The organism is Microbulbifer sp. MKSA007 (assembly GCA_032615215.1).
Taxonomy (GTDB): Bacteria; Pseudomonadota; Gammaproteobacteria; order Pseudomonadales; family Cellvibrionaceae; genus Microbulbifer.
Map to the genome: position 1 here is coordinate 2,730,659 of CP128433.1, position 230,686 is coordinate 2,961,344.

A 230,686-nucleotide genomic window follows, 5' to 3' on the forward strand; every position below is an offset into this window, starting at 1 on the left:
CTGGAAAACACCGCCGGACAGAAAGATATTCTTTTCACCTTGTTGCGTTGCTACTGCCAGCGCCATCTGCGCGAGGGTGTTGTGAAATGCAGCGGCCCTTTGTGGCAGTGATCGGTTTTCATCGTAGATCAAAGCACTAATACAGGGTGTCCAATCCAGCTCAAGCAGGTCCCCTTTTTGAATAAAGCTAAAGGGGTAGCTGTCTTTAGAGCTGACGCCACGGGCGCACTGTTCAAGAGCCATGGCTGCCTGCCCTTCAAAACTGGTATGCGTGGTCAGTCCGAGGAGTGCGGATACCGCATCGAATAGGCGGCCGACAGAGCTACACGGTGGACTGTTAATCTCACCTTTTAGCATGGTGACCAGGTTTTGACGCTCACCAAGGGTGAAGCAGCGCTTTAACTGTCGATTCTCCAGGGCGACAAACCCGGAGATTTCATACAAAAGTCCAGCCGCAGAGCGTCTGGGCTCCCGTACGGCCTTTTCACCGCCTGGCAACGGGAATGTGCGAAAGCTGGCGATGTGTTTGACTGGAGACTGTCCATTCCAGTGAAAGAATTCCCCACCGCGAACAATGCCACTGCGGTCGTAACCAGTTCCATCCCAGCAGATTCCCAGTGCAGGTCCCGAGTGAGCGTGTTCTGCCATGCAGGAGAATAGATGGGCAATATGGTGCTGAACGCCAATACGCACAGCTCTTTGCTTCATGGCCCAGCGGTGAGAGGTATAGCCTGGATGGAGGTCGTGGATTAATTTTTTCGGGCGGCACTGCTGTAGTTTCGTGAGATCGCCAATAGTTTGGTTAAAGTGCTTCAGGGTATTGGCACTACCTAAGTCGCCAATATGTTGGCTCGGATAAGCCCACCCGGCGTGAGACAGTGCAACTGTGTTTTTCAGGTCCGCGCCCAGGGCCAGGAAGCTCTCGCGTTCACCTTCGCCCTTTGTGCCTGGAACAGGCAAGGTGATGGGAAGTGGCGCGTAGCCCCGGGCTCGACGCAACATCAGCGGACGGTTATTGACCACCCTGAGTACAGAGTCATCCAGCGGGCGCAAAATTCGGCGATTGTGTATCAGAAAGTAGTCAGCGATTTTACCCAGGCGCTCGAACGCCTCATCATTTTCTGTACAGATAGGCTCTTCCGCAAGGTTGCCACTAGTAGCGACAAGGGGGGCTCGATACTTACGCGCAAGCAAGTAATGCAAGGGTGATGCAGGCAACATCACCCCCAAGTCGGCAAGATTTGGAGCGACCAACGGATGTATCCTGGAGTGATTGTCATCCTTTGCTTCCAATAGAACAATCGGTCTTTCTCGGGTTGATAGTAGCTGTGCCTCTTGCTCCGAGACGCAGCAATCCTGGCAGACACTTTTCAGCTCGTCATATAGAAGCGCGAACGGCTTATGCGGACGTTGTTTGCGTTGGCGCAAGTTGGCGAGCGCCTTACCATTGGAGGCGTCGGCTAACAGTTGAAAGCCGCCTACCCCTTTAAGGGCAATAATTTTCCCCTGGGCAAGGGCATCAAGGGCTTTGGATAGTGCCCGACTCATCTTCGCAATTGTAACGCCGGCAGTATTACAGAAAAGTAACTGAGGGCCGCACTGGGGGCAGGCATTGGGCTCCGCATGAAAGCGCCGATTGAGGGGGTCCCGGTACTCCCCAGAGCACTTTCCGCACAGGGGGAAGTGGTGCATGGAGGTGTTGACACGATCGTAGGGCAGTTTGTAAATGATGCTGTAGCGGGGGCCACAAAGAGTGCAGCTAATAAACGGATAGTCGTAGCGGCGATTATTGGGGTCTGACAATTCCTTGAGGCAATCATCACAGGGAGCCAGGTCTGGTAAGACGATGGTTGAGCTGCTGGCATCACGGACACTGGGTAAGATTCGAAAACCGTATTCTGCTTGAAGAGCCACCGGATAGGATTCAATGTGAGTGATGCGACTGTAGGGAGGCTTCTCTGAAGATAACTTATCGATAAACTTCTCGATTTCCCGGCTTTTGCCTTGGACTTCAATTCTCAAGCCGCCGCTATAGTTGGCCACCCAACCTTTTAATTGAAAGCTATCGGCCAAGCGATAGACAAAGGGCCGGAATCCTACTCCCTGCACCAATCCGGCGATTTCAATCCGGCGGCGTTCAGTGGCCATCGGTCTCCTCAAACTTTAAGCTCTCCAGGATTACATCCTGGGCTTCCTTGTGATTAATATCCTTAAGCTCATCAATTTCCAGCTTAATCCCCTCGAGAGAAGTCCCGAGTATCTCCCTGTCAAAATGCTCCCTCAGATGCGCTGCAGACATATGCGCCAGGGCACCTAAGCGCAAGCGAACGCCGATCGGCCTGCCAGGTTCATCTGAGGCCAGTTCTTGGATTTTATCGATCAGGTTTTTGATGAGATTCTGTTCGTGCATAGTGGTCTCCGCTGTATAGCGTTAGGTGCGCGATAATCATTTGCTCTGCTCGATGGGCTGCACTGGCCACTTTGGGCGATAACCCCTGTCCTTTTGCCAGACTTTCTGAGTTGATCGCAAAAACATCCAGATGTGCCGGCAGCGAATCAATATGTTTTCCCATGATCAGCGCTTCGGTCAGTCCAAATCCATGGCTTGATGTATTGCACATCGATGGAGCAAATGCGTTGCCTAGACCATCAATGGCGACGACTTCCCCAATAGGGTGCTGATCGCTTACCATGGCGTCTACAAGGCAAACCCATCGACCTTTCCATTGCGAGAGCAAATGTAAAATATCGCCACCGCTTTCGAGGAATTCCACCGCCCCTCCAAGTTTTTGGCGAAGTCGAGCGATGATATGTGGCCCTACTCCATCATCACCGCGCAGGGGGTTGCCCAGGCTTACCAGTAACCATGGATTGCTTACTTTGCGCTTGCCCATAATTCAAATGTAGCTGTAGGAAGTGAGTGGAGCAGGAAATGCAGGGGTCGTAATTCCTTATCGCCCGTTCACATAGCCCCTGTAATTTATCCTCAGGAAAGTGCATAAAGCTCGGCAACATCAAGCGGAGGTCATCTTCGATGGTCTTCTGGTTTTGTGAGGTGGGAGCGACAATTTTTGCCGTCGTAATCTTGCCTTTCTCATCAATATCGTAGCGATGATACAGAAGCCCACGGGGTGCTTCGGTGGCTGCACAGCCGCTTGCGGTTCTCGGCTCTGTCTTTAAGTGAGGCTCGGCTGGGGGTTGGTATCTATCAATAATATGCAGAGCTTCCTCAAAGGCATGTAGTACCTCCAGGCTCCTAACGAGGATGCTTTGGAAGGGATTTAAACAGGGGGCGGTAAAGTTGATCTCCTCAGCCAATTGCAATGCTCGAGGCGACAGCTTGTCGCGATTAAGGTTGTATCGTGCGATGGGGCCCACCAGATAGGCACCCCGCTCCCGTAAAGTACAGTGCAGCGCGGTGCTGTGAGCGACGTGCTCTTCTGCAAAGTGGTTCTCATAGTCTTGGGCGCTAATATTGAGTCCCGCACTGGAGGTGATTCTGCCCTCGTTCATTGGGTATTCTGACGGGTGCGTTAGAGCGACAAATTCGTAGTGATTATCCCTTCGCCATTCGTAGCTGGGGAAAGGCAAAGCTGCGGACCAGCGCACCAGTTGCTCGGTGAGACCCCGGGCCATTTCCAGCTGCGCTACCAAGGCTGTGAGTTCTCGGGCTTCCGGAACCTTGTAGAAACCCCCTACCCTCACATTAATCGGGTGTACTTCCCTCCCACCAATAAGGCGAACCAGGGCATTGCCCGCCTTTTTAATCTCCAGCGCGTTCTTAACAATCTCTGGATGATCCTTAGCCATTGCGACTGCATTGGGGTAGCCGAGGAAATCCGGCGCATGGAGCATGCTGATATGCAGCATATGGCTCTCGATCCATTCACCGCAGTAAAGCAATCGACGAAGCATACGCAAAGCGCCGCCGGGCTTTAGGTTCAGGGCATTCTCCATGGCATGCACAGCACTCATCTGGTAGGCCACCGGGCAGATCCCACATATGCGTGCGGTGATATCTGGGGCTTCCAAGTAATCGCGCCCTCTGAGAAGGGCTTCGAAGAACCTTGGGGGCTCAAAAATCTTGAGCTGTACATTTTGTACGCCGCTATCGTCGTAGTCGATATGGAGGGCTCCCTCCCCTTCGACCCGAGCGAGATAATCTACCTTAATCGTTTTGCTGCGATCCGCCATAAAGCTCACCTGGGGGCAGATTTATCACCAATGTTTGGGGGGATTAACGCTCCCCATCTTCTTGCCTATCCTCACTTTGTACTTTAAAAGAAGGTGCTAGTGGATTGAAATTCCTAAGGTTTTCAACAATTAAAGTATTTTCCACATTTAGTTTTTCATCCCACCAATGGCAAAGTGATTCGGTGTTGGGATTTTCCTTGGGACCGTAGCAAGCGTAGCAACCGCGGTTGTAACTGGGGCAAATAGCGCCACATCCCGCGTGTGTAACAGGCCCCATACAGGGGGTGCCGTGGGCAACCCAGATGCAAACATTGCCGCGCAATTTACAGTCAATACACACCGAGTGATTGGCAACCTGGGGGGCTCGCCGGTGCAGGAATGCACTGATTACTTCAAGCAATTGATGCTTGTTGATAGGACACCCCTGCAACTCAAAGTCCACTGCTACCCTCCCTGATATTGGTGTGGATTCCTTGAGAGTGGCGATATATTCCGGGTGGGCATAGACCACATCGGTGAACTCCTGCACATCGGCAAAGTTTCGAAGTGCCTGAATCCCTCCAGCTGTTGCACAGGCGCCAATACTGATTAGAAAGCGGGACTGACGTCTGACCTCTAGGATTCTCTCTTCATCTGATGGCGTGGTAATGGAGCCTTCGACGAGAGAGATATCAAAAGGACCCTCTTTCACCTCACTGGAGGCCTCCAGAAAATAGGCGATATCTACCTGGGCTGCCAAAGAGAGAAGCTCATCCTCGCAATCCAATAGGCTCAATTGGCAACCATCACAGGAGGTGAACTTCCAGATGGCAAGCTTGGGGGTAGGATTACTACTCGCTATAGGCTGTTGATTTGAAACCATGAGCGAATATCCCGGTAGCAAAAGACAGGGCCATCTTTACAAACAAAGTTAGGTCCCCACTGGCAGTGACCGCAGATTCCAATGGCACACTTCATGTTGCGCTCCATGGATAGATAGATATTGGATTCAGTCACACCTTTATGGAGAAGAACCTGTATGCAAAAGCGCATCATGATCTCGGGTCCACACACAAACACTAAAGCATCATTGCACTCTAAATGAGTGACACGCAGAGGGTCGGTAATCACACCAATATGCCCGTTCCAGTCTGTGCTGGCGTGGTCCACAGATGTCACCAGTTCAAATGAGCTGCGCCAGTGACCAAGCTCTGGCTGGTAGAGCATTTCTTCGGGGCGACGAGCCCCATAGAAAACTTGTAGTCTCCTGGCCGGCAAGTGCCCCTTAAGAAAGCTGTAGATTAGGGGTCGTAAAGGCGCTAGCCCGAGTCCGCCGGCGATAATCACTAAGGGACGATTTGCCGCCAGGTGAGTTGGCCACCCCTGCCCGAATGGTCCCCGGATGCCCAGTTGCGTTCCAACTTCCAATTTGCAAAGCGCTTGGGTAGCAAGCCCCTGGCCTTTAATCGTATGGGTAAGTGGCTCAGCGGGTGATGCACTGGAACCACTCAAGGAGATAGCAGCTTCCCCGGCACCAAAGGCGTAAAGCATATTGAATTGCCCGGGCTGAATGGGTGATGGGCCCCCAGCCTCTCGTGTCAGGGATAGAGTGATAGTGCCAGGAAACTCTTCACGCCGATGGGTAACACGCCATAATTCAGGGATCACAGCGAGGAATTCCCTGTGAAGGATGTGGCCCGTAAAGGTCCAACAACTGTATTCGTGCTGCCTGCAGTCGTTCTGTAGCAACTTTGGTAAACCGTTTCATCAGCTCGAAACCGAGTCTCGGTTCTTTTTCACACTTATCTCGGAGGCACTGCCCGCCAAGTTTAAGGCTGCGAACTGAGGTCAGGGCCCGGGCATCGAAAGCACTCAAGTAGGGAGGATACAGCCAGGACCAGCCGAATATATCTCCACCATGCAGTGTCATAAGGCAAAGGGGTCCATAGTTGGGGACAAAGGTTTCTACGGCGACACGTCCAGATCGAATTAAGAAGAAATGGTTAGCTGGAGTGTTTTCCCTGGCAAGGTATTCTCCTTCTTTATAGTGACTATTGCTTGTACATCCGGAGAGGAATGCCAGGTCCTTGTCTGCCAACCCGGTAAAGAAAGGGTGCTCCTTGAGTAAGGTGGTGACAACTTTCATTTTTGTTCCTGGGCGCGAATATTCTGTATCTCTTCCGTGATATCGATGCCTACTGGACACCAGGTAATACAACGTCCACAGCCGACACAGCCAGAGCTGTCAAATTGGTCATACCAAGTGGCCAGTTTGTGAGTCATCCACTGCCGATAGCGGCTGCGGGTATCCGCCCTAACTGGGCCGCCAGACAAATAGCTCAACTCAGCCGTAAAGCAGGAATCCCAACGCTCCCAGCGCTGCGCTTCATTTCCTGTTAAATCTGTTGTGTCCTCAACGGTTGAGCAGAAGCACGTGGGGCAAGCCATAGTGCAATTGGCGCAGGAGAGGCAGCGTTCCGCGACTTTATCCCAGTTGGGGTTGTCATAATTGCGATAAAGCAGCGTCTTTAGGTCAGAGCTGTCGAAGCTGCGGCGACCGTTACTCACTTGATTTTCGGCTTGCTGAACGGCAGCTTGCCCCTCTTGTTTCTCCGCTTCTGAGGCGCCAACAGTGGGTAGTTGCTTTAATACACTGTTGCCTTGAGGGCTGCCGCTGCGTATGAGGAAGAAGTGGGCATCGGAGGTCAGAACTTCGGTGATTACCAGATCACTGGGCAGTCGCACCTGCGGGCCTGTGTTCATTGCGGTACAGAAACAGGTATTTGCTGCTGTTGTGCACTCCACAGCAATAGTGAACAGCTGCGCTCGACGTGCCTTATAGCTGCTGTTGGCATAGTCCCCCTGGGCGAGGACACGGTCCTGGATAGCAATGGCGTGTAGCTCGCAACTGCGAACGCCGAGAAACGCTAACTTGACCGGAGGCTCTTCAATTTCCAGAATCTGAACATCCTCTCCAGAGCGGCTAGCGCTCCAGAGCTGGCGTTGGGGCAGCTGAAGAAACTGCTTCCAGGAGTGGGGTCCAACGGCGTAGCCAAAATAAGCGTTGTCATTGCGGCGCTCTACCCGGTATTGCCCCGCCTCTTGCTGATCCGTCCATCCTTGGGGCAGATCTGTGGAAGTTTCAATCTCACCATAGGTAATAGCCCCGTTATGTAGTATCGGGCCAAAGAGCTGGTAACCTTCCCTGCGAATTGCCTGAATCAAACAATCCAGGTCATTCGCTGCCAGTTTAAGTATTTCCACGAATAGCCGAGAGCCGGCTCCGAAAGAGCAGTAGTTGGTGACCTACTGATTTTTAGGTCTGTACTGGCTAATTGCACTAAGACAAAAGTGCCAAAATGCTAAGAATAAAGTTTAGAGAAAAGCTATAGCTCTGAATCCTTATTGAGGTGGGGTGCATCCTTTAGGCAAAGTATTTCATAACCTTCTGATACTTATATACGACATACCATCTAAGCAAGATGATTGGCGCAGTGCTTGCCATCACAAGGGCTACACCTGCCCCGAGCTTGTTTAAGTTGATGGCGAGTAAAGAAAATTCAAAAATATCGATAAGCACTATAACTGGAATAAAAAAGATCCAAAGTTGTTCGAATCCTATTCTCTTGGCAAACGCTAATCCAAACAGTACGACGTAGAAAAGGGAGGAAACAACCAAGCTGATTACCAACCACCAAAAGGGGATGCCTGTGGAGCCATCGGTCAAGACCGTATATTGGGAATACAGCTCCAGTGGTAGAAGGATAAAAAAGACAATTTTCCAGCCTACACTAGGGCTATAGACGGCGGGGCGATTATCGAGTTCGCTCTCAGGTGCTTGATAAGGATTTTGCACGCTCTGCCCTTTTATTGGCCTTTGAAATTAAAAACTGTCGGCGACTTCAATCCTATGGGTAAGTGCATTTATAAGCAATTTTTGCCGGCTATTAATTACTGCAGACCAAATGTAGAAGTAGTTTGCCGATTATCGTTTAGTCTTTTGCATTCAGAGCTTAAAGATTGACATCATGGCTTTACCTTGCTAACACTACGAAAAAGCAGGCTATGTTGTCACATTTATGCGATGAGCTGCCTCACACTATCGATAAACTATATGTACCAACTATTGACTTTGAAACTGCAGACAATATCCTCGCTGTTCAAATTTTGATAGTCAAAGAGCCTAACTGGTAAGTAATGATCACCTCTATTTAGCTCAGGGAATGGCGAGAAGTAACTTTCGGATTGGTAATTGGTGCCTATCTGGAATAGTGGTAAATAATAAGGACGTTTCGAGATGCAGGATATGTATCAGACACCAGATAACCCTCTTACAGACTCTATTCCACACTACAAACCCAGTGTAGGTTGGAAAGTACTCCTTTTTATTCTCGCTCCGCTGGAAGTCTACTCCCAATATCTTGGCTTCACCGCCGATGAGTGGGACCTCCCTATCTGGTGGATGATTTTTAGTCTGCTAGTTTATATTGCATTTTTTGTTGCTTTGTTTGGATTGGCCTTCTCGAAAAGGATTGCCTTCTCAAATGCTTGGCGTATCTATTTGCCTATTTTAATCTGCACTGACGTATTTGAATTTTTCTCCGTCATCCATGAGTTCAATATGTCGGTACTGGAAATCCAAATCATTACTATGATTTGGATTTCAGTGATATTTTTTACTTGGTACGTTGTATACCGATATCAAAAGGTGATGAGATATTTTAAATAATATCTACGCTAGCCTTAACCTCTTTCAGTTAGTGTTTTATTGGAAGGTATTGCCTACATTGCCTGTGCCAGTTTGCGTGGTTAATGCGATTTCACCACTGCCAACCTGAGAGATTGTTTGAGTATTGGAAGTACCGTTTTGTGTCGCAAGAATGCTGCTGCTAATACCGCTATGTTGATTAATCTGGGAAGAATTAGAATCGCCAAACTGATTTAGTATCAATGAACTGGTGAGCAAAGACCCGTCCTGCCCCTGATCTATTTGTGCTGTATTGTTTGAACCATCCTGGATTACTAGAGTGGTGCAGGAAATAAGTTCAATAGCGGCAATATTTTCGTTCCCTTGATCAAGATTTACCGTATTAGAAGAGCCGGTTTGCATTACCTCACCGCTGCTTGAGGTAATATTCTCCTGATCCACATTTGCAATATTATTGTCACCAATCTGGGTGACTATCCCAGTAGCAGCTGAAACATCAGTTTCTTGTTCTATTCTTCCAGTATTCGAATCACCTATCTGCGTTATTATTGCAGTGCTCGTCGTCGTGACTTCATCCTGCTCGATATCTAAAAAGTTGGAAGAGCCAGTCTGACTGGCCATAGCAAAGGTAAAGGTTACATCTCTATCCTGATCTATATTGGCGAAGTTGGAGTCACCAACTTGGGTGAACATGGCGCTAGTACTATCCACCCTTATACGCTGATCTAAAACCAATGTGTTAGACATTCCTTGTTGAGATGCAACAAGTGTGGTGGAAGTAACATCTTCCTGTTGCCGGACTTGGATGTCGTTTAAGTCTCCAGCCTGAGTGCCCGTGAAGGCGCTGAATTGAGCATCGTCCTGCAGTAAGGTCGCTGTATTATCACTGCCATTCTGGGACAGGGAGGACGTAGTAAGCTGCGTTGCATTCTGTTGCACTGCTGAGGCCTGATTCAAATTTCCCGTCTGCACCAGTTCAATAGTGCTTTCAGAAGTGCCCGTAGTTTGGGTTGCATCCGAGTCATTGAAATCGCCGATTTGGGTCTGAACAATCAAGTTGTTATGCACAGTACCATCGGACTGATCAGAAGTTGCACTATTGCCAGTACCTTCCTGGAATACCAGGGTGACATTATTATCAGCTAGAGCAGATATGCTGGCGGCAAATAGCGCGACTGCAGTCACAGAACTTGTCACTTTCATAGAGGTAATCCCTTATTGGTTAAATTTTATGGGGCGACTGCTTATAAGCCTCGACTGCAAGCCTGGATGAGCATCAAGGGAACTGCCATAGGAAAAAATGGCTGAATAACTAAGAAGAAAGCTTGGGATTGTTGTTTGTTCACCGGGCCAACTTGCTGTATAACCATACAGCTCAAGAGTAACCTCTGCCTCATTGTTTGCATATCACGTCATAAGGATTTGGTGTGCGGTATCAACGATAGATAGATCGAAAAACTAGCGCTTGTGCCATGACCCAACCGATAGAATTGCCAACTGGCTACTACCTGGACAACTTTAAAGCGTTGATTGAATTTGTTAGCCAACATTATTCCTGGCTTATCACCACATCTGAGCAAAAATTTTTTAAAACCTTCCAAGAGTTGGATATTTATAGCCAGCGGCTCTATGTGCGTTTGCTGTCCCGTAAAGGAGTGCCTTCCTCTAGAGGATCGCTTTTCCGCCTGGAGAAGCTTAACTACGGTGAGATAGAGTGCATTGAAAGTGCTGCAGCTGTTTTGGATCGTGCTGGACTACTTTGTTTTAATCCGGTGTTAACGGCACAAGAATATCTACCATTATTTACCAAAGCTGAATTGCTTGCGGCAGGACACTTGGGTATACACAAGTCTCTCAGCCGGCCTTCCCTCGAGCAACTATTGCTTGAAGACTCCAGTTCGAGTGACTGGTTTGTGAAGTTGCTTTCTCAGCACAGGGTACTAGCCGTCCAGGGTGCTGAGCATTTCCAGACTTTTAAACTGTGTTACTTTGGCAACTTGAACCAGGACCTTACTGATTATGTATTACGGGATCTTGGGCTTTATCGCTATGAATCCTATCCACTGGATAAGAAAAATCTCCCCTTTCAAAGTCGGGCACAAATTGATCAGTATCTGCTTTACTACCAATGCCTGGAGCTGTTAGAAGAGCCATTACTGGAAGATGCAGAAGCCATAATAGCCTTATCTGCTCAACTGCCAGAAGGTATTGATGGTGACTCAACCCTGGCTCGTCGGCTGGACAGAATACGTCTTAAGTTGGCACGGCAGCTTGAGCGGCTCAATGCTCTTGAGCAGGCAGATGCACTATATCAACTTTGTAAAACCCCTCCCGCCCGTGAGCGCCGCGCACGCATTGCCGTAAAGCAAGGGTACGACACTCTGGCATTGGAAATATGCGAGGAAATAATAGCTTCCCCTATGGACCAGGCAGAAAGAGAGTTTGCTCTTGTCTTTGGTTACCGCACAGCCAAACGAAGTGGAGGCCTCAACAATTGGCAGGCACCTCATAAAATCCAAGCCCCCACTGAAGTGATAAGTTTGGCGCAGGGGGAAATCTGTGTTGAGCTGCTGGTGGCAGAGCACCTTGAAGGTTCTAGCGGTGGTGAGTGCTTTTATGTAGAGAACACCCTATTCACCGGTGTGTTGGGCCTCTATATTTGGGGCATACTATTTGCACCTGTGCCTGGTGCTTTTTTCAATCCCTTCCAGGTAGCCCCAGCTGATTTTCGCACCGCGGATTTTTACTATTCCCGTCAAGCGCTATTCACCCAGCGATTGGCCGAAATAGAGCATGAGTCCTTGAAGTCCCGCGTCCTCGCTACCTTTGCAGAGAAACAAGGTATGGCCAACCCTTTAGTTGCTTGGGAGGCTTTGTCTACAGAACTACTTGAGAAGGCGCTGGATAGAATCCCCCCAAGTCATTGGCGTTCAATTTTTACTCGCATGCTCAGTGATATCACACAGAATAGAAATGGGCTGCCAGACCTTATTTGCTTTACTCCCTCCGGTCACTATGAACTCGTGGAGGTTAAAGGTCCTGGGGATCGCTTACAAAAAAACCAAGAACGCTGGCTGGCGTTTTTTGCTGAAGAGGCGATCCCTCATCGCGTAATTCATGTGGAATGGCACTAGCTTTGGATAGCTTAGAGTCGGCTGAGACTTTGAATCTTTCTGTGGGAGAGCTAGTCGCTTTTTCCTGCCGCAGCGGAGATTTGATTCGGGAGCCAACTTCAGGGCCCTCTGCCCAGGAAGGGATTCGGGCTCATCAGAAGCTACAAAATCAGCGGCCCAAAGGCGCTGAGGCAGAATACAAGCTCAAGACCCAAATAGACTGGATGGAACAACAGGTTACTTTGAGCGGCCGGGTTGACATTTTTCATCCGAAAAGTGATTTGCATAAACCGGCTCAGCTGGATGAAATTAAGACCACTTATTTACCCCCATCGAAGTTGCCCGAAGCCACTAAGGAATTGCATTGGGCCCAGCTAAAAATTTACGGCTATTGCCACTTGGTAAATGAAGGTGCTACAGATGGTACAGATACAGTTGCCCTGAAAGTTGTCTGGTATAACCTCAAGGAGCGCAAGGCCTATCCAGAATGCATAGAGTACCGCTTTAGTGAGCTTAAGGCCTTTACTCTTGAGGCTCTCACAAAATATTTGTGTTGGCGCAGGGCTTGGCAGGAACATCGGCAACGGCTTATTGATACGGCGAAACAGCTCGCTTTCCCTTTCCCGCAATACCGCCCCGGCCAGCGCCAACTGGCAGTGGAAGCCTACCGGTGCTTCCGGGACGGTGGTGAGCTGGTGGCTGAAGCACCCACGGGAACCGGCAAGACAATCAGTACCCTCTTCCCAGCCATAAAGGCAATTGGCGAGGAAAAGCTGGATCAGCTGGTTTACCTGACAGCAAAGAATTCCGGTCGGCAAATGGTGCGGGAAACCATTGAGGCACTTCAGGCGAGTGGTTTGCAGTTATCTTTACTTGAAATTCAAGCAAGGGAAAAAGCCTGTGCCTGTAACCTGGGGCTTTGTACCCGTGATGATGACGGCATCTGTCCGAGAACAAAAGGATTTTATGATCGACTTCCAGTTGCAATGGATGCCCTGCTCGGCCGGCCCCAGTTAACTCCCAAAGAGATTGCTGACGTGGCGGATCAGCAGCAAATCTGTCCCTTTGAACTCTCCCTTCAAATATTGCCTTGGGTAGACTTGGTGGTATGTGATTTCAATTATGTATTTGACCCTTTGGTACGCCTGACCAGTTTTCAGGACCAGCGCAATCGCCGCGCACTGTTAATCGATGAAGCTCACAATTTAATCGACCGCGCCCAGGAAATGTACAGTGCAAAGTTGTCCCGCCGTGATAGTCGACGTGCAGCTAATGCTTGCAAAGGGCACTCTCCGACATTGCAGAGAAGTATCCAGTCTCTGGTTCGGGCAATTGATAATTGGATCAAGCGATTGCGAGAAGTTGGTGTAGCTCAAAGCCACAGTGCTTTTGAAGGGGGTGAAGTTTGGGTCACTGCAGCAACAGGTGAAGAAGAGCATCCAGAATCGGTTTCCCGAGCGGTGCAAAAAGTGCTCTCCACGGTCAGCCAACTTATAGAAAGCTCTCAGTCGCCCCCGGAAGAAACAGCAGAGTGGTTAAGGTCTGTCTATCGTTACGCCGTTATTGAGCAGGAGCTTTCCGATCAGCATAAAGTCGTCACTCGGGTGATTGACCGGGATGCTCCCTGGCAGGAGCAGGAAATTAAGCTACTTTGTTTAAATGCTGCACAGTTTTTACAGCGATCCTATCAGCAAAACCAAGCCGCTTTACTCTTCTCTGCGACTTTGCGCCCAGCCAGCTATATATTTAGTCAACTGGGTGTAGAGCATGAGTCGCCCTACTTAAGACTGCCCTCGCCTTTTCAGCCGCAGCAACAGGGTGTCTTCCTGTGTCCATATATAGATACGCGCTACCAAGCCCGCGACCGCTCAATAGAGAACCTCGTCGACATTATTTCCCGTACCTTTTACAGCCGCGCAGGAAATTACCTGGTATTTTTTCCCTCTTATCGTTACCTGGAGCAAGTTGCTGAGAGTTTTAAGGCGAGATTCCCGGAAGTGTTCTTGTTACAACAGCTGCCGGGACAGGGAGAGACAGAGCGCGCTGAGTTTTTGTCTGGATTCAACGAAGGTAACAAGAGCCTTGGGTTTGCCATTATGGGGGGCATCTTTGGTGAAGGCATTGACTATGTTGGGGAGAAGCTGGTTGGCACTATTATCGTCGGTACTGGGCTCCCGCAAGTTAATGTTGAGCGGGAGCTACAGCGCGATGCTGCGGAAACCACTGGCATCCATGGATTTGACATCGCCTACCGCTATCCAGGGATGACTCGCGTACTGCAAACTGCCGGTCGGGTTATACGTTCCGAATCTGATAAAGGTGTGATCATTCTGGCAGATAGCCGCTTTTCAGAACCTTTTTATTGGCAGCTTTTCCCCGAGCACTGGCAACCGGCGGTTTGTCGTAACACTGATCAATTAACGGGCAACTTGGAGAAGTTCTGGAGCTTGAGCTAACCCAGGTTTTTAGGATTTGTACTCCCTCAGCCCAAATTTTCCCAGCATCCAAGCGATAAGCGCTCCGCTCAATATCCCCGCCGTATTGGCCACGAAATCTAACCACTCACCCGTTCGATTCACATAAGGTTGAAGTAACTCGATGCCACCGCTCCACAGTACAAAAAATAGTCCTATTAGCCACCAGTAACTAGGCCTGCGCAGGGCGACGGGGAACATCAGTGCACTATAGGCAATTAAGTGATTGGTTTTGTCGGTGCCGGGTATATTGGGTACTTCGGGAAGCGGAAACAGGGATAGGCTTGTAATAGTGCACAAAAATACCACTGTTAGCAGAATCCAATAGTTGTAGACGAGCCTTAAGGGAAGTTGAATTATCATTTAAACCACGCAAGAATACGTCAAAAGGCCTGTAAACTTCTTTTAATATTACTACGAGCTTGAGCATCAAAGTGACTGTGAAAGTAATCGGTGTGATAAAGCCTTTTCTGAGACAAAAATTCCCTTAATATTTCCCTGCGTTTCTTTTTGTAAATCATAATCGGTACCAGCCGATACTCTTTACGGACTTGTTTTTCATAAGCTTCGAAAACGCTTGTGCTGGCACCCAGGATCGTTAGGTCAATGTCGATAATTAGCTTTTCATCAATACTAACTGGCGTGTAATTGTGGCAGGTTGCCATAATCAATTGGTACACCCTATCCGCCCCTGTGGGACAATACCCGGAATCGATCAGGAACTTTTTTGCCCATAGAGCACTGTTTTCTTCATTCTTAGAGGAAAAAGGCTTGTAAATCGCATCGTGAAACCAGATAGCCAGCTCGACCTCATGGGGGTGCTCGGCAAGCTCTGCAACTTTATCAAAGTGCTTCAGCATCGCATCAATGTGATGCCCTGTATGATAATGCCTATGATTCTCTGCATACGAAGAAACTAACTTTTCGAAGCACTGAAGGGATTCAGGAAGATTGAGTGCCCCCATTAGGTTGAGCCATCTATTTTGGTTCATTGGCTAATCCTCGGAGCGTCATCTTTCCGAAAACCCGTAGCTTGTAAAGTGTTTTTCCCTGCCAATACCAAATAAAGCCATGCCTTTCTCCATCGATTCCCCAATAATACGATATGAATATGCCAGCCTTTTTCCCGTCGAGCACTATAACCACTGTAAAGGAGAGTATAGGCTTCTGGGTCACCGACTATTGATTCGGCAATGCTTCTTGCATGCTCAATGCCAAGTGAAACCATCTCACTAACCTCCTCCTTACTTGGTTCTCCCTGGGATTTTGGAAAAACCAAGAGGTGGTAATTCGGTATTAAGTCTCTGCGAACCCTGATCAACCGGCAATTGTTCCCAGAGGCTAAAGTAATATTCCCGTTGTTGTCCGATGAATTGCCAAATACCCGCTGCTTCATAAATCCTCAGATACTTATTTACTTTTTTGTACCCGAGTACAAATTGAGAGCTGGCAAAGACGCTATTTGCGCCTATTCCCCATAGTAAGTATCGGGAGGCCACTCTGACAAGCCGCTGGCCACTTTATTGGGGAGACAAGCTGGCTTTGGCAGGCAAACTTTAAAGGCAGTTAGCCAACGTTGCGGTTAACTCCTGAGTTTTGAGGAAAGCTCGTTTAATCGAATCCCGGTGCCTTTTATCAGCAAATTCCTGGTACTCTGCATTGATTTCATGGAACTCCTCAACCCCCAAATAGCGGCTTAAGGTTCGGATATGTGGCCCCAGGTGATTCATTTGCTCACGGATTCCTCCTTGTCCAAAGCCAAACTCCCCGGCAGAGGTGATTAGCACCAGCTTTTTGCCAGACATAATAGGCTCTAAGGGGAAGTCACCACGGTCTAAATCAAAGGTGAACGTCTTGTTGATACGAACAACTTGATCGAACCAGGCCTTAAGTGCGGCAGGCATGCCGTAGTTATACATCGAAGTTGACATAACAATGATATCCGCCTGGGATAGCTCATCAATCAAGATGTCAGAAAGCGCTACCAGGGACTGCTGCTCTTCTGTGCGATCCGCCTCAGGCGTAAAAACCGAGGCAATCCAATCTTGATTGATAAAGCCTGGCGGGTTTAAACCGACATCTCTATGGATAACTTTATCTTGGGGTCTCTTTTCTAGCCAACCGCTTACAAAACTTGCGGCAACTGCTTTGGAGATTGAGGTATGCCTGGGGATATTCGCACTGTCTTGTGGTGCTGCTAAGCCGCTCCACTTCTGGGCACTAGCGTCAATATGTAATAGTGTTTTCATAGTCTGGAACCTTTACTAAACCGCCTGAAGGTTCATCTATGGTGATGCTGGGGAGTACCCTTGACAAACGAGTTATTTCTTCCTATAGATGAGGAAAACTCATCTATAAGAGATTCTGATCGGTGTACCCAAACCTGCCCTCACTCAACGCCCTCAAAGTATTCGATGCCGCCGCCAGACTGGGCAGTTTCAAGAGAGCTGCGGAAGAACTCTTTATAACGCCGACAGCCGTATCACATCAGATAAAGGGTTTGGAGGAGTCCCTGGGTACAACATTATTCGAGCGCAAAACCCGTGCCGTGCAGTTGACCAGTGAAGGGCGGATGCTCGCTCAAACAACGTCTCAAATTTTTCAGCAGCTCACTGAAACGGTGAGTGAAATAACGTGTTCAAAGAAAACACTGACCGTTAGTACGACTTCAAGCTTTGCTGCTATGTGGCTTGTGCCCCATCTGGAGAATTTTTATCAGAAATTTCCAGATATCATTGTTTCAGTAGTGACCGGGGAAGAAGTGAGTGATATCGAGCGAGATAGACGTATCGACATCGCTATTCGGTACGGGAAATATGATGAAAGTACAAAAAATGCTCTCCACTTGGCCACCGAAACAATCGGTGTCTACGCTGCACCAAGCTACCTGACTCAGATTAGGGATATTTCTGAAGCTCAACTTCTGGAAACAAAATGGGTCAACTCATCACTTCCACCGCTGAACTGGCAAACTCTCCTCAAAAGAAAACTTGATGGCATTCGCGTGCGGCAGTTTGACCAGGAGCATCATGTAATCCAGGCCGCCTTGGCTGGCCAGGGTATTGCGCTAGTAAGTTCGCTTCTTGTTCAAAATCCTTTGCGCAATCAATGGCTGGTTCCTTTTAGAGGAGGCTCCAAGCTTTCAGGGATTGAGGGACTTACCTATTCCGCATTAATACCTAGCCGCCATTCAAGAAATGGAAATGTGTTGGCTTTCGTAACCTGGCTGAAGGAAGCACTACGCGATTCTCCCTATAGTTAGGTACATCCGACTGGCACTGAACTCGCCTTCGGACTTGCCGAGAGTAGGTATGTATCTAATCTAAGTCCACACCAAGAGCACAACATATTGTGCTCATCTATTAATCAATGCGCCATATATAGTGATCTGGATCAATTGGCGTTCCTGTCTCTTCGATATGCTCTCCCCACAAATTGTGAGGAAGTCCGATGACCAGTACCGCTATACCCGACAGCGAAGCCGCACCAGCTTCAGAACAGATTTCGCAGGTAAGTTCAGATCAACTGTTGGTGCGTAAGCGAGATGGCAGGACACTGGCTTTTGATGCTCGCAGAATCACTTTGGCTCTTCTCAGTGCTGGCCAGGCAACGGAATCTTTTGATCAACAGGAAGCGGAACAACTTACCGAATCTGTCCTTAAAGTGATCAAGCACCGCTTTGATAGTGGTGAGCCCATTGATATTGAAGAGATTCAGAATATTGCTGAACAGGTATTGATCAATAACGATTACATTGATACTGCCCGCGCCTATATCGCTTATCGGGGGCGGCATGCGCAAATGCGCACTGATCGGCAAACACTGGTGGATGTCGGTGCTTCTATTGAAGAGTATTTAGAGCAAGCGGATTGGCGAGTTGCAGCCAATGCGAACCAGGGATATTCCCTAGGGGGGTTGATCCTGAACAGTGCAGGTAAAATGATTGCCAACTATTGGTTAAATCATGTTTATTCCCCTGAGATCGGCGCAGCACATCGGAATGGGGATTTACACATCCACGACCTGGATATGTTGGCTGGATATTGTGCAGGTTGGTCACTGCGCACCCTATTACATGAAGGGCTGAATGGTGTTCCGGGAAAAGTCGAATCGGCACCGCCGGCCCACTTGACCAGCGCGGTCGGACAGATTGTTAACTTTCTTGGAACACTTCAAAACGAGTGGGCGGGCGCGCAAGCATTTAGCTCTTTCGATACCTATCTTGCACCTTTTGTGCGCAAGGACCAGCTGGACTACGCGACCGTACGCCAGTGCATTCAGGAGCTGATCTTTAACCTGAATGTGCCATCCCGCTGGGGTACCCAGACCCCCTTTACTAATCTCACTTTCGATTGGGTTTGCCCCCAGGATTTGCGCGAGCAGGTGCCTGTGATTGCCGGTCAGGAAATGCCTTTCACCTATGGCGACCTGCAAGAAGAAATGGATCTAATCAACCGCGCCTATATCGAAGTCATGAGCGAGGGGGATGCACGCGGTAGGGTATTCACCTTCCCTATTCCCACATACAACATCAGTGAGGATTTCCCTTGGGAGAGCGAAAATGCTGAGCGGCTGTTTGCCATGACCGCTCGCTACGGTCTGCCCTATTTCCAAAACTTTATAAATTCAGACCTGAGCCCAAACATGGTTCGCTCCATGTGCTGCCGCTTACAGCTTGATCTACGCGAATTGTTAAAGCGTGGTAACGGCCTCTTTGGCTCCGCCGAACAGACAGGTTCACTCGGCGTAGTAACTATCAACTGTGCCCGCCTTGGATATCTCTACAAAGGAAACTGGCAGCTTCTGCTCTCCCAACTGGACAAACTGCTGATACTTGCCCGCGATTCCCTTGAAGTGAAACGGAAAGTCATCCAGCGGCATATGGATGCAGGTCTGTTTCCCTACACTCGCCGCTACCTGGGGACTCTGCGCAACCACTTCTCCACGATCGGGGTGAACGGCATCAATGAGATGCTGAGAAACTTTAGTGGGGATAACGAAAGTGTGGTTACGGAAGATGGGAAAGAACTGGCCGAGCAATTACTCGATCATATCCGTATGCGCATGACTGAATTCCAGGAACAAACCGGGCATCTCTACAACCTGGAGGCAACTCCGGCAGAGGGCACTACTTATCGGTTTGCCCGCGAAGATCGCAAACGTTACCCGGATATTATCCAGGCAGGTAGTAGTGAAGCGCCCTACTACACCAATTCATCCCAACTGCCGGTGGGCTTTACCGATGATCCCTTTGAGGCCCTGGCCCGGCAGGAATCCCTCCAATCCCGTTACACCGGTGGCACTGTACTTCATCTTTATTTGGGCGAGCAGTTGCCTGATGCCGATAGTTGCCGCCGCTTATTGCGGCGCGCTCTGGAAAACTACCGCCTGCCCTATATCACCGTGACGCCGAGCTTTTCAATTTGCCCGGTCCATGGATATCTTAGCGGCGAACACGAATTCTGCCCTCGCTGCGACGAAGCTCTCCTGGCCCGAGAGCAATCCTGTTGTAGCGACTAAACCATACTTTCAAGGAGAAAGACCATGAGCCAACAAGATACTTTATTGAGAGAAGAAGATCGCACCCGCTGCGAGGTATGGAGCCGGGTAATGGGGTACCACCGCCCAGTTTCATTTTGGAATCCGGGAAAACAATCCGAGCACCGGGAGCGCCAATTCTTTGTGGCGGACAACAGCAGGAATGCACTAAAAACTTATGAGTAATAAGTTACGTGCCGGTGGATTCACGTCGTTTACGGCAATCGACTTCCCCGGCGAGTTGGCAGCGGTGGTTTTTTGCCAGGGATGCCCCTGGCGCTGCCGCTACTGCCATAACGGCGATCTACTGCCTGCGCGAGCACCCAGTGCCTATGACTGGGATCAAATCCTCACATTTTTAGACAGTCGCCGGGGCTTGCTGGATGCCGTTGTGTTTTCCGGTGGCGAGCCCACCGCCCAGAGTGCCCTGGAACCGGCGATTGCCCAAGTCAGGGATCTGGGATTCAAGGTCGGGCTTCATACTGCGGGAATCTACCCCCGCAGGCTGGAACGCCTGATTCAGAGTCTTGATTGGGTGGGGTTGGATATTAAAGCAATGCCGGAAAACTACCCTTCCATTACGGGTGTCGATGGCAGTGGCGTGGCCCCCTGGCAGTGTGCGGAGCTTCTCGCTCAATCCAGTGTACCTTTGCAAGTGCGCCTTACCAGGCATCCGAGTCTTACAACTGATGCTGAACTGAACCAAATACGGGAGAAACTTAGCGGTATTGGTATTGAAAAGTTGGAGGTCCAGCGCTGCAATAGTGAGCAAGCTATAGATCAGACGTTGAGGTTCTTAACTTGTAAGTCCCACCCTACTCGCTAAGGAAATTTCGCCATTCACGGACTAAGTAAGGCCAGCCATCAATTAACGCCTTAGGGAAGATAGCTTTTACACTTTGTGTCAGCCCAGGTTAGCAGGCCTTAGGGTAGGCTTTTAAGGCCAAGACCCTATTTGTATATAAGGTACCATTCAGCCATTCAGCCAAATAACTAGCAGAAATATTTTTTTAAAATTGAATTAATATCACATTAAAGACTATTGTAATAATGGCAATCGGTACAAAGGGACACTACTTTCCTAAAAAGCAGAAATATCACTTGCAAAGTATAGTTGCCCCCCATTTGGATAGGAAGAGAAATAATCCAAATTACGGAAAAATAACTTTTGGTGTAAGAGTCGATGAATTAATCATAGAGAGTTCCGGCTTAAGCAAAAAAGATTTTAGCTTAGAACGCCATACATAATTCAAACGTATGATGGAAAACTGGTTTTACAGTAAGCACATAGTAAAAAGGCACTCCGAGAATACTCATGGAGTGCCGATTCCGTGTTGATGTAAATTAAATAACTATGGCTTTCAGCTTAGCCCGTTCAATCTTATCTCTGCAGCTTTCTCGATTAACATAACAATCGATAGTAATTCCTTCCGTAGAAAACTCGTATCGAATTCCATTTGTGGCTTCGAGTGAAAAAAAACCTCCTTCTTCACCACTAAAAAATAATTTTGAATTCGGTATAAGCTTTTGTATTTCTTCAAAAGGTTTTCCAATACAAATACCGTTAACACAAAAATCAACATCAATTATTGATATTTTGCTGATGGAATGGCTATTTATTTCGATCTCTGCTAGTACAGAGTTGTCACATATTTTACCCCGAAACTTATAGCTTTCCCCCTCTTCTGTATAGACGGGAATCTTATCATATGAGCCTTGGAGTAATTTTTCGCTTCCGCCTAAAGAAAGCTCACAGACTCTTTTTCCGCTAACTGAAAACTCTTTAGTCAACCCTTGAGTTGCCCAAGAACATGAGCCAGCGGCTAAAACTAGAAGTGTTGCTGTAATTAAATTAATGAGTTTCATCATGGATTGGGCTTCCGCTTCCATTGTCTATAATATTGTGTCCCCGGACCAACATTCTTTTGATCAACGTGAACTGATCCTGAGTTATACAAGTTTACACGCTCAAAGTCTCCTGAATCTACAGCAGCTTTCGATAGATCCGCACCTGACATTCCTGTTACTGTAATATCAGCGGCATCACCTACCGTGTGCTGAGAAGTAGAAGCTACTGTATTCGATGTTTTTCCCTTTAGGGAGTTTTGTTGAGCTTGTGTTCTAACCCCGCTATGGACATTAATCGTCTTATTGACGTCTTCACTTAAATCTAAAAGTTTATTTTCCATAGTAGATGTAACTGTCGCAGGGGCGTTATTGGCAGAAGCTTGTGGTTTCAGCTTTAACGAACCAGAAGGGGTAGTTGTAGACGTATTGCCATTAGTTCTAGTATCAGTTCTAGAAACTGTTATTGAGTTATCTGAATTTGTAGTTCTAGATATAGTTTCAACGCAATGCTTTTCACCGACTGAGCACATACCCGTAGGGTCGGTATATTTATACGGATTGTTGTTTGCATACATATATCTGTTAAATCCATGAATACCGTTTTCCGTACTTAGGTGCGTAACTGTGCCCATCGGATCATTCGAGTAAAACCTACCTAGATTGGGGTCATAATATCGAGCTTGCATATAAGACAAATCAAGATCGGCATCAAATTTGTGAGCTGTGTAGCCGACATCATCCACTTCACCTTCAATACTTTTTCCATAAGGCCGGTAATGTTGTTTACCAGAATTATCGGCAATAACACCATCTTTTGCGACGAGTCTGTCTCCAAGATAAATGTAATTGATACCACCTGCAGGCGTGTATCGGTGAAGTAGTACACCATTCCTATTGTAAATACTATAACCTGTGCCTTCACTATCTACCGTTCTAACACGCCGATTGTAAGCGTCATAAAGATAGCTATTAGAATCGGAAGTGGTCATTTGACCGGCTAAATTATAGGTGAATTTCCGATGGCTATTATTGACGATATTGCCGCGTGAATCATATTGAAAATTACTGTAACTCTTAGAAGCTGATCCGCTGCCAGTGACTGAACTCAGTCGGTTCAGACTAGTATCATAATTATAATCCAGAGTACTGTCTTTGCTTTGATAATAGGTGATATTTCCTAGGCCATCATAGCGTATAGTACTGTTGCCAATGCCACTATTCCCATAAGTCCTTGTCAGTCGGTCAAGCCCGTCATAGCTTAAATCGGTAAGGCTATAATCAGTGTCAATATTATCTAATATACGAGTAACATTGAGGTTGTTGTCATAGAGGTAACTATAATCCAGCGCTTTAACATTGCCACTAGAGTCTTCAATATTGCTTGGAGTCTGAGCGCTATTAAGCATGGTTTTATGGCTAAGGCCATTGCCAAAATCAAAACCATTGATCAACCCATTCGCGTAATACACTGCATCGTCTACATAGGTAAATGCACTATAGCCATTTGCTGCTTCTCGAACTGCCTGAGTTGCTTGCCCAAAGCCATTGGGAGCGAAACTCACTTGACTGGCATCAGGATAGATTATTGACGAAAGGTGTGCTAAGGAATCATAGGTGTAATCAAGAGAAAAATTTATACTTCCTTCTATATCTATAACTTCATCTTCAGGCAAGTTGAGGTTATTGTAACTGTAAATATGGCCTACTGTTCCAGCAGCAATTAATGTTACATTCCCATTATTGTCGCGTTGATAAAGCATATCTGGTGAACTATCAGAGAAATCAACTGAATGGAGTCTACCTAAATTATCATATCCATACAGAGTTGCATCACTAGGTTGGCTACTTAAACAGTTACTGTAGTTTGAGCTAATATTCTGAGCCGTCCAGAGATTCTCGCCAAGTGCATTTTTACTATATGCTGTACTTCCGATATCTTTTCTAGTAACCAGGCACAGTTGTTTATATGTGTCATAATAATGATTCTCGGTCTGGCTTATGGTAGTGCTTGAGGTTTTACCCGGCCCAGACTGAGTAATAGATTTCACTAAATCAAAGATATCAATATTGATATCAGTTACGACACTTTCCGGAGATTCAATTTTTATTGCTTTTTCATAGGACGGTTCCCCATAAGCAGAGTAAGTAGTCGTCGTGATATTTTTTTCCGCATCTGTTTCTTCGACTATGTTTCCTGATCGATAATCATATGTAACAGTTCCTAAACCTGTTTTAGATATGGATTTGATACGCCCTAAAGCATCATAAGTATTTGTTGTGCCGCCAGTTTCGACACTATAATAGCTGTTAAAGGAGGAAAATAATATTTGATTATTAAAGTTGTAGGTAAAATTTCTATAAATAGTATTTTCACTGGGCTTAGTCTGACGTCGATTCTCCGCTTCTGTACTTGCCAGCCGCATTAAGCCATCATAATCTTCTTGTGTTTTTAATGCGGTGGTTCCATTAATACATGCGTTCTGCGAAGCATTCAATTTACAGCGTGTTAGAGTTCTTGTGTTGGTGTCATCATCCCACTGATACAGTGTATCTGCCCAACTGTAATTGTAATCGGTATCATCTTCTAAATCCTTGGCTATAAGGCGCCCTATTTCGTCGTATTTATATTGTGTGGTAACGCCATTAAAATCTGTAATGCTGGTAAATAAACCATTATCGTCAACTGTTCTCGATAGTATCATTTCACCTGTCGTTTCTCGACGAGGTACGGTAATTGTTTGTGGAATGCCACGTTTATAATTACTATATTCTATAAACCGATTGCCAGTGCCAAATGCTAGCGGCGCATTAAATTCAACTCGGCTTGGATTTCCCTGGGCATCGTAAGATTTATAGGTTTTGACGAGTTGTCCAAATTTGTACTGCTTGCTTGGTAGTTTTTGGCTGGTATAGCGGTTGGTATAACTAAAGGTGCTGTAGTTTAGCTTATCTGTCTCGGTGTAAGAATTTGAATTTCCATTACTACTTACAGAGCTGCTTACGAATTGATCCAGTACCCAGTTGCTATAGTCATTTAAATAGCTATATTTAGTATATTTTTCTCGAACGGTCGAGCCTGATTGATTTTTATGTTGCTCATGGCGAATTAGTGGTGTGCCAAAAAAGCTAAAGTCTTCAAACTCTGTTAAATACTCATCATTTTCGATAGTTCTTCTGGATTTTAAGCGGTATCCGTTTTCATCGGGACTTTGCCGCAACCACCACTTAGAACCAACAGCTGGGATTAACTGATAGTCAAGCTGCACCTCCCGAAGCAATTTTGATGAGCCGTTATTTGGCGCAGAATAATTTTGAAGAGCAATAACTGAGCCAAAATTGTTAGACAATCTATCGCGGTTGGTATAATAGCTAACATAGCTAAGATCAGGCATTGTTACCGTTGTGCGACCACTGAGATATCGATCAACACTCTCCGGGACATCACCCTGTAATTTTTCCGCCTCGGTTATCGTTGGTACATAACTAAACATCTCCTGGAACTCACCTTTATGGTTTGAGTACTGATAGGACCATGTGTAGCTCTTATTTGCATCGTAATCAATTCTTTTCTTATCTAGTGCCATCGACATATGGCATCGGTCAAGCTCTTCGTCAATAAATGGACGTCGTTTATAGTTCGCCAATGATATAATCGTTGGTTTAAAGTAAAAAACTCCACTCAAGTTCCCTGGGGCTTCAATCTCTACGTTAATATATTTACCTTCAGTTCTTGCACTACAGCCTCTATACCGCCCAGTCATACCTGTTTCCCAAAAATATCGGTAGGGATCTTCAGGGCCTGCTGTACGATAAGTCCACTCCTGGCCATTCGGCATAACTACTTTAAATGTCGAATTTGAGATTGAACTATTGCTAGAGTAATAATATTGCCACTGCCTGTTGTTAGCAGAAACAGTCTTTCGTCCATTTACAAGATTGACGTCAATTTTCTGACCATCGTTCTGGGTGATACTACTTAATTGATTGATCAAAAAGTAATTTTGATCTATATCAAAATCTTTGCGGTAGCGGATGTCATAACCGTATATTGCGCTATTACCAAACCGATCTTCTATTTTGCTGATATAGAGCATATGGTATGTCTTTCTAGCATAAACCTCTAGAAAGTCAGGATGCTGAAGATATGGCCTAAGCTCATCGTTCATTTTGATCAAGGCCGGCCTTTGGCTATAAACATCGAAATAGTATTTTGTGCCTTTAGGGGAAGTTGCTAAAAAACCATTGATATTAGAGTTGGGGGAATCATAGCACTCTACACGCCAGCCACTATTAGTGATAAAAGGAGAGTCAGTAGGACTCTTGGGGTTGTCATTAATTAATAGGCGCTCTCGCAGTAAGCCTGGAATATGTAAGGTAGGGGGCGTGGCAAACGGGAGGTTACTATCTTCATTAAGATCGTACGCTAATTCATCGGGATTACGATAGCTTGTTGAGCAAAAGTTTCCATCAGTCAAAGCATCGGGCTCAATATTTTCTGCTGGACCAGTTGCCCGCTTTGCATAACTGGACTCTATTCTAGGTATATCTTCGACCCAGCCGTACGCGGCTCCATAGCTAACACCAAAGGAGATATTGTAAGCGACTGATAAATCTCCTAAAGGCTGGAGTTTTACATCACTTCTTCTAAAAGTGACAGCTCCCGATTGTAAATCTAGTTGTTCGTTAAAAACCTCAGAAGTCAAGGGCTCAACTTTATCACCCACAGGGAAAAGCACTGTCGCCAGCTCATCTTCGGTCATGGCGTAAGTATTTAGGCTAAAAATAACCCCTGACAAAAACAAAGAACAGTAAATATATAGTGTCAGTGGTACAGTATTACTGATCAGTTTTCCAGATTTCTTCATTCAAAGTATTCCCGATAAATTCATAATGTTCTCGATAGTAACCCCTGTCACTGTGAGGTCATCTGTAAAACATTAGGCTCAAATAAAAGTTATTCTATAGAGTATTTAACGACTCAAAACCTGACCATTAACATCAGTTTCTGCTGCGGGCGAGCCCAATAAGTCGGTATGAATAAATATTACGCGTCGTTCAGGTTTAGAGGCAGTGAAAACCGATGATGTACCGTCATTAAGCAGAATGACTGTTCCATCCGCCCCACCCAAGGAGACCTGTATATCTAAATGACCATCAGTGTTTGTATCAACATATTGAATTCGATTCCCGCTCAATAGCGATGGGGCGACGGCATTAAAGATAGAAATTGAAATAGACTCGACGACCCAGTTTCCATTCACTTTTTCTAGTTTAAGTACCTGCCCATCCTTATAGGCAGGTATAATCACCATAATCTCCACCCCAATTGGCACCCATATGGAGTTTGTTTTCAAATAATATGTGCTACCGTCCGCGTATAGCTGATAGGATTGATCGAGGCTGTAAGAAAAGCTAGGTGCTGCATGGAGTAAAAAAACTAAGTTTATAAGGCTGAAATACTTCAACCTTAAAAATGAGCCAAAAACTTTATTCTTAAAAATAGTTAACATACAGAGTCATTCCTTTAAATGATACAAAAAACGCGCAATTAGAACACACTCCAAAGATGTACAACAACCAAAACATTTGGATTAGGAATAGGAGTACCTGTCAAACCTGTCCCGCCCCCTTAGTTAAGAGTTATATTTGTAGCCTTTCATTAGGTTCGGACAATAATAAGGACACGAAAATTAAAGACGAAGAGACCTATTCCACTTTTGGTATCCATTTAGATATACGCACTGATAAGAAAATTATGGAAGATCTGGTTAGCTTGCTGCTGTGAAGTTTTCAGTGTGGCCGCTGACTCAAAAGTAGGCCCAATCCGCTAGCTACCGATTCTAGATACCCAATATCTGGCCCATGTAGACCTCGGCCTGATCCATGCGAATATCGCGAAGATGCTTCAAGAGTCTGATTACACTTCAATTCAACAGCGTATTCTTGTGGCAGCCTAAGTTGAGCAACCCAAAAATCTACTTCCATTTGTCGGCGCTGAGCGTTTGAATATACTGAGAGGGCTACCCTTTCTGCTAGGTCAGTATTTGGCGCTAGTAGATTGGGCTAGCCGACATTTAGCCCCCAAAAAGCGCGGTGCCACTTCTCAAAACACGCTCCCTGTCCTTGAACGGCTGGGCACCTCAACCAAACATGGGCTCTATTAAAATTGGAACTTTGAAAGCCGCTTTAAAAGCCTGATGGGATCAGCAGGGGCTGTGCGACAGGCATGTATTCAGTTCAATAAACGCTGGGTACATGGCATAGGTAATTGCCAAGGTTTCCATTTGGCAACACCCTACTAATTCCCTCCCAACCTTCGATGCTATTCCTTCCGATTTAGCTAAAGTTACGCAATTAAACCTAAAGCTTAATTTTCAGCATTTCACATCGTCCGAATTAGACCAGGAGAAATGGCCTTTAAAGTGAAAGGCCTGTACTATTTCTGACGTCATCTTTTAATCTGTAGGTATCCTAGTTTTGCTTCATCGAGGCTCACAATGCTGAAGCTGTAAAACCATTTAAATGGACAAAGCCCTCCGGTCAAACCATCGCTTTTGTAGAGCGTGCAAAACAATCGCTATAGAATTAACCGGATGGACCACTAGAAACTACCAGCTTCTCGAATTCGTATATTCTACTTTAAATATACACCAATTATTTTCCCAAAATCTCCATCATTAACACAACCATCAAATCGAATCATAACTTCTTTTTCAGCCATTTGAGCCGAAAGTAACATAGAAAAAACGGCATCATATTTTTCATGGCTTGTATACAAGACAAATCTATCTGTATTACAGTAGCCCGACTGGTGATCCACGTAGGCATGACCGCTTTCACTAAAAATATGAAGAAATGATGGGACTGCATCACCTGTGTAAGCTGGTTCCGCTGCTGCTGAGACTGCCAAAAAACAGGAAAAAATTATTGATATTGCATATTTCATTATTACTTCTCCAAATACTATTTAGATTGCTGGGGTGGTAGAAAAACTCGCTCACCTTTTCACATTATAATCTTACATTAAAACAGCACATATTAAGTAGTGAAAACTAACTTAGGTTCACGCAGGATACTCATTTGTGCCTAATATTTAACCAGTCATCTGGGGGGGAGGCTGAACTTCAACTTTCTACAGCTAGAAGACCCGCTAAGCTGTCCGCAATTTGTGCAAAATGGGAGCATTGCAGCAGCACCCCTTTTTTTAAGTAGACGCCATCTTAAATTCATCTTATGTGGTCATTCCTTCATATTCGTCTGGACTTTTTTTAATCTAAGGATTCTCTGAATAACTCCGTAATACCTCTGCTGGTCTTGAAGGCTGCAAATGTTAAACGGAGCTCGCAGCAAATGGCCTTAGTCCTTTGCAAGAGCTGCAACTCAGCAGTTGTGGCCTTCAAGACCCGCCCTTCGGGGCTTGCAGAGCGATCTACACTCCGACTTCTTGAAAGGTCTAGATTCCTGCGAAGCCGCGCCTTAAGTAAGCAAAAGCCATAGAAATGATCAGAACAGCTCATGTAATGCTTTCACTATGAATGCACTGAAAAATATTGTTAATTCATCTATGCGGGACAAAAAAGTGGCTCTTAATGAGTATTGTGCGCTAATGATTGAGGCACACCATATTTATAAAACTATTGGCCTTAAAATCCATTCAATATCAATGATTCTGACTTCACATGAGTTTAGAATTTGAAACATCGATTGCGATTAAAGACCTCATAACCCCTAACTAGAGTATCTTAAACTTTACTCGAAGGGCGTGAGACACGGAGCGTTGGCGGGGTCGGTAGCGAAGAGAATACTGGTGACTTACTCAAGTGAGCACCTGAACATATATAAAGTCACTCTTTCCGATTTACTCAACTGCAATCTGTTTGGCTTTAAGGTAGAGTTGAAGTTCTTTAGGCCCTTGCTCCTTTCGCCCGGCAAAAATGGAACTCAATAGAATAAAGCGCGATATACCCGCGCTTTTCGTTGCATCACAAAGATGGATAGCACCATCCCGATCCACAGATTCCAATGCTTTACCCTTGGAGCCCGCAACAAAAATGACTGCATCTTGCCCCTTTACCGCATTGTTCAGGGACTCCTTCTTTGTCAGGTCTCCAAGAATGGGGCGCGCATCTGTACTACGCAAATTATCTTGTTGGGATTCCTTGCGGACCATAGCGGTTACCTCGTGCCCTTTGTCGACAAGTTTACCCACAAGGATTTCACCGATTGCACCGTTAGCACCCGCCACAAGTACTTTCATTGCTCTGCCCATGTCTATATTGCGCTACTTAGAAGTACCGTATCAGCTTTTGATTGACAAACTCTTTAATACCTAGTTCTCCCAGCTCCCGGCCATAGCCGGATTTCTTCACTCCTCCCATAGGCATACTGGCGTAGCTTGAAGCGGCATGGTTCACGAAGGCAGTACCACATTCCAACTGTTCCGCGACACGGCGCCCCCTTTCATGGTCCTGGGTATAGACAGAACCACCCAGACCAAAGGGGCTATCATTGGCCATCTTAACCGCTGCCTCCTCATCGGGAACCACCCAAACACAAGCGATGGGGCCGAACAACTCCTCTACTGCTGCCGGGGAACCAGCGGGTATTTCAGTTAATATACCTGGCTCGATAAATGCGCCATTACGCTTACCCCCCACTAGCAGTTGGGCGCCTGCCTTAACGGACTTGCTGACTTGATCCTCAAGTTGCTCAGCAGCCTTTTCGGTACATAACGGACCGTAATCTGTGCTTTCTACAAGAGGGTCACCGGATTTCAGCGCTTGGAACAGCTTGGTAGCTCGGTCTAGGAATTCTTCAGCAATGGGCTCCGTTAGAATGATTCTCTTCGCAGCCAAACATATCTGCCCGCAATTGCCCAGCTTTCCCTCCGCAAATCGCTGTATCGTTAAATCCATATCCGCATCTTCGAGCACGATAAATGGATCAACACCACCCAGCTCCATAACAGTTTTCTTTACATTGCGGCCAGCTTGCTCTGCAACCATTGCACCGGCGGCATTGCTGCCAGTAAAGGAGATTCCTTTGACCCTATCGTCATCAATAATGGAGGCAGCCCCACCGGATGTGATCGGTAGATTGGTATAGACTCCTTCCGGTACCCCTGCATCAAACAACAGCTGTGCGAAGGCTTCGGCACACTGGGGAACATTAGAGGCATGTTTAGTAAGTACAACATTGCCGGCGATCAAGTTGGCGGCGGTAAAGCGAGCCGGTTGGTAGAAGGGAAAGTTCCATGGTTGGATGCCGTAGACCACTCCTAAGGGCTGGAAGACTAAAGTGCCCTCCCCTTCGCGGGTGGAAAGCTGCTGTGGAGCTAGGATTTTTTCGCCCTCTTCGGCGTAGTAGTCAAAAATTTCAGCACAAAGTGCCAATTCACCTTGACCATCACTGAGCTTCTTACCCATTTCTAACGCCATCAGGCGGGCAAGTTCTTCGGATCGCTCCTCAAATAGGTTGCTTGCACGCTTTAGTATCACTGCTCGATCACTAAAACTTCGGTTTCTCCAGCTTACAAAGGCTTTGTCTGCGCGACCGATCGCCTTGTCGAGATCCTCTTGTGACATTTCGTGATAAGTCTTCAGAGTTTTACCGTTTAAGGGGTTGACGGAAATCAGTGGACGTTTTGACTTTGTCATGAATAGACTTCCAACGGTTGCTTTAGGAACCGCTAAAGAACTATTTGGAATAGTACCAGTGCGGCATCTACGAGTGTTTGCAAAAGTGTAGTTGCTGAGGTTTGGCATACCATTGCTTGATGGATCAGCTAAAGTCACATCATTCTTTCTTATAGACAACTGATAGGCAGTAATCTTTGGTGAATAGCACTTAAAGCTAATGGAACACCATTAAGAGATTTAGGTACTTTACGAATACCACCGTGGCATAAAGATCAACTGCGGAGCTTTTAGAACATACCGACTGCATAGAATCGAATCTGCTCAAACAAGCTGCATGATATTCATCGTTAAGTCACTAGCCCTTCTGAAACAAGCTTTAATTCACAAACTATAATCGCAGGGCTTAGTAGCTCTTACTTCCTTATCAGTGCTTGATAGCAAGTCTATGAACGTTTTCTGCTTATTAACGCCTTTGTAACAGGACCGTAAGAGCGACAGCAGCCGCTTCAAGGATCACAGTGTGGCCAAATAATCGGTTAATCTGCTATGGATAACAACGCCCTGTATAAAAAGAAACAGCTAACACCGGAAGAAGCAGTTAATTTAATCCCAGACGATAGCGTTATTTCTATCGGCATGCGCACCGCTAGCCCACCAGCCCTACTTTCAGCACTTGAGAAGCATATTCGAAATGGATTTATCACACATTTAAAAGTCTATTATATGCGCTGTGGGAAGGTTGCGACGGAAACAATTTTTCAAGAAGATCTAATGGACCGGGTTAGGCCTTACTCTTCAATGCTAACTAAAGACGAAGTTAAATTAGCAAATGCTGGATTTTCAAAAGGGGAAAAATATATTAACTATGTCCCTATATCTTTTAGTCGATATCCTCAAATAATCAGAGAGCAAGTTAAAATAGATGCTTTTCTGGTAACTGTTGCGCCGATGGATAAGCATGGTTATTTCAACTTTGGCACTAATGGTGATTATGCTATTGAGTTGTCGCGCCACGCAAATCGATTAATTGTGGAAGTGAATGAAAATATGCCACGTACAGCGGGGGCCACCTTGTTGCACATTAGTGAAGTGGATGCCATTGTTGAAAATAATATGGAATTAGCGGAGGAATCTCCAAAAGAGATTACCGATTTAGATAGAAAAATTGGTGACTACATTGTTCCGTTAATACCTGATGGCGCAACTATCCAAATGGGTATTGGCGCTATTCCGAATGCAGTGTGTGAACAACTAACTAAAAAGAAAGATTTGGGCATTCATACCGAGGTAATAACACCGGGTATGATTAAGCTTATTAAGTCTGGAGCAGTAACTAATGCCCGAAAGACAATTAACCCTCATGTGAGCGTATTCACTTTTGCAGCTGGAGACAAAGAACTATTTGACTTTATAGATGGCAATCCATCTATGTTCTGTCTGCCCGTGTCATATGTGAATGAACCCCAAATAATAGCCCAGATCGATAATATGATCTCAGTCAACTCATTTATTGAGATTGATTTCAGTGGACAGGTCAATGCGGAATTCATTGGACATCAATTCTCCGGTGTTGGTGGGCAACTGGATTTCGTGAGGGGAGTTTACTACTCAAAAAATGGGAAGACTATTCTGGCCAGTAGCTCAACGGCACAGCGTGGTAATACCTCCAGGATAGTTCCACGTTTGAATTCTATAACCACAGACTCTCGGTTAGATATCGATTACGTGGTAACCGAGTACGGAGCTTGCAGACTTATGGGAAAATCAACCACAGAGCGGACCCTCGCCTTGATTGAAATCGCACACCCTAAATTCCGTAAGAGCTTATTGGAGCAGGCCAAAGAGCAGAACTTTATTTGAGCGATAAAATGAACAACTTAAAGCTTTTCCCCGCATTGTTATTCACCCCTGGAAACCAACCGGAACGATTTGCTAAGGCGTCTGAAGTTGGGGCGAATGGAATAATCATTGATCTCGAAGATAGCGTACCAGTGGAGGACAAAGATAGTGCCAGGGATATCGCGATCGATTTTTATTCAAGGCCAAGCTCGAATGGTGTTATAAGTGCAATTCGGATAAATAGTTTGTCAACGATCAATGGAATAAAAGATATGGCTGAAATTATTGATAAAAAGCCATTTATAGATGTGGTGCTTTATCCGAAAACAGAATCTCAACATGATATCAACCTTATCAGTGAGCTCTTGAGCGAAGCCTATAAGGATATTTCGATTATAGCCTTAATTGAAACCGCTCAGGGAGCATCCAATTTATATGATATCGTTAACTGTAGCTCTGAAAAGTTGCAAGGTTTGATGTTTGGGGCCGCTGATTATGCAGCCGATCTGAATTGTGAATGCACCCCACAAGCACTCATATGGGCGCGCATGAAATTGGTCGAAGCTGCCGCACTCAAACAGATAGCTTGCTATGACTCCCCTTGTTTTAACTTTAAGGATGAAGGTGGACTAATTAATGAACTCAATGAGGCTCAATCGCTTGGCTTTAGTGGCAAGGCAGCTATTCACCCTAAACAAGTAAAAACTATCAAGATATCTTTTAGACCCACACTAGACCAGTATAAGGAAGCAAAGGAAATCGTTCGTATCTACAATGAATCCTCAGGTAAAGCCTGCCAATATGAAGGCCGAATGATAGATATCCCGATCTACTCTAAGGCCCAGCAAATAATCTCAAACTTTAATAATCTTAGCTAAAGGCTACTCCAGCAAAAATCTACAAGTGCTGTGGGCATAACCAAGCGAACTTAGAGCCACTCAACCAAGGAGGCAATATTGATGGGATTTAACCCCTATAAAGAGATTGACAACAATCGATATCGCGAAGATTTTGGCTTCTACTTCGAGGACTTTGTAGAAGGTATCATTATCGAGCACCGCCCAGGTAGGACGCTGACGCGAACAGACAATACCTGGATGACCCTGTTAACTATGAATACGGCGCAACTCCATTTTGATGCCCATTACGCAGAGAGCACTGAATGGAACCTTCCATTAGTAGATAGTACTCTGACATTGGCTATTGTCACGGGTATGACTGTAAATACTATTAGCAAGAAAGTTGTTGCCAATCTTGAGTGGGACAAAGTTAAACTGCTCAAACCTGTTTTTGAAGGTGACACGGTTTATGCAGAAAGTGAAGTCATTTCTAAACGTGAATCCAAGTCTAGACCAACACAGGGTATTGTTAATGTAGAAACCCGTGGTATTAATCAGCGAGGAGATACTTTTATGAGCTTTCAGCGAACAGTTCTGGTTTATAAGAAAGGCCATGCCCCTAATTATGAGATCAAAAAAATAACCTAACAGAAAGACTATCTCATTGGTATAGATGTACTTCTTTAAGCCGATGTCCGATTTGACTCACCTCAATGAAAATGAAGGTATTGATGTTATAAAAGTGAGAATACAAAAAGTTGCAATATAAAATAACGGTTGTGCTAGATAGTTTTTACCTCCGTATATTTTTCGATTCTTGCCTCCGCAGCAAGAAGTGGATTCAACTTTGCAATGATGGTTTTTAAGTGGTCTGTATTCCAATGCTGCATTTCAGCTTCAGAAGACTCCCAAACTTCTAGCGTAGTGAAAACATTGCCTTCATCCTGTGAGGGTAAAATTTTATAGGATAAACAGCCAGACTCTTGTTCTGACTTACATGCCAGCTCGATTAACAACGCTGATGCCTGAGAAGTATATTGTGGGCGGATTGTGACTTTTGCCATAACGATTAAATTAGCCATATGCTCTCTATACATAACCATTTTTTCTGAAATTAAGAAGTGCGTTTCACTACCAACAGTACGCCGACAACCATCATGGCGAGACCAATAAGGCGCTTGGTATCCAAGCTGGTTTGCTGCGCACCTAGTAGCCCAAAATGGTCGATAACGCTGATGGCGAGCAGTTGCCCTAGAAGAACGAAAGATACCGCATTACCCACACCATACCTTGGCGACACCCAAGTCACACTCAATATATAGAAAGCCACCAGAATCCCACCCAAGTAAAAGTACCAGGCAATATCTTTGCTAAAAACAGCACTGGGTAACCCCTCCGTTTTCAAGAGATAGGCTGCGGAGATTACAAGTCCAACGAGAAATAGCAGTGTAGTTGCCAGGGCTGAACTACCAAGCTTGATACCCAGTCCGCTATTTAGTGTTGCCATTACCGGTATGCCGATGCCTGCAATAAGCATTAGAGATGGGTAGATAATCGCATTTTGCACTTGGGATACCTCTACTCAGAATCGCAGCCGACCCAGGAGGGTCGGCTGCGAAGGTCACTTAGTTAGCCAGTTGCTTGACAATGGCAACGCCAACACCGTGGGCACTCGCTGGGTTCTGGCCACTAATCACCCGCCCATCTTCAATAACAAATTCCTGCCATGGCTGTACTTTGCTATAACGTGCAGCTCCCCTTGCCAGAGATTCTTCCAGCAAAAACGGAATATCATTAATAGTGCCGAAGTCGATCTCCTCCTCACGGGTGAAACCAGTTACGGATTTGCTGGCCAGAAGCTTCTCACCATTACTGAGAGTGATAGGCAGGAAACCGGCAGGGCCATGGCATACTGCTGCTAAGATACCGCCCTCTTCGTAGTGCTTGGCACTCAACTTTGCGAAATCTTCATTAGTTACCAAGTCAGAAAGCAGACCAAATCCGCCCGGATAAAAGACCGCATCATAGTCAGAAATATTCAATTGACTCACAGGAATGGTGTTATTGATACGATTTTGGAATTCAGAATCATTTAGTACTTTTTGATTGACATCGTCACCCTCGATATCGGTGCCATAGATTGGTGCTTTACCCCCTTCAATGGAGGCGATGTCATAGTCGACTCCACTCTCCATAAATACGTGAATCGCGTGAGTCAACTCAGGTGAGTAGGTGCCATTTGCCTGGTCAGTTTCACCAAGGGTGGCGTGGTTGGTCACTGGAATTAGTATTTTCTTCATGTTTCTTTCCTCTGTTGGTCAGTATTCAGTGGGGAGGGATTGTAGATTGTCCCTCTCGTGCTGATAATGCGTAAAACCTGTTAAATACCTTTGCAGAATGGCAACAATCGAGATTGAGAAACATGGAAAATTTTGACGGTATAGTCGAGTTTGTAGCGGTGGCAGAGAGCCAAGGTTTCTCAGCGGCTGCCAAGCAACTTGGCTGCAGTACTAGCCATGTGAGTAGGCAGGTCTCCCGTCTGGAGGAGCGCTTGGGCTCATCCCTTTTGGCCCGCTCAACACGTCAGGTAAGTCTGACCCAGGCCGGGACTGCCTATTACCAGCGGTGTAAAGAGTTAGTGATTGGCCTGCAACAGGCGAATGAGCAGGTTAGCCAGCAACAGTTTCAGCTCAATGGAACACTAAGAGTTAGCGGTGCTGGTATCTTTGCTGAGCAATATGTTGCCCCTGCCCTGATGGAGTTTGGCTTGAAACACCCGGGGTTGAAAATCGACATGGACTTCAATAGCAGGATGGTCAATTTCGTCGAGGATGGGATTGATTTTGCCATACGCTATGGTCGCCTTGAGGATTCCGGCTTAGTTGCTCGTAAACTGGCCGACCGCCAAATGATGGCTGTCGCAAGCCCGAGTTACCTGAAAGAAAATGGTATACCCAATCACCCCGATCAACTAAAAACGCAGAGTTGCTTGGTGGCTAACAATGACGAATGGGTTTTTGACCTGAATGGAGAGCCTGTAAGCGTAAAGGTTAGTGGGCGCTGGAGAACAAATAATGCCCATGCGATCGTGAAAGCTTGCGAGCAAGGCTTGGGTATAGCTTATATGCCCAAAAGCAGTTTCAGTGGTTCAATTCAACAGGGCTTACTGGAGCCTATCTTGGAATCTTTTTGTGGGCGCGGAGCCAGTAGCTGGATCGTGTATCAGAATCGTCGCTTTTTACCCATGCGAGCGCGAATGGCGATTGACTACTTGGTTGATTACTTTTCTGACTGGGTGGAATAGAAAGCGATTGGATTCGTTGAAAGGGATAGAAGCACTTCCGATTTCTTGCAAGCCTTCAATCCAGAGGATTAATATCCCCCTCCTCCAATCGACTGGCATTGATTATGGTCCTGACCAGGGCATTTTATCGCAGTGGTCACACTGCAACCCAGCAACGACAACCCGTTTCGTTTGTGGATGTCAGGAAGCGATTCGGCTTTCGCTCAATTGCTGTTGGCCGATGGGTCACTCGCGAGGAGCGAGATCGGGCCGCTGGGCTTTTTTATGATGCACTTGTTGATCTAATGGCCATTCTTCAAGGACCGGAAGCATTGATATCCCTCCGAGGTACATTGTCTTTTCAATATGGAATCGGCGGGCGCCCAGGGATGGCTGCCTTTTATGACCCTACTGCCCGGAGCTTTTCTCTTGCCAAGAACGCGGGGCCTGGCTCTATTGCCCATGAATGGTTTCATGCATTTGATCATTACTTAGCCCAAAAAGCGTTCAGTGATACGTCCAGTACCATGTATGCCTCAGAGGCCTGGTTACGGAATGCAACTCCAGTGCCCCACCCGCTCAATGACTTACTTTTTACGTGCTTTAAAACTGTGATGCTGGATGAGAGTGGTAATAACCTCAGTGACTTGGTGACTGCTTCCATCAGAGCCGATAAAGCAAATGGTTCTGTCTACTTCAGTGAGCCTGTAGAGCTGAGTGCTCGGGCTTTCGAAGCATTTATTCAGGATGCCAGTATCAACAATAATTTTTTGGTTGCTGGCTCAAAGGCTAGTCAAGAGGCAAAGTTGGGACTGTATCCACAGGGGCAGCAACGCAAAAGAATTAACCAGGCTTTCACAGCCTATTTTTCCTATTTAGGACGAAGCCTTAGGGCTTCCACAGGTGGAGACAATGACGTCAACTCTTAGAAATACCTTTCTTCTGGGCACGGGCCTTCTCGCTAGTGTAGTCGCTTGGGGATGGGCTGAACTTTCAAAAAGCTATGAATTGATTGCAATAGCCAGCGATCCCGTGCTGTCAGCGGAGCGTGGATTCATTGATGCGAAAGATGATTTCATTCATAGACGGGCTAAGTTCGTGGATGTTTATTCTCCAGGTGTTGGCCATGTAACGCCCGGGATACTATAAGAGGACTTGAAAGGTAAGTATGCTGAGTTCAGACCTCAGGAAATATTTTTGCTATGTGGAACCGGCTTTCATATTGAAGATTACGCTCTGGATAGCGAGCAGCACGAACACAATAAATTTTATGCTCAAGCATACAATGCTAAGTTATTGGAACTCATCAGCAGTTCAGCCCAGCGCTATGATTGAACAAATATTCATCTCTTCAACTAACTATATTTAGGCTTTGCTCATTGTGGTAATTTGCTCCACAACCAGTTTGCATACAGCCAATGTCTTCATGAGCCAAAAACCTTCCACACAATCCAACATCCTTATCGTTGAAGACGATCGCGGTCTCAACGACCAACTTTGCGAAATGATCCAAAGCGCAGGATACCAGGTCAACGCTTGCTTTGATGGCAATACCGCATTGCTGGAAGCTGCCAGGCAACAACCTCAATTAATTTTGCTCGATTTGATGCTGCCGGAAATGGACGGTATTTCTCTACTCAAAATTTTACGCAAAACCAGTCAGGTTCCGGTCATCATCCTAACTGCCAAGGGCGCTGAAGAGGAGAGGATCGCGGGCTTTCGCCATGGAGCAGATGATTATGTGGCCAAACCATTTAACAAGACCGAACTGCTACTAAGAATTGAGGCACTATTGCGCCGCAGTCAACCAGTGATGCTGGAGGCTGTCCACCATACAGAAATCGATAACCTGCAACTCGATTTAAATGCTCAGCAAGCATTCACCGGCGGTCTGGCAATTGATTTTACCGCTACCCAGTTTAAATTGTTGTGGGAGTTAGCGGTTCACCGGGGAGAGGTATTGAGCAAAGCCTATCTCTCACAGCAAGTTCTCAACCGTACTCTGGGTGCCTATGACCGCAGTTTGGACATGCACTTGAGTCGAATCAGGCGCAAGTTGACTGGAGCAGGATGGCGTGGAGACCGGCTACAAACAGTACATGGCAGAGGGTACTGTTTGAAATGAACCGCAAACTTTTTTGGAAACTATGCCTTCTGATTACTGCGGGCATTGTCTCTCTCTTTTACCTGATCAACTCCCTGACTATTCGCACCGAGGAGCAGATGAGTATGCTGGAGGCATCTCATCGAGAGGAATTGAAAGAGTGGGGAAAGGAGGCGGAAGCGCGGTTTCTCTCCGGCAACGAGGGGGAATTGGAACAGTGGTTAAAAGAATTACAGGAGAAGGAAAACACCTGGGCCACAGTTACCCAATATGAGTTAATCCATGTAGCAGGTGAGACGGGTAATGAACATCGTTACATCGGCTATAACCTCGGCCGGGATGTGGATTGGAAGGTCCACCTGTATTTTGAAGAAAACCCGGTGATGGAAATTCCTTTTGCAACCGAGCAAACCAGTCTCTTGGTACTTCTTCCCGATAGGATGCGTCCCGGCAGCTACTGGAAAACAACACGACTCCTGCTGCAAATACTCCTGCCAATGGGAATCCTGGCTTTAGTTTCCGTGATGCTCTATCGCCATATTATGCACCCGCTGCGCAAACTTGAGCAGGCAACACGGGAGTTTAGTCGGGGAAACTTTGATGTTCGAGTACACCGCCAATTAGGTAACCGCGACGATGAGATTTCTGAATTAGCCAAAACTTTTGATCAAATGGCGACGCGGATAGGAGAGCAGATCGTCAACCAGCGCCAGCTAATCGCGGATCTATCTCACGAACTGAGAACTCCACTCACCCGACTGGATATTGCCATAGAGGGAGCTGGCGCAAGTCACGCTGATGATAAAAATATCCAGAGGATTCAGCGGGAGTCTGTTCATATCAGGCGTTTGGTAGACGATACACTCACCCTAGCCTGGCTGGATAACGAACAGCCTTCTATAGGTATCGAAGACTTGGACCTGGTTGACCTTATCGATGTGATTGTCGAGGATGCTCGTTTCGAATTTCCCGATCGCACTATCTGCACTCATTTGCCAGACTCGGCTGAAATAAGACAGTCTAATCACAAGGCGGTAGGACAAGCCTTGGAAAATATCTTGCGTAACGCCATGCGCTATACCCCGAAGGGACAAGCCGTTCATGTCCTTCTGGAGGGAAATACGAAAAACAGATTTGTTATTGATATTGAAGACTCTGGCCCCGGAGTTCCCGAAGCACTACTGGACAGTATCTTTAAGCCTTTCTTCCGAGCAGATCAGTCTCGCACATCAAAATCGAAAAATTTTGGGTTGGGCTTGGCGTTGGCGCGACGCCAGCTACATAGCGTGGGCGGAACCTTAGAGGCCTCCAACCGCTCTGTAGGAGGATTGTGTATGAGAGTAACTCTCCCCATTCAATCTTTGAAGCCTGCATAATGTATCTCTCCAACACACTGATGCAACTAAATGTAACAAATGCAACACTGCTGTACTTCACAACTGCCAATAGGAATAATTCGCATTAGCAAATAGGTAACTCTGTGAAGGACAGCCAATGGCCCGCAATATTTCCCACAATAAATACGTGTTACTCCCCTTGATGGTATCCAGTGCCCTGGCCTCTGGCATCAGCCAGGCACAGGAAGTACAAAAGCAAGAGGATAACGCTGAAGCCGCGATGGAAACTGTAGTAGTTGTCGGCGTGGCGACTGATACTGAGATTACCCCTGACGAACTCGATAAGCAGCAGGCAAATGATCTTAGTGATGTCTTCCGCCAGATTCCGTCCGTATCTGTTGGTGGATCGGTGGGTATTGCGCAGAAAGTCTATATCCGTGGCATGGAAGACACCCTTCTCAACGTTACCGTTGATGGTGCTCCTCAAACCAGTACCCTCTTCCACCATATTGGCCGGGTATCCATAGAGCCGGAGTTGCTGCAGAAAGTTGAAGTGCAAGCTGGCGCAGGCGAAGCTACCAGCGGTGCTGGCGCTATTGGCGGTGCTATCCGCTTTGAGACCAAAGATGCGGACGACCTACTCGATGAAGGCGAGCAGTTTGGCGCAATAGTGAAAGGCTCGTTCTTTAGCAATGATGGCGAAAAAGCCAGTGCTTCAGTTTATGGAAAAATCACTGACAACTGGGGACTGCTCGGATCATTTGTGACCGTTGATCGCGATGAGATGGAGGATGGCGACGGTGACACTATCTATGGTACTGCTGCCGAGCAGGATTTCGCCTTTATAAAATTAAGTGGCGATTTATCTGAAAATCAAAAGTTGAGCCTCAGCTTCGAACAACGGGATGAATCTGGAGAGTACGGCCAACGCCCCAACTGGCCTGCCCTTGAGGGAGATACTCTCTACCCAATGGATGCTGACCGCCAGACTTTTGTCGTGAATCACCAATTTGCTCCCAGCGCGTTGATCAATCTTGAGACTACCGTATATCACACAAAGTCAGAAGTGGAGCAGAATGTATTCGATAGATGGGGTAAGTACGGTGCCTCAGTAGAAACCCTTGGCTTTGATTTGCGTAATACCAGCAATATCGGCCAGCACACCCTCACCTACGGCATCGAAGCCCGTGAGGATGAAGTGGAAAGCCGCTACCTCTCGGAGCCTTATACCGGTATCTCTTTCCGCGAAGAAGGCCAGGTTCGCAGTGCCTACATTCAGGACCATTGGCAGGCAACAGACGAACTATTACTGAGTTTTGGTCTCCGCTACGACGAATACGAGCTGGAGCAAGTAACCCATGGCGATGAGACTGATAGCCAAGGTTTCAGCCCCAATATCGGTATGAGTTACTCTTTGACCGATGCGATCACCCTCACCCTGGGCCACGCAACAGCGATGCGCGGCAAGGAAGTTGGAGATGGGTTTACGCTGGAATCGGCAGAACTTGCACCTGACCTAGATGCAGAAACCGTCGACAATACTGAGCTGGGGTTGGAATACAGCCAGGATGGACTTGAGTTAAAAGCCGCTGTCTACCGCAGTACGATCGATGACGTTATTCTCGATCAGCTCGGAGGTGGTACATACTACGAAAATGTTGGTGAGCTAGAAACCGACGGCTTTGAACTTAGTGCTTCTTACGCATGGGATAATTTAACGCTGAGCGCGGCTTTCAGTCACAATGATTCAGAGCTTAATGGGAATACCGTAGAAGCCTATGAACACAATGGCTTGGCGAATGCCCGTGGCGACACCTATAACCTGAACGCTAACTATGCAATTACACCTAAGTTAGAACTGGGCTGGAACTACACTCGTGTTGATGAGCTGAGTAATATTGAGGTTTTACACCGTGCAGTAGAACTTGGTTGGATCGATAGCACCCAAACCGTAGATAAGTCTGGTTACGATGTGCACGATCTATACTTGCACTGGGAGCCTTTGGCAGATGATCGCCTGAATGTGAATTTAGCCGTTCAAAACCTGTTTAATGAGCAGTACCGGGATCACTCCAGCGTGGCCGATTATACCAATATTCCTGGCTGGGATATTGTATCTGGAGTTTATGAGGCGGGCCGAGACGTTCGACTGTCAGTAGACTACCGCTTCTAATCTCCTTTATTTGTTTATTTACTATCAGGGCGCAATGCACTTGCATTGCGCCCTTTGTTGCCTATGAAATCCAGATACCGTTTACTGTGGATCAAGCTCCACACCTATTTTTCCTGCTTTTTTCTACCCATTGCCATTTTGTATATCGCCACGGGCGTGCTCTACCTATTTGATATAGAGGGGGGCGTCGACGAACAATTTGAGTACACAGTTTCTCTACCCAAGGGCTTACCCAGCAATGAGCAAGAGACCCTAGATACTATATCTCCGTTTGTTCAGCCCACAGAAGTATCATTGCCGGCAGATTTCTATTTGGAGGATGAGTGGATTGGCTGGTATGGCTACAAACGCCAAGTCTATTTGGAGCCTAGCCAGGATAAGCAATCAGCGATACTTCATGTAAAAGAACATGATCTATGGCATCAATTTCTGCTGATTCATAAAGGTCATGCTGGCCCCCTCTTCTGGTTCTCATCCATTATGCTTGGTGCGAGCCTGCTATTTAGCTTGATTAGTGGATTAGTGGTTGCTTTTGCGGTGCCAAAATTCAGGAAGACTTCTATACAATTTACTTCTCTCGGGCTTATTGCACTGGTAATTGCCTTTTTTATTGGGGGCTGAAGTTTCACCATTTGAGGGAGTTCTAGCTAGGGAGCCTCTGAGCAGCTATATGCATCTCTATAGCTCTTCAAGGTACACATTATGCGACTTTAAGAGCGGGTTCACGAAATTACCCAGAGCCCCTAGCTCCAGCTTAAAACTTTAAGCCAGTTGACAAATCTTATCCTCCAACTGCTGTTTAAATTGATAAAGATGGATGCCATCCAGAAAGCAGTGATTAACTTCAATATACATCGAAGTGACAAGGCGGCCCTCCTGGCGATGGTATTTACCCCAGAAAATAAAAGGTATTCCTGGATCACAACCTTCTTTCTGTACAGGCTTTACCTGTAGACCAGAGAAGTCGCCCCAGGGGTAGCAGCTGATATTCAAGATATCATGGCGGCTGATGAAATTTTCTACGGGGAGGTACTCAGATTGTGCCTGTGAAAGTTCCCTTGCCTTGTGGACGAACTCTGTCAGATTCGTTTCCATTCTTGCCATAACGAGTTTGAATAACTCATTATCCCCTAAATCAGAAAATAACGGGTGCAGCATGTCATGCTCAATGGGCTGGCCATTGACGATACGATGCCTGAAACCCGCTATTTCATTTCCCACCTGCGTGACAAGAAAAATAAGGCTGTAATAAAAAGGGAGTGTATTCTTTTTACAGAAAGATACCAGATTTGTCACATCGACCGGCTGGGTTAAGCCTATCCGAGTTGACCCTGCACTGCTCATAAAAAATTCAAAGTGGGCCTTTCTATTCCAGCGTTCGATATCAATAGGAGTCATGGACATATGAATATCGAGCCTTCAATGGATATTCATAGTTTAGGGTAGATTATAAGCAGCATCGGTGTTGCTAGTAGCTTTTATCTAGTTAGGACACCTGGAATATATTTAGAGGCATTAGCTACCATGTTGTAATCGCCATATCAAAACGCTCTTCCCTTCAGGCTAATACCATTTTAGCAACGCTACCATATACCTCTTTCGCCCCTGCTAGGGCACTAAAATAGGTCCCAACAACAGACTGTGCCACCCCATAAACAGCGATCAACTGTGCATAATTTGCAAAAGTGATGTTCCTGCTTATAAGTTTTAAGAAGGATACGACTCTCTATAATAACTTCCAGTTTCTACAGCGAAATATCATCTAGATAACCAGGACTATTAACTATGACTACCAAATACGAAAATGCCGTTTTGGATGATCAAGCATTGATCGAGGGACTTAAGGAACCTCTGAATAATTCTGAGTCAATTTGGTAATATTCACCTACCCATCAAGACTACGATGAATCATGCACCAAGTCACCTTTGCCGAAGCAGAATATAAGCTAAAGCGTCGTATAACTCGCCGAGAGAAGTTTCTTTCTCAAATGGAAACCCTCGTCCCATGGCAGCGACTAGAAGCTCAGATCACTCCTTGTTACCCACAAGGTAAACGTGGCCGACAGCCATATCCATTGAGTGTCATGCTTCGTATTCAATGCATGCAGCTATTTTACAATCTCAGTGATCCCGCTATGGAAGATGCACTGTATGAAATTGAATCCATGCGTAGTTTTGCTGGATTGACTTTGAGTAGCCCAATTCCCGATGAAACAACGATTCTTAACTTTCGCCACTTACTGGAGCTCAATCAGCTAGGTGCAGCTCTTTTTGATGAAATCAACAAACACCTTGCTGAGAATGGGATGGTACTGCGTGAAGGCACGATTGTAGATGCCACTATTATCTCTGCGCCAACTTCAACTAAGAATGAAAAGAAAGAACGTGACCCGGAAATGCATCAAACAAAGAAAGGCAATCAGTGGCATTTTGGGATGAAAATGCATATCGGGGTTGATGATGTGCTCGGAGTAATACATAGCATAGATACAACAGCAGCGAATTCGCATGATGTCACAACCACAGAGCGAGTTCTCCACGGGGAGGAGAAAAGAATCTGGGGAGACTCTGGGTACATTGGTGCGGAGAAACGTGAAGAGTTGAAAGAGCGGGAGGCGGATTGGTATATAGCAATGAAGCCGAGCAAGCTAAAAACTCTTCCAGGGCGTGATGCACTCCGTAAAGCGGAAAAGATCAAGGCGCAGATAAGAGCGAAGGTCGAGCACCCCTTCCGCTACATCAAACGGGTATTTGGTTATGACAAGGTCCGCTATCGGGGACTGGTAAAAAATACTGAGAGGCTGTGCTTACTGGCAGGCTTTACCAACTTATTAATAGGGAGAAAATACTTGGCTGCCTAGGGGTGGTTCGCCTGAAACCCACCTATTGAGGGTTTCAGATGAAAAATTAGGGGACTATTACGCGAAAATTACGCGTTTGTGCGTAATAAAGTGAATTTTTCAAGCAGCTCAGCTTAATTCTGGAAAAATGCTTCGTTGATCAGAGGATCCTTAAGTCTATCAACCCGGTATGGGGAGATCTAGCTGTACGAGTCGCGGGTGAAGTATGGGGAAAGCCACTTCTAGATCAAAAAACCAAAGCACTAATCACTATCGCTATTGACCAAATGGCGCTCAAACAAGGGGCAACGTATGAAGAGATTGAGGAATTGATTGTTTTTGCCTCAATGTATACGGGCTTCAATAAAGGGGCTACCACCATGGGCGGACTGAATAAGCTTCGCCATGATCGAGGAGATATCTAATGGGGATCCCCGGACTTAAAAAAGTAGATCATATAGGATTAACCGTCCCCGATGTTGAATTGGCCGTTGAGCTCTTTAGTACACACTTTGGCTTTGAGTTGGCTTATACGTTTGGGCCATTTGCCTCAGGCGATACCTGGATGACGGATCACCTTAATGTAAATCCTCGTGTAGAGATCAAGCAAATTGCTGTTATGAATGCTAACAGCATCAATCTAGAAATATTCGAGTATGCCGACAACATAGATCGAAATAAGGGGGCATCATTTAGCATTCTATGTTGAAGATATTGATGCTGCGGTTGAATACCTCAAGAAACAGAATATAGAGGTACTCGGTGCTCCTACAGTGATGACTGAAGGGCCAACTGAAGGAGAGACCTGGGTATATTTCGTGGCCCTTGGGGCAAGCTAGTTCCTATTTTGACTGACTACCGCGCATCTTCATCGGCAGAAAACCAGACTATCAATGCACTCTACTTACCTACGGATAACCTGGCTCCCAAAGTACGTGTTGTTATTGATTTCCTTAAGGAGAAATACGGTAGTCCCTGCTATTGGGATGCTAAATAGAGAGGCCTTCTTGCTATGACTCGGTGGGTATCGTGTACATTGTACTGCAAACAGGTTTTGGTTACAGGCAGGGGCTCTTGCCTCGGCCTGTAACTTCTACTTGGTATTGATAAGCCGGCTAGTCTAAATAATCTACACTCATCAAATATCGTAAGAAGAGTTAAAATTTATAACTCACCATTAATGACGTACGTCTTGAGCTATCAGTGTCCACGATTGGGCTATTACTAATCTCATCGCCATACCAGGTTTGATATACGCCCCCCATAAGAATAAGGTTTGGGCTAATGTTGTATCCCACTTGTATACCTAACCGGGTAATGATATCTGCATTTGCTTCATACGCTGCCCTATCTTGAGTTACTTCATTTAGGTCCACGCCATAGTAGTAATCCAACGCACTATCACTTTGCCAGCTAATAGTGAAGTCGGGTTTGATGATCCACTTTTGGTGCTTGTAAGGCAGACTATATCCAGCCGATAGACTGTATCCGTCGTGGGTATCACTGATATCTTGTGAGATGCCAACCTTCCAAAGGCCTACAGGGCTTTTATAGTTCATTGATAAGTTGGCAAGAATCGCCAGGTCAAGCTCTTCCATATCGCTGAGCTTTTCACTGTCCCCTCTGTCTCTATCACCAGCGAAGTCGCCGCCAATACCAAGCTTCACTCGAAGTTTATCGTCGTGGTACAGATCAGCACCCAACTCAAAACCCTGAAAGTAAAAACGCTTGTAGCGGGCTGAGATCAGTGGAAATATGTTATTTTGGTCCTCTCCATCAACGTAGATTGACTCAACGCTAAAGGTCCCAATACCTACAGAAAGTGCCGTCTCATCCTGCCTTGGCGGCTTCTGGGTAACTTCATCTGCAAAAGCTAGGCTGGATAATGCCGAACCCACCAGCGCGGTGCACATACTCAAAGTTAATGGCAGAGAACTCTTATGGTTTTGATCTCGCAAACTAGACATATTGAATCCCAATTTGAACTGGTTGAAGTTCCGTTATTTCTGGAGTGGATTCTATGCCGGTAAAGGTAAACGCCAGGTAAATAAACTCATGCCCAGGCCAGGTTAACGGTTAAGTATTGTTCATTTTTCTTGTAAGAAAAGATCCATTGCTGCTGATCGGCCACTTGCTTCAGAATATGAAGACCTAAACCAAAACCCTGCCCTTCCCCCTGTCAAAATGCACCTGCTGCTCCGGCAGTATGGGGTTCTGAACCCGGATTCCATTTGCATCAAAATCAATATCGATACTTCCCTCAAGGGTATGCTCAAAGGCATTTCTGAGCAGATTGGTTATAGCGATATCCAATAGCACTTGTACTTGCTTCAAGTTGACCGAACTATCCGAATTGAGATGAACTTGTACATCTCGCTGACCCAAGAGGTATTTGAGCTGCTCAACTCGAGTTTGAATCATATTACTGAAATCAAATTCTGTTGATTCCAGATTTACCTTGCTTTGAGATAGCAGTAGAAGTGCTTGTGTTAGCTGGGTCATCTGCTCATAGGAGCGCTCAATCTGCTCCAGTTGAGTATCGATTGGCTTGCCTTTTTTTGCCTTACCTTCACCACGTGCAAGGCACTGCCAATGGTTGCCAAGGGGTTCTCAATTCATGGCTCGCATTCTGTAGAAATTGCCTTTCCTGCTCTTGATGATTCCATACCTGCTGTAGCGACTCTTGCAGTACTCGTCCTACACGACCAAATTCATCCTTCCTTTGCTTTAAAGATTCCGGGATCGGAGTCAGCTTATGCCGGCTCTTTTGCGCAAATTTCTCCAGGTCTTTTAATGGCGATATCACTTGTCTTGCAAGAATAAGAGGCACACTTAATGCTAAAGTAAGGGCTAGTAAGATACCGATAAGAACTTCAATTTCTACCTTTTTGTACTTGCTGGGTATTGCAGCTTCTTCTATTTCTAGCACGTAGTAAGTTGTCTTAAGTGCGCTTTCAGCATAAGGCATAATTGCTAAATAGTAGCGATCATCAATTAAGTCTTTGCTAAAGTGCACCCTTTTTCTTCGCCATCAGCTTCCTCTAACACGCGCTTTGCCGTATTTGGCAGTGAACTGTACTCATCATATGTTTGTAACTGGGCAAAAAAAGGGTCATCAATAACCCCTCCGGCCTCAATGATACGTTTTTCAGCTACAGATATCAGTGTCGCACCTAAAGCGTGCTTAACCATTTTCACTTTGGATCTCTCGACGACAACTGCACTGCACGCCACAATTGCGGCAAGAATCCAAATATAGTGAAAGAAAAATTTTCTGCGAATGGAGCGATCAAAGGCTTTCATCACGCTTCCCCAGGATAACGCCCTTCCCTCTGATCGTGTGCAGTAGTGGAAAACTGAACCCCTTATCAATTCCCTGCCGCAACCGATACAGATGTACTTTGATTACGTCGGATTCGGGGGAAAGAAACTGCCATAAATGCTGTTCAATTTTTTCTTTAGTAACCAGCTTTGGACTCTGTTGCATCAAAAACACGAGCAATTCCCAACAGATTGGGGGCAGATTTATAGATTTCCCCTGCCTGGTGACTTCATGGGTCTCTAAATTAACTTCCAGGTCCTCAACTTTATACCGGGTTTGGGTAACGCGTCGTTTTATTGATAGAGACCGAATCCGTGCGACCAGCTCAAGCATTTCGAAGGGTTTAACCAGGTAGTCATCCCCTCCAGATTGGAAACCGGCGAGTTTATCGTCCAATTGGTCCAGCGCGGTCAGCATCAATATTGGTGTCGAGCTTCCTGCATTGCGCAACTTAGAGCTCACTTCGAAACCACTTCTACCCGGCATCATGACATCAAGTACGATCACATCGAAGTCATGCTTTAAGGCCAGCTCAGTGGCCATTATCCCATTATCGGCGTAGTCACATCGAATATTGTACTCTTCGAGGCTCTCGATAATATTGGCCGCCAGTGCGTGATTGTCTTCAGCTAAGAGTACCAATAATGGCGTTTTGCAGTCAGGCCCCATTGATCTAGTCACTCAAAAGTTCTTGATAGACCTGGAATAATAAAAGCCACTGGGTAAACGGAAAGTAAATAAGTGTAAGATTGCCCACTTACTGATCACCTATGGGAAGCTTGCCTGTGACAGCTACTGCCATATCTAAAAATGTCGGGGCCATCGCGCTTGACAAGAAATGACCCTATCAAATCTTCATAGGCTCTTGCAAAAAGTTGCCCTCTGGCGACCCTTATTGGTACTACACCCTTCATTTGGATTGAGTTGATCCAGGTAGATCTGTCGTCGAGTTAAGAAAGCTGGGAGGGATTCGAAAATGCGTGATAGACCTAAAAAGCTCGGCTGTCACTACAAAGAAAGAGAGGTTGTACCAAGGGGGATACCTCCCCAGCACTTGCCTGGCTGGGGAAGTGGACGGTCTCGCCCCTTATTGGGGGCGAAGCCTAAAGTTTACAGGCAGACAATGTTTTCTGCTTGTGGGCCTTTAGCGCCCTGAGTCACGGTAAACTCTACCTTCTGGCCTTCGGCCAAGGTTTTAAAACCGCCACCGGAAATTGCGCTGAAGTGAGCAAAAACGTCGGGACCGGATTCCTGGGCGATGAAGCCAAAACCTTTCCCTTCGTCAAACCACTTAACGGTACCAGTAACTGTATTAGACATAATAGATATCCTTGATTGAACAATTGCGCTCCAATTGAATGGAGTTGTGCGGGCAAAAAGTATTATTTTAAACGAGACCGAACGAAGGATTATGACTAAAACTACGAGGTAAACTGCAATAAAAAATGGCTTTTAAACCGGCGGACGAATAGTAGCACTAGCCTGTCACCTATGTCCACTTTTACCTAAATCTACCCCCGACATTGGCACTCAGACCGCCGTCCACTGCCGCATAAAGGCGCGATGAATCGGAGGCACTGAGGCGATGCAATGTGCAGATAGCCACAATGCCGATTTTGCCAAAGGATTACTCGAGGAGATCAGTTTTCTCGCCAGCTCTGTTTTCTTAACCACGGACTCCCCTGCCTCATGCCGGGAGGTAGAGTAGCTATCGACCGCACCGTTAGCGATAGCAGATGCTGCAGCTATGGCGTCGGCCATACCCAGATTCATCCCCTTCCCTCCCACTGGAGAGTGGCAATGGGCTGCGTCTCCAGCCAATAACACCCGGTGCTTTCGGTAAGTTTCTGCCTGTCGGATGGAGATTTTAAAGGCCGCTGTCCTTCGGATGTTGGCGATTTCTATCGGTAGCCTGAGGGTTGCCAGGGCATCTTCGGTTGATGATGCGATGCGAGCGCGGCGCCGTTCGATAGGGAGTACCAAGGTGAACTCACCTTCCCCGCCGTACAGGTCCAGGGCAATCTCTTCCGGATCGAAGTTTCCCCTCAAATCCACATCCGCAATTGACCACTTATTGGGCAAATCAATACCAGGGTACTGTATTTTCAGCTGTTGTCGCACAGCGGACTGTATACCGTCTGCGGCAATCACCCAGTCAAAAGAGGCGCTGGTATTGTCTGAGAAATTAACGGCCGCCTTGTCTGGGGTGGTTGTGATGTTAGTGACTGAGACCCCGTACTCAACTTCGACGCCCCTCTCGGCAAGAGTGTCCCGGAGGATTCCCTCGGTCCGGTTTTGCGGCAACCCCAGAGGCACCCTATCGCGAAACTCATTCCCGCTGTTGTCGATATAAACCAGGGTTCTCTCATCGCGCAATATGTGCATTTTTCTCAGGGGCATTGCCTCTGCAAGAAAGGGGGCTGCGGCGCCCAGCTCCCGAAGAGCATCAATGGTGGCCGGCATAATGCCGACAGCGCGGGAGAGTTCAGAGGGGCTGTTTTTGCGCTCAACAATACGGCACTTCAGCCCCAAGGAAGTGAGGGTGACCGCAGCAGTCAATCCGGTCGGACCGGCACCGATTACGAGGATGTCCATCGAAACAACTTGTAGCCTGAAAGCTCTACCGGTCGACACAGAATGCCTCGATCGCTACAGGGAGCTTGTGCTGCAAGCTTAGACAAATTCCCACTGCTGTAGAGGGGCCTAATACTCCCCAAAAGGGCGCACGACCACTCTTCTGGAATATCGCTAGCTAATTGCTTTTATCTCCGTCGGAGGAATCGGAAGTGTCACTGTAGCCCAGTGCCGTTGCGGGCTTATCCATTGAGGCACCCTGGCGATCCAGAACACCGATATCCAGTACTGGGGAGGCATCGATATGTTGAGCATCCATCATTTGGGCAACGCGCTGTAGTGAAGCAATAATCATGCTTTGCTCCCAGTCTTTTAGATCGCCAAACTGACGAGCAAACTGGTCCTGAAGCGGGATGGGGGCGTCGCGCAGCGTTTCAGTGGCCTCCTCTGTGAGGTAGGCGTGTACCTTGCGTTTATCGGTTTGGGAGCGCTGGCGATAGACAAACCCTCTCTTCTCCAGGCGATCCAAGATGTTGGTTACTGTTGCCTGGCTCAGACTAACCTCATTTGCAAGTTCGCCAATAGTCACTTCACCCTTATTGCGAATAGCCTGTAGCAACAACACCTGCGGGGCGGTTAAGCCGGTGGTTTTAGCCAGGTGCTTGGAGTGCAGGTCCGTGGCTCTTATTACCCGCCGCAGGGCCACTAGCACTTGTTCGATACTGTTCAAAGTTACCTCTCAATCATGGAGTCAGGGTGATTGCCGGAATTATATCGCCCTGCCCCTCAATCACTAAGCGCTTATAACCCGACTGCGAAACATCACCCCCACAAGAGCTCCAGACTTCACCACAAAACTGTCTGTTTTATGCCCAGTCGATCGCTCAGCCGATATGCCAAAAGAAAAATTTATAGACCTCAAAATATTATTTTTACCTGCCTATAGGCTGTATATCCCACATATCCAGGCATTTCTAGGTCAAATATTGTGACTTGATTCGCCTCAAGCATTCTGGACTTTGAATTTAATTTGTGTACGATGTTTAGCGTTCAAAGCATTTTTACTAGTAATCCGGCACAAAAATGCCTCTAAGAAGCTATATTTACGCCATTTGCTCAACACTTGTGCAGGTAAATATTTAGAGGTGAAAAAATATTTAGTCGGTTGGGAAGGTTTTTTGTCTAGCTCAGAAAATATTTTGTTGCGCAGCCCATTGATTGAAGATGGGATGGCCACTTACCGATTGATCAAGCGTTGCCCTCCCCTGGATACAAACTCCAGCTACTGCAACCTCCTCCACTGCAGCCATTTCGCCAACACCTCAGTCGCCGCAGAGGTTGATGGAGAGCTGCTGGGCTTTATTTCCGGGTATATCATCCCCGACCGTACAGACACCCTCTTTGTCTGGCAGGTGGCCGTCGACGAGAAAGCCCGGGGGCTTGGACTGGCCTCCCGGATGATAAGTCACATCCTTGAGCGCCCTCACTGTGGTTCGGTCAGATTTATCGAGACCACCATTACAGAACACAACCTGCCCTCTTGGGCGCTCTTCCACAGTGTCGCCGATAAATTATCGGTCGATCTTCACTCCTCACCCTGGATGGACTCTCAAGCCCACTTTGATGGGCTGCACGACTCCGAAACCCTTGTCCGCATCGGGCCTTTCGCCCTCGAAGAAACACCATAAAAGAGAAAATCATGAAGATCTTTGATGAGATTGAATCAGAAGTGCAAAGCTATGCCCGCTCCTTTCCGCGAGTCTTCAATCGCGCAAAAGGCGAGCTGATGTGGGATGAGGAGGGAAATCAGTATCTGGATTTCCTGGCGGGTGCCGGCACGCTCAACTACGGGCACAACAACCCTCTGTTCAAGCAGGCACTGCAAGATTACATTGAGGCCGATGGAATTACTCACGGCCTCGATATGCACACCAGGGCCAAGGGTGAATTCCTACAGGCACTGAATGAGAAAATTCTCAAACCACGGAATATGGAGTACGTGGTGCAGTTTACCGGTCCGACAGGGACGAATGCGGTAGAGGCTGCGATGAAAATTGCCCGCAATGTAACCGGGCAGCAGAACATCGTCACCTTTACCAACGGTTTCCATGGCGTAAGCCTTGGCTCGCTGGCTGCCACCGGCAACTCGCATCACAGGGATGCTGCCGGTGTCAGCCTCAATGGTACACACCGCATGCCCTTTGACGACTACCTGGGCAAAAATATCGATACCACCGAATACCTCGATAAAGTGCTCTCAGATTCCAGCAGCGGCATTAACTCCCCCGCAGCAGTGATTGTTGAGACAGTTCAAGGGGAAGGCGGTATCAATGCGGCCAGTATCGAGTGGCTAAGAAACCTTCAGTCCGTCTGTAAAAAACACGGCTTACTTTTTATTGTCGATGATATCCAGGCTGGCTGCGGCCGCACGGGCAACTTTTTCAGCTTTGAAGAGGCCGGTATCGAACCCGATATCATTACGCTATCCAAATCCCTCAGCGGCTATGGGCTGCCATTTGCGCTGGTGCTAATGAAACCAGAACTGGACCAGTGGAAGCCCGGTGAGCACAACGGCACTTTCCGTGGCAACAATCTGGCTTTTGTAACTGCGAAAGCCGCTATCGATCATTACTGGTCTGACGAAAACTTCTCACGGGAGATTAAACGCAAGGGCAAATACATTTCCGAGCGTTTGAATGAAATTGTCAGCCGATATGGTGAGGGTAACTTCACCACCAAAGGCCGGGGGATGTTTCAGGGTATCGACTGCATCAGCGGCGAACTTGCAGGAAAGATCACTAAACTGGCATTCAAGCAGGGGCTGATTATTGAAACCAGCGGAGCCGATGACCAGATCGTTAAGCTCCTTTGCCCACTGATTATCACTGATCAAAACCTTAAAAAAGGGATCGACATTATTGAATCCGCTATCCGGGAAGTCTGTGCCGGAGAGCGGGATATGCCTGAGGAAAGAGTCTTTTTTGAAGCCTGCTAGACTTTAAGGGCCTCTGAAAAGGTTCACGTAAAAGACCCAACTGTGCAGGCTGCAAACTAAGAATATTGCTGACCAGCCAGACTCGAACACACACGAAACAGCGAAATACCAATGATTGTCAGAAGTTTACAGGAAGCTAAAAAATCCGGCCGCCGGGTTGTTTCACCGGATGGCAACTGGGAGAGCACCCGACTCCTGCTTAAAGATGATGAAATGGGCTTTTCTTTCCATATCACCACTATTTATGCAGATGCTGATTTCCAAATGCACTATCAAAACCATTTGGAAGCGGTTTACTGCATTTCCGGCAGAGGTGAGGTAGAAACTCTTGAGGATGGCAAGAAGCACCCTATCGAACCTGGAACTATCTATATTCTCGATAAGCATGACCGGCACATTTTAAGAGCCTTTGAAGAAATGACTATGGCCTGTGTATTTAACCCCCTTTGAATGGCAAGGAAGTACACAATGCTGAGGGAGCCTACGAACTTGAGGCTGACAAGATTGATGAATAATTAGTCAGTCATAGGGCAGTATCCATGAAGTACCTTCCAGATAGCTCAAGTGTTACCAGGGAAGATTGCTACCCCTCCCGAAAACCGGGCCTTCTGGGTGGTACCAGGGTGCGCAAAGATCCAATTGTGTATGGGGACTGCCAGTCCCTCTCCCCACTGGCACCATCGCAACTCAAGCGCTATGCAGAACAGGGCTTTGTTGTACTGGAGAATATGTTTTCCCAGGCGGAGATTAACCTTTTTACGCAAGAGCTGGCGGAGATTAAACAGCGCAGACACACTGACAAGTCGGAAGAAATTATCACCGAGCCTGAAAGTAACGAAGTGCGCTCAGTCTTTCGTATCCACAAAAGCAGCCAAATTTTTAACCGGCTTTCCAGGGATCAACGGCTATCAAGTATTGCGAAATGTATTTTGGGTGATGAGGTTTATATCCATCAGTCTCGCGCGAACTACAAACCTGGTTTTCGCGGGAAAGATTTTTATTGGCACTCCGATTTTGAAACCTGGCATGTCGAGGACGGCATGCCCCGTATGCGGGCACTCAGCATCTCCATTACCTTAACAGAGAATCATCATTTTAATGGCCCATTGATGCTGATTCCCAAGTCCCACCACCATTACATTGCTTGCGATGGGGAAACACCAAAACGGAACTACCTCAGCTCACTGAAAAAGCAGGAGCTTGGTATTCCCTCAGATAGCCATTTGAGGTCCCTGGTATCCAATGGCGGAATATCAGCTGTTACAGGCAAGCCCGGCAGTATTGTTGTGTTTGACTGTAACTTAATGCATGGCTCCAGCAGCAATATCAGCCCCGACCCGAGGTCTAATTTGTTTTTTGTTTTTAATGCCCTGAGCAACAAGGTGGAGGCTCCGTTTTGCGGCTTGCCTCCCAGGCCGGAATACATCTGTGCGAGGAAATCAATTTCTACTATCTGAAGCAAATCTCAATTCAAAGCACTCACCCAGTTTTTAAGAGAAAGAAGGACCAGTAAGAGACGATGCATACGATAGAAAAGATTGGCGGCACCTCTATGACGGACTACGAAGCGGTCCGGGATAATATTATCAAAGGTGACTCCAAGGGGATCTACAATCGTGTTTTTGTAGTCTCTGCCTACGGCGGTATTACTGACCTGCTTCTAGAACACAAGAAAAGTGGTCAACCAGGGATCTATGCCCTCTTCTCCAGCAGTATTGAGGACGATAGCTGGCTGGTTAAGTTTGACGAACTTCGAGCAGCACTGCGGCAAATCAACGAGCGCCTTTTTGGGCATGGCGATCTTCTCGCGGAAGCGAACCTGTTTTTGGATGAAAGGTTAGAGAGCGCTAAAAAATGCCTGAGAGACCTGCAAAGCCTCTGCCAGCACGGCCACTTCTCCCTCGACGCCCACTTGGGCACGGTAAGGGAGATGTTAGCCAGCCTCGGTGAGGCCCACAGCGCATGGAACACTTCGAAACTGTTGCAGCGGGATGGTGTAAATGCCTGCTTTGTCGATCTGACTGGCTGGCGCACCAACAAGCACATTCCCCTGGATGAGCGTATCCGGGATGCCTTTGCCACCATCGACTTAAGCAAACAGCTGCCTATTGTTACCGGCTATGCCCACAGCGATAAGGGCCTGCTGATCTCGTTTGATCGGGGCTATAGCGAGATGACTTTCAGTCGTCTCGCCGTCCTCACCGGGGCAAAGGAGGCGGTGATTCACAAAGAGTTTCACCTGAGCAGTGCAGACCCCCGCCTGGTGGGAGAGGGAAATGCAGTGCCCATCGGTCGCACCAACTACGATGTGGCCGACCAACTGGCAAACCTGGGGATGGAAGCGATTCACCCCAAAGCCGCCAAGGGGCTGCGCCAACAAAATATCCCTCTCAGGGTGAAAAATACCTTCGAGCCCGAACACGCCGGCACCCTGATTACTGGTGACTACATCAGCGACTCTCCACGAGTGGAAATTATTGCTGGCTGTAAAGGGGTTTACGCCCTGGAGTTGTTTGACCAGGATATGGCGGGCAGCATCCACGATTATGATCGCGAAGTGCTACTGGTGATCAAGCGCTTCAAAGCCCATATTATTTCCAAAAACACTAATGCCAATACCCTTACCCATTTCCTCTCCACCAACTTGAAAACAATCAAGCGGATTCAGGCTGCATTGGAAGAGCATTTTCCCGAAGCCGAACTGAACCAGCGCAAAGTCGCCATAGTTTCAGCCATCGGTAGCGATATGCAAATCCCCGGCGTGCTGGCCAAAGCGGTGCAGTCGATGTCCAAAAGCAATATCCGCGTGCTCGCCATGCACCAGTCCCTGCGTCATGTGGATATGCAGTTCATCGTTAACGAGCCAGACTATGACGCAGCCGTTCGGACACTACACGAGGCACTGGTAGAAATTTACAATCACGGGACGGCGATATGCCTCGCATCCTGAGCCTTTGTGCCCTGCTCTTTTTATTTACTTCCGCCACCTCTATTTCCCAGGAAGCGGAAGAAAAGAAAAAAGACAGTGCGCAAAGCGAGGTCGACACCCTTGAGAAGCCCTTATACACACCCTTCGTCGAGCGCTATATGCTCGACGAAATTAAGCAGCTGCGAATCGATCAGGCTAATGCCAAGCAGGAATTGATTCAGCAAATTGTCGATCGTGAACACAACTCTGTCGATCGAGCCGTAGCCTACGCAACCGATACGGTTACCTACTTTTTCTACTTGATAGCCGCCGCCACTTCAATTTTGGTTTTAGTTGGCTGGCGGTCATTCCAGGACATTAAAGAGCGGGTACACTCTCTGGCCGATGAGGAGATCTCAAAGCTGGTCCAGGAATACGAAAAGCGCTTGGAAGTTATAGAGAAGCAGCTTCAACAGAAAACACAACATATTGAAGAAAACCGCGAGGAAATCGAGCTAACCCAGGAAGTACAGTCCCTGTGGCTGCGCGCTCAACAGGAATCCTCAGTGGCCAATAAAATTGCCATTTACGACGAGATTTTGCGCCTCCGCCACGAGGATGTAGAAGCCCTTACCTATAAAGCTGATGCAGTGCTGGAGCTCAATGAACCCCAGTGGGCCGCCAATCTTTGTCACCAGGCCCTGGGTATTGACCCAGATAACAGCCATGCCTTCTACCAACTGGCTTGCGCCCATACTGCCATGGGTCAATTTGATGAAGCGCTGCGTTATCTGGCGGAAGCCATTAAAAGGCGGGAAAGCTACCGCGATGAAATCCTGGTTGATAGTGCCTTACAGCCTCTAGCGGAAAGTGAAGTATTTGAGGAGCTCGACCAGGTTATTGCCAATACTCCCTCACCGCAAAGCGGCGGCAAGGGGAGCTAGAAATATTCGGATAACCTCTGAAGACCAACCCATAAAATAATACGGGATAAAAATAATAGGATTGCCGATGATCTATTCATTTCTTGGTTTTTTACTTTTGTTCACTCTGGTCGGCCTCTCTTCTGCGATGTTCAGCCGTCAAACCAAAGCTGACTATTACCTTGCCAGCAGTGGCGTCTCCCCTTGGCTGGTGGGGTTGTCTGCCGTAGCAACGAACAATAGCGGTTATATGTTTATCGGGGTTATCGGCTATTCCTACACCACTGGGTTGGCTTCCATCTGGTTGATGGTGGGGTGGATTGCCGGTGATTTTCTGGCCTCCCTCTATGTACACAAGCGATTAAGGACCGCTACCAGTTCAAGTGGTGAAGTCAGCTACGCAGGTGTTCTCAGTAACTGGCACGGACAGAAGTACTCAGCCCTGCAGCGCCTGATCGGCATCATTTCCCTGTTGTTTTTACTAACTTATGCCTCTGCCCAAATGGTTGCCGGCAGCAAAGCCCTGCACGTACTGCTGGATTGGCCCCTGTGGTCCGGTGCTGTAGTAGGAGCTGTGCTTGTATGCCTCTACTGTTTAGCTGGCGGCATCCGCGCGTCCATTTGGACTGATGCGGCCCAATCCATCGTTATGATGGGGGCTATGGCAGCACTCCTAGTTGTCGCCCTTGCCAACTTGGGTGGTATCGCCAGTGCGGCGATACAAATGCAGGCTATCGAAGGTTCTACCCATTGGTTTCCCGAGGGGCTCGCCTTTGCGGGCTGGGGCGGGGTGATACTCTTTGTGATCAGTTGGGGTTTTGCCGGATTGTCTGTGATTGGACAGCCCCACGTAATGGTCCGATTTATGACCCTGAGGGATTCCAGCAAGATGAACCGGGCAAGGGCCTGGTACTATCTGTGGTTTATCCTTTTCTATTGCATGGCTACCGGGGTCGGCCTGCTATCCAGAGTGTTTATTGCCGATACAGGGAGCTTTGATGCGGAGCTTGCTCTTCCCACCATGGCTATGGATTTGTTGCCCCCTGTTTTTGTTGGGCTGATCCTGGCTGGTATCTTTGCCGCAACCATGTCCACCGCAGACTCCCTGCTGCTCAGCTGCTCCGCAGCCATTACCCACGATATTCTTCCGCACAAGATTGAAAAAACCTGGTTTCTCAAGCTTGTCACAGTTGCGATAACCGGCGGCGCATTGCTGTTGGCGCTCGCCAACAGCCAAAGTGTGTTCAGCCTGGTTATTTTCGCTTGGTCGGGACTTGCCAGCGCATTTGGCCCCCTACTCCTGGTATTGTGTTTTGGGGGTAAGCCATCCCAGGCAACCGCTATCGCAGCAGTGATTATCGGCTTTACAGCAGCGATTACCTGGCGGCTACTGGGGTATCACGGCGTGATCTATGAGGGATTGCCGGGTATTGCAGCTGGGTTAGCAGTGCTATATCTGGCCAGCCTGAACCGCCAAACCTCCACTTTACGCGAGGCAAACAGTTAAATTCACTCAACGTAATTCTGGGGAGGTAGAGCCTCCCCACCTGCCAGACCTTCACCAGCTAGAGCCTCCTCCCCCAAAAGCGACAAATCCTATCTCCTGCCGTCCGAAGCCCCGCCTTTCGGGCACCTGACTTGACCCCGAGATAGCCAGGTTGAGCAAAATTCATACAGTGCTTTTTATAGAGTTCAAATGAGATTTTTGGCCCAACCCAGCCCACTTTTAACCCTTGAAAATACGGATTAACTCTGTAGTCGCTGAAAAATAAATCCTCCTACGAATCCGCCAGCTTTGTTGCATTGAGTGCTAACAATTAGAGTTCAAATTAAAAATATGTTATATTTTGTGCCATATCGCCCGACATTTGACCGTCGGGCCGGGGCTGGAGCCTGACGATTTGGCACAAAAGTCTACGTCAGACCAGCCCATTTTTTTGCGATGGCCAATGGGTCACTGGACGGCTATTTACCGCCCTGCCCCATCGCTAACAAATAACCGACTGACCCTCTGTTAAAGCAGTATGGAGAGACAGATGTCACTGGACAAACAACGGAATTTTGTAGACGGCCGCTACCTGGCAAACGAAAGCGGTGAATGTTTTGACGTGTTCAATCCTGCGACCAACGAGGTCAGCTACCAGGTTGAGGTTGCCGACGAGAAGGTACTCGCAGAAACCATCGAGAGCGCCAAGCGCGGTTTTGCCCAGTGGTCAGCGATGATGCCGATTGAGCGCAGTCGCATCCTGCTGAAAGCAGTAGCACTGTTGCGCGAGCGCAACGATGAACTGGCGGCTATCGAAGTGGCTGATACCGGCAAACCCTGGCAGGAAGCCAGCGTTGTGGACGTAGTGACTGGGGCCGACTCTATCGAATTCTTTGCCGGCCTGGCTGCAGGCATTGAAGGCAATCAGCAGCAAGTCGGTGAGGACTTCTACTACACCCGCCGCGAGCCCCTGGGCATCTGCGCCGGAATCGGTGCCTGGAACTACCCCTTACAAATCGCCTGTTGGAAAGCCGCCCCGGCCCTGGCCTGCGGTAACGCCATGATCTTCAAGCCTTCCGAAGAGACCCCCAAAGGCGCTCTGAAGTTGGCAGAAATCTTTATTGAAGCGGGCATGCCCCCGGGTGTCTTCAACGTAATCCAGGGCGATGGCGCCGTGGGTGCCTGGCTGACTAACCACCCGGATATCGCCAAAGTTTCCTTTACCGGCGAAGTGGGTACCGGCAAGAAAGTGATGGCCGCAGCGGCTTCCAACCTGAAAGAAGTCACCATGGAGCTGGGAGGCAAGTCCCCGCTAGTGATCTTTGATGATGCCGACCTGGAGCAAGCCGTTTCTGCTGCCATGCTGGGCAACTTCTACACCCAGGGCGAAATCTGCACCAACGGCACCCGGGTATTTGTACACCGCAGCATTCACGATCAGTTCCTCGCTCGCCTGAAAGAGCGTGTTGAGCAAAATATTATTGCCGGTGATCCGATGAATCCGGACACCAACTTCGGCGCCCTGATTTCTGCCAAGCACCAGCAACTGGTAATGGACTACATCAGCAAGGGTAAAGAGGAAGGCGCGACCCTGTTCTGCGGCGGTCACACCCTTTCACCAGAAAATTCACCTAACGGTTACTTCGTTGCTCCCACCGTATTCACCGACTGTCATGACGATATGACCATCTGCCGCGAAGAGATCTTCGGCCCGGTAATGTCGGTACTGGTCTTTGATGATGAAGACGAAGTGATCCGCCGCGCTAACGATACCCGATTGGGCCTTGCCGCCGGCGTATTTACCCGTGATATCACTCGCGCCCACCGTGTGATCCACCAGATGCAAGCGGGTATCTGCTGGATCAATGCCTACGGCGCTTCCCCGGCAGAAATGCCGGTGGGCGGATACAAGTTATCCGGAATCGGACGCGAAAATGGACTTGCGACCCTGAACCACTATACCCAGCTAAAAGCGGTGTATGTGGGCCTGGCACCACTGGAAAGTCCATTTTAAGCGGTACCCTGTATGAGTGAGTTTGACTACATCATTGTCGGCGCCGGCTCTGCCGGTTGCGTTCTGGCCAACCGCCTGTCTGTCCAGGAAGATAAAAAAGTCCTCCTGGTAGAGACAGGAGGTAGCGATCGCAGCATCTTTATCCAGATGCCCACCGCGCTGTCCATCCCCATGAATACTGAGAAGTACGCCTGGCAGTTTACGACTGAACCGGAGCCCCACTTGGATAACCGCAGTATGCACTGCCCCAGGGGCAAGGTACTCGGTGGTTCCTCCTCGATTAACGGGATGGTTTACGTGCGCGGGCACGCTAAAGACTTTGATGAGTGGGCACAGCACGGCGCCGAAGGCTGGGATTACGCCCACTGCCTGCCCTACTTTAAACGCTCTGAGACCTGGGCTTTCGGCGGTGATGATTACCGTGGTGACGAAGGCCCACTAGGGGTCAATAACGGCAATGAAATGGCCAACCCCCTTTATGGAGCCTTTATCGAAGCTGGCAAAGAAGCTGGCTACGACTACACCGCAGATTACAATGGTGAGCAGCAAGAGGGCTTTGGCCCCATGCATATGACGGTAAAAGATGGAAAGCGCTGGTCTACCGCCAACGCCTACTTGAAACCGGCCATGCAACGCCCCAATTTGACGGTATTGACCCACGCCACTGTGCATAAGGTGATTCTGGAAGGTAAACGGGCAGTCGGAATCAAACTTGAACGCAAGGGAAAGATCCTGGAATTCAAGGCGCGGCAGGAAGTCATCCTCAGCGCAGGTCCCATCGGCTCCCCTCACCTTCTTCAGCTCTCCGGAATCGGAGATCCAGACACACTGGCAGAAGCCGGTATCGAACTCCAGCACGAACTCCCCGGCGTCGGCCAAAACTTGCAGGACCACCTGGAGTTCTATTTCCAGTTCCGCTGCAACCAACCGATTTCCCTGAATGGCAAGCTCGACCCCTGGAATAAATTCCTGATCGGCGCTCGTTGGATACTGAAGAAGGATGGTCTCGGAGCCACCAACCATTTCGAGTCCTGCGGTTTTATTCGCTCCAAAGAAAATGTGGAGTGGCCGGACCTGCAATATCACTTCCTGCCAGCAGCCATGCGCTATGACGGCCGCGAAGCTTTCGACGGCCACGGCTTCCAGGTGCATATCGGGCACAACAAGCCCAAGAGTCGCGGCAGAGTCAAAGTGGTGAGCAGTGATCCCAAGCAATCCCCTTCCATCCTGTTTAATTATTTACAGGAGAAAGAGGATATTGAGGGTTTCCGTGCTTGTGTGCGACTAACTCGCGAGATTATCAATCAGCCGGCTTTCGACGAGTACCGGGGCGATGAAATCCAGCCCGGCACCGATATCCAGACTGATGAACAAATTGACGCTTTCGTACGGGAATCCGTCGAGAGTGCATACCACCCATCCTGCTCCTGCAAGATGGGCACTGATGCAATGGCAGTGGTAGACCCGGAAACCCGTGTACACGGATTGCAGGGCTTGAGAGTTGTAGATTCCTCCATCTTTCCGACCATTCCCAACGGCAACCTGAATGCGCCCACCATTATGGTGGCGGAGCGGGCTGCTGACCTGATTTTAGGGCGCCCAGTATTGGCGCCCTCCGAGGCACCGGTAGCGACCAACGCTACCAGCACTCAGCGACCTGGCCGCCCTGCGCGCTCAGTGAGCTGATTTTTCGTCGGCGCTCTGGCAGAGATTTGACTGCCCCCTTCAACCGCGACGGGGATACTCAAATCTCGCACAGCAACGCCCTTGAGGGGCGCCGGCATACCAATAACTAGCTGGAGACTCAGCATGACAGCTTGGCTTTCTGCGGGATTATTATTTACCTTCACGGCAATAATTTTCTCGCTGATTAAATGGGGAAATGTGAAGATGGTCGGGGTGACCCCGGTTAAAACCTTCACTTTTATAGCGATCCTTTTCACCTCCGGCCTCGATGTAGGCCTTATCATGTTCCCCCTCACTGAGTTCGGTGGCTACGCAGACCTAACCGCAAACCCAGAATACGGCTTCACCAACGCACTCGCGATTGAGTTTGGTTTTTGGGCCTTCCTGATCTGGGGTTTCTACTTCCTCACCTGTTTTTACTTCTGCATTATCGAGCCCAAAGTTAAATTCTTTGAGATCGGCCTGGTAAAGCTGATCAACAACGTGGTGATTATCGGTACCTGCGCGTTTACCGCCTACCTGCTGCTTAGCAACCTGCCCTGGTATCTGCCACAGGTTGGCGATGGTGAAACCATTGTTGGCACCTTCTACCTGATCGTCTTTGCCGTGATCGCCGCTGCGGTCTACTCATCCACCAGCCTGCGCTATGTGCGCTTCCTCAGCTTGGCGACTACCTGGATGTTTATTGGCCTGATCGCGGTAATGTGGGTAGGCGCCTTTACCGGTGAGAACGGTAGCGTTGGCGACTTCGCTTCCACCTTTGCGCTGCTCGGCGGTTACTTCGGTAATATCCACCAGTTCGTGCTGCCGCTGAATGACTACCACGAGTTCTACCTGTTCTGGTGGTTTGCCTGGAGCATTATGATTGGCCAGTTTACCTCCCGCTTTGTGGGCGGCCTGCGCACTTACCAAGTACTGGCGGCGATGCTGATATTCCCATCCATCCCCATCGCGCTCTGGTTCACCGTGCTCTACTACTACTCCAGCCAAGGCCTGGATACCAGTGGCTTCTACAACCTGGCTATGGTGATTGTGGGTGTTACCTTCGTGATCAACTCGCTGGATTCCCTGATTCGCCTCTACACCGACAACCTGGGCATGACCGTTGCGCGTCTGGGCAAGTGGAAATACTTCGTCCTGAACCTGGTTGCGATGAGCCTGCTCACCCTGCTGTTCAAGCTCAACTTCCTGCAAATCCAGTGGATCGGCGCTCTGGTAATTGGCATTTTCTTCTGCTGCCTGGGTTACATCCTGGTGAAACGCTTCAGGGCAGTAGCAGCTATCGACTCCTCGCCTAAAGAAAACAAGATCGACTTTAGCAAGATCGAACTGGCGAGCTAACTGTTGAAATCCCCCGCCTGGTTTGGCGGGGGCTACAAAATATAAATAAGTGGTAATTGAACAATGAAATCAACTTTGAAACTTTCTGCACTGACCTGCGCTTCCCTGCTGGTGCTTGCCCAACAATCCCAAGCGGAGCTGTCCTCTACTGTAAACCTGACTACTGACTACACCTTTAACGGTGTCAGCCAGACTCAAAACGACCCAGCACTGCAAGCCAGTCTGGACTACGGTTTTGATAGCGGCTGGTATATCGGCACCTGGGCTTCCAACGTAGACTTCGGTGGCGATGACGACACCAACCTGGAGTGGGACTTCTATGCCGGTAAATTTATGCAGCTCAATGAAAAAGTGAGCCTGGATACCGGCATCGCCTATTACACCTATCACGGCGATGATGATCTCTCTGATGACTACGCCTATCCGGAAGCTTATGCCAAGCTTGGCTACAGCTCTACTCTAGGCGAATCAGAAGTCAATGGCTGGTATAGCTGGGATTACTTTGGCACGGGCGGTGGTCATTACATTATGATGCTGGCGCATACCTTTGAGTTTGCAGAAGGTCACAACGTTCGCTTCAGTGTTGACCGCTCTACCAGCGTCAATAAAGACAAATGGACCTGGGATGGTAAAAAATCTTACAACCACTACCGAGTGGAGTATATGACTTCCCTGGAAGGTTTTGATTTCAATATTGCCGCCGAGAATACCAATCTCGACGTGGGCACTGCTGACGAGCGAATTGTCTTCTCTGTTGCCCGCACTTTTAGTCTTTAAACTATAAGTGCAGCCGGGGCTTTAGACAGCCCCGGCATATCTTACTAGTCTGCTCTTAAGGCGATTCTTCTTTTCCGCCCCCGCTAATCTCCTCTGCAGATCTCATCACAACTTGCCCTGATTCAGCATTTCCACTCCAGGCACTTTCCTCAGCTACCCCTTCCAAAACAATTTCCTTTTCAAGGATAACTGGGTGTAAATTCAAGTCATGCCGTGCAACTTTAACCATTGAGATACAAAGCAAGAGGGCAATTAGCAGCAAAGGGACACCGGCGATAATGCTTGCCGCCTGCAATGCTTCCAGCCCGCCAATAAGCAACAAAGCAATAGGCATTACTGCCAGCGCGAAGGCCCAGAAAATTCGATTCCACCGAAGCGGCTCGCCATGGACCTCTTTCTGCACAACGGCGGCAAGAATATGAGATATGGAGTCAAAAGTAATGACCGTGAAAACCAGTGCGATCAGCGTATACAGCAACACAACTAACTGGCTCGCCGGCAACATATCCAAAACGGCAAAGATCACGGTATTGGCCCCCTGCTGATTCAGTATTTGCACCAAGTCCAGCTCGCCCGAAAAATGCAAGTAAACGCCGTAGTTGCCTAGCACCATAAAAAACAAGAAGCAGCCAAAAGTTCCAAAAAATAGTGATCCAAGAATCATCGCCTTGATAGTCCGCCCTCCGGAGATACGCGCAATAAATAAGCCAATACTCGGAGCAAAAACCAACCACCAAGCCCAATAGAAGACAGTCCAGTCCTGGGGGAAGCGAGTACTGGGGAACTGTTTAAAATGAGAGAAGGACTCAGTCCAAGTGGCCATTTGCAAGAAGTTATGCAGCGCTCTACCCAGGGAATCCAATCCACTATTGAGCATAAATAGTGTTGGTCCCGCGATAAACACGAAGAGCAGCAAAACGAGTGAGAGAAAAATTGTAAAGTTTGATAGGACACTAAGGCCCCGCTTTACGCCGGCAAGAGCACAGTAACCAAACAATAGCGCACAAAATATCAGTGCCCCAACCTGAAATCCCACCCCAGTAGGAACCCCAAATAGCTTATGTAATCCCAAAGTAATCAACGGCGCCGCAATACCAAGCCGTGTAGCCGCGCCCCCTAACATGCCAAATACCAGGGAAGTATCGATAAGCTTACCAACGGGCCCGCCCACTCTACGATCACCCAATACTGGCGCGAGCGCTTGGCTCAACTTGAGAACCTTGCGTTTGCGCACATAGTAGTAATAGGCAATTGGCAGTGCGGGGATCAGATAGATAGACCAAGCCAGCGGTCCCCAGTGAAAGATACCGTAGGAGACTGCCCAGCGTGCGGCTTCCGCTGAGCTCGCTTTAACCTGAAACGGTGGCTGCTGGTAGTAATAGATCCATTCAACCATCGACCAGTATAAAATCGACGCGCCAATACCGGAAGAAAACAACATGGCAGCCCAGGATAGAGTTGAGAATTCGGGGCCCTCTTTCCCCCCTCCCAACTTTATCCTGCCGATATCACTGAAGGCGATATACAGCACAAATAACATCGCACCTAGGCCAAGCAGGAGATAAAAGACCCCCAACTTCTCTGTTACCAGATTTTTAGCTGCCAATAACCATAAAGAACCCGCCTCGGGAAAGAGGATCAAGGGCACTGTCGCCACTAGTAGCAATGCAAAAGAGCCCCAAAAGGTGGGCTTGTCTATGAGATCCTTTGTTCCCTTATTCAACAAGGGTTCCTTCTGAAAAGATGTTCTTACAAAACGGGAAGGAGTTGGGAGCTAAATCAATTACAGTCTGGCTATTTTTTGACCAGCCGGAACAAAGTTGCTGAAACTAAAGACGCCAATCTTTAAGGCGAGCACTGCACTGCCATTTACCAACCGCTAGCATGACGTGATTAGCATCCTTTTGAGTGCTGATTTAACAGGCCAAATGCAATTCAAGAGTGAACAGGATGTGCATACTCAAATACTATTTGAAACGGGGCTTTCCCAAAGGAATACCGAGAAGCGATATGTATAAGAAGGCTATCGCCGCCATTGCGGGCCTGGTGCTATTTGCATGCACCAAGGACCAAGATAGGAATATCAATGTTAATGATTTTGAACCTGAAGCAAAGGTAGGGATTTACGACATTTCCCAAGAAGACTGTGAGCTGATGAAGCTCCGGCAGGTTCTTCGGAACAGCTCCCCTATTGGCTGTGAAAGGCTGAAAAGAGTCGTCTTCAACTATGCGCCTCTCTTGGATACCCCTGCTCAGGATAATGTTGGCATCGAAGCTGTTCTATACCGCAGAGGCGCTGTTGTTGTACTTGATATCGTTGCCGAGAGCGTCTTGTCTTTATTTGGTGAGGTCTATCGATCTCGCTTTCCAATACAGTCAGCCATTCCTGTCGAATATTTTACTCTGCAACAGCGAATAGCAGATGATCGAAACAACACGCTGGCCTTTGATTCCCGGCCTATTACTGGCGGGAGCAGATGGTCTGAGCACGCTTATGGTGTCGCTATTGATATTAACCCCCTACAAAACCCCTACCTGTATATTGATAAACACACCCGGGCCAAAGTAATTCCCAAGGATGCAACAGAGGGGTATTTAAACCGGGCAAAGTTTCGCCCGGGAAAGCCAACGCGTATGGGGATGTCTGAAGATGTAACCACAATCTTTGCCAGGCATGGCTTCGCTGTCTGGGGTGGAGACTGGAATGTCCCGATTGATTATATGCACTTCCAGGTTGGCTCCCGTCAGTTCATTAATCGCCTTGTAACTTTGCCAAAGGAGAGTGCAAAACAACTATTTAACCGATATACCCAGCAATTGAATTGCTGTTTTGAGGAGAGCAACTCGATAAAAAACGCTACTCTCCTCAGAAAATATTGTGTCGATAAAGTGGTATCAGAATTTGATGGAGAGCAGGAGTGAAGGCTTCGGCCTCCTCCTGCTGCCCAACTATTAAAGTCGAGAAGGATGGCTTCCAGGATCGCCCTCTATATGGGGTTTGTCATCGTGGGATACGCCGTGCTCTGCCTGGGCTGGAACCTCCCAATTCCCCTCTTCTGTCCACGGATCATCCTCTGGAAACTCTTCAATATAGATTTCCTTCTCTTCGTAGCTCGGCTGGTAGCGCAGGTCAAAATGAGCGGCTTTCACAATCGATATGCACAGCAGCAAAGCAACAACTAAAAGCGGCACACCACCGATCACGCTGGCAGTTTGCAGTGTATCCAGGCCGCCCAAAAACAGCAGCGTTATCGGCATCAGTGAAAGCGCAAATGCCCAAAACAGGCGGTTCCATCTAGCCGGCTCTTCATCGACCTCTTTCTGCACAACAGCAGCAAGAATGTATGAGATGGAATCGAATGTAGTTGCAGTAAAGATGAGGGCGAGCACCGTATATACAAGAATCACCAGTTTACTGCCGGGAAGTGTCTTGAGTGTGGCAAAAATTGCGGCAGTTGCGCCCTGCTCATTTAGCATCCCAACCACATCCAGCTCACCGGAAAACTGTAAGTAGACGCCGTAATTCCCCAGCACCATAAAGAACAGGAAACAGCCTAAGGTGCCATAAAAAATGGAGCCAACCACCATGGTCTTAATGGTTCTCCCCCGCGAGATACGCGCAATAAACAAGCCGACACTGGGAGCGAAAACCAACCACCACGCCCAATAGAAGATGGTCCAGTCTTGGGGAAAATGGGTATCCGGGAACTGCTCAAACTCTGCAAATGGCTCAGTCCAGGCAGCCATATGGAAGATGTTATCCAAGACACGACCCAGGGCATCCAAGCCGGTGTTCAACATAAATAAGGTGGGGCCAACCAGGAAAACAAACAGAAGCAGTACAATAGACAGCCACATATTCAGGTTGGAAAGTGCGCGGATACCTTTCTTAAGCCCAACAAAAGCGCTATAGCCGAAGATTGCCGTGCATATCATCAGCACTACAACCTGGGTTCCCAGCCCGGTGGGCACGCCCAAGAGTTCATGAGCCCCCTGAGTGATCAGCGGCGCAGCAATTCCCAAGGTCGTAGCACCGCCGCCCAACATACCAAAGATAAACAGCACGTCGATCAGCTTGCCGAGTCCGCCCTGGGCGCGCTGCTCCCCCAAAACGGGCATCAGCGCCTCACTAATTTTCAGCACGCTATGGTTTCGAACGTAGTAGAAGTAAGCGATCGGCAAAGCGGGAATCAGGTAGATCGACCATGCCAGCGGACCCCAGTGGAAAATACCGTAGGCAACAGCCCAGCGTGCAGCCTCGGGAGTGCCTCCTTCAACCTGGAAAGGTGGGGTTTGGTAATAGTAGATCCACTCAACCATAGACCAGTAGAGAATCGAAGCACCGATACCCGCACAAAAAAGCATTGACGCCCAGGATATCGTGGAGAACTCTGGGTCCTCTTCAGGCGTCCCCAGCTTGATCTGGCCGATATCGCTAAACACGATATAGACCATAAAGAGGATTGCCCCGACACCCAGTGCCAGATAGAAAACCCCTAGCTTGTCAGTAACAAAACCTTTAGCGGCTAAAACCCAGGCGGCACCCACTTCCGGGAATAGTACCAAAGGGATTGTCACTGCCAGAAGCAGCGCCAGTGAACCAAAAAAAGTGGGTTTATCGATGATTTCTCTGAAATGACTAGACAACACTTGCCTCCCAAATGCCTTGCAAACCGCGGCAAATAAAAGCAAGGGGGACTTTATATAAGGAACTTTATTATGCGGTGTTAGTGAATAGAGCTTATATAAGGATAGGTAGGTCAACTACAGCTAAATTTGCTTTTACTTATGTCCAATAGTACCAGCTAGTCAACGTATTTCAATTTTACTGCTGTCACATCTGTTTAGGTGCGACAACCAATTGAACTGGGGCTATCAACTGACGACCGCCCCAGCCTGCCGGGTTCTGAACTACTGCTTACCCAAAGATTTTTCCAGTTGAGCAAACTGTCCTTGCAGCATTGCCTTCTCCTGTAGAAGGATACGATTCTCGTCTGACAAGACCTCTATCCGGTCTTTTGTAGCGCCCAGTTCCGCATCCAGTCTTTCCAAAGATACTTGCTGAAGCTGAATCTCTTTAGCTTGTCCTACACCGCTGCTCTGGAGGCGGGTAACCTCATCCTGTAATCGTGTAATTTCAGAAGATTGGGATTCAGCGCTTGCTGCCTGCTCTTCAGCCTGCCGCTTATAGTTTGCTGCTTCGGCTTGAGCGGCGCCTATATTTTCACGCAACTCCTGCTTTTCCCGATTGAGTTCAGTAATTAATGCCTGCCCCTGCTTATACAGAAGGCCCTGCTCAGAAAGCTTCTGTTCCGCCAGCCCGAGCTGCTCCGCCAGTGAAGCCACCTGCCCCTTAAGCTGCTCACTGGAAGATCGAAACTGATCTCGCTCGTGCTGCCGGTCTGTAGCTGTTCGTTGCTGGAAGTGCTCAAAGTGCTCGCGCACATCGCGATTCTCCTGCTTCATCTCTTCAATTGAGGCCTTCTGCTCCTCAACTCGAACCGAGGCCTGCTCCAATTGAAACTCACTTTTTTCCAGTTCTGACTGAGCTTCACCCAGGGTAACTTTGAGGCGGCGCTTCTCACTTTCAGAAGCTGAAAGCTTCTGCTCCAACTCGCGAATCAAAGCGGTTTGTTTGCTACTGGCCTCTTGAGCTTCGTTTAGTCTCTCTGTTATCTCCAGCTCTTTCGCTTCAAATTCCTGCTGAACCTGCTCCACTCTCTGGTCCGCATCCCCCTGGATACGCTGATGAAGCCCTTTCAGCGCCTCCACCAAATCTTTGGGTAGGCCGCTGATATCAGTGCTACTGGAACTCTCACTTTTCCACCGCTTTAGAAGCGGCGCAATTGTACTTTTACTCCCAGTCCCCAGATGAGCGCGCACTCTATCAACTGTCGGCTCCTCGCCCCGGGCCTTAATCGCCTTTGCTGCTTCAAAAATGTCCAGATAGGTGACCCCTGTGCGCGCCATTAACCTTCCCTCAGATTATTTTGTACCAAATTACGTATTACGTAATAATACATAACATATAAAAATAAACCAATTCTTGAATTAACCTAACTAACCTTCGATAATGATTCTTATCGAAGGTTATAAGAGTAAGGAAGCCCCCATCTAACGTACCCTCAGTACAAATAGTGGTTTTCGGGTGACACAGAATTCATGAGAAAACAGCCCCTGGCCTCAACCAAAATCCAACCTCAGTCCCAGCTCAGCAGTACATCTACCGGAGCTGGAGCACTTCTGACTGAGGATGACATTCAGAAGTACCTGAGAGCAGCGACTTCAGACAGCACTCGCAAAGCCTATCGGTCTGCCATTCGCCAGTTCGAGAAATGGGGAGGTCGGCTCCCCACCGATAGCCATTCACTGGTTAGCTATCTATTGAGCCGGGCCGAACAATTGAACCCGCGCACCCTGGATTTGCACCTAACGGCCATAGGCCAGTGGCACCTTTATCAAGGCATTGCCAACCCAGTCGCTGAGCCGCTGGTGCAGAAAACCATGCGCGGTATTCGCCGCACCCACGGAAAGCCCAAGCAAAAAGCCAAGGCGCTGAGCCTCGAACACATTGCCACCCTCACCCGACAGTTACGCTCTCAGCCTGATTCCAAGAAGAAGGCCCGTGACTTGGCATTGGTGCTGGTAGGTTTCTTCGGTGCCTTCCGGCGCAGTGAGTTGGTGGCGATCCAGGTAGAAGACCTGATATGGGAGGAGGAAGGATTGATCATTCGCCTACCCAAATCAAAGACGGATCAAAGTGGTCAAGGAATGATGCGTGCCCTTCCCTACGGCACCCCTGAAATCTGCCCCGCACGAGCACTTAAGTCCTGGCTAGACGTTAGTGGCATTAGAACTGGACCAGTATTTCGATCGGTCAATCGCTGGGACACAGTGCAAAGTCGACAGCTAAACCCCACAGCTATCAACGATCTACTGAAAAATCTCGGGGAAGCCTGCGGTTTTGACTTTGTTGCCGAACTCAGCAGCCACAGCTTTCGCCGAGGCCTGTCTACTTCCGCTGCGCGAGAAAAAGTTGGCTTTGAGCTGATCAAGAAGCAAGGTGGGTGGAAGAGTGATGCCACTGTCTGGGAGTATATTGAGGAGGGGCAACAGTTTACCGACAACGCCTCAGCTATCTTGATGAAGAAGATGTCGGAACTGATCGATTAGTAATGACTTATGCACTATTAGCAATAGGTTGATCCTACCCATCAACGATGGACACTCTCTTAAGCGATAAACTACGCAGCAGAGGTGCTCTATGACAAGATCAAATAAACCAACCAAAACCACTCGTAAACAATACTCAGAGGAGTATAGGAAGGATGCCCTAGCACTGGCGCTCAAGGTCGGGGTAAGCGTTGCCGCTAAACAGCTTGGATTGCATCCTTCCCAGATTTACGGATGGCGAAGTAAGTCTAAGTTACATCAGAGCCGAGGGGATGCGGAGAGAGAGCTGGCCACAGAAAATGCTCGACTTAAGCGGCAGCTGGCTGAGCAGGCAGAGGAGCTGGCGATCTTAAAAAAGGCCGCAGCGTACTTTGCAAAGAGCCTGAAATGAGGTACGCCTTCATGCAAAAGCACAGGCATGAATTCAGCATCAAAGCGATGGCCAAGGTATTGGGCGTATCTCGCAGTGGCTTTTATAACTGGGTTTCAAGATCGGCTGACCAATCCAAGCACCAGCAGTACCGAATGCAGCTCGATAGCTTGGTACAGCAGCGCTTTATAGCCAGCAAAGAACGTAGCGGCGCCCCTCGTCTGACGAAGGAGTTGGCCAGTGAGGGGAGTAAATATAATCAGAAAACAATTGCTGCCAGCATGCGTCGACAGGGCCTACGGGCTAAAGCAGGCAGGAGGTATAAAGCCACAACCTACTCAAAACATGGTCTGCCAGTAGCTCCAAATTTGCTTGAGCAGAACTTTAATGCTGAAGCGCCGAATCAGAAATGGGCTGGGGATATTACCTACCTACGAACGGAAGAAGGTTGGTTATATCTGGCTGTAGTGATAGACCTATATAGTCGGCTGATTATTGGTTGGGCGATGTCAGAAACGATGACGGCTACATTGGTCTGTGACGCCCTTCAAATGGCTTTATGGCGACGTAAGAAACCTACGAATGTTATCGTGCATACTGACAGGGGAAGCCAGTATTGTTCTAAAGATTATCAATCTTTAATTACAGCGTATGATCTGCGGTGCAGCATGAGCGCCAAAGGTAATTGCTATGATAATGCTTGTGCAGAAACGTTCTTCCACTCACTTAAGGTAGAAGCAATCCATGGTAACCGCTTTCCTACAAGGTGCCTCATGCGAGAAACCGTATTTGAGTATATAGAGATAGACTACAATCGAAATCGCTTACACAGCGCCAATGGCTATCTCAGCCCTGAGGCGTTTGAGGAACAACTAGTCGCTTAGTGGTGTGTTCGTTGTTGATGGGTAGGATCAGGTCTTTACCCTAAAATGTAGTAGTTCAGACTTGATCTGACAGTTACCGGTTTTTCAGGAGGTGCTCTGTCAGGTCAAATTCAGCTTACGAGCTTTTCCTTCCAAATACTTTTTCCATCTTCAAGAGTTGCCATCGGAGTTCGACCGCAACACTTCTTACCCTGGTGGGTTCTCTCATTATTGTAATATGTGAGCCATTCGTCTAGATCCTTTTGCAAGTCCTCTATTGATCCATAGATCTTGCGGCGTAATGAAGGTTGATAGAACTCTTGTAAAATAGTTTTATGAAAGCGCTCACAGATCCCATTTGTTTGCGGATGCCTGGCTTTTGTCTTCGTGTGTTCTATTTCGTTCACACTCAGATATAGCTGGTAGTCGTGCTGCTCCAACTTGCCACAATATTCAGTACCACGATCAGTTAGGATACGCAGCACTGGCAGATCATGCATGGCATAAAATGGCAGTACACGATCATTCAGAAGGTCTGCCGCAGTGATTGGCGTTTTGGTGGTATACAGCTTGCAATGAGCCACCTTTGCATAGGTATCGACATAGGTTTGTTGGTAAACACGTCCGACGCCCTTAAAGGTTCCTACATAGAAGGTATCCTGCGAGCCCAGATAACCTGGGTGTTGAGTATCAATTTCACCACAGGCTTCATCATCATGACGTTTTCTCTCTAAAGCTTGAACCTGTGACTCTGTAAGGATCAGTCCCTCCTCAGCCACCTTGGCCTCAAGTGCCTTTAATCGCAATTTGAAGTTAGCAAGGTCGTGCCGTAACCAGATACTCCGAACACCACTAGGGGACACAAATACACCGCGTTTGCGCAGCTCATTGGAAACTCGAACCTGCCCGTGGGCAGGCTCTTGGACGGCATAAGTTAACACTGCCTCTTCAATGGCTGTGTCAACACGGTTCTTGTGGTTGGGCACGCGCCGGTTCTTCTCAAGAAGGGCGTCCACGCCGCCACTTGAAACGGCTTCCTTATAGCGATAGAAAGTGTCTCTCGACACACCCAGCATCTTGCAAGCTTTGGAGATATTGCCGAGTTCTTCTGCCAGATTTAGCAATCCGGTCTTGTGTTTGATGATGCGATCATTAGTATGGATCATGGGGTTTATCCTTGGTTTTGCTTTTAGGTTTAGGCACCTTCATCAAAACCGGTAAACCCCTCTTTTTCAAGGGAATGTGTCAGATTTGGTCTGAACTAATACACCTAAAATAAATGCAATAGTTAAAGCACTTGAAGGTTACAAATACTCAAACCTCTACTTCTTGGCATGAATATTACATCGCCACCTAGACTGGATTCAAATTCCATTGGCGGCTCTTATATCTCGCTAAGGCGGTGCCAAGAGGCTTGAAAAGCGAGCAAATTAAAAGATACGGGGCCCTATGCATGGTTAATTGATTCAACTGGGCAAGCGAAAAGTCAAGCTCAAGCATTATCCAACACTTAATTAATACTTATTTACAATTATATACATATCAAGCGTTGTCTAAGCTAGTAAGGATTGATATTAATCGATCTATCAGTTGTCTGATTATGGAATAAAAATAGATGAAGCTAAAAAAACTAAGGTTCAACAGTAATGACTTAGCGAAAGTTTCAGGCTATCTATTTTTTATTCAGTTCATATTGTTTGTTGGGTTCATTATTTTACTACCAAACAATATACAGTTCTTTAAGCCCAGCTCTACAATTCAAATGGGCGATTTTTTGATCGCGCTTGGCCAAACCCCAAATGAATTTATTATCCTGAAATTGATTTTACTCGCATTAAGGACCTGTTATGCCCTTTCGTTTGTATTTATTGCAGTCCTATTTTGGGAGAATAGTAAAGTTGCTTCAGCGGCATTGATTTCATTCACCCTGGTCTCCGTAGCTATTATCAATATTGCCCAGCTCTTGGGATTAGCACTTATACCAATAGCTAATGATTATACAAGCTCCTTGGCACTAGGCGATAATATCAGGACGATCTCATTAGAAACGTCAGCTTTCGGAATTTATGTAGCTCAAGAATTATTGGATACGTTCGTAAATACGGTGACTTTTAACGGTATATTTGTATGTCTATTCGCAATCTCCTGTTACAAAGTAGAGTTAAAATATACCAAATGGCTTATCCCTATTATGATGATCCTCCCATATAACAGGTTCTTTGATTTACCTGCTGTATTGAGCTTAGTCTCAGGGTTGCTCAATGTCATTGTTACAGCAATTTACTTTCTATTGATGGGGTTTTTCTTATTAAAAATGAGCTCACCAGAAACCTCCAAATCAACTGTTTAAGTAAAATAGAGTTTAATCTGCTCAGATTGTTTGAATTGCGAGTAGCCAAAAGTACATTTTCTGTCAGTTTAGCCTGAATAGAGCACATGATACTGCCCCTCTACCTGTGCAATGGTCAAATTGAGTGCCGTACAATCATTGTTGCCAGGTTGTTAGGCAGAGTCGAACTCACAAAAACTTGAGCCTCAAGCAGTACATGAGAGATCTATCACGATGGATGATCTAATGCCTGTATCCCTACTGCTTGGTATGGGTTTCATTGAAAATTGATTCCCAATCCTGATCAAAGGTCTCGGGTATCGATGAGGATGACCTCCGAAAGAACAGAACCCCAACGTGAGCTTCATGACCCTGCCCGGCAGAATGATCAGCTGTAACCTCTTCAATAAAGCCGCGCATGGTGCCACTGCCATCTAAGGTCAAATTTGTAACGCTCTCATCGGAAACATCAACAGCTACCAACTGGATTCTATTGCCACTCTTTATGTAGGCAAAGATACCGATATCCTTGGCAATAGTGGCCTCATTCACCGTCTCTTCAACCGCAGTCAGCTGGTGTTTAACATTCGGTTTCTTCGTTACCTCAAGATAACGGCCGCCACCGCCTACACCTGTTTGCTTGAGAACCTTAAAGGTCCGGCAAATTTGCCCCTTCTCCAAAGTAAAGGCGTCCGGGCTGTGCTCATAGAAAATAAACGACTCTCCTTCAACCGCACACCACACCCCCTCCAGGGAATCTTTGGCTTCCGGCTGAGCATTGGCATGCATGTTCACAAGAGTCATAAGTCCTGATACGAGCAAAAGTAATAGGTGATTTTTTATTTTCATGGAGACTTCCAAGGTGGTTATCAGTCAAATATAGGTGCAGCTTTATGGTTAGTTAATCTCTGAGCAAGCTGATTCACGCCAAAAGTAACGAGCTCTATGGATCTATAGTCCTCAAGTTGACCTCGGGCGAATAAGTCAAAACGATCCTCTTTGAAATCACGGGATTAGAACTCGGGCTATTATCTAAATTGTGGCAAGGAGGCCTTAAATGACGAAGCTAAATCAGAAGCAAATTGAAGACTGCAAGTCTAGCAAGTCGGACTTCTCCGACCTCAAGGCGCTATTCCTCAACTGCACTCTAAAGCCTACGCCTGAACTCTCCCATACAGACGGTCTAATTCGCATATCCAGGGAAATCATGGAGCGCAACAAAGTCTCAGTTGAGGTTTTACGCCCTGTTGATCACGACATCGCTTTTGGTGTTTACCCGGATATGACGGAGCATGGCTGGGACACTGATGAGTGGCCACTGCTCTATCGCCGGGTTGAAGACGCAGATATCCTGGTTATTACCACGCCGATCTGGTTGGGAGAGAAATCCTCTGTCTGCACCCAAACTATAGAAAGGCTCTATGCGAACTCAGCTGACCTGAACTCTAAAGGCCAGTACGCATACTACGGCCGGGTGGGCGGCTGCCTTATCACCGGCAATGAAGATGGCGCAAAGCACTGCGCCATGAATATTCTCTACTCTCTACAACACCTTGGCTATGTTATCCCTCCCCAGGCAGATGCGGCATGGGTGGGAGAAGCTGGCCCTGGCCCCTCGTATCTTGATCCCGGTTCCGGTGGTCCGCAAAACGACTTTACCAATCGCAACACCACCTTTATGACCTGGAACCTGATGCATATGGCGCGAATGATAAAAGATGCTGGGGGCATTCCCGCCCACGGCAATCAGCGCTCTGCCTGGGATGCCGGCTGTAAGCCCGACTTTCCTAACCCTGATTATCGATAGAAACATCCTGCATTTTTACATTTATAGAGCTAAGCAGCCTAAAGTTGTTGCTGCTTGGCCAAGTCTATCCGTATTTACAAAATCCTATTTACAAGATGTAGTACCAGGGATAAATTCCCGCCTTCTTTGCTCCCATTAACACCCACCTGCCCGGCATAGCACTCCTTTCTCCATAAAGGGATGCTAGGCGTTGCCATATGAATTGGTGGTCCAGTAATTTCTGTGAGGTCCCTTTCCCGAATGAAACCAGAGTTCTTAGCGCATATCCTGGATAGCAAATTATTTATCACCATATGCCTGATCTCAGTAGTGATGTTATTACGTGGCCTGCTCACGCTAGTAATAGCACGAAGTAGTTGGCAAAAAGCGGATAAGCGCCGCCGTATCAATACCGTACATAACCTTGGCAACTTGTTATTGGTAGTTGGCCTGATAGCAATTTGGGTAAGCGAACTCCGGGACTTTGCCCTATCCATTGCCGCTTTCTCTGTGGCAATTGTATTGGCACTGAGAGAGGGTGTGCAGTGCCTCGTTGGAGGCTTGTATCAGGCAAACATGCGCTCGTTTACTGTGGGAGACTGGATTAAAGTCGGCAATCAATTTGGTGAAGTCACCGATAGTGACTGGCTAAGTACCACCCTTTTGGAGATCGATCCGCACGGTTTGGGCAATGGCTATACAGGAACAACTCTGTACATCCCAAACAATGCCTTTTTTACCCAACCGGTAAAGAACCTGAACTTTATGCGCCGGTATATTGAGCATACCTTTTCGATTACCCGTGAAAGCAAAGGAATGAATCCATTTGAAGCCAAGAAGTTTATCGCTGAGCGACTTAAAGAACACTGCGAGTCCTTCCGTGAAGTTGCCGAACGCTACTGCAACCTGATCGAGAATCGCATGGGCGTTGAGCTATCAGGACCTGATGCCAAAGTCTGCATTACGACTAATGAACTCGGCCACGATGTAACCACGGTAACCGTTTTTTGCCCCAGAGAGGAAGCCACCAATATCGAACAGCTGGTGACTGAAGACTTCTATAACTTTTGGTTCGAGAAGACCAAGGACGTGGAGTCTAAAGCTTAACGCAGTCGTATTAAAGGGTATCCGCGATTGAAGCCGCTAGCAGTTCTGCATTGCTAGCGGCTATTGTATGAATTTGCCGCTAACTTTCCCCATCGACCCGGAAGTTGGTAACCTCCCAGGCGCGCTCACGGATAACCCGCGCATTATCCTCTAGGTTGGAGGTGCCTGTAGGGTCTCCATCTATTGTGATATCCGGGTTGGACCACTGCTGAATTCTGGGGCCACCTCGATCCGACGGGCAATTGTAGGCCATCACACTCCTCCAAGTTGAAGGGGTGGAATTGCAGTAGCCGTGGCCATATTCAAACGGCTCCATATTCGAATCACTGTAGATAATATGTCGGGCTCCCAGCAGGTGGCCAATTTCATGGGCAAAGCTGAAGTACCCCGTTGCACACCCTTCCCTTGCGAAAGCAAAGGCTGTTGATTCCGATGCGTAGATCGTCTTAGCCAGTCCACATGATCCGCTGTACAAATCATTGCCGGTTAAAACAATCATTACATCTGCACTATACAAGTCTCTAAGTTCGTATAGTTCTTTAGTTTCTGGATATGCGTCATTCGAAAAGTACTCGCGGTCCACATAGAAGCTACCGCTTTCTGCATAGCTGGTTCTATAAGCGTGAACAATTTCTACCGAGGTATTGACTTCACTATTGGCAAATGAAACATTGGTTTCCTCTTCCAATAAATCCATGTAGGCGGGTACATCACCGGCGTCTGCCTCAAAGGCATCGGTATAAGCAACTATAACGGTTATTTTTCCACCAGAGTCAGTAGTCGCAATTCCTGAGGTTGTGTTTAGCGCGCCAACCTTGGAAGTAAAATCCATCTCTTCGAAGTAGTTACTATCATGGTCGACAAGTGAATTGTCTGGAACCTCAGCGATTGTAACCGCACCTTTTCCGGCAGGTCTCACTTTGTAGAGCCTACCTTCAGATTGTATTGAGCCAACAATTCTACCTTGTTCTCTGCTAAGGTGATAAACCCTTTTCCATCCTCAGAAAATGCAGATAGTGAAGCCCTATTTTTTGTTGAGCGAATATTTTGCAAGGTAAACCGTTGCTTGCCGAGCTCACTGGGAACCTCAAGGGTACTACCGGGCTTCAAGCTAAAAATCTTATTATTTAAACTTTTTTTAGTTTTATGTGAGATTAGATTTGATCTACTTTCACTCATGGAAGACTCAAAAACAACATGCACATTTTCTTCTGAATGAGCGCCAAATATAGAAAATAGCAACACGAAAGGCGCAAGAATTTTAAAGCTTTTCACAGACATACTCCCTGTATCTGCTTCTCGGAAAATCAATTTAGAAAGATTCGCACTAAAGATAAAAATAAATCTGTTAATGCAGTCTTTAAAAGACTGAATAGAAATATTTATTGAAATCCACAGTGCGCGGCTACTCTATATGATTTTTAACTAAAAGAATATTCTTACGCCTACCATTAATTTAGCTTCGCAAATTTTTGACAAGTTACTATCTGAAGAGCAGATAACTTTTTGGAAAATTAAATTCAAATGAAAGCTAAATCACAATCCTTTAAATGGAAACTGAAAATATTTCACTTAACCACTCAATAAATGCTCTAACCCTGGGAGATAAAAAGCGATTCTGGGTGAACACAACCGATACCGGCTCGCTGGGCGGGCGAAAATTGGGCAATATTTCAACTAAATTTCCAGCATCCAACTCTTTTTCTACATGAAACTTTGGAAACTGAGCTAATCCGAGCCCCCGCTTAACGCCATCCAAGTAACTCTCTGTCCCAATTACCGTCAATTGCGCCGGAACTTGCAACGTCTCTATCCTATCGCCAAGACAAAAAGAGAGCGGAGTAGACTTGCCAGTCGTTATAGAGCGAAGCGCTACAACACGGTGACCATTCAGTTGTTCCAAAGAGCTTGGGTGGCCGTAGTGTTCCAGGTATTGCGGCGATGCGCATGTAAGCCGTTCCAGCATGGTTAAACGCCTGGCAATCAGCTCACTATCTGCCAAGTGTCCATAGCGAATAGCACAGTCGACCCCTTCTTGGACTAAGTCCACCCATCGATCCCCCTCACTCATTACCAAAGAAATGTCAGGATACTGGGCAAGAAATTGGGGGAGTTGCGGCATAACAAAATGACGGGCAATAGTCCCTTGTACATCTACCCTCACCTCACCGCCTGGCAATAAACCTGTAAATGCCCCTTCTGCTTCCTCTACGTCCGCAAGTATTGAAATACAGCGCTGATAATACAGTTCCCCATCCAGTGTTGCCCTGACCTTGCGAGTCGATCGCTGCAACAACCTGACTCCCAGCCGTTTCTCTAGCCGGTTGATGACCTGAGTCGATGTCGACCTCGGAACCCCAAGGTCGGTAGAAGCGGCTGTAAAACTGCCCCGCTCCACAATCCGCACGTACAAGCGCATCGCATCCAGCTTATCCATATCGCCCTATTGTTTGGTTATTTGGAACAATAGGTTCTATTTTAGCCGGATTATCTACATGAATAACACGAATAGTATGGAAATACAGCCAAATCAGGGAGCTGCAAGGGCGGCTCCAGTAATCACTACGGAGATCATTATGGAGAAAGTGGCACTGGTAACAGGAGCTTCCCGTGGCATAGGCGCGGCGATCGCCTCTCGCCTGGCAAAGGATGGCTTTACCATTCTGGTGAACTTTGAAAGTAATATTTCAGCTGCCGAAAAGTTGGTAAACCGCATTGAAACCGAGGGTGGCAAGGCGGTTACTGCCCAAGCCGATATCAGTGATCAACAGGCGGTTTCACGCCTATTCAACTCGGCAGAAGTCACCTTTGGCGGAATCAATACTGTCATCAATAATGCGGGCATTATGAAACTAGCCCCTCTGGCAGAATGTGAAGAAGATGATTTCGATCGTCAGGTAGCTGTAAATCTTAAGGGCACCTTCAATGTCATGCGTGAAGCCACCGCAAGGCTTCAAGAAGGTGGCCGGATTGTCAACTTATCCTCGAGTGTCGTCGATTTGTGTATGCCGAATTACAGCGTATATGCGGCGACCAAGGCAGCTGTTGAAGCTCTGACCCAGGTAGTCGCCAAGGAAATGCGGGGGAGAGATATCACTGTGAATGCCGTCGCCCCAGGACCTACGGCTACCGAGCTCTTCCTATCCGGAAAGACTGATGAAATGGTGGGAACTCTTGCCAAAATGTCGCCACTTGAGCGATTGGGAAGGCCTGAAGATATTGCGAATACCGTTGCCTTTTTAGTCAGTGAGCAAGGTGGCTGGATCAACGGCCAAGTTATACGAGCCAACGGTGGAATTATCTAGCTTCACAGCCAATGCCCGCTTCAACTTAACAATCTCCAACTGATCGTTATACCAGCTGGAAAGAGGACTAAAAACCAATGGTCGATCAAGCCCAAGTACCGTGGGCTAAATACATCAGGGACACCCTTATCGCTGCAACTATTGCCGGTGCAGCAGCATTCACTTGCTCTATGTTAGAACTACCACCCTGGGCTATGTTTGTTGGCTGGGTTGCTTTCTTTTCGCAGCCAGGCACTGCCTTCAGCGCAATCTCCAGTGGGATTTGTGTTGCTCTGGGAATATTGATGGGGATGACAGCAGCTATAATTAATGCCCTATTGCTACCAATAATGGGCAATATTGCCTTCGCAGTTATAGTGTTTTCCGTTGCATTTGTGGTGGTATCACTAAGAGGACTGCCACTTGTAGGTAATATCATTGCCTGGTTTTTAGGGTTAATCACTTTCTTTGCAGCCCATCCAGCCAACGTTCTATCTGGAGTGATTGGGCTGACAATAGTGACCGCTCTAGGCATCCTCGCTGGCTATTGCTGCTCCTACCTACAATCTCTTACTGGAGAAAGTAAAGCTAATTGATAGTCAGGGAGTCTCGGCATAATTCAGTAATATCCTACAGGACTTAAGAGGCTCCCTGATTTTAAGCTGGTAATCCCAACTTATGTTCAAAACCATATAAATTGATCGCTAAATCGCATCCCCCTCTCTCAATTCACACCGCAAATATCTAGTATCCTATTCATTAGATCATTATTTCTACTACTTAACATACGCGACACGGTATAGTGGTTTTTATTTTTCAAAAGTATATATTCGCACGGGCTTTTCGTTTGCTGTAGCTTCCCACAGTATCTTTTTGACTGATCAATAAATTCCGCAGTCTCATCATCACCTACTGCAACAATCGCTTTGGTGAAACATCTAATATCGCCAAAAATGGGGCTCAAATTAGTAACGTCATCTTCTGATAAACGCAGAGATTCATTGAGATAAGATTGCCTCATCTTTGTTAAGTCATAGAGCCCGCTTAACATAATAGCGCCGCTAATTGAGCTACGGACTTCAGGTGTCCACTCAAATTCTAAAATTTTAGCAACAAGAAAGGCCCCAACAGAGTGACCACAGACCACTATATTACTGGGGTTGCCATTCCAGCGATCAATATTCTTATATATCCATAAGAATGCCTTTATATTTTGCTCAATAATTTCTTTAACACTGACGGCGGGCGCCAAATCATAGTTGACCAAAGCAACTGTACACCCGGCCTCTACAAAGGGCTTGGCAATGTACCGGTATTGCTTTTTATCTAGCGCCCGGAAATACCCGCCGTGGATGAACACAAAAACCGGTGCATTAGGAGATTTAGCAGGGAATATATCAACCTTTTCACCGGGGCTATCTCCGTAGCTGATATCCAGTGAGTTTCTCAGGGTTTGCGTGGCCAAATAGCTTTGTAGCTCATTGATTAGCAGATGGACTCTACCAAATGGGTGCCGCTTACGTAGATTAAACTGATCGTCATATTCACTCATTTCCTGTGTCGGCTCCGCAATTACTGGCTTAAACTGCCTATTTTACACCAATGGGGCTCCCTAGCGTCTGAGGAACCGCTAAACAAATTCGTGACTCCCCTGGCTTATGGAGCAATTCATGCTGAGGCGGGACTTATCTCTCAGGAAGTCGCAAGTTTATGGCGCACTCCTAAATACACTAAGAATGAGCATTGAAAGCCCTTTCTAACTGATACCCCCACATGAGCTAGGCCAGCTTAATGAATGCGTATATCTACTATTTGCAGTTCAAAGAATAAGTATATTTCGTACAAAATCTATTCAACAAAGAAGGAATCCCTGTAACAATCAAGATCTGAAGAGTATTTAACAAGTAAATACCTGCCAACTACATTAACAAATCAGATATAGCGTACAAAAGTTGGAAAGCCATCTCGCTTTTGTTAACCCAAAGAAAGAAAATATAATTTAGTCAGGCTTTCTGATCTATATATAACGCCAATAGTTACATTTTTAGTTTTATCCTACAAATTTTGTTGTGGTCAACTCCAACCGGACACTTCTTTAAGCACATTTCTCAAATTCGATAGGGGCTAGGTCTCCCAGTGTTGTATGTATTCTGCGTGAGTTGTAATAAGCAATATAGGCTCTTACATCTGCTACCGCATCCTCCCTTGTCGGATAAAGGTTTCCCGTTACCCACTCCCGCTTCAGGCTGCTGAAGAAACGTTCAGTCGGTGCGTTGTCCCAACAATTTCCCTTACGGCTCATTGAACACACCATCCCATGCTGACTCAATAACGTTTGGTAGGTATGGCTGGCATACTGACTGCCACGATCAGAGTGATGCAGGAGACCTTTTGGGGGCGAACGCAAATTGACAGCCATCATCAACGCACGAGTTACCAGGGCCGTTTCCATCTTGCGATCTAGATGCCAACCAATAATCCGGCGCGAATAGAGATCAATCACTACCGCCAAGTACAACCAGCCCTGCGAAGTCCAAATATATGTAATATCAGTCGTCCAAACTTGATTTTTAGCGCTCGGTGAGAACTCCCTATTCAGAAGGTTCTCTGCGACCGGCAGGTGATGTTTACTGTCTGTCGTCAGTGTAAATCGCTTCTTACGCTTTACTGCCAAGCCTAGCTTTTTCATGAGCTTGCGGACTCGATAGCGCCCGACTTCAAAGCCTTCTTTACGTAACAGCTTCATTAACCGACGACTTCCCAGGCTCTGTCTAGATTCTGCAAATAGGGCCTTCAAACGATGGCATAGTTGCCATGTTTGAGCATCTATTGAGCTATTACCACGGCAACACCAATCGTAATAACCAGTTTTACTTACTTGCATTACCCGGCAGAGCACCCTAACAGGAAAGCTGCCTTGCTGTTTTTCAATAAAGCTGTACTTTATTTCATTTCTTTCGCAAAGAAGGCGCTGGCCTTTTTTAGGATTTCTTTCTCCATCCGCAACTGCTTATTTTCACGTCGTAATCGCTCTAATTCTGCGCGCTCACCTACATCCAACCTCACACCGTCTTCTTCCTGCTTCAGTTCCTTTATCCAGCGTCGCAGGTTATTGGCTGTTGTTCCTACAACCTCTGCTGCTTTAGAAATTGAATACCCTTGCTCAGAGACTAGCGCTACGGCGTCTTTCTTAAATTCCGGCTTGAAATGCCGACGTGTACCTTTTGTTGTCATACTTCACCTCGCTTGGTAGTTTTACCATCTTAGCGAAGTGTCCGGAAGGATTAGACCACTACATTTTGAACTACAGATCCGCAGAGGACCAAAAGAATGTTAAAGCGTTTAACCGTGCTTATTCTAAGCCTCGTTATATTGTGCGGCGTACCCTTCGTATCATCTCAAGAAAACCCAAAACCTTTTGTTTTCACTGCCATTCCAGACCAGGACCCGGAGCGCTTACAAAAACGCTTTGGCAAAGTTGCAAAGTATTTGTCCGACGCGCTTGGGGTTGAAGTTAAATACTTACCGGTCAAATCCTATAGCGATACGGTTGAAGCCTTTAAAAATAACAAAGTTCAATTGGCTTGGTTCGGCGGATTTACTGGAGTACAAGCCCGTATTGCGGAGCCTGGCGCCAAGGCCATTGCCCAGGGAGAAGGAGATCAAAATTTCACCTCCTATTTTATTGCGAATAAAAGTACTGGACTCACTCCTTCAAAAGAGTTCCCTGTAGTGGTCTAATCCTTCCGGACACTTCGCTAAGATGGTAAAACTACCAAGCGAGGTGAAGTATGACAACAAAAGGTACACGTCGGCATTTCAAGCCGGAATTTAAGAAAGACGCCGTAGCGCTAGTCTCTGAGCAAGGGTATTCAATTTCTAAAGCAGCAGAGGTTGTAGGAACAACAGCCAATAACCTGCGACGCTGGATAAAGGAACTGAAGCAGGAAGAAGACGGTGTGAGGTTGGATGTAGGTGAGCGCGCAGAATTAGAGCGATTACGACGTGAAAATAAGCAGTTGCGGATGGAGAAAGAAATCCTAAAAAAGGCCAGCGCCTTCTTTGCGAAAGAAATGAAATAAAGTACAGCTTTATTGAAAAACAGCAAGGCAGCTTTCCTGTTAGGGTGCTCTGCCGGGTAATGCAAGTAAGTAAAACTGGTTATTACGATTGGTGTTGCCGTGGTAATAGCTCAATAGATGCTCAAACATGGCAACTATGCCATCGTTTGAAGGCCCTATTTGCAGAATCTAGACAGAGCCTGGGAAGTCGTCGGTTAATGAAGCTGTTACGTAAAGAAGGCTTTGAAGTCGGGCGCTATCGAGTCCGCAAGCTCATGAAAAAGCTAGGCTTGGCAGTAAAGCGTAAGAAGCGATTTACACTGACGACAGACAGTAAACATCACCTGCCGGTCGCAGAGAACCTTCTGAATAGGGAGTTCTCACCGAGCGCTAAAAATCAAGTTTGGACGACTGATATTACATATATTTGGACTTCGCAGGGCTGGTTGTACTTGGCGGTAGTGATTGATCTCTATTCGCGCCGGATTATTGGTTGGCATCTAGATCGCAAGATGGAAACGGCCCTGGTAACTCGTGCGTTGATGATGGCTGTCAATTTGCGTTCGCCCCCAAAAGGTCTCCTGCATCACTCTGATCGTGGCAGTCAGTATGCCAGCCATACCTACCAAACGTTATTGAGTCAGCATGGGATGGTGTGTTCAATGAGCCGTAAGGGAAATTATTGGGACAACGCACCGACTGAACGTTTCTTCAGCAGCCTGAAGCGGGAGTGGGTAACGGGAAACCTTTATCCGACAAGGGAGGATGCGGTAGCAGATGTAAGAGCCTATATTGCTTATTACAACTCACGCAGAATACATACAACACTGGGAGACCTAGCCCCTATCGAATTTGAGAAATGTGCTTAAAGAAGTGTCCGGTTGGAGTTGACCACAACACCCCCGTGGTATTGAAGGTATGACATTTACTTTTGGCTCAGAGCACTCCACTTCTGGACGGCTAATGCCGGAATACTTTATTCGAAAAGCGTTTGGTAAGCCCCCTGCCGAGGTGTTCAACCGTGTGGGCTTTGGAGGTGACCACTCCAACACCCTGGATCTTGTGCAATCTGGGAAGTATCAGGTTGGCGCCCTAAATCACAAGGTGTGGGAAAATGAAAAGAAAGCCGGCAAAGTGGATGAAAGCAAAGTGCAAGTGATCTGGAAAACCCCAGGATATCCAGATTACAACTGGACAATTCGTGGGGATGTCGATGAAACCTGGGGCAATGGCTTCTTAGACAAGGTCCAGCAAGCGATTTTGAATATGCGGGACCCTAAACTACTTGCCGCATTTCCCCGCAAAGGGTTTATCAAAGCAGACAACTCAATGTACCAGCCAATCGTCGAGACCGCTCACGAAATTGGCTTGTTAAATAATGAGTAAGCGAATCAGGTTCAAATTGTCCCTACTAACCAGTTCATGGCCTAGCTAAGAAGCCTCCGGGGGTGTCAGATCCTGCAAACGGTCCCTAATAATAGCCGCCAATCTCCGTGCGCCGGGACCGATATCGTCCCGGTTAGGGAAGATCAGGTACATAGGGACCTCCCTTTTGCTTCCTCCTTGGAGGGGCAAGGGTTTTAAGCTTCCCTCAGTGAGCTCATTCAGAATTTTGTCTTCTGGCAGCCATGAAAAACCATAGCCTTTACAAGCAGCGCCAATCAAAGAAGACATGCTACTTAGAGTCCACCGCTTAGCCACTTCAACCGTGAGCGTTTTACTACCACTCTGGGGGTTCGTATCCCGAACCACCAGATGACGATGATTGCGGAGATCATTCATAGTTAGCGGGCGGTCCAGTTCATGCAGGGGGTGCTTGGGATGGGCCACCGGGATTAGACGTGCAGGAGATGGCAGTAATTCACCGTTGTAGCCCAGCGGTATTCTGGGGCTGATTGCAAAATCAACTCTCCCCTCATTCAAGGCTTCTAAAGTTCCACTAATCACCATCTCATGCACTTCAATACGAGTTTGAGGGCTCTCTTCGCCAAAAAGCGCTAGGCAGTCCAACAACAACCAAATTGGGAATAGCACCTCCACGGAAATCGCAATCTGGGACTCCCATCCAGCCGAGGCCCGGCTGGCGGCCTGCTCCAATGCAGAAGCATCCTCCAGTAATTGCTTTGCGTGACGGTAGAGCATCTCACCTGCGGGAGTCAGAATCGCCTTGCGTCCACTAATGGTGAAAACCGCTACAGCCAGTAGTGATTCCAACTTCTGCACCGAATAGCTTACCGACGACTGACTCTTGTGCAGTAGCTCGGCGGCCTTTGCATACCCTCCCCCTTCAACTACCGCTATCAAGCAACGCCACTGCTCAAGAGTGATCTTTGGGTTTGATAATTGTGTCAATTGTTGGCTCATAATCGAATTTTTAGATAGGAATAAGCAAATAATTCTAATTTTTAATCAACTTAATGAATGTTTCAATAGCTCATACAAAGTTAGTTACGAGGAAGCAGTCATGGCAAAGGTACTCAACATCAAGTCCAGCCTCTTTCAAGAGAACGGCCAGTCATCTCAACTTACGGACAATTTCATAGCGAGCTGGAAGACTCAGAACCCGCAAGATGAAATCATCCATCGTGACTTGGTATCCGAGCCTGTACCTCATCTGAGCCTGGAGCACTTTCAAGCCCACAATACGCCAGCTGATAGCCGTTCAAACAAGCAAAGTGAAATTGCAGAACTTTCGGACAAGCTGATAGAGGAGATATCATCGGCAGATCTGCTGGTGCTAGGTATCCCGATGTATAACTTCAACGTCCCGTCTAATTTACACACCTACTTCGACTTTATTGCACGTGCCGGGATAACGTTCCGATATACCGAAAACGGCCCTGAGGGCTTATTAAGGAACAAAAAGGCCATCATCTTCATTTCACGGGGTGGTGTTTATGGTGACGATCATCCCCAAAGTAATTACCTTCGACAGTTCTTGGGGTTTATTGGTATTACTGATGTGGAGTTTGTCTATGCTGAAGGCTTGGCAATGGGAAATGAAGCAAAAGAGAAGGCGTTAGCAGCTGCGAAGAAGCGTATTGCTGAAATTGTGTGAAATAATGGATTTACGAAACATTTAATACGTGGCTTTTGGGGGGAGTATCCGCTCCTCCTGCCACAATCAGGCCAAATAGGCAGTCAGTTAAAATATACATTGCCCGACTAGCAAAACTAGAGATCTTAATAAAAATCTCGGCAAGTGTATTTATTTATAGATAGCTACACCCTGATAGCAATGCGATCACTCATAACATATGAAGCGATAAGCAAACATATTCAACCTACCCCAGCACTAGCTTCATATGAATCTGTCAACGGTACTATTAGAAACAGTGAACATTTAATGAACAAGTGGAAAGCAACTATCTCGAAACGCCCCAAAGCGTCAATCTCCCTCGGTTCTGAATGGGGACTCTAAGTCTGAGACGGTTAACATGAAAAGAATGTTTGTCATTGATATGTAGTAAAAAGACTATTGCTTAGCTGTTCACCGCATCATCCATATACTTCACTGACTCACCAATAGAAATAGTGAATACGCCGGCATTGCCATTAGTATATTCACGTTTCCATGAATTATAGCCTTCCTCATAATCAGGTATCTCACACTCCCCCATTAGTTCAGATATGCTTGCCCCTAGCGCCTCAATTGAAAATGGCATATGAGTAATTTCCTCAATAACCTCTCCACTATTAGGGTTATTAATTTTTATACTTGAAATCTGAACATGCACTACCATTGAGTCGTCTTTAGACTCTTCAATTTTTAATATGATAGCCCGGGAATTCTCCTCGCCTTCTCGATTATCATACTTCCACACTTGGCCTTCTTTAACTTTTAAATCCATCCTGACTCCTCTCTTTAAATTAGCTATTAATAACTTTTATGTAATGTCGATGCTTCCTCGCATGCCCCATAGAAGTAATAATCTATGAACGCCCATATCAGGCTTCTATACTGCACTCTATCTAGCTTGGAAGTGAGGCTCAATCATGTATGGATAGCTACTCACCTTGCCTGGGATTAGCATTTTGACTCCAAACACTATTCGGCTTCTTGATTTAAATCATTGCTAATGCTTCATTACTTCAGCGAATAATTTAAAACGATCACATGTTGGCGGAGCTGGAACTAAAGAGGTTCACTTTGTATCTTGAGACTCGCAGTAGCACCCTATTCAGGGATCTTGTGACTTATGGGGGGGCAGAAAGTAAAAAGCCAGGCCCATTAACCTGGCCTGGCTTTATTTACTTTATAGTTAAAGCTCTGTTAAAGCGCTTCGGCCGCTTCTGCTCTCTCATTTTTTTCTGACGAAATGTCTTGTTTAGCCAGCTCCACTTCCTGCTTATGCACTCTCTTGCCAAACAACCGCTGCACCACAACAAAGAACAGTGGGATAAAGAAGATTCCCAGTAGAGTTCCAACAATCATGCCGCCGAACACACCGGTACCGATTGCCCTTTGGGCACCTGAGCCAGCTCCGGTTGCTATGGCTAAGGGCAACACCCCCAAACCAAAAGCGAGAGATGTCATTAAGATCGGGCGTAACCTGTCCCGTACAGCTCGCATCGTGGCATCTACCAACTCCATACCGTCTTCCAGGTTCTGTTTGGCAAACTCCACAATCAGGATGGCATTTTTACTGGTTAGCCCCACTGTAGTCAGCATCGCGACTTGGAAGTAAATGTCGCGCTCCATGCCCCTTAGGCTATTGGCCAGTACTGCACCCAGGATTCCCAAAGGAGCCATCAATAGTACTGCTGTCGGTACGGTCCAGCTTTCATAGAGAGCAGCCAAACACAAGAACACGATCAAAAGGGACAAGGTATACAGCAATGGAGTTTGTGCTCCAGCAGAGCGCTCTTGATATGAGAGACCACTCCACTCCATACCAATACCTGCGGGTAGTTGCGCCACTAGGCGCTCAACCTCTTCCATTGTCTCACCAGAGCTGACTCCGGGTGCAGCCTGCCCATTAACCTGCATTGAGGGAACGCCGTTATAGCGCTCCAAGCGGGGGGAACCGTACTCCCAGCCAAAACTGGCAAAGGATGATAGCGGTACCATATCGCCCTTATCGTTGCGCACTGACCACAACTGGAAGTCTTCCGGGACCATCCTAAAGGGAGCATCAGCCTGCATATACACGCGTTTTACCCGCCCGCGATCGATAAAGTCATCAATATATGAACCGCCCCATGCTGTACTCAAAGCGCTGTTAATATCGTCGATAGACAAGCCAAGCGCAGCTGCTTTTGCATTATCAATTTTTACACGGAATTGCGGGGTATCTTCTTGGCCATTGGGGCGAACATTAGCCAAAAGTTCACTCTGCCCGGCCATTCCCAGAAACTGGTTCCTGGCTGCAGTTAAAGCCTCATGACCCAAACTGCCATTATCCTGAAGATAAAAGTTGAAACCACCAGAAGAACCCAACTCGGGGAGCGGCGGAGGTGCGAAAGCGAAAGCCATCGCATCTTTAATTTGCATCAAGGCACCCATCGCGCGCATAGCGACAGACCCAGCGCTCTGTGACTCTTCTTCGCGCTGGGACCAATCCTCCAAATTTACAAAAGCAATACCGGTATTTTGCCCACTGCCGGCAAAGCTGAACCCCTGTACCGAGAATACTGATTTCACGATACCCTGCTCATTGTTCAGGAACTGGTCCTCTACTTTTCGGATAGAGTTCATAGTGCGCTCCTGGGTTGCCCCCACCGGCGCCTGCACCATGGAGAACAGCACACCCTGATCCTCATCCGGCAGGAATGAACTGGGCAATTGCAGGAATAGGAAGGCCATGACTGCGGAAAGCGCAACAAACAACAGCATAAAGCGACCGCTGCGCTTCAAAATACCTTGCACTCCACCTTGATAGCGCTGGCTACCTCGATCAAAGTTGCGATTGAACCAACCAAAAAAGCCTTTCTCCCCATGCCCCTCCCCTTTGGATAGGGGTTTCAGCAAGGTCGCACAAAGCGCCGGTGTCAGGATAATCGCCACCAACACTGACAACGCCATAGCTGCAACAATCGTGGCGGAGAACTGACGGTAGATCACGCCGGTGGCGCCATCCATAAATGCCATAGGTACAAACACTGCCGACAAAACTACGCCAATGCCAATCAGTGCCGCAGTAATCTGGTGCATCGACTTCTTCGTGGCTTCTTTAGGGGAGAGCCCTTCCTCCCGCATAACCCGCTCGACATTCTCCACCACCACAATGGCGTCATCCACAAGCAGGCCAATTGCAAGCACCATGGCAAACATCGTGAGCATATTGACTGAGAATCCCAGCGAAGCGAGTACGGCAAAAGTACCCATTAGCACCACTGGTACCGCAATCGTCGGAATCAACGTGGCACGGAAGTTCTGAAGAAACAGATACATCACCAGAAATACCAGGACGATCGCTTCAATCAAGGTAGAGATAACACCCTTAATAGATGCCTCAACAAACGGTGTCGTATCAAATGGTACTACCGAAGTCAGGCCACGGGGAAAGTAAGCCTCCAGCTCCTTCAACTTGGCTTTCACCCCATCAGCAGTTTCCAGGGCATTGGCCCCAGTCGCCAAGTTAATTGCGATGCCGGTTGCGGGCTGGCGATTGTAACGGGAAATAAACTCGTAATTCTCCGCACCTAGCTCGACTCGAGCAATATCTCCCAGGCGCAAGAGCGAGCCGTCGTCATTGGCTCTGACGATAATATCCCGGAACTCCTCAGGGGTTTGCAAACGTTCCTGGGAAGTAATTGCCGCATTTAGCTGTTGCCCTGGAATAGAGGGAGCAGCACCGAGGCTTCCGACCGTAACTTGTGCATTTTGGGCCCGCACTGCGTCGGTAACATCACCAGGGGTAAGTTCATAGGTGGTGAGCTTATTGGGATCGAGCCAAATCCGCATCGCGTACTTGGAACCAAATACCTGCACATTGCCCACGCCTGGCACCCGGCTGATCGGGTCAACAATGGCCGAATTGATATAGTCAGCAATATCATTGCGGTTCATACTGCCGTCTTCAGACACAAAGCCGGCAACCATTAGGAAGCCACCGCGAGACTTACTAACATTTACTCCTTGTACCTGTACCTCCTGTGGCAGCAGCGGCATCGCCAGTTGCACTTTGTTTTGCACCTGGACCTGGGCTGTATCCGGGTCAGTTCCATTCTCGAAAGTTAAAGAGATTGAAACACCACCGTTGGATTGACTGGTGGCGGACATATAAAGGAGACCATCGAGGCCCTTCATGTTGCGTTCGAGGATTTGAGTAACCGAATCCTCAACCACCTTGGCGGAAGCGCCCGGATAATTTGCCTCAATATTGATCGACGGTGGCGCGATATTCGGATAGCGCTCAACTGCCAGCTCGCTGATAGACAACACACCTGCCAGTATCGTGATAATTGCCAGCACCCAGGCAAAGATGGGCCGATTGATAAAAAAACTTGCCATAACCCCTATCCTTAAGACCCCTATCCTTAAGACCCCTGCTGTGCAGGCGCTTCGCCAGCCTGTTGATCGCCTTCAGCCGTCGGCAGCTGCTCATTTTCGCGCTCGCTGGCCTGTACCGGGGCTCCCGGGCGAATTTTCTGCAGCCCGGCAACTACGACCCGGTCCCCGGCCTCGAGCCCATCTTCCACTAGCCAGCGATTGCCAATCGTACGACTAACCCGCACAGATCGCTGTGCAACCACATTTTCCTCATTAACAACCATGGCTGAGGTGTTGCCCTTTGGGTCCCGCGCGATTCCCTGTTGAGGTACCAGAATTGCGTCTTCACGGACACCACTACCGACAATTGCGCGCACATACATACCCGGCAACAGCATGGTATCCGGGTTTGGAACAACTACTCGCAACAACACACTGCCCGTTGAAGGGTCGACACTGGCTTCGGCAAACTCCAGCTTGCCCTGGTGTTCAAATTTGCTGCCATCTTCTAATAGGATTGTCACAGGTAGATGAGTGGCGTCGGCCAATGTGCCCGCTTGAAGCGCTCGGCGGAGGCTAACAAGTTCAGCTGCCGACTGGGTAACCTCAACATAGATCGGATCTAGTTGCTGCACAGTAGCCAAAGTTCCGGCCTGATTGGCCGTTACCAGAGCGCCTTGAGTAACTGTAGATTTGCCAATTCGGCCTGTAATCGGAGAGGTGACCCGCGCATATTCCAACTGGATTTCCGCCCTGTGCAGCTCCGCCTGAGCTGCGGCTACATCGGCTCGAGCCTCCTGAAGATCGGCTTCCGCAGCATCATTTTCCTGCGTGCTAACAGCACCATTCCCTACCAGGTTCGCAGTACGCTCGGCTTTGAGGCGAGCAATGTTCATAGCCGCCTTTGCGCCTTGCAAACTTGCTCTGGCACTATCGACGTCAGCACGATAAAGAGCGTCATCTAGCTGGTAAAGCGGCTGATTTGCACTAACTTGGCCTCCTTCACGGAACAATTGGCGTTTTATGATGCCATTAACCTGCGGGCGAACCTCGGCCACTTTAAAGGGTGAAGTCCTTCCCGGCAGCTCCCTGGTAAGAGTGACGGATTCCGGCTGAAGTGTGACTACAGTCACTTGGGGGGCCATTCCCGGTGGAGCCGAAGCTTCCTCGTTACATCCCGCCAACAATGCGGAAGCGACCAAAAGGCTGGTGAGAGCTCGGGCTTTTAACATGGTTACCTCGAAAAGTGACTGCGCGGACAAAATATTGGCAGTTAGCGGAATTTTTAAGTGACAAGGAAATCTGAGTAAAGTAGCGTGGCATTTTATGAGTACGTAGGAAACAGGATCAACTGTTCATAATCGTGCAATTTTCATCTAACATGCACTTTCACCCAGTATATTCAAGGGTTTACGCATAGAACCCCTTTGCACACTTGCGGTTAAACGCTGCAAAAATGAGTCAGAGTGAAACTAATAATTGATTAAAGAAGCCGCTGTTCCCTATGACCAAACGCAGAAATGAGCAAATTTTAACCACCCGTGAGCGTATATTAAACGCCGCGCTCAATGTGTTTCATGAATATGGAGTGTTTCGCCCTTCCCTTTCCGAGGTTGCAAAGCTGGCTGGAGTTAGTTGCGGTGCTGTTACCGACCACTTTCACAGCAAAACCGGTTTGCTTCTCGCTCTGACAGAACGCATGGTACTACCCGGCGAACAACTTTGTCATAACGCCGGCGAGCAACTCAACGCCAATCCCCTCGGTACACTGCGAACCCGCTGGGTGTGGCTGTTTCAGGAAATTGCTTGTAACCCAGAGTGGCAGCAGGTACTTGAGATTATCTTCCATCCCTGTGAAGAAAAGGTTACCGAGAACAATGAAGCCCACTTGCGTATGAAGCAAGGGCGCACCCGCGGGCTTGAGCGAATGGCACAACTTATTGCCCTCGCAGTATCCGAACGCCAACTGCCCGAAGATCTTGATACAGACCTCGCGATGCAGATGTTACACGGTGGCCTGTTCGGTGTGATTGAAACTTGGCTCTTATCCTCAAGAATTGAAGATATCGGCGAACTCGGTGAACGCTATATCGACTCTCTGATCGATATGATCCGCTTCTCCCCCACCATGCGCTTAAGTTCACGACTGGTCCACACCCTGCACTAACGCACCTTATCCTTATCTATTTCGGTGGGGCATACTGCTTTGCAGTTTTCGCCTCACCATAAATACCTTTTCTCTTTCACGCTCATTGGAAATCCCAAACTGGTTATTTTGGCCCTGAAATCATTGATTACCGCAAAGTCAAAGTTCTTTTTTCAGACAAAACAATTAACTTTTACTCATTAAGCCAATTTTGTTGAGTCAGAAGGCAAGTACTCTACCGGGAAACAGGCATGCTCTCCTTCCCCAATAGCCATAAAAAAAACCATGGCGCTGTCCTTATCCAGCTTCAATAGGTTCTCAAACTCTTCATCATAAAAAGCACCGGCTATAAACACGTCTTGTTCTAGGGAGTGTGCGTAGAGAAATATATTCTCAGATAAATGACCCGCTTCAAGGTAAGCCATCCGATAGATACGGGAATGACGATACTTGGACCAGAACCGATTAAATTTGCAGACAAAGCAAATATTAACTGCGGCACCCTCGGCATAGGGCTGACCGACAAGCAACCGGCGGATCTTATCATGGCTAACAGCATCGCCGACTTTGGTTAATCCATGATCAATCGGATTATAGAGGTAAATACCGGGATCAATCCCCTGTACCGAGTGCACTATCAGGTATATATCTGTAGCTTGTAAGGCGCCGCCAGCAGGGCTGCTGCGAAAATATCCAAAATAATTTATTTTGTCTGAGTGGGCCTTATAAAACTTTTCAACAAACGGAGAAGTACGAAATTTTACACAATGAAAAAGTATTTTTTCCAAAAGCTCACGTTTTAAAGTGGTACCCGGTACAAATTTTCGTGAAGAAAACCGGGTCCCAAACACAGACTCCAACTGATTGGTGGTAGGAAAGCTATTCAGTGGAATATCCACTTCTGGATAATTGTACTTGCCTTTAGCCTTTTCCGGCACCTGTTTACAGTAGTCAACATACTGTCCTACCCAAGATACCCTGGGATCTTCACTAGCCCCCTCTTTGCCCTCAGTCGAGGGCGGTAACGAAAGCTTGGTGCCATAATGGTAAAACCAGGATAGTACATCCCAACCCCATTGTTTCCGAGCTAAATCACCACTGATGAAGGCTCCATTACTTTGAAGGAAATCTGCTGCCTTAGTTTCTCCTGTCTGCACATCGGAATAAAATTTATCCAGAATATTTATGAGGGTTTCTTTATCCAAAGCCCACTGATCGTGATGAACAACATCCCACAAGATGACTTCATTTTCACTGAAATAGAGAAAGAAATTATCTAATAAAGCAGCGCCTTTCATCATCGCTTAACCATCATATTTACTAGAACTGGTAAAAAAACTAGAAAGGCAGAATCGATAAATTCTTGATTTGTCTGTATTAGCCCTGAGCGAGACGTCCCTCATTTTCAAGGGCCATCTCACTTTTTGTGAAAAACTACCTTCTATTAACAGGTAGTGTAGACTGTGACACAAACTCCCAGAGCATAGGGTGTTGCGTCTTCTATATATACCCTTTTCATGATAAATCCCTCCATTCAAACTACTTTAAATTACTCCTTCAACTGAGTACTAGTATAAAATGCACACATTTCCTAGATCGAATTGATATATGAGAGCTAATAAAATACTCAATTGCGCCTAAACTGAGTACGCTGATATGAAATTAAAAATTTACAGAAAGGTGCGGACACGTCCCTGTGTCCGCGTGACTGGGTAGCAATGAGGTTAGAAACTATATGTCAGCCCCATATAAGCTCGTCGGCCTGAATATGAGGAGCCCCAGACCCTGTTTTCCTCACCCCAATATCTATCCACCTTCTCTTCGGTAAGGTTGATTATTGAGGCGGTCAACGTCAGGTTATCCATCAAGCGATAAGATGCATTAACATCCAACTGATCGTATTCATCAGTGAAAGTGTTCATGCCATTGTGGAATCCGTCTGCATAGTCACTGCGATAATTGTAAGAAGCGCGAATGCTAAAGTCGATATTTTCATAGTAAAGGGATAGGTTGTACTGGTCCTTTGAAGTGCCGGCAATTTCTGTTTTGGTTTTGATACCTTCAGAGTCAATCTCAGCTAGCTCCGTATCTGTGAAGGTATAGTTTGCATAGACTCCAAAGCCATTATCAAAGGCATACTGAACAAACAGTTCTACACCTTGTGCGGTAGCATCAGTGCCATTGACCGGCATAGACATAGACACTGCCCGGGTAACACCATCGATATCCCTTGTCACCATAGAACTGCCGTTGATTACAAACGAAGCAATATCTTTTCTGAACAAGGTCAGTCCTGCAGCAGAGGCATCATCGAAATACCACTCCAGCCCCAAATCAAACTGATCAGCTTTATAAGGCTCCAATTCAGAGTTGCCCGCATACCCTTGACTGACTGTTGAGCCGGGCAAAGGAGCGTGGATCACTTCAGAACCACCTAGGTTATCGTATTCCACTCTCGCTACGACTCTAGCGAGAGCTGCGCGCACAACCAGTTCATCGGAGATATCCCAAGCGATATTAGCACTAGGTAAAATATCAGTATTGCTGCTGTCACGAATATTGGGTTCGTCCTGTAACACCCCATCAATATTGTCGTAGGTGCTCGCATACTGCTTGGTCTGGACTGCTCGAATACCAAAGTTTCCGCGCAGGACTGCCGAGGCAAAATTCTGCTGTACATAAGCAGCCGTAATTTCCTCACCAACCCGGTAAACCTGATTTTTCTCGACGATTACCGTAGGGTCACCATAGGTTGCGTATAGAAACTCTTTTAACTTATCAAACTCCAGATAAGCGAAATTTGGCACATTCACACCGCCGATAATATTATCGAGAGGGCCGTTTGAAAGGATATCGATTGTGTCGGGCACACCATCGGGGTCAGTGTGGAATGAATCACTTGGCCACCAGGGGTAACAAGCTCCATCAACATCACCCCAGTTAATCGTTGGACAGGGAGGATTATCATCATCCCAGGATTGTTTGGTGATGCGGCGGTTTATCTCATGGTCCCGGTACTTAACCCCAACATCCAGGGAGGTAAGCCAGGCATAATCCATATCGATGGAAACGTCCAGCTGGTAGTAACTCTCCTCGTCCTCGCTGCTGGTCCAATGGGATGAGAACCAGTCATATAAAGGATAAGTGTTGGGATCTCCCAGATCTGCACTGGTATCAATTTCAGCAGTACCACTGCTGAGATCCCAGCTCCAATCGGTTGCAGTGCCATAACGGGAATTGACTGATGCAAACAATTTCTCAGAGGGGCCGCCCTCTGCACTGGTATTACCGACTACCAACCGAGCACTATATCCATCTCCCTCGTAACTGATATTGAAATCCAGCGTATCCGAAATATATTCCGCTCGAGTGTAGTCACCAGCTACCTGTGGAGACTGTAACTCTGCCTGGCCCCGATCGAGCATACCAATGCCAAGAAGAGTATCACCATCTTCATCAAACTTGAGACTGCCCGGCGCTATTGCATCCCCGTAGTTCCACTCAGGAAATACGATACGATAATTCTCTGAGTTGCCGCCCAGCTCAAAGCGGAAATAATTGACACCAAATTCCAGCTGTTCTACCGGACGCCATTGGGCACTTAGCTGCATGCCATCCCGGGTCCGTTCCTCTTCCAATACACTACCGACAACGGCTCGCGGCGCATAGAAATCCCGGTATTCATTACCGTCGATATCCACCATCGGCCCCCTGGCCTCTACGCCAGTCTGGGGGGACTCATCTCCCTGCCAACCCCAGTTTTCTACCGAGGTGCTAATTACCCGGTTCTGACGATCCTGCTTTGAGTATCCAAACAATACGCCAAAGGTTTCCTGATCATTTTTCCATGAGTAAAAACCGGTGTACTGAGGTTCGTACTCCCCAGTAACATCAGCATAAGTACTCTCAATGGATAACATGCCCTCCCCGGAATCCAGGTCCAGTGGCTTGCGGGTGTGTAAAATTACAGTACCACCTATCCCGCCTTCATCCAGTTTTGCTTCTGGACTTTTATACACATCCGCTCGGGAGATCATCGCTGAAGGTAGCAATGCGTAGGAAAATGATCGGGATGGATCATCGCCGGGAGTGGCTATATAGTTTCCGTTTAGCTGGGTAAAAGTGAGCTCAGGTGCAGTTCCTCGGATACTTACCTCGGCACCCTCGCCGCCGCTTCGAACGATGGATACTCCCGGAACCCTCTGCAAAGAGTCTGCAACATTCTTATCGGGGAATTTACCCATATTTTCAGCGGTGATTGAGTCTACCACCGCATTGGAAAAACGCTTTACATCGAGATTTTTCTCCATGCTCCGGCGAATACCCAATACCTCTACCTCCTCCAGCACCAGACTCTCTGTATCAGATTCACTGGTGCTCTGGGCATTTGCCATACCGACAACACTGCACAACACTAGAACACTTACGGACGTCCGCAATAGATCTAGCTGGCGATTTGTATTTAAGGGTATTTCTCTCATTGCTCAAATTTCTCTTTTATTATTTTTTTCTAGCTTTCCGTTCACCCTAAAAGCCCGACATATCATTTGCCGGGCCACCGGAATATGCCCTACTCTTATCGATCCAGTTCTGTCTCGATATTTTTATATGTGCGTATAGCGCTAAAGCAAAAAGCGTTTTTAGCTATCCAAGCCAAGTCGCTTGAGAACTTCAGGGGGTGCTCCAGGGAAACTCGCCATTGGTCGGTTACCCACATAACCAATATCCGCCATACCTTCCTCGGTGGTATAGAAAGCGGTGGACACGAGAACTCGAACTTTGGCAAAGAAACGAGCACCAGCCTGGAACTCAGGCTTCGCCGTGCGAGTCCACTTGATATCCTCACAGATGGCTACTTTTTGAGGTTCATTCAGATCGACAAAGGAACCTCCAAATCTGCGCTTGGACTCACCCTCCAGCCAAACAACCCCTCCCCGAATCGTGACAAGATCTGCTTTATTATTGGAATATGGGGCGCTGACATATTCGTTGATGTAGTGATGGGCCCCTACTGAAGAGGCACTCGGAGAAGTTTCATCTGCGGGAATAATGACGTCGCAAAGTGCTGCCAATACCGCTAACTCACCCATTTCAAGCTGCATCTCCCAAGGCACAACGGGATTAAGGAGATCCGGATCTGTCGGCGTGCCCCTGGCAAGAGTCTGCTTCGGGGCGTCCAGGTTCTTTACTACCGGTTCAGCCGCTGGCACCTCCTCTTTCACTACAACTTTTTGCGCTACTTTCTCAGAACAGCCAATGACTGGAACTGCAGCAGCGGTGGTAGCAATCAAACGCAGGGCGTTGCGCCGACCCAGATTGGTTTTTTCCTCGCTCATATCAGATATTCCTCTTCTTGAACTGGTCCACGATGTAGTCGCAGGTGCGCCAGGCCAGCGCCATAATGGTCAGGGTTGGATTCTTATCAGCATTGGAGACAAAGGGTGCGCCGTCAGTAAGGAAGAGATTCGGTACTTCCCAGGACTGGCAGTAAGGATTGAGCACGGAATCATTCGGATTTGAGCCCATGCGCGCGGTGCCGACTTCGTGAATAATCGCACCGCCGTTGATAATTGCCTTGGCACCGTCGGTTTGCACGGTAGAGGTGACCTTACCGCCCATGCCTTCAATGATTTCAGCAAAGGTTTTGTGCATGTGAGCGGCCTGGTTCAATTCCTGGTCACTCCATTTCCAATGGAACTTCAACACCGGGATGCCCCATTGGTCTACCTGGTCCTTATCAATTTCACAGTAGCTGTCCTCATTGGGAATCATTTCCCCGCGACCGTCAAACCACACAAAGGAGCCGTAGTAACGCCGGCAGGCTTCTTTCAAGTCTTTGCCATAAGCGCCACTGGTAAAATCACCCATACCGCCGAAAGCACCTGCGCCCGGCATACTGCGACCACCGCCGAATTCAATATGGTAACCACGGGCAAAATCCAAGTCACCACGTAATTGTTCCTTGTACAACCACCAGGGCATATACATGTGCATCGCCGATGCGCCGTCCTCGTTGTGGGCAGGCATACTTTCCAAAGCGGGAATCTGCCCGCCGATACCAGCTCCCACTGTATCCATCAGGTATTTCCCTACGGCACCGCTGCCATTGGCGATACCATCGGGGAATAAAGTGCTTTTGGAATTAAGGAGAATGCGCGAAGTTTCAGCTGCACTGGCTGCAACAACCACAGCGCGGGCACTGGCAAATCTTTCCTGACGGGTATCTTTATCAATATAAATAACCCCGTTTGCCTTACCTTTTTTATCAATGGTAACTTCACGCACCATGGCATCAGTAATGATATCCAGGTTGCCCGTCGCTAATGCCGGTGGCAGTAGTACAGTCGTGGACTGGAAATTCGCCTTAATTGAGCAACCGCGCCCACAGGGCGTGGCCCAAAAACAGGCTGCGCGAGATTTCATTGATTCCCGGGTGACGTCCTGAGCCAATTTATTGTTTGGGAATAATTTCTGCGGAATATTTTCGTGATCCAGACGCTCACTGAGAATAGCCAGGTGAGAGGGAATTACAGGGATCCCCAGCCTATCGCACGCTTTTTTGGCCAGAAGTTCATAGGCACGGGGCTTCGGGGGTGGCAGCAGCACTCCTTCGGAGGAGTCAGGAGTGTTTTCTAACCCCTCGTTAGTGCCATAAACACCAATGAGCATCTCGGTTTTATCGTAGTAGGGAGCGAGATCGTTGTAACTGATCGGCCAATCAAAACCGAGCCCATCCCTTGAGTAGGGTTTAAAATCATACTCACCCATTCGCAGGGAAATCCGTCCCCAATGGTTCGTACGGCCACCCAGCATACGAGCACGCCACCAGTCAAAACGGCGGCCTCTTTCTCTGGAGCCCTGAGTGTAGGGTTCGCCGGGTACCTGCCAACCTCCGTCAACCGTTGCATCATAGAAACCGAACGGCTTTTCCGGTGTGCTCCCCCCACGCAAAGGCGCATCTTTTGGGAGGTTAAACATTGGGGTTTCCTTAACCGGGTCATAGGATCTCCCCGCCTCCAGCAGTAGAACCTTTAGCCCTGCAGTGGCTAGTACATAGGCAGCCATACCGCCGCCAGCACCAGACCCAACAATCAGTGCGTCATACTCTTTCTTCTCGAAGTCATCATTCGGCATCGCCTCTCTCCTACTTCATCAATTATTTTTGTTTTACTCGTTTAATTTTAAATAATGTATAAGATAAATCTGTAACCGGTTACATTTTTTGCCAAAAATTTTTACTTATCCGTTACATCTAATGTCTAACTTATGTTTTTTTAACCAAAAAGATTAATTTTTATAAACATTTTTAACGAACCTAGAAACCCCTAAATACTTTGATCAAAAAATGAGAGTAACCGGTTACATTTTTAACCAAATAATTATTATTTACTCGCCATATAGCTCACCCTGTCGCGACAAGCGCAGCAAAAGCTCTTTCGTTGCTTTGATCCCCCAGTCTTCATCGCCGGCGCCTTCATACTCAATCCCAATATGCCCCTTGTAACCCGCCTTTTGAATTATCCGCAGCATCCGGGCAAAATCCGTATTGGTCTCATTTCCCTGCTTATCAAATGAAAAGCTCTTTGCACTGATTCCGCAGGCAAAGGGCATCAACTGCTCTACTCCCAAGTAGCGGTCGTAGTCACCAAAGTTTCCAAAGTCTGGCAAGCTTCCACAGTTCGGCATATCCACTGACTGTAATAACTGGGATAACCAAAGTCCGCTTGAGGAATAGCCACCGTGGTTCTCCACCACAATATTGATGTCGAAATCCAAGGCAAACTCTGAGAGAGCTCGCAGCCCATCTCTACAAGCAGAGCTGACCTCCCTGCTACTGCCCTGTCCGCCAGCATTTACCCTGATAGAGTGGCAACCCAAATATTTAGCCGCTTCAACCCACTGGAAATGATTTTCTACCGCTTGTTGTCTTTCGCTAGCATTTGGGTTGCCAAGATCACCTTCTGCATCAACCATAATCAAAAGGCTTTTAACCCCGTGATCTATTGCACGCGATTTCAACGCTGAAAGAAAATTCTGATCCCTGGCCTTATCGGCAAAAAACTGATTGACATACTCTACCGCGTCAATTGCAAATGCCTTTCTTGCCTTAATAGGGAAATCCAATACCTTGAGAGCGCCACTTCGCAATTGCCGATGCAGGGACCATTGGGCCAGGGAAATTTTCACAGGGCCACCCGGGGTATTGGTAATGATTCGCCCACTATTGCCAAACAAGGGGGCGGTAAAAGCAGCTGCAGCCAAGCCGGCACCAACCTGTAGCAAAGCTCTACGCTTCATTCCCGCTCCCCAGCTTGGAGTAGATTGCCAGACAAGTTACCTGGGGAATCTTCTCTAGTGCCATCCTTATCGCTTTGATGCAATGAGCGGCGGAAACCACTAATCGCTCCTCCAAGGTCTTCTCCCAGACGGCGGATCTTGCCACTACCAAATAGTAGAACCGCTAACACAAGAACAATAAGTACCTGCCAAATACCCACGCCTGAAATACCCATGATTTACAGCTCCCGAATTCTGATATTGCGGTACCACACTTTGTCGCCGTGGTCTTGTAAAGCAATAAAGCCACTCTCACTACGGGCAAAATCGGGGTAAGAGGAAAACTTACTGTTGGCAAGACGTGTATCCCAATCTTCAGACCAAAGTTCATAACTGACAATCATGCTTCCATTCAGCCAATGTTCAACCCGGCCATTCTCCACTCGAATACGCGTTTTATTGAATTCTCCCGCCGGCTTTACCTCATCTTCGCTGGGTGCATACAAGTCGAAGACTGATCCCGCGCTGTGGCTCAGTTTTTCCAGTTCGGGAAAAGCACTGTTATCAAGTACTTGGTATTCCATACCTGACATCCAGACTGGTGCATTGCCACCAGCTACCCGATAAATAATGCCGCTGTTGCCGCCTTCAGATATCTTCCATTCCAGTTCCAGCTCAAAATCAGAAAACTTCTCTGCAGTGACGATATCCCCCGCTCCACCAGCAGTGAGCACCAGGTTGCCATCAACGACCTGCCAAGCCTCTCCTACATGAGAGCCATTGGCACCGGTCCAACCCTGCAACGTTTTACCGTCGAATAAATGCCTCCAGTCCTTATCCGCTTGTATACCGGACTTTTCCGGCATCCTTTCACAACCCCCTAGTGTGACTAGTAGTGCTGCAGAGGCCAGTAAAGACGTGCAAAATTTTGTCTCAGTGAATTTTTTCATCGTTGTTATCTCCACATGAATTGGTGTTTATCTAATCAGTTCGCCGAGATGGTTTTACATCCGTACTTTATTAATCCTGATAGCGGGCAGTACTTCCCCTTGCCACTAAATCAAAGGGCAAAATAGTTCGACTCGCTTTTAACGGTTTTCCGTCAATAATGCGGCGCAAGGTTTCCATCGCATATCTGCCCAGCTTCTCTGCGGGCTGGTCAATTGTTGTCAGGGGCGGGTCCGTAAATTGCGAAAACTCAATATTATCGAAGCCCGCCACCGACACATCCGCAGGCACCTGCAAACCCATTTCCTTCGCTTGATGAACAGCGCCAATAGCCATTTCATCATTCATACAAAAAATGGCGGTAGGCGCAGAGGCTAAAGAGAGCAGTTTTTTTGCACCCTCCGCACCAGACGGCATAGTGAATTCTCCGTTTACAACCAGGTCAGAATTCAACTCGAGACCGTGCCGTTGCATCTCCTCCTCAAAACCGGCCAGGCGATCACGCACAATCGGACTATTAAGCGGGCCTGTCACTATGCCGATCCGGCGGTGACCCAGCTCTATCAAATGGCGAGCCATGGCTTGCGCCGCGCCGGAATTATCCAGTTCAACAACCGGATAGCGGTCGTCTTCAGCAATGCGCTCACACGCATTTACCATTGGAATCGACGCTGCTAAAGCTGCATCTTTCTCTGCAAATGGATAGCGGCTATCCAGTTGAATAAGCCCATCTGCCTGATTCGTCAGCGCCATTCCCGCATAGAACTGCTCATGAGCTGGTTCTCCCTTGGTATCTCCCAGCAATACGGAGTAACCCTGGTCTTGAGCTGCCTTTTCTATCCCTCGGATAACTTTGGAAAAAAATGGATTGGCGATATTTGGGACCAGAACCATCACCGCAAATGACTTACCGGAACTAAAGTTTCTCGCCAACATGTTGGGCCGATAGCCGGCCTCTTCCACCGCTTTCAGCACCCGCTCCCTGGTCCGCGGAGAAACCATTTGCGGGTCTTTCAGGGCTCTGGACACGGTCGCGACGGAAACACCGGAGCGACGTGCAACTTCGCGAATGTTTGACATACTTTTCCGTTACTTTGTTGTTGGTAGTCGACTATTTTCGCACAAATGGAAAACGCCTACTGGTTGCCTACTACAGTGACACCTTGCACTTTGCTCGCTGCCTGCCTGCGATCCCAAAACCAGATAAACGCAAAAATCGGCAGCAAGATAAGGGGAACCACGGCCAATGACTGGAATGATTCGATAGAGGCAGCTGCCAACACAGCATCCAGTTCATCGCCCGTTAACTTTTCAAAGGCTTCCAAACCACCGGCAGCCTCAATCTTGGCGTTGTCGAAAATTTCTCCAAGTCTCGGCAGTACGAACTGAATAGACATTCCCCCAGCAAACCCCAGCAGCCCCAAAAACAGTGCGCCACCGCGCACAAAACGCTCGGATACCGTAGCGAGCATGGTAGGCCACATATAGCAGACGCCGATGCCCCAAACTGTTGCCGCTAAGAATGCAGTTACCGGGGTTCTCGCCATTCCTAAGCAATAGAGGCCAACAGCTGCAAGTAAACTACTGAGCCACAAGAGTCCAATGGGAGAGAGTTTTTTGGCCAGCCGTCCGGCAAAGTGGCGCATTACAAACATCAACATGCTGACATAAACCAGAATGAGAATGCCCTTCATACCGACTACTCGAGAGAGCGTCAGGTCAACCCACTGCCCTGGAGCCAGCTCTGTTGCAGCGGTTAGCCACATACAGATCCATAGCACGATAAACATCGGCTGCCTGAAAACTTCTTTAAACATCTCGCCATAACTGATGCCAGAGGAAACCCGTTCAGTTACCGGGAATTCCGTTCTGGACACAAGCCACGCCATGACCACAGCCGGTAGGGCCAAAACAATCAGGTTCAACTGCCAGGGAAGTTCAAACGCAGAAATGGCTAACCCTAGTAATCCGCCCACCACAATCCCGGCAGGCCACCAGGCATGTAGTACATTTAGCCGCTGAGTTTTATTTTCAGGGTCAACCGCTGCAACCATTGGGTTACTGGCAGCCTCCACGGCCCCCCAGCCCAAACCGGTAAGTAACAGCCCCGCAAGAACCAAGTTCTCAACGCCCTCCCCGGGGGTTACTAAGGATGCTGCAATAATAAGCAGACTGCCCAACACGTAGCCTATTGATGAGAGCATTAACATCCGTTTGATACCGACCAAGTCTACCAATGCGCTGCCAAATAGCAGGGTTAGGGCAAACCCTGTAAAGGTAAATCCAAGCGCTTCTCCAACCATTGCGGTGGAGTTGGCAAGATCAATATGATCATAAATGTCCGACTGTAAGTTGCCGGCGATCGAAGCCCTCACAGCAAACCCAAGACCAATCATAAAGATTGACAGATTTCCTACCAGGAAGACGTTCCTGTGCAAAGCCTTTGTCTGTGTACTCATCTATCCAGTCTCCGCATGATTTATTGTTATTCGTTGTTCACTGGGATTGGCAAAAATTAGTCCAGCCCTAAAATCCTACGATTGCGAGCGCGATCTGTTTCAGCACCGGCAAAATCATCAAAAGCTTTGTCAGCCACGGTTATCAGGTGCTCTCGAATAAATGGTGCACCCTCGCTGGCCCCCTGCTGTTGATCCTTAATGCAACACTCCCATTCCAATACCGCCCAGCGATCGTAACCGTACTGGGTCAGTCGGCTAAAAATCCCACGAAAATCTACCTGACCATCCCCCAGGGAGCGAAAGCGACCGGGGCGGTCAATCCAGGGGGCGTAACCGCCGTATACTCCAGCCCTTCCACTCGGGTGAAACTCCGCATCTTTCACATGGAAAGCCTTGATTCGCTCGTGATAGATATCGATAAAGGCCAGGTAATCCATTTGCTGCAAAAGCAAATGGCTTGGGTCATACAAGATGTTGGCTCTAGGGTGATCTTCCACCTCGTAAAGAAACCGCTCGAAGGTCAAGCCATCATGCAGGTCTTCACCGGGGTGCAGCTCATAGCAGACATCGACCCCCGCGCTGTCAAACGCATCCAATATCGGACGCCACAAACGGGCCAGTTCGCGAAAACCTTCTTCAACCAACATCGCTGGGCGCTGGGGCCATGGATAAAAAGTGTGCCAGAGTAAAGCGCCGGAGAAAGTTGCATGAGATTTGAGCTTCAGGTTGGCACTGGCCCGAGCTGCAAGAACTAACTGATTGCTCGCCCACTCTGCACGGGCTTGCAAGTTTCCGCGTACTGCCTCTGGAGAAAAAATATCCAGCATTTCCTTATAGGCTGGGTGAGCTGCGACCAACTGCCCCTGCAAATGCGTAGACAATTCAGAAATCTGTACCCCAACCTCCTCACAGATTCCCAGTACATCATCACAGTAAGCTTGGCTTTTACTGGCCAGCTCAAGGTCGAAAATCCGCTTGTCCCAAGTGGGAACCTGGATGGCTTTGTACCCCAGGTCTGATGCCCAACGAGCCATAGATTCAAGCGAAGCTGGCTGTTCGCTCGATGGGAGAAACTGGGCGAGAAAAATTCCGGGCCCCTGAATTCTGGGTGCCTTCATTTATTGTTATCCTTTTTACTGCTGTACTTATTAATTCTGTAACCAACCCTTTCCAAGCGATTGGTTTGCACCTTTTGAGAAAACTCTTCAAAAGGTAACTGGCCGCAGGCCGACACCGGCACCTCCCTGTGCCGTACTAGCTGCCGGACGCCCACCCTGCCAGAGATACCTAAATTCTGTGAGGTTAGACCTAGCCACTCACTTCCAATAAGGCGCCAGGGAAACCCATGAGGATTTTGCGCGACTGCTCTCCAGCACACCGCGCACAAATGCCATTGCGCGAACACCTGCATCAATGTTGCCAACGGCAGGACTGTTCTTTGAAACTACCCCCTCGCGGCGGCCTCGGACTTGACCAGCAAAATCGCGATAGATATTGGCGAAGGCCTCTATATAGCCCTCCGGGTGCCCTTGAGGTGTCCGGCAGAAAGACCTGACGCCTCCATCCAGATACTCACAATCCGCACCGGCTTTCCAAATCGCCACAGGCTGCCCCCTGCGCTTTACTTGCAATTGGTTTGGGGCTTCCTGCTCCCAAAACAGCGAACCGTCTTCACAGTAAACGCCGATATTCAGGTTGTTCCCCTCTCCTCCACAGACTTGACTGGCTGTAAGTGTTCCTCGAGCGCCCTGATCTAATTTAAATAGCGCTGCACCGTCATCATCCAATGCTCTTTCATCAACTACCGCCTGCACGTCTGCGCAGACTTCAGAGATATGCTGGCCAGTAAAAAACTCCACCAGATGATGAGCATGGGTGCCTATATCCGCAAAGCAGCCACTTTCTCCCGAACGTGCAGGATCTGTTCGCCAACTCGCCTGCTTACTTCCCGTGGAATCACCGGCTAGTGCCAGCCACCCCTGCGGATAGGCAACGGTAACTCGCCGAATAGACCCCAACTCTCTCCTGCCCAGGATTGCTCTCGCTTGCATAACCAGAGGGTAAGCAGCATAAGTGTGGGTCAAACCATAAAGATGCCCGCTTTGCTCCACTTCCTTTTTAAGCTCAAGTGTTTCTTCCAAAGTGGAGGCGGCTGGCTTGTCGGAGAGGACATGGAATCCCGCCCGCAACGCAGCAATAGAAACGGGTAAATGGAGATGGTTGGGAGTTACTACAGATACAAATTCAACTCGATCATCAGCGCTGCGACGGGATTCCTCTTGGAACATCTGTTGATAGCTTTGGTAAATCCGGTCCGGGTGTAGCCCCAGCTTTTCACCAGTTTTACGACTGCGTTCGGAATCGCCACTAAAGCAGCCGGCGACTAGCTCTATCTCACCGTCGAGAGCTGCTGCCATCCGATGGATTGCACCAATAAAAGCACCCTCTCCACCACCAACCATGCCCATTCTTATTTTTTTAACCAAACCCCATCCCCTCGGGCCACTCAAAGAACCAGCTGAATAAACAGCCTATTTATTTTTATTTCCGTGTTTTGTAAGCGGACACGCTGTTTCCAGATCTCGGTTTTCGTAGCACTCCACCGTTTGAAACAGAATGTAACCGGTTACATTTCAATTTAAGATACAGAAAAAAAATGTCTTTGCAAGCGAAATACGTTGTTAATATCGCCTTATTGGACTCATAGACTGATGGCTCGACGCTGAAATACTAAGCAAATCACCTGATTGGCAGGCCCATTTTCTGGACAAACTCAGCCCAAGAGTGCCACTCCAATTCATCGCTTTGCCATTTATTACAAATAGTTTGATGACCAACTGACTGCGACAGCAAGCTACCTATCGCTTCAGATTGAGGATGCCGAGGCTTAGCTTTTGAGCGAACCCATTTCCCGGCCTCCTTTGCAGCTTCCACGGCGAGACCCCAGTGATTCGGCCAAACCGCCAAGAAATTGGCTATATCAAAGCTGTGGATATGGTATGGACGCGGATAGTTTAACTGCACAAGAGCATCCCCATCCGGCCCTGGAGCGTCAGTTTTCCAACCTGCGTAAACACCCCAATGACAGCCGGCTGCCCAATCCTCAAACCCGGTCATACAATTTGCCAATCTATCCAGGGTATCCCGGATTAACGCCCTCTCTATGGGCGGGGCCACCCTCATGTCAACCACACCAGAGCGAAACCTGGGGTGCTCTGGATTGAGGGTGAGTATCCAAAGTCCCTCTCCACTTTCCAGCGGGTGATATGCCACTACCATGTCCATCAGGAAGGCTGAGATTGGAGGGGTATTAGCACCCTTAGCCAGCAACATATGTAGGGGCTGAACAACTTGGCTATCCCGCACTCCTTGAGCTGGCACTCCAAGACTTTCGAGTATTGCTGCATTGCCCGCCCCACATGCTGAGAGAACCAACTGGGGTTTTATTTGGTGGGAACTACCACCGATATCGGCAGAGACCTCAGTCACGCCACCACTATCTTTGTCGAATTTTCGGATACTCCCTTTCACCAACTTCTCGCTAACAGGAGCACTAAAACGACGATAGGCTTCAGCGCCGTCAAACATAAGGTCATCAGCAAATCGAAAGCACTGATGCGATGGCAAGCTAGTTGTTACCAGTGGAGCTGGTATCGGCACCTCTTCCACTGGAATACCCGCCGCAATCCAGTTGGGCTCGACAATATCTAAAAATTCTCGGGGAAGCGCGGCATAGAAATCTGTTATGTGGCTATCAACACCATCGCTCTCCAGTTGTGTGCGCCAAAACTGTGCGGCCTTTAAGTAAGCCTTTGCCGCACTTGGGTGTGCCGCATTCCAGCCTGAGGAGAAATAGCCATGAAAGTGTAACGACTCGGCATCGTCTAACCCCTGGTCTATTGCCAGCACAGAAAAATCTGTTGATAGCTCTCGCAACAATGAAATCGCTTGAATTCCGCCCCCTAATACCAGGACGTCTACATCTACCGTTTTAGCCATGGTCAGCCTCAAACAAACCCTATCTATCACCACTTAGCAAAGGCTGGCCTTCTGTCAACTTCTAGGACCTCAGCTCATTCACCTAGGTGACACTTTTTTGAAATTCAGATTAAACACAGAACTTGGTTAATCCGTTCCAGTTATATCCCCGTAAAGAGATTGTCGCTTAGCTATGAAGCTGGCGGCCTAAAAAACTGCGAACACAAGGAGCAAGGAAATGAAGAGCTTATTGAGAGGTATAGGAATTGTACTGTTTGCACTCAGTACCCAGGCCGTTCTGGCAGATGATGAACTGGAAACGGTTCCCTATGTCGATGTGAATCAGTATCTCGGCAAGTGGTATGAGATTGCCCGGCTACCGCAAATTTTCCAGCCGGCTTGTACTGCAGTAACAGCGGACTACGGCCTCAATGATGATGGATCTATCAGCGTTTTCAATTTTTGTCGAATCTTACACCCAAAATATGGGTTCCCGATCAGTGTTCAGGGCACTGGAGTCCCCATTGATGAGACCAACAGTAAACTCGCTATCACCTTCTTTGAGGGTAAAGCTGCCGGCGACTACTGGATACTAGAGCTAGATCCTGGCTATCAGTGGTCACTCGTTGGTGATCCAGACCGCTCCAGCCTCTACCTGTTAAGCCGCACTCCCCAGCTGGATGAAGCTATTACAGACTATCTACTAGACCTGGCAGTTACGAAGCATGGTTACAACATTGACCACATCATCATGACCCGCCAGCTTACTGAGTAAATAAGAAAGCGGGTGTCACACTTCTGGCACCCGCCACTTAACAAACTACATTAATTCTTCATTAATTCTTTATAATCAATAGGTTAACTCATTATATTAATGTATCTTCTTATATCTTTGTGTGCTTTATGTTCGCCAGAGCATTCCCGTCAGCTAGCAACCCATATCAGTTATAGTTACCACTCCATTTAATAGAGCACCCCATACTTGGCAGCTGCTTTTCCGGCCCTGCCTCAGTCTCTGCGATCAACTTCATTGCATTGACAAGCTCCCTGGTTCGGCCTGCCGGGATTCCCATTCCCGCATCATCGATTCGGCCTCGATATTGGAGCTCTCCATCCTTATTCAGCCCGAAGAAGTCTGGTGTACATACCGCCTGGTAAGCTCTCCCTACGGACTGATCTTCATCAACCAAATAGGGGAAAGTAAACCCATGGTCTCGGGCAAACTTCGCCATATAAGGAGGACTGTCAATCTGGTAATCGCGATAATCGTTTGACATAACGGCCAGAACATTAATTCCCAGCCCTTGTAGTTCTCGCACATCCTCAGCTAAACGATTTGCAATCGCCTGAACATAGGGGCAGTGATTGCAGATAAATGCAATCAACAGCCCCTTGCTTCCCAGATGGTCCGACATTCGAAAGCTCTTGCCGTCAGGGTCTTTCAAGGTAAAGTCTGGGGCTTTCCATCCGAAATCACATACTGGTGTATCTAGTAACATTGCCCGATCCTCTCTTGGGTTCTAAGTTAGCTTTCGATCTCAAGTACGCTCTTGGCAAAGGGAGTGTAAATTTTTGCGACCTCTTGAGCCATCTCATCTGGATAAACAAAAAATTCACCCGTTGTTAGTGCCTTCATAATGCCATCGAACACGATGCTCGCTGGAGGGGCGCCCTCTCCCATGCCTGCGGAGTCGGCCATATCCGTCTTGATTGGACCAGCAATAACACTGATAACTTGAGTCCCCTGCTCCGCCCAGACTTCCCTCAAACCCTGAGTTACTGCAAAGGCAGCCGCCTTTGAGCCGGAGTAACCGGTAAATGGGAGAAAATTTTTGATGGATGCCAGTGAGTTCATTTGGACAAAGACACCCCCACCATTAGATTTCAAAACAGGGCCAAACGCTTTGGCCAGGTTTATTAGTGGGTAAACATTGCCCTCCATTTGATACTTGAAGCTTTCCACAGCATCATCGTCCAAGGGGGTCGATAGCTTCACTACGCCCGCATTTGAGACAACCAAATTAACATCACCGGCAACCTTTACAGCGCTTTGAATGGTTTCTTCACGTGAAAGATCAAATTCAATGGGGACGACCCTTTCGCCATATTTTTGGACGAGCTGCCGTACCGAGGCTAGATCGCGAACAGCGGTATACACTTTGACCGCGCCCGCATCCAACAGTCCCTCTGTAATGGCCTTGCCGATCCCCGATTTGCCCCTGTGATTAATGCAGTGATATTGCTAGCTTGAAGAGTCATTTCGTATACCTCAGTTACTTAAGTCGAATAAATTCAAATTTCAATTCGCAACACAGTTGCGGGCTCCGCTACGAATTGTTGATGGCCACCCCAAGTCTCCTCAGTGAGGGCTGGATGGCCAATCAAGCCCAGGGCAGAAATCAGGCCACTGCCTCTCCTTCGGGAGTCCACTCATTAACTGCAAAGGCACTATCCAGGACGGTCTCGGCAATGTGATTTGTATAATTCGACATGACTTTTAAAGCGGTACCTAGAACCACTTCCAGTACGCTCTGCTGCGTGTAGCCAGCAGCAAGGAAAGCGCTAACTTGTTCCTCCGTCGGCCAGCCACGGCTTTCATTCACTACCGCAGAAAATGTACGTAATGCCTCAAGCTTTTCATCTGCAATCGGTGTGTTACTACGCAATGCTTCAATAATTTCCGTTTCAACACCGGCCATTTGGGAAATGGATGTGTGAGCAGCCATACAGTAACGGCACCCGTTCAGGCGGTTGTTTGTCATTAAGATGATTTGGCGCTCTGTCTCGGAAAGATTGGTTTTATCGAAAATTCCCGCCAAGGTCGTATAACCCTCAAGTAATGCGGGGGCCTCTGACATAGTTGCGAATAGATTGGGCACAAAGCCCATCGATTTCTTCGCGCCTGCAAGAAGAGGCTGAGCAGCAACAGGAGCGGATTCAATCGTGTGAGTCTTGAAAGTAGCCATCATATTTCCTAACTAGATAGTTTCACTTGTTTGTAGCGATCGGTCCAAACCTGGTTAAAAAATAAGGGGAGACACCCCTGTAAACTGTATGTACCGATTGCTACAAACAATGCTAATGAGTTTGTACCGATCGGTAAATATGATTTATATAACTATTTGCTATGCATTAATGCCTACTGAGAATGAACAGAAAAAATATGAAGCCCTATCCAATGCAAAATTGACAGGAAGGATCAATGGAGGTCAGGAGAGGGAAATCACAGTGCAGCCCAGGCAACCGAGAGGACGGCGCCAAGGCCCTACGAAGAGCTTTCAACGCCAGAAGAAAGAACAAGTCAACGCAGCAAGTCTAATGCCTGTACCTTAATTCTGGAGAGGCTTTCCTTATTAAAAACTCCACGTGCCAACACTCGCAAGCCGACTAAAAGAGTCAGTAAACTATTGGCGCAGACTTCCGGGTCTACTCGATCAGATATCACACCTTTCTCTATCCCCAGGCGAACCTGCCTTGCAAAAAATGACTCAGTATCCCGCAAGCCCTTTTTTACAGAATCCCCAATATCGCTATCCAGGTTAGGCATATCGAGTGCGGTATTAACCAAAAAGCAGCCCTTCTTTTCCGGATCTGCAAGGCTTTGTTCAATTAGGGAGTCGAAAAGCTGACTGATAGCGCCGATAGGATCTTCCAACGACTCAAGCCGGGCCATTACGTCGCGCCGCTGCTCTCTCTCATACTTGAGTAAACTCAGGGTAAAAAGCTGCTTCTTACTGCCAAAGGCATTATAAAAGCTCCCTTTAGTCAGCCCAGTAGCTTTGAGCAGGTCGGCCAGAGAAGTCGCTTCAAAGCCTTTCTTCCAAAAAGCTTCCGTCGCTTTATCGACTGCGCTATCGACATCGAAACTTTTCTCCCACGGCATAAGCACCTCACCTCAAACAAATCTACTGGCCATGTTACCACTGTTTGGACCAAGTGGTAAAAACACGATTCGCAGATACTGGCACTCGCCCGATATTCGCCTATTGCTCCGAAATCAAAACACCATTTTTGCGGTCACATTGATTATTGGAGCAACACTTCCAGCCGAGGAGCGCTCACTCGAATTAATAAAGTGGTAACTGGTGCAACTTCATGACCCTAAAAGCCTTCAAAGTCATCAAAGTGGTGCTGACCTATTAGTCAAAGTTCTTGTTTTTAACGCTTTTTTACAGTTGCAGTTACACAATAGTTATGATGACCATACATACTCAAGCCTTCAAAACGAGAAAAAATGCCTCAATTTCACACTCAATAGGAAAGCTATTTTGCTAAATACAGTGTTAAAGAAAAAGATCCATCTCTGATTAGAGGTATTTCATGCCCTTTGGAGCTTTCAGCCTTTATACTTGTCCTAAGCTATAGGTCGCCGAGCCATAAGGGCCGGACGCCTATGAAGTAGGACGTATAAAGAGACTCCCTATGCTTACCAATCGGATCGCCGCTTACTTTTCCGGCTTCTTGGTCATTGGCCTTCTTTCCACAAGCGTTCTGGCAGAGCCAGAGCGAATAGCCCCCGAAGAGGGGCAAGGTGGTACTGCACAAGAGATAGTCAGCAAGCTTGAAATGCTGCACTACAACAAAATCAAAATCGGCGACGAAATGTCCGAGAACTTGTGGAACGAGTATATCGATGCACTCGACCCCACTAAAAGTTACTTCCTCGCCTCTGATATCGACGAATTCCGCGCGTGGGAAGCAGAGATGGATGACCAGCTTCGCGCTGGTGATGTCACCGCTGGGTTCAGTATCTATAACCGTTTCCGCCTGCGTATGGGCGACCGGCTAGATAACATCCTGTCCCAACTAGAGAAAGGCCTGCCCGCCTATGACTTTTCTCGGGAAGAGACCCTTGAGCTGGATCGGGAGGAAAGCCAGTGGCCCAACTCGATCAGCGCTGCAGATGAGCTTTGGCGTAAGCGCTTAAAGAGCAGCATCCTGAATCTTCGCCTTACCGGTAAGACCGATGAGGAAATCCAGGACCTTCTTGTGCGCCGTTACAAAGGCCAAAAGAAGCGCCTCGAGCAGCAGAAGAGCGACGACGTTTTTGAACTCTATATGAATTCGTTGACTCGTCTCTACGATCCGCACAGCAATTACCTGTCACCGCGCTCATTGGAAAACTTCAATATGAGCATGTCCCTCTCCTTGGAGGGTATCGGTGCTGTGCTGCAGGCAGACGAGGAGTACACCAAAGTTGCTCGCCTGGTACACGGTGGTCCAGCCGACCGCACCGGCAAGATCAAGCCCAACGATAAAATCGTGGGTGTTGGCCAGGATAAAGAAGGCGAAATGGTCGATGTAGTGGGCTGGCGCCTGGATGATGTTGTCGACTTGATTCGCGGCAAGGCCGGTACCTATGTTCGCCTGGAGACCATCCCCACTGGTGGCGACGGTACTCACAAGACTATCTTGATCAAGCGCAGCAAAGTTAAGCTTGAAGATCAGGCGGCCAAGAAGGCAGTGTTTGAATTCTCTGACGGCAGTAAGAGTTACAAGATCGGAGTGATTAACCTGCCGACCTTCTATATCGACTTCGATGCCTATCGCCGCCGCGACCCCAACTATAAGAGCACCACGCGAGACGTTGCCCGTCTGCTGAGTGAGCTTAAAGAGGAAAAGGTTGACGGTATTATTCTGGATCTTCGCAACAATGGCGGTGGTTCACTGCAAGAAGCCACCATGCTCACAGACCTGTTTATTGATCAGGGCCCTGTTGTGCAGATCCGCCACGCCAATGAGCAGATTTCCCGCCATAACCGCTCGCGCTCCCGAGCCATGTACCGCGGGCCGCTGATGGTATTGATTAATCGCTTGTCGGCCTCTGCATCCGAGATTTTTGCCGGTGCAATCCAGGATTACAACCGCGGCCTGGTAGTAGGCAACCAATCATTTGGTAAGGGTACTGTGCAAACTATGGCTCCCCTGAAGGAAGGCCAGTTGAAAATTACCCAGTCCAAGTTCTACCGGGTTTCCGGAGACAGCACACAGCATGCGGGTGTGAAGCCGGACATCGATATGCCACAGTTGATTGATGCCGAAAATGTGGGTGAGAGTGCGTACGATACTGCCCTGCCCTGGGACCGTATCCACGCTGTGCCTCATGCGAAGTATTTCAACTTGAAGATGCTGATCCCGAACTTGATTACCAAGCACAACAAGCGCACGGAAACAGATCCAGATTTTGTTTTCCTGCGCGATCAGTTCAAGTTCGACGCCGAGCGGGCTGACAAGAAGTATGTCTCTCTCAACGAATCAACTAGAGAGAATGAGCGCAAGTCCGTTAATCAGCGATTGCTGGATATGGAAAACCGTCGCCGCAAAGCTAAAGGCCTTGAACCCTACGAGAACTTTGAGGCATACGAAGAAAGCGAATCTGAAGAGGTGGCTAACATTGGTGGTCCTGTAGAGATCAAGTTGGAAAAAGATCCAATTTTGAATGAAGCGGGCTATATAATGGCGGACTTTATCGGCCTGGCCGATAAGGCCAGCAAGGCGCCGCCCCAAGTTGCCAACTTCTAAATACTGATAGGCACTGGGCGCGGCGTGCGCCCGGTCCGCGAACTAACTCTTAGGTCGGGCTAGCCCGACCTTTTTTATTTTGGGGGAAGAGATGAAGGTTGTTTCCTTTAACGTCAATAGTATTCGCACTCGCCTGCACCAGATGCAGGCCCTGGTAGACAACCATCAGCCCGATATCATCGGCCTACAGGAAACCAAAGTCACCGACGAAGATTTTCCAGTAGATGCGATAAAAGACCTGGGCTATGAGCTGATTTATTTTGGCCAAAAAACACACTACGGCGTTGCCCTGCTCTCACGCCTGCCCTTTATTGATCGCGAATACGGTTTCCCAACCGATGCCAGCGACGCCCAGCGCCGTATGGTTGCCGGCAAGTTTGATATCGGTGGTCCTGAGCCCCTCACCGTTATCAATGGCTATTTCCCGCAAGGTGAAAATCGCGAGCACCCGGTTAAATTCCCAGCAAAGCAAAAGTACTACGCCGACCTGGACACCTACCTGCAAACCACGTGTAAGCCCGAAGCGCCTGTATTGGTTATCGGCGATATGAATATTTCACCCAGCGACCAGGATATTGGTATTGGTGAACCCAATCGCAAGCGCTGGCTGCGCGATGGAAAATGCAGCTTCCTTCCAGAAGAGCGCGAGTGGCTTCAAAAAATTGAAGGCTGGGGGCTCACCGACACTTTCCGCGCACAAAACCCAGAAACAGACGATATATTCAGCTGGTTCGACTACCGCAGCCGTGGGTTCGATCGCGAGCCCAGACGCGGCCTGCGTATCGACTTGATCCTCGCCACCAACCCTCTTCTGGAAAAATGTGTCGGAACTGGCGTGGACTACGATATTCGGGCTATGGAACGCCCATCAGACCACGCGCCTGTATGGGCCGAGTTTAAGCTCTAAGCACAGGTTATAGCCCGCTGGTTCAGTGGGCTATTTTTAAGGCTATGAATATATGGTTTTCCATATATAATTGTTGAAAAGCCAAATGGAGCCCTCCAATGAAAAGGCGTGTTCTGTTTGTTTGCGCCGGGGACTCTGCCCGCTCACTGATGGCTGAGGCACTGTTGCGGCATTTTGGAGGCAATTCATACGAAGCCGTTGGCGCCGGAACCAATGTCCATACAGTGGACCCACGCGCTCTGCAAGCGCTGGAGCGACTGGGGGTTTCAACAGAGGGACTCATTCCCAAAGTTGTAGAAGATGTAGCTAACCAACCTTTTGACCTGGTCATCACACTTTGCGACAAAAGCCGGGAAGAATACGTACCCTCCCCAAAAGTTGACAAGATGATTGCCTGGAATTTTAAGGAACCGACAAAGCGACACTGCTTCTGCCCTTTTTACACCACAGCACGTGAATTGAGCACTCGCATCAAACTACTGGTCTTGGCCCAAGCCGAGGCGGATTTACGAAAAAGAGCGGCATGAACCCAGTACAGTTTTACAAATGCCTGGCCGATGATACGCGGCTACGCACATTGCTCCTTATTGCTCACGAGGAAGAGCTTTGCGTATGCGAGCTAACGGCAGCCCTCGAGTTGAGCCAGCCGAAAATTTCCCGGCACCTCGCCTTGCTGAGAAGTTCAGACCTGCTCCAAGACCGCCGCCAGGGGCAGTGGGTGTTTTACCGAATCAACCCGGACTTAAATGCCTGGGCAAAGTCTGTACTGTTCGACACCTTACAGGCGAACCAGTACTTTATTACCGAAGACCTCAACAACCTGATTCAAATGGGAGACCGGCCAGAGCGCACAAGTCTGTGCTGCTGATAACGCCTGCCGACCTAAGATTTAAACTATCCAGATATATATGATTTTTCATATGTGCCTGGCAGAAACGGAGCAAAATTAACAATGACCATCAAAATTGGGATCAATGGATTTGGCCGAATTGGCCGGCTGGTACTGCGCGCCGCCTGGGATTGGCCTGAAGTTGAGTTTGTCCAGATTAACGATCCTGCCGGTGATGCAACCACACTCGCCCACCTGCTCAACTTTGACTCTGTACACGGACGCTGGCACAGAGAGGCGAAAGCCGTTGATGACACAATTCAGGTTGATGGCAAAACAATAACCTGTAGCCGCAATACCTCTATTGCAGATACCAATTGGAAAAACTGTGACCTGGTGGTAGAGGCCTCCGGTAAAATGAAAACTGCCGAACTTCTTCAACCCTACCTGGATCAAGGGGTAAAGAAGGTGTTGGTCTCTGCACCAGTTAAAGAGGCTGGAGTTCCGAACATTGTCCTTGGAGTGAATCAACATATTTACCAGCCGGACAAACACCAGATTATTACCGCCGCTTCCTGTACGACTAACTGCCTTGCTCCAGTAGTAAAAGTTATTCACGAAAACCTGGGTATTCGTCACGGTTCAATCACCACTATTCACGATATCACCAATACCCAGACTATCCTCGACGCACCCCATGGAGATCTGCGCAGAGCCCGCGCATGTGGTGCCAGCCTGATTCCCACAACAACAGGTTCAGCTACAGCTATTGCCACCATCTTTCCAGAGTTGTCCGGCCGCCTAAACGGCCACGCAGTTCGTGTTCCCCTCGCCAACGCATCCATTACCGATTGTGTTTTCGAAGTGGAAACCCCCACTACCCCAGAGGCAGTAAACCAGTTATTTAAGGACGCTGCAGAGGGTGAACTAAAAGATATCCTCGGCTATGAGGAAAGGCCCCTCGTCTCCGTGGATTACAAAACCGACCCCAGATCGAGCATTATCGATGCTCTATCGACCATGGTCGTTAACGGCACCCAGGTAAAAGTTTACGCTTGGTATGACAATGAATGGGGTTACGCCAACCGCACGGCGGAATTGGCTCGAATGATTGGCACCACGGGCTAAGCAGCCAAAGTACAACGGGGCCGGAAGGAAAGAACACACTGCACCTGAGGGGTACTCCTCTCCATGAGCTCGTATTTTTTCCTCCCGCTTTTAGTAAGTAGCAGTACACAGAACAAGATCATGCAGTTTCTTCTCAATTTATCGTCGCCAGTGCGCCAATACTTGCTGGTTACAGGCAATTACTGGGCGTTTACTTTGACTGACGGCGCTCTGCGCATGCTGGTGCTGCTGCACTTTCACGAGCTCGGCTACAGCCCTTTGCAAATAGCCTTGCTTTTCCTTTTCTACGAATTCTTTGGCGTAGTCACTAATCTTGTCGGCGGCTGGCTCGGTGCCCGGATTGGACTCAACCGGACCATGAATTTGGGGCTGGCCTTACAGATTGTTGCTCTTTCCATGCTGCTGGTACCCAGTCAGTATCTCTCGGTCCCCTTGGTTATGGCCGCCCAAGCCCTTTCCGGTATCGCCAAAGACCTGAATAAAATGAGTGCGAAGAGCTCAATCAAGTTACTGGTGCCCGATCAGGCCAGTGGCACCTTGTATCGATGGATCGCCCTCTTAACCGGCTCGAAAAACGCGCTAAAAGGCTTGGGCTTCTTTCTCGGCGGTGCCCTACTCGCCGCACTTGGCTTTCAGGGCGCGATTGCATCGATGGCCCTAGCTCTTGGAATAGTTTGGATATTGAGTCTCAAATTTCTTAAGCGGGACTTAGGGAAAGCCAAAGCAAAAAGCCGATTCAGAGATATCTTTTCCAAGAGTCCCGCAGTCAATATATTGTCAGCCGCGCGCTTACTCTTGTTTGCTTCCCGGGATGTTTGGTTTGTTATTGCCCTACCGATTTTCCTGGCCAGCCAGTTCGGTTGGAGCCACTGGCAGGTAGGTGCCTTCCTGGCATCCTGGGTGATCGGTTACGGCATAGTGCAAACCCAGGCCCCAAAGGTCACGACGGCACGTTCAGCCCAGGCTCCGGATGGGCGAACCGCGCTCTTCTGGGCAATAGCGCTCACTGCAGTGCCCGCATTAATCGCAATCGCATTACACAAAGGGGTGGATCCACAGCCCGCCGTAATGGGTGGACTTTTGATGTTTGCTGTACTCTTCGCCGTAAATTCATCTTTACACAGCTACTTGATAGTTGCTTATGCTCGGGAAGATGGCGTCTCTATGGATGTAGGCTTCTACTATATGGCAAATGCAGCTGGGCGATTGCTAGGGACACTGCTCTCAGGGTGGGTATTCCAAACTCAGGGGTTGGTGGCTTGCCTACTTATTTCCAGCGCTTTTCTTCTGCTAACCGCACTGGTTTCACTGGGTTTGCCCAGACACAAAACCGGGACTCAGGAGGTTGGCAGCTTAAGTAGGAGCTGATCCGATAGCAGCATGAGTGCTACTTGCCAGCGAAGGCTGGCAAGTAGGCTGAGGGACCATTTCGAATTGCGCGATTCGATATAGTTTGGACTCAGGTATGCACCCCATTTGAAATAGAATCAAAGCAAGGACCAAATACCTCATATAACACCCACCTCAAGTCCAAGTGCACAGCTCCACAGGAGCTGCAAAAACTCGAGATTAAAATGTCTGGATTTGGCACTCAATGCCTATTTGCCACTACTTTCTGCCAAAACCATCGCAAGAACTATGACTTCTTAGTCGCGGTCATTCTTAGCAAAGTCCGATCCTTTTTGATGTAGTGGTGATATAGAGCGGCCATTACATGCCCCAAGATTAAGATCCAGACCACCCACTCTCCCAGGATCTCTTTATGGATAAAATCGACTGGCTTCTCAAACTGTTCGAATGTCATCCCCATCCGATCCTGAACTATCGCCACAAAGGCTTGGGTGCTCTCAAACTTAGGAATTTCAAACAGGAAAAAGTAATCCGTATCCACGCCTGTTCCGATATACCCTGTTAGCGGAGCGACGATCATAATCAAGTAGAGAAGAACATGACCGGTATGAGCGGCAAAATGTTCCAGGGAGCTACCTGGTTCTAATGGCGGTGGCGGATTAGTGAGACGCCATACGATTCTTAGGATGACGATCACACCAATGGTGACACCAATAGATAGATGTAACTGCAAGGCAGTCCAATTTTCCGGTGTTTCCTCTTGAGTAAACCACTGGCGGTAGTAGACTGAAATATAGGCCCCCAAAAACAATATGGCCGTTAACCAATGTAGCCACTTGGCTATTGCGCCGTAACCATCAGGTTGATTTCTCAAGCTCATCTTTTTCTCTTTCCCACGTCCAAAAGCTATATTCTGCCTGCAATTCGCCAACTACCTCGCTGAGTAAAATCTGTGTAAACCCAGAATAAAGAGCACAACACCAAACGCCTGAACAAAATGGTAGATAATATTGTGATTAAGTTCCCAAATAATACTAATTGATAAACTTCCATCTAACTGGATAGCCATTGCAACAATACTAACTATCGAGCCCAGTGCCATAAACCAACTACCACGCAGTGAATTCTGTCCCCTTAAGGCTAATATAGAATACCCTATAAAAGCTACTGCACTGATTAAAAACTGATAAACAGCAAAGGCAAAAATTTTATCTTTAAGTGAAAACGAGAAAACAAAAACTATCAGAAAAATAAACAATACTGGCAAAACAGCCCGTTTGGAAAAACTTTCATTCACCAAATCTGCACTAACCGCAAGAACAAAAGAAGAAATCAGCAAGCCAAGTAAAACAAGTACTACATACCATAAACAAACGCGAAAATATGGTGGAATTTCAAACCCGTGATAGACAGCTGCCACTAATGAGGCGATAAACATAACAGTAAAAAAGAAAAGCCAAATATTTCTTTTCCACTGCTTCCTCCTTACAAACACTGACAAATAAAGGGCGCCAATAAATGCGACTAGAGCCAGCCCGACATTAGTAATTGCAGTTAGTAGGTCTATTTCGCCATGTACTAGATTCATTCTATTTCGTATATCATCAACACACTATCATATATATTCTCTATCTAAGTCAAATCGTAATTCTTTAGAGCAATATATCAATCCTTCTGAAAGTCAACTGAACTTATGTGTGTCATCTCCACGAGCTTAGTCATGCCAATTTCTCAAGTGCAACCTCAAAGATGAGGCAGACGCAAAGTGTAAAACAACAGCCAGCACGCCACTATATTTCAAGGCAACACTGGCACTATTGATCGTTTCAACTCTTAATTAACTGGCTCTAACAGATATAATCACTTTGCCTTTTGCGCGTCCCAAAGCGAGATATGAGAAAGCTTCTTTGCCTTGCTCTAAAGAATAGATCTTGTCTATCACCGGGGATAGTATCTTCTGTTGGTACAAATTTCCTAGCTCACTCAGATGCTCTCCATTAGCTTCCATAATAACCATTCTATAGAGCGCGGATTTTTCCTTCGCGGCCTTCATCAGCTTTCGCGACTTAAGCGCCAATAGCTTGCGGAGCAACCAACCTAGCCCAAGCTCTTCAGCTGTCTGCGGATCTAAAGCCCCTTTAACTGAGACAACACGCCCACCGATTTTCAGGACCTGAAATGCATCCAAAGCATACTGACCACCCAAAGTATCGAATACGACATCCATATCAGATAGTAATTGCCGGTAGTCATCTTTTTTATAATCAATAACAAGGTCGGCACCGAGTGCTTTCACCCACTCCACATTCGTGCTACTTGTTGTAGTCACCACATAGGCGCCTACAGACTTCGCCAATTGGATCGCCATAGAGCCAACACCACCTGAGCCTGCATGTATCAGCACTTTCTCTCCGGACTTCAAACCCGCAACTTTGATCAAAGACTGATAGGAGGTCAGCCCAACAAGCGGAATACCCGCCGCTTCACTGTGTGACAAGTTTTCGGGCTTTGCAGCCAGGTGGGAAACACTAACGGTGAGATATTCTGCAATAGTGCCCACATGATCCTCCCCCACCCTGGAAAACACCAGGTCCCCTACACTGTATCCAGCAACATTATCCCCCACTGCTACAACTTCACCACTGACATCCCGGCCAATACCAACCGGAAATACTTCCTTTCGTACCGATTTAAGCTCCCCCCGCAACATCATGTTATCAACTGGATTTACGCTAGCCGCATGCACCCGAAGCAAAACTTCACCAGCCTTGGGGGTGGGAACCTCAGCTGACTGAAACTCCAGGCTGCTATCAATATCCCCATAGCGAGTCATTTTCAAAGCTTTCATTGGTCATCCTAACAATCGGTTCAACACAAACATTGAAAGCGATAGTGCCCATACTGCCACCATAAAAACAGGTGGTAATAAGTATAAGTCTTTTGTCATTTTGGCAATAATGGGAAATATTTTGAGACGATGACAGACAGTTAGAAGTTGATTATGGACAAAATCAGAGCATTGCGTTACTTCAAGCGGGTGGTAGAACTGAATAGCTTTACTGCAGTTGCTGAAGAATTTGAGGTTCCCGCCTCATCAATCTCCCGCCGCGTAAAAGATCTGGAGCAGTCCTTAGGAGTGGAGTTACTGCAACGCAGTACCCGCCAAGTCAAGGTTACTGAGCTCGGCAAGCTCTACTATTCGATGATAAGTAAAGCAATTCGCCAGCTTGAACAGGCTGATGAACTGGTTAGCCATACATTTGAAGCGCCCAAAGGTCTGATACGTATCAGCTGTCTTCCAACTTATGGAGAGCAGCATTTAACCCCCTTCTTGAGAAGTTTGCCCAACGTTACCCCAACATCGTATTCGACTTAACCTATAACGATGACTTGTCCCAGTTAGGAAAAGATCCCATTGATATTGCGATTCGCGGAGGGTTTGCCCCGAATGAGCATGTTATTGCCAAACGCCTATCGGATAATGAGTTCACCCTTATAGCTACACCGCAGTTTATCGACAAGTTGGAGCATAGCCTCCCCTTAAACAAGTCGGCGATTGAGTCAATTGCTACCTTGCAATACCGGGGGCCACGTGGCGTCATTGAGTGGTACATACTCAATGACGAGCACTGGGAGCCCCTGAAGTTGACCCCAAAAGTTATCAGCAATAACGGTAAAGCATTAACAGCAGCCGCCCTCAATCACCGCGGTATGTTCTGCGTACCTTCCTGGAGTATTTGTAACTATCTAGATACAGGGGAGCTTGTACAGGTACCTTGCGAGGGTAAAGTCTCAGTCAGCCCCGGTGGCGATCTGGGAGTATTTCTTCTTTATGAGCGCACTAAATACCAAACCCCCAAAATAAAGCTTTGCGTAGATTTTATCTATGAAAATTTGAATGGGCGATAGAAGAAAGCTAAAACCCCTTGCTTTACTATTTAAATCATATCGATCACTGATACTGATTTGATCAAGATCGCCATTAGAGAATCACTTTTCTCTCGTTACTATTCGAAAAGATTTATATTCGATTACAAACTTATATCCCGAGTCACCAACACACTGGACATATAACAACCTCACAGAAAAATAAAAATTGATCTATTTCAAGCGACCCGTAGATTTTCTTGGAAGCATAATGGGGGATATGCTAGGTTGAAAGATAGAAATTATGCCAAAAGTATATTTATCTATGAGTAACTAAAAGGGAGAGCTAGTACCAATAAACCAAGGCAAACCATTTATATCAAAACAGCCGGCGACATAAGGATTGAGCCATGCCAAGTTATGATGACTTTATCAGCTTATTAGAAAAAGATGTTGAATTAGCCTTTAAAACCTATGAGCTCGACTTTAATACAGAGGCCTTCGACAGTAAATCAGGAGCCTACGAAATTGAGTTTGATTTTGAGTTTGTAAAACCCAACAAAATCATGATGGTAAAAAGCGGAAATTCTGGCAAGAAAGCAACATATCTCACCTGGGCTCGACAAAAAGCTGTGCCTGTAACTCTGAATAGTAAAAGTCCCCCTTACTTCTTTACCTCTCACCTCAGTAATTGTCGAATGACCTTCAAGTTCCATGACGACCAGAGTAAAAGTGTAACGGTTATCCATGTTGCAGGTGATGTTTCCCAGGGGGGACTATCAAGGGGAGCAAGCAAAGAGATGAGCTGGAGATGATGGTAAAAACTCCCGATGTAACCGGGGAGAGGCGACTTTCAATAGGTGGCCCCAAAGGAGGTAGAAAAGGAGCAAACTTCAAGAAAAAGCAAGCAAAACTTGGTACCGCATACTACGATACCTGTGCACGGGTATTCGGGGTTCGAGATGATAGTGGTCAGTGGACCTTTTATACACAAAATATTGGTCGAAAGGACGAGCTTTTAGGTTTTTTTGAAGTTCAGCAATTTAATTAATAATTTCGCCTACCCGAAAAATACTACTGGAAGGTAGGCGCCCTCCAATCTCTAACCTTCATTATCTTCACTAACCCTTATAAAGCCGAAGACCAACAGAGCGGGAAGCCCGTTTTTACCTCGGGTGTCTACTTAGCAATAACATCTAAAGCCGTTATCCGTGAATCCGGGTACTCCTAGCCATCTATATCACTTGAAAGACAGCAGATAACCGTAAAAATAATGCTTAGCATCCACTCTCGCATACCTACAGGCCCAGACATGAAAAAATGGCGGCAGATATCCAAAGCAGCAAATCAGGTATTTCAACGTCATGATGATGGTCAACCCAAAAAGGCTACCTTGAAGCCTGTATGCGACTAGAAACCCTTCTACCCCAGTGGTTCAACGCCGAAGAAGCTGTAGTTGCCTTGGCTATTAACTATCTATATACGATATATCCAACTACTCCAACGGAAGTACTACATTAACCAAGTTGCCAATCCTGCCTTCAAAGCTAAGAACATACTTGTATGCAGCTATATCTCAGCTATTAATAAAAGTGCATTCAGAAGCTGGTGGAGATGTAACTTTCACTACACCAAGCCACACTCGTGGGTGCTGTTGAAACAACAACACCGCCCTACTCCCCCAGTATAAGACTTGGTAATACTATCCAATCACGCGCTTTAAATAGCTTGATTTGAAAGAGGTATACAAATCCATGTGGTGGGTATTACCAGCCATCGTCAACTACAAATAAAGGACGCTTGATAGCTGGCATATATTGGATTTACTCAAAGTTATGGTTCAAAGCATCCTCAAATGATACAGACTTAATCACGCTTCTAGCCGTAAAACGATTCATCCTTGCGGTATACGTTGACTTACATCTCTGTGAAGTCCCCAGGTCCCTAGCCTTAATCTCATTGGCTATAGCCCAGTGCCATTGAGAATGATATTTAAAAGTTTTATCGGCCAGCTTTGTGCAAAGCTCCCAATCACCAAATCGCTTAACTCTAGTGTCCGGCTCCCCAAGAAAAACTGTACAACCAGTGGACAGAATCGAGCCCGATATGACCAAAACCTTTAGAATTCTCATACTCAACAAACCCAAATGATACTTCAAGGATGAGCTTTTCGATATCCTGAACCAGATCACAGGATCGTACTACATCGCCAGCCCTTATCCATCTCAATTACTACCAGATGCTCGTAGCTACCTATAAGCATTCTAGGAATTCATGAAAATATTAACATATTGTTGATATTTGGTCATTTTATTATGCCTAATATGCCTGAGGTATTTACATGCCCAATTTAAGTGTTACTTGGGTGGTTAATTTTAGATACCTACTGAGTCTAGTAAGCGGCCCTTATTAGCTATCCTATCACACCACTGAGTCGCATGTTGTTCAACACTTAATTCAAAGAAGGTGATTCTAAGTGTGACCATTAAAATATCGGCATTTAGCTCGCTATTTATCGGTTACTTGGATAAGCGCAGTGAAGCAATATATAAACCCCCTTTATACTAATTTATTAATCTAGTTAATCTCTTGAGAATCGGGCCACCTTAATTCGCCAAGTTACCATAATTAGTCACAAACTATATAGTCAGCTTATTTTTTCCAACATAATTATCAGCAAGAAGTCAAAGGTCTATCAGATTCCAGCGAGAATTATTTTGGCAATCTATAATCTGTTGATCAATGGCGGCTATTCGACCCCTAATACGCTCCCAATTACTTTTCTTCATTTTTAGCTCACCAGTAATACTTGCACTGTAATCAATAGATTGTTTATCAGCTAAACTTGCCGTCCGAGAGTCATGGTGTTCTTGTCGTATGCTAATCCAAATATTAGGGTCCAGTTCCGATGTATATGTGATGGCCTGACGGAGTTTCGTGGGTACAGACTCTACTCTGACGTTTCCATTTCGATCCGTAAAGTTAAGTACTTTTTGTTTGTCCACATTGACAATATAGAAAAATTTACGATTTTGATTTAAGACCCAGTTCGCAATACCTTCAAAGGGGATCATCGCAGTATTGAGACCATGACTGCCAATGATCGTATTGTAATTAGAGTATCGGCGTTCATGTAAAATACCCGCGCTTACTCCAATTAGGTGAAGCCTCTCCCAACTGCGCCCCAGCCCAGAATCTCGATCCCCAATTATTGCTCCCAAATCACCGCTAATTAGCCCCATTGCGGAGCGAGCCATATCTCCTGGCAATGGACCTATAACTCCTGCTTGGTTATGTAGTGATCTATGCACAATCCCTTGTGGAGGATTGAAAGGCTTAGAGCTCGCAAACCATTCAATATCACCTGAAATATCATACCCCGCAGAACTAACTCTAAAGTACATTATGTCGCCCCTATAATTGAGGAAATTCCGTTAACAACTAGCTGTCAACTTATAAACTTGGAAAGCGAGGGAAATTATCTGCCTGAAATCAGACAAGCAAATAGTTAAATTAGGGGGGGGGGGGGGAACTAACAATCCCTCCCATGCCCTGAATATAATATCAGCAATCCTGAGCACACAATCACCTGTGTACTGCGCCGTAAGAAATGACTTAAATTTTGTCCGGCGAAAACCAATATAAGCAACGGCAACACATCATTGGGTACCTATTTAGTTTGACCCAATAACTGCCATAGAGACATTATACGCCGACATTTTCTGTAGAAATTAAAGTTCGCCCATCGACTTTAACAATGACATCCTCACAACTGATCTGGCATGCTGATCATTATCGGCCACAACAAGCATCGTGACCGAATTTCATAGGGTTTAAATTTAGAGGAGTATCCAAAGTGCGGCTATTAGATTCAGTGACATCATTATAAAGTCAGTGATAAAAATAAAACGCATCACCCCTTTAACTTGCCACGGCCCTTCACCTTTTCGGTTTTGTAGGGCTACCGGGACATTGTAAATAAACTGTGTTCCGTGAGTGACAGCAAACACCAGCAGCAACGTAGCGCGTTGTACCTCCGTAGCAAATACTGAGGGGCTGATTAGCAGTAGGATATTGAGTAGCGCCAACGACAAGTTAAAACCACCTAGAAATTTTCCCGATTCTGCCAAGATATTAAATACGGGGGTATCCCTTTGTTCCCTGGGTACCAGTAACTTCGCAAATATATGGTTTCTCAAAGAGAAAACGTTAAATCCCATCAGAAACCAAATCGTGTTTAACACCAAAACAACTTCATAGATCATCAATATCTCCAAGACTTGTTGTTTGCCCGCCACTAAGGTCAGTACATCTATTAAACAAATTTGTACTTACCCCGTAGCAGGGGTTGAATCCTCAGGAATTACTCATTACCGGCCAGAGATCCACTATCTCGCCTTTGCTATAGACCGCAATATCACCAAACTGCAGGAACACGGACTCACTCTGTGTGGGCCGGAGAAAGACCCAGTCGTCTTCATTCAGCAGTACCTTTTTTGAGCCATTCAGCATTTCTTGGTTGCTGGAGCGGCCATAGATGGGGTTGATCGATAGACCTTTTGGTGATTCTGGCTCCGCCTTCCAATAGCCGCCAGATATAAAGAAGCTTTGCTCCCGATTTGGGTTCAACCAACTAAAGGGTCCGGTGAGCCCTTCTATGCCGGGTATCTGTGTCTGTGACAATTTCTTCAATACCGGACTTGCGATATACGCCGCTGGTAAATGATCAGACAGAGTGGGAATATCAAAGCCCACCGGTTTAACCAGGCACGAGCCAGCGGCAATCTCGTTACAGGGAGCCCGGTCTGCTCGGGATTTGTACAGTTGGTAGGTTGGGCTACCGGCAGCGTTCAAAGTGGCCACCTTCGGGAATGCACTTCCCAGCTGGATCTTAGCTTGCTCCACCCTGCTTTGGTAAATATCCAACCCCCGAGTGATTGCCTTTTCAGGTCCACCGAGAATACCTGGCATTTTTGCGGCGTGGGCGTCGTAACCCATAAAACCGGAAAATTCCAAATAGGGTTCCCGCTGAATGATACCGAGCATCGCGGAGAGATCTTCCGCACTGGCAATGCCACCCCGGTGTAGGCCTACATCAATCTCGATATTAATTCGCAAGGATTGTTTGAGCGATCGCGCCAGATCGGCGTATTGATTAAGTCTGCGGGGGCTGTCAACCAGCCACTGTAACTGCCGCGTAGGATCAAAATGATCCGCCCTAGTGCTAAAATAAAAGGCCTTTGCCGCAGTAATCGGGAGAGGTTTACCCAGTAAAATATCACTCGCTGGATAAGATTTAACCAGTTGCTGTAAAAATGGCAGCTGGAATACCATGATGCGATTGGTATTTGTTCGCTGAGTAATAGCGTCCAGCAGGTTTAGCGAGGGCAAAGATTTAGCCACTACCCGGTAGTCATAGTAACCCCTGAGGTGGCCGGCTAATATATCGGCGTTCTTTTGCAGATTCTCCAGGTCTACGACTAAGGTGGGACCAGAAAAACCGGCATTATCCAGAGCTTTAGAAACACTGGAGAAGTATTCGCTGTGCCCTCCCTGCCCTTGCGCTTTAGGGCGAAGAACGGCGACACCTGCCACCGCTCCTAACGCGACCCCACCTAGTATTAGCTTTCGTCGCTTGATATCCATTGTGCTTTCCTCTTTGAGGGTTCACTGCTGAGCAGCGTTGCTCAGGTAAAAAGCGTTTTCAGATAGGGGTTTAAGAACTTACCACTGGGGTCTAGCTCTCGGCGAACCTCAAGAAAATCCTGCCACTGAGGGTAGAGCTCGGCAAAGTCCGAGCCTTGTAGCTTGTTTAACTTGCCCCAGTGCGGGCGGCCCCCATATTTGCGCATAATGGGCTCAATGGCCTGGAACAGCGGTAGGTGGTCCTCTTCAAAGTAGCGGTGTATGGCGATGGATACGGAATCTTGCTTATAAAACGGGCTCAGCCAGATATCGTCAGCTTTAACGAAACGCACCTCGATAGGGAAGAAAACATCCAGGTTATTTTCCTCAATCGTTCGACGTATTTCCGCGAAGGCTTTCAAACCGTCCTCGCGGGGCAAGTGATACTCCATTTCATTGAAACGTACGTTTCGCTCACTGGCGTAATTCCGCCAGGAGGACTCGACAACAACTTCCCTCTCGATATCTTCCATCGCATTTTGCAACGCAAACTGACGCAACTTCGGTGACCAACCCAGCCAGTCCCGCACAGATTTCAGGGTCATTACTGCTTCATTAGTATCTTCCCGCTCCGTAGAGAAGATTTCCTCTGTGGTCGGCTGGTGGGAATCAGCCATGCACATCCCAGAAAACGGGATATAGTAAAATTCAAAGTTCCGATTGGCTTCTGCCAGTGCTGGAGCCTGATCCAACACCTCTTCCAGGGGCGCTACCCAAGATTCACGACGCAAACGGTAGCTGGGCTGGTTCTGCATACGCACCTTGGTCACCATACCCAGGCTGCCAAGAGATACTTGCGCTGCCGCGAACACCTCGGGGTTTTGCTCACCATCACACCAGAGCGTATCCCCTCCTGCGGTCACCAGTTCCATACCCGTTGCATAGCTGGACATACAACCCAAGCCTGCACCGGTTCCATGGGTCGCGGTTGCCAGGCAACCACCTAAAGTCTGCTCATCGATATCTGGTTGGTTAATCAGCGCTTGACCGATGTCCTCTAAGGGTTGGCCAATGTCTGCTACACGGGTGCCAGCATAGATTGTCGCCTGGACCTTGTCGGAATCGTGATCGGCGACGCCGGTAATACGGCCCAATGAAATAATTGTATCGTCAGTGGGTACCAGTGCAGTGAAGGAGTGGCCCGCACCTACCGCCCTGACCGTACCTTGCGCTTCCGCAATTATCGTTTGCAGTGCGGGAATATCTTTGGGAGCCAGACGATGGGCCGGCAGACACTCTTGTGAACCAGACCAATTCCGCCACCGAACACCCGCTTTTTTTGTCGGTGGAGCTGCAGCTTGCAATAAGGTACGTGCAACTGATGAGATGGGCGCGGCCGCTAATGATGCGGAGCCGATCGCAATAGAATTAATAAACTGGCGACGATTGAACCCCATATCCTTTACTCCGCTGTAGCCATAAAGACAATCAACTGTTCAAACTGCTCGGGGGAGCACTCAAAACAAAGGCCTAGTGGCGGCATACCCTGGAACCCATTGATCGCATTTTCCACCAACACATCCATCCCCTTCTCCATACGGGGCTTCCAGTTGGCCAAATCTCCGGTAAGGGGTGCGGCGCTGGCGCCAGTGCTGTGACAGCTGCGGCAAGTGCGAGTATATATTTCAGCGATTTCCGGATCAGCGGGCGCAAGAGACAGCGCTCTTTGGGTCAAAATAGCCCGGCTTTTTTCACTATCCTGTGGAGGCTCAGAACATCCTTGAATGACATTTAGTACCAAAAAATAGACAAGAGCTTAAAGCTCCGGCGCAAGACTTCCAGTTCCATATGCGTACACCTACTACATTATTGTTGTTTATTTCTTTTTGGCTATTGCCAAAGCTATCGTGTACATATCGCTGGCACTATTGTTAATCATGATGACTGCTAAAACAACTACTTGAGTTGCCTGTTCTCAATTATTTCTATCGTAATTTATTTGCGTACCACTTAGAGAACTAAAGCCTATGTACATCTCGAAGTTAAAATCAGCATTTATTACAGAGATAAAATGACTCTTGTTAACAGTAGACAGGCTTTGCAAACATCAAAAGGAGCTATTTATATTTACGAATATATAGCCATAAATAGAAACTGCCGACCAAAGTGCCCAGCGGAACATTTAGTACACTCACTGTTGACAATATTAAAGCTAATTCTTGGGCATACCTTTTATCCAAAAGGACAGCAATGCCAGCAAAGACCCCCAAAATATTCAAAGACACAAACAGTATTATCATCAACCCCATAAGACTGAATATATTGAATGGCATACTCAAAATTGAATTCCCAAAAACTGCGTATAGGAATAACAATATTGCGCTGGATATCAATAACATCAAAATTGAGTAAGTAATTATCAACCAGCCGGAAACTTTTTCCTCGGTACTAACCATGCGGTGCTCCTGTGAAGGTAAAAGCCCAAGCCTCTTTAGTGATCCTCAAAACATCAGGGCATTGAGAAATGACTCTAAAGTTGCTCCGGTTTCAGTTGTCAGCTAGCTCAACGATCAACATGACTCAATGACATTTATGACACCGATGGCGACTTTGGGCTGCCTACCCTTCTACTTTAGGCGTTGAGTATCAACAGGAACAGGAATACCCTAATGCTTTTCGATCAGGTAGGTATTCAGTGGTTAATAGAGTGCTAGCTTCTCCAAAAGGACCAGAACTGTCAGAGTTGGTCCAAGGCTACTGGCGTGTGAGTGATTGGAATTTAAGCCCTCAGGAGCGCCTGACATTCCTAAAGCAACATATAGATAAAGGGGTTACCACCGTAGATCATGCTGATATTTACGGAGATTACTCCTGCGAACAGTTATTCGGCGAGGCCCTTAAGCTGGATAGATCTGTTCGCAATCACATCGAGATTGTCACCAAATGCAATATCAAATTGCTTTCTGAAAAATATCCAAACAGGAAAGTTAAGTACTATGACTCCAGCGCTGAACATATTCAGCACTCGGTTAATAACTCCTTAGCCCATCTCGGTGTAGAGCACATCGACATCCTGCTTCTTCATCGACCTGATGTTTTGATGGATGCAGATGAAATTGCCAGCACATTCGCCGCACTGCAGAAGTCCGGTAAGGTATTACATTTCGGCGTTTCCAACTTTACCTCCCAGCAATTTGATTTGTTGCAGTCCCGCCTGAGTTCACTACTGGTGACAAATCAGGTCGAGATTAATCCTATCAATTTTAGCGCTGCGGAGGATGGAACTCTGGATCAACTGCAGCAATATAGAATTCATCCTATGGCTTGGTCCTGCTTAGCTGGAGGGGAAATTTTTAGTGGATCAAGCACCCAAGCAACACGGTTACGAATCACCCTGGAAGATATCAAGGAGGAAATCGGGGCGACCAGTATTGACCAGGTAATCTATGCGTGGGTACGACGCTTTCCCTCCAAGCCCCTAGCAATTATGGGGTCGGGAAAAATTGAGCGCGTTCAGTCGGCGATAGAAAGCCTGAAACTCAATTTGAGTAGAGAACAGTGGTATAGAATATGGACCGCCTCTAAGGGGATTGAAGTTCCCTAGATCCAGCTTTCAGCCTAACAAATTATTGATTACTTGACTTACGCAAAAAATAATTTATTAAGACTAATCTCTTGCTTAACAATTGGGTGGTGTAACTTTAATTCGGTTACACCACCCATCAACCAGACAAGTATATTTGTTCTACGGCCCCATCTGGCTTGACCACTGCATCAAGCGCCCCTGGGACATATTTTTATTTTTCTCATCCCCATTATTCATAAAAGATGCCAGTTCGGTTACCAGATTTGCCTTTCGCCACTCATAAAGAAAGCTTGCAAGCACATGGAAGGCAGCATCTGAACAGTTGGAAATGACTTGCAGCTGACCATTATTATTCCCTTCCAGGGAACTTAAACGCTCCATCCACTTTCCTGGGGCAAATGCATAATGGTATGAGACTCCGATATTATTGAGGTGGGGCCCGAAACCCTGGGTACCCAAAAGATCTTGCTGCAAAAAATCTCTGAAATTATCATGCTGTGTCTGGCTAACTTGCAGGCCATAATACTGAGCTGTTGGGTCTGCATTCATCCCTGTGTCATCACGCCAACGACCAGCAATAGGCCTCATACTATTGTGACGCCCGCCCACTGAGCCTTTAAATGCATCCCAAGAACTGTTGGGGTCCCAACCTACGATAGTATCGATAACACCATTGTGACCTGATATTAATGCCGTGTGACCATTCCATGTTCTACCCAGAGAACTTTCCACCCCACCATTATTCCACCACTGCGCGTAAAACCTGGAAAAAAGAGAACCGTATGACCTCAAACTGGATACAAAACAAATACCTGCAAAGTATCCTCCACACGCCCTAGGATTAAAACCTCTTCCGCTCATCGCCCACATCCTCCATAACGACTATGAAATTTTTTGCCAAAATTGTTATTTAATATTTTGACAATTCAAGAACTCTTTCAATTCATCGCTAAAGCCACTGAATTATTATTTTTATTACTCAGGACCTAATGAAAATTGACAGACTTTCTATATAACTCGAGATTATTTGATACCAAATCTGGTACTACCGTGTCAACACGGGAAATATTTCAAGCTGAAGAGAAGGGGTAACTGAGAGGCAAAGTAAAATAGGAGTCATGTATCCTCTAAAATTTATCAGAGAATCGCAAACAACCCAATGGGTCCACAATAAAACTCAAGATATGAAAGGATATAAAGCAGTTATTAGATATTATTTGCTTATTACCAAGTATAGTTGAATCATGAAAATTATTAGGAAATTACAAAACAACGACCATAAGAGAACTCACATACTAAAAACTCCCGCATAAAGGATTCCTTTTATAGGCATACCTGTACAAGGAAGACTCAAAAGGCTGAGGGGAAGCTACTCTAAAGATCCTTTCTCTCATCCACAATCGCCTTTAACTTTCCCTCTCCAGCCTGCTCAATCGCATTACTCACGAGCTACTTGAGCTAAAGATTTCTCCCCCTACTAACTTGAGCAAACATTTAAATGGGGATAATGATTGCAAATTTTAGCCATCTTTCGAAATAGATAACTTTACATATCTACAGTTCTAGGCAATTACCGACTGCTTATCGGACAAATTGATGACATTCCAATTAATTAACCAATAGACATCGAGAGAACAAAGATCAAAGAGGATAATTCGACTGATTTTGAAACTTCAATTTTGGCTCACCACATCAATGGCGTAGAGTGAGGCGAGCCCCAAGAAAGAATTTACTTATTAGCCACATCGATCGCAGGGTTACCAAGTGCACTGTTTAGAACAGAGGCCAGGCGAACTCCCCCTGCTGCAAACGCTTTTCAAGGGAGTCCTGACAGCGCAGAAAGTACTTTTCCCCAAGTTGTGTTTCGCTGGTATAGGCGAGACCATGGGCTAAGTGATGAGACTCCCGGGCCCAAACTTCGGCCGAGGTAGACTGCCAGATCTGCCTCTCAGCCGCACTAATTTTATCCATTTGCTCCTGAGCATAATCTTGCCAGTCTAAAAACAAACGGGCGACCATATGGATGTCCCAGAGCGCGTGTAAATTCGTTTCGACCCCATAGAATTGGACTTCCACATCATTACCCCCTTTATCTGAAAATAATCCGGTATGTAATGGCTGATGAAGGTCGCCAACAAAGTGGGCAATAAACATCAGTGCTTCTGCACGCTCCGTCTTGGTGCGCGAGCGATCGGCCAATACTTCCTGATATCTTTGAATCGCCTTCAATATACAACCCGCAGGTGGGCAGTCCCTCGCCTCATCATAAGTACTCCAGTCTCGAGACAAGTTTATATAGTGAAGCGGCGCAGCCCAGTTATAAGTCTCATCAGACCTAATTCGATCAGCCCAAGTTGTGGATTCAGCTAGGTGCGGCTCACCGACTTCATCAAGGAGCAACTCTATTTCGGCGGCTACCTCCGGGTCCAGGTAATGCCATGCAATTTCTCCAACGACCCTGTGACCATCATCTCCCCAAGCGTGTGCTTGTGTCATAGCTGTGAGTCCGAATAGTGCAACCGCTATACGGGAAATTATCAATCGTATGCTCATTGGGCATGTCCGCCAGAGTGAATTTGCTGCGTACTTTAACGCCAGTATGTGACAAGTTCACGGCTGTAATAATTTATTTATATGTGCACTACATAATCGCTTCAGCTCTTAGACAGTACCCAATAAAAATCACATAACAGTCTCCACTGGAACTTGGAACCTAAGTTGCAAGAGCAAAACTCGATAATTACTTGGGCCACTTGAGTTGGCAATTCTTTAGACCAGGAAAACGCTATGAAACCTTCTCTGTTCCCGCGCGTATTGTTATCCGCGGCGATTATCTCTGCAGCTAGTATGGCGCAGGTATCTTATGCACAAGAAACCGCAGCGGGTATCCGCGGATCTATTACCGGTAGCAATGGGCAAACAATTAGCGATGCCAAGGTAACGGTAGTTCACACCCCCTCTAACAGTCGTCGGGTTGTAGAGGTGAGCGATTCCGGCCAGTTCAACCTAAGTGGCTTACGTGTAGGTGGACCTTACACTGTAACTATAGAGTCAGGCGAAGGTAATCGGGTATTAGAAAATATCTACCTGTCTGTAGGCGATACCCTGCCGCTAACCTTAACTTTAGACAACTCCAACCTGGAAGAAGTGAGCGTAATTGGCCAAGCCATAACCAATTCTCGCTTGGCTGTCGGCCCCTCTTCTCACTTTAATAGTGATGATCTGGCGAGCGCGCCTTCTGTAAACCGCGATATTAAAGACCTTGTTCGACTAGACCCACGCGTCTATATCGATGAAGCCAGTGACGACTCCATTAAATGCACTGGTGCAAACTCACGCTTCAACAGCCTGACTGTTGATGGCGTTCGCATGAATGATAACTTCGGCCTGAACGGATGGGGCTACCCGACAGAGCGTATGCCTTTCTCATACGACGCCATTGACCAGGTTGCCGTAGAACTTGCACCTTTTGATGTTCAGTATGGTGGGTTTAGCGCATGTAATATCAATGCTGTTACCAAGTCCGGCACCAACGAATGGCACGGCTCTTTCTTCTATGATTATACTGATGACGGATTCCGCGGTGACTCCTTAGAAGGAGAAGACATCGACACAGGCAGTTTTGATGAGAAGCGTTACAATGCTGCGCTGGGCGGTGCCATTATTGAAGACAAGCTGTTTTTCTTTGCTGCCTACGAAAAACTGGAAGGTGTAGCCAACTTCTACCGCGGCCCTGCTGGCAGCGGCGCAGCCACCGAAGTCCAGGGTGTTTCTCAGGAGCAGGTGAATGAAATTACTCGTATCGCCAATGAAGTTTACGACTACAATCCCGGCAGCCTTCCGTCCGGTATCCCAGAGGAAGACGAAAAACTGTTAGTCAAACTTGACTGGAATATAAATGATAATCACCGCGCCTCTCTTACTTACAACTACAATGATGGTTTCTCTATCGCAGAATCTGACGGCGATCCCGACGAACTGGAATTGTCCAACCACTATTACGAGCGCGGTGCTGAGCTGAACTCCTACGTCGTGCAAATGTTCTCTGACTGGAGTGACATCTTCTCGACTGAAATGAAGCTCGGTTATTCTGAATTAGATAATCGTCAACTTTCTCTCGGCGGCACTGACTTCGGTGAAGTTCAGATTACCACTTACAATGACCACGATAATAATGGTAGCGATTCACGTGCCACTGTTTACCTCGGTGCAGATGACTCTCGACATGCGAACAAGCTGAGCTACGATAACCTGACCTTCAAGCTAGCGGGCAAGCTCCTTCTGGGGGAGCACAACCTGACTGCCGGCTACGAGCATGAAAACTTCGATGTATACAACCTGTTTATTCAGGAAGCTGCCGGTGAGTATCGCTTCAGTAGTGTAGAAGACTTTGAAGCCGGCACCCCAAGCCGTATCACCTACGAAAATGCGACCGGTACCAATAATATTCTGGATGCTGCTGCAGAGTTCGCCTACGACATTGATACTTTATATGTTCAAGACGAATACACTTTTGCAGACGTGGACCTTACCGTTGTAGCTGGCTTGCGCTATGACCGCTATAGCAGTGATGATAAGCCTGTGGAAAACTCTGATATCACCGCTGCCTACGGCTTCTCTAACCAGCACACCATGGATGGTCTGGACCTGTTGCAACCGCGCTTGGGTCTAAGCTGGAACGTCGATGACAACCTAGAGGTTCACGGTGGTGTCGGCCTCTACTCTGGCGGCAACCCCAACGTTTGGATCTCCAACAATTATTCCAATAACGGTGTAATACAGATCGAAGCTCAGGATAGATCTGGCACCTCCCTGTTTGGTATGGATTGGACTGGCAATGGTAATCCTATCTACGATATCCCCCAGTCCCTCTATGATCAGGTTGCCAGCGGTGATGGTTACCTGGGCGGCGTAAACCTGATGGATCCGGATTTCGAAGTCCCATCTGTCTGGAAGTATGCAATTGGTGCTAGCTACGAATTCGAGTCTGGCTACTTGCTGTCTGCAGATTACCTGTACACTGACTACCAGGATGCTGCAATCATTCAAGATATCTCGCTTGAGCAAGTTGGCACTACCTTGGATGGCCGCGCCATCTATGATAGCTCCAATGACCGTAGCGGAGACTTTATGCTTACCAACGTGGACGGGGACTCTGGTTTCTCCAGCGTGTTCTCCCTTGGACTGAGCAAGTCTTTCGACTTTGGACTGAATGTAGCAGTTGGTTACGCTTTCACTGAAGCTGAAGACGTCAACCCGATGACCAGCTCTGTGGCCTACTCCAACTACACCACTATCGCGACTACCGACGCGCAAGATCCAGGTACAGCCACTTCCAACTATGTAGTACCTCACCGCTTTACTCTCAAGCTTGATTACGCCCAAGAGTTTTTTGCCGGTTACGAAACGCGCTTCACCCTGTTCGGTAGCGCCAACGAAGGCTTACCCTATAACTATACATTTGCCGGTAGTAACTTAACTGGTGTTGCGGGTTATGATAACGCGCTGCTCTACGTCCCAACCGGAATAGATGATCCCAATGTAGTGTTCGGGGATGACTTTGATACTGATGCATTTTTTGCATGGGTTGAATCAGAAGATCTGGACAGCGGCACCATGGAGCGCAACTCTCTGAATAGCGACTGGTGGACCAAGTTCGACCTGCGTATCGATCAGGAGCTGCCAGGTTGGCGTGCTGAAGATCGCGTAAATGCATACTTTGTTATCGAGAACCTGGGCAACCTGCTAAATGATGAGTGGGGCGTAATGTATCAAACCGACTTCCCACGCCATCAGCCTGCAGTTGCAGCCAGTGTTGATGATCAGGGCCGTTACGTATTTGGAGAATTTGTGGAACCCTCCGGCCAAACTCGCGTTGCTGATGCTTCTCTCTGGAGTGCCCGTATGGGTATTCGTTACGAGTTCTAATCCCACCTTTCCCCGTAAGGCCGCATTGTTTACTGCGGCCTTTTTTGTTTCGCCTTTCCAGAAACCGGTTCTCTCTTCAATAGCTGCCGAGATAATTACTTTTCTGGAGCTAAACTTCTTCACCTCAAAAGCAGTAAGGCGTAAAGGTTGAGCGATTGGAAATAAAAAAGCCGCATTTACTTACAGCTTTTTACTCAGCATTAAGGCAAGCTCTGTAAGCTAAGCACTACCCAGCCAACGCGCCAAGGTTTCCCGAAGAAGATCCTTGCTCAGAGGCTTAGTCAGAAAATCATCCATACCTGCTGCCAGGCAACGGCCCTCAAATTGCTCTTCAGTAGTACTGGTTACAGCAACAATAGGCAGGCGATCATCCGGGCGGTGCTCGGACTCCCAGCGACGCAGTATCTCGATAATCTGCGCACTGTGATCTGTATTTTGCTGGCAATCCACTAACACCAAATCATAATGGCCTTCAGACAAGCGAACTAATGCATCATCCGCATCTACTGCTATATCTACCTGGTAACCCAGGGCCTGAAGCATCTCCTCAGTCACCCACTGATGAGGCCTGGACTCCTCAACCAAGAGCAATGAGTAGTGGCGCGGCTGATCCGCCCCACCGGTAACCACTCTTCGACAGCTTCTTTTCGCACCGCCAAACAGTAATCCCACTAACGCATCGTGCAGTTCTTTACGGGTCACCGGTCGACTCAGATACTGTGCCGATGGTAAGAGTTGCTGCAAATGAGTGAACTCACTTTTCTGGCCAAAGCCGCCCAGGCATACCAGGCGACTCTCTTTATTCTTTGCCCCTTGGGACTCTTCAAAGAAAGGCGTAATGGAGTCGAAAAGAGTCGAATCCCCCATTGCCGGTACCATCATTACCAATTGGTTGCGCTCTACCGCTTGGCGCAGCAACTGCTGGACTTCGCACTCGCAACCTTCGCACCAGCGGATGGACTTTACATCCATCCCAAAAGAACGCAGCACCTGCACCAGACCTGAAATAAACAGGCCTTTCTGATGAATTAACAAGACTTCAATATCCTGTAACTTTCTGTCCGGTGTGAGGTAGGTTCGCTGGTTTGGCTCGGTGGAATACTTGATCACCACCTGATAGCGGTTGCCGTCTGGGGTTGAATGCAGTTGAAGGTAACCGCCCATTGCTTCGGCTAGGCCTTTAGCAATCGAGAGTCCGAGACCTGTAGTTACCTGGGTGGTATCCATACGGGAGAAGGCACCGAAAAGTTCGCTCTCGTCCGGCAATATCTCACCGCGCCCATCATCCATCAAAGTGATCGAGAGCTGCCCCTCTACCGTGGTGATCGGGTTATAAGATACCTCACCCCACAGCTCGCCTCTTTGGGCAATGCCAGTAGCGGAGTCCACCAGATTGCGAATCAGCTGGGCCGTTTTGCGATTATCCCCTGTCACCATCACCGGGAGATTGTCATCAATCTGGAAGTTAAATTCTAACTCCTGGCTGTGGGCCGCCCTCGCTGCAAACTTGAATGATTTTTCTACAGTCTTGACCAGGTTAAAGGGGCCCTGACGCAACCGAATATCTTTGCGAGCCACCCGGGTAAACAAGCCCACATTATCAACCAGTTTGAGTTGCTGGCTACTGGCAACCTTGGCCAGCTCTACCCATTCGCGCTGACGGTCACTCAATGGCTCAGCTTCCAGCAGCGCTAAGGCACCAAGGGAGTCAGACAGCTGACTGCGGAATTCCTGTCCGATATTAACTATGAACTCATTGGTCAGTTCAACAGCAGCTTCGGAATGCTTGCGTGCTGCTGCTAGACTGCTTGCTCTCTGTTGCAGCTCCTGCATCGCAGACAGACGCTCCCAATAGTTCTCCGATTCGCGACGGCCCTGGTGGGCAGTCAGCCAAATAAAAGCGAGGGTGAGAGTTCCGTAGATGGTCCCCAGGATCATGCCTGAGAACAGTGCCATTAGCGCTGCTGGCAGTAGCGAGGTTGCGGTGAACCAAGTCAGAAAACGATGGTAGGGAGAAAATACGGTGGTGACACTGGAGCAAAAGATTACCGAATAGATCCACAGGAAGTGGGTCTCAGGCGCAAACCCCATTAAATAGACAAAGTAAAATAAGGTAATGCCCCACCAGGCTGAGCCGATAATCGAGAACAGAAAGTAACGATTGCGCCAACGATTTGGTCCCGAGCCATACAGGTGGTCGAAGCGAAAAACGTAGTAGCCCCTAATCAGGGTTAGTACTACCAGGCCGATTCCCATTGTTAATAACAGGCGCGGAGCTTCTAGGCGCATGTCGCCAATAGAGGCTGCGATTAGAAATGCAAAAAGGGAGAGCACCATGCCGCGCCGGGTATATTTGGCTATACGCATATCAGTTGCGCGGCAAATACGTCTGTCTTTTTGAACCTTGAGTTCAGGGCGATCAAATATAGACATTGCGACCTTCCCTGAGAGACTGGGTATCCGGTGCCATTGAAGCTCCCTAGCCTATCCCGAGTACTTCAACCAAAACGGTCTTTATTAGAAATCCCAGCAATCCAAGCCCCAGAGCGAGGAACAGAATAAATGTCCCAAATCTACCAGCCTTGGAGTCTTTTGCCAGGTTCCAAACAATAAACACCATAAATAGAATTAGTGCACCGATTCCCAACCACAGGGAATACTCTTCAAACTGCTCAAATGTCATGCGTGCATTCGCTTAAAAAATTGGCGCGCATTGTACAGTGCTTAAGGGCAACTGGTAAGTCATTGGCAAAATCTAGTCGACCACCGTACCATTTGGTAAAACTATAAATTCAAGCACCCTGATAGTAGTCACCATCCTCTGAAGCGTGAGTGCCGCAACGAAGCCTGCGAACCTCTTTATCCCGGTAGCGGCTGTCATGCCAGCATCTAGGAAGTGGCTCACCAGAGAGGAAGCATAAGTCAGTTTTATCGAAGACTTCTGGGTCCTGAATCTCTTCACCCCACAAATAACGGCCTACCACAGTCAGCTCGTAGGGATTCGAAAGTGTGACGATATCAGCCACTTCTACCAAATGCTTGGTGGATATGTCTTTAAAAAGCATAGTGGCACCTTTTTCCTCGTTACTAATCCAGTATAGGGCTAAAGATGACATTTCCGCCTAAAACCACCCTACTTCTGTGGGAGGCTGCACGAATGGGGGCGTCGATATTCGAGTGTACTTAAGAGGTGGTTACTGAGGAGAAGCAGGCCCGAGTTCTATATTCGAGCCTGTCAGTAGGGAGGTTACTAGCCTTCGATCGTCAATCGAGCAGAGACCATACCTTCATCCGCAAGGGCATCTAGATTAATCGTGCGAACAGCCATTTTCTCCTGCATCAGGCGATTCAACCAGGGTTGCAAATCCTGATAACGGACTTCTTCAATCCACAATCGGATGCGGTTTTCACCCTCAGGCTCAAAGCGCTTAATCACAATCTGGTTTTGTTTGGCCGCACCAGTAACGCGCTGCAAAAGAGTACCTGAAGCACCGCCAGCACCACCACCTGCGGGCTTTATTCGCTCCAGCGTCGGGCGCTGGCCCTCCATCCAGTTAACCAGCTCACGATTTTCTTCCGCTCGCAAGCGGGACTCATCAAAGAAGCCCTTTGCCGGGGAGTACAGGCCATAAACAATAAAAATTACGGCTCCGAATATACTCAACAAACCCAAGGCTCTCTGGTCATTGGGCGGAAGTGCCTGCCATTTTTGGCGCCACTGTTCGATCTGTTCTTTCATTATATTGCTACCACCAATCTCTTCTTACGCTTGGCTGCTTTATATAAACCGCTGGCTCTAACGTAAGCGAATACGGCCTGAAACGCCTTTTTTCAACTCGTTCGCACCTAACAGGTCCGCCTTGATCCCGCCGCCAGATAGCTTGCTGACAAATGCATCGAGATCAGACAGGTTTTCTGCCTGAAGCTGCAACACCATTTCTCCACGCTGGCCATCAAAACGAAGGGACTGTAATTTTAATGCGCCCCCTTTGTGAGCAATCCAGACTTTGCTCAACTGCTGCATCTGGGTAGAGAAAGCACCACCCTGATTACCCGCGCCTTTCAGGAAACCTTCAAGCTGTCGGCGCATCTGGGCAGACGGTCGAGTATTCGGGAACAATTCCGTAAACATCGCCCGGGCCTGCTCTTCAGACTGGCTGCCCTTCCACTGATAAAAAGCACCGGCACCAACGAAAAACAGTAGCTGGATAACAAAACAAGCGGCAGCAACTTTAGCCGGGCGTATCCACCAAGCCGCAGCGCTCTTATTACTCGATAACTGATAATCTCCAGTTAGCAAGTTTGTTAGCAGCCCCAGCTTGAACCGTTCAATAAAGACTTCTTCCGCTGAGCGCTGGTTCAGCTGTAAGCCATCGCCAAACTGGGATTCCAACTCAGCAATCAGCAACCCATCCTGCTCGCCAGCCCCCAGCAGTACTACCTGTTTGTTATCGATCGGCTTACCGCTTTCAGAATCATCTTCGCCTTCGGATTCATCACCTTCATCAACTAATAGCGAACCGAGAAGAGGTTGTAAAAAATCGCGATTAACAGTTAGACCCTGCCCGGCACCTTTCCAGATATGCGCTTGGCCGCCATCCAGCCACAGGCGAATGTCACCTTCGATCAAGCTAAGTAATTCATACTCCGGCACTACAGCAGCCAGCGGCCACTGGAGCCGCTCCAACTGGGAGTGAAGCGCTTCTATTTTTTCAACATCAATGGCGTATACGCTGCAGAGATCACCGGTGCGGGGTCTGCAGGCAAAGTGTAAGTCCTCGACATCCTGGGCTAAGTGCTCCTCAACCATATAGCCAATAGCACTAGCCTGGCGACGAGCTGCCTTAGGTATAGTTTCGAGACCGCTCCATACCCAGTTACCAGGCACCATCAGTAGCGCTTTGGCGTCATCAGGAAGGTTGAGCTGAGGGAATTCTGGCTGCTCTTCGACAGTTTCAAATTCGGGATTAAATGCCAGAGAAAATTCTGAGTCCAAGGCTACTTGTTGCCAATTACCCTCTTGCCACTGATGCAGGCGCAGAGTCAGGTCAGCAGTTTCGCTCAACCGCAGCAGAACCAGAGACGTCTGAGGAGGCGCTGTAGGGGCTTCAATCTCGTTAATGCTTTTCTTTTTAAACATACAATTTCTAACTATTCGCTCTCTTCAGTGCTTTCGTACTCGAGCAACTCCTGCATCATTTGACCAGAAAAGGCCCGGCGCTGGCGCTGGCGCACCCGAACCTTGCCATCTGTACTATTCCGAACCAGGGCGGACTCCCAATACTGCCTGTATTCGCCATCGCTTCCGAGTTGGACAGCAATTCGCGCCAGAAAGTGCTGGCTTTGAAAAGTAAAAGGCCCCGAGTTAGCGATTTCATAATCTGCATATTCACTCGAGTCACTGATATAACCGCCCGACTCGCGAAGTTGCACCAACTTGGAAACACTTGCGGAAGGCTCAATCGCCTCGATTAACTCCTCAGAAGCCGTGTTGATATTCACCAGGGTTCCTGTCTCCGGGAGGGCACAAAGGAAAGGCACAAGTTTCTCCCAGTCCTCTAATTCCATATCTACTACCGATGACAACTCAGTAATATCAGTGATCATCATGTCCGGTGTTCTGTGGGCAAGTTCCCTTCCCAGGTAGCCGTCATCCTCTGTCCCCGAGGTTCGCGGGGTATCGCCATCGTCCACCCAATCTGCAATTGACTTGGCCAGGTCAGACTTGCCGGTAACATTATTCACCAGGCGCTGGAAGATCTCGAATTGATCACTATCGCTGCTATCAGACAAATTATTCACGTTAAAACATGAATGTAAGTCTTTGATATTCATGCGAATTTTGCCATTATCAGGATTGAACTGCAGAACTGGGAATGCCCAGGCCTCCAAGGCATGGTCTGCGGTTTCCTCCTCTTCCTGGTCTTCCTCGAAATCCTCCAACAGCGCTACCCGTGTCCAGGCCTCAGCCGCTTCAACAAACTCTGCCAACTGTGTGTTGGCCAACAGTGCACCGCTGCGGGAAATCGCAATCTGATCGCGCAAGATAGCGTGGGATACCGCCGCGATGGCAATCACCATCACCAGCAGTACAACAATCAGAGCCACCCCTTTTTGACGAGCCAGCGACCTCGGCATTTTTCTACCTTTCATCGCCTAACGCCCGTCATCATCATCGTCGTCAGCAGAGGAACTGTCTTCCGCTGCCAGTATCTGGAAGACACGACGGACCTCCCCGTACTGCCGGGTGACAATAACAAATTCAATAGCTTGCGGAAGCCGTATATCCGCTTCTGTTTGGGAACCGTCCGAGCTGATCGGTGGCCACTGGGCAACCCAGGCATCAGTGTCTGGGTCCAGGTATTGAAGACTTAAACTTTCGACTCCCATTAGCAGAGGCTCGGCGATGGGCGCAGAATCGGGAGACCGATCCAAGACCTGCCAGCGACTGCGCAGTAATAACCCACCTATATCGTCCTCGCCCCCCGGCCAGTGCCGGTGGTCAGGGAGTCGATCTCAAGATCCTCGGCGTATCCGATGCTATAACTCAAACGCAATAGCTCGCCCCGAGGTTCCCCGGTGAGATTTGCCGCACCAAGGCGCGTAAATTCCAACTCATCTTCATCACCACGTAACGCATGCTCATAACCGCTGTAGGCATTCTTAACAGCGCGGGCAGTTACCTGGCGAAAATCATTGTCTATACGGTACATCGCCATAGAAAAGCGACGTAGCTGCTCGGCCCTCTGGTCCACCATCTCTTCCGTGTCAAAAAAGAGTCCCAACAGCGAAAAGGAACCGACACTGATAATGGCGACAAGAACTAAAACTATGAGGACTTCAATGAGGGTAAAGCCCGACTGGCTGGAAAGGCGCAAAGACATATCAGTTACTCCTCAGCAGCCCAAGCATCCAGGGTCAGAGTTGGGTACTCAGCATCCAGGTGGCCTACTTCAATAATGATATGGCGCAAGCGCTCATTACTGGTGGCCTCCACTCGGGCACTAACCTCCCACTCCCTTTGCCCCAAGACCACCTGATCTGTTTGTTCCCCTAAAGGAGGCCAAGGAGTTTGCACGCGGACTTGGGAGAGCACTTGTTGGGCAACCCAGTTTGCCGAGAGACGATCCTCCATCACCCGCTGCTGGCCAACACTGCGCTGCATTGCCTTCAGAACACTGGCGGCAATAACCCCAAAAATAACCAGGGCTATCAAGACTTCTACCAATGTAAAACCGCGCTGGGCTCTCTTAAAATTCATCGGCCTGCCACTCTAGCTGCAATCCGTTCAGGCTGGTGTAAGAAATAGTCGCACCTCGAACGTCGTCGCCATTCTCAACAAGGTACATGGCAACTTCTACGGGAAGTACCTCTCCACTGGAGAGAGCAACAAATTGCGGAACGACTCGATCTTCATTGGTCTCTTCTGCAAATTCCGTGGATTCTGTCGACGGCAGCTCCGCCTCAGTTATCACTTCAAGGCGAACGATTTCCGGCAATTCATGGGTGGCAAAACGCGCAGCACGCCTCCCCGACGCAACCGAATCTATCGGCAACCAGGTCATTGTTTCTTGCTCAAAATGCACCACGCTATAAGTGCCCTGTTCAAAAACAACGCCGTAATGCATTTTGTCAATCAGGGCTCGATCCGCAACCAACTGCAAAAGGGCCGACAAGCGCTGGGCTTCTTTTTGCCACACGCGCCCGCCGGAATTCCCCATCGATAGAGTCGCCATGCCAGCCAGAGAGGCGATGATGACAATCACTACCAACAGTTCGATCAGCGTAAAGCCACGGCTTCGACCAATGCTATACATCAAGTGCAAATTTCAGGTGTTACAGGTCAGTAACGTAGATATCAGCAGCTTCGCCCTCACCGCCCGCTTTGCCATCGGCACCGAGGGTGAATAGGTCGTAGGCACCGGCACTGCCTGGGCTGATGTACTGATATTCATAGCCCCAGGGATCTTTTGGCGCTTTCTTCAGGTAGGGCTCAGTCCAGTTCTTCGCTTCGGGGAAGCCGGATGGGCGGGATACCAGTGCCATCAGGCCCTGATCAGAGCTGGGGTAGACAAAGTTATCCATGCGATAAAGGTCTAATGCAGTCTCGATAGCTTTAAGGTCAACCCTGGCCGCTTTCATTCGAGCTTCGCCGGTCTTGCCAAGAACATTAGGTACAACTAGTGCACCAAGCACCCCGAGAATTACGATCACCACCATAATTTCAATCAGGGTAAAGCCACCACTTTTACGTAGGGTTTTCATTTTTCTCTCCTAGTTCACTCTAACTCTGGGAACCCCAAGGGTCACGATACCCTTCGTGACCCCAATTATTTAAAAGTCACCAAATCAGTAAATTACACGATTCCCCAGACTAAAGCAGCAACATGCCCAGCAAAACTGCCGCTCCCAGCCCAACAAGAATCTTCGACGCCTCTAGCAGTGTAAAGCCGGCGCTGTTGCGCAAGGATTTCATACCAACCTCCTAAAGCAGCTACGCAATTTCTCTTTGACCTACACCTAATTTGAGCATTAAACGACCAATTCGTTCATGCTCAGAATTGGCATCATAATAGCCATAACGATGAACAACACGATGGCAGCCATTATCAGCAGCATCAGAGGTTCAAAGATACTTACAAAGGCAGTTACCGCACCCTGCAAATCCTGTTCTTGCGAATCCGCCGCACGCTGAAGCATTTCATCGAGAGTGCCCGAAGATTCACCACTTGCGATCATATAGATCATCATCGGTGGGAAATAGCCTACATCTTCCAGGGCTTTACGAAGGCTCCCGCCCTCGCGCACGCTCTTTTGAGCCGCATCGAGTCGGTCTTTAAGGAAGGTATTGGTCATTACTCCACCGGCGATACCCATGGCTTGAACCAGCGGCACACTGCTGCCCGTAAGAATCGCCAGGGTCCCTACATAGCGAGCACTCTGTGTCCCTCGCATCATCCAGCCAATAATTGGCAGCTCCAGCAAACGGTGGTGGAAACGATACCGAATTGCCGGGCGCCGCAGCATCATCACAGCGCCAAAAATGAGCGCCCCAAGTGCCGGCGGCACCAGCCAGCCCCAGGCAGAAATAAAATCGCTCATGGAGACCAGGATGCGGGTAGCCAGCGGCAAAACCTGCCCGGTGCCGGTAAATACCTCGATAACATCAGGTACCACGTACACCATCAAACCGGTTACAACCAATACACAGATAAATACCAAAACAACTGGGTAGATCAGAGCCAGCTGCACCTTCTGCCGAAATTGCTGCTGCCCTTCCGTATAGTCACCAAGGCGATCCAGCACCGCATCCAAATGACCAGAGTGCTCCCCTGCTTCAACCGTAGCGCGATAGAGTTTGGGGAATGCCCGTGGAAAACTGCTCAGGGCCAAGGCGAAACTGTGCCCTTCAAGGATTTTGCCCCGAACAGCCAATACCACGCGTTTGATTTTTTGGTTACGAGTCTGATTGGCAATGGCTCCAAGGGTTTCTTCCAGGGGAATACCCGCTCGAAGCAAAGTGGACATCTGCCGAGTTAGCAGGGCCAGGTTTTTAACACTCAGCCCAGGGCTACCAGATAGAAAGCTGGCACCGCCCTTCTCTTCTTTCTCGGTGGCTGCACTGACTTCCAGAGGCACCATACCTTTGGCGCGCAGCTGCTGCCGCGCAGCGCGCGCGCTATCCGCCTCGAGCGTACCGCGGCTCTTGCGGCCGGATGCTGCCAGCGCTGTATACTCAAAAGCTGCCACAATCAGGACTCCTGCGTAACTCGTAGTACTTCCTCAAGGGAGGTCCTACCCGCCAGTACTTTCTCTACGCCATCGTCACGGATGCTGGGGCCAAGCTTGCGGGCTTCAGCAACCAACTTGCTCTCTGAAGCGCGATCGTGGATCAATTGGCGCATCACTTCGTTGAGCGGTACCAATTCATAGATACCGATACGACCGACATAGCCACTGTGATTACACTCTTCACAGCCATTAGGCCGATAGATGATGGCTTCCTCATCGGGCCCGACGCCCAAAACCTCCCGCTCGCTGCTGTCAGCCACATGAGGTTGCTTGCATTCAGGACACAGAACTCGCACCAGACGCTGGGCAAGAACACCAATCACGCTTGACGACAGCAGGAAGGGCTCAATTCCCATATCCACCAGACGGGTTACCGAACCCAAAGCTGTGTTGGTGTGCAGGGTTGAGAGCACCAAGTGTCCGGTCAAACTCGCCTGGATTGCAATCTGCATAGTCTCCAGGTCTCGAATCTCACCGACCATCACTACATCCGGGTCCTGACGCAGGATCGCGCGAAGCCCCCGGGCGAAAGTCATATCAGCTTTGGTATTTACCTGAGTCTGCCCAACCCCTTCCAGGTTGTATTCCACCGGGTCCTCGACCGTCAGAATGTTCTTCTCACGGTTATTGATACTACCGAGGCCAGCATACAAGGTGGTGGTTTTACCGGAGCCCGTTGGTCCGGTCACCAGGATAATGCCGTGGGGATGTCCCAACAGGTCTGTCATCACGCGCAAGTCGCGATCTGCCATCCCCAGCTTACTCAGGTCCATTTTGCCCGCTTGCTTATCCAGCAAACGCATTACCACCCGCTCACCCGCCGATGACGGCATGGTGGAGACACGTACATCTACCTCTCGGCCAGCCATCAAAAGGGAGATCCGGCCATCTTGGGGCACACGTTTCTCGGCGATATCCAGCTTTGCCATTACCTTAATACGGGATACCAGCAATGGGGCCAGAGCTCGCCGGGGTTGCAGTACTTCACGAAGTACACCATCGACCCGGAAGCGCACGACGAGGCGCTTCTCAAAGGTTTCAATATGAATATCCGAGGCGCCCTGCTTGAGCGACTCGGCAAAAATTGCGTTGATCAATTTGACGATAGGTGCATCGTCTTCCTGTTCCAACAAGTCCTCAGTCTCAGGCAGCGAATCGGCGACCGCTGCAAGATCCAGGTCTTCACCCAGGCCCTCGACTTCGGAGAGGTTGCCACCCTCCCTGTTTTCATACAGACGCTGCAAAGCACCCTGGAAAACATCTTCCTCTACAGCCTCCAAAGATACAGCCGCACCACTGATGCGCTGTACTTCGGCAACCGCTGATGGACTCAGCGGCGCCACATATTGGCAGAGGGGTTTGCCTTCCTGCTCGGTTAACAGAACCTTGTGACGCTTTGCGAAAGCGTAAGGAAGGCGGCGAATTGTTGGAGTCCCTGTTCCTGTTTCAGCCGTCATTTAGCTTCTTCTACCTCCAACACCTCAACCTCAACATCCACGTCTTCTTCGACTGATTCAATGGCAGCACCATCTATAGAACCATCTACTGGCGCAGGGCTCTCGTTGTAGGTGCCTGTTGGCGGCATCAGGTCAGGTAGTACATCACCGCGGTGCCAATCCCAGATCAGGCTGGTGCGGTCTTTCAGGAATATTTGCTTCTGCTGCATATCCATGTAGCGCTTGCGCGTCTCCTCATAGCCAGCAACTTGACTACTGAGGATTCTGGGACGCAAGAACACCATCAGATTAGTTTTGCTAACACTCTTCTCAGTGTTTCTGAACAAGCGACCAATGCCGGGAATATCACCGAGGAGAGGCACTTTGGACACGGTTTCATTAACCTGATCTTCCATCAAACCACCCAGTACCAGGATCGCGCCATCATCGATCAATACTTTTGTGCGGATCTCACGCTTGCTGGTAACGATGTCGGATGCACCTTCCGCTGCAGCCGTAGCAGAAGACAAAACGTTTTCAACCTTTTGCTCGATCTCGAGAGTTACCGAGTTGTTGTTATTCACACGGGGAATCACTTTAAGAGTGGTACCCACATCTTCACGCTGAATAGTGGTAAACGGATCATCGTTACTACCAGACAGCAACTGTTCACCGGTAATAAAAGGTACGTTCTGGCCCACCAAAATCTCAGCTTCTTCATTATCCAAAGCCATAATTGTTGGTGTAGAAAGGATATTGGTATTGCTCTCTGACGCTACGGCATTAATCGCAGCACGGATATCACCGCCACTGAGGTAGCCCAGGTGCAATGCGCCAGCTCCCACCAAATCAGTCACAGGAAGTGAAAATGGGTTGGGTTCCCCATCGGAATCCGTGCCTAACTGGTTATTCCAGCCGGCAACAGCATTACTGCCGGAACCAGCAATCCAACTAATACCCAGTTCGCTACCTGTACCTTCAACTACCTCTACAATAATTGCCTCAATCAAAACCTGCGCTCTGCGCACGTCCAACCTGGCAATAACACCTTTCATGGTTTCAAGGAGAGCGGGAGGAGCAGTTAACACCAGTGCGTTGAGCGACTCGTTAACTTGAATGCTGACTTCAATATTCGCCGCTTGCTGGTCTTTCTCTGTGTTCTGGATGCTACCGCTCATACCCTCGAGGATAGGCTTCAGATCTGCTGCATTGGCATACTGGATATAAACAACTGCGGTGTTGCCTTCGCCATCCAGCGGTGCATCGAGACGGCCTATTACCGTCTTAATCTGCTGGCGGGTAACGGGATCTCCGGTCAGGAGAATACTATTGGAGCGTTCATCAACAGAAATTCGCAGCGGTTGCACTTCCTTACCCGCTTTGCCTCCACTCGATTGAAGTAGATCGGTAAGAACTTGCTTTACTTCCTTCGCAGAAGCAAACATCAACGGCACCACTTCAATATCAATAGCGCCGGCGCGGTCAAGTTGCTTCACCAGGCGAATAATCTGGTCAATATTCGCAGCGCGGTCAGCAATTATCAGAGTGTTGGTATCAGCATAGGCAGCCAAGTGCCCAGTTTGCGGAATCAGCGGGCGCAACATAGCAATCAGCTGTGAAGCGGAAATATTCTCAACCCTTATAGTGCGAACAACCAGGGATTCCGCAGGAGCTCGAGTGGCCTCATCTGCGACAGGTATCGCCTGCTGCTTGGCCAGCGCATCGGGAACTACTTTCCAGGTTCCGCCCTGTTCCACCAAACTAAAGCCATTGACTTGAAGCACCGACATAAATACATCAAAGGCTTCATTGTGTGTCATTGGGTCACCGGCAACTACGGTGACCTTACCCTTAACATTCGGGTGGACAATAATATTTTTGCCAGTGAAATCAGCAGCCCAATTGATCAGATCACGAATGTCTGCATTGTCGAGAGAAAGGGTAACCCGCTCCGGGCCCTGAGCCAGCGTTGCAGTACAAACAAAAAAACTCAATCCGACCGCAAGCAGCCGTCGATAAAACATCTTCATCATTATTTATCTGGCTCTAGTAAATGTTCAAAAAATCAAAACAATCTAGGTAGATAGTTTTTATTTAGGCTCACGCTGAGCACGACGCTCGCGGGCCAATTCACGCAGCTGTTCCATTCTCTCCCGAATGTTCTGCTGGTTCTCATCTCTTTGAGCAGTTCTTCTGGAGGAGCTGGAACTTGACGTTCTCTGTCTGGAACTGCTGACGCCTCTCAATGGTACGTTTGGCCTTCCGTCCACTTCTGGGTATGTCAGTTTTTCCATCCTGCCATTACGACGAAGAACCACATGGTCAACCTCAACAGAATAAAGTTCGGCGCCACCTGGAAGCCGATCACCGACATACAAACGCTTGGAGGGTTTACCTTTCTCCGACACCAGAGCACTGGCTTTGGTTTTATTGGAGTTGTCAAAAACACCGGATAAAACAATATTCAGCTGAGTCAGAGGAATATTTTCGAGGTCGACTTCAGGGACTTCTGTAGTCTTTTTAGGTTCAGCACGTCCAAAGAACGGCGTGCTGGGAAGACTGGCAGCGCTGGGGGGAGGAGCACCTCTCGGGCTTTTGCGCTCCGCGAGCAGGGATTCCTGAGGATCGCTTGGGACCAATAGGGAGCCATAGGCAAACAAATTGCCAGACAACCACAACAGGCCAATAGCTGACGCCGCCATAGTGCCACGGGAGAGACCTTTGCTCGACTCGCCCTGGGCAAACTTATTGCCAATTGAGCCAACGGCTCGCGCTAGAGGGGACATGAACATACCCACATACAAGTTCAACTTTCTGAGGTTATTGGTTTTTGACGCCTATTTTCTTGCCTCAGCCCGGGAAAGGCAACGCTCTTTCAAGTTAAACGCCGCAAACCCTCATTTCGTCCCTTAAATTGCACACTAGTTCCGCAGGTTGTCACCAAAAAACGAAAAAAGGCGGCATGACGCCGCCTTTTTCAATGCCCGCTAGTATAGCAATCGGGCATTACAGCTTTGTTTCAAGCTCTGGTACAGCTTCAAACAGGTCAGCTACCAGACCGTAGTCAGCAACGGAGAAGATCGGTGCTTCTTCGTCTTTATTGATGGCTACGATAACTTTGGAGTCTTTCATACCTGCCAAATGCTGGATTGCACCGGAGATACCAACGGCAATATACAGGTCAGGAGCAACGATCTTACCGGTTTGCCCAACCTGCATGTCGTTAGGTACGAAACCTGCGTCCACAGCAGCACGGGAGGCACCAACTGCAGCGCCCAGCTTGTCGGCCAGCTTGTACAGCATTTCGAAGTTTTCACCGTTCTGCATGCCGCGACCACCAGAAATGACTACGCTCGCAGCGGTCAGTTCAGGACGATCGGATACGGCCAACTCTTCGCCGACAAAAGAGGAAACACCAGCGTCATCCGCGATATCTACAGACTCAACCGCTGCACTTCCACCTTCAGCCGCCACGGCGTCAAAGGCAGTGGTACGTACAGAGATTACCTTGATGGCATCGGAGCTCTGTACAGTGGCAATGACGTTACCCGCATAAATCGGGCGTTTGAAAGTATCTGCACTTTCAACAGCAACGATGTCGGAAATCGGCTGTACATCCAGCAGCGCAGCAGCGCGTGGCAGCATGTTCTTGCCGGTAGTAGTGGCTGGAGCCAGGATGTGACCGTAATCTTTGCCCAAGTCCGCTACCAGCTTGGCAACGTTCTCAGCCAGCTGGTGCTCGTATGCGGCATTATCTGCCAGCAGTACCTTGGAAACGCCTTCAGCTTTAGCAGCAGCTTCCGCTACAGGGCCGCAGCCAGATCCGGCAACCAATACAGCAACATCACCACCAATAGCCTTGGCAGCAGCGATGGTGTTGAGCGTGGCGCCCTTCAGTTCGGCGTTGTCGTGTTCAGCAATAACCAGAATGCTCATCAGATTACCTTCGCCTCGTTTTTCAGTTTCTCTACCAGTTCAGCAACGTCGGCAACCTTAATGCCTGCTTGACGCTCAGCCGGCGGCTCAACTTTCAGGGTTTTGGTGCGGGGAGTAATATCAACGCCCAGCTCATCCGGGGTCGTGGTATCGAGAGGCTTACGCTTTGCCTTCATGATGTTAGGCAGGGAGGCGTAACGCGGCTCATTCAGGCGCAGGTCAGTAGTAACAATGGCAGGCAGTTTCAGTTCAACAGTCTGCAGGCCGCCGTCAATTTCACGAGTTACCTTAACAGCGTCGCCTTCTACGGCAACTTCAGAGGCGAAGGTACCCTGCCCCATGCCAGTCAAAGCACCCAGCATCTGGCCGGTCTGGTTGTTATCGCCATCGATGGACTGCTTGCCCAGAATTACCATTTGAGGCTCTTCTTTCTCAACAATCGCTTTCAGGCATTTGGCTACTGCCAGAGGCTGCAGCTCAGCATCGGTCTCAACCAGGATACCGCGGTCGGCACCCAGGGCCAGTGCAGTGCGGATTTGCTCTTGGCATTGCTTGGAGCCCATGGAAACGGCGACTATCTCGCTGACAACGCCTTTTTCCTTCAAGCGCACCGCCTCTTCTACTGCGATTTCGCAGAAGGGGTTGATAGACATTTTGACGTTGGCTGTATCAACGTCAGAGCCGTCCGCCTTGGGGCGAACCTTGACGTTGTAGTCAACAACGCGTTTCACAGCTACAAGAACTTTCATGGAAATCCCGTCTCAAATATGCTTTTTAACAGCCGCGACTGATAATTCACGTCGCGAACGGATACGGTGTTCTGGTCAAACAAGTGTTTGAACGGCGTGTATGGTGGCGGTTCTATAGCGCAAAATCAATAGTCAAATGGAAGTCCCTCCTGCCATTCACAAAATCTATTTCCGGGAATAAGAACCGCCTATCCACCCCCAGTAAGCCGTTGAAATACAGCGCATTTGCCATAGCAAATGAATAGTCATGCAATTGGTAGGGTTGATTAAACGCCTATATAATCCGCCAGCAATATAAATGATAAGGCCGGATTGGCCGCAAAAAAGTTGAATACAACTGCTGAGGAGAGTGCCGTGGAACGCGAATCAATGGAATACGATGTAGTGATCGTGGGTGCCGGCCCCGCTGGATTGGCCGCGGCCTGTCGTATTCGTCAGCTCAATGAAGACGTCTCTGTATGTGTCGTGGAGAAAGGCTCAGAAGTAGGAGCTCACATCCTATCCGGTGCTGTATTTGAGCCCACCGCCCTGAATGAACTCTTCCCCGACTGGAAAGAACGTGGAGCCCCCCTCAATACTGAGGTAAAAGGCGACGACATCTACGTCCTGCGCAGCGAAGAGAACTCTATAAAAGTCCCCAACATGTTTGTGCCCAGCACCATGCACAACGAGGGCAACTACATTATCAGTCTCGGCAACCTGTGCCGTTGGCTGGCAGAACAAGCCGAAAGCCTGGGAGTGGAAATCTTCCCTGGCTTCGCCGCTGCCGAAATTTTGTACAACGAAGATGGCTCTGTAAAAGGTATCGCTACTGGCGATATGGGCATCGGCATGAACGGAGAGCAGAAAGACTCTTACATGCCAGGCATGGAGCTGCATGCCAAATACACTCTCTTCGCTGAAGGTTGTCGCGGTCACCTGGGCAAGCAGCTGATCGAACGCTTTAAGCTAGACGAAGATGCCGACCCACAACACTACGGCATCGGTATTAAAGAGATTTGGAAAGTCCCTGTGGACAAACACCAGCAAGGCCTGGTTGTTCACACTGCTGGCTGGCCGCTGGAACAAAGCTCCACCCACGGTGGCGGCTTCCTTTACCACCTCGAAGACAACCAGGTTGTTGTCGGCTTGATTACTGACCTCGCCTATAGCAACCCCCATGTGAGTCCATTTGACGAGTTCCAGCGCTATAAACACCATCCGGTAATCAAGAAGTACCTGGAAGGTGGCGAGCGCGTCGCCTACGGTGCCCGCGCCATAGTAAAAGGTGGCCTTCAATCCCAGCCGAAAATGACTTTCCCTGGCGGCCTGCTGATCGGTGATAACGCCGGCACCCTGAACTTTGCCAAGATCAAGGGCAATCACACCGCGATGAAATCCGGCATGATCGCGGCTGAGTCTGTCGTTGAAGCCCTCGCTGCTGAGCGCAACAGCGAAGAGCTGACCGACTACACCACCAAGTATCGCGATAGCTGGGCCTGGAAAGAGCTGCACATGCAGCGCAACTTCGGCCCTGCCCAGCACAAATGGGGCAACATTCTGGGATCTGCCTATGCATTTGTGGATATCAATATCTTTAAAGGCAAGCTTCCCTGGACCCTGCGCGACACCAAGGCTGACCACGCCCAGCTCAAACCTGCTGCTGACTGCGCAAAGATTGACTATCCGAAGCCCGACGGCGTACTCAGTTTTGACAAGCTATCTTCCGTGTTTATTTCCAATACTAACCACGAAGAAGACCAGCCTTGCCACCTGACCCTGAAGGACCCAGAAGTTCCGCTGAGTCACAACCTGCCGATTTACGATGAACCCGCGCAGCGCTACTGCCCTGCCGGTGTTTATGAGGTTATTGAAGACACCAACGGTAAGCGCTTCCAGATCAACGCTCAAAACTGCGTACACTGTAAGACCTGTGACATTAAGGACCCAACCCAAAATATTGTTTGGGTAACCCCTGAAGGTGCCGGCGGCCCCAATTATCCAAATATGTAATTGGGTCTACACATAAAAAATGGCGCCGATGGCGCCATTTTTTATTGCTTGAGAACGCATATTTTCATGCACTTAATCCAAGGCACAGCCAGCTGGCCTCCCTAGAATTTGTACTGCGCGCTCAATGCGAAAGTCTGCCCAACCTCCTCTTCAAAAACGGTGACACCCTGCCTCTCAATTTCAATGGCTTCACCCAAAAGGTTCTGCACTTTCGCCTTCACCGTCACCTCATCAGTTGGATACCAGAAGTAAGTCAAATCCAGAGAGTGGAATGGCTGCTCAAATGAATCGGGATGAGGATCTCGCCCCGCTTTGTAAAGGCGCTCACCAAATACGTTGTAAACCAAGCTGGCAGAATGGTTCCCGTCCGGGCTGTCAAAACCGAGCAGCATATTAACCACATAATCAGAAGCCCCTGTCATTTCGCGGACTGCATTAGTCGGTGCATCAGCCTCATCACCGGCAACAATTTCCGAGTCTTGAAGCGTAATATTGCCCTGCAGGAAGAAGCTATCCATTGGGTCAGAGATAAAGCCAAGGCTTTTCATACCCTCTATTTCTATACCGGTAATCTCACCAGACTCAGCATTTATAATCTCTCGCGCAACATTGTCATCACTTGAGGCAGCTTCAAAAAACTCAATAGGATTAACAATATCCTTATAGAAAGCCGAAATAGTCAGGCTATCGCCGCTATCAAAAAACCACTCTGCGCGAATATCGTAGTTGTCGATCTCCGACGGCCGAACACTCGAATTCCCCCTGATCTGATCATCAGTGTGCGGATCTATATAAATAGCGTCGGTAATTTCACGTAAGTCGGGCCGAACAGCGGTCTTGGATGCACCGAATCTCAACTGGAATGTCTCCGCCCAAAATGACCCCATATAGGTCAAGGATAATGAAGGATAAATATCATCATCCGTATATACCGCTTCAGCCAACTCCTCGGGGTCATTCGTAATCTGTGGTTCACTTTGCGAGAAACTATAGGGGTTCCACTCTAAAGCAGCTTGACTATAGTCCTCCCATCGGGCCCCAGCTGAAATACGCCAGGTTTCCTCAAGAGTCCAATCGAATTTACCGTAGATCGCATCTGTCGAAGTAGCGGCCAAATAACTTTGCTTGTTACTACCAGACTTGGCAAAAACAAAATTATTCTCATCATCGGTAATATTGGTATCACTGAACACATCACCCAGAGGGTCATCAAGAATTGCGCTATCAGCAACACTGAAGATATCCAATCCGAACTCGGTTTGCTTATAGGAGCGACCTTTCTCAATCCGAGCAAATCCTCCACTCAACTCCAGCGTGGACGAGGAAAATTCAACAGGCAATGTTGCAGACCAACCGTAGTTTCGAACCTCATCCTCCAGCTCAGTAAATCGGAAGCTAGCGCTCCGCGAAGCAATATCCACTGTTGAACTGAGAACTTCACCTGTTTCCGGATCGGTTTCGGTACTCGCAATAACCTCAACTTGGTTAGGGATATCTGTCATCGCCGTTGAATCGGAGTAGAACCAGTCAACCACCAAATCCTCAGGCACCCAACTTAGGGAGCTGACGGACAGCAGGCCTTTTGTTTCTGGACCAAGAGAGTGACTTCCCTTTATTTGATGAAGCACCAGCTCCCGCTCTTCATACTTCAGGTCATAATTTCTCGATCCAGCGCCATCAGACAATAGACGATTTGAGTCAAAGTAATCCCTGATTGAAGTCTCATCGTCCGTATTCCTCAAATACAAACTGATACTCTCAACCGAATGCTCGTCCGCAAAACGTATACCTAGGTTTAAATTTCCACTGATATCTACGGAGTAAGTAGACTCGGTTCGACGGTCAACCTGCTCCTGTGGGTTACCGTAGTCACGAATAGTGCGCTCACTCTCCCTCCACTTACTCTTGTAGGAGGCTCCAGCCAGGAAACCGAACTCCCAATCGTCCCCGTAGTAGAAGCGATTCCCTACACTAGCCTTGTAGTCTTGGTCAGGATCGCTAGATTCCTCTTTAATAGAAATATCACGATTCAAGCTTAGGGCGAGTTCCCTATTTAGCGCTTGAGCCGCCTTTTCCGCCTCCTGGTTACTTGAATACTCATTCCCCTCAGCAATCAAGGTATCACGGATATCCGCAACTGAAATATTACCCTTGAAGCGTTGCAGTGCCGCAGATATCTCACCCGGCATCGCCCTGGTACCATCATCAGCACCCCAAATATCATCATCTCCACCGCTGTAGCTGAGCACATCACCATTGACTTCACTATTGGTGCCCGTACCAACTTCAATAGCGTAAGTCAGATCATCAGGTATCCCTTTGGTGCGGATATCGACATTACCACCTCCAAACGAGGCAGACTTATCAACTGAGTAGCTCTTCTGTACCGCTAGCGATTCCACGATAGAGGTCGGGAATAGATCTAGTGGGATGACATTTCTGGTCAGATCCGGGGATGGCACCGTCGAACCATTGAGAGTTGTACTTGAATATCGCTCACCCAAGCCCCTTACGTAAACGAACTTGTCACTTACCAGGGATAATCCGGATACTCGTCGCAGCGCTGCGGCTACGGTAGAGTCCCCCACCCTGCTGATCATCTCAGCCCCGAGGATATCCGTAACTACCTCCTCCTCCAGGCGCTCGCTGATTAGGACTTCAGCAGAGTCCTTCAGCCGCCCCTGGACTACAACCTCTTCAATCCCAGGAGTGGCACTATCAACCAGTTCAGCATCCTGTGCATACACTCCAGCTGCAAATGTGGAGCCCGCAGCTACCGCCAAAACAAGCGGCGCCCTTTGAAATCTTTCGCACTTAACCATCTCTCAGGCCTCTTTTCATTCCTAAGAATCACGGTCTTAAATCAAATAAGGCGCCGACTCCATCAGCGAAGGCGGCGCCTTAATTGATTGGGATTAGCATCCCCAACCGCTACCTCGATCTATTACTCAAACCAGAGAGGTTGAGCGCGATCACCCTGGTGAAGACCGTAAGTCCAACCCTGAGTCCAATCGGTACCATCCTGCTCAAGCGCACCCAAATAGGCACGACCCAGTTCGGCAGAAACCGTAGGTGCAACGCCATCGATCACTTGAGCAGATGCATCAACTGTGAACATTGCAGGGGAACCGCCGAGCAAAACAAAGTCAGTATCGGCATTAGAGGTTGGATTAACTTCACCGGAGATAGTGGCAAATTGGTTACCGCTATCCACAGCCCAAGTCTCAACATTGAAGCTGTCTTCATCGGTTTTAGTGCGATCTTCACAGGCGAAAATGTTGGAAGTCAGAGCCACCTCAGTCCCAGCAGATGCTTCGCCGCGAGTTTGAGAGCTCTCAATACGCAGGCAGTAGTTATCGCCGGCCACGCCAGTCTCATCAGCAAAGAAGGAGGCCACAACTATAGAATTAGTGATCATTGGATAAATACCCTCACGCAGGCGCCAGCCTGCACCGGGGTCATGAGTACCCTCTTCTTGAGCGGAAACAATACAGGTCAGCCCGTCAATTACTGGTCGACTGTTGAGACCCTGGCTGATCAAGGTGGAATAATCAGCTCCATCACTATATGAACCGATGCCATCGGCCTCTATACAGTGATTGCCGTCAGTCTCACTTTGAATCACCAAAGCATTGGTAATACTTCCACGATAACCTTCATCAATATCAATGGAGTCATCGCGAACGTAGAGTGCAACATAATTTTCGACATCTACAGCGCCACCGAAGAACTCGATACCGTCATCGTAAGTTGAGTATGTTTGAAGGTTACGGATCGTTGTGCCATTACCTACAGCATCAAAAGCAATTCCGTTCAACTCATCACCACTAGCAACTTCTGCGCCAGTGTGTTTGACAACAACGTACAAAAGCTCTCCCGAGTTATCGGCATTGTTGTCACCGCCGTAGTAGGAAGTATTGTCATCAGTGGATCCTTCAGCAGCTACGTGACACTCGCCATCAAGAGTCAGATCACCACCACCAATAGAACCTGTATATTGGCATTTGTTCGTTACACCAAAGCCATTAATAACCATTCCACCCCACTGTGAAACATCCTCCGGACCTACAGTGCCAAGAACATCAGTTTCTGACGTAAAAGTGATGGGAGCTGTTTCTGTACCGCGAGCAAAGACTTGCGATCCACGGTTTACAACCATAAATGCTGAATTATCTTTAAAAGCGATAGTGGCGCCCGCCTCAATTTCCAGTTTTACGCCGTCACCACCCTCAGAAATACCGGCTGCTGCTAGGTCAGAATCGCTGGAGTAACTTTCTCCAACAAACAAACTGCCGCTAAAGACATGAGCTCCATTGCTATCCAGCGCAGTGAGATATAAATCTTCAGTTAATGGGTTTGCAGCAGAAACAAAATCAGTTGCGTAATAGCAGTTACCACCGCTAAATTCACCTTGTACACTTGAACTTTCTATAGTGGCACATGGATTTTCATCAGTGGAACCTCCGCCAGGATTTGTCACTGAATTATCTACCGAGTTGTCCACCGAGTTATCTACTGTTTCCGGCTCGATACTCACACCGCCACCGTCACAACCCGCTAATAGCGCAGCAATCGCAGCTGCCAGTAAGAGCTTATTCTGTACTCGCTTCATGTTTCCCCCTATAGGAATTTCAATCCAAAACTTTAATTGCTTCAACTCCGCCATTTTTAAAAAAATAAATGACAACAACCAAGCAAATAAAAACTATATTTTTTGTTTCGCCGTAGCGATTTGGACGGAGGGAAGTTTAGAAATGCACTGTTGCGGATTTGTTACTTATTTAGATATTTCCGTAAATTATCGAATTAATATTCGATTCCTTTCAGAACAAATACACTTATATTTCCATAAGATTTCAAACACTATTTTTTTAATAGAAATGAAATACAGCAACACCACAAATAAATAGTACGGACATGTATGTTCCCGGGCTATTTTCCGGACTCAGGCAAGCACCGGCGCAATCAAGTATAAACCCCATAGTGCTAATCAAAATAAAGAAGTGATAGTGGCATCCACTAAACAGTTTGATACCAAAGATATAAATAAGGAAAGTTCGTCGAGAGAGTAAGGTCAGGTGCTATAGAGTCAAGCAAATACTTTCTAAACTCGAACAGTGAAGAGCAAGGCTATAAATTAAAGCCCCAGCTACAAATCAGCGCTGAGGCGCGAGGAATCCGCCAGCAGGAACCTGGAGCTATCTAATTGCAAGAACCCAGCAGGAAATCTTTTCCGTCACTTTGCACAAAAAGCTTATCGGTATCGCGACCCCCTTCAAGCGCCCAGTCTACCAACTGGTAAAAAACATCACGGGAAACGCGAGCCTGTAACCCCCCTCGAATCTCCAGATAAGGGATTGGCTGCGGCGGAGCACCAAAGTCTCTCAGTTGCCACTGCCCCTCTTCCGACAGCTCAACAACGTCGCCCACATTTGTGGTGAAAAGTAGCTGCTGATGAGTACTTCCGGGGTTGCGGGCCACCTGAGTAATTACAAATGGAACATCCTCCACTATGATTCGCAGCTTTTCGACAGGGGTGACAAGGAAGTATTCATCCCCCTCACGCTTCAAAATGCTGGCAAACAATTTCACAAGAGGGTGACGACGAATCTCTGTTCCCTCGTGGATCCAACGGCCATCAGATTTGATGACCATATCCATGTCCCCACAAAGCTCTGGGTTCCACCTTTCTACAGGTGGATGCCCATGAAATTCAGCCTGTAATTTTTGCAGCTGCTGGAACAGGGGCTCAGCCAAGGGCGGACCCCGCAGAATCGCTGTGATGGCTTGTCTGGCTTCCCTCTGGCGTTTTGCGAGAGGACATATCACCGATATGCACACCCACATCCATAATAAACTCCATCAAACCTTCCCTGTCCTCTATGACATTGGCAAAAGACTTGGAGTGATAAAGCTCTACCGCCCCTTGCACAAGCGCCCAGTATGTTGAGTAATAGAAGTATGCAGGAACGTTCTTCAGCATGCCCTGCTCCATACGGCGCTCAAAGACCCGATTGAGAGAGGTGGCATTGGAATTACGAATATTGTGGAGCTCCGCAATCATTTCTGGAGCCAGGTTCAACGCGATAATCTTCTCCTCCAGGCGCTGGAAGAGTCTATCTTTGCCAGGATCGGCCATACGAGATTCAAAATAGGCGCGGGCTGGAGCGGTGATATCACCTTGCTCGGCCAAGGCTACAGCGGTCTTGAGACGTTCAGCGAGGGATTTTTCATAATCCATCAGCAAACGCATGTAGATTTCTGTCTTGGAAATGAAGTGCTTGTAAATCGTGCCCTTACCGATATCCACACGCTCGGCAATCTGTTCGACCGTGACTTTCTCTTCACCGTGCTCCAACAGAAGCTCCAGAGCCGCATCCAGGATACGCTGCTCCCGCGCGCGGAACCGCTGAACCTTCTCTTTTGCCTTATCCATACTTCCGACCTTCTTTGCCCGTAAAAATGGGGACTGAAATTGACTATTCATTCATGAATGATAGGCAATTCAAGTCGGTTGGAAAAGTAAATCGGGGAATTAGACTGCCTAATATTAAAAATATTAGGCCATTTTGCTCAAAATTTACCCAAAATGAGCCAATTTTAAGCTGAGAGCAGACCTTTTATTTTAGCATGTGGTGACGCTTGGCGAGCCCAAGCATTGCACATAACACAGAAAATTCGACGATTGAGTGATTGCGGGGTAGTCCATTACCCCAATACTTCCGAATGAAATCAAGAACTACACCAGAACACAAGAAGCCACTATTAAACGGACTTCAGCTTTAGCTCCAACAGAGGCGCGACTACATCGTTGTCCTGCGTGCGTATCCAGAGCATTTCCTCCTCTGAGTAGAGCTCTGCAACAATCGCATTAGCTAATTCACAATCATGAGAAATCAAATGCTGCGCCAACCACTCTGCAGCAAAGGTACGTTTTTTACCGAGCGTACCCTGTGAACGCTTGTACAGGTTTTTTACTGCCTTGCGCGCATATTCTACTGAGGCGATTCCCGGAGTCGCTTCAACCATCTTGCGATGCAACTTTTTGCTTTTCTGCTCGATGATATAAGGAAGCACTTGGCCAGAAACATAGTCGTGGGCGACCGATCCTTTACAAGGACAGCTATACGACTTCCTGTTTTCGTAGATTTTTTTCAGAGCATTGAGGTGATTATTGGTCTTGTATGCGGATCGGGCCGCCAAACCAGCGTAACCAATGGACAATGCTGTTCCAGCAACAACCAAACCAATACCCGTCGCAGAAGTCGCAGCCGCTGCACCGGTAGCCAGGCCGGTTAGTGTGGCACCTGTAGCCGTCTGTGCACCCCACACCCCATAATAAGCAGCAGAGCCAACCCCTCCAGCCACAGCCTTTGCGGTACGGTGCCGACTGACAACCTTGCCGAAATTCAGTGGTGGACGTATATCAATATTGTTGTGTGGCACCTGTGGTATCTCCTACTTCTCTTATTCAATCTTTGTTGGATAGCTGCAAACGAATTAGTCCAACTGTCCCAACAACTATTGGCGCTTTATACCACAGAAATAAGTAAGAATTCGACAAGTCGCAATAGTCAATAGCACAGAGTTTCAACTTGACTGAAAAAATCAGTAGCTAGCGTATGGAAAAGAGCTGGATAGCTATACGAGGTGGCACCTGTGACCAAAATGGGCCTAACGTTCAAAATATGAATGGGGTTAAAGGGATTTGCTGTTATTATCCTTTTGATTAAGAGCGCAAAGCTCCCCATCTGCAAACTCTGTTAAGTGGAATAGGTAACGGGCAAAATCCCTTATGTTGGAAAAATTAGGTAAGTTATTGGATGTTGAAGAGCTGGATCGAAATCTCTTCCGCAGTCGTCATCACGTTGAAAATTATCGTAAAGTGCTTTTTGGCGGGCAAGTTCTGGGCCAGGCACTGATGGCAGCAACTCGTACCGTTGAGCATCGCCTACCCCACTCCCTGCACGCCTACTTCCTCCGCCCTGGCTCTAGTGAGCTGCCGGTGATCTACGAAGTAGACCCAATCCGCGATGGAGGTAGCTTTACCACTCGTCGCGTAGTCGCCAAGCAGCGCGGGCGCGCGATCTTCAATATGTCCGCCTCCTTCCAAATTCGGGAACCCGGATTTGACCACCAGGCCGACCTGCCTTGTGTCGAGATTCCCTCTCCTGAGAGCCTGAAAAACACCCAGGAGCTGGCCCTGGAAGCTGGATTGGTTAGCCCGCAGTACGATCAGCGGCGCTATATGATCGATTTTCGTCCGGTAGACCCGCAAAGCTACTTTGGCGCTGAAACCCGCGAAGCCAAATGCATGTTCTGGCTGCGGGCAGAGGGCGAGATGTCGGACGACCCGATGGAGCACCGAGCAGCACTTTGCTATGCATCCGATATGGGACTCCTGGGTACCTCCCTACAGCCGCACGACATATCCTTATTCGATCCCCAATTGATGCCCGCGAGCGTTGACCACGCGATGTGGTTCCACCGCGATTTCCGCCTGGATCAATGGCTTCTCTATGTAACGGATAGCCCTTCGGCAACCGGTGCCAGAGGCTTTACCCGCGGCCAGATTTTCACCCGCGACGGAACGCTGGTAGCGTCTACCTGCCAAGAGGGACTGATTCGACAAATAAAAAATTAAATCAGTGGTTTACAGCCGAAAAATTGCTGCTATAGTGCCGCCCCTTCGCAAATGATGCGAAACAAAAAACGGTGAGTAGCGCAGCCTGGTAGCGCACTTCGTTCGGGACGAAGGGGTCGGAGGTTCGAATCCTCTCTCACCGACCAGATTTTCAAAGCCCGCTTTTAGCGGGCTTTTTTGTGCCTGAACTCTTTAGCTTGAGCTGACGATAAGCCGTTCAGATTACCCCTCACTTTCCCCCAGTGCATCGCACCAGGAACAGTACAAGCAACTCCTGCATGTTTACCTTGCCGGGCTTAATGCGGAAGCGCACTAAAAAGTTAAAAGCGATGGGGACAAATAAAGAATTAGCTTCAGAAGTACCGAAGAGGCACGAGGCTTTGAGCATGGCTGGCTTAGCTATTTACACCGATAAGCAAGTAAGAGATAACACCCTCAAGGCAGCTGTGTAATTGCCCATGTAAGCCTTTAAAGTAAAAGCGCTACCAGGAATGAAATCATAAACACGAAAAAGCCCGCATAAGCGGGCTTTTTCTTTTTATATGGTCGGTGAGAGAGGATTCGAACCTCCGACCCCTTCGTCCCGAACGAAGTGCGCTACCAGGCTGCGCTACTCACCGAGGCCGCGAATACTACTCATCCATTTTTCAAAGATCAAGTAATTTTTGGCGCGAATGTCATCATTGATCATTTTGCCGACACAACCGATCTTTGAGTTGTCCTCAAAGGCAGTCTAATCCGCATTATAGCTGGACCTCCCCGGCTCCAAGCGCCTCTTTCTACACTGGAGATTCAAGCTTTACGGTTGCTAGTAATTGCCCCAATCTCCGACATATCCATTTAGTCTGCCAACTAACAACCAATCCCTTACTCGTCCTGGGGTCGAACACTTTCCACCGATTTAGCCACTCTCTGAAACCCTCTTCACGTATACGGCAAACTGTGGTCGCCAAAGAAATACCGATATTATTTCTATCCACTTTCTTGTATTTACGTATCTTCAACGACTATCAAGTACTTTTAGTTTTGAGTGCACACGTATAAAAAATGCAAAGCTCTCCACAGAGGATACAAGAGTTTGGAGCAGAAAAAACCAAGAAGGGCATACAGTGCGAGGCAATAGCAAATTACATTGAAAAGCTGCTAGATATCGTTTTTTGATATTTTGAGTAAGTAGATCTTTACATAAAAGCGAACTGACAAGCTCGTTAAGCTGCTTTTCCAAGACATCGATATAAACAGTTACCTTTAAATTCCAGTTCGCTATTTACGGATATTTCTACAAGTGCCGCTATTTTTCACCGGGCACCCGAGGGGATTTTCCCCGAGCCCTAACACCAATACAAGGGAGCAGCACCCTGCACGCCACAAGAATATTAACCACTCATTTAAGTAGAAAATCCCGAGTAAGACTTTATTTTTTAAAAAATATTCCTTTTGGGAAAATTACAGAATTTTAAGAAAAATGGTGACTACAATTGCGCCCCCATTACCTTTTTGTTTCCCGCTCCATTTTTTTTCAAACTTTCCCTGTGCTTCTGAAAAGCTTCTCTATACTCAGATCAGCCGGCTGAGTGTCCGTCGCAAGATGCAACAACTCGAAAGCTCATTACCGATTTATTATCAGCAGGCTGATCCTAAAAACGGGGCTCTATCAAGCTCCAAAATTCTCACCCGTAAACCATGAAATAACCTGGGCGATAGCCCCCTATCGTCATTGGTCTACTCGAGGAGTACGTTCATGTACCAACCATATGCATATGCTCAAGGGATCTTTGGACAACCACAAAACTATGCCGTACCTCCGATTAATCCGGTCGTCGGACTCACTCCCCCCAGCCATACCTACCGCTTCAACAGTTAGCACCACAAGGATTGCTGGGAGAGTTTATTAGCCGTGCAGCCCCGGTAGTTGGTGGCATTGTCGGTGGACCACAAGGTCAATTGATCAATGCACTCGGCGGATTGGGCCAAGTACTGCCCTTCCAGGCCGCACCGCAGCTTCCACAACAGTTAGCGCCCCACATTCCTCAGCAGCTTGCTCCACAAATTCCACCTCAGTTCGCTCATCAGTTTGCCCCCCAAAACTATCTCAGCGAATTGATAAACCGCGCGGCCCCAGTTTTGGCCAATTACATCAATAACCCTCAGGCACAGCTAATCAATGCAGCCGCCCAACTAGGGCAGCTCTTACCCTATCAAGCCGCTCCGCAACTGCCACCGCAAGGTCTCCTCGGTGAGTTGATTAGTCGTGCCGCACCTGCTCTTGGCAACTACATTGGCGTACCTCAACAAGGTCAACTCCTTAACAACTTGGCGCGCCTCAACCACCTGCTGCCCTACCAGGCCGCACCGCAATTCACGCCACACCTCGTTCCTCAGACCTACATCGGCCAACCGGTAAATCAACTGGCACCTGTGGCTCCGGAGCAGTATGGATCGGTTCCCCCGCAGGCTTTTGCACCACTGAGCCAACCGGTGCCATTCCAGGCTTTCCCGCAACCACCTCAGCAACCCCTCCAGAATTTGAGTGGCATCGGGCAGCCACTGCCCTATCAGGCAATGCCGCAATCCAACTCAGCCTTTCAGCAACAGGCTTATCTGCACTAAAAATGCAAAAAAAGGGGCTTCACGCCCCTTTTCCTGGGGGTGGGTTCGACCCTGCCCTATTTTGGATGGCGCAGTCACAATGAGAAGAAAATGAAGAAGTTTGAGCAATATGTAGCCGTACCAAATCGTAAGGTATCAGCTAGCACTCTGGAGCTAGAGGAGCTGGTGAAGGAAGCTTCAAATTGCCCCGATGTTAAGGACGTTACTTTGCGCAAAAGCAACGTCACCCTTGTGGCTACACCCGATGCCGTCGACGACCTAAGAAAGAAATTGAGAGGCAAAGTAATTATTGATCCGGATCAACCTGTCCACCCTCTCAATTGAGACTGAAACCCACTCGATTCACCACTTTCAGACGTTTCACACGCGTACTAAATCAGTACCGCACTGAAAGCGAAGGAACATGAACATGACTGAATCCCGACAAGAAAAGGCCGCAGGAGAACCTTCGGTCGAGGTTGCAGAGAAAGTCGAGCTACTTATTTCACCCCGCCGCAGCCTGATGGCTAAATCCATGGGCGTGCAGCCATTGAGCTCGGGCTCAATGCACCATGTGATTTCCACTATTGCCAGGCAGGCAGGTTGTGAGGTGCTTCGTGAAATACGCCCCGGCAGAAAACTAAAAACGCTGTCTTCCGCCGATGAGGCCACCAATATTTACAAAGTCCGTATGGATGTGGATGCTGCTGCGGCACTTTACCAGACCACACCACCAAACGTCGCCGTTGAACTGGACTCACTTCTCTCTTACGGGCAAGCGAGCTATTCACCGACCTTTTCCGCAGTTTTTGCACAGCAACCCGGACTATTGCGCGAATACCACGTCCAGGCACAGCAGGTGCACTTCCGCGTTATCGGTGCAAAAGGTGAGCCCATACGCGACGCGCAAATAATTGTTGAAAGTGCGGGCTTTCCTCAAGAAGGGGTCACCAACAATAAAGGGGAAGTCGCGCTCAGTATTTTTGCGCAAAGCGGCGGCGCTCAAGTGAAATCACTTCTGATCCGCCCCGCCAAAGATTTCTGGAACAAATATATTCGCAGCCCCTCCCTATCACTCACCGGTGTAAACCTGGTGAAACTCCAACCCCTAAGCGAAGCCATACCCAACTTCCCCAATGATGCTTCCTATGGCTGGGGGCAAAAGTACATGGGCCTGGACCAGCTACCCGATGAATACACGGGCAAAGGTATCAAAATCGCAATCATCGATTCCGGTGCGGATAATAAGCACCCGATACTGAGCCATTTAAAGAATGGTATCGATGTCACCAATAATTACGATGCCAATAGCTGGGCAGAAGATATCGTCGGCCATGGAACCCACTGTGCAGGAATTATTACAGGCCAACCCTCTGGCTCCGAGGCAATACGCGGTTTTGCTCCTGAAGCCGAAATCTATGTATTCAAAGTTTTCCCCGGCGGGCAATTTAGCAGCTTGATTGATGCCCTCTCGCATTGTATAGAACTCGGCGTTGACGTAGTGAATATGAGCCTGGGCAGCTCTGATTCGTCAGAAGCTGTTGAGCAACAGATCGAGGAAGCGGTCCAACATGGTATCGCCTGTATAGTTGCCGCAGGCAACAATGGCGGGGCAGTCCAGTATCCAGCCAGTTCTCCAAATGCTATGGCTGTCGGCGCTCTGGGAATGCTCAATGAATTCCCCAAAGATTCCTGGGAAGCGCAAACAGTAATACCCTCAACAGCATCAGCCGACGGTCTATTTGTTCCTAGATTTAGCGCTTTCGGCCAGGAAATTTCTGTTGCCGCACCTGGTGTGGGTATCGTTTCGTCTGTGCCTGACAAAGGCTTCGATGTTCAATCAGGTACATCAATGGCCGCGCCGCATATTACCGGTTTGGCAGCACTACTACTTGCCCACCATCCATTATTTAAAGGTGTGCTCCGGCAGAAAGATGTATCCAGGGTGACCGCCTTATTCCAACTAATCCGATCCTTGGCCGCACCAATGCCCCTCGGGGCAGAGAGAGTTGGCGCAGGTGTTCCCAAGCTTTTCGGTATCAACTCCGCTTTTGAGTCCGCCAAAGAGCAAGCAAGGGCCGCGGGTACTCATGCCGCTACCGCGCAAGGTCCCTCCTCGGCCACTCCATACTCTGGATTTACCATGAGTCCTTTACAGGGCTACCCCCCTCAAGCTACACCCAGTTGGCAGGGGCAGTTTGTGCCGGGAGGCTATTACCCTTCCGAAATAGCAGCGGTTAACCCCCAGCAACCAATGGTAAGTAGTTTTCCAGATGGATTTGCCCTGAGCGCCTACGGTATGCAGTTCGTTGATCCCCGTGCAATCAGATATTGGTAGCTCTGTCGCCATCGTCAGTTAGACTGCAAAAGACCTTTCAAGACCGCAGTTATGCTGCGGTCTTGTCCTTCGTAGCATTCAATTCCCACTTAGGCAGCATGCCTGCCCGCTAATCCAGCCCTCTCAAAAGATGCTTGTGACGGCCCACCCACATCTCCCTTCTTGTTTACTAATACGGGAGATGCTTACTAGTATGCACTGCCATATGATAACGACTTTGTAAGTGTATTCTTTTTAAATGGTACATATCTGAAAACCAATCAAATGAAACCTGCCACCTCATAACTGGCTAGCTTGTGACCAGTTTGCTTGAAGGTGACACAAGGGCACCTGTAGGCTTAAATACTGTCAAAACGATCAATTGTTGGATTTCCCGCCGAAGAAATGATGCTTAAACGATTACTAACACTGCCGCTATTACTCGCCACTCTATCCCCTGCTGTTCAGGCTTATGAGATTCTTTACAGTGCAGAGATCTCACCCAACTCCAAGCTCGCTGAGGTGGAAATGGCGCTCAGCGGTGATGATATGCCAAGTAAGCTCGTTCTAAACTTGCGCTCTGGCCGCTATCAGGACCTGGAAAGTGACACCCCCTAAAGATCGAGGGCGACAAAGCAACCTGGCACCCCGAAGGAAAGAACCCCGCCCTCAAGTACCGCTTTGTCATAGACAACCAGCGTAGCAACGGTGGCTACGACTCACGGATCACCAAAGACTGGGCAATTCTCCGCAGCGATAAATTGATTGCACCCGTATCGGCAACCAGCCGTGGCCGCTCTACCGCCCGCCTTAAGCTGGAACTTCCTGACCAATGGTATGCGGCCCTACCCTACCCTGAGATCGAAGATAACCTATACGAGTTATCTGACCCCAAGCGTAAGTTTGTAAGACCCAAGGGCTGGATGATTGTAGGGAAAATTGGCAGTCGGCAGGATATGATTGCCGGCACTGAAACCCGTGTTGCAGGCCCTAAAAATGAGAATATTCGGCGGCAAGACATCCTGGCCTTCCTAAATTGGAACCTGCCAGAGCTCAAGAAGATCTTCCCCCTCTTCCCTGATCATCTATTGATCGTAACCGCTGACGACCCCATGTGGCGCGGCGGACTATCGGGGACACGCTCTCTATATATGCATGCTGATCGACCATTGATCAGCGGCAACCGCACCAGCAGCATGATCCACGAGTTAGTTCATGTGGGCACGGGAATTCACGGCGACGATGAGAGCGATTGGATTGTAGAGGGACTGGCTGAGTTTTACTCCCTGGAGATTTTAAGGCGAACTGGTGGCATCAGTGAAACCCGCTATCAGGAGGCAATGGATAAACTGATTAAATGGGGTAAGAAGGCTCCTTCACTATTAGTCGAACGCTCATCCGGCCCCATTACTGCCCGTGCGGCCGGGGTAATGCAGCAACTGGATAAAGAGATTCGCGAGGCCAGCAATGGCAAGGCAAGTATTGATGACGTCGCACGGGAACTGGCTCAAGCACGCGGTGAAGTGACTCTGGAAAGGTTTAGGTCCCTGTCTGAGAAAGCAGCCGGTAAACCCGTGGATGCATTAGCCACAGAAAACCTGACAGACCGGGCGAAAGACTCCAATAAATAGCAGACAAAAAAAAGCCCTGACGACGGGGGAGAGCGTCAGGGCCAAGACCATTAGGAGTGAAACTTGGAGGATTTCATCCTTGCTTCCGGGTGGCAGCCATGTGAGCCACCCTACCAGCATTACTAAACACGTTGGGGGAGATGTGTTAGCCAGATAAAGACAGTATCGAACACAGGTCACAGATTGCCAGCACACCTGAAGATTAATTTAGAACAAATGGAAATAGGTTCTTGAGCACCAGTGCTAAAAGTTATTATAGCCCTCCCCCACCATCAGAAGGTAACTTTTCCTACTTTTTTTCACTTGATTGCAACATTGATGAAAACAATGCTTGACTAATCCTCTAGAGTCCCTAAAATGGCGCCCACTTACACAGCGAAACGCACGTAAGTATAAGAAAACGCTAGGATTTTTCAGATTTATCAGATAGAATTCGCAGCGTTCTTTTCCGCCAAAGGCGGATAAAAAAGGCTAGGTGGCAGAGTGGTCATGCAGCGGACTGCAACTCCGTGTACGCCGGTTCGATTCCGACCCTAGCCTCCATTTTCCTCTTCATTGCAATATCCTGTTGAATGCAATGAAAGTGAGAATGAAGGGCAAGCATTAAACATCGCCCTCTCTCGCAAAGGATCTGCCCGGGTGGTGGAATTGGTAGACACAGGAGACTTAAAATCTCCCGGCTTCACGGCCGTGCCGGTTCAAGTCCGGCCCCGGGCACCAATCAGATCTTTGAAATCAATAAGCAACTCCCCACTTCGTGCAAATCTGGCGCACCCCATTTTTAAAGTTAAATTTCTTCCACTGATACACTAGTAGTTACCGTCCCGCTTGCGCCACCAATCAAGCTACACCGAGCTTTGTCGCTAGATAGCTTGAGATCCATCGACCCTCAAGTTTCATTTATAGAGCTACTGAGCCACTAAGCATCAGCACCACCTGGTTGATTATTTCGCGAACATGCAAGACGAAAGAGTGCATGGCTGAAATAAGCTTTAAAGGGCGCGAGGTCTGCAATCTGGTAGTCACCGGAGGAGTCGCACTCTATAACAATCAGGCCGGCTGCTTTTTACCTACCTTCGTTACAGCACCTCTCATTATCGGGATACCCTCTTAGCAGCCAACGGCTTAGCCTTTGAGCTTCTCATGCCTTGGCGCTCAAAGGTGGCACCCCAGCATTTTAAATAAAATACTTATCCACGATGCAGTGAAAATGTGTATGTAGCCAGAACTCCCTGACCCCACCTTTAGTCACCGTCGCAGCTGAAGAGGCTAACCCCACATTATTGGAAACCTATAGGGCAACTAAGAATGTTTTAAAATGGAATTCATTTATAACGAGAGCAGCAGCCTCGAGCTTCCCAGCACCTTCCTTAACAGCCTGAAAAATAGCAACTTACTTAGTCAATATTGGCTGACTTGCAAGTAAATCGCCATTACTACCGATGCAGCAAAGAGAAAAACTCATTGCGTGTAGCTTGGTTACTGCGAAAGGTACCGAGCATAGCCAATGTTCTCATCATTGAATTTTGCTTTTGAGGCCCGCGCATCATCATGCATGTGTGCCCGGCCTCAATAACTACAGCAACTCCGGTAGCACCAATGACACCTTGCAGGGTCTCAGCAATTTGAGTAGTAAGCCTTTCCTGGATTTGCAAGCGACGCGCAAACATATCAACAATACGCGCTAACTTGGAAACACCTAAAATCTTGCCATTAGGGATATAAGCCACATGACTGTGACCTATAAATGGTAGCAAGTGATGCTCACATAAGGAATAAAGCTCGATATCCTTAACTAGCACTATCTCATTGCTATCGAAAGGAAAAATCGCATTGTTGACTACATCTTCGATAGTTTGATCATAACCACGGGTTAGGTATTTCATAGCAGTGGCGGCGCGGTCGGGCGTGTCCTTGAGACCTGGACGCTGTGGATCCTCACCTATTTCTTCAATAATTCGTGCGTAGTGTTCTTTCATACCATTTCCGCAACATCTTCCAGTCAAGTATGTATTAAAGCTACCACCCACCCTGCTCACTCACAGCCCGGTATCAAGAACCACATAACTCCTGATAAAACCGCCTATACTTAAGGATAGACTCTTTCAAAAAAACTAAAATATAACTGGAATTTACACTGCTTTGGAGAACAACAAACCAACTAGATTATAAATAATCCGCTATCTGAACAATCAAAAGTATATCCCTTAATCATGTTTACCCTCAGACCCCAAGTCGATTAAACAATTTGAAAACAGACCTTTGCCAACTGCATAAACCACACCTAATAAAACTTAATTTTTCATCAGAAAAAATTGAGCAGAGTAATTTTCACTCGAATTCGGGCAGGAAATACAAGAAGAATGAAAAACCACCAGAATCGAAATAATATAAGAATTGTTGTGGTCAACTCCAACCGGACACTTCTTTAAGCACATTTCTCAAATTCGATAGGGGCTAGGTCTCCCAGTGTTGTATGTATTCTGCGTGAGTTGTAATAAGCAATATAGGCTCTTACATCTGCTACCGCATCCTCCCTTGTCGGATAAAGGTTTCCCGTTACCCACTCCCGCTTCAGGCTGCTGAAGAAACGTTCAGTCGGTGCGTTGTCCCAACAATTTCCCTTACGGCTCATTGAACACACCATCCCATGCTGACTCAATAACGTTTGGTAGGTATGGCTGGCATACTGACTGCCACGATCAGAGTGATGCAGGAGACCTTTTGGGGGCGAACGCAAATTGACAGCCATCATCAACGCACGAGTTACCAGGGCCGTTTCCATCTTGCGATCTAGATGCCAACCAATAATCCGGCGCGAATAGAGATCAATCACTACCGCCAAGTACAACCAGCCCTGCGAAGTCCAAATATATGTAATATCAGTCGTCCAAACTTGATTTTTAGCGCTCGGTGAGAACTCCCTATTCAGAAGGTTCTCTGCGACCGGCAGGTGATGTTTACTGTCTGTCGTCAGTGTAAATCGCTTCTTACGCTTTACTGCCAAGCCTAGCTTTTTCATGAGCTTGCGGACTCGATAGCGCCCGACTTCAAAGCCTTCTTTACGTAACAGCTTCATTAACCGACGACTTCCCAGGCTCTGTCTAGATTCTGCAAATAGGGCCTTCAAACGATGGCATAGTTGCCATGTTTGAGCATCTATTGAGCTATTACCACGGCAACACCAATCGTAATAACCAGTTTTACTTACTTGCATTACCCGGCAGAGCACCCTAACAGGAAAGCTGCCTTGCTGTTTTTCAATAAAGCTGTACTTTATTTCATTTCTTTCGCAAAGAAGGCGCTGGCCTTTTTTAGGATTTCTTTCTCCATCCGCAACTGCTTATTTTCACGTCGTAATCGCTCTAATTCTGCGCGCTCACCTACATCCAACCTCACACCGTCTTCTTCCTGCTTCAGTTCCTTTATCCAGCGTCGCAGGTTATTGGCTGTTGTTCCTACAACCTCTGCTGCTTTAGAAATTGAATACCCTTGCTCAGAGACTAGCGCTACGGCGTCTTTCTTAAATTCCGGCTTGAAATGCCGACGTGTACCTTTTGTTGTCATACTTCACCTCGCTTGGTAGTTTTACCATCTTAGCGAAGTGTCCGGAAGGATTAGACCACTACAAATTACAACAAATAACAGATCGCATTTATTCTCAGCAATTTAAAACTCGATTTACGATATAGAATATAATCATTAAGTACACTTTATTTTTTTGTTGTTTTTTATGGTCAGCCTTATATTAGGAATAGCTATATGGCATATCAAATCACAAAAACATTTAAGTTAGACATGGGCCATCGAACATGGAATCAGGACATGCGCAAAGGACGCGGCAAAGAGTTCTACTCTGATGATATGCCGTATCCTTATAACAAATGCGCAAATCTACATGGCCACTCATTGTTAGTTTCAGTGACCTTATCTAGTGAAACAGTAGATCGCCAGAACTTTGTCATGGATACAGACCTGTTTAAGGCACCTTTTCAAAAGATTATTGATCAAATGGATCATTCATTTATTGTTGATAAAAATGACCCACTATACCCAGACATAAAAAAATTGTGGAGAAGGACAACTTAAGATTATATGTTGTCGACTTTTCCCCTAGCTTTGAGGCTTTGGCCAAATACTTTTATGGGTGTATGAAGGATATTATTGGCAAAACTGAACACGCGGGAGAAATTGAAGTACGCGAGGTAACAGTTACTGGTGAGCATATGACGGTAGAAGCAAGATACGGTATTAGTTAAAATTTTTGGAATTTCATAGCGCCCCTGCTATTTCTATAGACACAGAAATACCAGTCACTGCAATGATACTTTAACCCACCCTCTAAAGGGGCCGAAACATACACCAAAGATACAAACCAATATCCGAATCAATCCTACCATTTCGGTAGCTCCAGTATCCGAGCCAACACTTCCGGAAGGGAGAATTTGAGGCAATACATCTCCCCTATCACCATAACTTTAATTCCGACCTTTATTGGACGACCAGAGGTTCTAAGCAGCACCTCCATGCCTGTACACCCAAAAGCACAGAAAAAAGAATCAAGCCTACCCCCTCAATGGCCAATGTATGCCATACGCTCATTTAACTACCCTAAACTAGAAATGAAATAAACCGACCAAGGAAGAATAAAAAAAACCGGCTTGGGGGCCGGTTCAAGAAAGGATGGTTGCTGCATGAAAACCAAAGCAGCTGTGAATATATTACCCCTCATACTAGAGAGCTGTCAATATATACAGCTGTATGAATATACAGCATTGGATGACATGCACGCCAATTTGAGAATCAGGCTTTGAAGCATTTAGTTTCGAGCGTTTCCGTTCTTTTGATGGTTGCTTAAAGAGGGGCATATCACTTCCCTAATTGAGTACTCAAGTTTAGCCAAGATCCTAGCAAATCTATATTTCTACAACGACATGTGTGTGTTGGTTTCAATTAAAAGAGATCGGTCCACTCAACACAACGCTTAAGCTCGATTGGCTTAGGGAGAGAATAGCGCACCCGAATAGCAGCGCTACCGAGCCAGTCATTCCAGAGTACTATTGTTCAATAATCCAGCAATGTTAAAAGTGGCACTCAGGTAAGCAATGGGATTAAGCTGCTCATAATACAAGAAAACTCTCGCATTCATCGCTGTCGCCAATGCGTATAAATTAGATACAAATTGCAGGTATAATCACCACCCAATATACCCTTTAGTACCTTAATTCAATTAGCTCGCTCCAGCTGGTTATACTCAACTAAAGCGAAGGTGGTTACTCAAAAGTTCCAATACACACTTGCTCCAAAAACCCATCTAAGTTTTTTGAGGTAATCACCAAGAACAAAAAGTGATCGACCGCAAGATACACAGGCCCCAGCTTTTATGAAAAACTTACAAAAAAAGATTCCAATGAAGATAAAGACATCACCTATAAACGCATTAATTTCTGCACTTTTCACTATTACGCTTTCCAGCTTCAGCCATGCAAAGGAGGCTGAGCAGGTTGAATTTCTGAACCCAACAGGATCAGCCTCTAAGCTACCGTTTTCAGAGGCTGTAAAAGTTGGCAACCAGCTATTTCTATCTGGCCAAATAGGGCTTTCACCGGAGACTAAGCGGTTAGCCCAAGGGGGATTCGCTGCGGAGACCAAACAGACTCTAGACAACATAAAGCAAACTCTAGAGCGCTACGACTACGAAATGAAAGATGTCGTTAAATGCATGGTCATTTTAACAGATATCAAGAATTTCCCTGAATTCAACAACATCTACCAGAAAGCTTTTGCCTCCCCCTACCCTGCAAGGACTACCTTTGCAGTGGAGTCCCTAGCGCTGGACGCCCAAATTGAAATTGAGTGCATCGCTGCCAAGTAGCTATTAGTTGAGATCTGAGGTGGTAAAATCATCCACCTCGGATAGTTCGCGTTTAATTCCGAAGGTGTTTGAGGCAAGCCATATAGCGCCTTCATCAAGCCTGATTAGCCACGCGTAAGCTCAATTGTTTCCAAAATTCTTTTAAAGCTCTCTGTTATCCTGGCCATATCTTCATTCGTGGAATTAACAATAAGCCAATAAGCATCTTTCCTTCCAACAACAAGGCTCAACATTTGAACGGATTTATCCCCTTCACTAAACCATTCTACAGTCTTGTAGCTCACCTTTAACCCTGACTTTGTTGTCAACTCCCCTTCATTTGAAGTTTTTACTTTTTTTGGCCCGAAGACTTCTGGAACTCCTTTAATATCATTCGCCAATATAGTTCATGCTTCTGCCCTCCTCGCTCACGATCAGTAACAACCAGGTAGTCCAGCTCATCGCCATTCCAGCTCAGAAGAATTTCTTCATCAGGACTATAATCAGGCACAACCTGAAAAGTTAGATCCATCTCTGAAGGTGGGTTAACTTTAATATACTCTGCAATTTTCAGCTCTTCCGCTTGAGACGCATAGGAAGTAATACAAAACAATACAGCAATGAATATCCGCTTCACCAAATTTACCCTAAACAAATGTAAAACCACACCGTATATCTATGACAATACAGTTACCTTCTATGAGCTTAATTATTAAAAATAAAGGAATCAACTTCTTTGCGCACGGAGCCACTCATTTGTGATTACATCATACATCCGTAACTCTGACACCCCCTCGCAAATGGTACGATATAAATATCACAGGGTCGCCTAAACGACCCTGTGATACCTCAGGAAATCAACAACCCGGCTTACTTATCTAAAAGTTGAAATCATCCAGCTTCCACCAGCAGTGCCCATCGCCAGGTATATCAAAGCCAGCTGATGTAATTCGGCCTTAAAGCGGTTGTATCCGTTAAATACAAAGGAACCAAAATTGGGGTCAAAAAGTCTCCAGGTATTACCATTCTGTACTTGAATTGCAATTGCATGGCCGCTGTTGGGGCCCAGGAATCCTATCAATGCAAAGCCTTGATTAAGGCGGGCCATCCCCTGCCGTATCCATCGCAAAAATGTGGAAAAAGGCTCAAACGGGTTCAACTGATGCCCACGGGCGATACAGTGCTCGGTATACCCATCTGTCCGACAAATCGTCCTTAACCCTGACGATATACCCATCACATTTCCCTGGATCTGCTGCTGTGCGGAAATTGCCCTTTGCATTGTATAGATAGGCTGCCCAAAGGTGGTGGTCGACCCGCCAACAGCCCTTAAAAACATACCTGGAGCTGCTCTGTTGAGGGCGTTTCCAATTCCCGTATTATGGTAACGCTGTTGCAGTCCTGCCTGGAGGTGCATATTTATATGGCCGCCGGGTTGCAAGCCGAGTCTCACCCACATGTAGGATAATGCGTAACAAACTCCGCGCCTTACGTCATTGTGGACACCGGGTTGGATGTAATTTGCTTGATCCAATAGAAATTCTGTTTCTGTTAGTTTCGGATTGAACATGGAGGTCTCCCTATTCTTTAGAGATAGTGGACTTTTGCCTATCCGCGGTATCGCGGCCCATGTTCTATTTTTCTCACCTACAGTTTTATCTCTATCAATTTTCTTGTGGCTCTTTTAGCTTTAAGACATTTTAAAAAGTAAACCGGAATTTGATTACACTTAATTTCAATTAGCTTTTCAGGATGTTAAGGTCAAAATATGATACAAATTTCCATTTTAAACTGCGTTTGGATAAGTGCAGAAAGTAAATTTAGTTTAATCATATGCGTGTGCAAGTATTGCGCTGGTAATAACAAACCCATCAGAACAGTGAGCTATCAAATACCAGCGCTAATATATCTGTTGAGAAGGCTGCAGAATCTAAATTCAACCTTCCTATATGATATTAACTGGGAAGTTGAGTAAGGAAGAAATCTCTCAGGTTCTCACCCATTACTTTTCGGATCTCTTCTTCAGTAAACCCTTGCCGAAGCATTTCTGCGGTAAGCACGCCCAGTTCACTTACGTCAAATGCAACCTTTACACTGCCGTCATAATCTGACCCCAATGCGACATGATCCACGCCCAGTGTATCAATGGCATAACGAATGGATTTAACAATGCTCTTGGGGCTTGTATCGCAGACAGCACCAGGCCAGAAACCAATTCCAACCAAGCCTCCTTTACCCGCTATCTCCTTCATTAGCTCGTCACTGATATTCCGGCGTGAGTTACACGCCCCTTGAAGCCCGGTATGGGAAACAATCACTGGGCGCTCGGCAATATCCAAAACTTCGCGGACGACCTGCTCGGAGGAGTGGGCGACGTCAATCACAATAGAGCGCCTTTCCATCTCCTGCACTGCTTCCCGGCCAAATGCGCTCAAACCCTGCCCGCTTTCTCCATGCAGGGAGCCACCCAGCTCATTGTCAAAAAAGTGTTGCAACCCCATCACCCGGAAACCAGCATCGTATAGGTGGCCGATGTTTTCGATCTTCCCTTCCAAAGGATGGGCACCTTCAGTGCCAAGGAGTGCAGCCAAAACCTCTTCGCCCTGCTTCCTTGCTGCAAGCACCTGTTGTAAATCTGCCGCACTTTTGACGATACGTATTTGGTCAGGCGCAGATTGCTGTAGCGCATTAACACGCTCTGCATGATAGAGCGCCCGTTCATACAAGCTGCCCCACGCCTTTACTGGCCACGCCTGAGCAATGGCCAATAAGGTTATATTATCGCCAGCTTTGCTGGAATTCTTTTGATAGTTCTGCCCCCGGGGAGACTTGGTAACTGATGTGAAGACCTGGATACCCAGGTTACCTTCTCGCGCCCGGGGAAGGTCCAGATGACCATAGTCGGCTCGCTTCCTCAAATCCCTGGCCCACAGGAAACTATCTGCGTGGAGATCACCTACCAATAGACTTTGGTGTAGTGCTTTAGCCTCAGGTGACAGCGCTGCAATTTTGCCAGGCTCTACTTTGTTCATCGACTTTTCAATAGCCGGAAGCAAAAGCCATTTCCAGCTGGCGAACAATATCACCACCATTGTTGTCAGAAGAATGAACCACTTGCTCATCTATTGTCTCCATTAGTAGAAATCCATGGGAAAGTTTGCACAGAGGCAACAACCTTCTTCGATCCATCAGGATCGCAGAATGAAGCAATTCGAGGGGCTGCTCAATAAGCAAGCAAGAGAAATAAAACTGTGGTGGTCGTGGAATAAGCGCTGGGACACCAACCTCGTATTTATCAGAAGAGAGAAAAATGAAGGACAAGCAGTGATCAAACTTTTACAACTGAACTTACTCGTATTATTCGCTCTATTCATGGGTGGTTGCGCCGCTTTATCGCCCAATTTTCAGCAGCCCGAGGTTGAGATTATTGGGCTGGAGCCGCTTCCTCCTGCCGTCGGCAGCGATCTGCGCTTCAGAATCCATTTGCGCATTTTCAACCCTAACAACCAAGAGCTACCCCTCTCCGGGATCTACTACAAGCTCAGTCTTGCCGGCCACAAAGTGATGACAGGAACCTCAAACAACTTATTGCCCATTGCCCCCTATGGCCAGGATGACATCTCGGTGGACGCAACTGCGAGCTGGATGGGGTCTCTATTCGCCGCCGCTGAATTAGCGAATAGAGGGCAGCAATCGGTACCCTATGAACTTCAGGCAAAAATTGGCCTGAGCAGGTCCATTGTGCCTTCCATTACAGTGCAGCGAAGTGGCGAAGTTCGACTGAATCAGAATCCGGGCCTCTACCACTAGTCCAAGCCTACTCACTTTGGATATAGCGTTTTAATCTCCCCAGTCGCCGACCTTGTCGGCACCGGGGATCTGATACTCGAGATAGTCTTCAACAGTGAATGGCATCTCACTGATGACTGCGCGCACGCGCTCACCAATAGCCTGTGTCTCAGGGCGCGCATTGGCCAGCCCGGTATAGGGTATGCCTTTGCCGCTGGCTACGTCTGGATATTTACGTTTGAATAAACGGTGGCGAGCCACCATATGATTGAACTGGCCCTGGGTGTAAATTAACGGCACCAACTGCGGGGACTCCTCCCGGGGGTCCATATATAAATCGTAATAAGCCTCCGGCATCCCCGACCCTGCCACCTCCCCCGCTCCCAGCCAATGCCTCTTATATCGCCCCTTTACTGTTGCCCCCAATTCCTTACCCGTATAAATAAATACATAATCCCGGCGGCCATGAGTATCGCCGTTTAGGAACAGAGCGGTCTGGTCGAGGCCATCAACGACGCGATCCGTGGGAATAGCATCAGTTGCTCCACCCAAGCGAGCGAAAGTCGTATACAGGTCAGTGATATGAATAATATCTCCTGCCGTTTGTCCCGCTTCGATAGTTCCTGGCCACCAGGCAAAAGCAGGTACGCGAACGCCGCCCTCAGTAAAATCCCCTTTGCCACCCCGATACAACATGGGCAGCATTCCCCACCCCGCCGGCGGACTGTGGACCATAGGACCGTTATCCGCCATTGCAACGAACAAGGTATTTTCAGCGAGCCCTAAGCTTTTCAATTCTTGCATCAGCACCCCGACAAAGTTATCCATCGCCGGGAAGGCATCGGCAACCATCAGCCCGGCTACCGAGCGCTTGGGGTTATACATCGCCATGAAATTAAGGAGATTGGGCCAGTAGGCAACGAAAAACGGTTTCTTCTGCTCTGCACTGCGACGAATAAAGGCCAGCGTTCTCTGTTCTGCTTCTGGATCAAACTTGGCGAAGCACTCGTTGGATGTTCCGCACCATTCCCTCCCGGGTTGTCCCTTTTTCCCTTCAATATTCATTACCCAGCCAGCGGGAATCAGACCAGGGCTGTCCAACTGATAGGGGTCAGGTGGATAGATTTCGGGGAACATGCCCAGCACCGCATTTGCTACATTTGCCTGGGGGTTAAACAGGGAGGTAATCTGGTTCATCGGAGTGAACAACGCCTCATCGAACCCCTGATTGTGTAAATAACTCTCCTCGATATCTCCAAGGTGCCCCTTGCCGAAAAAGCCTGTCGTATAACCCGCTTGCGAAAGTACCTCGGCAATAGTGACTTCTTCTGCGCGTAGACCAGAAAACTCATGGGGCATACCCACTTCACCCATGCCATAGCGCACCGGTAGCCGTCCGGTGAGCGCAGCAGCGCGGGTTGGTGTGCATGAGGGCTCAGAGTACATGCGGGTAAAGTTGATACCCTCTGAAGCCATCTGATTTAGATTTGGCGTTGAGTAGCCAAAGTTCTTTTGTAACGCAGGAAAGCCAACAGCTCCAAATGCAGTGTCATCCCACAGCAGGAATACGATATTCGGTGGCTGTCCATATTTCTGCCGCAACTGCTGTAAGCGTTGCTCAAGCTCCGCATCCTCTTGATCCCAACGTTCGCCGTTTTGCATCTTGAGAATATAAAACTCGGCATCGTGTACAACTTGCCCCTCGACATTGAGAGTGATGCAAAGCAGCCAGATCATAATCAGGTGGCTTTTGACGGACATGAGCTTCCTATAGATCGCAGAAAAGTATCTAACAATTTAGAGGAGCGCAGGGGCTTGGAAGAGGAAGAGCGAGTTTAAGCGGGGTAAAGAGCGCCTCGTTTTCCAGCAAATGCCAGAGTCGAGGCGCCAATTTCGTGAGAGAAGTAACTCCCCTCTATCTACTTATCCCGGCTGTCGGCCATAAGGGCCGGCCATGCGGCGCGCAAGTACATCACCATCGTCCACAAGGTGAGGCCGGCAGCGATATAGAGCAGCAGGTATCCAATAGTTTCCATCACCGGAAACTCTCTAACATCGAAGGCAAGCAGAACAAGAATTGCTGCCATCTGTGCGGTGGTTTTGACTTTGCCTACATAGGAAACGGCAACACTGCTGCGCTGCCCCAGCTCAGCCATCCACTCCCGCAACCCAGAGACCGCGATCTCTCGACAGATGATCACCGCCGCAGCAATCGCAAACAGCGGATTGTCATGCAGTCCCACCAGCAAGACCAATGCCGTAGCCACCATTAGCTTATCGGCAACCGGGTCCAGAAAGGCACCGAGGGCAGTACTCTGATTTAATTTTCTGGCGAGATAGCCATCAAGCCAATCGGTAATTGCGGCAACTGCAAAAATTGCAGCAGAAGCAATGTAACTCCACTTGTACGGCAAATAGAAAACCAAAACAAAAAATGGGATCAAAGCAACACGTAGCAGTGTCAGTTGATTGGCGATTGTCATACTTTTCTCTATTCTTGCGGAGGGCGTACGTTATCAAGCCATCGCGCAAAATGAAACGCTTTGGAAAAAACTGGCCATTTAATCGCCAGCTCAATCCTGTTCTACTCGTGGTGTAGTGCCGAGTATATATCCTGAGCCAATTTCCGGCTGATACCATCCACGCTGGCAATCTCCGTTACTGTTGCGCGCTTTAGCTCCTGCAAACCTCCGAAATGTCGCAGCAGCGCCCTGCGGCGAGTGGGCCCTACTCCAGCGATACCTTCCAATGGAGACTCCCTGCGTTTTTTATCCCGTTTTGCCCGGTGGCCAGCGATAGCAAAGCGGTGCGCTTCGTCTCGCACTTGTTGAATTAAGTGCAGCGCTGATGAGTCGGCGGAGAGTACAAGCTCTTTGTTACTGGAAACCACATGTAATGTTTCAAAGCCCGCTTTTCGTGTAGTTCCTTTGGCAACACCAATAATTTGCACTCCGACAATGCCCAGCTCATTCAGAGCTTCGACCGCTTGTGTAACCTGGCCCTTCCCCCCGTCAATCAACAGGATATTGGGGAATTTGCCCTCGCCACCGGAAAGGCGCGTATAGCGCCGCTTTAGCGCCTGCCCCATTGCCGCATAATCATCGCCCGCCTGGATACCCTCAATATTGAATCGGCGATAATCCGACTTCACCGGGCCTCCGGTATCAAATACAACACAGGACGCAACCGTGGCCTCACCGGAAGAATGGCTGATGTCAAAGCACTCAAGCCTCTCCGGGAGCTGCTCCAGTTCTAATACTTCCTGTAGCTTCTCGAAACGGTTGTAGAGTTTTTGCTGGGCTGCAGTTCGACTAGTCAAATTCTGTTGTGCTGCCTGTTGCGCCATCTCAACCCAAGTGGCCCGCTTGCCACGCAACTTATGGGTGATACCAACATCGCGACCACACTGCTCGCTAAGAGCCTGTTGAAGTGGTTCGAGATCCTGTAAGGCCTCTGACACTAAAATCTCACGGGGGATCTCTCGGGGACTGCCCAGGTAAAATTGCGGGACAAATGCGGAAAGTAGCTCTGGCGGTGTGAGTCCCAGGCGCTCACTGGGAAAATAACTGCGACTCCCCAGAATTCGCCCCTGCCTGACAAACAGAACGTGTACGCAACAGCTACCGCCCTCACTGGCTATCCCCAACACATCCACATCGCCACTTGCCCCCTCAGCTACCTGATCCGCTTGTAGACGACGCAGCGCGGAAATTTGGTCCCGCAGTCTCGCGGCTTTTTCAAATTCCAGCGACCGGGATGCCTCATCCATTTGATCGGCCAACTCCTGGATAATGCTGTCACTTTTACCCGTGAGAAACATCTCTGCGTGACGAACATCCTGGCGATAGTCTTCGGGAGAAATAAAATCGACACAGGGAGCGGTGCAGCGCTCTATCTGATATTGAAGGCAGGGCCTTGAACGGTTGCGAAAAACACTGTCTTCACAAGAGCGGATTCGAAAAGTTTTTTGCAAAAAGTTCAGGCTGTCGCGAACCGACGATGCATTTGGAAAAGGTCCGAAGTATCGGCCTTTCTTGCGCTTGGCACCACGGTGGAATGCAATACGGGGAAAAGTGTCATTGCTGGAAAGAAAGATATAAGGATACCCTTTATCATCCTTCAGCATCACATTGTATGGGGGCCGCTGGGACTTGATCAGGCTTTGTTCAAGCACCAGGGCTTCGGTTTCACTGCGCGTAACGGTGACTTCGATGTTTCCAATACGCTGCACCAGCGCCATGGTTTTTGTCGTTAGTCCGGAGCTCCGAAAGTAGCTCGACAACCGATTGCGAAGGTTCTTGGCTTTCCCTACGTAGAGGATTTTATTTTCGGCGTCGAACATCTGGTAGACGCCGGATTTGCGAGTTACTGTCGCGAGGAAACGCTTGCTGTCGAACATCTGGCAACCGGCCTCAATATTTTAAGAAATCAGCCACTTTTCAATTAAAGTGCAGCATCTGGGTCAAGGATTTGGTGTTTAACAGCGAGGATCGTCAACTCTACATCACTATTAATATCCAACTTCTCAAAAATCCTGTAGCGGTAGCTATTCACCGTTTTGGGGCTTACCGAGAGAGACTTTGCAATATCCGCAACCTTGGCGCCATTGACGATCATGTCTGCAGTCTGCAATTCCCTTTTAGATAATTTTTCAAACGGAGATTGCTGATCATCCTGGCCACTGACACTGCGCATCGCCATTTTGGTTGCCATGGAATTACTGATAAAAACACCACCTGAAATAACCGTCCGTATCGCTCGAACCATTTCTTCAAGGTCCGCGCCCTTAGTCACGTAACCCATTGCCCCAGCTTGCATCAAGCGGCCCGGGAATAAATCATCATCGAGTGCACTAACGGCAACAACCTTTGCCTCCGGGCAACGCTGCAGCAGTTTTCTAGTTGCTTCAAGGCCACCCATTCCTGGCATTTTTACATCCATCAGAATGACATCAACATTAGACCGGCGAACGAATTCCAGGGCCTCCTCGCCACAATTTGCCTCTCCGGCGACTTCTATATCCTCAACATCACCCAGCATGCGCGAAATACCCATTCGCACAAGATCGTGATCATCCACCACTAAGACTTTGATCAAGCTATCCCCAACTACGGATAAGTGCAGTGGCTACGCCGCGTATACATCCTCAACGCACGAGCTCTAGAAACTGCGTTCTTCTTTTTAGCTCACGGTGAAACTACCCCGTGTAGGTCCCCCCGGAACCCAACCGCAACATACCAGACAAAAACGCTACTGCAAAGCAGAAGCACCGTTTCAAATGCTGCTGAACAGACATTTGACCACAGGATCTTGCTGCCTTTATAACATTTAATTATAGCGTAAAAACGTACCAATTAATTTTTCTGCGATCAAGATGAGCACTTCCGCAAAATTTGCGATAGAAGATTCATTTTATCGCAGAAAATATTTATGAAAGAAATCGGAATATGAGAAAATGTGAGAGGTTGAATTCGTTATAACAAAATAATCGTCAACAACTAGAACAATTCTCTACTGAAATTCAGGCTGAAAACTGCCAACCTCACCCAATAACTTGCACTTTCTATTGGGTACTTCCTAACTGTAATTCAGTGAAGAATAAAAGAAGGGATTGTCCGCACCCTCATGCAAGGGTTAAGGGTAATAGCGCGGCTCAGGCTCCAGGGTAACACCAAACTTAGCCTGCACATCAGAAGCGATAGCGCGAGCCAATCTTGTCACTTCATCACCTCGGCCCCGGCCGGGATTAACCAAAACCAATGCCTGCTGGTGGTGAACACCAACCGCTTCTTGCCGCCTGCCCCGCCAACCAGCGCGATCAATTAGCCAGCCCGCCGCCAGCTTCCAACCTTCACCGCTGGCATAAGCTACTAAATCGGGATGTTCCGATTTTAGGTTTTGGTAAATGTCCGCATTCACCACAGGGTTTTTGAAGAAGCTCCCCGCGTTGGGAATTTGATCGGGGAGCGGCAATTTACTGTTGCGAATATCGATAACCGCAGCGGCAATTTGCGCGGGTGTTAAGGAGCCACAATCCCATCCTTGCTGGTCAATAAATTGCTGCAGTGCCGGGTAAGCTACCTTGGGCTGCCAATCTTGCGCAAGGCGAAGATTAACCTGGGTAATAATAAATTGATCGCGCAACTGCCCTTTAAACACACTGTCCCGGTAATCAAACTCACAGTCCGACACGGAAAAGTTATGTAGTGCACCGGTAGAAATTTCCATGGCCTGCAAACTGTAAAAACAGTCGCGCAACTCTACACCATAGGCGCCTATATTTTGGATTGGGGCTGCACCCACTTTACCTGGAATCAGCGCGAGGTTTTCCAAGCCTCCAATACCCTGCTCGACAGTAGACATAACCAGCTGGTGCCACCCCTCGCCGGCCGCCGCCTCGATCGTACCGCCACAACCATTGGGAGCAATTGTTAGCCCTCGCAGCCCCACCTGAATGGCAAGCCCGGGAAAGTCTCCCGTTAATACGATATTACTGCCCCCACCCAACGGCAGAATCGGCAAACGCTTCTGCCGCGCAAAACTCAAAGCCTCACGCAATTCATCCAGGGTTTCCACACGCGCAAAGTAAGCGGTGTTTGCTGAAATTGCGAGAGTATTGTGGGGCTGTAAATCGATATTGGCTTCAATCATTAGGTTCTACATCAGGCCAGGGTTTCTCGCATACGCTGAAGATCCTGCTCAGTATCTACGCCACCGGGCACTTCTGCGCAGGCATCTGCTACGTGAATCTCTTGGTCGTGGTAAAGAAAACGCAGCTGCTCCAGAGCCTCGAACTTTTCTAGCGGGGCCATAGGCCAGGAGACAAACTGGCGCAATAGCGCAACACGGTAAGCATAGATACCAATATGGCGACGGGGTTCCAAGCCCTCTGGTAGTTCACTGCTATCCAACGCGAAGGCATCTCTGGGCCATGGGATTGGCGCTCGGGAAAAATACCTGGCCAACCCGGACTCTGTTGTCACTACCTTGACGACATTCGGGTTGCGAAAATCCTCCACTGAGGTGATGGGTTCCGCCAGGGTTGCAACTCCGGCTCGCTTTGTAGCTGCCAGGTTTTCAGCCACTTGATTTATTACCTCAGCGGGTATCAAGGGTTCATCGCCCTGCACATTAACCAAAATGCGGTCCTCTGCAAGGCCCAGGTTCTGAGCCACCTCCTGTAGTCGGTCAGTTCCCGAAGCATGCTCGGCAGATGTCATACACACCTCCGCGCCGAAGCCGTGGGCCACCTCTGCTACACGCATATCATCGGTGGCGATAACCACCCTCTCAGCATCGCTCTCACGGGCACGCAAATAAACATGCTCCACCATCGGCTTGCCACCGATATCAGCCAGGGGCTTGCCTGGCAGGCGGCTGGAACCATAACGCGCGGGAATAATCACATCAAAAGAAGAGTTATTTTTCATTTTCACTAAACTGTTGCAGGTGCTTGTGCACCTTTTGGTAAAAAAGATCTGGCAACTTGGCCCGCACCTCGAGCGCCCACCAGTGACTCTCCCAGAAATCGCGACATTTCACCGCATCTTTCATGGTCATGATCACGGGGGTTTCCCCATCGAAGTGCAGTTCCTGGGGGCTGAATTGATGATGATCGTCAAAAGGTTGCTCTGTCACCTCGAACCCCAGCGCTTGCAGTGAACGGAAAAACCGCTTGGGGTTACCGATCGCTGCCACCCCGTGGCAAGGCCCGACTTCAGGCCCTGACGGCAGGCGCAATGTGGAGGTTTGGTCGAGGTTAAACTGGTGCCAGCAGGAAGGCTCGAGCGTCATTTCAAACTCTAAAAGCCCTCCGCACTGATCCCTGACCTTGGCTTCTGGCTCTCCATTACTTACCAGCATGTCGACGCTTTGCAGGCGTGTCACCGGTTCCCTCAAAGGCCCTCTGGGCAGCATATGACCATTGCCCAAACCGCGATGACCATCAACCACACAAATTTCGTAGCTCCGCCACAAACTATAGTGCTGCAGCCCATCGTCAGACAAAATAACATCGCACTGGTGATAGTCGATCAGGGCCTGCGCCGCCTCGGTGCGATTGGGAGAAACCATCACCGGCACACCAGTGATCAAGTGCAGCATCAGCGGCTCATCCCCGGACTCCAGGGGGTGGGATTGGGCAGTCACCTGATAGGGATATTTTTCTGCGCGACCACCATAGCCACGGCTGATAATCCCCGGATTGCGACCCCGCTCCTTTAGCCAGCGAGCCAGCTCCGCCACCAATGGCGTTTTACCCGCACCGCCAACGGTGATGTTACCAATGACGATGACAGGAACTGATAAGGGCTCCGGTGGAGTGCGAGAACTCATTACCCGGCGCCGCTTGCTCACCCCCATAAAGTAATTCCAACGGGGTAAGCAGGGAGAGCGAGCGACCTTCACCCTTTTCGGGGTACCAGCGCTTGTTAAACCAGTCTTCCAGTGACATCCAGGTGCCCTACCCCATTGTTTGCTGCTGTAACAGAGATGCGTATCGACCACCCTGGGCGAGCAGCTCTGCGTGATTCCCGCTCTCTACAATTCGACCTTTCTCCATCACCAGAATGCGATCGGCATTCTCGATCGTACTCAGGCGATGGGCGATAACAAACGTAGTGCGGTTTTTCATGACTTCAGCCAGAGCCGCCTGAATATGGCGCTCCGACTCATTATCCAGTGCTGAGGTAGCCTCATCCAAGATCAGTATGGGCGCATCCTTAAGCAGGGCACGGGCAATAGACAAGCGCTGGCGCTGGCCACCAGAGAGCATCTGCGCATTATCCCCCAGAACCGTATTCGCCCCCTCAGGTAGCTCTTCAATAAATTGAGTTGCATGTGCCTGCTCCATAGCACGCAGAACATTTTCCTTGGGTGCATGTTCCAATTCACCGTAGGCAATATTGCGATATACAGTGTCGTTAAACAGCACGATATTTTGGGAAACCATACTGATATGGCGGCGCAACTCTTTAAGTGGCACCTTGGAAATATCACCCCCATCGACCAGGATACGTCCACCTGTCGGCTCGTAAAATCTAGCCAGCAGACTTACCAGCGTGCTCTTGCCGGAGCCAGATGCACCCACCAGGGCCACCGTTTCTCCCGGATTTACCGCGAAACTGATGTCGGAGAGTACTTTGGGTGCTGCCGGGTCATAGCTAAACTCAAGCCCTTCAAAAGCTACTGTGCCATTCACAGGCTTAGGTAGCTGAGCTTCACCATCCTGGGGCTCTCTGGGAGCATCCATTACTTCAAAGATACTCTCCGCTGCCGCAATACCCTTTTGGATATCGGCAAAAATTTCGGAAAGGCTGCGCACCGGCTTGGCCAGGGATGCAGCCGCACCAATATAGGCGGCAAAAACCCCAGCAGTCATGGACTCAACCATACCCGGTGCCAGAGCCAGCCAGACAATAGTTGCGGTAGACAAACCAACCAGTATCTGAATCACAGAAACACTGGCATTGTTTGCTACTACGAGCTTCATAAACTGCCGACGGTTATTGTCACTGGCAGAGAGGAAGCGGGATTTCTCGTAATCCTGCCCCCCATACATCCGCACCACTTGATAGCCATTGATCGCCTCCTGAGTGACATGGGTAACGTCGCCCATGGAATTCTGGATGCGATGGCTTAATTTGCGGAAACGCTTACCCACGATACGCACAATAAAGGCGATCAAGGGGGCAAAAAGGAAGAAGGTTAAAGTCAGCTTCCAGTTCACCAGTAACAGGTAGGTCAAGAGACCGATTACCGTAAACGACTCCCGGAAGAGTACCTTCACCGCCTTGGTGATGGAGTTGGTTACCTGCTCAACATTGTATGAAACCTTTGAGATCAGGTAAGCGCCGGTATAGCGGTCAAAATAGGAGCTGGGAAGCTGGCCAATTCTCTCAAATAGCTGTGTTCGCAACTCGTGGATCACTGCACGGCCCACATAGGCCAAACCATAGCTGCCGACAAAATTGCCAATAGCCCTAAGGACAATAATCAGCAACATTGCAAGCGGTACAAGCCAACGAGCAGTCTCCTGGGGCATTACTCCATCGGGGTAATAGGATGCTACAAACTTTGAGAGAAACCCGCGACTCTCTTGGATACCAGCTCCCACTGCATCGAGCAACAGCTCGGTCACAGCAATCAGGCTGACGCCCATGATCGAAAACAGGAAGAAGCCCAGTACCGCAACCCCGAAAATCGCCATGTGCGGGCGGGCATAAGTGAGCAATCGACGGTAAGTTTCCGCCCCATTTTGCGGTTTGCTGGGGGGCGCTTTTACTTTCTTCATACAGACCAATGAATGGACTCGCCCCAACTGGGGCGAGTGGGCACAGAAACCGAAGGTGAGTCAGCTCCCTACAGGGTTCCGCGCTAGTTTTCTTCCGGCTGCCGTGTAGTAATGCTTAGGTTGACAAAGCCTAGCTGTCCAGCGGCATCCATTGCCCGAACCACGGCTTGGTGATGAGCGGTGGCGTCGGCGGTTATCACAAGCGGGCGATTGTACTCGCCTGCGGAAACTTCCGACAGCGCAGATTTGAGGGTGTTGATCTTCTTGTTGATCAAAGCTTGTCCATCTACTGAATAAGAACCATCAGCACTGATCAAAATCTCTACAGATTTAGGTTGGTCAACAGACTGAGGACCTGCTGCTTCAGGCAGGTTCAGCTTAAGATGGCTTTCCTTGGTGAAGGTTGTAGACACCATAAAGAAAATCAACAGCAGGAATACCACATCGATAAGTGGTGTCAGGTTAACCCCTTCCTGCTCTGTGGCTTGGCGGCGGAATTGCATTGCTTGCTACCCCGCTCAGGCCGCATCTTCGATTTTACGATCACTGTGCAGAGCATCCACAAGCTTGACAGCTTCCTGCTCCATTGCCACAACAATCGTGTCAACGCGACGCTGGAAGTATCTGTGTGCCATTAACGCAGGAATAGCGACAGTCAGGCCAGCGGCAGTGGTGATCAATGCCTGGCTAATACCACCGGCCAGTACGCCTGCATTACCGGTACCTTCCACCATAATCGCGGTAAAGACCTGGATCATACCGATCACAGTACCCAGCAAACCAATCAGCGGTGCTACGGCAGCAATCGTGCCCAAAGCACCCAGAAATCGCTCCAGTTCATGCACAACCTGGCTGGCAGTTTCCTCGATGCTATCTTTCATTACTTCGCGACCGTGACGGGAATTGGACAGGCCCGCAGCAAAAATTTTTCCCAGTGGGCTGGAGTCGCGCAGCTCCTTCAATTTTTCCGCATTGACCTGGTTATTTTTAAGCCAGCCCCATACCTCACCTAATAAAGTACGTGGTGCAATATGCTGCGAGTGCAAAGTCCAGAAACGCTCGACACAAATAGCAATAACCGCTACAGAGCAAAACAGGATTGGCCACATCAGCAGGCCGCCGGATTTTATTATCTCAAACACTTTCTTAGCCCCAGAAAACCAGAGGGAATTTTTGGAAAATTATTACTGCGTCCTCGACGCAGAGCAGCACTTTATCACAGCTGGTGCCGGCGGCTAAGTCCTCCCACGCATCCTTATTCCCTGTTGTGACTCGCATACCAAAACCGTGGTGCCAAACGAGCCTGTAAAATTTGCGGCTCTTGTTCTCCGGCTCGCCAGAAAAATTCTACCGCTCCGCTCTCCGCAGTACTGAAAATGCTGGCACCGAAGTTTTGGTAGCGCTTCACAACATCGGTGTGAGGGTGGCCAAAGTGGTGTCGGAAACCGGCACTAAATACAACCCGTTTAGGCCTGGCCCATTCGAGCAAAGCGACCGATGAGGAAGAGCGGGAACCATGATGGGGCGCAATCAGTACGTCAACAGCGGGAAATTGTGGATACATTTTAGACAGTTGATATTCAACCTTACGACTGATATCCCCAGTAAGCAGTAAACGCACCCCCTGCCACTCAGCCAAAATTACACAGCTGTGATCGTTCTCCTCACCATCCAGTAATTCCTCTCCCTGTGCCGTTAAGGAAGGCCATAACCATCGAAATGATATATCTCCCAGTTGCTCTTCCGTTCCTGCCCGACACTGCTCAGTAATCGTGGCTGGCGATAATGGTAAATTGCTAGCTAAAGTCCCCGGAGCATAGAGCTTTTTTGCTTCAATGTTTCTAAGTAAACCCGCCATGCCGCCGGCATGATCCCTGTCGCCATGGCTGACGATCAGCACATCGAGTTCACTACCTCCGCTACTCATCAAGTAGGGAGCCACTATCGAACCTCCCGCGCTCCAGCCCGAGGGGATTGAAGGCCCTGCATCGTAAACAATACGGCTTTTTCCGGTGCTGATAACTACTGACAACCCCTGACCAACATCCAGCACTGATAATTTCAAACGCTCATCTGCCGGTGCCAATGTAGAAAGCCAGGGCTGAGCAACTGGAAGAAAAAATAACCAGCCCAACTTGCGCCCTGGCAACCCTTTAGGCAGCAAAAGTAGCACCGCGCCAAGCCCGGCAATGACTATCGCCAATGCAGTGGAGGCAATCACAAAACCACGAAACCCCGGTATCGAATGATCGACAATATTGAGCGCAGTCATCAGCAGATCCAATTGCCAACCTGCAAACTGCAGCAGCCAAACACCCAGCTGAGTATCAATAAATACAGCACCTAACATAAGTGATGGCAAAATAGACAGGCCCATCCAGGGAATCGCTACAAGATTGACCAATACACCTGAAAGGCTAAAGCCTGAAAAATATATTATCGATGGAATAAACAGGCCAATTGCAATCAGCCACTGGCTTCGCAACAGCTGCCATAACGATAATTGGGAAAACCGGTGCTGCCATGAGGTTACAGCACCAGAGGCCTCAGCCTTCGGCCTCCATTGCGGCTCTCGACTTAAGCTAATTCGCCCACTAAACCCCAAAAGCAGACTCCCGACGGCCACGAAGGACAACCAAAAACCAGCACTGTAAAAAGCCAGTGGCTGCAGGGTAAGCACTATTGCCAGTGCCAATGAGAAAGCAAAACCCGCTCCCAGTCTGCGCCGCCAGTGCCACCCCAGCAACAGCACCCAGGTCATTACAAGCGCACGTTGCGCGGATAGAGGAACGCCGGCGATCAAGGTATATACAAGGCTCGCCACCAAGGCGAGTCCTATCGCAATACCAAAACGGCTGGTGCCCGTAAAAAGCCCAATCCCTTTTGCCAGTACGGTGCCCATCAACAAAATACAACCGGCTACCATGCCCACATGTAAGCCGGATATGGCAATAAGGTGGCCCGTACCTGTCCTTTTAAGCAGGTCGGTATCACCTTCGCTCAACTGACTGCGATCCCCAAGCAATAGCGCAGCTATCAGGTCCGGTCGTTGGATCGGTAACTGACTAATTAGGGAGCGCAATTCATCCCTTAACCCGATAATGCCATTCCCCTGCCCCAGCCACTGAGGAGGATAATCGCGGGGGCGAACATACCCTGTTGCCGTAATTCCCTCTCGCAAAAGCCAGCCTTCATAGTCGAATGTATGTGGATTAACGCTCCCCCTGGGAGTTCTCAATCGCACAGGCAATATCCATTGAGAGCCACCCCGCAGGCGAGCCAGAGCCTCATCGTCAACTCGATACCAGGTTAGGTTGAGAAGGCTTCCGATAGGTAGCTCTGGCGGTGCTAACTGGCCACCCTCTTCACCTAAAGAACTGGAAACAATATCCACAACTCGAGCGCGAAAACGCACCGTTTGTGATTCTGAACTAGCGCCAAACCCTCCCCCTCAGTTAATTCAGGCAGCGAGACCAGGTTCAACTGAAGTACGAAGTCCGCACCATGTGCACCGAGGGGGAGCCGGCGATCCAGCGATGCTTCATGAGAGTGGAGTGCCCAGGTCGCACCAATAAAGGAGAGAAAGATCAGAGCAAGGGGGCGCCAGCGGCGTATTACCACCCAGGCAAACAAGGCTAGAGAGAGATACAGTGCCCACAGAGTGCTTTCAGCGGGTAATCGGGCAAGACATCCCACTGCGATAATAGATAGCGAATAGACCCAAAGATATATGCTGGGCCCCATGTAGACGACAATGCCTCTCGCCTTAGCCAGCAGGCGAGAAAGCCCGTAAATTCTCTCCCGAAAACTCCATAATTCCATCCCCAGCGCCATCCCTTACACCATCTTTTTGTTCAACTATTGACCACCTTCACTCAAATCAACGATGATTGCGAACCGCCGCTTCAGGCGCCTAAAACCTTAATATAGCTAGCTAACCTGCCATTCATAGCACTGACCAGTCACATATTTTTAAGAAAAATGCCATTTTTAACATGTTTGTCATATTCAAAACGCAGAATCCGCACCAAATCGAAAGGCAGCCAACTAGGACGACACGGAAGGCACCTTTCAACCCAAAACCATAAACTGTGCGAGACGATTATGAATAAGACCGCTCTCTCTCTGGCCATCGTTGCCATGGTACCTGCTCTGGCCAACGCCCAAGATGAAGGCGATGTACTCGACTTTTACGGCAAAGCCAACGTCACCTTCCAGGCTGCCGACGAAGGTGACGATTCCGTCACTGACGTTCAGAGCAACGCTTCCCGCCTGGGCGTGAAAGGTGAAATCGCCCTGACTGAAGGCGTTAAAGGTATCTACCGTATGGAATACGAAGTAGATATGGACGGTGACGCTGACGATACTTTCTCCCAGCGCAACATCTACGCAGGCCTGGAAGGCGGCTTTGGCCAGGTCATCGCTGGTAAGTTCGATACTCCCCTGAAAGTTGCCCAGAAGAAAGTTGACCTGTTTAACGACCTCGAAGGCGATATCAAGAGCCTGATCACCAGCAGCGATAATCGCGAAGAAGACGCACTTCAGTACACTACTCCTTCTTTCGGTGGCTTCAAAGCTTCTGCGGCTTTCATCAGCAACAAAGAAGAAGTTATTGACGAAACTACCGGCGAAGAACGCAACAACGGCGTTTCCATGTCTGTCGCCTATGACAACAACGGTGTTTACCTGGCCTACGCTATGGACCAGGACGTTGAAGGTCAGGACGTTGACGTTCATCGTTTTGTAGCTCAGTACAACATCGGCCCTGTACAAGTAGGCGCCCTGTTCGAAGAGCAAGATGCTGACGGCGGCGAAACTGTCGACGGCTGGATGAGCTCTGTTGCTTACAAGCTGGACCAGTGGACTCTGAAAGCCCAGTACGGCCAGTCTGATATCAAAGAAGAAGGCGGCGAGACTTTCAGCCTGGGCGCAGACTACAAATTCAACAGCGCAGCCAAAATTTTCGGCTTCTACACCGACGAAACTGCTGACGAAGACTACGATCGCAGCTACGCCGGTATTGGTGTTGAATACAAGTTCTAATCATTCCTTAAATGTGGCGGTCCAAATTGGAAAGTGCGACTCTGCCGCTTGGGGAAGATTGAGCAATGAAAAAGGCGGCCTTTGGCCGCCTTTTTCACTCTGGGGAATTTCCTAAGGAGCCTCTAAATAACCAATAGATCCATAAAGCGATTAACTGACAACTGCTTTAACCCTTGAAGATCATTAATAGCTGCAAAAATTTTATTAGCCCGCCCTTGAGGGAATCGCGTAGCTAAATTACTACGGAACTTATCTTCCAATAACGGAATCCCCTCCCGTCGGCGACGGCGGTGTCCCATCGGATATTCAACTTCAATCTTTTCTGATGCGTCACCACTTTTAAAAAATACTTGTACCGCACTGGCTATAGAACGCTTATCTGGGTCTAAATAATCTTTTGAGTAACCTTTATCTTCTATCACTTCAATCTTGTCCCGCAAGATATCGATCTCTTTGTGATCGCGATGAAAATCATCTTCATAAAAACCTGGCTGTAAGTCACCAAAAATAAGCGCCACTGCAACAATATATTGCAAACAATGATCCCGATCTGCCGGATTATTTAATGGACCTGATTTAGTGATGATGCGAAGGGCTGATTCATGTGTGGTCACTACCACCTTGGTAATATTATCGATACGGTCTGCAACCTGTGGATGTAAAATAATTGCCGCCTCACAAGCTGTTTGACCGTGAAACTCAGCCGGATAAGAAATTTTGAATAAGATATTCTCCATGACATAGGAGCCAAAACTTCTGGGGAACTGAAAATTGCGCTCTGATGGTGGTTTCAGTTGCTGCTCAGCATTTGTCTTGCTAAACAGGACATCATAAAACCCCCATTGTTTCGCCGTAAGTACTCCGGGCACTCCCATTTCTCCACTTATCGCCAAATCAGCCAAGCGAACACCACGGGAACTCGCATCACCTGCAGCCCAGGACTTGCGTGATCCAGTATTCGGGGAATGCCTATAAGCCCGCAATGCTCCACCGTCCGCCCACGCCTGAGACACCGCCGCCATTACTTCCTCCCGCCCAGCACCTTTAAGCCAGGCAGCCACAGCGGCAGAAGCAACCCGCACCAGTAGTACATGATCGAGCCCAACCCGATTAAAGCTGTTAGACAATGCCAAGACACCTTGAATCTCGTAGGCTTTGACCATTGCTTCGAGTACCGCGCCCATTTTTATTGGGCTTCCCCCTTTAACTAATCGCCCTTGCGACAGGTGGTCACAAACGGCCAATATTGCCCCAAGATTGTCAGAGGGATGCCCCCATTCAGCCGCCAACCAAGTGTCGTTGTAATCGAGCCATCGAATTGTACAGCCGATGTCCCATGACGCTTTTATCGGGTCCAAGCGAAACCGGGTGCCAGGTACCCGGGCCCCATTCGGCACCCATGTCCCCTCCACCCAGGGTCCTAACAACTTTGTACATTCAGGGAAACTCAACGCCAGAAAGGCACACCCCAAGGAGTCCATCAGGCTTAACCGTGCTGTTTCCCAAGCATCACTGGAACCCACTTTGAAATGAAGCACATAATCTGCGATATCCTGTATCACCTGATCGTAATCGGGGCGGATATTCGGAGCGGGGTCAGCAATCATGATTGAATAGCCCGTGAAATTGTCGGAGGGCAAAACAGATGGAGTAAGATTAGCTGCTTCCTAAACTTCAGATAGCTAAACAAACGACCGAAGAATTCTATATTGTTAGGAATCTCTAAAAACAGGAATCAACCCACTTGCAACGAACTAGCGACCCAATAAAAACACTTCGATTCCTCAAAGAAACGGTATTATTCCGACAAGGGGATTCTGGTCCCCAGATTTATTTTATTCATGCCGGCTACGTCCTTATCCAAAAAGTGGACTACTGCGGCAACCTAGCCATTGTCGATCTCTATGGGCCCGGATCATGGTTTGGACCAGGTCTAACTGGGAAAAACCTGGATATTCAAGCAACCGCCAAATCTGGCAGTGAACTGGAAGCTGCTTCCATTCAACATGTAAACGCCATGATGGCGCGCCAATCACAGACCTTCGATGAGCTGTTGCAACAACTAGCCGCAAGGGAGTCTCAGCTTCAGCAACGTCTTTTCCTCCACATCACCGCCCCCTTACCGGTCCGGTTGGCCAACCTGTTAGCACAACTATTTAATTACCGGGGACAACCCTGTGGCCATGGACATCAACTAGACATCAAGTTGACCCAGTCCGAACTGGCCGCCATGGCCGGTGGCAGCAGGCAAACAGTCAGCCAACAGCTTAAACAGTGGAAGTCTGATGGAGTTATCGACTATACGCGCCAATATATCTGCCTTCTCGATCAAACCGCGTTAAAAGGCCTGGCAGAGAACCAAATATATGCGCCAGTGTCAGCCAGCTGACAGTTTTACCCTTCCCGCCTTCATATACTTTCCAGCAGCTGAAACCCGGGTATAGCTCTCCCACATCAACAGCAATGGAAAAGGATTATGCGCAGCGCCTACTTATTAACCTCTTTAGTTCTGACACTCGTATTGGGTATTTCTGCAAAGGCCGATGAAAACCTCAATTCAACCTATAAAAGCATGGTTGATAGCAAGGGGAATATTACTTTGCCGGATAATTACCGCCGGGAATGGGTCTTCCTGGGCTCCTATCAGGTAAAGTCCTCGAGTGGCGATGGATGGGATACTCATAATGTTTATACCCAACCCCAGGCAGTAGAAGGGTATCGCAAAAAGGGGAAGTTTCCCGATGGGACAGTTTTGGTAAAGGATGTTAATAGCACCCAATCGGAGCCCTTAACCACAGGGTTGGCTTATTACTCCTCAGACCTTCAATTCACTTTTATGATGGTAAAAGACGATAACAACCGCTTCCCAGAAAACCCGGCTTGGGCAGAAGGCTGGGGATGGGCTTTATTTAAGCCAGGAATAGCCAAAAGTGAAACTGAAACCTGGAAAGGCACCGGGCTTAACAACTGTTTTGGATGTCATTTGCCTGCCAAGAATAATGACTGGGTATACACACAGGGTTATCAGCAGGTCCTGCAGAACTAAAAAGTAAACAGCAAAAATCAGAGGTTAGAGGTCTATTATTCGGCTAGAGTAACAGCATAGATTCCCTCCATAACAGCTTATCACCCCCACCCCAGCGCTAATTGATTTATATCAATTAGCGCGATCTTGAATACCGTTAACATGCGGCCGCGTCCGACTATTCCACTATGAGTTTTTCCGTGTTTAAACCTGAGTTACTGTCCCCCGCAGGGACTTTAAAAAATATGCGATATGCGTTTGCCTATGGTGCCGATGCCGTTTATGCCGGCCAGCCCCGCTACAGCTTGCGTGTGCGCAATAATGAATTTAAAAATATTGAAACCCTGCGCCTAGGCATAGAAGAAGCACACCAGCAGGGAAAACAGTTCTATATCGCATCTAACATCGCCGCTCACAACGACAAAGTTCGCAGTTACCTGCGGGACCTGGAAGAAATTGTAGAAATGGGGCCTGACGCCCTGATTATGTCCGACCCAGGCCTGATAATGATGGTAAGGGAGCGTTGGCCTGATCTGCCAGTTCACCTATCCGTACAGGCCAATGCGGTAAACTACGCGACCGTAAAGTTCTGGCATCGCCAGGGGTTATCTCGGGTGATACTTTCCCGGGAATTATCCCTGGATGAGATTGAAGAAATTCGCCAGAGAGTGCCTGAAATGGAGCTGGAAGTCTTTGTCCACGGTGCGCTCTGTATCGCCTATTCCGGGCGCTGCTTACTATCCGGTTATATGACCCATAGAGATGCCAACCAGGGCGCCTGCACCAACTCCTGCCGCTGGCAATACCAAGCTCATGAAGCCAAAGAGAATGAAGTTGGCGAGTTGATTCATGTGCAAACCCAGGAACCCACCAAGCAACCCACCTCCGCCAGTGACAGTACTTCTCAGGCCTTTTTACTACAGGAAGAAGGTCGCCCTGGAGAATATATGCCGGCCTACGAAGATGAGCACGGTACCTACATCATGAACTCCAAAGATCTGCGGGCCGTACAGCACGTCAAGCGCCTATCGGAAATGGGCGTTCACTCTTTAAAAATCGAAGGTCGCACCAAATCCCACTACTATGTGGCTCGTACTGCTCAGATCTATCGTCGCGCGATAGACGATGCTGCAGCAGGAAAAGACTTTGACATGAAGATGATGGACGAATTAGAAACCCTCTCGAACCGAGGCTACACGGAAGGTTTCTACCGTCGCCATCCACCAGCAGAATACCAGCAATATGAAAAGGGGTTGATATCAACTCCGGGCCAACAGTTCGTAGGCGAGCTTATTGACGGCAGTCCTGAGCATTTGACGATTGATGTTAAAAATCGCTTTGAACGCGGTGATCAATTGGAGTTAATGACTCCCAGCGGTAGCTTGTTCTTCCCCTTGGAGCAAATGGAGAATACGGAAGGTAAGGCTATCGATGTGGCTCCGGGATCCGGGCATATCGTGCAAATACCCCGACCAGAGGGGGTTGATGACGATCAACTTCAACAGGCGCTATTGGTCAAAGCTCTGGGATAACCCTCGGCCTGTAATTTGCACTATGGCTTATCAAGCTCTTCGTTTTGCAAATATATTTTGTTAAAGGTGTAGTGGTTTAGACAATCTACCGGATTCACTAAGCCACGACACCTTTATTCCCACTACATCTCCACAATTTTACTTGTGAACCTATCCTCAAAATGCATTGGGTAATCGTTAAACCTCTCAAGTTACTGCCCACCTCATAATATTCAAACCGTCCTGTATTTCCCCACCATTCACCGCAAGCAACTGGTTCTTGTACCAATTTTCCTGCATTTTCAGCCTCACCTAAAACCCTTTTAAAGCCCTGAGTTTTGATCACAAAAATATGCTCGACAGTACTAATTACAAGATAAAAACCCACCCTCCCTCGGAGTTCCAACAGGAATACACCCGTTTTAAATAGTTATGATTTTCCACCTCTAACTCGCCCCCGCATCAAGGTTTCACAGTAGAAATGCGTGCAACGATTGCTTAACCAAGGAAATGCCGCAATATGGATATTATTAAACCTAAGAAACGCCCCCTGATTAAGCACCCTTTAATGCTAGGTGGTGCTGCTCTTGCTTTTGTGGCATTTACCAGCACCCTCCTGTTACTTCCTGACAGCGCCTATAAGGTAGAGCGGGAACAGCTGATGTTGGGTACCGTCCAACAGGGAGACCTGCAAGTTGTGGTAGATGGCTACGGTAGGCTGCGTTCAGACAAGCAGACTTTAATTACCGCCCTAACCGCAGCGAATGTTGAAAAAATCATGTTGCGTCCCGGTGCAGAAGTACAAAGTGATAGCATCATTATGCAGCTGAGTAATCCAGAGTTAATGCGCGACCTGGATGCAGCCGAAACCTCCCTGGAGCAAGAGGAAGCTAATCTGCGCCGGCTTGTTCTGAACAACCAGCGCGATGTTCTCGCGGAGGAAGCCATACTCGCGGAATTGAACTCCAATTACCAAGTGATCAAGTTGCGTCGCGAAGCTGAGGACGAGCTGGTAAAAAGTGGAGTGGTTTCCCAGCTCACCTACCAAACCACCGTCTTACGCCAGGAACAGATGAAAAAACGTGTGGACCTGCAAAAACAGCGTATCAATCACTTGCGCAAAGTCGCCGTCGAATCAGAGTTAATCCAGCGCGAGCAAATCAACCAAGCCCAAACCCAATTGCAAAGTATCCAGCAACGTACAGACCGACTGACAGTACGCGCCGGCCTGAACGGCATACTGCAACGACTACCAGTAGAGCTGGGGCAAGGTGTCGATCCCGGGCAAGAGCTGGCGCTGATCGGCAGCGAGACTGATCTTCTCGCTTTGGTTCAAGTACCACAATCCAAAGCAGAGCAACTGGAGGTTGGCCAGCCCGCTGAAATTGATACCCGCAGAGAAAAGGTCGAAGGTATGGTAACCCGTATTACTCCTGAAGTTCGGGACGGCAATATTGAAGTGGAAATTGCTTTTAGCGCGGGCGCGCCAGAGTCTGCCAGGCCACAGCTCAACGTCGATGCCCGGATATTCACTGCCACGATGGAAAATACGTTGTTCGTCGAGAGACCTATCAATGTGCAGAGGCACAGTGAGGCCAATCTCTTCCTGATTAACGAAAACGGGGAGGAAGCGGCACTCCAGCCCATCAGCTTCGGCGAGGAGTCAGGTCGATATATCCAGATCACCCAAGGCCTCAATGAAGCGGACCGCATCATCCTCTCGGATATGGCCAATTTTAATGAAGCTGAGCATATCCAGATTGTTGACTAAAGCCTGAAACCCAAAGCGAGAACAGGGAGTTCGCTATGTCCAAGCCAATCCTCCATATGGCCGGGATCACTAAGGTGTTCAGCACCGAAGAAATGGAAACTCACGCCCTGCGGGGCGTTGACCTGAGTATTTACCAGGGGGAATTTGTATCTATCTGCGGCCCCTCGGGTTGCGGTAAATCCACACTTCTCTCGATTCTCGGCCTGCTGGACCTCCCCACCAGCGGCAGCTATCAGATTGAAGGCATTGAAGTCGCTCAATTGTCGCTGAGTGAGGCGGCGACTATTCGCAACGAGAAAGTAGGCTTTATCTTCCAGTCCTTTAACCTGATTGACGAACTCTCTGTCTACGACAATATCGCCCTACCCCTGCGATACCGCCGCAATCCCATTCCCAAGCCTGAAGCCGACAAAAAAGTGAAACACTGCCTGGAGAAGGTGGGAATGAGTCACCGGGCCTCTCACAAACCTAACCAGTTATCCGGTGGCCAACAGCAGCGAATCGCCATAGCCCGCGCGCTAGTTGGCAATCCATCCCTGCTACTGGTGGACGAGCCCACCGGCAACCTGGATTCCCACAATGGCGATGCAGTAATGGAAATGCTGCGGCAACTCAATAATGAAGGTACCACCCTGTGCATGGTGACCCATGACCCTCGCTATGCAGATATGGCCAGCCGTCAATTGCATCTGCTGGATGGAAAAATCTCAACGCCGCAGCCCATACTAGAGCCCCATGAGATGGCCCTATGATCACCACAAAGGACCTGTCCATTGCCCTCCAGTCCCTCAATCGGGCGCGGAGCTACGCCACCACTATTATTCTGACCCTGGGTATCACTCTCGGCGCCCTGGTAACGCTGTTTAATCTCAACTACCAACTGTTAGCCGCACCCCTACCCTACCCGGACGAAGATCGGCTGTATGTCGTGAATGGTAATCTCTACCAGAACAAGCAGCTGCGGCTGGAAAACAACAGCCAATACCCCGCCCTGGTTGAAATCTATAAGAACGATAGTTTCTTCGAGTCCAGCGCCCTGGTGTACTTCTGGGAAGATGTGGTTCGCAATTTATCCGGATCACCACGGGTTAATGTTTCCTATGTCTCTCCGGAATATCTCCAGCTGGCTGGAGCACCCCTGGCCCTGGGCAGACAATTCAATGCCGATGAAGGGCTCGACAGCCGAGTCCCTGTGGCGGTTATCAGCTATCAAACCTGGGAGCAGATGTTCCGGCGCAACCCAAATGTCTTGGAGCAAAGCCTGCAATTTGGGGAGGTGGACTTTCGCATTGTCGGCGTCACCGCCAAAGACTTCATTGAACCCCAAATCTATAAGCAGGGCCGACAAACGGCGGTCTGGCTGCCCTGGGACTTTAACGATACACAAGTAGAGCGCAGAAATAATTGGAGAGGCTTCCTGCCTTTCCGCATGCTCACAGGAAAGCTGAAGCCGGGCATTGACCCCGCCAGTGCGGGGCATGAATTGAGCACATTAATGGATGCCCAATATCAAGCTGCCCTAGCGGGAAGATCCTCTTCGGTAGAAAGGTCCGTTGAATACCGACTCACCCCCTTCGCCAATAAAATACTTGGCGACAGCGCCACGCGAACCTTAATGGTAATGGGCGGTACACTGGTGCTTCTGTTAATTGCCTGCGCCAATGTTACCAACCTGATTCTTTCTCGCGCAGCCAAACAACAACGCAATATGGCGATACAGGTCGCGTTGGGCGCACATAAAAAACATATCTTTTTGGCCCTGCTATGTGAAATCGGCCTACTTATGTTAGGGGCTGCATTACTTTCTCTACTTTTAGCCCTGGGATCGACGGAAGTATTAAAGGTGATGGCTACGGAACAAATTCCTCGCATTCAAGAGCTCACCTTAAACTGGCAGACACTGGTTTTTGCACTGTTGTGTGCCTTACTGCTCGCCCTGTTCTTCTCAGCCATAGTCAGTCGCCAGGTTAATTACCGCGCACTGAATCAAATGCTGCAGAGCAGCGGCAAAGGTTCTGGCGTACAGATCTCGCCTCTAATCCGCAAAATCCTCATCAGCAGCCAAGTGGCGATGACCAGTTTGCTTATCGTCGCCAGCTTGCAGATTTTCCTTCAAGCTAACCGACTGATTAACCAGCCCTTTGGCTTCCCCTTGGACAACGTTCAAGTGATGACTCTGAATATCGGCAATCTTAGGAGTGCCCCCACTGCCGAACGAGAGAGTTATCTGAAGGCCATCAGGCAAAGATTGCTGGAGCACCCTAAAGTACAAAATGCCAGCCTGAGCCTAAACACTCCTATCTCCATCAGCCGGCCACTCTGGACCACATCCCTGAGTCATTATGCCAGCCGACAAAACCCGGTGATGGCCAAGACCACAGTGGTCGACGAAAACTACCTTTCCATTTTGCGTATGCCTTTGATAGCTGGCCGCCATATCAATGCGGCTGAATTTTCCGATAACAATCGCATGATGCTCGTCAACGAAACCCTGGCCCAGCAACTGGAGCCGGATGGAGAAGTATTAGGCAATCGCTACTACTGGCGAGGTGACTTGCCCTACCAAGTGGTCGGTGTAGTACGCAACGCAAGCCTGCCCGGCAAAAAGGAACCCGCCCGCTTATTTGTGCGCGGTATCAACGTGAGCTATCCCCTACTCGTACTCAGGCATAAGCTTCACCAACCGCTCAGCACCACAGAGATAAATCGGGAGTTTGCCGAAGTAAACAGGCAGTACAAGGTTTCCGAGCTATTCACCCTGGAGCAGGCGCGAGACCTACTCCTAAGCAATGACCGGGTCTCAGTTTGGGTAACCACCGCCCTGACATTACTGGCACTCAGCCTCGCTGCCATCGGTATCTTTGGAGTGCTCAGTTACAGTGTACAACTGCGGCGTACTGAGCTTGGCGTGCGCATGGCAACCGGCGCCCGCCCAGCGACGATTTTCTATCACACCCTGATCGATAGCCTGATTCCCGTCGTTATCGGTATCGCTGTAGCGACCTTGGTCCTAGTCCCTCTGGCGCTTTGGCTTGAGCAAAGCGAGTTCAGTATTGAAACCAGCCTCTGGGGCTGGCTGCTACCACCACTACTTATTATCGGCCTAACCGCCTCGGTGACCCTGCTTTCAGTATGGAAGATAATCAATAAGCCCGCGATTTACGCATTGCAAGGAACAGGATAATTACTTTCCACCTGATAGCCGCTGCTTGAGGTTGCGCGCTCATCGTGCAATCTTTACAGCAAATACAACAATAAGAAATGGAACAGCCAATGCAGCCTCAGCAGTGGTTATCAAACGGAAAGATTTTTGATTATCAAAACCACCAACTCTTCTATGTCGATAGCAACCCAAGCTGCCGACATAAGCATGTACTGCTTTTGATTCACGGTTTTCCGACCAGTAGTTATGACTGGCAAAAGGTATGGGCCCAACTGACAGAGCACTATCGCTGTATTGCTATGGATATGCTGGGATTCGGTTACTCAGACAAACCCAAGCAGCATAACTATAGCATCCACGGGCAAGCTGATTTACATGAAGCTCTTCTGCAACATTTAAACATTAACAAGGTCCACCTGCTGGCCCATGACTATGGGGATACCGTTGCCCAGGAGTTACTCGCCAGAGCCAATAGCGGTGGTACAACGAGATATGCCTCAGCATGCCTGCTAAACGGAGGTCTATTTCCAGAAACTCATCAAGCGCGTTTCGTACAAAAACTGCTGCTCTCTCCCGCAGGCTTCCTGGTCAACAAACTGATGAGTTACCGGCAGTTTTGCCGCAGCTTCAGTGCCATTTTCGGACCAGAGACACAACCAACCAAAAGAGATTTGCGAGACCTGTGGCAAATTCTCCAATATAAGAATGGCAACCGGCTCCTCTATAAACTAATCAGTTATATGCGCGACAGGCGCCAACATCGTCAGCGCTGGGTCGACGCCCTAAAGCAATACCCCGGCCCCCTATTACTAATCAATGGCTCATTAGACCCAGTTTCAGGGAAGCATATGGTGGATCGATTTCGGCAACTGATAGATCGGCCAACGGATATTGTTGAGCTGGGAACGATTGGGCATTATCCGCAGTGGGAGGCTCCTGAAAATGTTGGGAATGAATATCTAAAATTCCTAAAAATACACCAGAACAACCCTTTCTTACTTTCTACACTATCGGAGTAAAGTAAACTACTAGGGTAATGAGAGCTAATCATAGTAGCAATGCCGACACACTAGCCACTAGTAGTAATAACTAAGACTGGAATCTTCCTGTTTTAATTTAGTAAATCACCCAATTACAGAGCACAAAAGTAGATAGAATGATCGAAAGGATAAACTACCAAGACCTTCCCCAAGCTGCAGGCCCTTATGTACACGCAACAAAGCACAACAACACCCTATACATATCTGGCCTTACAGCGTATGAAACCGAAGTACAATCTTCTAGCTTGATTGCTCAGACTACTGAAATACTTTCCCAGCTTTCAATAATCCTTGATTGCGAGGGACTGGTAAAAAATAATTTAGTCAAACTAACAATCTTTGTTCGCGATATTGGCAGTCTAACATCCATTCGAGAGCTACTTTTTCAATTTTACGAAGAAAGTTTACCCGCTTGTTCATTGGTGGAAGTTTCAAAACTAATACACCCAGATTTACTAGTAGAAATAGAAGCTATAGCAGCCCTTTAGCGATGAAACTTACAAAATTTCACAACATTTATCTTACACTTCACGCACGAAAAGCGAGACCCAACATTTGAGTATGAGACACTTAACGACAAAAGCCATTACTATTCTATATTGCATTTCGGCCCAATATTCTATTGCCAGTAATGAAGTAACAATACATAAAATACCAAAGGAGAAGGTTGCACAGGAAAATAAACTGCTCACTGATTTATTCACCCAAGACCAAAGCGCGCGCATTGCCCCCCACCGTGACATTGACTGGGAATCACTAAATCATGAAGACAAAACCCGGCGGATAAAAGTCTTAAAAATGCTTGAGAATGGGCATATTAGAACGTCAAAGGACTACTATCATGCAGCACTTATCTTCCAGCATGGTAATAAATCAGAAGATATAAGACTGGCCCATGCTCTTGCCACTATTGCAGCAACCCTGGCAGAGGATAAGAATAAAGCTAATTGGCTAAAAGCGGCCACTTGGGATCGCTTAATGATGAATCTTGGTCGGCCACAGTGGTACGGCACTCAGTTTGTTAAAGATGACTCTGGAAACTGGAGCCTTTATAACATTGATTCTGATATAGTCTCTGATCAGCAGCGAATAGATTGGTCCGTTCGTACACTAGAAGAATCAAAGGCCATGGAAAAGTCGCTAAAGAGTAAAAAGAAAAGTTAGCATTGATAAAGCTTTACAGAGCCAGCCAGCGGGTATCTGGCTAGTCAGTTCACCACCAATCTCTGGCCAATGCTATCAAACATAGGGAGAGACAACAGTATGATACGAGCAGTTAAAGCTTCTGACTCTGCTGGGATTGCTAAAATCTACAATTACTATGTGGAGAATACCTGTATCACTTTTGAGGTAGAGCCAGTTTCTGCAGAAATTATCGCCGACCGAGTCGAAGAATGCTCAAAAAACAATCTTCCCTGGTTAGTTGCTGAGAATGAGGGCCGTTTAATTGGCTATTGTTATGCCAGTAAATGGAAAGGACGCTGTGCTTACCAGTATTCGGTGGAGGCTACCGTGTACTTGGACACGAACTATTCCTCTAAAGGCTGGGGCTCGAAGCTCTATAATGAACTGTTTAAACAGTTAAGTGAACTCAATGTCCACGCGGTAATCTGCGGTATAGCTCTACCAAATGCAGGCAGCGTAGCACTTCATGAGAAGTTTGGAATGGAAAAAGTTGCTCATTTCAAAGAGGTCGGCCGAAAATTTAACCAGTGGATAGATGTTGGTTATTGGCAGTGCTTACTCCCCTTAAGAAAGGAGAAAGCATGAAATAAGTACTTCATGAAGGAGTACATTTTAAGCAACTTTTATGTACCCACATTAACCCCACTAGGGAATTTTAACCTAAATTTTACCAAATCCTCTCTAATCTAGGGTCATAACTGCGCGCTTTTGCGCAGCAAGGGCTATTACATTGAGTAGCCGAGACTTTATTGAGGGCACTGATTCCCCCCATTATACCAAAATAAAAGTGGACAACTTACTATAGAGAAAGTTGCAGCAATTACTGGATTGCTTTTAATTTAGCTCATATTCCATCAAAAGTTACTGGCCTATATGATCATTACACTTTTCACCCCGGAACCCTACCTCATTTAATGTAAGATAAAAGCTAAAACCCAGAAAAGGTACGGTAGCTAAAAACAAACATTCGACCACCATAAAACAATTAAATATATTCGCATAACGGATCCAGGTTAGGGTAAGATCACCAAAAGAGCCAAAAATATAGGTAATTATAATTAAGGGAGTGATATGATTTTTTCAACTACAGAAACAGTACCAGGAAGAGAAATATCGGAGGCACTGGATATCGTTACGGGCAACGTTGTTCAATCAAAACATATCGGCCGTGACTTAATGGCAGGTATAAAGAGTATTGTCGGTGGAGAGATACGAGGCTATACGGAAATGCTGACCGAAGCGAGAAACAAAGCTTTTCAAAGATTAAGTGACAGTGCCCGGCAAAAAGGCGCTGATGCCGTGGTAGGAATTCGTTTTACTACAAGTGCAATTATGGATGGCTCCTCAGAAATTCTTGTTTTTGGTACAGCTGTAAAACTAAAAAAATAGGTTGGAATGCCCCTAAAGTTCTACCGCAAACTGCCCCAGTTTTCTCCGCACCGCAGGAATAGAACTGGCGGCAGCGATTAACGCTCGAAATTCAAATCTTGCTTTCAGAGATTGTCCAGTGATCATTTTCCGGCCACGCTCAGTAACCTCAATAACCTTTTTATCTTCTTGGTGGCGCAAATCAGAGTAGCCTAGGAGCTGCCCCTCAGTGATCCGTTTTGCCAATTCGGCTGCATCAGCTATCCCAAGGTTCATACCACGACCTCCAACCGGAGAGTGGCAATGGGCAGCATCCCCAGCTAGATGTATCCTGCCCTTTGTGTAAGTTTCCGCTTGCCGAATTGAGATTTTAAAGGTTCCCTCCCGCCGAACCCTCTTAACATCCACCGCCATCGGAAATGCTTTAATTGCATTATCACAGCTAGCTACCAGACGGTGTCGGCCTTCTCCCAATGGCACGGCAACAGCGACCACGCCAGATTCCATTTTGACCAAGGTAAACTTTCTTTTAGGAGGCCAATCCCCTGTATCAACATCCGCGATTGACCACACTTCTTCCAAGTCAAATCCAGGATAACTGATACCTGCAGCTTCACGAACAGTACTGCGAATACCATCCGCTCCTACGACCAGGTCAAATTGCTCCTCTTCACCATTATCAAAAAAAGCCACTACCCCACTCTTTTCCTCGGTAAGGGTTTTGAGTTCTTTCCTATATTCAACTTCGACTCCCATACCAAATAAAACCTGAGCCATGAGAGCTTCAGTTCTGTCTTGAGGAAGTCCAAGAATGGCGGGGAAATAAGTCCGATCGGAATGAAGGGGGAACTCTAGTGCTAAATGCGTATTTAGGTAAATGCATGCGCTCTGAACAGCGATCCCCTCAGCAATCAACTTTTCAGAAACGCCAGAGTGAGAAAGCAACTCAAGGCTGCGAGAAGTAACTCCCACTGCTCGACTAAGGGTTGACGCGCTATCCCGGCGGTCCACAATTCTTGGCAGTAGCCCTCGCCGAGCAAGCTCGACCGCTGTTGTAAGGCCCGTGGGCCCAGCCCCAACAATCAGTACTTTCACAGGCTACCTCAAATAACCCCACCTAACAGTAAGATAGTACATATGAAAGAGTAAGGGTGACTAGCTGGTCTGAGGCTCTTCATAAAAAACCTCGGCCGCTATCTGTGATCTCTTCACAGCAATACCAGTCACCGCTTGGTGAGTACGTGCTTAAACTTGCGAAGTCGAAACCTCTAATATCTGGCAACGATCTACAGAAGACTCGTCTTGCCAATAAGTACCCACTGTTATATCGATATTTTTTATGTTTCAGCTCTTGGGTATAATTTCTAAATGATTACACCACTTTACGATGATGTACATGGACTCGCACTTGAGATAGTCAATAAATCCGCCTCTGGGGATAAAGCTGGGTGCCAAGACTCCCTCAACTCGCTAGAGAGACTATGCGCAAAATATGCCGGAGGCGAGCTAGACCATCCCCTACAGTGGGAGGCTCTGGGTGATTTTTCAGAAAGCTGTGAGGATGCAATACAGGCATACACCCAGGGACTTAACTGCTCCATAAAATTAGATCTCCCTTTGTATTCAGCTTCAATTGCCCTGGAAATGGCTGAATGTTTTTTGAGACTAAACAATCAAGATAAAGCCTTGAAATTTGCCCATAAAGCACGTATCTATTCTGTCAGTACAGAGGATTATGAACTACAAGAATCCATTAACAATTTCCTTAGAAATCTTATACAGGTTTAGTTTACCCTTAAAGACCATCCAAGCTGAGTTATCATAGTTAACTAAAACAATGATTCTAAGATCACTGATTACTTCTATATTAGTCAGCCTAAGTTACACTCTGGCTGCACATTACATTTACGATAACTCTTTTGGTGAAGGTGAAATTCTGAAGATCCAGGCCTCCATATTGATGTTTCAAGCTTTAGTCGTTTTCATACCTACATTCACTGCCTGCTTACTAATCACACTCTGGCTAAGCAAGATCAATAGAAAGACAAAATAAGACATTCTGTATGCCCCCAACTTCAAGCATCATGGCTACCGCTTCAAAAATCAGCCTTTGCCTTATAGCAAGTTCAATAGCAACTCTTATTTCCATTATGGAGTACTGGCGAGGGCTTAATGGTAACGAACTTCTTTTAGCCAGAAGTGTCTCCGCTGTAACAACTGCCGGGAAAAACGGCCCCAAGTATATAGAACCGACGCTAGCTGCCGGAAATGATGGCATTACTGAAGTTCAAGTCATCTTAATGGCTCTAGGCTTATCGGCACTTTTGGCCTTAAGTTCGCTGATAGTGGTGACGATTTACAGGGTCAGGCACGGCCATCACAAACTCTATCTGCCTTTAGCTTTCTGTTCTACAGTTCTATGCTTGGGCATTATTTATGTTGGGTTTAAGTCCGGTATTCAGTATAGTCTTTGAAGTAGGACAAGCTTAGGCTAGTACTGAGGCATAACAAAGGAATATCAAAGTGAAAAGAATTGCCACCGCACTGCTATTTTTATTTGCGGCGATTGCCTGCTACGCTTTCGGAGTCCCTGTGGGAGGAGTGATCCTACCCATCAACAACGAACACACCACTAAGCGACTAGTTGTTCCTCAAACGCCTCAGGGCTGAGATAGCCATTGGCGCTGTGTAAGCGATTTCGATTGTAGTCTATCTCTATATACTCAAATACGGTTTCTCGCATGAGGCACCTTGTAGGAAAGCGGTTACCATGGATTGCTTCTACCTTAAGTGAGTGGAAGAACGTTTCTGCACAAGCATTATCATAGCAATTACCTTTGGCGCTCATGCTGCACCGCAGATCATACGCTGTAATTAAAGATTGATAATCTTTAGAACAATACTGGCTTCCCCTGTCAGTATGCACGATAACATTCGTAGGTTTCTTACGTCGCCATAAAGCCATTTGAAGGGCGTCACAGACCAATGTAGCCGTCATCGTTTCTGACATCGCCCAACCAATAATCAGCCGACTATATAGGTCTATCACTACAGCCAGATATAACCAACCTTCTTCCGTTCGTAGGTAGGTAATATCCCCAGCCCATTTCTGATTCGGCGCTTCAGCATTAAAGTTCTGCTCAAGCAAATTTGGAGCTACTGGCAGACCATGTTTTGAGTAGGTTGTGGCTTTATACCTCCTGCCTGCTTTAGCCCGTAGGCCCTGTCGACGCATGCTGGCAGCAATTGTTTTCTGATTATATTTACTCCCCTCACTGGCCAACTCCTTCGTCAGACGAGGGGCGCCGCTACGTTCTTTGCTGGCTATAAAGCGCTGCTGTACCAAGCTATCGAGCTGCATTCGGTACTGCTGGTGCTTGGATTGGTCAGCCGATCTTGAAACCCAGTTATAAAAGCCACTGCGAGATACGCCCAATACCTTGGCCATCGCTTTGATGCTGAATTCATGCCTGTGCTTTTGCATGAAGGCGTACCTCATTTCAGGCTCTTTGCAAAGTACGCTGCGGCCTTTTTTAAGATCGCCAGCTCCTCTGCCTGCTCAGCCAGCTGCCGCTTAAGTCGAGCATTTTCTGTGGCCAGCTCTCTCTCCGCATCCCCTCGGCTCTGATGTAACTTAGACTTACTTCGCCATCCGTAAATCTGGGAAGGATGCAATCCAAGCTGTTTAGCGGCAACGCTTACCCCGACCTTGAGCGCCAGTGCTAGGGCATCCTTCCTATACTCCTCTGAGTATTGTTTACGAGTGGTTTTGGTTGGTTTATTTGATCTTGTCATAGAGCACCTCTGCTGCGTAGTTTATCGCTTAAGAGAGTGTCCATCGTTGATGGGTAGGATCAGAGTAATCTTCCTTGCTCTTGGCATTATCTTTGAAGGAATCTTCTGGATTAAGCTATTTAAACGTAAAAAGAAGCCAACATAGGTGTAGTAATACAACGTTACTTCGGCTAGATTCAATTGAACTAGTGATTATCGAATAAACTACACGCCTCAACCTGGCACCATAGAACAGGAAGGTCGCTTACTCCCTAAGCCACCTAATTGCCATCCCATCATTCTATAAATTTATTTTCCAGCCATCAGTAATCCCCACCTCACTATTGGTACACACTTGCATCAGGAATAGATACCGAGCACGGAAACTATGGAGGAAACTTGAGACATATTTAAAGACGGACTAAATTGTGCGCCGTTAAATGGATTCTATAAGGAAATACCCATGTCCCTTCACCGCTCACCACGCTGGATTGCGGTCATTCTTCTTTGTCTTATTGCTATGGCTTGCTCACAAGAAAAGTCAGAGAAGAAACTCGCTGACACCCCCAAGCTTGCGGAAGGCGGGAGCGTTGAAGAGGGTAACAACCAGGCACAAGCTCTCAGCCCCACTGAGAAAGTGCATAAAAAAGAAGCGGCCTCTTCTAGTGAAGCAATCTCGAAAGCTGATGAAGCCCAGCGCACTTCTGAAAGAAATTCTACTGATCTGACAGAGAATGATGCTACCCCTTCACAAGTCACAGTCAATGCCAGCACTCAAATCTCCGGGGATCACTTCCTAAAGGTCCTCCACATTGGGGAGCGGACATTTAAAGATGCAAGGGCCATCGCAGTTATCTTTTCTGAACCTTTGCTGGGCAATGCCCATTTTGGCTCCTACTTGAATCTATCCCGTGACGATGGCGAGCGTGTAGATGGTGGTTGGGTTCTCTCCGATAACCAGAAAATTCTCTATTTTCCTCATATTGAACCAGATACTCGCTATAAACTCACCGTGCTCCCGGGTCTGCCCGGCGAAAACGGCTTGGAGTTACAGGAAGAGAAACAGGAGAGGATTCGCACCCGACGGATTGAGCCCAGTATCAGCTTTGCCAGCAATGGAAGTATTTTTCCCACGACGGTAACTCCCGGCCTACCTGTTACTGCAGTCAGTGTTGAGGCTGCACAGATTCACTTCCATAGAGTGAAACCTGAGCATTATTCCGAGTTCTTCAGGCTGATCAAAAGCCAGTCACTAAAATACTACTATCGCTTAAAGTCCCTCAATCAAGTGGCCGATTTTGTCTATAGTGCCCAGTTCGATCTCACCAAGGAGAAATACGTCCAGCGAGATTTCGACCTCTCTATCGGGCATATAAAGCCCCTGCAACAACCAGGAATCTATGTCGCAGTTATGCAGCCGGCAGGCGTGTATGACACTAACCTCTATGATGTCACCCACTTCTCCATCTCCAACTTAGGCCTTCATGCGAGGTACTATCCAAACAGTGTTGACCTCTATGTTTCATCTCTGGATGAAGGGCAGGCTCTTAAGGGCATTGAGGTTGAGCTGCTCAACAACAAAGGGGAGCTAATCCAGCAATACACAACCGACCAAGACGGCCAGGTGCGCTTTGCTCTGACGCAGGAACAGGAAGACTCACAGCGCTTCTTCATCGCAAGAGATCCTGATACCGGTCACTTCTCCATACTCGACCTGCGTGAACCTGCATTGGACCTTTCGGATTTTCAGTTGGGCCAGCGCCCTTCGAGACCGATGGAGTTTTTCATGTATGGCCCGCGAGATCTGTATCGCCCCAATGAATCGATCCAGGTGAGCGGGCTGCTGCGCAATTATGATGGTCGCTATATCAAAGACCTGCCGATCAAGGCAGAACTCATAAAGCCGGACAATACCAGCGCGCGCGCATTCACATGGCACGCCAGCGCGCCCGGATACTACGAAAAGCTTATTCCACTTCCACAAAATGCACCTACCGGTGACTGGCGCCTGGATGTTGAGCTAGCCGATGGGCGCAAAGTGAAATATCCATTTAAGGTAGAAGAATTCTTGCCAGAGCGAATGAAGCTGGTTTTGCAAGACGGTGAAGAGCGCAGTCTGGTAGAGGGCCATAAAGAATCTTTCGAACTTCAAGTAGAAGGTAGTTATCTCTATGGTGCGCCAGCGGCAAAGAACCGCCTGGAAACTCTGGTGCAAATTAGCCACTATCGCGAGCCCTTCCCCCAGTGGAAAGGGTTCGTATTTGGGAACACTAATGAATCTTTGCCCACGCGACAGTTTCATGCCCCAACGATTGAGCTCAATGAGGAAGGGTTGAGCAATCTGACCTTGCGCTCCCGTTGGAAACGAGCAAAGAGCCCGCTGAAAATCAACTTGGTTTCCAGCCTGTTCGAATCCGGCGGCCGCCCGGTAACTCGCCAACATCCAGTCCTGGTATGGCCCACACACCCGGTGGTAGGTATTCGCCCAAATTTTGGAGAGGAAAACCCATCGGCCAACAGCAGGCCTGAATTTGAAATAGTGGTTGCCGACGCACAGGGCGAGCCTGTTATCGGACGGGATCTCAAAGCGGTGTTAATTTCCGAAGACCGCCAGTACTTTTGGGAGTACTCTTCAAATCGGGGCTGGCACTATGAATACTCAAGTGCTGAATTTGAAACTTTCAGTCGCCAGCTCCAATTCACCGAAGAGCAACCACTGAAGCTCACAGTCCCAGTGGAACATGGCCACTACCGCTTAGAAGTCACTGATACCAATACGGGGGCAACCAGCAGCTTACGCTTCCACGCCGGCCGGGACTGGTATTACTGGTGGCGTAAGGACCAAGTAGCCAAAGGCCAGGCTGCGCGTCCAGATACCGTGGCCCTGTCACTGGATAAACCAAGGTACTCTTCTGGAGATCTGGCGCAACTCACCATAGTACCGCCCGCTGACGGAGAGGCGTTGGTGTTGGTGGAGAGCGACCAACTATTGTGGTCCAAACGACTACCTGTAGAAAAGTCGGGCACCAATATCGAAATCCCAATCTCTCCTGAGTGGGATCGCCACGACACCTATATTTCTGTTACTGCTCTGCGCCCTGCGGACAAGAATGAGCGTATCGCCCCCAATCGCGCTTTTGGTCTCGCCCACCTGCCCCTGGATCGCGATCCTCGGCGCCTGCCCATTTCACTCGAAGCGCCCACGAATGCCCTGCCCGGCTCGGAAATTGAAGTTACCATTTCTGCCGACGAAAATTCTATCGAACAAAACGGAAGCAAAGCCTGGGCCACCCTGGCCGCCGTCGATGTCGGTGTACTCAATATCACCCGCTTCAAAACCCCGGATCCCTTCGAGGCCTTTTTTGGCCAGCGCCGTTACGGTGTGGATGTAAGGGATATTTATCATCGCATTATTGAATCCAACAGTGGCAAACTGGTGGAGCAACGTTTTGGCGGCGATGCGGAACTGGCCCGAGGCGGCGACGAGCCCAACTCCGACGTTCAAATAGTATCTTTATTCTCAGGACCCGTTGAATTTGATACTCAGGGCCAAGCAAAGGTCGCGCTACAATTACCGGAGTTTAACGGACAGCTACGCCTGATGGCGGTTTCTTTCAGCAAAGACCGATTCGGTAGCACCGACGGAGAAGTAACAGTCGCCTCACCGGTTGTCACCCAAGCCGCCTTGCCTCGCTTTATGGCCCCTGGTGATAGCAGCACACTGGCCCTTGACCTCAATAACTTAAGTGGCCGCTCCCAAAAACTCACTGTAAATATGCAATCAGTGGGCGCGGTAGATTTGGAAATGGGTGAGCGGTTGCTGGAACTGGCGGATGGTGAACGCAAAACTTTGCGCTTCCCAATCACCGCCAAAGATGCCACCGGAGATGCAGAGTTCAAACTGGTCGTGCAGGGTGCCGCCGATAAAGATGGAAATGATATCGATATCGAACAGCAGTGGCGCCTGGGCGTGCGCCCCGCTTGGCCGGCAACCACACGCAACCAGCGCAGACTCCTGTCCCAGGGCGAGAGCTTCAGTGTCGATAGCAGCTTCCTGGATTCCCTAATGCCTGGAACCGTTCAAACCCTGGTATCCCTGGACAGCCGACCGCAACTCCAGTTACAGGATCACCTATCTAACCTGCTGCAATACCCCTACGGCTGCCTGGAACAAACCTCCAGCCGGACCTTCCCGCTAGTCATGGCAACGCCGCAACGACAGCAAAAACTGGGCCTTGAACCTCTGGATGAGAATGATCGGGCCGAACGTATCGACGCAGGTATTGAACGCATTTTCAGCATGCAAAAAGGGAACGGCAGCTTTGGCCTATGGAGTTCCGAGTCTTCCGAAAGCCAGTGGCTAACCGCCTATGTAGTCGATCTTATATTGCGGGCCCGGGACCAGGGAATCGTATTTGACGATAACCGCCTGGAATCCGCACTCAAGCGCCTGCAGGATTACGCCCGTGAGCGCGGTGCTTTCTATCAGCAACGCTATAGCTATAGTCCCGATTTCTATGCTTATGCCGCAAGAGCTTACGCAGCCTATGTGCTCTCACGAGTACAGAAAGTGTCTCTCGGGCAACTGCGTACCCTTTATGAAAGCGGCTCGAGCCTGACCCAATCTCCCTTACCAATCCTGCATATGGCAATCGCTTTGCACACCATGGGCGATGCCACCCTGGCCCAGGAGGCCCTGCAAAAAGCGCTTAAAATCGAGCGCAAACGCCGCAGCTACTATGGCGATTATGGGTCAGACCTACGGGATACGGCCCAAATGATCTCCCTGCTCCTAGAGCACAATTTCGCAGGTGATAAAACGGAATCCCTGGTGTTCGAGCTGGCCGATCTTCTCCACGGTCGCCAATATCTCAGCACCCAGGAGCGCAATAGTGTGTTTATGGCTGGAGCACAGTTGCAACTCAATAGCAGCGCAAACTGGTCTGCGACTTTGGCCAGTATTGATGGCTTGCGCGAGCTCAATAGCGATAACCCGCACAGCGCATTATTCCGCGGGCGCGAAGCCGCCAGCGCACTTGAGGTAACTGCACAGATAGAAAAGCTCTATGCAGCAATCACTATCAATGGTTACAGCAAGAAGTCACCTGAGGCGGAGATGGATAAAGGTGTCAGAATTAAACGCAGCTACCACAATTTGGATGGCACGGAAGTCATTCCCAATCAAGTTCGTGAGGGCGAGCTTTACCTGGTGCGTTTGCAAATTGATGCGGACCAACGCCTGCCCGACCTACTTGCAGTGGACCTATTGCCCGCAGGTTTTGAGCTGGAGAATCAAAACCTGGCCGACAGTGTCAAAGTGGATGAACTCGAGTTCGATGGCAAAAGTATTGCCCAGTGGCAGGACACCCAGGACAATATCCAACACACTGAATATCGCGATGACCGCTTTGTGGCGGCACTGGATCAGCTGAGATACAAAACCACCAATCTCTTCTATATCGCCCGCGCAGTAACCCCAGGCAACTATCAGGTGCCCCCACCCTACGTAGAGGATATGTACAAACCGGAACGCTTCGCTATCGGTGAAAATCCCCTAACGCAATTGCGGGTAATCGGTAAACAGTGAAGCTGTTGGCCACTATCCGGAGAGCCTGGCAAAGCAGCAGTCGCAGAGTTCGCGCACTGCTGCTTGCGCCCGCCGCCCTCACAGCGGTACTGCTACTGCTCGACTTTGCTTTCCCTCCACCTCTTCCCGAAACTCAAGATTTTGCACGGGTCGTTGCAGATCGTTACGGCAAACCACTACGTTTCTTTGCCGACAGTCGCGGAGTTTGGAGATACCCAATATCTCGGGAAAATGTATCACCGCGCTTTATCGAAGCTCTTCTCACCTACGAAGACCGACACTTTTATCGGCACCCCGGAGTAAATCCGCTAGCCCTATTGCGAGCTTCAGTCCAATACCTTCGCAATGGACGAGTCGTTTCCGGCGGTTCCACTCTCACCATGCAGGTAGCGCGACTACTGGACCCACACCGCAAAACTCTGCTGGGCAAAACCAAGCAGATATTGCGTGCATTGCAATTGGAGTGGCACTTCAGCAAGAATGAAATTCTCGATCTGTACCTGAACCTCGCACCTTACGGCGGCAATATTGAAGGCGTGGAAGCAGCCAGCCGTCTATACCTGCGTAAATCAGCCTCCGACCTTACCCATGCGGAAGCTGCACTGCTAGCTGTACTGCCTCAGGCTCCGAGCCGCCTGCGGCCAGATCGGCATCCTCTAAAGGCACAAAAAGCCCGGGACAAAGTTCTGGATAGACTGCAGTCATTTACCGTCTGGAGCGCAAAGGATGTTGAGCGCGCTCAACTTGAGCAGGTCTATGCGGAACGCTTGGAATTCCCACAAAACGCCCCGCACCTAGCCCGCAGGCTGGTGAATACCATCAGCGATCAAGAAGTTATTCGCACCACAATCGACGGCAACATCCAGCGCGGATTGGAAGATTTTCTGCGCGATCATATGGATAGCTATCCAGCCAAAACATCTGCAGCTGTTGTAGTTTTGGAGAATTCCGATTTATCCGTGCGCGCCTACGTAGGAGCTTCTCATTTTGGTAACAGACGCCGCTATGGCTATGTCGATATGGCCGGGGCTGTGCGCTCACCGGGCTCTACGCTCAAGCCCTTTTTGTACGGACTTGCCATTGATAAGGACCTGATCCACAGCGCCTCCCTGCTCAGCGATGCGCCCCGTATATACGGCGATTACCGCCCTGAGAATTTCCATCGAGGCTTCGCCGGCCCTGTCACCGCCACCGCCGCCCTTCAGAAATCTCTCAATGTTCCTGCAGTTCAGCTACTGGAACATTACGGCCCCGGTCGATTGGCCGCAGCCCTGGAAAATGCCGGACTAGCACTAGAGTTTCCCAGTGGCGGTAGACCCAGTTTGGCCATGATTTTGGGGGGAGTAGGTGCTCGTCTTGACCAGCTGGCAGGCATTTATGCCGCACTGGCACGGGGAGGCCAGACTGCAGCTCCCCGCTATTTACCCGAGGAGCCCGTACGTGAAAGGCATCTGATGTCTCCTGAGGCAGCTTGGATTACATTTGAAATGCTCGCTTCCAATCGCGGAGGTTCCCGCCGTTGGCGCAATCTGGTGCGGCAAAACAAGGCAGATATCGCCTGGAAGACAGGCACCAGCTACGGCTACCGGGATGCCTGGGCGATTGGCGTAACTCCCGGCTACACCGTCGGCATTTGGGTAGGCCGACCGGATGGCACTCCCCTACCCGGTTACTATGGCTCCATTAGCGCCACACCTCTGTTGAACGCAGTTATCGCCGCATTACCAGACAACAAACAACAGCACCTGAAAAAGCCCGACTTAGTAACTCAAGAGACTATTTGTTGGCCGCTTGGGGGCCAGAAGACGCTCACACAAACCAGCCACTGCCATCTGCAACACAACGCCTGGTTAATCCAAGGGCGCACACCCAGAACACTATCGCCGCAAGGTGAGCCTCTGCGGGCAGCACAAACCTTTAGTTTCTTTGCAAACCGGCAAGGTATGCGGGTAAAGCCCAGTTGTATGGATTCTTCTACTCAAAGGCATAGCTTAGCCCTTTGGCCAAAAGAACTGGAATCCTGGCTACCTGAAAACCAGACCCGGGCCCAACAAATTCCTCCGACGGCTCCCGAGTGTTACACCCCGACTGCAACAACAGGGACTCCACTAAAGATTATCGGAGCTGGAGATGGTAACCAGTATCGACCTACCGGCAAAAATGCCCCACTTCCGCGTTTAACTCTGAGCGCGATTGGCGGACAGGGAAAGCGCTATTGGTTCCTAAACGGTGAGCCCAAGGGCGAAACCCTCGGAAACGAAAACCTGGCACTATTTCCGGGAAGTGGTAAGCACCAAATTGCTGTACTGGATGCTAGCGGGAATGTCGATCGGATTGAGATTTTTGTAGGAAACGACAACTGATTTTCATAAAGCAGAAGACTGCCATGTCGTTTCTCTCACAGAACATAGCCCTTAGTGTCACCCTATCGGCAATCGAGTGTCAGCATTGGCGTGGAACATCGTAGTTCGGGCTCAATTTTAGTAACTCCACCAACTTACCCAAAATAGGGAAGACGCGAATACACAGCACACCTTAAATGCAGTATATCTTTCCGGCTTCTCCAGCAGTAACACTCACTCGCTTACTACTTTCCCCAGATTAAAAACCCCTCCGATCTTAATCCAAACAGGCAGGTTCAGCTGTTACATGAGTATTGGCAATCCAAGTATTACTTCCACTGCAAGTTGGATCGGTAGGATCACGTAAATCAAATGCAGAATTATCAAGCGATGTATTCCCTACCACCACATTATTCTCATTATTGAATCCAGCGATATTGATACCGGCTGTATCAGGCGAGCCATTTGTGCCATTTTCCATGACTATATTTTGTATTATAGAAGTACTTGATACATCCACATTGAGTTCAATCCCATTACTCGCACTGCCGGTAACAAAGTTCTGAATAACTGCTGTATTACTTTCATTAATATCAATTCCGTTATCACCATCAGTACTGCCGACAACAGTATTTAGCTGAACCAGTGTAAATACACCATTTACCGTAATCCCCTGATCACCGGCTGATTCAATATAATTATTGATAATTTGGTTTCGATCGCCTCTAACATCTATACCATCATCATTGCCAGTATCAATAATTTGATTCCCAACAATATTATTGGAGTCACTATCAATAACAATTCCCTCTCGTGGAGAGTTTAAGATCATAATTCCATCTATGGTATGAAATCCATCTCCCTCCAGGTTTAAACCATCTGGACAGTCGGTTATCGTCCCACCATAAACGGCACCAGATAATCCATTAACTAAAATTCCAGCGATACCTTCTAGATTTGGGTTATCACAAATAATTTCCCCGCCCTCTGCCATCGTAAGTCTTCCACCGGGTCCAGTTACTGTTACCGCATAGGGATTCGCCAGGCTCAGTTCACAATTCAGCATTTCCGACAGGGTTTCAGCTGTTGTTATTACATCGCCACAATCAACAGCCATAACAAGTGGTGATGAGAATAAAGTAGCACTTGTGACGAAAGCTGTGACTAACTTGTGGTAATAGGTGTTCATAGCAGGTCCCTCTCATTGATATAAGAAAATTGTAGGCATAAGCCACACTTCACGTTTCCAATATCAATGAAAAGAATTCATTCTGAGCCTAAGGGAGCTTTTATTATGTTGCTCTATCTCACATCTATTATTTGAGGTAGGCAAGCATAACGAAACTTTGATAACGTCAGCAAATAGACACTGTAATTGCCTTTATAATTTACATAATTAATCCTTGAGACCTACTAAAAAAAGAGCCTCAATAGCGTTTCACCTCTATTTCTCATCACCTCAAAAGCTATTCTCGAACAGGACGTCATTTATCGACAGCTGTCCACCACGCCCATTCGCAACTTTTGCCGCTTTTCCAATCACTATCATCATCCCGATCAAATAACCTTCGGGCAAATTGATCAGCTCAGCGACTCTCTCTGGGTCAAACCCAACCATTGCACCTGTGTCATATCCCATAGACTTTGCCGCTAACATCATGGTTTGTGCTGCCAATCCACAGCTTCGAATAGCCTCGTCCCGCTGTAGTTGCTGCTTACCCTTGTAGAACTCAGTTAGCATTGGCACTAACACATCCCTAGCCTCTTTCGGCGCTTCGGCCCAGTACCGCTCCGGCCGGTCGCTCCAGGCATTAATATCTGCACAAAGTATGATCAACTCAGAAGCATCTTCTACTTGCTGTTGCCCCCAGGCTGCATCTTTAAGCTGGCTACGGAGGGAAATGTCAGTGATGCGCAGGAAGCGCCAGTGCTGGATATTGTAAGAAGTCGGCGACAACATAGTCGCCTGGACCAGACGGGTGAAGTCCTCGGCAGGCATCTCTGCTGTGACATCGAAATGCTTAACCGAGCGGCGGGATTCAACAGCTTTAAACAATTCCATAAGTTTCTCTCTGACTATCGTTCGTTGATTGAATGTCGATGAGAAGAAGCTTATTGGGTTTCCTTATCGTTGATAATGGGGTTCGGCGGAGACTTACTGTTGACGAAAGGTTAACAGTTTACTGATCCCAATAAGGTGTATCGCCGCCAAAGTACTCTATTGCAAAGTCTATAAAGGCGCGGACTTTGGCTGGCATAAACTGCCGCTCAGGGAAAACCGCGTAGATAGACTTGGCAGGCATCTGGTACTCCTCGAATAGAGGAGTTAGCTTTCCAGCCTCAATGTCTGGTCCTGCCACGAAGGTGGGTAAGCGGCCTATCCCTACACCCTGAAGAAGAGCTTCCCTCAGTGCCTCACTATTATTTACCTGGTAGTTACCCTTCACCTCGATGGTATTTAAGTGATTGTCTTTGATAAAACCCCACTCTTTCACATCCCTGGAATAAGTAAAAATCAGGCAATTATGGGCGCTCAACTGCTCCAGTTCTGTGGGCTCTCCGAATGCCTTCAAGTAGGAAGGTGACGCACAGAGTACACTTTTCAGAGGTGCAAGTTTGCGGGCAATCAGGCTGGTATCGGGAAGGTCCCCTCCGCGAATGGCTATATCAAAGCCCTCCCCCACTAAATCGACAACTTTATCGTCCAGTACCATGTCGATACTAATCTCGGGGTAACGCTTCATAAATACGGGAATTAACGGAGCCAAATGCAATCTACCAAAGGACATAGGAGCATTGATCCGCAAGCGCCCCCGAGGCTCCCCCTGTAGCTGCAGAACTGCGTCTTGAGCATCTTTGGCCGATTTATAAGCAATGCGTGCGTGCTCATAAAAATGCTCCCCGGCCTCCGTCAGGCTCAATTTTCGCGTAGTTCTGTGCAAAAGCTTCACCCCAAGTTGCAGCTCCAACTGGGTAACCCGCTTACTTACCGCTGATTTTGAGATGCCGAGTAACTTTGCCGCCGGGGAAAAGCCACCGGTTTCAGCCACAGTCACAAATATTGGAATCGATGCAATTGTCTCCATAAGCGACTGTTTCCTTCTCCTCAACAGTGAGTGTCTATAATGCTGGATTATCAGTTTACCAGAAACGACATACACTTATCTCTCGCTAATAGAGGGAAGAAGCATGAGTGAAGTTACCAGGGGGTTAAGCCCATCAACTACAAGCCCCAACACCTCGCTCTGGTGGGTTCACTGCCTGATGATACTTTGTACACTACTGGTTGCAGGATCATTTCCTATTGGGGAGTTAATCGCCGATTCACTCCCGGCGGATTCCATGATGTTGATTCGATTCTTAATTGCGGCGGGACTATTTGCACCCTTCATATTTTTAAAGCACGGGATTCAGCTTCCAGAGCCAAAAAAACTACTGGGGTATGCACTACTCAGTATCCCATTGGTTGTCTTTTTCTGGTGTATGTTTGAAGCACTCAAATACACCACCGCAGTAAATACCGGCGCTCTTTTTACAACCGTTCCGGCGATGACAGCCATCTTTACTTTGATCATCAATGGCGAGCGGAGCAGCACCCGTAAAGTTATCGGCCTAACCCTTGGGACTCTGGGTGCAGCCTGGATTGTATTCAAGGGGAGTATCACAACAGCGATAACGCTAGACCTAAACAAAGGGGATTGGATATTCACCCTAGGTGCTATATCACTCAGTTTATATAACCCGCTTATCAAGAAGGTTCACTCAGGGGAGCCTACAGAGGTCATGACATTCTGGGTTATTCTATTTGGTGCGCTCTGGTTACTATTGCTCTCTTTTCCAAACTTAAACCAGATAGAATGGCGAAATATACCCACCGAGACTTACGGCGGGCTATTCTATTTAGCCTTATTCTCAACTTTAATTAGTTTTTTTCTGCTGCAATTCAGTACATTAAGGATCGGGGCAACTAAAGTAGCAGCATATAGTTTCTTGAATCCGATATTTGTACTAATAGTGGCCATAGTATTGGAAATGGCAAACTTTAATATCAGCTTCATACCTGGAATAGTGTTGGTCTTTGCAGCCATGCTATTTATCCAGGCGGAAAAACCTAAGGAATAATATCTCTGAACAGCTTATAAGAGATAGAATGGTGCTGCTATCAATAAGTGCAATATTTCTAGTCTACAGGCTTTTCTATCTCATAAATTGCATCAGAAATATCCTCCAACTTAGAGGACACTATTACCTGAGCATCATGTAAGCCCTGATTATAAAATTCGGCCCCCATCTCCTTTGCAAGGAAATCAATAAAGAACTCCGCTTCAAAACCGCCAATTTCCAGCTCAAATTCTTTAGACAGATAGCCCCTGACCTTCTCGATTAGCTCTAATTTCCGTCTCTCTTCCAATTGTATTTCGGACATACTTCTACCTTGTATTAAAGAAAGCATGCAAGTATGACACAAATATATTAATCGTGGCGCCCCCAAGCAATTATAGAATCTTCTACAATATATCTCAGGGGAGAGGTATCCAAATTCAAATCTCTATCGATTATTTGTTGCGATAATACCTAATCCACTACTTTAATTTTTGATGTCCCATACTCACTGACAATATCTCCGTAAGTATCAGCACTCGGACCATTTATAGATCTTACTGTTTCATAGAGCCGCCATCGACCTGTAAACTGATCACTTTCAAATTTACTAATCAAGTAACCTGCTCTATTCCCTTTGCGGAACTTCATATGAGGATTTTTCTTTAACGTAGTCTCGGTGCTACGGTTATCTGCGATTTCGTACCAAATAGCACCACCATCCCCGCGGGTCAGGGATGGAGCCGTTATTTCAATCGCGACATTATCTCTACCCGCATTGTAATCATCCGCAAAGGGATCTAAGGCGAGCCCTGAGGCCATTGCTTTATGTAACCCCCCGGACAAGACCACGATATTGTCTTCAAGCTCACCAAATAAATTCAATAACCAGTTATGGGATTGGGGGTATCCTCGCCAGGCACTCGGGGAGTAATTGTTCCACCATTCAAAAACCGGTGCCCCAGAGCAAACTATTCGCCAGCGCGCACTGGATTGCTTAATGGCCTGCTCAAACCATGTCGCCTGTTCCTGACCAATAATACTGCGGCCAGGGTAATCAAATTCAGAAAATATAGGTTGCCGTTTCTTGAAGTTATCCGGCATATCATTGATTGGCTCATCCCGATCATAGAAGCACATATCCAGGAAAAAGATATCAGCCATTTCACCATAAGGAACAGAGCGCCATACTCGCCTCGGCGCAATAAAACGGATTGGCATCCAAAGGAAGAAGGTTTCCATTGCAGCTTCCATCACTTCTTCGAAGTCAGCTCCGTTGATTTCCGGCCCCTCTCGCCAAACACCATTTCTCAGGTCGCCATCATCCCAAATCACCATCCAGGTGTGCATTTGATGTGCTTGCTGTAGAAATGCATCCCTTCTAATTTCAGAGTATCTAGCTCGGTAACTCTCCCGATCAAATTTGAAGTCAGAGTACTCAAACTTACGGTAGTCACCAGAATTTGAGGATGCATAGGAGTAGTCCCCCAGGTGGATAACAGCATCAATATTCTGCTCCCGCTCCACCATATCCCGGTAGCCTACAAACTCCCCATGCTCAAAATGTGAGCAGGAAGTGACAACAAACTTAAGAAAAGAAACATCCTCGCTAGTCGCTGGAGCCAATTTTATGCGACCGACAGAAGAAGTCTGATCCCGGTACTTAAATCGGTAGGTATAATCCCGACCGTAGTTTAGCTCTGTAACATCCAGCTTAACCGTAAAGTCTTTTGATTCATCCGTTTGCAGATACCCGGATGAAACAACCTGGCCAAATGTATCGTCGAGAGCAACTTCCCAATAGACAAGGGGAGAAACCTCCTCAGTGGTTACCCTTGTCCAAATAATAACCGAATTGGCTGTTG

The 230,686-nt window shown here is 48.2% G+C and carries 203 protein-coding genes, 4 tRNA genes and 3 pseudogenes (2 of these 210 cut by a window edge); 88 read left to right on the plus strand and 122 right to left on the minus strand.

The features are described 5' to 3' along the window. The 9 genes from hypF to QT397_15040 form a co-directional block, all read right to left on the minus strand. On the minus strand, positions 1-2,148 hold the 5' portion of the coding sequence (gene hypF / locus QT397_15000; protein WNZ54202.1) for a carbamoyltransferase HypF. Its footprint begins 168 nt before the window's first position; only the first 2,148 of its 2,316 coding nucleotides appear in the window; it begins with the start codon at positions 2,146-2,148; its stop codon lies off the left edge, out of view. Then, complete coding sequence (locus QT397_15005; protein ID WNZ54203.1) at positions 2,138-2,410, minus strand: hypothetical protein; 273 nt, start codon at positions 2,408-2,410, stop codon at positions 2,138-2,140. Before QT397_15005 ends, hypF begins: the two co-directional genes overlap by 11 nt. Beyond that, a complete protein-coding gene (locus QT397_15010; protein ID WNZ54204.1) occupies positions 2,373-2,894 on the minus strand; it encodes a hydrogenase maturation protease in 522 nt (173 codons plus the stop codon). The genes QT397_15005 and QT397_15010 overlap by 38 nt, the downstream gene beginning before the upstream one ends. Then, on the minus strand, positions 2,830-4,194 hold the full coding sequence (locus QT397_15015) for a Ni/Fe hydrogenase subunit alpha (protein ID WNZ54205.1): 1,365 nt from the start codon (positions 4,192-4,194) through the stop codon (positions 2,830-2,832). The genes QT397_15010 and QT397_15015 overlap by 65 nt, the downstream gene beginning before the upstream one ends. A gap of 43 nt (positions 4,195-4,237) precedes the next feature. Then, a complete protein-coding gene (locus tag QT397_15020; GenBank protein WNZ54206.1) occupies positions 4,238-5,056 on the minus strand; it encodes an oxidoreductase in 819 nt (272 codons plus the stop codon). Continuing rightward, a complete protein-coding gene (locus tag QT397_15025) occupies positions 5,032-5,841 on the minus strand; it encodes an FAD/NAD(P)-binding protein (GenBank protein ID WNZ54207.1) in 810 nt (269 codons plus the stop codon). Before QT397_15025 ends, QT397_15020 begins: the two co-directional genes overlap by 25 nt. Further along, positions 5,831-6,319, minus strand: a complete 489-nt coding sequence (locus tag QT397_15030; protein WNZ54208.1) for a cyclic nucleotide-binding domain-containing protein — start codon at positions 6,317-6,319, stop codon at positions 5,831-5,833. Before QT397_15030 ends, QT397_15025 begins: the two co-directional genes overlap by 11 nt. Beyond that, positions 6,316-7,437: a 4Fe-4S dicluster domain-containing protein gene (locus tag QT397_15035; GenBank protein WNZ54209.1), complete on the minus strand. Its 1,122-nt coding sequence runs from the start codon at positions 7,435-7,437 to the stop codon at positions 6,316-6,318. Before QT397_15035 ends, QT397_15030 begins: the two co-directional genes overlap by 4 nt. Positions 7,438-7,597: 160 nt before the next feature. Continuing rightward, positions 7,598-8,029 (minus strand): hypothetical protein, encoded by a 432-nt coding sequence (locus QT397_15040; protein WNZ54210.1) that lies wholly within the window; start codon positions 8,027-8,029, stop codon positions 7,598-7,600. A 441-nt stretch (positions 8,030-8,470) separates the two neighbouring features. Between QT397_15040 and QT397_15045 the strand changes: the two genes are divergently transcribed. Next, positions 8,471-8,902: a hypothetical protein gene (locus QT397_15045; GenBank protein ID WNZ54211.1), complete on the plus strand. Its 432-nt coding sequence runs from the start codon at positions 8,471-8,473 to the stop codon at positions 8,900-8,902. Positions 8,903-8,938: 36 nt separating this feature from the next. On the opposite strand, the gene QT397_15050 is transcribed toward QT397_15045, so the two are convergent. Next, entirely contained in the window at positions 8,939-10,084 is a 1,146-nt protein-coding gene (locus QT397_15050) for a hypothetical protein (GenBank protein WNZ54212.1), read from the minus strand. A gap of 269 nt (positions 10,085-10,353) precedes the next feature. On the opposite strand from QT397_15050, the gene QT397_15055 reads away from it, so the two are divergent. Beyond that, positions 10,354-12,015 (plus strand): VRR-NUC domain-containing protein, encoded by a 1,662-nt coding sequence (locus QT397_15055; GenBank protein WNZ54213.1) that lies wholly within the window; start codon positions 10,354-10,356, stop codon positions 12,013-12,015. 2 nt (positions 12,016-12,017) lie between these two features. Further along, positions 12,018-14,450 (plus strand): ATP-dependent DNA helicase, encoded by a 2,433-nt coding sequence (locus tag QT397_15060; protein WNZ54214.1) that lies wholly within the window; start codon positions 12,018-12,020, stop codon positions 14,448-14,450. A 9-nt stretch (positions 14,451-14,459) separates the two neighbouring features. Here QT397_15060 and QT397_15065 read toward each other — a convergent pair whose 3' ends face one another. The 3 genes from QT397_15065 to QT397_15075 form a co-directional block, all read right to left on the minus strand. Further along, positions 14,460-14,768 (minus strand): VanZ family protein, encoded by a 309-nt coding sequence (locus tag QT397_15065; GenBank protein WNZ54215.1) that lies wholly within the window; start codon positions 14,766-14,768, stop codon positions 14,460-14,462. An 83-nt stretch (positions 14,769-14,851) separates the two neighbouring features. Then, complete coding sequence (locus QT397_15070) at positions 14,852-15,460, minus strand: hypothetical protein (protein WNZ54216.1); 609 nt, start codon at positions 15,458-15,460, stop codon at positions 14,852-14,854. A 564-nt stretch (positions 15,461-16,024) separates the two neighbouring features. Beyond that, positions 16,025-16,717, minus strand: coding sequence for an NAD(P)H-dependent oxidoreductase (locus tag QT397_15075; GenBank protein ID WNZ54217.1), 693 nt, complete (start codon positions 16,715-16,717; stop codon positions 16,025-16,027). A gap of 122 nt (positions 16,718-16,839) precedes the next feature. On the opposite strand from QT397_15075, the gene QT397_15080 reads away from it, so the two are divergent. The 4 genes and pseudogenes from QT397_15080 (at position 16,840) to QT397_15095 (ending at position 21,254) form a co-directional block, all read left to right on the plus strand. After that, a complete protein-coding gene (locus QT397_15080; protein ID WNZ54218.1) occupies positions 16,840-17,730 on the plus strand; it encodes a LysR substrate-binding domain-containing protein in 891 nt (296 codons plus the stop codon). Positions 17,731-17,918: 188 nt separating this feature from the next. Continuing rightward, positions 17,919-20,192 (plus strand): annotated as a pseudogene (locus QT397_15085) (ribonucleoside triphosphate reductase). Then, on the plus strand, positions 20,185-20,832 hold the full coding sequence (locus QT397_15090; GenBank protein ID WNZ54219.1) for an anaerobic ribonucleoside-triphosphate reductase activating protein: 648 nt from the start codon (positions 20,185-20,187) through the stop codon (positions 20,830-20,832). The pseudogene QT397_15085 and the gene QT397_15090 overlap by 8 nt, the downstream one beginning before the upstream one ends. Before the next feature lie 224 nt (positions 20,833-21,056). Beyond that, positions 21,057-21,254 carry a hypothetical protein gene (locus tag QT397_15095; protein ID WNZ54220.1) on the plus strand — a complete coding sequence of 66 codons (198 nt, stop codon included), beginning with the start codon at positions 21,057-21,059 and terminating at the stop codon, positions 21,252-21,254. 96 nt (positions 21,255-21,350) lie between these two features. On the opposite strand, the gene QT397_15100 is transcribed toward QT397_15095, so the two are convergent. The 6 genes from QT397_15100 to QT397_15125 all read right to left on the minus strand — a co-directional run bounded on the left by QT397_15100 (position 21,351) and on the right by QT397_15125 (position 31,510). Continuing rightward, a complete protein-coding gene (locus QT397_15100; GenBank protein WNZ54221.1) occupies positions 21,351-21,875 on the minus strand; it encodes a hypothetical protein in 525 nt (174 codons plus the stop codon). Beyond that, on the minus strand, positions 21,872-26,719 hold the full coding sequence (locus QT397_15105) for an RHS repeat-associated core domain-containing protein (GenBank protein ID WNZ54222.1): 4,848 nt from the start codon (positions 26,717-26,719) through the stop codon (positions 21,872-21,874). Before QT397_15105 ends, QT397_15100 begins: the two co-directional genes overlap by 4 nt. 105 nt (positions 26,720-26,824) lie before the next feature. Then, positions 26,825-27,364, minus strand: a complete 540-nt coding sequence (locus QT397_15110) for a hypothetical protein (GenBank protein ID WNZ54223.1) — start codon at positions 27,362-27,364, stop codon at positions 26,825-26,827. 1,124 nt (positions 27,365-28,488) lie between these two features. Beyond that, the gene (locus tag QT397_15115) at positions 28,489-28,800 is read right to left on the minus strand and encodes a hypothetical protein (GenBank protein ID WNZ54224.1); all 312 of its coding nucleotides are present in this window, start codon (positions 28,798-28,800) and stop codon (positions 28,489-28,491) included. Positions 28,801-29,712: 912 nt separating this feature from the next. After that, a complete protein-coding gene (locus QT397_15120) occupies positions 29,713-30,111 on the minus strand; it encodes an NAD(P)H-binding protein (GenBank protein WNZ54225.1) in 399 nt (132 codons plus the stop codon). Positions 30,112-30,139: 28 nt separating this feature from the next. Next, positions 30,140-31,510, minus strand: coding sequence for an NAD-dependent succinate-semialdehyde dehydrogenase (locus QT397_15125; protein WNZ54226.1), 1,371 nt, complete (start codon positions 31,508-31,510; stop codon positions 30,140-30,142). Positions 31,511-32,038: 528 nt separating this feature from the next. On the opposite strand from QT397_15125, the gene QT397_15130 reads away from it, so the two are divergent. From QT397_15130 to QT397_15140, 3 genes are all read left to right on the plus strand, one after another. Further along, the gene (locus QT397_15130) at positions 32,039-33,352 is read left to right on the plus strand and encodes an acetyl-CoA hydrolase/transferase C-terminal domain-containing protein (GenBank protein ID WNZ54227.1); all 1,314 of its coding nucleotides are present in this window, start codon (positions 32,039-32,041) and stop codon (positions 33,350-33,352) included. Then, entirely contained in the window at positions 33,349-34,209 is an 861-nt protein-coding gene (locus QT397_15135) for a CoA ester lyase (GenBank protein WNZ54228.1), read from the plus strand. The genes QT397_15130 and QT397_15135 overlap by 4 nt, the downstream gene beginning before the upstream one ends. Positions 34,210-34,290: 81 nt before the next feature. Further along, on the plus strand, positions 34,291-34,818 hold the full coding sequence (locus QT397_15140) for a MaoC/PaaZ C-terminal domain-containing protein (GenBank protein ID WNZ54229.1): 528 nt from the start codon (positions 34,291-34,293) through the stop codon (positions 34,816-34,818). A gap of 134 nt (positions 34,819-34,952) precedes the next feature. On the opposite strand, the gene QT397_15145 is transcribed toward QT397_15140, so the two are convergent. The 3 genes from QT397_15145 to QT397_15155 are packed head-to-tail and all read right to left on the minus strand — an operon-like array spanning position 34,953 to position 36,470. Next, complete coding sequence (locus QT397_15145; GenBank protein WNZ54230.1) at positions 34,953-35,252, minus strand: putative quinol monooxygenase; 300 nt, start codon at positions 35,250-35,252, stop codon at positions 34,953-34,955. 32 nt (positions 35,253-35,284) lie between these two features. Beyond that, positions 35,285-35,737 carry a DMT family transporter gene (locus QT397_15150; protein WNZ54231.1) on the minus strand — a complete coding sequence of 151 codons (453 nt, stop codon included), beginning with the start codon at positions 35,735-35,737 and terminating at the stop codon, positions 35,285-35,287. 58 nt (positions 35,738-35,795) lie between these two features. Then, complete coding sequence (locus tag QT397_15155) at positions 35,796-36,470, minus strand: type 1 glutamine amidotransferase domain-containing protein (GenBank protein ID WNZ54232.1); 675 nt, start codon at positions 36,468-36,470, stop codon at positions 35,796-35,798. 122 nt (positions 36,471-36,592) lie between these two features. Between QT397_15155 and QT397_15160 the strand changes: the two genes are divergently transcribed. The 8 genes from QT397_15160 (at position 36,593) to QT397_15195 (ending at position 43,688) form a co-directional block, all read left to right on the plus strand. Then, entirely contained in the window at positions 36,593-37,474 is an 882-nt protein-coding gene (locus QT397_15160) for a LysR family transcriptional regulator (GenBank protein ID WNZ54233.1), read from the plus strand. Between the two features lie 104 nt (positions 37,475-37,578). Then, the gene (locus QT397_15165) at positions 37,579-38,382 is read left to right on the plus strand and encodes a hypothetical protein (protein WNZ54234.1); all 804 of its coding nucleotides are present in this window, start codon (positions 37,579-37,581) and stop codon (positions 38,380-38,382) included. Then, positions 38,366-38,602, plus strand: coding sequence for a hypothetical protein (locus QT397_15170; protein WNZ54235.1), 237 nt, complete (start codon positions 38,366-38,368; stop codon positions 38,600-38,602). The genes QT397_15165 and QT397_15170 overlap by 17 nt, the downstream gene beginning before the upstream one ends. Positions 38,603-38,608: 6 nt before the next feature. Next, a complete protein-coding gene (locus tag QT397_15175) occupies positions 38,609-38,788 on the plus strand; it encodes a hypothetical protein (GenBank protein WNZ54236.1) in 180 nt (59 codons plus the stop codon). A 91-nt stretch (positions 38,789-38,879) separates the two neighbouring features. After that, entirely contained in the window at positions 38,880-39,578 is a 699-nt protein-coding gene (locus tag QT397_15180) for a response regulator transcription factor (GenBank protein WNZ54237.1), read from the plus strand. Continuing rightward, positions 39,575-40,933 (plus strand): histidine kinase sensor domain-containing protein, encoded by a 1,359-nt coding sequence (locus QT397_15185; protein WNZ54238.1) that lies wholly within the window; start codon positions 39,575-39,577, stop codon positions 40,931-40,933. Before QT397_15180 ends, QT397_15185 begins: the two co-directional genes overlap by 4 nt. Positions 40,934-41,051: 118 nt before the next feature. Next, the gene (locus QT397_15190; protein ID WNZ54239.1) at positions 41,052-43,067 is read left to right on the plus strand and encodes a TonB-dependent receptor; all 2,016 of its coding nucleotides are present in this window, start codon (positions 41,052-41,054) and stop codon (positions 43,065-43,067) included. A 63-nt stretch (positions 43,068-43,130) separates the two neighbouring features. Continuing rightward, positions 43,131-43,688, plus strand: coding sequence for a PepSY domain-containing protein (locus QT397_15195; protein ID WNZ54240.1), 558 nt, complete (start codon positions 43,131-43,133; stop codon positions 43,686-43,688). A 141-nt stretch (positions 43,689-43,829) separates the two neighbouring features. On the opposite strand, the gene QT397_15200 is transcribed toward QT397_15195, so the two are convergent. Then, entirely contained in the window at positions 43,830-44,471 is a 642-nt protein-coding gene (locus QT397_15200; protein ID WNZ54241.1) for a CatA-like O-acetyltransferase, read from the minus strand. A 506-nt stretch (positions 44,472-44,977) separates the two neighbouring features. On the opposite strand from QT397_15200, the pseudogene QT397_15205 reads away from it, so the two are divergent. Then, positions 44,978-45,957 (plus strand): annotated as a pseudogene (locus QT397_15205) (IS5 family transposase). Between the two features lie 374 nt (positions 45,958-46,331). Further along, positions 46,332-46,616: a hypothetical protein gene (locus QT397_15210; GenBank protein ID WNZ54242.1), complete on the plus strand. Its 285-nt coding sequence runs from the start codon at positions 46,332-46,334 to the stop codon at positions 46,614-46,616. Positions 46,617-47,064: 448 nt separating this feature from the next. On the opposite strand, the gene QT397_15215 is transcribed toward QT397_15210, so the two are convergent. From QT397_15215 to QT397_15250, 8 genes are all read right to left on the minus strand, one after another. Further along, the gene (locus QT397_15215; protein ID WNZ54243.1) at positions 47,065-47,874 is read right to left on the minus strand and encodes a MipA/OmpV family protein; all 810 of its coding nucleotides are present in this window, start codon (positions 47,872-47,874) and stop codon (positions 47,065-47,067) included. Positions 47,875-48,058: 184 nt separating this feature from the next. Beyond that, positions 48,059-48,409, minus strand: coding sequence for a hypothetical protein (locus QT397_15220; GenBank protein ID WNZ54244.1), 351 nt, complete (start codon positions 48,407-48,409; stop codon positions 48,059-48,061). Between the two features lie 67 nt (positions 48,410-48,476). Further along, positions 48,477-48,923, minus strand: coding sequence for a hypothetical protein (locus QT397_15225; protein ID WNZ54245.1), 447 nt, complete (start codon positions 48,921-48,923; stop codon positions 48,477-48,479). After that, positions 48,902-49,210, minus strand: a complete 309-nt coding sequence (locus QT397_15230; protein WNZ54246.1) for a hypothetical protein — start codon at positions 49,208-49,210, stop codon at positions 48,902-48,904. Before QT397_15230 ends, QT397_15225 begins: the two co-directional genes overlap by 22 nt. Beyond that, positions 49,197-49,910 (minus strand): response regulator transcription factor, encoded by a 714-nt coding sequence (locus QT397_15235; GenBank protein ID WNZ54247.1) that lies wholly within the window; start codon positions 49,908-49,910, stop codon positions 49,197-49,199. The genes QT397_15230 and QT397_15235 overlap by 14 nt, the downstream gene beginning before the upstream one ends. Positions 49,911-50,339: 429 nt before the next feature. Next, positions 50,340-50,549 (minus strand): cold-shock protein, encoded by a 210-nt coding sequence (locus QT397_15240; protein WNZ54248.1) that lies wholly within the window; start codon positions 50,547-50,549, stop codon positions 50,340-50,342. Positions 50,550-50,759: 210 nt separating this feature from the next. Beyond that, complete coding sequence (locus QT397_15245; protein ID WNZ54249.1) at positions 50,760-51,824, minus strand: NAD(P)/FAD-dependent oxidoreductase; 1,065 nt, start codon at positions 51,822-51,824, stop codon at positions 50,760-50,762. A 157-nt stretch (positions 51,825-51,981) separates the two neighbouring features. Next, positions 51,982-52,533, minus strand: a complete 552-nt coding sequence (locus QT397_15250; GenBank protein ID WNZ54250.1) for a MarR family transcriptional regulator — start codon at positions 52,531-52,533, stop codon at positions 51,982-51,984. A 448-nt stretch (positions 52,534-52,981) separates the two neighbouring features. On the opposite strand from QT397_15250, the gene ectA reads away from it, so the two are divergent. From ectA to QT397_15305, 11 genes and pseudogenes are all read left to right on the plus strand, one after another. Then, on the plus strand, positions 52,982-53,491 hold the full coding sequence (gene ectA / locus QT397_15255) for a diaminobutyrate acetyltransferase (protein ID WNZ54251.1): 510 nt from the start codon (positions 52,982-52,984) through the stop codon (positions 53,489-53,491). Between the two features lie 11 nt (positions 53,492-53,502). Beyond that, on the plus strand, positions 53,503-54,798 hold the full coding sequence (ectB, locus tag QT397_15260) for a diaminobutyrate--2-oxoglutarate transaminase (GenBank protein WNZ54252.1): 1,296 nt from the start codon (positions 53,503-53,505) through the stop codon (positions 54,796-54,798). Positions 54,799-54,909: 111 nt separating this feature from the next. Then, a pseudogene (locus QT397_15265) lies at positions 54,910-55,313 on the plus strand (ectoine synthase). A 24-nt stretch (positions 55,314-55,337) separates the two neighbouring features. Further along, positions 55,338-56,255: an ectoine hydroxylase gene (thpD, locus tag QT397_15270; GenBank protein WNZ54253.1), complete on the plus strand. Its 918-nt coding sequence runs from the start codon at positions 55,338-55,340 to the stop codon at positions 56,253-56,255. A 62-nt stretch (positions 56,256-56,317) separates the two neighbouring features. Next, positions 56,318-57,748 (plus strand): aspartate kinase, encoded by a 1,431-nt coding sequence (locus tag QT397_15275; GenBank protein ID WNZ54254.1) that lies wholly within the window; start codon positions 56,318-56,320, stop codon positions 57,746-57,748. Continuing rightward, on the plus strand, positions 57,733-58,650 hold the full coding sequence (locus QT397_15280) for a tetratricopeptide repeat protein (GenBank protein WNZ54255.1): 918 nt from the start codon (positions 57,733-57,735) through the stop codon (positions 58,648-58,650). The genes QT397_15275 and QT397_15280 overlap by 16 nt, the downstream gene beginning before the upstream one ends. A 67-nt stretch (positions 58,651-58,717) precedes the next feature. After that, entirely contained in the window at positions 58,718-60,136 is a 1,419-nt protein-coding gene (locus tag QT397_15285) for a sodium/proline symporter (protein ID WNZ54256.1), read from the plus strand. 529 nt (positions 60,137-60,665) lie between these two features. Next, positions 60,666-62,129 (plus strand): betaine-aldehyde dehydrogenase, encoded by a 1,464-nt coding sequence (gene betB / locus QT397_15290; GenBank protein WNZ54257.1) that lies wholly within the window; start codon positions 60,666-60,668, stop codon positions 62,127-62,129. A gap of 12 nt (positions 62,130-62,141) precedes the next feature. Further along, positions 62,142-63,815, plus strand: a complete 1,674-nt coding sequence (betA, locus tag QT397_15295; GenBank protein WNZ54258.1) for a choline dehydrogenase — start codon at positions 62,142-62,144, stop codon at positions 63,813-63,815. A 123-nt stretch (positions 63,816-63,938) separates the two neighbouring features. Beyond that, on the plus strand, positions 63,939-65,156 hold the full coding sequence (locus QT397_15300) for a BCCT family transporter (protein ID WNZ54259.1): 1,218 nt from the start codon (positions 63,939-63,941) through the stop codon (positions 65,154-65,156). Between the two features lie 63 nt (positions 65,157-65,219). Beyond that, a complete protein-coding gene (locus QT397_15305) occupies positions 65,220-65,933 on the plus strand; it encodes a TorF family putative porin (GenBank protein ID WNZ54260.1) in 714 nt (237 codons plus the stop codon). A 55-nt stretch (positions 65,934-65,988) separates the two neighbouring features. Here QT397_15305 and QT397_15310 read toward each other — a convergent pair whose 3' ends face one another. After that, positions 65,989-67,656, minus strand: a complete 1,668-nt coding sequence (locus QT397_15310; GenBank protein ID WNZ54261.1) for a BCCT family transporter — start codon at positions 67,654-67,656, stop codon at positions 65,989-65,991. Positions 67,657-67,943: 287 nt separating this feature from the next. On the opposite strand from QT397_15310, the gene QT397_15315 reads away from it, so the two are divergent. Next, on the plus strand, positions 67,944-68,855 hold the full coding sequence (locus QT397_15315; GenBank protein WNZ54262.1) for a M15 family metallopeptidase: 912 nt from the start codon (positions 67,944-67,946) through the stop codon (positions 68,853-68,855). Positions 68,856-68,885: 30 nt separating this feature from the next. Here the strand turns inward: QT397_15315 and QT397_15320 are convergent, their stop codons facing one another. Both QT397_15320 and QT397_15325 read right to left on the minus strand, forming a co-directional pair. Beyond that, entirely contained in the window at positions 68,886-70,580 is a 1,695-nt protein-coding gene (locus QT397_15320) for a BCCT family transporter (protein WNZ54263.1), read from the minus strand. Positions 70,581-70,844: 264 nt separating this feature from the next. Next, positions 70,845-71,903 (minus strand): DNA-binding protein, encoded by a 1,059-nt coding sequence (locus tag QT397_15325; GenBank protein WNZ54264.1) that lies wholly within the window; start codon positions 71,901-71,903, stop codon positions 70,845-70,847. 192 nt (positions 71,904-72,095) lie between these two features. On the opposite strand from QT397_15325, the gene QT397_15330 reads away from it, so the two are divergent. Together QT397_15330 and QT397_15335 are read left to right on the plus strand one after the other, a co-directional pair. Then, entirely contained in the window at positions 72,096-73,106 is a 1,011-nt protein-coding gene (locus tag QT397_15330) for a site-specific integrase (protein ID WNZ54265.1), read from the plus strand. 91 nt (positions 73,107-73,197) lie between these two features. Beyond that, a protein-coding gene (locus QT397_15335; GenBank protein WNZ54266.1) for an IS3 family transposase occupies positions 73,198-74,360 on the plus strand; the annotation gives its coding sequence in 2 pieces (ribosomal slippage) (positions 73,198-73,456 and positions 73,456-74,360; 1,164 coding nt in all). A 110-nt stretch (positions 74,361-74,470) separates the two neighbouring features. Here the strand turns inward: QT397_15335 and QT397_15340 are convergent. After that, positions 74,471-75,505, minus strand: coding sequence for an IS481 family transposase (locus QT397_15340; protein WNZ54267.1), 1,035 nt, complete (start codon positions 75,503-75,505; stop codon positions 74,471-74,473). Positions 75,506-75,954: 449 nt separating this feature from the next. Here QT397_15340 and QT397_15345 point away from each other — a divergent pair, with 449 nt between their 5' ends. After that, a complete protein-coding gene (locus tag QT397_15345; GenBank protein ID WNZ54268.1) occupies positions 75,955-76,689 on the plus strand; it encodes a hypothetical protein in 735 nt (244 codons plus the stop codon). A 237-nt stretch (positions 76,690-76,926) separates the two neighbouring features. Here QT397_15345 and QT397_15350 read toward each other — a convergent pair whose 3' ends face one another. Continuing rightward, a complete protein-coding gene (locus QT397_15350; protein ID WNZ54269.1) occupies positions 76,927-77,517 on the minus strand; it encodes a hypothetical protein in 591 nt (196 codons plus the stop codon). A 208-nt stretch (positions 77,518-77,725) separates the two neighbouring features. Between QT397_15350 and QT397_15355 the strand changes: the two genes are divergently transcribed. Both QT397_15355 and QT397_15360 read left to right on the plus strand, forming a co-directional pair. Next, positions 77,726-78,475 carry an NAD(P)H-dependent oxidoreductase gene (locus tag QT397_15355; protein ID WNZ54270.1) on the plus strand — a complete coding sequence of 250 codons (750 nt, stop codon included), beginning with the start codon at positions 77,726-77,728 and terminating at the stop codon, positions 78,473-78,475. A 240-nt stretch (positions 78,476-78,715) separates the two neighbouring features. Continuing rightward, the gene (locus QT397_15360; GenBank protein WNZ54271.1) at positions 78,716-79,561 is read left to right on the plus strand and encodes a mechanosensitive ion channel; all 846 of its coding nucleotides are present in this window, start codon (positions 78,716-78,718) and stop codon (positions 79,559-79,561) included. Positions 79,562-79,640: 79 nt separating this feature from the next. On the opposite strand, the gene QT397_15365 is transcribed toward QT397_15360, so the two are convergent. The 3 genes from QT397_15365 to QT397_15375 all read right to left on the minus strand — a co-directional run bounded on the left by QT397_15365 (position 79,641) and on the right by QT397_15375 (position 81,998). Beyond that, positions 79,641-80,480 (minus strand): M12 family metallo-peptidase, encoded by an 840-nt coding sequence (locus QT397_15365; protein WNZ54272.1) that lies wholly within the window; start codon positions 80,478-80,480, stop codon positions 79,641-79,643. Beyond that, positions 80,477-80,836: a hypothetical protein gene (locus tag QT397_15370; protein WNZ54273.1), complete on the minus strand. Its 360-nt coding sequence runs from the start codon at positions 80,834-80,836 to the stop codon at positions 80,477-80,479. The genes QT397_15365 and QT397_15370 overlap by 4 nt, the downstream gene beginning before the upstream one ends. Before the next feature lie 271 nt (positions 80,837-81,107). Then, a complete protein-coding gene (locus tag QT397_15375) occupies positions 81,108-81,998 on the minus strand; it encodes a LysR family transcriptional regulator (protein ID WNZ54274.1) in 891 nt (296 codons plus the stop codon). A gap of 58 nt (positions 81,999-82,056) precedes the next feature. Here QT397_15375 and QT397_15380 point away from each other — a divergent pair, with 58 nt between their 5' ends. Both QT397_15380 and QT397_15385 read left to right on the plus strand, forming a co-directional pair. Then, positions 82,057-82,866: an SDR family oxidoreductase gene (locus QT397_15380; GenBank protein WNZ54275.1), complete on the plus strand. Its 810-nt coding sequence runs from the start codon at positions 82,057-82,059 to the stop codon at positions 82,864-82,866. Between the two features lie 77 nt (positions 82,867-82,943). Then, positions 82,944-83,441 carry a DUF1097 domain-containing protein gene (locus QT397_15385; protein WNZ54276.1) on the plus strand — a complete coding sequence of 166 codons (498 nt, stop codon included), beginning with the start codon at positions 82,944-82,946 and terminating at the stop codon, positions 83,439-83,441. Positions 83,442-83,569: 128 nt separating this feature from the next. On the opposite strand, the gene QT397_15390 is transcribed toward QT397_15385, so the two are convergent. Both QT397_15390 and QT397_15395 read right to left on the minus strand, forming a co-directional pair. Continuing rightward, the gene (locus QT397_15390) at positions 83,570-84,397 is read right to left on the minus strand and encodes an alpha/beta hydrolase (protein ID WNZ54277.1); all 828 of its coding nucleotides are present in this window, start codon (positions 84,395-84,397) and stop codon (positions 83,570-83,572) included. Positions 84,398-84,940: 543 nt separating this feature from the next. Next, a protein-coding gene (locus QT397_15395; GenBank protein WNZ54278.1) for an IS3 family transposase occupies positions 84,941-86,079 on the minus strand; the annotation gives its coding sequence in 2 pieces (ribosomal slippage) (positions 84,941-85,830 and positions 85,830-86,079; 1,140 coding nt in all). A gap of 96 nt (positions 86,080-86,175) precedes the next feature. Between QT397_15395 and QT397_15400 the strand changes: the two genes are divergently transcribed. The 3 genes from QT397_15400 to QT397_15410 all read left to right on the plus strand — a co-directional run bounded on the left by QT397_15400 (position 86,176) and on the right by QT397_15410 (position 88,292). Then, positions 86,176-86,586, plus strand: coding sequence for a PhnD/SsuA/transferrin family substrate-binding protein (locus tag QT397_15400; protein WNZ54279.1), 411 nt, complete (start codon positions 86,176-86,178; stop codon positions 86,584-86,586). Positions 86,587-86,636: 50 nt separating this feature from the next. Beyond that, positions 86,637-87,775, plus strand: a protein-coding gene (locus tag QT397_15405) for an IS3 family transposase (protein WNZ54280.1) whose coding sequence is annotated in 2 segments (ribosomal slippage) — positions 86,637-86,886 and positions 86,886-87,775 — 1,140 coding nt in all. Because the reading frame shifts where the segments join, the coding sequence is not laid out codon by codon here. Between the two features lie 49 nt (positions 87,776-87,824). Then, a complete protein-coding gene (locus QT397_15410; GenBank protein ID WNZ54281.1) occupies positions 87,825-88,292 on the plus strand; it encodes a PhnD/SsuA/transferrin family substrate-binding protein in 468 nt (155 codons plus the stop codon). A gap of 45 nt (positions 88,293-88,337) precedes the next feature. Here QT397_15410 and QT397_15415 read toward each other — a convergent pair whose 3' ends face one another. Next, positions 88,338-89,258: a LysR family transcriptional regulator gene (locus QT397_15415; GenBank protein ID WNZ54282.1), complete on the minus strand. Its 921-nt coding sequence runs from the start codon at positions 89,256-89,258 to the stop codon at positions 88,338-88,340. Positions 89,259-89,370: 112 nt separating this feature from the next. On the opposite strand from QT397_15415, the gene QT397_15420 reads away from it, so the two are divergent. Continuing rightward, entirely contained in the window at positions 89,371-89,964 is a 594-nt protein-coding gene (locus QT397_15420; protein WNZ54283.1) for an NAD(P)H-dependent oxidoreductase, read from the plus strand. Between the two features lie 424 nt (positions 89,965-90,388). Here QT397_15420 and QT397_15425 read toward each other — a convergent pair whose 3' ends face one another. The 3 genes from QT397_15425 to QT397_15435 all read right to left on the minus strand — a co-directional run bounded on the left by QT397_15425 (position 90,389) and on the right by QT397_15435 (position 95,573). Next, positions 90,389-90,757: a hypothetical protein gene (locus tag QT397_15425; protein ID WNZ54284.1), complete on the minus strand. Its 369-nt coding sequence runs from the start codon at positions 90,755-90,757 to the stop codon at positions 90,389-90,391. A gap of 422 nt (positions 90,758-91,179) precedes the next feature. After that, the gene (locus tag QT397_15430; protein WNZ54285.1) at positions 91,180-94,362 is read right to left on the minus strand and encodes an efflux RND transporter permease subunit; all 3,183 of its coding nucleotides are present in this window, start codon (positions 94,360-94,362) and stop codon (positions 91,180-91,182) included. Between the two features lie 26 nt (positions 94,363-94,388). Further along, on the minus strand, positions 94,389-95,573 hold the full coding sequence (locus tag QT397_15435) for an efflux RND transporter periplasmic adaptor subunit (protein ID WNZ54286.1): 1,185 nt from the start codon (positions 95,571-95,573) through the stop codon (positions 94,389-94,391). Between the two features lie 272 nt (positions 95,574-95,845). On the opposite strand from QT397_15435, the gene QT397_15440 reads away from it, so the two are divergent. Continuing rightward, positions 95,846-96,508 carry a TetR family transcriptional regulator gene (locus QT397_15440; protein ID WNZ54287.1) on the plus strand — a complete coding sequence of 221 codons (663 nt, stop codon included), beginning with the start codon at positions 95,846-95,848 and terminating at the stop codon, positions 96,506-96,508. A 179-nt stretch (positions 96,509-96,687) separates the two neighbouring features. Here QT397_15440 and QT397_15445 read toward each other — a convergent pair whose 3' ends face one another. The 12 genes from QT397_15445 to QT397_15500 form a co-directional block, all read right to left on the minus strand. After that, positions 96,688-97,788: a SagB/ThcOx family dehydrogenase gene (locus QT397_15445; GenBank protein WNZ54288.1), complete on the minus strand. Its 1,101-nt coding sequence runs from the start codon at positions 97,786-97,788 to the stop codon at positions 96,688-96,690. A gap of 423 nt (positions 97,789-98,211) precedes the next feature. Continuing rightward, entirely contained in the window at positions 98,212-100,968 is a 2,757-nt protein-coding gene (locus QT397_15450; GenBank protein WNZ54289.1) for a TonB-dependent receptor, read from the minus strand. Positions 100,969-101,127: 159 nt separating this feature from the next. After that, complete coding sequence (locus QT397_15455) at positions 101,128-101,823, minus strand: gluconate 2-dehydrogenase subunit 3 family protein (GenBank protein ID WNZ54290.1); 696 nt, start codon at positions 101,821-101,823, stop codon at positions 101,128-101,130. A gap of 1 nt (position 101,824) precedes the next feature. Next, the gene (locus QT397_15460; protein ID WNZ54291.1) at positions 101,825-103,621 is read right to left on the minus strand and encodes a GMC family oxidoreductase; all 1,797 of its coding nucleotides are present in this window, start codon (positions 103,619-103,621) and stop codon (positions 101,825-101,827) included. Between the two features lie 252 nt (positions 103,622-103,873). After that, positions 103,874-104,785, minus strand: a complete 912-nt coding sequence (locus tag QT397_15465; GenBank protein ID WNZ54292.1) for a sugar phosphate isomerase/epimerase family protein — start codon at positions 104,783-104,785, stop codon at positions 103,874-103,876. Then, a complete protein-coding gene (locus QT397_15470) occupies positions 104,782-105,000 on the minus strand; it encodes a twin-arginine translocase TatA/TatE family subunit (protein WNZ54293.1) in 219 nt (72 codons plus the stop codon). Before QT397_15470 ends, QT397_15465 begins: the two co-directional genes overlap by 4 nt. 3 nt (positions 105,001-105,003) lie before the next feature. Further along, complete coding sequence (locus QT397_15475; protein ID WNZ54294.1) at positions 105,004-105,714, minus strand: DUF1080 domain-containing protein; 711 nt, start codon at positions 105,712-105,714, stop codon at positions 105,004-105,006. 70 nt (positions 105,715-105,784) lie between these two features. Next, the gene (locus QT397_15480; GenBank protein ID WNZ54295.1) at positions 105,785-106,792 is read right to left on the minus strand and encodes a LacI family DNA-binding transcriptional regulator; all 1,008 of its coding nucleotides are present in this window, start codon (positions 106,790-106,792) and stop codon (positions 105,785-105,787) included. Positions 106,793-106,848: 56 nt separating this feature from the next. Then, positions 106,849-108,171: an MFS transporter gene (locus tag QT397_15485; protein ID WNZ54296.1), complete on the minus strand. Its 1,323-nt coding sequence runs from the start codon at positions 108,169-108,171 to the stop codon at positions 106,849-106,851. A gap of 56 nt (positions 108,172-108,227) precedes the next feature. Next, positions 108,228-109,289: a sugar phosphate isomerase/epimerase gene (locus tag QT397_15490; protein WNZ54297.1), complete on the minus strand. Its 1,062-nt coding sequence runs from the start codon at positions 109,287-109,289 to the stop codon at positions 108,228-108,230. A 198-nt stretch (positions 109,290-109,487) separates the two neighbouring features. Next, a complete protein-coding gene (locus QT397_15495; protein ID WNZ54298.1) occupies positions 109,488-110,657 on the minus strand; it encodes a Gfo/Idh/MocA family oxidoreductase in 1,170 nt (389 codons plus the stop codon). A gap of 253 nt (positions 110,658-110,910) precedes the next feature. Continuing rightward, complete coding sequence (locus QT397_15500; protein ID WNZ54299.1) at positions 110,911-112,170, minus strand: FAD-dependent oxidoreductase; 1,260 nt, start codon at positions 112,168-112,170, stop codon at positions 110,911-110,913. 217 nt (positions 112,171-112,387) lie between these two features. Between QT397_15500 and QT397_15505 the strand changes: the two genes are divergently transcribed. After that, positions 112,388-112,924: a lipocalin family protein gene (locus QT397_15505; protein WNZ54300.1), complete on the plus strand. Its 537-nt coding sequence runs from the start codon at positions 112,388-112,390 to the stop codon at positions 112,922-112,924. Between the two features lie 166 nt (positions 112,925-113,090). On the opposite strand, the gene QT397_15510 is transcribed toward QT397_15505, so the two are convergent. From QT397_15510 to QT397_15525, 4 genes are all read right to left on the minus strand, one after another. Then, complete coding sequence (locus QT397_15510) at positions 113,091-113,648, minus strand: thioredoxin family protein (protein ID WNZ54301.1); 558 nt, start codon at positions 113,646-113,648, stop codon at positions 113,091-113,093. A gap of 26 nt (positions 113,649-113,674) precedes the next feature. Beyond that, a complete protein-coding gene (locus tag QT397_15515; protein ID WNZ58545.1) occupies positions 113,675-114,355 on the minus strand; it encodes an SDR family oxidoreductase in 681 nt (226 codons plus the stop codon). 193 nt (positions 114,356-114,548) lie between these two features. Further along, a complete protein-coding gene (locus QT397_15520; protein ID WNZ54302.1) occupies positions 114,549-115,118 on the minus strand; it encodes a carboxymuconolactone decarboxylase family protein in 570 nt (189 codons plus the stop codon). A gap of 332 nt (positions 115,119-115,450) precedes the next feature. Next, positions 115,451-116,032 carry a TetR/AcrR family transcriptional regulator gene (locus QT397_15525; GenBank protein WNZ54303.1) on the minus strand — a complete coding sequence of 194 codons (582 nt, stop codon included), beginning with the start codon at positions 116,030-116,032 and terminating at the stop codon, positions 115,451-115,453. Between the two features lie 539 nt (positions 116,033-116,571). On the opposite strand from QT397_15525, the gene QT397_15530 reads away from it, so the two are divergent. The 6 genes from QT397_15530 to arsJ all read left to right on the plus strand — a co-directional run bounded on the left by QT397_15530 (position 116,572) and on the right by arsJ (position 122,903). Next, positions 116,572-118,671 carry a carboxy terminal-processing peptidase gene (locus QT397_15530; protein WNZ54304.1) on the plus strand — a complete coding sequence of 700 codons (2,100 nt, stop codon included), beginning with the start codon at positions 116,572-116,574 and terminating at the stop codon, positions 118,669-118,671. A gap of 91 nt (positions 118,672-118,762) precedes the next feature. Beyond that, positions 118,763-119,578, plus strand: coding sequence for an exodeoxyribonuclease III (xthA, locus tag QT397_15535; protein WNZ54305.1), 816 nt, complete (start codon positions 118,763-118,765; stop codon positions 119,576-119,578). Between the two features lie 98 nt (positions 119,579-119,676). Beyond that, a complete protein-coding gene (locus QT397_15540) occupies positions 119,677-120,105 on the plus strand; it encodes an arsenate reductase ArsC (GenBank protein WNZ54306.1) in 429 nt (142 codons plus the stop codon). Then, positions 120,102-120,446 (plus strand): metalloregulator ArsR/SmtB family transcription factor, encoded by a 345-nt coding sequence (locus QT397_15545; protein WNZ54307.1) that lies wholly within the window; start codon positions 120,102-120,104, stop codon positions 120,444-120,446. Before QT397_15540 ends, QT397_15545 begins: the two co-directional genes overlap by 4 nt. Before the next feature lie 84 nt (positions 120,447-120,530). Next, entirely contained in the window at positions 120,531-121,535 is a 1,005-nt protein-coding gene (locus tag QT397_15550; GenBank protein WNZ54308.1) for an ArsJ-associated glyceraldehyde-3-phosphate dehydrogenase, read from the plus strand. Between the two features lie 120 nt (positions 121,536-121,655). Beyond that, a complete protein-coding gene (arsJ, locus tag QT397_15555; GenBank protein WNZ54309.1) occupies positions 121,656-122,903 on the plus strand; it encodes an organoarsenical effux MFS transporter ArsJ in 1,248 nt (415 codons plus the stop codon). A gap of 268 nt (positions 122,904-123,171) precedes the next feature. Here arsJ and QT397_15560 read toward each other — a convergent pair whose 3' ends face one another. The 3 genes from QT397_15560 to QT397_15570 all read right to left on the minus strand — a co-directional run bounded on the left by QT397_15560 (position 123,172) and on the right by QT397_15570 (position 125,733). Then, positions 123,172-123,765, minus strand: coding sequence for a cytochrome b (locus tag QT397_15560; protein ID WNZ54310.1), 594 nt, complete (start codon positions 123,763-123,765; stop codon positions 123,172-123,174). Positions 123,766-123,816: 51 nt separating this feature from the next. After that, positions 123,817-124,473, minus strand: a complete 657-nt coding sequence (locus QT397_15565; GenBank protein WNZ54311.1) for a hypothetical protein — start codon at positions 124,471-124,473, stop codon at positions 123,817-123,819. A gap of 249 nt (positions 124,474-124,722) precedes the next feature. Beyond that, the gene (locus tag QT397_15570) at positions 124,723-125,733 is read right to left on the minus strand and encodes an NADP-dependent oxidoreductase (protein WNZ54312.1); all 1,011 of its coding nucleotides are present in this window, start codon (positions 125,731-125,733) and stop codon (positions 124,723-124,725) included. Between the two features lie 153 nt (positions 125,734-125,886). Between QT397_15570 and QT397_15575 the strand changes: the two genes are divergently transcribed. The 4 genes from QT397_15575 to QT397_15590 all read left to right on the plus strand — a co-directional run bounded on the left by QT397_15575 (position 125,887) and on the right by QT397_15590 (position 127,803). Then, complete coding sequence (locus tag QT397_15575) at positions 125,887-126,261, plus strand: LysR family transcriptional regulator (GenBank protein ID WNZ54313.1); 375 nt, start codon at positions 125,887-125,889, stop codon at positions 126,259-126,261. Continuing rightward, the gene (locus QT397_15580) at positions 126,246-126,794 is read left to right on the plus strand and encodes a LysR substrate-binding domain-containing protein (protein ID WNZ58546.1); all 549 of its coding nucleotides are present in this window, start codon (positions 126,246-126,248) and stop codon (positions 126,792-126,794) included. The genes QT397_15575 and QT397_15580 overlap by 16 nt, the downstream gene beginning before the upstream one ends. 368 nt (positions 126,795-127,162) lie before the next feature. Continuing rightward, a complete protein-coding gene (locus QT397_15585; GenBank protein WNZ54314.1) occupies positions 127,163-127,567 on the plus strand; it encodes a hypothetical protein in 405 nt (134 codons plus the stop codon). Next, entirely contained in the window at positions 127,564-127,803 is a 240-nt protein-coding gene (locus QT397_15590; protein WNZ54315.1) for a hypothetical protein, read from the plus strand. Before QT397_15585 ends, QT397_15590 begins: the two co-directional genes overlap by 4 nt. A 1,633-nt stretch (positions 127,804-129,436) precedes the next feature. Here QT397_15590 and QT397_15595 read toward each other — a convergent pair. The 6 genes from QT397_15595 to QT397_15620 form a co-directional block, all read right to left on the minus strand. Continuing rightward, positions 129,437-130,156 carry a hypothetical protein gene (locus tag QT397_15595; GenBank protein WNZ54316.1) on the minus strand — a complete coding sequence of 240 codons (720 nt, stop codon included), beginning with the start codon at positions 130,154-130,156 and terminating at the stop codon, positions 129,437-129,439. A 435-nt stretch (positions 130,157-130,591) separates the two neighbouring features. Further along, complete coding sequence (locus QT397_15600) at positions 130,592-131,017, minus strand: hypothetical protein (GenBank protein ID WNZ54317.1); 426 nt, start codon at positions 131,015-131,017, stop codon at positions 130,592-130,594. Positions 131,018-131,108: 91 nt separating this feature from the next. Further along, a complete protein-coding gene (locus QT397_15605) occupies positions 131,109-132,398 on the minus strand; it encodes a DSD1 family PLP-dependent enzyme (protein ID WNZ54318.1) in 1,290 nt (429 codons plus the stop codon). 41 nt (positions 132,399-132,439) lie between these two features. Beyond that, positions 132,440-133,834 carry a D-arabinono-1,4-lactone oxidase gene (locus tag QT397_15610; GenBank protein ID WNZ54319.1) on the minus strand — a complete coding sequence of 465 codons (1,395 nt, stop codon included), beginning with the start codon at positions 133,832-133,834 and terminating at the stop codon, positions 132,440-132,442. Between the two features lie 5 nt (positions 133,835-133,839). Continuing rightward, a complete protein-coding gene (locus QT397_15615; protein ID WNZ54320.1) occupies positions 133,840-134,112 on the minus strand; it encodes a c-type cytochrome in 273 nt (90 codons plus the stop codon). Between the two features lie 382 nt (positions 134,113-134,494). Then, positions 134,495-134,833 carry a hypothetical protein gene (locus QT397_15620; GenBank protein ID WNZ54321.1) on the minus strand — a complete coding sequence of 113 codons (339 nt, stop codon included), beginning with the start codon at positions 134,831-134,833 and terminating at the stop codon, positions 134,495-134,497. Positions 134,834-135,072: 239 nt separating this feature from the next. Here QT397_15620 and QT397_15625 point away from each other — a divergent pair, with 239 nt between their 5' ends. Next, positions 135,073-135,981: an aldo/keto reductase gene (locus QT397_15625; GenBank protein ID WNZ54322.1), complete on the plus strand. Its 909-nt coding sequence runs from the start codon at positions 135,073-135,075 to the stop codon at positions 135,979-135,981. Positions 135,982-136,122: 141 nt separating this feature from the next. Here the strand turns inward: QT397_15625 and QT397_15630 are convergent, their stop codons facing one another. Beyond that, positions 136,123-136,695, minus strand: a complete 573-nt coding sequence (locus tag QT397_15630) for a hypothetical protein (GenBank protein WNZ54323.1) — start codon at positions 136,693-136,695, stop codon at positions 136,123-136,125. Positions 136,696-137,736: 1,041 nt separating this feature from the next. Then, positions 137,737-138,459, minus strand: a complete 723-nt coding sequence (locus QT397_15635; protein ID WNZ54324.1) for a S1/P1 nuclease — start codon at positions 138,457-138,459, stop codon at positions 137,737-137,739. Positions 138,460-138,750: 291 nt separating this feature from the next. On the opposite strand from QT397_15635, the gene QT397_15640 reads away from it, so the two are divergent. Next, entirely contained in the window at positions 138,751-141,891 is a 3,141-nt protein-coding gene (locus tag QT397_15640) for a TonB-dependent receptor (protein WNZ54325.1), read from the plus strand. 219 nt (positions 141,892-142,110) lie between these two features. Here QT397_15640 and QT397_15645 read toward each other — a convergent pair whose 3' ends face one another. From QT397_15645 to QT397_15725, 17 genes are all read right to left on the minus strand, one after another. Continuing rightward, positions 142,111-144,324, minus strand: coding sequence for a response regulator (locus QT397_15645; GenBank protein WNZ54326.1), 2,214 nt, complete (start codon positions 144,322-144,324; stop codon positions 142,111-142,113). A gap of 46 nt (positions 144,325-144,370) precedes the next feature. Continuing rightward, a complete protein-coding gene (locus QT397_15650; GenBank protein WNZ54327.1) occupies positions 144,371-144,574 on the minus strand; it encodes a DUF2788 domain-containing protein in 204 nt (67 codons plus the stop codon). Between the two features lie 109 nt (positions 144,575-144,683). Continuing rightward, complete coding sequence (locus tag QT397_15655; protein ID WNZ54328.1) at positions 144,684-144,956, minus strand: acetyltransferase; 273 nt, start codon at positions 144,954-144,956, stop codon at positions 144,684-144,686. Positions 144,957-145,141: 185 nt separating this feature from the next. After that, positions 145,142-145,630, minus strand: a complete 489-nt coding sequence (locus tag QT397_15660; GenBank protein ID WNZ54329.1) for a type II secretion system protein M — start codon at positions 145,628-145,630, stop codon at positions 145,142-145,144. 57 nt (positions 145,631-145,687) lie between these two features. Then, a complete protein-coding gene (gspL, locus tag QT397_15665) occupies positions 145,688-147,031 on the minus strand; it encodes a type II secretion system protein GspL (GenBank protein WNZ54330.1) in 1,344 nt (447 codons plus the stop codon). An 11-nt stretch (positions 147,032-147,042) separates the two neighbouring features. After that, positions 147,043-148,044 (minus strand): type II secretion system minor pseudopilin GspK, encoded by a 1,002-nt coding sequence (gene gspK / locus QT397_15670; GenBank protein WNZ54331.1) that lies wholly within the window; start codon positions 148,042-148,044, stop codon positions 147,043-147,045. 3 nt (positions 148,045-148,047) lie between these two features. Next, positions 148,048-148,326 (minus strand): type II secretion system protein GspJ, encoded by a 279-nt coding sequence (locus tag QT397_15675; GenBank protein ID WNZ54332.1) that lies wholly within the window; start codon positions 148,324-148,326, stop codon positions 148,048-148,050. Positions 148,327-148,358: 32 nt separating this feature from the next. After that, complete coding sequence (locus QT397_15680; GenBank protein WNZ54333.1) at positions 148,359-148,775, minus strand: type II secretion system protein GspJ; 417 nt, start codon at positions 148,773-148,775, stop codon at positions 148,359-148,361. 5 nt (positions 148,776-148,780) lie between these two features. Beyond that, on the minus strand, positions 148,781-149,152 hold the full coding sequence (gene gspI, locus QT397_15685) for a type II secretion system minor pseudopilin GspI (GenBank protein ID WNZ54334.1): 372 nt from the start codon (positions 149,150-149,152) through the stop codon (positions 148,781-148,783). Further along, on the minus strand, positions 149,142-149,708 hold the full coding sequence (gene gspH / locus QT397_15690) for a type II secretion system minor pseudopilin GspH (protein ID WNZ54335.1): 567 nt from the start codon (positions 149,706-149,708) through the stop codon (positions 149,142-149,144). Before gspH ends, gspI begins: the two co-directional genes overlap by 11 nt. A gap of 19 nt (positions 149,709-149,727) precedes the next feature. Next, the gene (gene gspG, locus QT397_15695; GenBank protein WNZ54336.1) at positions 149,728-150,156 is read right to left on the minus strand and encodes a type II secretion system major pseudopilin GspG; all 429 of its coding nucleotides are present in this window, start codon (positions 150,154-150,156) and stop codon (positions 149,728-149,730) included. 267 nt (positions 150,157-150,423) lie between these two features. Continuing rightward, positions 150,424-151,641, minus strand: coding sequence for a type II secretion system inner membrane protein GspF (gene gspF / locus QT397_15700; protein WNZ54337.1), 1,218 nt, complete (start codon positions 151,639-151,641; stop codon positions 150,424-150,426). A gap of 2 nt (positions 151,642-151,643) precedes the next feature. Beyond that, entirely contained in the window at positions 151,644-153,140 is a 1,497-nt protein-coding gene (gene gspE, locus QT397_15705) for a type II secretion system ATPase GspE (GenBank protein WNZ54338.1), read from the minus strand. Then, positions 153,137-155,152 (minus strand): type II secretion system secretin GspD, encoded by a 2,016-nt coding sequence (gene gspD / locus QT397_15710; GenBank protein ID WNZ54339.1) that lies wholly within the window; start codon positions 155,150-155,152, stop codon positions 153,137-153,139. The genes gspE and gspD overlap by 4 nt, the downstream gene beginning before the upstream one ends. 57 nt (positions 155,153-155,209) lie before the next feature. Further along, entirely contained in the window at positions 155,210-155,905 is a 696-nt protein-coding gene (locus QT397_15715; protein ID WNZ54340.1) for a type II secretion system protein N, read from the minus strand. A gap of 220 nt (positions 155,906-156,125) precedes the next feature. Next, positions 156,126-157,055: an FAD-binding protein gene (locus QT397_15720; GenBank protein WNZ54341.1), complete on the minus strand. Its 930-nt coding sequence runs from the start codon at positions 157,053-157,055 to the stop codon at positions 156,126-156,128. Next, a complete protein-coding gene (locus QT397_15725) occupies positions 157,055-157,804 on the minus strand; it encodes an electron transfer flavoprotein subunit beta/FixA family protein (GenBank protein ID WNZ54342.1) in 750 nt (249 codons plus the stop codon). The genes QT397_15720 and QT397_15725 overlap by 1 nt, the downstream gene beginning before the upstream one ends. A 369-nt stretch (positions 157,805-158,173) precedes the next feature. On the opposite strand from QT397_15725, the gene QT397_15730 reads away from it, so the two are divergent. Beyond that, positions 158,174-159,796, plus strand: a complete 1,623-nt coding sequence (locus QT397_15730) for an electron transfer flavoprotein-ubiquinone oxidoreductase (GenBank protein WNZ58547.1) — start codon at positions 158,174-158,176, stop codon at positions 159,794-159,796. Positions 159,797-159,897: 101 nt separating this feature from the next. Here the strand turns inward: QT397_15730 and QT397_15735 are convergent, their stop codons facing one another. The 5 genes from QT397_15735 to QT397_15755 all read right to left on the minus strand — a co-directional run bounded on the left by QT397_15735 (position 159,898) and on the right by QT397_15755 (position 167,242). Continuing rightward, complete coding sequence (locus QT397_15735) at positions 159,898-162,618, minus strand: TonB-dependent receptor (GenBank protein ID WNZ54343.1); 2,721 nt, start codon at positions 162,616-162,618, stop codon at positions 159,898-159,900. Positions 162,619-162,740: 122 nt separating this feature from the next. Then, complete coding sequence (locus tag QT397_15740) at positions 162,741-164,408, minus strand: serine/threonine protein kinase (GenBank protein WNZ54344.1); 1,668 nt, start codon at positions 164,406-164,408, stop codon at positions 162,741-162,743. A 590-nt stretch (positions 164,409-164,998) separates the two neighbouring features. Continuing rightward, positions 164,999-165,553, minus strand: a complete 555-nt coding sequence (locus tag QT397_15745; GenBank protein WNZ54345.1) for a DUF1285 domain-containing protein — start codon at positions 165,551-165,553, stop codon at positions 164,999-165,001. Continuing rightward, entirely contained in the window at positions 165,546-166,232 is a 687-nt protein-coding gene (locus QT397_15750) for a TetR/AcrR family transcriptional regulator (GenBank protein ID WNZ54346.1), read from the minus strand. Before QT397_15750 ends, QT397_15745 begins: the two co-directional genes overlap by 8 nt. Positions 166,233-166,561: 329 nt before the next feature. Further along, positions 166,562-167,242: a hypothetical protein gene (locus tag QT397_15755; protein WNZ54347.1), complete on the minus strand. Its 681-nt coding sequence runs from the start codon at positions 167,240-167,242 to the stop codon at positions 166,562-166,564. A gap of 349 nt (positions 167,243-167,591) precedes the next feature. Between QT397_15755 and QT397_15760 the strand changes: the two genes are divergently transcribed. The 3 genes from QT397_15760 (at position 167,592) to QT397_15770 (ending at position 168,892) form a co-directional block, all read left to right on the plus strand. Beyond that, positions 167,592-168,440: an acyl-CoA thioesterase II gene (locus tag QT397_15760; protein ID WNZ54348.1), complete on the plus strand. Its 849-nt coding sequence runs from the start codon at positions 167,592-167,594 to the stop codon at positions 168,438-168,440. Positions 168,441-168,509: 69 nt separating this feature from the next. After that, positions 168,510-168,586 (plus strand) — tRNA-Pro (locus QT397_15765). 132 nt (positions 168,587-168,718) lie between these two features. After that, positions 168,719-168,892 carry a hypothetical protein gene (locus tag QT397_15770; GenBank protein ID WNZ54349.1) on the plus strand — a complete coding sequence of 58 codons (174 nt, stop codon included), beginning with the start codon at positions 168,719-168,721 and terminating at the stop codon, positions 168,890-168,892. 91 nt (positions 168,893-168,983) lie between these two features. On the opposite strand, the gene QT397_15775 is transcribed toward QT397_15770, so the two are convergent. Beyond that, a tRNA-Pro gene (locus QT397_15775) sits at positions 168,984-169,060 on the minus strand. A 1,255-nt stretch (positions 169,061-170,315) separates the two neighbouring features. Here QT397_15775 and QT397_15780 point away from each other — a divergent pair. The 7 genes from QT397_15780 to QT397_15810 all read left to right on the plus strand — a co-directional run bounded on the left by QT397_15780 (position 170,316) and on the right by QT397_15810 (position 175,697). Then, entirely contained in the window at positions 170,316-171,050 is a 735-nt protein-coding gene (locus QT397_15780) for a hypothetical protein (protein WNZ54350.1), read from the plus strand. 90 nt (positions 171,051-171,140) lie between these two features. Then, positions 171,141-171,374, plus strand: coding sequence for a hypothetical protein (locus QT397_15785; protein WNZ54351.1), 234 nt, complete (start codon positions 171,141-171,143; stop codon positions 171,372-171,374). Between the two features lie 85 nt (positions 171,375-171,459). Further along, positions 171,460-173,367, plus strand: a complete 1,908-nt coding sequence (locus QT397_15790) for a S8 family serine peptidase (GenBank protein ID WNZ54352.1) — start codon at positions 171,460-171,462, stop codon at positions 173,365-173,367. A gap of 384 nt (positions 173,368-173,751) precedes the next feature. Further along, the gene (locus tag QT397_15795; GenBank protein WNZ54353.1) at positions 173,752-173,964 is read left to right on the plus strand and encodes a hypothetical protein; all 213 of its coding nucleotides are present in this window, start codon (positions 173,752-173,754) and stop codon (positions 173,962-173,964) included. Positions 173,965-174,107: 143 nt separating this feature from the next. Next, on the plus strand, positions 174,108-174,977 hold the full coding sequence (locus QT397_15800; GenBank protein WNZ54354.1) for a hypothetical protein: 870 nt from the start codon (positions 174,108-174,110) through the stop codon (positions 174,975-174,977). Between the two features lie 469 nt (positions 174,978-175,446). Next, positions 175,447-175,520 (plus strand) — tRNA-Cys (locus QT397_15805). A 90-nt stretch (positions 175,521-175,610) separates the two neighbouring features. Further along, positions 175,611-175,697: transfer RNA gene (locus QT397_15810), tRNA-Leu, on the plus strand. Positions 175,698-176,413: 716 nt separating this feature from the next. Here the strand turns inward: QT397_15810 and folE are convergent. Continuing rightward, on the minus strand, positions 176,414-176,956 hold the full coding sequence (folE, locus tag QT397_15815; GenBank protein WNZ54355.1) for a GTP cyclohydrolase I FolE: 543 nt from the start codon (positions 176,954-176,956) through the stop codon (positions 176,414-176,416). Between the two features lie 449 nt (positions 176,957-177,405). After that, positions 177,406-178,544, minus strand: a protein-coding gene (locus tag QT397_15820) for an IS3 family transposase (GenBank protein WNZ54356.1) whose coding sequence is annotated in 2 segments (ribosomal slippage) — positions 177,406-178,295 and positions 178,295-178,544 — 1,140 coding nt in all. Because the reading frame shifts where the segments join, the coding sequence is not laid out codon by codon here. Positions 178,545-178,739: 195 nt separating this feature from the next. Here QT397_15820 and QT397_15825 point away from each other — a divergent pair. Both QT397_15825 and QT397_15830 read left to right on the plus strand, forming a co-directional pair. Then, positions 178,740-179,066: a 6-carboxytetrahydropterin synthase gene (locus QT397_15825; protein ID WNZ54357.1), complete on the plus strand. Its 327-nt coding sequence runs from the start codon at positions 178,740-178,742 to the stop codon at positions 179,064-179,066. A gap of 1,294 nt (positions 179,067-180,360) precedes the next feature. Next, on the plus strand, positions 180,361-180,852 hold the full coding sequence (locus tag QT397_15830; GenBank protein WNZ54358.1) for a Rid family detoxifying hydrolase: 492 nt from the start codon (positions 180,361-180,363) through the stop codon (positions 180,850-180,852). A 104-nt stretch (positions 180,853-180,956) separates the two neighbouring features. Here the strand turns inward: QT397_15830 and QT397_15835 are convergent, their stop codons facing one another. The 3 genes from QT397_15835 to QT397_15845 form a co-directional block, all read right to left on the minus strand. Beyond that, a complete protein-coding gene (locus tag QT397_15835) occupies positions 180,957-181,232 on the minus strand; it encodes a hypothetical protein (GenBank protein ID WNZ54359.1) in 276 nt (91 codons plus the stop codon). A gap of 473 nt (positions 181,233-181,705) precedes the next feature. Beyond that, positions 181,706-182,401: a YopT-type cysteine protease domain-containing protein gene (locus tag QT397_15840; protein WNZ54360.1), complete on the minus strand. Its 696-nt coding sequence runs from the start codon at positions 182,399-182,401 to the stop codon at positions 181,706-181,708. Between the two features lie 385 nt (positions 182,402-182,786). After that, a complete protein-coding gene (locus QT397_15845; GenBank protein ID WNZ54361.1) occupies positions 182,787-183,953 on the minus strand; it encodes a dipeptidase in 1,167 nt (388 codons plus the stop codon). A gap of 79 nt (positions 183,954-184,032) precedes the next feature. Between QT397_15845 and QT397_15850 the strand changes: the two genes are divergently transcribed. Continuing rightward, positions 184,033-184,641, plus strand: coding sequence for an LEA type 2 family protein (locus QT397_15850; GenBank protein ID WNZ54362.1), 609 nt, complete (start codon positions 184,033-184,035; stop codon positions 184,639-184,641). A gap of 30 nt (positions 184,642-184,671) precedes the next feature. Here the strand turns inward: QT397_15850 and QT397_15855 are convergent, their stop codons facing one another. The 13 genes from QT397_15855 to QT397_15915 form a co-directional block, all read right to left on the minus strand. Next, the gene (locus QT397_15855) at positions 184,672-186,381 is read right to left on the minus strand and encodes a sulfatase-like hydrolase/transferase (GenBank protein ID WNZ54363.1); all 1,710 of its coding nucleotides are present in this window, start codon (positions 186,379-186,381) and stop codon (positions 184,672-184,674) included. Between the two features lie 158 nt (positions 186,382-186,539). Continuing rightward, positions 186,540-187,103 carry a CDP-diacylglycerol--glycerol-3-phosphate 3-phosphatidyltransferase gene (gene pgsA, locus QT397_15860; protein ID WNZ54364.1) on the minus strand — a complete coding sequence of 188 codons (564 nt, stop codon included), beginning with the start codon at positions 187,101-187,103 and terminating at the stop codon, positions 186,540-186,542. Positions 187,104-187,204: 101 nt separating this feature from the next. Continuing rightward, the gene (gene uvrC / locus QT397_15865) at positions 187,205-189,019 is read right to left on the minus strand and encodes an excinuclease ABC subunit UvrC (GenBank protein WNZ54365.1); all 1,815 of its coding nucleotides are present in this window, start codon (positions 189,017-189,019) and stop codon (positions 187,205-187,207) included. Positions 189,020-189,063: 44 nt separating this feature from the next. Continuing rightward, positions 189,064-189,717 (minus strand): response regulator, encoded by a 654-nt coding sequence (locus tag QT397_15870; protein WNZ54366.1) that lies wholly within the window; start codon positions 189,715-189,717, stop codon positions 189,064-189,066. A gap of 537 nt (positions 189,718-190,254) precedes the next feature. Then, a complete protein-coding gene (gene murB, locus QT397_15875; protein ID WNZ54367.1) occupies positions 190,255-191,271 on the minus strand; it encodes a UDP-N-acetylmuramate dehydrogenase in 1,017 nt (338 codons plus the stop codon). An 11-nt stretch (positions 191,272-191,282) separates the two neighbouring features. Continuing rightward, positions 191,283-192,050 (minus strand): 3-deoxy-manno-octulosonate cytidylyltransferase, encoded by a 768-nt coding sequence (kdsB, locus tag QT397_15880; protein WNZ54368.1) that lies wholly within the window; start codon positions 192,048-192,050, stop codon positions 191,283-191,285. After that, on the minus strand, positions 192,040-192,954 hold the full coding sequence (gene lpxK / locus QT397_15885) for a tetraacyldisaccharide 4'-kinase (GenBank protein ID WNZ54369.1): 915 nt from the start codon (positions 192,952-192,954) through the stop codon (positions 192,040-192,042). Before lpxK ends, kdsB begins: the two co-directional genes overlap by 11 nt. Then, positions 192,899-193,072, minus strand: coding sequence for a hypothetical protein (locus tag QT397_15890; GenBank protein ID WNZ54370.1), 174 nt, complete (start codon positions 193,070-193,072; stop codon positions 192,899-192,901). Before QT397_15890 ends, lpxK begins: the two co-directional genes overlap by 56 nt. Positions 193,073-193,081: 9 nt before the next feature. Beyond that, the gene (msbA, locus tag QT397_15895) at positions 193,082-194,911 is read right to left on the minus strand and encodes a lipid A export permease/ATP-binding protein MsbA (protein ID WNZ54371.1); all 1,830 of its coding nucleotides are present in this window, start codon (positions 194,909-194,911) and stop codon (positions 193,082-193,084) included. An 83-nt stretch (positions 194,912-194,994) separates the two neighbouring features. Continuing rightward, complete coding sequence (locus tag QT397_15900) at positions 194,995-195,414, minus strand: biopolymer transporter ExbD (GenBank protein WNZ54372.1); 420 nt, start codon at positions 195,412-195,414, stop codon at positions 194,995-194,997. Positions 195,415-195,429: 15 nt separating this feature from the next. Continuing rightward, positions 195,430-196,053 (minus strand): MotA/TolQ/ExbB proton channel family protein, encoded by a 624-nt coding sequence (locus QT397_15905; GenBank protein WNZ54373.1) that lies wholly within the window; start codon positions 196,051-196,053, stop codon positions 195,430-195,432. A gap of 113 nt (positions 196,054-196,166) precedes the next feature. Further along, entirely contained in the window at positions 196,167-198,326 is a 2,160-nt protein-coding gene (locus QT397_15910; GenBank protein ID WNZ54374.1) for a DNA internalization-related competence protein ComEC/Rec2, read from the minus strand. Then, a complete protein-coding gene (locus QT397_15915; protein WNZ54375.1) occupies positions 198,281-198,745 on the minus strand; it encodes a hypothetical protein in 465 nt (154 codons plus the stop codon). The genes QT397_15910 and QT397_15915 overlap by 46 nt, the downstream gene beginning before the upstream one ends. Before the next feature lie 270 nt (positions 198,746-199,015). Between QT397_15915 and QT397_15920 the strand changes: the two genes are divergently transcribed. After that, a complete protein-coding gene (locus QT397_15920; GenBank protein ID WNZ54376.1) occupies positions 199,016-199,954 on the plus strand; it encodes a porin in 939 nt (312 codons plus the stop codon). 122 nt (positions 199,955-200,076) lie between these two features. Here QT397_15920 and QT397_15925 read toward each other — a convergent pair whose 3' ends face one another. Further along, entirely contained in the window at positions 200,077-201,561 is a 1,485-nt protein-coding gene (locus tag QT397_15925; protein WNZ54377.1) for a bifunctional 2-methylcitrate dehydratase/aconitate hydratase, read from the minus strand. 137 nt (positions 201,562-201,698) lie between these two features. On the opposite strand from QT397_15925, the gene QT397_15930 reads away from it, so the two are divergent. The 3 genes from QT397_15930 (at position 201,699) to yegQ (ending at position 204,511) form a co-directional block, all read left to right on the plus strand. Continuing rightward, positions 201,699-202,343 (plus strand): Crp/Fnr family transcriptional regulator, encoded by a 645-nt coding sequence (locus tag QT397_15930; GenBank protein ID WNZ54378.1) that lies wholly within the window; start codon positions 201,699-201,701, stop codon positions 202,341-202,343. Positions 202,344-202,430: 87 nt separating this feature from the next. Beyond that, entirely contained in the window at positions 202,431-203,000 is a 570-nt protein-coding gene (locus QT397_15935; GenBank protein ID WNZ54379.1) for a cytochrome P460 family protein, read from the plus strand. 179 nt (positions 203,001-203,179) lie between these two features. Then, positions 203,180-204,511 (plus strand): tRNA 5-hydroxyuridine modification protein YegQ, encoded by a 1,332-nt coding sequence (gene yegQ / locus QT397_15940; GenBank protein WNZ54380.1) that lies wholly within the window; start codon positions 203,180-203,182, stop codon positions 204,509-204,511. A gap of 97 nt (positions 204,512-204,608) precedes the next feature. On the opposite strand, the gene QT397_15945 is transcribed toward yegQ, so the two are convergent. After that, a complete protein-coding gene (locus QT397_15945; protein ID WNZ54381.1) occupies positions 204,609-204,878 on the minus strand; it encodes a hypothetical protein in 270 nt (89 codons plus the stop codon). A gap of 132 nt (positions 204,879-205,010) precedes the next feature. Here QT397_15945 and QT397_15950 point away from each other — a divergent pair, with 132 nt between their 5' ends. The 8 genes from QT397_15950 to QT397_15985 all read left to right on the plus strand — a co-directional run bounded on the left by QT397_15950 (position 205,011) and on the right by QT397_15985 (position 213,038). After that, a complete protein-coding gene (locus QT397_15950; protein WNZ54382.1) occupies positions 205,011-206,261 on the plus strand; it encodes an efflux RND transporter periplasmic adaptor subunit in 1,251 nt (416 codons plus the stop codon). Between the two features lie 35 nt (positions 206,262-206,296). Continuing rightward, positions 206,297-207,013, plus strand: a complete 717-nt coding sequence (locus QT397_15955) for an ABC transporter ATP-binding protein (protein WNZ54383.1) — start codon at positions 206,297-206,299, stop codon at positions 207,011-207,013. Next, complete coding sequence (locus QT397_15960; GenBank protein ID WNZ54384.1) at positions 207,010-209,445, plus strand: ABC transporter permease; 2,436 nt, start codon at positions 207,010-207,012, stop codon at positions 209,443-209,445. Before QT397_15955 ends, QT397_15960 begins: the two co-directional genes overlap by 4 nt. 89 nt (positions 209,446-209,534) lie before the next feature. Continuing rightward, entirely contained in the window at positions 209,535-210,443 is a 909-nt protein-coding gene (locus QT397_15965) for an alpha/beta hydrolase (GenBank protein ID WNZ54385.1), read from the plus strand. Between the two features lie 137 nt (positions 210,444-210,580). Continuing rightward, positions 210,581-210,952 carry a Rid family hydrolase gene (locus QT397_15970; GenBank protein ID WNZ54386.1) on the plus strand — a complete coding sequence of 124 codons (372 nt, stop codon included), beginning with the start codon at positions 210,581-210,583 and terminating at the stop codon, positions 210,950-210,952. Positions 210,953-211,025: 73 nt separating this feature from the next. Next, positions 211,026-211,628, plus strand: a complete 603-nt coding sequence (locus tag QT397_15975) for a hypothetical protein (GenBank protein WNZ54387.1) — start codon at positions 211,026-211,028, stop codon at positions 211,626-211,628. Positions 211,629-211,727: 99 nt separating this feature from the next. After that, a complete protein-coding gene (locus tag QT397_15980) occupies positions 211,728-212,234 on the plus strand; it encodes an N-acetyltransferase family protein (GenBank protein WNZ54388.1) in 507 nt (168 codons plus the stop codon). Positions 212,235-212,720: 486 nt separating this feature from the next. Further along, positions 212,721-213,038 carry a heavy metal-binding domain-containing protein gene (locus QT397_15985; protein ID WNZ54389.1) on the plus strand — a complete coding sequence of 106 codons (318 nt, stop codon included), beginning with the start codon at positions 212,721-212,723 and terminating at the stop codon, positions 213,036-213,038. Between the two features lie 12 nt (positions 213,039-213,050). On the opposite strand, the gene QT397_15990 is transcribed toward QT397_15985, so the two are convergent. Continuing rightward, positions 213,051-214,112: an FAD-dependent monooxygenase gene (locus tag QT397_15990; protein ID WNZ54390.1), complete on the minus strand. Its 1,062-nt coding sequence runs from the start codon at positions 214,110-214,112 to the stop codon at positions 213,051-213,053. 273 nt (positions 214,113-214,385) lie between these two features. On the opposite strand from QT397_15990, the gene QT397_15995 reads away from it, so the two are divergent. Together QT397_15995 and QT397_16000 are read left to right on the plus strand one after the other, a co-directional pair. Beyond that, entirely contained in the window at positions 214,386-214,805 is a 420-nt protein-coding gene (locus QT397_15995) for a hypothetical protein (protein WNZ54391.1), read from the plus strand. Between the two features lie 275 nt (positions 214,806-215,080). Further along, positions 215,081-215,491 (plus strand): hypothetical protein, encoded by a 411-nt coding sequence (locus QT397_16000; GenBank protein ID WNZ54392.1) that lies wholly within the window; start codon positions 215,081-215,083, stop codon positions 215,489-215,491. 158 nt (positions 215,492-215,649) lie between these two features. On the opposite strand, the gene QT397_16005 is transcribed toward QT397_16000, so the two are convergent. Next, a protein-coding gene (locus QT397_16005; protein ID WNZ54393.1) for an IS3 family transposase occupies positions 215,650-216,812 on the minus strand; the annotation gives its coding sequence in 2 pieces (ribosomal slippage) (positions 215,650-216,554 and positions 216,554-216,812; 1,164 coding nt in all). 442 nt (positions 216,813-217,254) lie between these two features. On the opposite strand from QT397_16005, the gene QT397_16010 reads away from it, so the two are divergent. Both QT397_16010 and pbpC read left to right on the plus strand, forming a co-directional pair. Further along, complete coding sequence (locus QT397_16010) at positions 217,255-222,378, plus strand: alpha-2-macroglobulin (GenBank protein ID WNZ54394.1); 5,124 nt, start codon at positions 217,255-217,257, stop codon at positions 222,376-222,378. After that, positions 222,375-224,741 (plus strand): penicillin-binding protein 1C, encoded by a 2,367-nt coding sequence (pbpC, locus tag QT397_16015; GenBank protein WNZ54395.1) that lies wholly within the window; start codon positions 222,375-222,377, stop codon positions 224,739-224,741. The genes QT397_16010 and pbpC overlap by 4 nt, the downstream gene beginning before the upstream one ends. Positions 224,742-224,997: 256 nt before the next feature. On the opposite strand, the gene QT397_16020 is transcribed toward pbpC, so the two are convergent. From QT397_16020 to QT397_16030, 3 genes are all read right to left on the minus strand, one after another. Then, on the minus strand, positions 224,998-225,909 hold the full coding sequence (locus tag QT397_16020; protein WNZ54396.1) for a right-handed parallel beta-helix repeat-containing protein: 912 nt from the start codon (positions 225,907-225,909) through the stop codon (positions 224,998-225,000). Positions 225,910-226,179: 270 nt separating this feature from the next. Beyond that, a complete protein-coding gene (locus tag QT397_16025) occupies positions 226,180-226,782 on the minus strand; it encodes a nitroreductase family protein (protein WNZ54397.1) in 603 nt (200 codons plus the stop codon). Between the two features lie 118 nt (positions 226,783-226,900). Next, on the minus strand, positions 226,901-227,806 hold the full coding sequence (locus tag QT397_16030) for a LysR family transcriptional regulator (protein ID WNZ54398.1): 906 nt from the start codon (positions 227,804-227,806) through the stop codon (positions 226,901-226,903). Between the two features lie 103 nt (positions 227,807-227,909). On the opposite strand from QT397_16030, the gene QT397_16035 reads away from it, so the two are divergent. After that, positions 227,910-228,842 carry a DMT family transporter gene (locus QT397_16035; GenBank protein ID WNZ54399.1) on the plus strand — a complete coding sequence of 311 codons (933 nt, stop codon included), beginning with the start codon at positions 227,910-227,912 and terminating at the stop codon, positions 228,840-228,842. 58 nt (positions 228,843-228,900) lie between these two features. On the opposite strand, the gene QT397_16040 is transcribed toward QT397_16035, so the two are convergent. Then, entirely contained in the window at positions 228,901-229,146 is a 246-nt protein-coding gene (locus tag QT397_16040; protein ID WNZ54400.1) for a DUF2164 domain-containing protein, read from the minus strand. A 149-nt stretch (positions 229,147-229,295) separates the two neighbouring features. Then, positions 229,296-230,686: the 3' portion of an alkaline phosphatase D family protein gene (locus QT397_16045; protein ID WNZ54401.1), read on the minus strand. 163 nt of this gene lie beyond the right edge of the window; only the last 1,391 of its 1,554 coding nucleotides appear in the window; the start codon falls outside the window, past its right edge; the stop codon is at positions 229,296-229,298.

What these genes read in the sequence shown, in the direction of transcription:
- QT397_15750 (WNZ54346.1), bottom strand. Translation starts at nt 166,232, where the DNA reads ATGGATAAGGCAAAAGAGAAGGTTCAGCGGTTCCGCGCGCGGGAGCAG.
- thpD (WNZ54253.1), top strand. Translation starts at nt 55,338, where the DNA reads ATGAAGTACCTTCCAGATAGCTCAAGTGTTACCAGGGAAGATTGCTAC.
- QT397_15650 (WNZ54327.1), bottom strand. Translation starts at nt 144,574, where the DNA reads ATGACATTTGAGCAGTTTGAAGAGTATTCCCTGTGGTTGGGAATCGGT.
- QT397_15215 (WNZ54243.1), bottom strand. Translation starts at nt 47,874, where the DNA reads ATGTCTAGTTTGCGAGATCAAAACCATAAGAGTTCTCTGCCATTAACT.
- kdsB (WNZ54368.1), bottom strand. Translation starts at nt 192,050, where the DNA reads ATGAAAAATAACTCTTCTTTTGATGTGATTATTCCCGCGCGTTATGGT.
- QT397_15500 (WNZ54299.1), bottom strand. Translation starts at nt 112,170, where the DNA reads ATGGCTAAAACGGTAGATGTAGACGTCCTGGTATTAGGGGGCGGAATT.
- QT397_15045 (WNZ54211.1), top strand. Translation starts at nt 8,471, where the DNA reads ATGCAGGATATGTATCAGACACCAGATAACCCTCTTACAGACTCTATT.
- QT397_15600 (WNZ54317.1), bottom strand. Translation starts at nt 131,017, where the DNA reads ATGATCTATGAAGTTGTTTTGGTGTTAAACACGATTTGGTTTCTGATG.
- QT397_15795 (WNZ54353.1), top strand. Translation starts at nt 173,752, where the DNA reads ATGATGCTTAAACGATTACTAACACTGCCGCTATTACTCGCCACTCTA.
- QT397_15070 (WNZ54216.1), bottom strand. Translation starts at nt 15,460, where the DNA reads ATGAACCAAAATAGATGGCTCAACCTAATGGGGGCACTCAATCTTCCT.
- QT397_15470 (WNZ54293.1), bottom strand. Translation starts at nt 105,000, where the DNA reads ATGGGTATTTCAGGCGTGGGTATTTGGCAGGTACTTATTGTTCTTGTG.
- QT397_16010 (WNZ54394.1), top strand. Translation starts at nt 217,255, where the DNA reads ATGTCCCTTCACCGCTCACCACGCTGGATTGCGGTCATTCTTCTTTGT.
- xthA (WNZ54305.1), top strand. Translation starts at nt 118,763, where the DNA reads ATGAAGGTTGTTTCCTTTAACGTCAATAGTATTCGCACTCGCCTGCAC.
- QT397_16025 (WNZ54397.1), bottom strand. Translation starts at nt 226,782, where the DNA reads ATGGAATTGTTTAAAGCTGTTGAATCCCGCCGCTCGGTTAAGCATTTC.
- QT397_15920 (WNZ54376.1), top strand. Translation starts at nt 199,016, where the DNA reads ATGAATAAGACCGCTCTCTCTCTGGCCATCGTTGCCATGGTACCTGCT.
- QT397_15915 (WNZ54375.1), bottom strand. Translation starts at nt 198,745, where the DNA reads ATGGCGCTGGGGATGGAATTATGGAGTTTTCGGGAGAGAATTTACGGG.
- QT397_15605 (WNZ54318.1), bottom strand. Translation starts at nt 132,398, where the DNA reads ATGGATATCAAGCGACGAAAGCTAATACTAGGTGGGGTCGCGTTAGGA.
- QT397_15450 (WNZ54289.1), bottom strand. Translation starts at nt 100,968, where the DNA reads ATGAGAGAAATACCCTTAAATACAAATCGCCAGCTAGATCTATTGCGG.
- QT397_15655 (WNZ54328.1), bottom strand. Translation starts at nt 144,956, where the DNA reads ATGCTTTTTAAAGACATATCCACCAAGCATTTGGTAGAAGTGGCTGAT.
- QT397_15790 (WNZ54352.1), top strand. Translation starts at nt 171,460, where the DNA reads ATGACTGAATCCCGACAAGAAAAGGCCGCAGGAGAACCTTCGGTCGAG.
- QT397_16030 (WNZ54398.1), bottom strand. Translation starts at nt 227,806, where the DNA reads ATGGAGACAATTGCATCGATTCCAATATTTGTGACTGTGGCTGAAACC.
- QT397_15210 (WNZ54242.1), top strand. Translation starts at nt 46,332, where the DNA reads ATGGGGATCCCCGGACTTAAAAAAGTAGATCATATAGGATTAACCGTC.
- QT397_15620 (WNZ54321.1), bottom strand. Translation starts at nt 134,833, where the DNA reads ATGGTTAGTACCGAGGAAAAAGTTTCCGGCTGGTTGATAATTACTTAC.
- QT397_15245 (WNZ54249.1), bottom strand. Translation starts at nt 51,824, where the DNA reads ATGGACATCCTCGTAATCGGTGCCGGTCCGACCGGATTGACTGCTGCG.
- QT397_15075 (WNZ54217.1), bottom strand. Translation starts at nt 16,717, where the DNA reads ATGAAAACACTATTACATATTGACGCTAGTGCCCAGAAGTGGAGCGGC.
- QT397_15230 (WNZ54246.1), bottom strand. Translation starts at nt 49,210, where the DNA reads ATGAAAGCCTTTGATCGCTCCATTCGCAGAAAATTTTTCTTTCACTAT.
- QT397_15340 (WNZ54267.1), bottom strand. Translation starts at nt 75,505, where the DNA reads ATGATCCATACTAATGATCGCATCATCAAACACAAGACCGGATTGCTA.
- QT397_15950 (WNZ54382.1), top strand. Translation starts at nt 205,011, where the DNA reads ATGGATATTATTAAACCTAAGAAACGCCCCCTGATTAAGCACCCTTTA.
- QT397_15570 (WNZ54312.1), bottom strand. Translation starts at nt 125,733, where the DNA reads ATGAAAGCTTTGAAAATGACTCGCTATGGGGATATTGATAGCAGCCTG.
- QT397_15575 (WNZ54313.1), top strand. Translation starts at nt 125,887, where the DNA reads ATGGACAAAATCAGAGCATTGCGTTACTTCAAGCGGGTGGTAGAACTG.
- QT397_15505 (WNZ54300.1), top strand. Translation starts at nt 112,388, where the DNA reads ATGAAGAGCTTATTGAGAGGTATAGGAATTGTACTGTTTGCACTCAGT.
- QT397_15440 (WNZ54287.1), top strand. Translation starts at nt 95,846, where the DNA reads ATGACCAAACGCAGAAATGAGCAAATTTTAACCACCCGTGAGCGTATA.
- QT397_15010 (WNZ54204.1), bottom strand. Translation starts at nt 2,894, where the DNA reads ATGGGCAAGCGCAAAGTAAGCAATCCATGGTTACTGGTAAGCCTGGGC.
- QT397_15050 (WNZ54212.1), bottom strand. Translation starts at nt 10,084, where the DNA reads ATGAAAGTGACAAGTTCTGTGACTGCAGTCGCGCTATTTGCCGCCAGC.
- QT397_15030 (WNZ54208.1), bottom strand. Translation starts at nt 6,319, where the DNA reads ATGAAAGTTGTCACCACCTTACTCAAGGAGCACCCTTTCTTTACCGGG.
- QT397_16000 (WNZ54392.1), top strand. Translation starts at nt 215,081, where the DNA reads ATGCCCCCAACTTCAAGCATCATGGCTACCGCTTCAAAAATCAGCCTT.
- QT397_15855 (WNZ54363.1), bottom strand. Translation starts at nt 186,381, where the DNA reads ATGTCCGTCAAAAGCCACCTGATTATGATCTGGCTGCTTTGCATCACT.
- QT397_15455 (WNZ54290.1), bottom strand. Translation starts at nt 101,823, where the DNA reads ATGAGCGAGGAAAAAACCAATCTGGGTCGGCGCAACGCCCTGCGTTTG.
- QT397_15110 (WNZ54223.1), bottom strand. Translation starts at nt 27,364, where the DNA reads ATGTTAACTATTTTTAAGAATAAAGTTTTTGGCTCATTTTTAAGGTTG.
- QT397_15305 (WNZ54260.1), top strand. Translation starts at nt 65,220, where the DNA reads ATGAAATCAACTTTGAAACTTTCTGCACTGACCTGCGCTTCCCTGCTG.
- QT397_15735 (WNZ54343.1), bottom strand. Translation starts at nt 162,618, where the DNA reads ATGGTTAAGTGCGAAAGATTTCAAAGGGCGCCGCTTGTTTTGGCGGTA.
- QT397_15460 (WNZ54291.1), bottom strand. Translation starts at nt 103,621, where the DNA reads ATGCCGAATGATGACTTCGAGAAGAAAGAGTATGACGCACTGATTGTT.
- QT397_16040 (WNZ54400.1), bottom strand. Translation starts at nt 229,146, where the DNA reads ATGTCCGAAATACAATTGGAAGAGAGACGGAAATTAGAGCTAATCGAG.
- QT397_15955 (WNZ54383.1), top strand. Translation starts at nt 206,297, where the DNA reads ATGTCCAAGCCAATCCTCCATATGGCCGGGATCACTAAGGTGTTCAGC.
- QT397_15445 (WNZ54288.1), bottom strand. Translation starts at nt 97,788, where the DNA reads ATGATGAAAGGCGCTGCTTTATTAGATAATTTCTTTCTCTATTTCAGT.
- arsJ (WNZ54309.1), top strand. Translation starts at nt 121,656, where the DNA reads ATGCAGTTTCTTCTCAATTTATCGTCGCCAGTGCGCCAATACTTGCTG.
- QT397_16020 (WNZ54396.1), bottom strand. Translation starts at nt 225,909, where the DNA reads ATGAACACCTATTACCACAAGTTAGTCACAGCTTTCGTCACAAGTGCT.
- QT397_15475 (WNZ54294.1), bottom strand. Translation starts at nt 105,714, where the DNA reads ATGAAAAAATTCACTGAGACAAAATTTTGCACGTCTTTACTGGCCTCT.
- QT397_15565 (WNZ54311.1), bottom strand. Translation starts at nt 124,473, where the DNA reads ATGAATCTAGTACATGGCGAAATAGACCTACTAACTGCAATTACTAAT.
- QT397_15720 (WNZ54341.1), bottom strand. Translation starts at nt 157,055, where the DNA reads ATGAGCATTCTGGTTATTGCTGAACACGACAACGCCGAACTGAAGGGC.
- QT397_15825 (WNZ54357.1), top strand. Translation starts at nt 178,740, where the DNA reads ATGGCATATCAAATCACAAAAACATTTAAGTTAGACATGGGCCATCGA.
- QT397_15485 (WNZ54296.1), bottom strand. Translation starts at nt 108,171, where the DNA reads ATGAGTACACAGACAAAGGCTTTGCACAGGAACGTCTTCCTGGTAGGA.
- QT397_15330 (WNZ54265.1), top strand. Translation starts at nt 72,096, where the DNA reads ATGAGAAAACAGCCCCTGGCCTCAACCAAAATCCAACCTCAGTCCCAG.
- QT397_15200 (WNZ54241.1), bottom strand. Translation starts at nt 44,471, where the DNA reads ATGTCCATGACTCCTATTGATATCGAACGCTGGAATAGAAAGGCCCAC.
- QT397_15975 (WNZ54387.1), top strand. Translation starts at nt 211,026, where the DNA reads ATGAGACACTTAACGACAAAAGCCATTACTATTCTATATTGCATTTCG.
- QT397_15970 (WNZ54386.1), top strand. Translation starts at nt 210,581, where the DNA reads ATGATCGAAAGGATAAACTACCAAGACCTTCCCCAAGCTGCAGGCCCT.
- QT397_15730 (WNZ58547.1), top strand. Translation starts at nt 158,174, where the DNA reads ATGGAATACGATGTAGTGATCGTGGGTGCCGGCCCCGCTGGATTGGCC.
- gspI (WNZ54334.1), bottom strand. Translation starts at nt 149,152, where the DNA reads ATGAATTTTAAGAGAGCCCAGCGCGGTTTTACATTGGTAGAAGTCTTG.
- QT397_15240 (WNZ54248.1), bottom strand. Translation starts at nt 50,549, where the DNA reads ATGTCTAATACAGTTACTGGTACCGTTAAGTGGTTTGACGAAGGGAAA.
- QT397_15845 (WNZ54361.1), bottom strand. Translation starts at nt 183,953, where the DNA reads ATGAGCAAGTGGTTCATTCTTCTGACAACAATGGTGGTGATATTGTTC.
- QT397_15400 (WNZ54279.1), top strand. Translation starts at nt 86,176, where the DNA reads ATGTTAAAGCGTTTAACCGTGCTTATTCTAAGCCTCGTTATATTGTGC.
- QT397_15435 (WNZ54286.1), bottom strand. Translation starts at nt 95,573, where the DNA reads ATGTTAAAAGCCCGAGCTCTCACCAGCCTTTTGGTCGCTTCCGCATTG.
- QT397_15680 (WNZ54333.1), bottom strand. Translation starts at nt 148,775, where the DNA reads ATGTCTTTGCGCCTTTCCAGCCAGTCGGGCTTTACCCTCATTGAAGTC.
- QT397_15635 (WNZ54324.1), bottom strand. Translation starts at nt 138,459, where the DNA reads ATGACACAAGCACACGCTTGGGGAGATGATGGTCACAGGGTCGTTGGA.
- QT397_15840 (WNZ54360.1), bottom strand. Translation starts at nt 182,401, where the DNA reads ATGTTCAATCCGAAACTAACAGAAACAGAATTTCTATTGGATCAAGCA.
- QT397_15100 (WNZ54221.1), bottom strand. Translation starts at nt 21,875, where the DNA reads ATGATGAAACTCATTAATTTAATTACAGCAACACTTCTAGTTTTAGCC.
- QT397_15960 (WNZ54384.1), top strand. Translation starts at nt 207,010, where the DNA reads ATGATCACCACAAAGGACCTGTCCATTGCCCTCCAGTCCCTCAATCGG.
- QT397_15375 (WNZ54274.1), bottom strand. Translation starts at nt 81,998, where the DNA reads ATGGATAAGCTGGATGCGATGCGCTTGTACGTGCGGATTGTGGAGCGG.
- QT397_15585 (WNZ54314.1), top strand. Translation starts at nt 127,163, where the DNA reads ATGCCAAGTTATGATGACTTTATCAGCTTATTAGAAAAAGATGTTGAA.
- QT397_15275 (WNZ54254.1), top strand. Translation starts at nt 56,318, where the DNA reads ATGCATACGATAGAAAAGATTGGCGGCACCTCTATGACGGACTACGAA.
- QT397_15360 (WNZ54271.1), top strand. Translation starts at nt 78,716, where the DNA reads ATGAAACCAGAGTTCTTAGCGCATATCCTGGATAGCAAATTATTTATC.
- QT397_15900 (WNZ54372.1), bottom strand. Translation starts at nt 195,414, where the DNA reads ATGCAATTCCGCCGCCAAGCCACAGAGCAGGAAGGGGTTAACCTGACA.
- gspD (WNZ54339.1), bottom strand. Translation starts at nt 155,152, where the DNA reads ATGATGAAGATGTTTTATCGACGGCTGCTTGCGGTCGGATTGAGTTTT.
- QT397_15180 (WNZ54237.1), top strand. Translation starts at nt 38,880, where the DNA reads ATGAGCCAAAAACCTTCCACACAATCCAACATCCTTATCGTTGAAGAC.
- QT397_15120 (WNZ54225.1), bottom strand. Translation starts at nt 30,111, where the DNA reads ATGAAAGTACTTGTGGCGGGTGCTAACGGTGCAATCGGTGAAATCCTT.
- gspH (WNZ54335.1), bottom strand. Translation starts at nt 149,708, where the DNA reads ATGTATAGCATTGGTCGAAGCCGTGGCTTTACGCTGATCGAACTGTTG.
- QT397_15165 (WNZ54234.1), top strand. Translation starts at nt 37,579, where the DNA reads ATGGTCCTGACCAGGGCATTTTATCGCAGTGGTCACACTGCAACCCAG.
- QT397_15220 (WNZ54244.1), bottom strand. Translation starts at nt 48,409, where the DNA reads ATGACCCAGCTAACACAAGCACTTCTACTGCTATCTCAAAGCAAGGTA.
- QT397_15345 (WNZ54268.1), top strand. Translation starts at nt 75,955, where the DNA reads ATGAAGCTAAAAAAACTAAGGTTCAACAGTAATGACTTAGCGAAAGTT.
- QT397_15980 (WNZ54388.1), top strand. Translation starts at nt 211,728, where the DNA reads ATGATACGAGCAGTTAAAGCTTCTGACTCTGCTGGGATTGCTAAAATC.
- uvrC (WNZ54365.1), bottom strand. Translation starts at nt 189,019, where the DNA reads ATGTTCGACAGCAAGCGTTTCCTCGCGACAGTAACTCGCAAATCCGGC.
- QT397_15170 (WNZ54235.1), top strand. Translation starts at nt 38,366, where the DNA reads ATGACGTCAACTCTTAGAAATACCTTTCTTCTGGGCACGGGCCTTCTC.
- QT397_15520 (WNZ54302.1), bottom strand. Translation starts at nt 115,118, where the DNA reads ATGATGGCTACTTTCAAGACTCACACGATTGAATCCGCTCCTGTTGCT.
- QT397_15550 (WNZ54308.1), top strand. Translation starts at nt 120,531, where the DNA reads ATGACCATCAAAATTGGGATCAATGGATTTGGCCGAATTGGCCGGCTG.
- QT397_15300 (WNZ54259.1), top strand. Translation starts at nt 63,939, where the DNA reads ATGACAGCTTGGCTTTCTGCGGGATTATTATTTACCTTCACGGCAATA.
- QT397_15490 (WNZ54297.1), bottom strand. Translation starts at nt 109,289, where the DNA reads ATGAAGGCACCCAGAATTCAGGGGCCCGGAATTTTTCTCGCCCAGTTT.
- QT397_15380 (WNZ54275.1), top strand. Translation starts at nt 82,057, where the DNA reads ATGAATAACACGAATAGTATGGAAATACAGCCAAATCAGGGAGCTGCA.
- QT397_15355 (WNZ54270.1), top strand. Translation starts at nt 77,726, where the DNA reads ATGACGAAGCTAAATCAGAAGCAAATTGAAGACTGCAAGTCTAGCAAG.
- QT397_15125 (WNZ54226.1), bottom strand. Translation starts at nt 31,510, where the DNA reads ATGACAAAGTCAAAACGTCCACTGATTTCCGTCAACCCCTTAAACGGT.
- folE (WNZ54355.1), bottom strand. Translation starts at nt 176,956, where the DNA reads ATGAAAGAACACTACGCACGAATTATTGAAGAAATAGGTGAGGATCCA.
- QT397_15015 (WNZ54205.1), bottom strand. Translation starts at nt 4,194, where the DNA reads ATGGCGGATCGCAGCAAAACGATTAAGGTAGATTATCTCGCTCGGGTC.
- QT397_15465 (WNZ54292.1), bottom strand. Translation starts at nt 104,785, where the DNA reads ATGAAGCGTAGAGCTTTGCTACAGGTTGGTGCCGGCTTGGCTGCAGCT.
- QT397_15005 (WNZ54203.1), bottom strand. Translation starts at nt 2,410, where the DNA reads ATGCACGAACAGAATCTCATCAAAAACCTGATCGATAAAATCCAAGAA.
- QT397_15285 (WNZ54256.1), top strand. Translation starts at nt 58,718, where the DNA reads ATGATCTATTCATTTCTTGGTTTTTTACTTTTGTTCACTCTGGTCGGC.
- QT397_15115 (WNZ54224.1), bottom strand. Translation starts at nt 28,800, where the DNA reads ATGAAATATGCAATATCAATAATTTTTTCCTGTTTTTTGGCAGTCTCA.
- QT397_15055 (WNZ54213.1), top strand. Translation starts at nt 10,354, where the DNA reads ATGACCCAACCGATAGAATTGCCAACTGGCTACTACCTGGACAACTTT.
- QT397_15410 (WNZ54281.1), top strand. Translation starts at nt 87,825, where the DNA reads ATGACATTTACTTTTGGCTCAGAGCACTCCACTTCTGGACGGCTAATG.
- QT397_15425 (WNZ54284.1), bottom strand. Translation starts at nt 90,757, where the DNA reads ATGGATTTAAAAGTTAAAGAAGGCCAAGTGTGGAAGTATGATAATCGA.
- pgsA (WNZ54364.1), bottom strand. Translation starts at nt 187,103, where the DNA reads ATGACAATCGCCAATCAACTGACACTGCTACGTGTTGCTTTGATCCCA.
- QT397_15770 (WNZ54349.1), top strand. Translation starts at nt 168,719, where the DNA reads ATGTTTACCTTGCCGGGCTTAATGCGGAAGCGCACTAAAAAGTTAAAA.
- QT397_15280 (WNZ54255.1), top strand. Translation starts at nt 57,733, where the DNA reads ATGCCTCGCATCCTGAGCCTTTGTGCCCTGCTCTTTTTATTTACTTCC.
- QT397_15145 (WNZ54230.1), bottom strand. Translation starts at nt 35,252, where the DNA reads ATGGCTAATTTAATCGTTATGGCAAAAGTCACAATCCGCCCACAATAT.
- QT397_15095 (WNZ54220.1), top strand. Translation starts at nt 21,057, where the DNA reads ATGGCAATCGGTACAAAGGGACACTACTTTCCTAAAAAGCAGAAATAT.
- QT397_15325 (WNZ54264.1), bottom strand. Translation starts at nt 71,903, where the DNA reads ATGGCGCGCACAGGGGTCACCTATCTGGACATTTTTGAAGCAGCAAAG.
- QT397_15890 (WNZ54370.1), bottom strand. Translation starts at nt 193,072, where the DNA reads ATGTCACTGGAAGACTGGTTTAACAAGCGCTGGTACCCCGAAAAGGGT.
- QT397_16035 (WNZ54399.1), top strand. Translation starts at nt 227,910, where the DNA reads ATGAGTGAAGTTACCAGGGGGTTAAGCCCATCAACTACAAGCCCCAAC.
- QT397_15420 (WNZ54283.1), top strand. Translation starts at nt 89,371, where the DNA reads ATGGCAAAGGTACTCAACATCAAGTCCAGCCTCTTTCAAGAGAACGGC.
- QT397_15090 (WNZ54219.1), top strand. Translation starts at nt 20,185, where the DNA reads ATGAGTAATAAGTTACGTGCCGGTGGATTCACGTCGTTTACGGCAATC.
- QT397_15020 (WNZ54206.1), bottom strand. Translation starts at nt 5,056, where the DNA reads ATGGTTTCAAATCAACAGCCTATAGCGAGTAGTAATCCTACCCCCAAG.
- QT397_15190 (WNZ54239.1), top strand. Translation starts at nt 41,052, where the DNA reads ATGGCCCGCAATATTTCCCACAATAAATACGTGTTACTCCCCTTGATG.
- QT397_15530 (WNZ54304.1), top strand. Translation starts at nt 116,572, where the DNA reads ATGCTTACCAATCGGATCGCCGCTTACTTTTCCGGCTTCTTGGTCATT.
- QT397_15105 (WNZ54222.1), bottom strand. Translation starts at nt 26,719, where the DNA reads ATGAAGAAATCTGGAAAACTGATCAGTAATACTGTACCACTGACACTA.
- betA (WNZ54258.1), top strand. Translation starts at nt 62,142, where the DNA reads ATGAGTGAGTTTGACTACATCATTGTCGGCGCCGGCTCTGCCGGTTGC.
- QT397_15155 (WNZ54232.1), bottom strand. Translation starts at nt 36,470, where the DNA reads ATGAAGAAAATACTAATTCCAGTGACCAACCACGCCACCCTTGGTGAA.
- QT397_15510 (WNZ54301.1), bottom strand. Translation starts at nt 113,648, where the DNA reads ATGTTACTAGATACACCAGTATGTGATTTCGGATGGAAAGCCCCAGAC.
- gspL (WNZ54330.1), bottom strand. Translation starts at nt 147,031, where the DNA reads ATGTTTAAAAAGAAAAGCATTAACGAGATTGAAGCCCCTACAGCGCCT.
- QT397_15995 (WNZ54391.1), top strand. Translation starts at nt 214,386, where the DNA reads ATGATTACACCACTTTACGATGATGTACATGGACTCGCACTTGAGATA.
- QT397_15595 (WNZ54316.1), bottom strand. Translation starts at nt 130,156, where the DNA reads ATGTACTTTAGAGTTAGTTCTGCGGGGTATGATATTTCAGGTGATATT.
- QT397_15830 (WNZ54358.1), top strand. Translation starts at nt 180,361, where the DNA reads ATGAAAAACTTACAAAAAAAGATTCCAATGAAGATAAAGACATCACCT.
- QT397_15390 (WNZ54277.1), bottom strand. Translation starts at nt 84,397, where the DNA reads ATGAGTGAATATGACGATCAGTTTAATCTACGTAAGCGGCACCCATTT.
- QT397_15590 (WNZ54315.1), top strand. Translation starts at nt 127,564, where the DNA reads ATGATGGTAAAAACTCCCGATGTAACCGGGGAGAGGCGACTTTCAATA.
- QT397_15965 (WNZ54385.1), top strand. Translation starts at nt 209,535, where the DNA reads ATGCAGCCTCAGCAGTGGTTATCAAACGGAAAGATTTTTGATTATCAA.
- QT397_15545 (WNZ54307.1), top strand. Translation starts at nt 120,102, where the DNA reads ATGAACCCAGTACAGTTTTACAAATGCCTGGCCGATGATACGCGGCTA.
- QT397_15130 (WNZ54227.1), top strand. Translation starts at nt 32,039, where the DNA reads ATGGATAACAACGCCCTGTATAAAAAGAAACAGCTAACACCGGAAGAA.
- ectB (WNZ54252.1), top strand. Translation starts at nt 53,503, where the DNA reads ATGAAGATCTTTGATGAGATTGAATCAGAAGTGCAAAGCTATGCCCGC.
- QT397_15660 (WNZ54329.1), bottom strand. Translation starts at nt 145,630, where the DNA reads ATGAAAGAACAGATCGAACAGTGGCGCCAAAAATGGCAGGCACTTCCG.
- QT397_15645 (WNZ54326.1), bottom strand. Translation starts at nt 144,324, where the DNA reads ATGTCTATATTTGATCGCCCTGAACTCAAGGTTCAAAAAGACAGACGT.
- QT397_15725 (WNZ54342.1), bottom strand. Translation starts at nt 157,804, where the DNA reads ATGAAAGTTCTTGTAGCTGTGAAACGCGTTGTTGACTACAACGTCAAG.
- QT397_15610 (WNZ54319.1), bottom strand. Translation starts at nt 133,834, where the DNA reads ATGGGGTTCAATCGTCGCCAGTTTATTAATTCTATTGCGATCGGCTCC.
- QT397_15850 (WNZ54362.1), top strand. Translation starts at nt 184,033, where the DNA reads ATGAAGCAATTCGAGGGGCTGCTCAATAAGCAAGCAAGAGAAATAAAA.
- QT397_15560 (WNZ54310.1), bottom strand. Translation starts at nt 123,765, where the DNA reads ATGAGCTTGAGAAATCAACCTGATGGTTACGGCGCAATAGCCAAGTGG.
- QT397_15935 (WNZ54379.1), top strand. Translation starts at nt 202,431, where the DNA reads ATGCGCAGCGCCTACTTATTAACCTCTTTAGTTCTGACACTCGTATTG.
- QT397_15430 (WNZ54285.1), bottom strand. Translation starts at nt 94,362, where the DNA reads ATGGCAAGTTTTTTTATCAATCGGCCCATCTTTGCCTGGGTGCTGGCA.
- QT397_15740 (WNZ54344.1), bottom strand. Translation starts at nt 164,408, where the DNA reads ATGAAGCGAGTACAGAATAAGCTCTTACTGGCAGCTGCGATTGCTGCG.
- QT397_15480 (WNZ54295.1), bottom strand. Translation starts at nt 106,792, where the DNA reads ATGTCAAACATTCGCGAAGTTGCACGTCGCTCCGGTGTTTCCGTCGCG.
- QT397_15350 (WNZ54269.1), bottom strand. Translation starts at nt 77,517, where the DNA reads ATGAAAATAAAAAATCACCTATTACTTTTGCTCGTATCAGGACTTATG.
- QT397_15785 (WNZ54351.1), top strand. Translation starts at nt 171,141, where the DNA reads ATGAAGAAGTTTGAGCAATATGTAGCCGTACCAAATCGTAAGGTATCA.
- QT397_15315 (WNZ54262.1), top strand. Translation starts at nt 67,944, where the DNA reads ATGTATAAGAAGGCTATCGCCGCCATTGCGGGCCTGGTGCTATTTGCA.
- gspG (WNZ54336.1), bottom strand. Translation starts at nt 150,156, where the DNA reads ATGAAAACCCTACGTAAAAGTGGTGGCTTTACCCTGATTGAAATTATG.
- QT397_15715 (WNZ54340.1), bottom strand. Translation starts at nt 155,905, where the DNA reads ATGTCCCCTCTAGCGCGAGCCGTTGGCTCAATTGGCAATAAGTTTGCC.
- QT397_15525 (WNZ54303.1), bottom strand. Translation starts at nt 116,032, where the DNA reads ATGCCGTGGGAGAAAAGTTTCGATGTCGATAGCGCAGTCGATAAAGCG.
- gspK (WNZ54331.1), bottom strand. Translation starts at nt 148,044, where the DNA reads ATGAAAGGTAGAAAAATGCCGAGGTCGCTGGCTCGTCAAAAAGGGGTG.
- msbA (WNZ54371.1), bottom strand. Translation starts at nt 194,911, where the DNA reads ATGAAGAAAGTAAAAGCGCCCCCCAGCAAACCGCAAAATGGGGCGGAA.
- QT397_15185 (WNZ54238.1), top strand. Translation starts at nt 39,575, where the DNA reads ATGAACCGCAAACTTTTTTGGAAACTATGCCTTCTGATTACTGCGGGC.
- QT397_15160 (WNZ54233.1), top strand. Translation starts at nt 36,593, where the DNA reads ATGGAAAATTTTGACGGTATAGTCGAGTTTGTAGCGGTGGCAGAGAGC.
- QT397_15640 (WNZ54325.1), top strand. Translation starts at nt 138,751, where the DNA reads ATGAAACCTTCTCTGTTCCCGCGCGTATTGTTATCCGCGGCGATTATC.
- QT397_15985 (WNZ54389.1), top strand. Translation starts at nt 212,721, where the DNA reads ATGATTTTTTCAACTACAGAAACAGTACCAGGAAGAGAAATATCGGAG.
- lpxK (WNZ54369.1), bottom strand. Translation starts at nt 192,954, where the DNA reads ATGAGTTCTCGCACTCCACCGGAGCCCTTATCAGTTCCTGTCATCGTC.
- QT397_15925 (WNZ54377.1), bottom strand. Translation starts at nt 201,561, where the DNA reads ATGATTGCTGACCCCGCTCCGAATATCCGCCCCGATTACGATCAGGTG.
- QT397_15540 (WNZ54306.1), top strand. Translation starts at nt 119,677, where the DNA reads ATGAAAAGGCGTGTTCTGTTTGTTTGCGCCGGGGACTCTGCCCGCTCA.
- QT397_15195 (WNZ54240.1), top strand. Translation starts at nt 43,131, where the DNA reads ATGAAATCCAGATACCGTTTACTGTGGATCAAGCTCCACACCTATTTT.
- QT397_15140 (WNZ54229.1), top strand. Translation starts at nt 34,291, where the DNA reads ATGGGATTTAACCCCTATAAAGAGATTGACAACAATCGATATCGCGAA.
- gspE (WNZ54338.1), bottom strand. Translation starts at nt 153,140, where the DNA reads ATGACGGCTGAAACAGGAACAGGGACTCCAACAATTCGCCGCCTTCCT.
- murB (WNZ54367.1), bottom strand. Translation starts at nt 191,271, where the DNA reads ATGATTGAAGCCAATATCGATTTACAGCCCCACAATACTCTCGCAATT.
- betB (WNZ54257.1), top strand. Translation starts at nt 60,666, where the DNA reads ATGTCACTGGACAAACAACGGAATTTTGTAGACGGCCGCTACCTGGCA.
- QT397_15385 (WNZ54276.1), top strand. Translation starts at nt 82,944, where the DNA reads ATGGTCGATCAAGCCCAAGTACCGTGGGCTAAATACATCAGGGACACC.
- QT397_15760 (WNZ54348.1), top strand. Translation starts at nt 167,592, where the DNA reads ATGTTGGAAAAATTAGGTAAGTTATTGGATGTTGAAGAGCTGGATCGA.